The sequence below is a fragment of the Streptomyces sp. NBC_01750 genome (genome assembly GCF_035918095.1).
GTDB lineage: Bacteria > Actinomycetota > Actinomycetes > Streptomycetales > Streptomycetaceae > Streptomyces.
In genome coordinates this window covers 457,207-687,892 of record NZ_CP109137.1, presented here as the reverse complement: position 1 = coordinate 687,892, position 230,686 = coordinate 457,207, and the positions used below count along the sequence as shown (strand labels likewise).

The 230,686-nt window shown below is 68.7% G+C and carries 201 protein-coding genes and 13 pseudogenes (2 of these 214 running past the window's edge); 106 read left to right on the top strand and 108 right to left on the bottom strand.

Features of this window, described 5'->3' with window-relative positions:
- Positions 1–270, top strand: partial view of a hypothetical protein gene (locus tag OG966_RS03130; RefSeq protein WP_326647781.1) — the 3' portion only. It extends 1,080 nt beyond the left edge of the window; the window shows 270 of its 1,350 coding nt (coding positions 1,081–1,350); its start codon lies off the left edge, out of view; its stop codon occupies positions 268–270.
- Between the two features lie 175 nt (positions 271–445).
- The gene (locus tag OG966_RS03125; RefSeq protein ID WP_326647780.1) at positions 446–1,882 is read left to right on the top strand and encodes an amidase; all 1,437 of its coding nucleotides are present in this window, start codon (positions 446–448) and stop codon (positions 1,880–1,882) included.
- A gap of 42 nt (positions 1,883–1,924) precedes the next feature.
- Here OG966_RS03125 and OG966_RS03120 read toward each other — a convergent pair whose 3' ends face one another.
- Complete coding sequence (locus OG966_RS03120) at positions 1,925–3,085, bottom strand: PP2C family protein-serine/threonine phosphatase (RefSeq protein WP_326647779.1); 1,161 nt, start codon at positions 3,083–3,085, stop codon at positions 1,925–1,927.
- Between the two features lie 282 nt (positions 3,086–3,367).
- Between OG966_RS03120 and polX the strand changes: the two genes are divergently transcribed.
- Entirely contained in the window at positions 3,368–5,101 is a 1,734-nt protein-coding gene (gene polX, locus OG966_RS03115; RefSeq protein ID WP_326647778.1) for a DNA polymerase/3'-5' exonuclease PolX, read from the top strand.
- 9 nt (positions 5,102–5,110) lie between these two features.
- Here polX and OG966_RS03110 read toward each other — a convergent pair whose 3' ends face one another.
- Complete coding sequence (locus OG966_RS03110) at positions 5,111–5,728, bottom strand: TetR/AcrR family transcriptional regulator (protein ID WP_326647777.1); 618 nt, start codon at positions 5,726–5,728, stop codon at positions 5,111–5,113.
- Between the two features lie 182 nt (positions 5,729–5,910).
- Between OG966_RS03110 and OG966_RS03105 the strand changes: the two genes are divergently transcribed.
- From OG966_RS03105 to OG966_RS03090, 4 genes are all read left to right on the top strand, one after another.
- Positions 5,911–7,248 carry an MFS transporter gene (locus OG966_RS03105; RefSeq protein ID WP_326647775.1) on the top strand — a complete coding sequence of 446 codons (1,338 nt, stop codon included), beginning with the start codon at positions 5,911–5,913 and terminating at the stop codon, positions 7,246–7,248.
- Positions 7,248–8,420, top strand: a complete 1,173-nt coding sequence (locus OG966_RS03100; RefSeq protein WP_326647774.1) for a thiolase family protein — start codon at positions 7,248–7,250, stop codon at positions 8,418–8,420. Before OG966_RS03105 ends, OG966_RS03100 begins: the two co-directional genes overlap by 1 nt.
- A complete protein-coding gene (locus OG966_RS03095) occupies positions 8,420–10,390 on the top strand; it encodes an AMP-binding protein (protein WP_326647773.1) in 1,971 nt (656 codons plus the stop codon). Before OG966_RS03100 ends, OG966_RS03095 begins: the two co-directional genes overlap by 1 nt.
- Positions 10,391–10,468: 78 nt before the next feature.
- Positions 10,469–11,323, top strand: coding sequence for an MBL fold metallo-hydrolase (locus OG966_RS03090; RefSeq protein WP_326647772.1), 855 nt, complete (start codon positions 10,469–10,471; stop codon positions 11,321–11,323).
- On the opposite strand, the gene OG966_RS03085 is transcribed toward OG966_RS03090, so the two are convergent.
- From OG966_RS03085 to OG966_RS03055, 7 genes are read right to left on the bottom strand one after another with little or no spacing between them, the layout of a single operon-like run.
- Complete coding sequence (locus tag OG966_RS03085; protein ID WP_326647771.1) at positions 11,286–12,095, bottom strand: thioesterase II family protein; 810 nt, start codon at positions 12,093–12,095, stop codon at positions 11,286–11,288. The genes OG966_RS03090 and OG966_RS03085 overlap by 38 nt on opposite strands.
- Positions 12,092–12,331, bottom strand: a complete 240-nt coding sequence (locus OG966_RS03080; protein WP_326647770.1) for an acyl carrier protein — start codon at positions 12,329–12,331, stop codon at positions 12,092–12,094. Before OG966_RS03080 ends, OG966_RS03085 begins: the two co-directional genes overlap by 4 nt.
- Complete coding sequence (locus OG966_RS03075; RefSeq protein WP_326647769.1) at positions 12,328–14,283, bottom strand: HAD-IIIC family phosphatase; 1,956 nt, start codon at positions 14,281–14,283, stop codon at positions 12,328–12,330. Before OG966_RS03075 ends, OG966_RS03080 begins: the two co-directional genes overlap by 4 nt.
- Positions 14,280–15,302: a 3-oxoacyl-ACP synthase III family protein gene (locus tag OG966_RS03070; protein ID WP_326647768.1), complete on the bottom strand. Its 1,023-nt coding sequence runs from the start codon at positions 15,300–15,302 to the stop codon at positions 14,280–14,282. The genes OG966_RS03075 and OG966_RS03070 overlap by 4 nt, the downstream gene beginning before the upstream one ends.
- Positions 15,299–18,334: a type I polyketide synthase gene (locus tag OG966_RS03065; RefSeq protein ID WP_326647767.1), complete on the bottom strand. Its 3,036-nt coding sequence runs from the start codon at positions 18,332–18,334 to the stop codon at positions 15,299–15,301. Before OG966_RS03065 ends, OG966_RS03070 begins: the two co-directional genes overlap by 4 nt.
- Positions 18,331–18,651: an acyl carrier protein gene (locus OG966_RS03060; protein WP_326647766.1), complete on the bottom strand. Its 321-nt coding sequence runs from the start codon at positions 18,649–18,651 to the stop codon at positions 18,331–18,333. Before OG966_RS03060 ends, OG966_RS03065 begins: the two co-directional genes overlap by 4 nt.
- Positions 18,652–18,683: 32 nt before the next feature.
- The gene (locus OG966_RS03055) at positions 18,684–20,483 is read right to left on the bottom strand and encodes a fatty acyl-AMP ligase (RefSeq protein WP_326647765.1); all 1,800 of its coding nucleotides are present in this window, start codon (positions 20,481–20,483) and stop codon (positions 18,684–18,686) included.
- Between the two features lie 473 nt (positions 20,484–20,956).
- Between OG966_RS03055 and OG966_RS03050 the strand changes: the two genes are divergently transcribed.
- The 7 genes from OG966_RS03050 (at position 20,957) to OG966_RS03020 (ending at position 28,697) form a co-directional block, all read left to right on the top strand.
- A complete protein-coding gene (locus OG966_RS03050; RefSeq protein ID WP_326647764.1) occupies positions 20,957–21,505 on the top strand; it encodes a 4'-phosphopantetheinyl transferase family protein in 549 nt (182 codons plus the stop codon).
- 128 nt (positions 21,506–21,633) lie between these two features.
- Positions 21,634–23,232, top strand: a complete 1,599-nt coding sequence (locus OG966_RS03045) for a DHA2 family efflux MFS transporter permease subunit (protein ID WP_326647763.1) — start codon at positions 21,634–21,636, stop codon at positions 23,230–23,232.
- Complete coding sequence (locus tag OG966_RS03040) at positions 23,233–23,931, top strand: TetR/AcrR family transcriptional regulator (protein WP_326647762.1); 699 nt, start codon at positions 23,233–23,235, stop codon at positions 23,929–23,931. It abuts the gene before it with no gap.
- 125 nt (positions 23,932–24,056) lie between these two features.
- Positions 24,057–25,274 (top strand): alpha/beta hydrolase family protein, encoded by a 1,218-nt coding sequence (locus OG966_RS03035; RefSeq protein WP_326647761.1) that lies wholly within the window; start codon positions 24,057–24,059, stop codon positions 25,272–25,274.
- 251 nt (positions 25,275–25,525) lie between these two features.
- On the top strand, positions 25,526–26,353 hold the full coding sequence (locus tag OG966_RS03030; protein WP_326647760.1) for an AfsR/SARP family transcriptional regulator: 828 nt from the start codon (positions 25,526–25,528) through the stop codon (positions 26,351–26,353).
- A 305-nt stretch (positions 26,354–26,658) separates the two neighbouring features.
- Positions 26,659–27,594 carry an NADP-dependent oxidoreductase gene (locus OG966_RS03025; protein WP_326647759.1) on the top strand — a complete coding sequence of 312 codons (936 nt, stop codon included), beginning with the start codon at positions 26,659–26,661 and terminating at the stop codon, positions 27,592–27,594.
- Between the two features lie 71 nt (positions 27,595–27,665).
- On the top strand, positions 27,666–28,697 hold the full coding sequence (locus OG966_RS03020; RefSeq protein WP_326647758.1) for an aldo/keto reductase: 1,032 nt from the start codon (positions 27,666–27,668) through the stop codon (positions 28,695–28,697).
- Positions 28,698–28,813: 116 nt separating this feature from the next.
- Here OG966_RS03020 and OG966_RS03015 read toward each other — a convergent pair whose 3' ends face one another.
- On the bottom strand, positions 28,814–29,683 hold the full coding sequence (locus OG966_RS03015; RefSeq protein WP_326647757.1) for a UbiA family prenyltransferase: 870 nt from the start codon (positions 29,681–29,683) through the stop codon (positions 28,814–28,816).
- Between the two features lie 121 nt (positions 29,684–29,804).
- Here OG966_RS03015 and OG966_RS03010 point away from each other — a divergent pair, with 121 nt between their 5' ends.
- The 5 genes from OG966_RS03010 (at position 29,805) to OG966_RS02990 (ending at position 34,338) form a co-directional block, all read left to right on the top strand.
- Positions 29,805–30,860, top strand: coding sequence for a type III polyketide synthase (locus OG966_RS03010; RefSeq protein WP_326647756.1), 1,056 nt, complete (start codon positions 29,805–29,807; stop codon positions 30,858–30,860).
- Positions 30,861–30,872: 12 nt separating this feature from the next.
- The gene (locus OG966_RS03005; protein WP_326647755.1) at positions 30,873–31,397 is read left to right on the top strand and encodes an isoprenylcysteine carboxyl methyltransferase family protein; all 525 of its coding nucleotides are present in this window, start codon (positions 30,873–30,875) and stop codon (positions 31,395–31,397) included.
- Positions 31,394–32,407: an NAD(P)/FAD-dependent oxidoreductase gene (locus OG966_RS03000; RefSeq protein ID WP_326647754.1), complete on the top strand. Its 1,014-nt coding sequence runs from the start codon at positions 31,394–31,396 to the stop codon at positions 32,405–32,407. The genes OG966_RS03005 and OG966_RS03000 overlap by 4 nt, the downstream gene beginning before the upstream one ends.
- Before the next feature lie 199 nt (positions 32,408–32,606).
- A complete protein-coding gene (locus tag OG966_RS02995; protein WP_326647753.1) occupies positions 32,607–33,371 on the top strand; it encodes a YqjF family protein in 765 nt (254 codons plus the stop codon).
- Between the two features lie 271 nt (positions 33,372–33,642).
- Positions 33,643–34,338 (top strand): DUF2238 domain-containing protein, encoded by a 696-nt coding sequence (locus tag OG966_RS02990; protein WP_326647752.1) that lies wholly within the window; start codon positions 33,643–33,645, stop codon positions 34,336–34,338.
- A 51-nt stretch (positions 34,339–34,389) separates the two neighbouring features.
- Here OG966_RS02990 and OG966_RS02985 read toward each other — a convergent pair whose 3' ends face one another.
- Complete coding sequence (locus OG966_RS02985) at positions 34,390–36,357, bottom strand: diguanylate cyclase domain-containing protein (RefSeq protein WP_326655065.1); 1,968 nt, start codon at positions 36,355–36,357, stop codon at positions 34,390–34,392.
- Between the two features lie 906 nt (positions 36,358–37,263).
- Between OG966_RS02985 and OG966_RS02980 the strand changes: the two genes are divergently transcribed.
- Positions 37,264–40,641 carry a pyruvate carboxylase gene (locus OG966_RS02980; RefSeq protein ID WP_326647751.1) on the top strand — a complete coding sequence of 1,126 codons (3,378 nt, stop codon included), beginning with the start codon at positions 37,264–37,266 and terminating at the stop codon, positions 40,639–40,641.
- Between the two features lie 357 nt (positions 40,642–40,998).
- Here OG966_RS02980 and OG966_RS02975 read toward each other — a convergent pair whose 3' ends face one another.
- The 4 genes from OG966_RS02975 to OG966_RS02960 all read right to left on the bottom strand — a co-directional run bounded on the left by OG966_RS02975 (position 40,999) and on the right by OG966_RS02960 (position 47,646).
- Positions 40,999–42,012 carry an NADP-dependent oxidoreductase gene (locus OG966_RS02975; protein ID WP_326647750.1) on the bottom strand — a complete coding sequence of 338 codons (1,014 nt, stop codon included), beginning with the start codon at positions 42,010–42,012 and terminating at the stop codon, positions 40,999–41,001.
- 311 nt (positions 42,013–42,323) lie between these two features.
- On the bottom strand, positions 42,324–45,038 hold the full coding sequence (locus tag OG966_RS02970) for a SpoIIE family protein phosphatase (RefSeq protein WP_406733200.1): 2,715 nt from the start codon (positions 45,036–45,038) through the stop codon (positions 42,324–42,326).
- A 590-nt stretch (positions 45,039–45,628) separates the two neighbouring features.
- Positions 45,629–45,799, bottom strand: a complete 171-nt coding sequence (locus OG966_RS02965) for a hydrophobic protein (RefSeq protein WP_326647749.1) — start codon at positions 45,797–45,799, stop codon at positions 45,629–45,631.
- 482 nt (positions 45,800–46,281) lie between these two features.
- The gene (locus OG966_RS02960) at positions 46,282–47,646 is read right to left on the bottom strand and encodes a cytochrome P450 (protein ID WP_326647748.1); all 1,365 of its coding nucleotides are present in this window, start codon (positions 47,644–47,646) and stop codon (positions 46,282–46,284) included.
- A 558-nt stretch (positions 47,647–48,204) separates the two neighbouring features.
- Between OG966_RS02960 and OG966_RS02955 the strand changes: the two genes are divergently transcribed.
- Positions 48,205–49,533 (top strand): cytochrome P450, encoded by a 1,329-nt coding sequence (locus OG966_RS02955; RefSeq protein WP_326647746.1) that lies wholly within the window; start codon positions 48,205–48,207, stop codon positions 49,531–49,533.
- Positions 49,534–49,620: 87 nt separating this feature from the next.
- Here the strand turns inward: OG966_RS02955 and OG966_RS02950 are convergent, their stop codons facing one another.
- Positions 49,621–50,877, bottom strand: coding sequence for a cytochrome P450 family protein (locus OG966_RS02950; RefSeq protein WP_326647744.1), 1,257 nt, complete (start codon positions 50,875–50,877; stop codon positions 49,621–49,623).
- 140 nt (positions 50,878–51,017) lie between these two features.
- Positions 51,018–51,935 (bottom strand): DUF3048 domain-containing protein, encoded by a 918-nt coding sequence (locus OG966_RS02945; protein ID WP_326655062.1) that lies wholly within the window; start codon positions 51,933–51,935, stop codon positions 51,018–51,020.
- 330 nt (positions 51,936–52,265) lie between these two features.
- Here OG966_RS02945 and OG966_RS02940 point away from each other — a divergent pair, with 330 nt between their 5' ends.
- From OG966_RS02940 to OG966_RS02915, 6 genes are all read left to right on the top strand, one after another.
- Positions 52,266–52,397 carry a hypothetical protein gene (locus OG966_RS02940; protein WP_326647743.1) on the top strand — a complete coding sequence of 44 codons (132 nt, stop codon included), beginning with the start codon at positions 52,266–52,268 and terminating at the stop codon, positions 52,395–52,397.
- A 178-nt stretch (positions 52,398–52,575) separates the two neighbouring features.
- Positions 52,576–52,737, top strand: a complete 162-nt coding sequence (locus tag OG966_RS02935) for an acyl-CoA-like ligand-binding transcription factor (RefSeq protein WP_326647742.1) — start codon at positions 52,576–52,578, stop codon at positions 52,735–52,737.
- 650 nt (positions 52,738–53,387) lie between these two features.
- Positions 53,388–54,644 (top strand): PP2C family protein-serine/threonine phosphatase, encoded by a 1,257-nt coding sequence (locus OG966_RS02930; RefSeq protein ID WP_406733205.1) that lies wholly within the window; start codon positions 53,388–53,390, stop codon positions 54,642–54,644.
- 73 nt (positions 54,645–54,717) lie between these two features.
- Positions 54,718–56,376, top strand: coding sequence for an FAD-dependent oxidoreductase (locus tag OG966_RS02925; RefSeq protein WP_326647741.1), 1,659 nt, complete (start codon positions 54,718–54,720; stop codon positions 56,374–56,376).
- Positions 56,373–57,935 carry an ATP-binding protein gene (locus OG966_RS02920; RefSeq protein WP_326647740.1) on the top strand — a complete coding sequence of 521 codons (1,563 nt, stop codon included), beginning with the start codon at positions 56,373–56,375 and terminating at the stop codon, positions 57,933–57,935. Before OG966_RS02925 ends, OG966_RS02920 begins: the two co-directional genes overlap by 4 nt.
- Positions 57,883–58,242, top strand: a complete 360-nt coding sequence (locus tag OG966_RS02915) for a UBP-type zinc finger domain-containing protein (RefSeq protein ID WP_326647738.1) — start codon at positions 57,883–57,885, stop codon at positions 58,240–58,242. The genes OG966_RS02920 and OG966_RS02915 overlap by 53 nt, the downstream gene beginning before the upstream one ends.
- Positions 58,243–58,440: 198 nt before the next feature.
- On the opposite strand, the gene OG966_RS02910 is transcribed toward OG966_RS02915, so the two are convergent.
- Together OG966_RS02910 and OG966_RS02905 are read right to left on the bottom strand one after the other, a co-directional pair.
- Entirely contained in the window at positions 58,441–58,824 is a 384-nt protein-coding gene (locus tag OG966_RS02910; RefSeq protein ID WP_326647737.1) for a hypothetical protein, read from the bottom strand.
- A gap of 228 nt (positions 58,825–59,052) precedes the next feature.
- A complete protein-coding gene (locus OG966_RS02905) occupies positions 59,053–59,862 on the bottom strand; it encodes an HAD family hydrolase (protein ID WP_326647735.1) in 810 nt (269 codons plus the stop codon).
- 135 nt (positions 59,863–59,997) lie between these two features.
- Here OG966_RS02905 and OG966_RS02900 point away from each other — a divergent pair, with 135 nt between their 5' ends.
- Complete coding sequence (locus OG966_RS02900; protein WP_326647734.1) at positions 59,998–60,552, top strand: pyridoxamine 5'-phosphate oxidase family protein; 555 nt, start codon at positions 59,998–60,000, stop codon at positions 60,550–60,552.
- Positions 60,553–60,678: 126 nt separating this feature from the next.
- Complete coding sequence (locus OG966_RS02895; RefSeq protein WP_326647733.1) at positions 60,679–61,701, top strand: zinc-dependent alcohol dehydrogenase family protein; 1,023 nt, start codon at positions 60,679–60,681, stop codon at positions 61,699–61,701.
- A gap of 95 nt (positions 61,702–61,796) precedes the next feature.
- Here OG966_RS02895 and OG966_RS02890 read toward each other — a convergent pair whose 3' ends face one another.
- Positions 61,797–63,650 carry a sulfatase gene (locus tag OG966_RS02890; RefSeq protein WP_326647732.1) on the bottom strand — a complete coding sequence of 618 codons (1,854 nt, stop codon included), beginning with the start codon at positions 63,648–63,650 and terminating at the stop codon, positions 61,797–61,799.
- Positions 63,651–64,050: 400 nt separating this feature from the next.
- On the opposite strand from OG966_RS02890, the gene hemC reads away from it, so the two are divergent.
- A complete protein-coding gene (hemC, locus tag OG966_RS02885; protein ID WP_326647731.1) occupies positions 64,051–64,986 on the top strand; it encodes a hydroxymethylbilane synthase in 936 nt (311 codons plus the stop codon).
- 49 nt (positions 64,987–65,035) lie between these two features.
- Here the strand turns inward: hemC and OG966_RS02880 are convergent, their stop codons facing one another.
- The gene (locus OG966_RS02880) at positions 65,036–65,320 is read right to left on the bottom strand and encodes a hypothetical protein (RefSeq protein WP_326647730.1); all 285 of its coding nucleotides are present in this window, start codon (positions 65,318–65,320) and stop codon (positions 65,036–65,038) included.
- A gap of 53 nt (positions 65,321–65,373) precedes the next feature.
- On the bottom strand, positions 65,374–65,787 hold the full coding sequence (locus OG966_RS02875) for an STAS domain-containing protein (protein ID WP_326647729.1): 414 nt from the start codon (positions 65,785–65,787) through the stop codon (positions 65,374–65,376).
- 357 nt (positions 65,788–66,144) lie between these two features.
- Between OG966_RS02875 and OG966_RS02870 the strand changes: the two genes are divergently transcribed.
- The 4 genes from OG966_RS02870 (at position 66,145) to OG966_RS02855 (ending at position 69,681) form a co-directional block, all read left to right on the top strand.
- On the top strand, positions 66,145–67,044 hold the full coding sequence (locus tag OG966_RS02870) for a YihY/virulence factor BrkB family protein (RefSeq protein WP_326647727.1): 900 nt from the start codon (positions 66,145–66,147) through the stop codon (positions 67,042–67,044).
- A gap of 536 nt (positions 67,045–67,580) precedes the next feature.
- Positions 67,581–67,967, top strand: coding sequence for a DUF6328 family protein (locus tag OG966_RS02865; protein WP_406733219.1), 387 nt, complete (start codon positions 67,581–67,583; stop codon positions 67,965–67,967).
- Between the two features lie 91 nt (positions 67,968–68,058).
- Positions 68,059–68,193 (top strand): hypothetical protein, encoded by a 135-nt coding sequence (locus OG966_RS02860; protein ID WP_326647725.1) that lies wholly within the window; start codon positions 68,059–68,061, stop codon positions 68,191–68,193.
- Positions 68,194–68,496: 303 nt separating this feature from the next.
- Entirely contained in the window at positions 68,497–69,681 is a 1,185-nt protein-coding gene (locus OG966_RS02855; RefSeq protein WP_326647724.1) for a PP2C family protein-serine/threonine phosphatase, read from the top strand.
- A 36-nt stretch (positions 69,682–69,717) separates the two neighbouring features.
- On the opposite strand, the gene OG966_RS02850 is transcribed toward OG966_RS02855, so the two are convergent.
- On the bottom strand, positions 69,718–70,224 hold the full coding sequence (locus OG966_RS02850; protein ID WP_326647723.1) for a MarR family transcriptional regulator: 507 nt from the start codon (positions 70,222–70,224) through the stop codon (positions 69,718–69,720).
- A gap of 484 nt (positions 70,225–70,708) precedes the next feature.
- Complete coding sequence (locus OG966_RS02845; protein ID WP_326647721.1) at positions 70,709–70,891, bottom strand: hypothetical protein; 183 nt, start codon at positions 70,889–70,891, stop codon at positions 70,709–70,711.
- On the opposite strand from OG966_RS02845, the gene OG966_RS02840 reads away from it, so the two are divergent.
- Positions 70,882–71,301 carry a DUF6153 family protein gene (locus OG966_RS02840; RefSeq protein ID WP_326647720.1) on the top strand — a complete coding sequence of 140 codons (420 nt, stop codon included), beginning with the start codon at positions 70,882–70,884 and terminating at the stop codon, positions 71,299–71,301. The two genes, OG966_RS02845 and OG966_RS02840, sit on opposite strands and share 10 nt — an antisense overlap.
- Before the next feature lie 92 nt (positions 71,302–71,393).
- Positions 71,394–72,050: a DUF305 domain-containing protein gene (locus OG966_RS02835; protein ID WP_326647718.1), complete on the top strand. Its 657-nt coding sequence runs from the start codon at positions 71,394–71,396 to the stop codon at positions 72,048–72,050.
- A 166-nt stretch (positions 72,051–72,216) separates the two neighbouring features.
- On the opposite strand, the gene OG966_RS02830 is transcribed toward OG966_RS02835, so the two are convergent.
- Together OG966_RS02830 and OG966_RS02825 are read right to left on the bottom strand one after the other, a co-directional pair.
- Positions 72,217–72,825, bottom strand: a complete 609-nt coding sequence (locus OG966_RS02830) for a hypothetical protein (RefSeq protein WP_326647717.1) — start codon at positions 72,823–72,825, stop codon at positions 72,217–72,219.
- Positions 72,826–72,893: 68 nt separating this feature from the next.
- Entirely contained in the window at positions 72,894–74,123 is a 1,230-nt protein-coding gene (locus OG966_RS02825; RefSeq protein WP_326647716.1) for a DUF418 domain-containing protein, read from the bottom strand.
- 174 nt (positions 74,124–74,297) lie between these two features.
- On the opposite strand from OG966_RS02825, the gene OG966_RS02820 reads away from it, so the two are divergent.
- The 3 genes from OG966_RS02820 (at position 74,298) to OG966_RS02810 (ending at position 76,620) form a co-directional block, all read left to right on the top strand.
- Complete coding sequence (locus OG966_RS02820) at positions 74,298–74,963, top strand: response regulator transcription factor (protein WP_326655060.1); 666 nt, start codon at positions 74,298–74,300, stop codon at positions 74,961–74,963.
- Positions 74,960–76,060, top strand: coding sequence for a sensor histidine kinase (locus tag OG966_RS02815; protein ID WP_326647714.1), 1,101 nt, complete (start codon positions 74,960–74,962; stop codon positions 76,058–76,060). Before OG966_RS02820 ends, OG966_RS02815 begins: the two co-directional genes overlap by 4 nt.
- Before the next feature lie 149 nt (positions 76,061–76,209).
- The gene (locus OG966_RS02810; RefSeq protein WP_326647713.1) at positions 76,210–76,620 is read left to right on the top strand and encodes a VOC family protein; all 411 of its coding nucleotides are present in this window, start codon (positions 76,210–76,212) and stop codon (positions 76,618–76,620) included.
- Here the strand turns inward: OG966_RS02810 and OG966_RS02805 are convergent.
- Entirely contained in the window at positions 76,581–77,306 is a 726-nt protein-coding gene (locus OG966_RS02805) for a hypothetical protein (protein ID WP_326647712.1), read from the bottom strand. The two genes, OG966_RS02810 and OG966_RS02805, sit on opposite strands and share 40 nt — an antisense overlap.
- 1,281 nt (positions 77,307–78,587) lie before the next feature.
- Here OG966_RS02805 and OG966_RS02800 point away from each other — a divergent pair.
- On the top strand, positions 78,588–79,160 hold the full coding sequence (locus OG966_RS02800) for a hypothetical protein (RefSeq protein ID WP_326647711.1): 573 nt from the start codon (positions 78,588–78,590) through the stop codon (positions 79,158–79,160).
- A gap of 225 nt (positions 79,161–79,385) precedes the next feature.
- Here OG966_RS02800 and OG966_RS02795 read toward each other — a convergent pair whose 3' ends face one another.
- The 8 genes from OG966_RS02795 to OG966_RS02760 form a co-directional block, all read right to left on the bottom strand.
- Positions 79,386–80,600 carry a serine hydrolase domain-containing protein gene (locus OG966_RS02795; protein WP_326647709.1) on the bottom strand — a complete coding sequence of 405 codons (1,215 nt, stop codon included), beginning with the start codon at positions 80,598–80,600 and terminating at the stop codon, positions 79,386–79,388.
- Between the two features lie 189 nt (positions 80,601–80,789).
- Complete coding sequence (gene nhaA, locus OG966_RS02790; protein ID WP_406733224.1) at positions 80,790–82,679, bottom strand: Na+/H+ antiporter NhaA; 1,890 nt, start codon at positions 82,677–82,679, stop codon at positions 80,790–80,792.
- 193 nt (positions 82,680–82,872) lie between these two features.
- Positions 82,873–84,183: a YhgE/Pip domain-containing protein gene (locus tag OG966_RS02785; protein WP_326647708.1), complete on the bottom strand. Its 1,311-nt coding sequence runs from the start codon at positions 84,181–84,183 to the stop codon at positions 82,873–82,875.
- A gap of 1,018 nt (positions 84,184–85,201) precedes the next feature.
- Positions 85,202–86,221 (bottom strand): 3-oxoacyl-ACP synthase III family protein, encoded by a 1,020-nt coding sequence (locus OG966_RS02780; protein ID WP_326647707.1) that lies wholly within the window; start codon positions 86,219–86,221, stop codon positions 85,202–85,204.
- A complete protein-coding gene (locus OG966_RS02775; RefSeq protein WP_326647706.1) occupies positions 86,218–86,874 on the bottom strand; it encodes an SRPBCC family protein in 657 nt (218 codons plus the stop codon). The genes OG966_RS02780 and OG966_RS02775 overlap by 4 nt, the downstream gene beginning before the upstream one ends.
- Positions 86,846–88,615 (bottom strand): thiamine pyrophosphate-binding protein, encoded by a 1,770-nt coding sequence (locus OG966_RS02770; RefSeq protein ID WP_326647705.1) that lies wholly within the window; start codon positions 88,613–88,615, stop codon positions 86,846–86,848. Before OG966_RS02770 ends, OG966_RS02775 begins: the two co-directional genes overlap by 29 nt.
- Positions 88,612–89,628, bottom strand: coding sequence for a GlxA family transcriptional regulator (locus tag OG966_RS02765; protein ID WP_326647703.1), 1,017 nt, complete (start codon positions 89,626–89,628; stop codon positions 88,612–88,614). Before OG966_RS02765 ends, OG966_RS02770 begins: the two co-directional genes overlap by 4 nt.
- Before the next feature lie 426 nt (positions 89,629–90,054).
- Positions 90,055–90,513, bottom strand: coding sequence for a hypothetical protein (locus OG966_RS02760; protein WP_326655058.1), 459 nt, complete (start codon positions 90,511–90,513; stop codon positions 90,055–90,057).
- A 132-nt stretch (positions 90,514–90,645) separates the two neighbouring features.
- Between OG966_RS02760 and OG966_RS02755 the strand changes: the two genes are divergently transcribed.
- Complete coding sequence (locus OG966_RS02755; RefSeq protein WP_326647702.1) at positions 90,646–91,104, top strand: SRPBCC family protein; 459 nt, start codon at positions 90,646–90,648, stop codon at positions 91,102–91,104.
- Positions 91,105–91,349: 245 nt separating this feature from the next.
- On the opposite strand, the gene OG966_RS02750 is transcribed toward OG966_RS02755, so the two are convergent.
- Positions 91,350–92,765 carry an APC family permease gene (locus OG966_RS02750; RefSeq protein ID WP_326647700.1) on the bottom strand — a complete coding sequence of 472 codons (1,416 nt, stop codon included), beginning with the start codon at positions 92,763–92,765 and terminating at the stop codon, positions 91,350–91,352.
- Positions 92,766–93,144: 379 nt separating this feature from the next.
- Between OG966_RS02750 and OG966_RS02745 the strand changes: the two genes are divergently transcribed.
- Entirely contained in the window at positions 93,145–93,381 is a 237-nt protein-coding gene (locus OG966_RS02745; protein ID WP_326647699.1) for a hypothetical protein, read from the top strand.
- Between the two features lie 194 nt (positions 93,382–93,575).
- Here the strand turns inward: OG966_RS02745 and OG966_RS02735 are convergent, their stop codons facing one another.
- A complete protein-coding gene (locus OG966_RS02735) occupies positions 93,576–94,154 on the bottom strand; it encodes an ATP-binding protein (protein ID WP_326647698.1) in 579 nt (192 codons plus the stop codon).
- Between the two features lie 166 nt (positions 94,155–94,320).
- On the opposite strand from OG966_RS02735, the gene OG966_RS02730 reads away from it, so the two are divergent.
- Together OG966_RS02730 and OG966_RS02725 are read left to right on the top strand one after the other, a co-directional pair.
- Positions 94,321–94,554: a DUF397 domain-containing protein gene (locus tag OG966_RS02730; protein WP_326647697.1), complete on the top strand. Its 234-nt coding sequence runs from the start codon at positions 94,321–94,323 to the stop codon at positions 94,552–94,554.
- A 90-nt stretch (positions 94,555–94,644) separates the two neighbouring features.
- Positions 94,645–95,547 carry a helix-turn-helix domain-containing protein gene (locus tag OG966_RS02725; protein WP_326647695.1) on the top strand — a complete coding sequence of 301 codons (903 nt, stop codon included), beginning with the start codon at positions 94,645–94,647 and terminating at the stop codon, positions 95,545–95,547.
- Between the two features lie 82 nt (positions 95,548–95,629).
- Here OG966_RS02725 and OG966_RS02720 read toward each other — a convergent pair whose 3' ends face one another.
- A complete protein-coding gene (locus OG966_RS02720; RefSeq protein ID WP_326655057.1) occupies positions 95,630–96,442 on the bottom strand; it encodes an SAM-dependent methyltransferase in 813 nt (270 codons plus the stop codon).
- A gap of 621 nt (positions 96,443–97,063) precedes the next feature.
- Between OG966_RS02720 and OG966_RS02715 the strand changes: the two genes are divergently transcribed.
- The gene (locus OG966_RS02715) at positions 97,064–97,750 is read left to right on the top strand and encodes a hypothetical protein (RefSeq protein ID WP_406733233.1); all 687 of its coding nucleotides are present in this window, start codon (positions 97,064–97,066) and stop codon (positions 97,748–97,750) included.
- An 88-nt stretch (positions 97,751–97,838) separates the two neighbouring features.
- Here the strand turns inward: OG966_RS02715 and OG966_RS02710 are convergent, their stop codons facing one another.
- Together OG966_RS02710 and OG966_RS02705 are read right to left on the bottom strand one after the other, a co-directional pair.
- On the bottom strand, positions 97,839–98,297 hold the full coding sequence (locus tag OG966_RS02710; protein ID WP_326647693.1) for a DUF4267 domain-containing protein: 459 nt from the start codon (positions 98,295–98,297) through the stop codon (positions 97,839–97,841).
- A gap of 91 nt (positions 98,298–98,388) precedes the next feature.
- Entirely contained in the window at positions 98,389–99,006 is a 618-nt protein-coding gene (locus OG966_RS02705; RefSeq protein WP_326647692.1) for a hemerythrin domain-containing protein, read from the bottom strand.
- A 161-nt stretch (positions 99,007–99,167) separates the two neighbouring features.
- Between OG966_RS02705 and OG966_RS02700 the strand changes: the two genes are divergently transcribed.
- A complete protein-coding gene (locus OG966_RS02700; RefSeq protein WP_326647691.1) occupies positions 99,168–100,703 on the top strand; it encodes a BTAD domain-containing putative transcriptional regulator in 1,536 nt (511 codons plus the stop codon).
- 93 nt (positions 100,704–100,796) lie between these two features.
- Here OG966_RS02700 and OG966_RS02695 read toward each other — a convergent pair whose 3' ends face one another.
- Together OG966_RS02695 and OG966_RS02690 are read right to left on the bottom strand one after the other, a co-directional pair.
- Complete coding sequence (locus tag OG966_RS02695) at positions 100,797–101,189, bottom strand: signal peptidase I (RefSeq protein ID WP_326647689.1); 393 nt, start codon at positions 101,187–101,189, stop codon at positions 100,797–100,799.
- Positions 101,190–101,323: 134 nt separating this feature from the next.
- Entirely contained in the window at positions 101,324–101,857 is a 534-nt protein-coding gene (locus tag OG966_RS02690; protein ID WP_326647688.1) for a GNAT family N-acetyltransferase, read from the bottom strand.
- Between the two features lie 189 nt (positions 101,858–102,046).
- On the opposite strand from OG966_RS02690, the gene OG966_RS02685 reads away from it, so the two are divergent.
- From OG966_RS02685 to OG966_RS02675, 3 genes are all read left to right on the top strand, one after another.
- Positions 102,047–102,478 (top strand): Rrf2 family transcriptional regulator, encoded by a 432-nt coding sequence (locus OG966_RS02685; protein ID WP_326647687.1) that lies wholly within the window; start codon positions 102,047–102,049, stop codon positions 102,476–102,478.
- Positions 102,479–102,574: 96 nt separating this feature from the next.
- Entirely contained in the window at positions 102,575–103,324 is a 750-nt protein-coding gene (locus OG966_RS02680; protein WP_326647686.1) for an SDR family NAD(P)-dependent oxidoreductase, read from the top strand.
- Between the two features lie 245 nt (positions 103,325–103,569).
- Positions 103,570–104,547 (top strand): glycosyltransferase family 2 protein, encoded by a 978-nt coding sequence (locus OG966_RS02675; protein ID WP_326647685.1) that lies wholly within the window; start codon positions 103,570–103,572, stop codon positions 104,545–104,547.
- On the opposite strand, the gene OG966_RS02670 is transcribed toward OG966_RS02675, so the two are convergent.
- The 14 genes from OG966_RS02670 to OG966_RS02600 all read right to left on the bottom strand — a co-directional run bounded on the left by OG966_RS02670 (position 104,522) and on the right by OG966_RS02600 (position 122,797).
- Positions 104,522–106,024: a DUF6056 family protein gene (locus tag OG966_RS02670; RefSeq protein ID WP_326647684.1), complete on the bottom strand. Its 1,503-nt coding sequence runs from the start codon at positions 106,022–106,024 to the stop codon at positions 104,522–104,524. The two genes, OG966_RS02675 and OG966_RS02670, sit on opposite strands and share 26 nt — an antisense overlap.
- Before the next feature lie 1,056 nt (positions 106,025–107,080).
- Entirely contained in the window at positions 107,081–107,626 is a 546-nt protein-coding gene (locus OG966_RS02665) for an ATP-binding protein (protein ID WP_326647683.1), read from the bottom strand.
- A 556-nt stretch (positions 107,627–108,182) separates the two neighbouring features.
- Entirely contained in the window at positions 108,183–108,644 is a 462-nt protein-coding gene (locus OG966_RS02660) for a hypothetical protein (RefSeq protein WP_326647681.1), read from the bottom strand.
- A complete protein-coding gene (locus tag OG966_RS02655) occupies positions 108,631–109,896 on the bottom strand; it encodes an Hsp70 family protein (RefSeq protein WP_326647680.1) in 1,266 nt (421 codons plus the stop codon). Before OG966_RS02655 ends, OG966_RS02660 begins: the two co-directional genes overlap by 14 nt.
- A complete protein-coding gene (locus OG966_RS02650; protein ID WP_326647678.1) occupies positions 109,893–112,130 on the bottom strand; it encodes a dynamin family protein in 2,238 nt (745 codons plus the stop codon). Before OG966_RS02650 ends, OG966_RS02655 begins: the two co-directional genes overlap by 4 nt.
- A gap of 6 nt (positions 112,131–112,136) precedes the next feature.
- On the bottom strand, positions 112,137–112,715 hold the full coding sequence (locus OG966_RS02645; protein WP_326647676.1) for a hypothetical protein: 579 nt from the start codon (positions 112,713–112,715) through the stop codon (positions 112,137–112,139).
- Positions 112,702–113,202 (bottom strand): hypothetical protein, encoded by a 501-nt coding sequence (locus OG966_RS02640; protein ID WP_326647675.1) that lies wholly within the window; start codon positions 113,200–113,202, stop codon positions 112,702–112,704. Before OG966_RS02640 ends, OG966_RS02645 begins: the two co-directional genes overlap by 14 nt.
- Before the next feature lie 95 nt (positions 113,203–113,297).
- Positions 113,298–114,116 carry a C39 family peptidase gene (locus OG966_RS02635; protein ID WP_326647674.1) on the bottom strand — a complete coding sequence of 273 codons (819 nt, stop codon included), beginning with the start codon at positions 114,114–114,116 and terminating at the stop codon, positions 113,298–113,300.
- The gene (locus OG966_RS02630) at positions 114,113–115,816 is read right to left on the bottom strand and encodes a dynamin family protein (RefSeq protein ID WP_326647673.1); all 1,704 of its coding nucleotides are present in this window, start codon (positions 115,814–115,816) and stop codon (positions 114,113–114,115) included. The genes OG966_RS02635 and OG966_RS02630 overlap by 4 nt, the downstream gene beginning before the upstream one ends.
- Positions 115,817–115,820: 4 nt before the next feature.
- A complete protein-coding gene (locus OG966_RS02625) occupies positions 115,821–117,035 on the bottom strand; it encodes a protein kinase (protein WP_326647671.1) in 1,215 nt (404 codons plus the stop codon).
- A complete protein-coding gene (locus OG966_RS02620; protein ID WP_326647670.1) occupies positions 117,032–117,937 on the bottom strand; it encodes a PP2C family serine/threonine-protein phosphatase in 906 nt (301 codons plus the stop codon). Before OG966_RS02620 ends, OG966_RS02625 begins: the two co-directional genes overlap by 4 nt.
- A gap of 18 nt (positions 117,938–117,955) precedes the next feature.
- Positions 117,956–118,738 carry a vWA domain-containing protein gene (locus tag OG966_RS02615; protein WP_326647669.1) on the bottom strand — a complete coding sequence of 261 codons (783 nt, stop codon included), beginning with the start codon at positions 118,736–118,738 and terminating at the stop codon, positions 117,956–117,958.
- A 108-nt stretch (positions 118,739–118,846) separates the two neighbouring features.
- Complete coding sequence (locus OG966_RS02610) at positions 118,847–119,800, bottom strand: hypothetical protein (RefSeq protein ID WP_326655560.1); 954 nt, start codon at positions 119,798–119,800, stop codon at positions 118,847–118,849.
- Positions 119,801–120,721: 921 nt separating this feature from the next.
- The gene (locus tag OG966_RS02600; RefSeq protein WP_326647668.1) at positions 120,722–122,797 is read right to left on the bottom strand and encodes a SpoIIE family protein phosphatase; all 2,076 of its coding nucleotides are present in this window, start codon (positions 122,795–122,797) and stop codon (positions 120,722–120,724) included.
- 534 nt (positions 122,798–123,331) lie between these two features.
- Here OG966_RS02600 and OG966_RS02595 point away from each other — a divergent pair.
- The 4 genes and pseudogenes from OG966_RS02595 to OG966_RS02580 all read left to right on the top strand — a co-directional run.
- A complete protein-coding gene (locus tag OG966_RS02595; RefSeq protein WP_326647667.1) occupies positions 123,332–123,619 on the top strand; it encodes a J domain-containing protein in 288 nt (95 codons plus the stop codon).
- 10 nt (positions 123,620–123,629) lie between these two features.
- Entirely contained in the window at positions 123,630–125,504 is a 1,875-nt protein-coding gene (gene dnaK, locus OG966_RS02590) for a molecular chaperone DnaK (protein WP_326647665.1), read from the top strand.
- The gene (gene grpE / locus OG966_RS02585) at positions 125,501–126,133 is read left to right on the top strand and encodes a nucleotide exchange factor GrpE (RefSeq protein WP_326647664.1); all 633 of its coding nucleotides are present in this window, start codon (positions 125,501–125,503) and stop codon (positions 126,131–126,133) included. Before dnaK ends, grpE begins: the two co-directional genes overlap by 4 nt.
- Before the next feature lie 201 nt (positions 126,134–126,334).
- Positions 126,335–127,300, top strand: a pseudogene (locus tag OG966_RS02580) (AAA family ATPase); the annotation flags it as partial.
- Between the two features lie 238 nt (positions 127,301–127,538).
- Here OG966_RS02580 and OG966_RS02575 read toward each other — a convergent pair.
- Positions 127,539–128,153: a TetR/AcrR family transcriptional regulator gene (locus OG966_RS02575; RefSeq protein WP_326647663.1), complete on the bottom strand. Its 615-nt coding sequence runs from the start codon at positions 128,151–128,153 to the stop codon at positions 127,539–127,541.
- 127 nt (positions 128,154–128,280) lie between these two features.
- On the opposite strand from OG966_RS02575, the gene OG966_RS02570 reads away from it, so the two are divergent.
- From OG966_RS02570 to OG966_RS02560, 3 genes are all read left to right on the top strand, one after another.
- Positions 128,281–129,198, top strand: a complete 918-nt coding sequence (locus tag OG966_RS02570; protein WP_326647662.1) for an alpha/beta fold hydrolase — start codon at positions 128,281–128,283, stop codon at positions 129,196–129,198.
- A 269-nt stretch (positions 129,199–129,467) separates the two neighbouring features.
- Positions 129,468–130,583, top strand: coding sequence for an agmatinase family protein (locus tag OG966_RS02565; protein WP_326647661.1), 1,116 nt, complete (start codon positions 129,468–129,470; stop codon positions 130,581–130,583).
- Positions 130,584–131,152: 569 nt separating this feature from the next.
- On the top strand, positions 131,153–131,527 hold the full coding sequence (locus tag OG966_RS02560) for a hypothetical protein (protein ID WP_326647660.1): 375 nt from the start codon (positions 131,153–131,155) through the stop codon (positions 131,525–131,527).
- Between the two features lie 152 nt (positions 131,528–131,679).
- Here the strand turns inward: OG966_RS02560 and OG966_RS02555 are convergent, their stop codons facing one another.
- The 6 genes and pseudogenes from OG966_RS02555 to OG966_RS02530 form a co-directional block, all read right to left on the bottom strand.
- On the bottom strand, positions 131,680–132,642 hold the full coding sequence (locus OG966_RS02555; RefSeq protein ID WP_326647658.1) for an SDR family NAD(P)-dependent oxidoreductase: 963 nt from the start codon (positions 132,640–132,642) through the stop codon (positions 131,680–131,682).
- Between the two features lie 62 nt (positions 132,643–132,704).
- Positions 132,705–132,851, bottom strand: a complete 147-nt coding sequence (locus tag OG966_RS02550; protein ID WP_326655559.1) for a hypothetical protein — start codon at positions 132,849–132,851, stop codon at positions 132,705–132,707.
- Positions 132,852–132,914: 63 nt separating this feature from the next.
- Positions 132,915–133,007: pseudogene (locus OG966_RS02545) on the bottom strand (citrate/2-methylcitrate synthase); the annotation flags it as partial.
- Positions 133,008–133,903: 896 nt separating this feature from the next.
- Entirely contained in the window at positions 133,904–134,095 is a 192-nt protein-coding gene (locus OG966_RS02540; RefSeq protein ID WP_326647657.1) for a hypothetical protein, read from the bottom strand.
- 187 nt (positions 134,096–134,282) lie between these two features.
- Complete coding sequence (locus OG966_RS02535) at positions 134,283–134,696, bottom strand: nuclear transport factor 2 family protein (RefSeq protein WP_326647656.1); 414 nt, start codon at positions 134,694–134,696, stop codon at positions 134,283–134,285.
- 28 nt (positions 134,697–134,724) lie between these two features.
- Complete coding sequence (locus tag OG966_RS02530; protein ID WP_326647655.1) at positions 134,725–135,663, bottom strand: aldo/keto reductase; 939 nt, start codon at positions 135,661–135,663, stop codon at positions 134,725–134,727.
- 550 nt (positions 135,664–136,213) lie between these two features.
- Here OG966_RS02530 and OG966_RS02525 point away from each other — a divergent pair.
- The 3 genes from OG966_RS02525 to OG966_RS02515 all read left to right on the top strand — a co-directional run bounded on the left by OG966_RS02525 (position 136,214) and on the right by OG966_RS02515 (position 138,424).
- Positions 136,214–137,260 carry a type III polyketide synthase gene (locus tag OG966_RS02525; protein ID WP_326647654.1) on the top strand — a complete coding sequence of 349 codons (1,047 nt, stop codon included), beginning with the start codon at positions 136,214–136,216 and terminating at the stop codon, positions 137,258–137,260.
- Positions 137,261–137,397: 137 nt separating this feature from the next.
- Complete coding sequence (locus tag OG966_RS02520) at positions 137,398–138,066, top strand: HAD family hydrolase (RefSeq protein ID WP_326647653.1); 669 nt, start codon at positions 137,398–137,400, stop codon at positions 138,064–138,066.
- A gap of 79 nt (positions 138,067–138,145) precedes the next feature.
- A complete protein-coding gene (locus tag OG966_RS02515) occupies positions 138,146–138,424 on the top strand; it encodes a hypothetical protein (RefSeq protein WP_326647652.1) in 279 nt (92 codons plus the stop codon).
- A gap of 529 nt (positions 138,425–138,953) precedes the next feature.
- On the opposite strand, the pseudogene OG966_RS02510 reads toward OG966_RS02515, so the two are convergent.
- Both OG966_RS02510 and OG966_RS02505 read right to left on the bottom strand, forming a co-directional pair.
- Positions 138,954–140,153: pseudogene (locus OG966_RS02510) on the bottom strand (IS4 family transposase); the annotation flags it as partial.
- Between the two features lie 45 nt (positions 140,154–140,198).
- Positions 140,199–140,873: a TetR/AcrR family transcriptional regulator gene (locus OG966_RS02505; RefSeq protein WP_326647651.1), complete on the bottom strand. Its 675-nt coding sequence runs from the start codon at positions 140,871–140,873 to the stop codon at positions 140,199–140,201.
- Between the two features lie 118 nt (positions 140,874–140,991).
- Here OG966_RS02505 and OG966_RS02500 point away from each other — a divergent pair.
- Both OG966_RS02500 and OG966_RS02495 read left to right on the top strand, forming a co-directional pair.
- Positions 140,992–142,126, top strand: a pseudogene (locus OG966_RS02500) (FAD-dependent oxidoreductase).
- Positions 142,127–142,189: 63 nt separating this feature from the next.
- On the top strand, positions 142,190–143,122 hold the full coding sequence (locus OG966_RS02495; protein ID WP_326647650.1) for a quinone oxidoreductase family protein: 933 nt from the start codon (positions 142,190–142,192) through the stop codon (positions 143,120–143,122).
- A gap of 176 nt (positions 143,123–143,298) precedes the next feature.
- Here the strand turns inward: OG966_RS02495 and OG966_RS02490 are convergent, their stop codons facing one another.
- Genes OG966_RS02490 through OG966_RS02480 form a run of 3 tightly spaced genes read right to left on the bottom strand, consistent with a single transcriptional unit; the run spans position 143,299 to position 144,001 of the window.
- Complete coding sequence (locus OG966_RS02490; protein ID WP_326647649.1) at positions 143,299–143,478, bottom strand: hypothetical protein; 180 nt, start codon at positions 143,476–143,478, stop codon at positions 143,299–143,301.
- Positions 143,479–143,850 (bottom strand): transposase, encoded by a 372-nt coding sequence (locus OG966_RS02485; RefSeq protein WP_326647648.1) that lies wholly within the window; start codon positions 143,848–143,850, stop codon positions 143,479–143,481.
- A 22-nt stretch (positions 143,851–143,872) separates the two neighbouring features.
- Positions 143,873–144,001 (bottom strand): hypothetical protein, encoded by a 129-nt coding sequence (locus OG966_RS02480; RefSeq protein ID WP_257548903.1) that lies wholly within the window; start codon positions 143,999–144,001, stop codon positions 143,873–143,875.
- Positions 144,002–144,006: 5 nt separating this feature from the next.
- Here OG966_RS02480 and OG966_RS02475 point away from each other — a divergent pair, with 5 nt between their 5' ends.
- The 4 genes from OG966_RS02475 to OG966_RS02455 all read left to right on the top strand — a co-directional run bounded on the left by OG966_RS02475 (position 144,007) and on the right by OG966_RS02455 (position 147,064).
- Positions 144,007–144,591 carry a DinB family protein gene (locus tag OG966_RS02475; RefSeq protein ID WP_089014494.1) on the top strand — a complete coding sequence of 195 codons (585 nt, stop codon included), beginning with the start codon at positions 144,007–144,009 and terminating at the stop codon, positions 144,589–144,591.
- Positions 144,592–144,624: 33 nt separating this feature from the next.
- Positions 144,625–145,071, top strand: coding sequence for a transposase (locus OG966_RS40700; protein WP_442806657.1), 447 nt, complete (start codon positions 144,625–144,627; stop codon positions 145,069–145,071).
- A gap of 379 nt (positions 145,072–145,450) precedes the next feature.
- Positions 145,451–145,918: a hypothetical protein gene (locus OG966_RS02460; RefSeq protein WP_326647646.1), complete on the top strand. Its 468-nt coding sequence runs from the start codon at positions 145,451–145,453 to the stop codon at positions 145,916–145,918.
- 1,002 nt (positions 145,919–146,920) lie between these two features.
- Positions 146,921–147,064: a hypothetical protein gene (locus tag OG966_RS02455; protein WP_326647645.1), complete on the top strand. Its 144-nt coding sequence runs from the start codon at positions 146,921–146,923 to the stop codon at positions 147,062–147,064.
- A gap of 427 nt (positions 147,065–147,491) precedes the next feature.
- On the opposite strand, the gene OG966_RS02450 is transcribed toward OG966_RS02455, so the two are convergent.
- The 7 genes from OG966_RS02450 to OG966_RS02425 form a co-directional block, all read right to left on the bottom strand.
- Entirely contained in the window at positions 147,492–148,229 is a 738-nt protein-coding gene (locus tag OG966_RS02450) for a lasso peptide biosynthesis B2 protein (RefSeq protein ID WP_326647644.1), read from the bottom strand.
- A 40-nt stretch (positions 148,230–148,269) separates the two neighbouring features.
- A complete protein-coding gene (locus OG966_RS02445) occupies positions 148,270–150,126 on the bottom strand; it encodes an albusnodin/ikarugamycin family macrolactam cyclase (protein ID WP_326647643.1) in 1,857 nt (618 codons plus the stop codon).
- Positions 150,127–150,159: 33 nt separating this feature from the next.
- On the bottom strand, positions 150,160–150,363 hold the full coding sequence (locus OG966_RS40695; protein WP_351460557.1) for a lasso RiPP family leader peptide-containing protein: 204 nt from the start codon (positions 150,361–150,363) through the stop codon (positions 150,160–150,162).
- Between the two features lie 359 nt (positions 150,364–150,722).
- The gene (locus OG966_RS02440) at positions 150,723–151,718 is read right to left on the bottom strand and encodes an ROK family protein (RefSeq protein WP_326647642.1); all 996 of its coding nucleotides are present in this window, start codon (positions 151,716–151,718) and stop codon (positions 150,723–150,725) included.
- A gap of 793 nt (positions 151,719–152,511) precedes the next feature.
- Positions 152,512–153,351 (bottom strand): alpha/beta fold hydrolase, encoded by an 840-nt coding sequence (locus OG966_RS02435; RefSeq protein ID WP_326647641.1) that lies wholly within the window; start codon positions 153,349–153,351, stop codon positions 152,512–152,514.
- 76 nt (positions 153,352–153,427) lie between these two features.
- Positions 153,428–153,607, bottom strand: coding sequence for a hypothetical protein (locus tag OG966_RS02430; RefSeq protein WP_326647639.1), 180 nt, complete (start codon positions 153,605–153,607; stop codon positions 153,428–153,430).
- Positions 153,608–153,818: 211 nt separating this feature from the next.
- Positions 153,819–154,388 carry a TetR/AcrR family transcriptional regulator gene (locus tag OG966_RS02425; RefSeq protein WP_326647638.1) on the bottom strand — a complete coding sequence of 190 codons (570 nt, stop codon included), beginning with the start codon at positions 154,386–154,388 and terminating at the stop codon, positions 153,819–153,821.
- A 112-nt stretch (positions 154,389–154,500) separates the two neighbouring features.
- Here OG966_RS02425 and OG966_RS02420 point away from each other — a divergent pair.
- Positions 154,501–155,277 (top strand): annotated as a pseudogene (locus tag OG966_RS02420) (MFS transporter); the annotation flags it as partial.
- Positions 155,278–155,577: 300 nt separating this feature from the next.
- Here the strand turns inward: OG966_RS02420 and OG966_RS40690 are convergent.
- Together OG966_RS40690 and OG966_RS02410 are read right to left on the bottom strand one after the other, a co-directional pair.
- Positions 155,578–155,778 (bottom strand): annotated as a pseudogene (locus OG966_RS40690) (Tn3 family transposase); the annotation flags it as partial.
- Positions 155,779–155,835: 57 nt separating this feature from the next.
- On the bottom strand, positions 155,836–156,144 hold the full coding sequence (locus tag OG966_RS02410; RefSeq protein WP_326647636.1) for an ArsR/SmtB family transcription factor: 309 nt from the start codon (positions 156,142–156,144) through the stop codon (positions 155,836–155,838).
- Positions 156,145–156,229: 85 nt separating this feature from the next.
- Between OG966_RS02410 and OG966_RS02405 the strand changes: the two genes are divergently transcribed.
- Positions 156,230–156,580 carry a hypothetical protein gene (locus tag OG966_RS02405; RefSeq protein ID WP_326647635.1) on the top strand — a complete coding sequence of 117 codons (351 nt, stop codon included), beginning with the start codon at positions 156,230–156,232 and terminating at the stop codon, positions 156,578–156,580.
- Positions 156,581–156,639: 59 nt separating this feature from the next.
- Positions 156,640–156,774, top strand: a pseudogene (locus OG966_RS02400) (IS5/IS1182 family transposase); the annotation flags it as partial.
- Between the two features lie 287 nt (positions 156,775–157,061).
- On the opposite strand, the gene OG966_RS02395 reads toward OG966_RS02400, so the two are convergent.
- The 4 genes from OG966_RS02395 to OG966_RS02380 all read right to left on the bottom strand — a co-directional run bounded on the left by OG966_RS02395 (position 157,062) and on the right by OG966_RS02380 (position 159,523).
- A complete protein-coding gene (locus OG966_RS02395) occupies positions 157,062–157,625 on the bottom strand; it encodes an AMIN-like domain-containing (lipo)protein (RefSeq protein ID WP_326647634.1) in 564 nt (187 codons plus the stop codon).
- Between the two features lie 605 nt (positions 157,626–158,230).
- Complete coding sequence (locus OG966_RS02390; protein ID WP_326647633.1) at positions 158,231–158,602, bottom strand: peptidase inhibitor family I36 protein; 372 nt, start codon at positions 158,600–158,602, stop codon at positions 158,231–158,233.
- Entirely contained in the window at positions 158,599–159,135 is a 537-nt protein-coding gene (locus tag OG966_RS02385; RefSeq protein ID WP_326647632.1) for a hypothetical protein, read from the bottom strand. The genes OG966_RS02390 and OG966_RS02385 overlap by 4 nt, the downstream gene beginning before the upstream one ends.
- A gap of 7 nt (positions 159,136–159,142) precedes the next feature.
- Positions 159,143–159,523, bottom strand: a complete 381-nt coding sequence (locus OG966_RS02380) for a hypothetical protein (RefSeq protein ID WP_326647630.1) — start codon at positions 159,521–159,523, stop codon at positions 159,143–159,145.
- 330 nt (positions 159,524–159,853) lie between these two features.
- On the opposite strand from OG966_RS02380, the gene OG966_RS02375 reads away from it, so the two are divergent.
- Positions 159,854–161,002, top strand: a complete 1,149-nt coding sequence (locus OG966_RS02375) for a serine hydrolase domain-containing protein (protein WP_326647629.1) — start codon at positions 159,854–159,856, stop codon at positions 161,000–161,002.
- 264 nt (positions 161,003–161,266) lie between these two features.
- Here OG966_RS02375 and OG966_RS40685 read toward each other — a convergent pair.
- Both OG966_RS40685 and OG966_RS02370 read right to left on the bottom strand, forming a co-directional pair.
- Positions 161,267–161,632, bottom strand: a pseudogene (locus tag OG966_RS40685) (hypothetical protein); the annotation flags it as partial.
- 110 nt (positions 161,633–161,742) lie between these two features.
- Positions 161,743–162,438, bottom strand: coding sequence for an SDR family NAD(P)-dependent oxidoreductase (locus OG966_RS02370; RefSeq protein ID WP_326647628.1), 696 nt, complete (start codon positions 162,436–162,438; stop codon positions 161,743–161,745).
- A 186-nt stretch (positions 162,439–162,624) separates the two neighbouring features.
- Between OG966_RS02370 and OG966_RS02365 the strand changes: the two genes are divergently transcribed.
- Positions 162,625–163,431, top strand: a complete 807-nt coding sequence (locus OG966_RS02365) for a helix-turn-helix domain-containing protein (RefSeq protein ID WP_326655055.1) — start codon at positions 162,625–162,627, stop codon at positions 163,429–163,431.
- Positions 163,432–163,562: 131 nt separating this feature from the next.
- Positions 163,563–164,453, top strand: a complete 891-nt coding sequence (locus OG966_RS02360; RefSeq protein WP_442806800.1) for an RNA polymerase sigma factor SigF — start codon at positions 163,563–163,565, stop codon at positions 164,451–164,453.
- A gap of 262 nt (positions 164,454–164,715) precedes the next feature.
- On the opposite strand, the gene OG966_RS02355 is transcribed toward OG966_RS02360, so the two are convergent.
- Positions 164,716–165,327 carry a GNAT family N-acetyltransferase gene (locus OG966_RS02355; protein WP_442806656.1) on the bottom strand — a complete coding sequence of 204 codons (612 nt, stop codon included), beginning with the start codon at positions 165,325–165,327 and terminating at the stop codon, positions 164,716–164,718.
- A gap of 621 nt (positions 165,328–165,948) precedes the next feature.
- Here OG966_RS02355 and OG966_RS02350 point away from each other — a divergent pair.
- The 8 genes from OG966_RS02350 to OG966_RS02315 all read left to right on the top strand — a co-directional run bounded on the left by OG966_RS02350 (position 165,949) and on the right by OG966_RS02315 (position 176,584).
- Positions 165,949–166,572: an HAD family hydrolase gene (locus OG966_RS02350; protein WP_326647626.1), complete on the top strand. Its 624-nt coding sequence runs from the start codon at positions 165,949–165,951 to the stop codon at positions 166,570–166,572.
- Between the two features lie 237 nt (positions 166,573–166,809).
- Positions 166,810–167,805, top strand: a complete 996-nt coding sequence (galE, locus tag OG966_RS02345) for a UDP-glucose 4-epimerase GalE (RefSeq protein WP_326647625.1) — start codon at positions 166,810–166,812, stop codon at positions 167,803–167,805.
- Positions 167,806–168,847: 1,042 nt separating this feature from the next.
- Positions 168,848–169,318, top strand: a complete 471-nt coding sequence (locus OG966_RS02340) for a lamin tail domain-containing protein (protein ID WP_326647624.1) — start codon at positions 168,848–168,850, stop codon at positions 169,316–169,318.
- A gap of 181 nt (positions 169,319–169,499) precedes the next feature.
- Entirely contained in the window at positions 169,500–170,048 is a 549-nt protein-coding gene (locus tag OG966_RS02335; protein ID WP_326647623.1) for a hypothetical protein, read from the top strand.
- Between the two features lie 525 nt (positions 170,049–170,573).
- The gene (locus OG966_RS02330) at positions 170,574–172,082 is read left to right on the top strand and encodes a class I adenylate-forming enzyme family protein (protein ID WP_326647622.1); all 1,509 of its coding nucleotides are present in this window, start codon (positions 170,574–170,576) and stop codon (positions 172,080–172,082) included.
- Positions 172,083–172,130: 48 nt separating this feature from the next.
- Positions 172,131–173,900, top strand: coding sequence for a DUF3556 domain-containing protein (locus OG966_RS02325; protein ID WP_326647621.1), 1,770 nt, complete (start codon positions 172,131–172,133; stop codon positions 173,898–173,900).
- A complete protein-coding gene (locus OG966_RS02320) occupies positions 173,893–175,308 on the top strand; it encodes a phytoene desaturase family protein (RefSeq protein ID WP_326647620.1) in 1,416 nt (471 codons plus the stop codon). The genes OG966_RS02325 and OG966_RS02320 overlap by 8 nt, the downstream gene beginning before the upstream one ends.
- Positions 175,309–175,333: 25 nt before the next feature.
- A complete protein-coding gene (locus OG966_RS02315; protein WP_326647619.1) occupies positions 175,334–176,584 on the top strand; it encodes a PucR family transcriptional regulator in 1,251 nt (416 codons plus the stop codon).
- A 92-nt stretch (positions 176,585–176,676) separates the two neighbouring features.
- Here OG966_RS02315 and OG966_RS02310 read toward each other — a convergent pair whose 3' ends face one another.
- The 6 genes from OG966_RS02310 to OG966_RS02285 all read right to left on the bottom strand — a co-directional run bounded on the left by OG966_RS02310 (position 176,677) and on the right by OG966_RS02285 (position 182,679).
- Positions 176,677–177,897, bottom strand: coding sequence for an acyl-CoA dehydrogenase family protein (locus OG966_RS02310; protein WP_326647618.1), 1,221 nt, complete (start codon positions 177,895–177,897; stop codon positions 176,677–176,679).
- Entirely contained in the window at positions 177,894–178,850 is a 957-nt protein-coding gene (locus OG966_RS02305) for a 3-hydroxyacyl-CoA dehydrogenase NAD-binding domain-containing protein (RefSeq protein WP_326647617.1), read from the bottom strand. Before OG966_RS02305 ends, OG966_RS02310 begins: the two co-directional genes overlap by 4 nt.
- Before the next feature lie 42 nt (positions 178,851–178,892).
- Positions 178,893–179,630 (bottom strand): acetoacetate decarboxylase, encoded by a 738-nt coding sequence (locus OG966_RS02300; RefSeq protein ID WP_326647616.1) that lies wholly within the window; start codon positions 179,628–179,630, stop codon positions 178,893–178,895.
- Between the two features lie 19 nt (positions 179,631–179,649).
- On the bottom strand, positions 179,650–180,420 hold the full coding sequence (locus tag OG966_RS02295; RefSeq protein ID WP_326647615.1) for a crotonase/enoyl-CoA hydratase family protein: 771 nt from the start codon (positions 180,418–180,420) through the stop codon (positions 179,650–179,652).
- A gap of 31 nt (positions 180,421–180,451) precedes the next feature.
- Complete coding sequence (locus tag OG966_RS02290) at positions 180,452–181,618, bottom strand: CaiB/BaiF CoA transferase family protein (RefSeq protein ID WP_406733983.1); 1,167 nt, start codon at positions 181,616–181,618, stop codon at positions 180,452–180,454.
- A 155-nt stretch (positions 181,619–181,773) separates the two neighbouring features.
- Positions 181,774–182,679, bottom strand: coding sequence for a LysR family transcriptional regulator (locus OG966_RS02285; protein WP_326655053.1), 906 nt, complete (start codon positions 182,677–182,679; stop codon positions 181,774–181,776).
- Between the two features lie 627 nt (positions 182,680–183,306).
- Here OG966_RS02285 and OG966_RS02280 point away from each other — a divergent pair.
- A complete protein-coding gene (locus tag OG966_RS02280; RefSeq protein ID WP_326647613.1) occupies positions 183,307–183,672 on the top strand; it encodes a hypothetical protein in 366 nt (121 codons plus the stop codon).
- Between the two features lie 70 nt (positions 183,673–183,742).
- Here OG966_RS02280 and OG966_RS02275 read toward each other — a convergent pair whose 3' ends face one another.
- Positions 183,743–184,360, bottom strand: coding sequence for a TOPRIM nucleotidyl transferase/hydrolase domain-containing protein (locus tag OG966_RS02275; protein WP_326647612.1), 618 nt, complete (start codon positions 184,358–184,360; stop codon positions 183,743–183,745).
- A 341-nt stretch (positions 184,361–184,701) separates the two neighbouring features.
- Positions 184,702–184,889, bottom strand: a pseudogene (locus OG966_RS02270) (HAD domain-containing protein); the annotation flags it as partial.
- A gap of 236 nt (positions 184,890–185,125) precedes the next feature.
- On the opposite strand from OG966_RS02270, the gene OG966_RS02265 reads away from it, so the two are divergent.
- Positions 185,126–185,593: an SRPBCC family protein gene (locus OG966_RS02265; RefSeq protein WP_326647611.1), complete on the top strand. Its 468-nt coding sequence runs from the start codon at positions 185,126–185,128 to the stop codon at positions 185,591–185,593.
- A gap of 179 nt (positions 185,594–185,772) precedes the next feature.
- On the opposite strand, the gene OG966_RS02260 is transcribed toward OG966_RS02265, so the two are convergent.
- Positions 185,773–186,309 carry a hypothetical protein gene (locus OG966_RS02260; protein ID WP_326647610.1) on the bottom strand — a complete coding sequence of 179 codons (537 nt, stop codon included), beginning with the start codon at positions 186,307–186,309 and terminating at the stop codon, positions 185,773–185,775.
- Positions 186,310–186,707: 398 nt separating this feature from the next.
- Positions 186,708–186,782: pseudogene (locus OG966_RS02255) on the bottom strand (TetR/AcrR family transcriptional regulator); the annotation flags it as partial.
- A gap of 170 nt (positions 186,783–186,952) precedes the next feature.
- Here OG966_RS02255 and OG966_RS02250 point away from each other — a divergent pair.
- Complete coding sequence (locus OG966_RS02250; protein WP_326647609.1) at positions 186,953–188,308, top strand: RICIN domain-containing protein; 1,356 nt, start codon at positions 186,953–186,955, stop codon at positions 188,306–188,308.
- A 44-nt stretch (positions 188,309–188,352) separates the two neighbouring features.
- Here OG966_RS02250 and OG966_RS02245 read toward each other — a convergent pair whose 3' ends face one another.
- The 5 genes from OG966_RS02245 to OG966_RS02225 form a co-directional block, all read right to left on the bottom strand.
- Positions 188,353–188,484, bottom strand: a complete 132-nt coding sequence (locus OG966_RS02245) for a hypothetical protein (RefSeq protein WP_326647607.1) — start codon at positions 188,482–188,484, stop codon at positions 188,353–188,355.
- A gap of 896 nt (positions 188,485–189,380) precedes the next feature.
- Positions 189,381–190,529 (bottom strand): XdhC family protein, encoded by a 1,149-nt coding sequence (locus OG966_RS02240; protein WP_326647605.1) that lies wholly within the window; start codon positions 190,527–190,529, stop codon positions 189,381–189,383.
- A complete protein-coding gene (locus OG966_RS02235; protein ID WP_326647604.1) occupies positions 190,522–192,702 on the bottom strand; it encodes a xanthine dehydrogenase family protein molybdopterin-binding subunit in 2,181 nt (726 codons plus the stop codon). The genes OG966_RS02240 and OG966_RS02235 overlap by 8 nt, the downstream gene beginning before the upstream one ends.
- Complete coding sequence (locus tag OG966_RS02230) at positions 192,699–193,688, bottom strand: FAD binding domain-containing protein (protein WP_326647603.1); 990 nt, start codon at positions 193,686–193,688, stop codon at positions 192,699–192,701. Before OG966_RS02230 ends, OG966_RS02235 begins: the two co-directional genes overlap by 4 nt.
- Positions 193,685–194,242 carry a 2Fe-2S iron-sulfur cluster-binding protein gene (locus tag OG966_RS02225; protein WP_326647602.1) on the bottom strand — a complete coding sequence of 186 codons (558 nt, stop codon included), beginning with the start codon at positions 194,240–194,242 and terminating at the stop codon, positions 193,685–193,687. The genes OG966_RS02230 and OG966_RS02225 overlap by 4 nt, the downstream gene beginning before the upstream one ends.
- Positions 194,243–194,478: 236 nt before the next feature.
- Here OG966_RS02225 and OG966_RS02220 point away from each other — a divergent pair, with 236 nt between their 5' ends.
- The 4 genes from OG966_RS02220 (at position 194,479) to OG966_RS02205 (ending at position 198,145) form a co-directional block, all read left to right on the top strand.
- A complete protein-coding gene (locus OG966_RS02220; RefSeq protein WP_326647601.1) occupies positions 194,479–195,075 on the top strand; it encodes a TetR/AcrR family transcriptional regulator in 597 nt (198 codons plus the stop codon).
- 307 nt (positions 195,076–195,382) lie between these two features.
- Positions 195,383–195,853, top strand: coding sequence for an RICIN domain-containing protein (locus tag OG966_RS02215; protein WP_326647600.1), 471 nt, complete (start codon positions 195,383–195,385; stop codon positions 195,851–195,853).
- Between the two features lie 336 nt (positions 195,854–196,189).
- Positions 196,190–196,366 carry a hypothetical protein gene (locus OG966_RS02210; protein WP_326647599.1) on the top strand — a complete coding sequence of 59 codons (177 nt, stop codon included), beginning with the start codon at positions 196,190–196,192 and terminating at the stop codon, positions 196,364–196,366.
- A 789-nt stretch (positions 196,367–197,155) separates the two neighbouring features.
- Positions 197,156–198,145: a serine/threonine-protein kinase gene (locus OG966_RS02205; RefSeq protein ID WP_326647598.1), complete on the top strand. Its 990-nt coding sequence runs from the start codon at positions 197,156–197,158 to the stop codon at positions 198,143–198,145.
- A gap of 456 nt (positions 198,146–198,601) precedes the next feature.
- On the opposite strand, the gene OG966_RS02200 is transcribed toward OG966_RS02205, so the two are convergent.
- Positions 198,602–199,192 (bottom strand): hypothetical protein, encoded by a 591-nt coding sequence (locus OG966_RS02200; protein ID WP_326647596.1) that lies wholly within the window; start codon positions 199,190–199,192, stop codon positions 198,602–198,604.
- Positions 199,193–199,699: 507 nt separating this feature from the next.
- Here OG966_RS02200 and OG966_RS40680 point away from each other — a divergent pair.
- The 3 genes from OG966_RS40680 to OG966_RS02180 all read left to right on the top strand — a co-directional run bounded on the left by OG966_RS40680 (position 199,700) and on the right by OG966_RS02180 (position 202,627).
- Positions 199,700–200,793 (top strand): IS630 family transposase gene (locus OG966_RS40680; RefSeq protein ID WP_442806643.1). Its coding sequence is split into 2 segments (ribosomal slippage): positions 199,700–200,161 and positions 200,164–200,793, totalling 1,092 coding nucleotides; the frame shifts between segments, so codons are not numbered across the junction.
- 643 nt (positions 200,794–201,436) lie between these two features.
- Complete coding sequence (locus OG966_RS02185; RefSeq protein ID WP_326647594.1) at positions 201,437–202,009, top strand: hypothetical protein; 573 nt, start codon at positions 201,437–201,439, stop codon at positions 202,007–202,009.
- A 156-nt stretch (positions 202,010–202,165) separates the two neighbouring features.
- Complete coding sequence (locus OG966_RS02180; RefSeq protein WP_326647592.1) at positions 202,166–202,627, top strand: DUF1153 domain-containing protein; 462 nt, start codon at positions 202,166–202,168, stop codon at positions 202,625–202,627.
- A gap of 98 nt (positions 202,628–202,725) precedes the next feature.
- On the opposite strand, the gene OG966_RS02175 is transcribed toward OG966_RS02180, so the two are convergent.
- Positions 202,726–205,155 carry a SpoIIE family protein phosphatase gene (locus tag OG966_RS02175; protein WP_326647591.1) on the bottom strand — a complete coding sequence of 810 codons (2,430 nt, stop codon included), beginning with the start codon at positions 205,153–205,155 and terminating at the stop codon, positions 202,726–202,728.
- 345 nt (positions 205,156–205,500) lie between these two features.
- Between OG966_RS02175 and OG966_RS02170 the strand changes: the two genes are divergently transcribed.
- The 3 genes from OG966_RS02170 to OG966_RS02160 all read left to right on the top strand — a co-directional run bounded on the left by OG966_RS02170 (position 205,501) and on the right by OG966_RS02160 (position 206,654).
- On the top strand, positions 205,501–205,731 hold the full coding sequence (locus tag OG966_RS02170; protein WP_326647589.1) for a response regulator transcription factor: 231 nt from the start codon (positions 205,501–205,503) through the stop codon (positions 205,729–205,731).
- A gap of 226 nt (positions 205,732–205,957) precedes the next feature.
- Positions 205,958–206,290, top strand: a complete 333-nt coding sequence (locus OG966_RS40675; RefSeq protein ID WP_406733340.1) for a hypothetical protein — start codon at positions 205,958–205,960, stop codon at positions 206,288–206,290.
- A complete protein-coding gene (locus tag OG966_RS02160) occupies positions 206,277–206,654 on the top strand; it encodes a cupin domain-containing protein (RefSeq protein ID WP_326647587.1) in 378 nt (125 codons plus the stop codon). Before OG966_RS40675 ends, OG966_RS02160 begins: the two co-directional genes overlap by 14 nt.
- 201 nt (positions 206,655–206,855) lie before the next feature.
- Here OG966_RS02160 and sbnA read toward each other — a convergent pair whose 3' ends face one another.
- On the bottom strand, positions 206,856–207,842 hold the full coding sequence (gene sbnA, locus OG966_RS02155; RefSeq protein WP_326647586.1) for a 2,3-diaminopropionate biosynthesis protein SbnA: 987 nt from the start codon (positions 207,840–207,842) through the stop codon (positions 206,856–206,858).
- 584 nt (positions 207,843–208,426) lie between these two features.
- Between sbnA and OG966_RS02150 the strand changes: the two genes are divergently transcribed.
- The 5 genes from OG966_RS02150 to OG966_RS02130 all read left to right on the top strand — a co-directional run bounded on the left by OG966_RS02150 (position 208,427) and on the right by OG966_RS02130 (position 216,326).
- Complete coding sequence (locus tag OG966_RS02150) at positions 208,427–211,066, top strand: Pls/PosA family non-ribosomal peptide synthetase (RefSeq protein WP_326647584.1); 2,640 nt, start codon at positions 208,427–208,429, stop codon at positions 211,064–211,066.
- Positions 211,067–211,123: 57 nt separating this feature from the next.
- Positions 211,124–213,619 carry a non-ribosomal peptide synthetase gene (locus tag OG966_RS02145; RefSeq protein WP_442806655.1) on the top strand — a complete coding sequence of 832 codons (2,496 nt, stop codon included), beginning with the start codon at positions 211,124–211,126 and terminating at the stop codon, positions 213,617–213,619.
- 23 nt (positions 213,620–213,642) lie between these two features.
- Entirely contained in the window at positions 213,643–214,647 is a 1,005-nt protein-coding gene (locus tag OG966_RS02140; protein WP_326647583.1) for a TauD/TfdA family dioxygenase, read from the top strand.
- A 32-nt stretch (positions 214,648–214,679) separates the two neighbouring features.
- Positions 214,680–215,714 (top strand): 2,3-diaminopropionate biosynthesis protein SbnB, encoded by a 1,035-nt coding sequence (gene sbnB / locus OG966_RS02135; protein WP_326647582.1) that lies wholly within the window; start codon positions 214,680–214,682, stop codon positions 215,712–215,714.
- Positions 215,715–215,990: 276 nt separating this feature from the next.
- On the top strand, positions 215,991–216,326 hold the full coding sequence (locus OG966_RS02130) for a peptidase inhibitor family I36 protein (RefSeq protein WP_326647581.1): 336 nt from the start codon (positions 215,991–215,993) through the stop codon (positions 216,324–216,326).
- A gap of 207 nt (positions 216,327–216,533) precedes the next feature.
- Here the strand turns inward: OG966_RS02130 and OG966_RS02125 are convergent, their stop codons facing one another.
- Positions 216,534–218,294, bottom strand: a complete 1,761-nt coding sequence (locus OG966_RS02125) for a serine/threonine-protein kinase (RefSeq protein ID WP_326647580.1) — start codon at positions 218,292–218,294, stop codon at positions 216,534–216,536.
- A 69-nt stretch (positions 218,295–218,363) separates the two neighbouring features.
- Between OG966_RS02125 and OG966_RS02120 the strand changes: the two are divergent.
- Together OG966_RS02120 and OG966_RS02115 are read left to right on the top strand one after the other, a co-directional pair.
- Positions 218,364–218,776: pseudogene (locus tag OG966_RS02120) on the top strand (IS701 family transposase); the annotation flags it as partial.
- 62 nt (positions 218,777–218,838) lie between these two features.
- Positions 218,839–220,422 carry an oxidoreductase gene (locus tag OG966_RS02115; RefSeq protein ID WP_326647578.1) on the top strand — a complete coding sequence of 528 codons (1,584 nt, stop codon included), beginning with the start codon at positions 218,839–218,841 and terminating at the stop codon, positions 220,420–220,422.
- A 280-nt stretch (positions 220,423–220,702) separates the two neighbouring features.
- Here the strand turns inward: OG966_RS02115 and OG966_RS02110 are convergent, their stop codons facing one another.
- Positions 220,703–221,299, bottom strand: a complete 597-nt coding sequence (locus OG966_RS02110; RefSeq protein WP_326655052.1) for a TetR/AcrR family transcriptional regulator — start codon at positions 221,297–221,299, stop codon at positions 220,703–220,705.
- Positions 221,300–221,465: 166 nt separating this feature from the next.
- Between OG966_RS02110 and OG966_RS02105 the strand changes: the two genes are divergently transcribed.
- The 4 genes and pseudogenes from OG966_RS02105 to OG966_RS02090 all read left to right on the top strand — a co-directional run.
- On the top strand, positions 221,466–222,425 hold the full coding sequence (locus OG966_RS02105; RefSeq protein WP_326647577.1) for an alpha/beta hydrolase family protein: 960 nt from the start codon (positions 221,466–221,468) through the stop codon (positions 222,423–222,425).
- Between the two features lie 404 nt (positions 222,426–222,829).
- Positions 222,830–223,669 (top strand): helix-turn-helix transcriptional regulator, encoded by an 840-nt coding sequence (locus OG966_RS02100; protein ID WP_326647576.1) that lies wholly within the window; start codon positions 222,830–222,832, stop codon positions 223,667–223,669.
- A 54-nt stretch (positions 223,670–223,723) separates the two neighbouring features.
- Positions 223,724–224,479 (top strand): SDR family NAD(P)-dependent oxidoreductase, encoded by a 756-nt coding sequence (locus OG966_RS02095; protein WP_326647575.1) that lies wholly within the window; start codon positions 223,724–223,726, stop codon positions 224,477–224,479.
- Positions 224,480–224,621: 142 nt separating this feature from the next.
- Positions 224,622–224,774 (top strand): annotated as a pseudogene (locus OG966_RS02090) (DUF2867 domain-containing protein); the annotation flags it as partial.
- A gap of 46 nt (positions 224,775–224,820) precedes the next feature.
- Here the strand turns inward: OG966_RS02090 and OG966_RS02085 are convergent.
- The 3 genes and pseudogenes from OG966_RS02085 to OG966_RS02075 form a co-directional block, all read right to left on the bottom strand.
- A pseudogene (locus tag OG966_RS02085) lies at positions 224,821–224,973 on the bottom strand (IS5/IS1182 family transposase); the annotation flags it as partial.
- Positions 224,974–225,001: 28 nt separating this feature from the next.
- Positions 225,002–226,147, bottom strand: a complete 1,146-nt coding sequence (locus tag OG966_RS02080; protein WP_326647572.1) for an RNA polymerase sigma factor — start codon at positions 226,145–226,147, stop codon at positions 225,002–225,004.
- Positions 226,148–226,155: 8 nt separating this feature from the next.
- Entirely contained in the window at positions 226,156–226,563 is a 408-nt protein-coding gene (locus OG966_RS02075; protein ID WP_326647571.1) for a YciI family protein, read from the bottom strand.
- Between the two features lie 306 nt (positions 226,564–226,869).
- Here OG966_RS02075 and OG966_RS02070 point away from each other — a divergent pair, with 306 nt between their 5' ends.
- The gene (locus tag OG966_RS02070; protein ID WP_326655051.1) at positions 226,870–227,262 is read left to right on the top strand and encodes a transposase; all 393 of its coding nucleotides are present in this window, start codon (positions 226,870–226,872) and stop codon (positions 227,260–227,262) included.
- Here OG966_RS02070 and OG966_RS02065 read toward each other — a convergent pair.
- A complete protein-coding gene (locus OG966_RS02065; RefSeq protein WP_326647570.1) occupies positions 227,229–228,128 on the bottom strand; it encodes a DUF732 domain-containing protein in 900 nt (299 codons plus the stop codon). The two genes, OG966_RS02070 and OG966_RS02065, sit on opposite strands and share 34 nt — an antisense overlap.
- 678 nt (positions 228,129–228,806) lie before the next feature.
- Here OG966_RS02065 and OG966_RS02060 point away from each other — a divergent pair.
- A complete protein-coding gene (locus tag OG966_RS02060; RefSeq protein WP_326647569.1) occupies positions 228,807–229,454 on the top strand; it encodes a TMEM175 family protein in 648 nt (215 codons plus the stop codon).
- Positions 229,455–229,708: 254 nt separating this feature from the next.
- A protein-coding gene (locus tag OG966_RS02055; protein WP_326647568.1) for an alpha/beta hydrolase family protein crosses the window boundary here: on the top strand, positions 229,709–230,686 show its 5' portion. Its footprint extends 351 nt past the window's final position; only the first 978 of its 1,329 coding nucleotides appear in the window; it begins with the start codon at positions 229,709–229,711; its stop codon lies beyond the right edge, outside the window.

The window sequence follows — 230,686 nt, the reverse complement described above, 5'->3', positions numbered from 1 at the left end:
TCCGGCATCGGCGCCGTCCGGGCCTCCGCCGACCGGGTCGGTATGCGCACCGGCCCGGTCGGACCGTTCATCCGTCACCACCGCACGTGGATCACCTGGGTCCTGGTCGGCCTGGCCGTACTGACGTACATCCTGTGGAGCTACCCGACGGCGTGGGTTGTCGTCGGCATCGCGCTGGTCTGGCTCTTCGTGATGGCACTGGTGGAGTTCCTCGCGGACGACCGGGAGGGCGAACGCACCACGGCGGCCGGCGTTCAGGCAGGATCATGAGTGCGTGGCGTCGGCGCACGCGGTCGGGTGACGGCCTGCCGGCGCATCACCCCTTGCATGCTCTCGTGATGTTCCGCCACATGATGGGTCGCCATGGTCAGAGGCGGGACCGTTGTGGCCGACACACGTTCGGCATAGCGTTGATCGCGTCCCGACAATCGTGGCGGAGGTCCATGTGAGCGATCCCCTGAGCGCGACCGTTGTCCATGCCTTCGGCGACGACGTGCTCGGCGAGCACGACGCCGTGAGCATGGCCGAGCTGATCCGCGCCGGAGAAGCCGACCCGGTCGAGGTGGCACGGGCCGCCGTGGAGCGGGTGCGCAAGGTCGGCGGGGATCTGCACGCCGTTCAAGTCCCGGCGTACGAGCGGGCCGTGGCTGCCGCCGCAGGCGGGTCCGGGGCTTTCGCGGGAGTGCCGAGCTTCATCAAGGACAACGTCGATTATCGCGGCCTGCCAACGGGCTTCGGCAGCGCCGCGTACGTGGCGCGCCCGGCGCGGCGGCATGCGCCGTTCGCGCGGCAGTTCCTCAGCACCGGCGTGACGGTGCTCGGCAAGACCCGGCTGCCGGAGTTCGGCTTCAACGCCACCACCGAGTTCGAGAACGCGGCACCCGTGTGCAACCCCTGGCACACGGGGCACTCTTCGGGCGGCTCATCGGGTGGCAGCGCTGCGCTGGTGGCCGCCGGCGCCGTCCCGATCGCGCACGCCAACGACGGCGGCGGTTCCATCCGCATCCCCGCCGCCTGCTGCGGGCTGGTCGGCCTCAAGGCCACCCGGGGCAGACTGGTCGCCAACGAAGAAGGCCGGACGCTGCCCATCAACCTGGTCAGTGACGGGGTACTGAGCCGATCCGTACGGGATACCGCCATGTTCTTCGCAGCCGCGGAGAAGTACTGGCGCAACCCGAAGCTGCCACCGCTCGGACTGGTGGAGGGCCCGTCACGACGTCGTCTGCGTATCGGCCTGTTGCTCGATTCCCCGGCCGGCGCCATCACGGACGCCGCCACCCGGGCCGCCGTGACGGACACCGCGACCGCGCTGGAGAAGCTGGGGCACAGCGTTGAGCCGGTGGGGATCTCATTGGACGAACGCTTCGCCCAGGACTTCATTACGTACTGGGGCTTGCTGTCCTTCCTCGTGGGCGTCACGGGCAAGCGGCTGGACCGGCACTTCGACCGGCGCCGCATGGACGGTCTCAGCCAGGGTCTGCGTGCCCACTACCGGCGTCGGCTGGGCAGCACTCCGGCGGTGCTGCGGCGGCTGAGCCGCTCCCGCGAGGCGTACGCGGCGGCCTTCCGCGACCACGACCTCATCCTTTCGCCGGTGCTCTCGCACACCACGCCTCGACTGGGCCACCTCAGCCCCGATGTGCCGTACGAGACGCTGATCGAGCGGCTGACCTCCTACGTTGCCTTCACTCCGTTGAACAATGTGGTCGGCAGCCCGGCGATCTCCCTGCCCGCGCGCCTCGCGACCGAGGACGGCCTGCCCATCGGGGTGATGTTCTCCGCCCGGAACGGCGACGAACGCACGCTGCTGGAAGTCGCGTTCGCGTTGGAGGCCGACCGGCCTTGGCGCCGCATCCAGGACAGCCGTTCGTCGGCACCATGACGACGGCCGCCGGCCTGACGAGATCCTCCGGCACGGCTGGGCCTACAGCCCGCTGCTGAGGCCACGTGCCCCATTGCTGCTTGCGTCTGCCGGCAGACGTTCGATCGCCACCATGGCAGCGTCGTCGTCCAGATGCCCGCCCGCATGGCTGAGAAGATCGTTGCACAGGTAACTCAGCAGCGCATGAGGTCCCTTGCCGGACCAGGCGGCCACCCGTTCAGCCAGGGGGTAGAACGTGCCGGCCCTGTCGCGGGCCTCGATGACGCCGTCCGTGTAGAGCAGGACGATGTCGCCGACCTCGAAGGCGAAGGCCTCCGCGGCGAAGGCGGACTGCACGAATTCGGTGAGTCCCAGCGGCGGTGCCGGGTGGCTGACTTCGAGCGGGGTGATGCGGCCACCGCGCAGCAGCAGGGGCGGGGGGTGCCCGCAGTTGATCATGTTCAGGGTCGACTCGTCGTCGGGGATATCGAGCACGGCAGCGGTGATGAATGCTTCGCTGGGACCCTCGATATCGCTGCCCGGGGCTCCGGGGTTGGTCAGGTCCGAGGAGATGGTCCCCTCCAGATACGCCACCAACACCGGCAGGTCGGCCTGCCGGTGGGCGGCCGCCCGGAAGGCGCCGAGGAGGAGAGCTGCGTCCCCGATCGCCTCCAGGCCTTTGCCCCGCACGTCACCGATGATGAGCCTGGTTCCGCGGGCTGTGCGGGCGGCGGCATACAGGTCGCCGCCGATCTGCGCCTCTGCTTCGGCGGCCAGATACACGTAGGCGATGCGCAATGAGCCGATCCGGTGGGGAAGCGGCCGCAGCACCACCTCCTGCGCCGCCTGTGCCACCGAGCGCAGCTGGATCAGTTCCTTCTCGTGCCGTTCCCGCAGATGGGCGAGGAAGGTCACGAACACCGAGATCAGGATCAGGGCAATGATCTGAAGGGTGTGGTTCAGGTCGGTGAGGGTGGTGCGCGTCATCGCGACCACCGCTTGGGCCAGCACGGCTACCGCGCCGATGAGGCCCGTCGTCCGAGGACCTGCGAAGGACGCCGTGACAGCAGGTGCGGCGACGAGGAAGGGGCCGAGGTGGACATCGGGCGGAGCCAGCACGTCGACCACCGTGACGATGGCGATCAGCGCAAGCGGTACGGCCACCAGGGCATGCCCCTGCATCCGCGACCAGCGCTCGTCCCCACGAAGTAGTCGAGAACCCATGAACCCTGAATACACCTCACCGTGGCTCAGCGCCGCACCGCCCGGCGAGCCGTGCCGCTGGGTCGCCGCGCGTCGGCCGTCACGGACGGTTCCTGCTCCGGACTGCGAGAGCTCGACCCGGAGGGCGCACCGTGGGGAGGGCGCCCGGGAGACCCGGCCGCGTTGACCCGGGCCGAAGGCGCTCCGGCACGCGCCGGCGGAAGTTCTGTGTCGCGCTGCACGTGAACAGGGTCGGCCGCGCCCAGGCATGCCTGTCCGGCGGTATCGGAGGACCCTGGGGGTATGGCCCGAGCCAACGAGGAGGTCGCGTCGCTCCTTCAGGAGTACGCCGACCTGATCGCGATCAGTGGTGGTGATGCCTTCAAGGCGCGTGCCTACGAAAAGGCCGCCCGTGCCGTCGGCGGCTACCACGCGGACGTCTCGAAGCTCGACGCCAAGGGCCTGCGGGACATCCCCAACGTCGGCAGATCGATCGCGGACAAGATCCTCGAGCATCTGCAGTCCGGCCATGTCGCCACCATCGAGGAGACCAGGGCATCGATCCCCGCCGGCGTCCGCGAGCTCATGACCATCCCCATGCTCGGGCCCAAGAAGGCCATGGCCTTGTACGAGGAGCTGGAGATCACCTCTGTGGACCAGCTGCTGGACGCCATCCGCGAGGAGAAGCTGCGCGACCTGAAAGGTTTCGGTGAGAAGACGGAGGAGAGCATCCTCCACGGCATCTCCCTGATGCAGGAGGCCGGCGACGGCCGGATCCTCATCAGCGCCGCCATGGACATCGCGGAGCAGATCGTCTCCGAACTGTCGGGAATCCCCGGATGCGAACGGTGCGCCTACGCGGGATCGCTGCGCCGTATGAGGGAGACGATCGGGGACATCGACATCCTGGTGGCGGCGGAGCGGTCGGCGCTGTTCATGGAGGCCCTGAGCAGGCTTCCGTACGCGGCCGAGGTCATCACGCACGGGGAGAAGAAGATGTCCATCCGTACCGACAAGGGGCTCCAGGTGGATCTGCGGGTCCTTCCGCTCGCTTCCTGGGGAGCGGGACTGCAGTACTTCACCGGGTCCAAGGCGCACAACATCCGCACCCGCGAGATCGCGGTACGCCGCAAGCTCAAGCTCTCCGAGTACGGACTCTTCCACGCCAAGAGCGGCAAGAGGATCACCGCGGACGCTGAGGAGGACATCTACGCCCGGCTCGGCCTGCCCTGGATCCCGCCGCCCCTGCGTGAGGACCGGGGAGAGATCGCGGCAGGAATGCGCGGCGAACTCCCCGACCTCCTGGACGAGAACGACATCAGGGGCGACCTGCACACCCACACCGACCTCACCGACGGCCTCGCCCCACTGGAGGACATGGTCGCCGCCGCTGCCGAGCGTGGCTACGCGTACTACGCGATCACCGACCACGCGCCGAACCTCTATATGCAGCGCATGACCAGCGAGAAGATCCTCGCGCAGCGCGAGCGCGTACGCGAGCTCGACCGGAAGCACCGCGGAATGCGGCTTCTGCACGGAACGGAACTCAACATCGGCCCGGACGGGGAAGTCGACTGGCCCGACGACTTCCTGGAGGCATTCGACCTGTGCGTGGCGTCCGTCCATTCACACTTCAACCAGAGCCGACAGGCGCTCACGCGCCGGCTCGTACGCGCCTGCGAGAACCCGAACGTCGCCGTCATCGGACACCCCACCACGCGCCGGATAGGCAAGCGCCCCGGCATTGACGCCGACTTCGACGCGGTCTTCGAAGCCTGCGCGAGAACGGGCACCGCACTGGAGATCAACGCGCATCCGGAGCGTCTCGACCTCTGCGACGAGGACATCCTGCGTGCGAAACGGTACGGCGTGAAGTTCGCGGTGAACTCGGACGCGCACTCCACCACGCATCTGCCGTACATGCGCTACGGAGTTGGCACGGCGCAGCGCGGATGGCTGACGAAGGACGACGTCATCAACACATGGCCGCTCACCAAGCTGCGAAGTTTCCTGCGCCAGGGCGGCGTCCGCGAATAGGGGGCGCGGTCAGCGGCCGGCGGCGATGGCCGCCACGATGGCCTTGACGAGGCGTGTGACATAGCCGTCGTCGGTCGGTCCGCCGACGGCCAGCACGCGGAAGTACAGCGGGGCGCCGAAGAGGTCGATGGCGAGGCTCGTGTCGATGTCGGGCGGCAGCTCGCCACGCTCCGTCGCCCTGCGCAAGAGTGTCGCGACGGCTGCGCGACGCGGCCCGAGGACCGCGTGATGAAGGGCCTCCTGCAAGGTGCTGTTGCGGGCCGACTCGGCCAGCAGATCGGGGATGATCCTGCCCACCAGCGGATGCCGCAGCGCCTTCATGGTCTCCCTGACGAATCTGTCGACATCGCCGCTCAGCGACCCCGAGTCAGTCGTGGTGGGGATGTGCTCGGTGGCCATCTCGGACACAAGGTCCACCACCATCGCCTCTTTGGAAGGCCAGCGGCGGTAGAGCGCGGCCTTGCCGACGCCCGCGCGGCGGGTCACGGCCTCCATGGACATACGGGCGTACCCGGTCTCCGCCAGCTCCTCGAACATGGCCCGCCGGATCGTCTCGGTCACGGACTCCCGGAGGAGAGCGGCGCCGGTGGCAGGGCGGACGAGATCGCTGTCGGAGCTTGTGTCCATGATCGAAGATTAGCACGGAACGGAACGGTTGCGTTCCGTCAATTCCCGGTGTACGTTCCGCGCAATGCTTCGGAACGGTGCCGTTCCGTTCCGATGGGAGGGTCCCTGATGAAGTTCCTTTTCGACGACAAGGCGTTCACCGACCGGCCGGACGACCGGCCGGACGAGCGACTGGCCTCGTGATGGGACTCGAAGCCGGCGTGCACCCCGGCAGTACGGCCGACGGCACCCGCCGACGCGCCCGCACCGTCCTGGTCGTGCTGGCGCTCTTCATCGTGATCAACGCCGCGGACAAGGCCGTACTCGGCCTCACCGCGGACCCGATCAGGGACGAACTCGGTCTCACCGCGACCGAGTTCGGTACCGTCGCCGGCAGCTTCTACCTGCTGTTCAGTGTCTCGGCAGTCGCGGTCGGCTTCCTCGGCGACCGGATCCGTACCCGGCCGCTGCTCGCCGCGCTCGCGTTGGTCTGGGCCGCCGCGCAGCTCCCGATTCTGCTGCCCGCGGCGGGCTTCGGCGCTCTCGTCGCCACCCGTGTGGTGCTCGGCGCGGGCGAGGGGCCGGGGTATCCGCTGGCCAACTACACGGCGTTCACCTGGTTTCCGGGCAAGGAGCGGTCACTGCCCTCCGCCGTGGTGGTCGCCGGGGGTGCGGGCGGCACCGTCGTGGCCGCCCCCCTCGTCATTCTGGTCAGCAACACTCTCGGGTGGCGCGCCTCGTTCGGTCTGCTGGGCGGGATCGGGATCCTCTGGATGCTTGCCTGGTTACGGCTCGGCGGAAGCGGACCGTACGCCGCACGCCTGGACGCCACCGCCGCGGTCGGGGATGCCGTGTCCGGGGCTGTACCGGGCGCGGCTGACGGCGAGGTGCCCTTCCGGCGCATCGTCACCACCGGCACCTGGCTCGGGGCCACGTTCTCCGCCTTCACCGTGATGTGGACCCTGGCCATCGGGTTCGCCTGGCTGCCGTTGTTCCTGGAGGAACAGGCGGGATTCAGCGACGCGGAGATCAGCGGGATCCTCGGGCTGCCCGCACTGTCCATGGCCGTCCTCGTCCTCACCTCCGGAATCGTCGCCCAGCGGCTGCTGCGCCGGGGCACCACCGCACGGGTCGCCCAGGGACTGCTCGGCGCACTGCTGCCCCTGCTCGCCGGGGCCTGCCTGCTGCTGACCACCCGCGCGGGGCCCGGCGTCACCCTCCTGCTGCCGCTGGTGGTGGCCTTCTCCGCCGGCAACGGGCAGACGCCGCTGACCAACTCGGCCATCGCGGACATCTGCCCGCCCGGACGGCGCAGCGCCGCCCTGGGCCTGTCGTACGCGCTTGCCGCCCTCTCCAGTCTGCTCGCACCGTACGTCACCGGCCGGATCATCGATGCGGCGCCGAGTGAGGCCCTGGGGTACGGCCGGGCCTTCGACCTCGCGGCCTGGCTGCTGATCGCCGGCGGTGTGATCTCGATGCTTCTCGTACGGCCCGACCGGGACGCCCAGTTGCTGGGTACTCAGCGAAGGAGTGATTTCTGATGCTGTCCGACATCGCCGTTGTCCAGGGGGCTCGTACGCCCGTGGGGCGGTACCGGGGCGCGCTGCGTTCGGTTCCCGCGCACCGGCTGGGGGCCCTGGTGATCCAGGAAGCGATGGTGCGCGCCGGCGTCGAGCTGTACGCCGTCGACGAAGTGGTCCTGGGCTGCGTGGGACAGGTGGGGCCGGACGCGTTCAATGCCCGGCGCGCGGCCCTGGCCGCCGGACTGCCGGTCCACGTCCGTGCGTACAACGTCAACCGGCTGTGCGGGTCCGGTGTCCAGGCCGTCTGGTCCGCCGCACAGACACTCGCCCTCGGCGAGGCCGAGATCATGGTGGCCGGCGGCAACGAGTCGATGACCCGCCAACCGCTGCTCGACTACAGCGAACGGGCCCCCGACGAACTCTTCGGGCAGCACCGGATCGACGGCACGGTCTCGCTGGTCACCGACCCGTTCGCGCACGCCCCGATGGGTATGACGGGTGAGTGCGTGGCGCGACGGTTCTCCATCTCCCGGGAGCGCCAGGACCGCTGGGCCGCCGAGAGTCAGCGCCGCGCCGCCGTGGCCCTCGCGGAGGGGCGGTTCGCCGACCAGATCGTGCCCGTGATCACTGTGGACGGCGCCGTCGGGCAGGACGAACACCCGCGCCCCGGCACCACGCTGCGGAAACTCGAGGCGCTCGCTCCCGCGTTCACCGAGGACGGCACGATCACCGCGGGCAACTCGGCCGGGCTCAATGACGGTGCCGCCGCCGTGGTGCTGATGCGCGGTGCTGATCTCACCCACGGAACCTCCCCCTTGTGCTGGCTGCGCGACACGGTCGTCACTGCTCTCGAACCGGAAATCATGGGGTTCGCGCCCGCCGAGGCCATCAGGAAACTGCTGCGGCGCACCGGCCTCTTCCTCGACGACATCCAGGTGATCGAGCTCAACGAGGCCTTCGCCGCCCAGGTCCTGGCCGTGATGGACGACCTCAAGCTCGAGCCCGACCGGGTCAATCCGAACGGAGGGGCGATCGCACTCGGACACCCCATCGGTGCCACGGGCACGATCCTGCTGCTCAAGGCGGCGCACGAACTGCGCCGTACCGGCGGGCGGTTCGCCGTGATCGCCATGTGCATCGGAGGCGGCCAGGGCATCGCTGCGCTGATCGAGAACCCGGGGAGTGCCTGATGGGCGAGCATGTGTGGTCCCCGAGCCGGGAGTTGACCGAGCACAGCAATGTCGCCGCGTTCTGCCGCGCCCATCGCATCGACGGATATCGCGAGCTGCACGGCCGTTCCGTCGCCGATCCGGAGTGGTACTGGTCCAACGCCGCTCGTGACATCGGCATCGTCTGGCACGAACCGCCGCTGCGCACCTGCGACGACAGCGGTGGTATCGCCGCCACGCGCTGGTTTCCGGGCGGTCGCACGAATCTTGTCGACTCCTGCCTCGAACGCCATGTGCGGGAGGGGCGTGGTGACGCCGTCGCGTTGCGCTGGGAGCGTGAGGACGGGTCCGGCGGCCGGCTCGGCTACGGCGAGGTGGCGCAGCTGAGCGCCCGGGTCGCCACCGGGCTGCGCGGCCTCGGGGTGGGGGTGGGGGACCGGGTGGCGGCATTTCTGCCGCCCGGTCCCGAGGCCTTCGTGCTGCTCTTCGCCTGCGCCCGCATCGGAGCCGTACTGGTGCCGATGTTCTCCGGGTTCGGCTCCGAGGCGCTCGCCGTACGGCTGGCCGACGCCGAGGCGCCGGTGCTCGTCACTGCCGCCGCCACGACCCGTCGCGGCGCCCGGCACGACATGGAGGCGGTCGCCCGTACGGCGGCGGAGAAGGTGCCCGCAGTACGCCATCTCGTCGTCGTCGACGAGGAGTCGACGGTCGAGTCGGCGGTCGAACCGACGGACGACGCGCGGTCGCCCCGCCCGGCGGCCACGAGCTGGGACCGACTGGTCGCTGCGGAGCCGGCCGCGATCCTCTCGCTCCCCGGCAGCGCCCCCTTCCTCCTCATGCACACCTCCGGCACCACCGGCCGGCCCAAGGGCGCGGTTCACACCCACGGCGGATTTCCGCTGCAGGTCGGTTCGGAAGTCCGCTACAACCTCGACGTCCGCCCGGACGATGTGGCCTTCTGGGTCACCGACCCCGGCTGGATCATGTTTCCGCTCGTCGCCGTCGGCTGTACCCTCGCGGGCGCCTGCGTCCTGGCGTACGAGGGCGCGATCGACCATCCGGACCCCGCCCGGCTGTGGCGGCTGCTGGACGACCACCGGGTGACGGTCTTCGGCAGCTCGCCCAGTCTGTCGCGGACGATGATGACGCGAGACCCCGCCGCGGTTGCCCCGCCGGCCCCCTCCCGGCTGAGGATTCTGGGTTCCACCGGGGAACCGTGGACCGAGGACGCCTGGCACTGGTATTTCGCGGAGTTCGGCGGCCGGCGCTGCCCCGTGATCAACATCAGCGGAGGTACGGAGGTCGGCGGGTCGCTCCTGGGATCCTCGCCCACCGTGCCGCAGTCGCCCTGCAGCTTCGCCGGCCCCTGCCTGGGCATCGATGCCGCCGTCGTCGACGCCGACGGCACCGAGGTCGCCGCGGGAGAACTGGGAGAGCTGGTGGTCCGGCGATCCTGGCCGGGGATGACCCGTGGATTGTGGCGGGCGCCGGAGCGTTTCGCCCATACGTACTTCAGCCGGCGGCCCGGGCGCTGGTCCCACGGCGACCTCGCCTCCCGTGTGGGCGATGAGTGGTTCCTGCACGGCCGGCTGGACGATGTCATCAAGGTGGCGGGCAAGCGGCTCGGGCCCGCCGAGGTCGAAGAGGCCGTTCTCGGGGACCCGGCTGTGGCCGAGGCCGCGGCCGTCGGGGTGCCGCACCGTATCAAGGGGGAAGTCCTCTGGTGCTTCGTGGTGCCCTCGCGTGGCCCGCTTGCCGCGGCGGACGCGGACCGGATCCGGGAACGGGTGGCCGAAGCGCTCGGGCACGCCTTCCGGCCCGGCCGCGTGATCGCACTGCCCGAACTGCCCAGGACCCGTACCGGAAAGGTGATGCGGCGCCTGATCCGCGACTGCGTCACCGGCGATCCGCCCGGCGACCTGTCCACTCTCGTGAATCCCCGGAGCCTCGAAGCACTCCGCACCGTCGTCCCCGAAGCGCCGGACCACTGACCCGAAATCACTGATCCGGACCACTGATCCGGACCACACCTGCAGACCACCGACAGCAGCCAGCGACAAGGGAGTTCCATGCCGACGATCGACATTCTCCTGCCCGGCTTCGCCATCGACACGGACCAGGGCTATCCCGCCTTCTGCGGAGTCTTCCTGGTCCGCGGAACCGACGCCGCGGGGCGCGAGCGGAACATCCTCGTCGACGCCGCGCACGTCGGGAGGCGTCCCCACCTGTGGGACGCACTCGCCGCCCGCGGGCTGACCGCGGCGGACATCGACACCGTGGTGCTCACCCACGCCCACTGGGACCACGTACAGAACATCGATCTGTTCCCGCGGGCGACTCTGCTGATCCACGCCGACGAGCGGCGGTACGCCCACACACCGCACACCAGCGACTGGGCCACTCCCGCGTGGACCGGGCTGCTGCTCGAACAACTCTCCGTCCGCGAGGTCGCGGACGGAGAAGCCATCATCCCCGGTGTGACCGTTGTCGGCCTGCCGGGGCATTCGCCCGGCAGCATCGGGGTGCTGGTGGACACCGACGCAGGGCGGAGCGCGATCACCGGCGACGCACTGCACTTCGCCTACGTCGCCCGGACGCGCCGCAACCCACTCGTCTTCTGGGACGCCGAGCAGGCATCACGCAGCATCGAACGGGTCGTCGATCTGGCGGATGTCATTTACCCCGGCCACGACCGCCCCTTCCGCCTCACCGCCGCCAATGAGATCGACTACCTCGAGCCGTTCGCGCTGACCGTGACGGGGCTGCGGCCCGACGCCGACGGGCTTGTCTTCGCGGACGGTTCGGCACGCCCGCTGTGGGTCATGCCCGGCATCCACGACCAGCGCGCGAGGTACGAGAAGAACGCCGAGGAGAGCGCACGCCGGATCACACAGGTTCCCCGTGTGGTTCCCCCCGCTCCGTGATGATCTCGGCCAGCGAGCGGTTGAGTACGTCGAAGAACGGTCCGGGCTCCTCGCGCGGGAAGAAGTGGCCGCCCGGTACGGTGGACATGCGGAAGTGCTGGGCGTACTGCTCCCAGGACCACACGGCGCCGGGGTTCACGAGCCGGTCGTCCTCACCGGCGAAGGCGTGGATGTCGAGCGGCAGCCCCGCCTCCTCGTCGTCCGGATCAGGCAGCCCCGCCTGCTGGTGGCTGGCGCAGATCCGCAAGTCGTCCCGGACGATCGGAAGCAGGGCCCGCAGCCAGTCGTCCCGGCCGAGGAACTGTGGGCTCAGCCCTCCGATGCCCACCAGGAAGCGGGCGAGTTCCACGTCCGCGTACCGGTCGGCCGGCGGCAGCGGCGGAGTGAGGTGCGGGGCACCGTAGGCGCCGACGAACAGCGTCTGCGGCCCGCTGCCCCCGCCCCGCATTCGGGCTGCCGTCAGCGCGAAGGCAACCAGGGCGCCCATGCTGTGCCCGTAGACGGCGTACGGCTGGTCCAGCCACGGGGCGAGTTCGCGTTCGAGGGCCTCGGCCAGCGTCCGGGCATCGCGGAAGCGGGGCTCGCGGTAGCGTGACTCCCGGCCGGGCAACTGCACCGGCAGGACGTCGATTTCGGGCGCCACCCGGGCGGGCCACGGGGCGAAGAACGAGGCCCCGCCACCCGCGTGGTGGAAGCAGAACAGCCGCAGCCGGGCGTCCTTGCGGGGCGCCCGGACGAGGCAGGCCGTCGACGTCGGGGCGGTGGTCGTCATGTGCGGACCACCACGTCGTACATCTCCCGGAAGGTGACTGCCTCCAGCAGCCCGGTCACCGGCACGGACCGGCCGGTGAGGCTTTCCACGACGGTGACCAGGCGCAGCAGGTGCACCGAGTCCCATTCGGGGACCTCGTCCAGTGGGCGGTCGAGGTCTTCGGGCGTGATGTGCAGGCCGAGTTCCTCTTCCAGGAGGGTGCAGAACGCCGCGCTGTCCGCGATGGCGGTGGTCATGTCCGGTCTCCCTCGAAGGTGGTGTGCAGTCGCAGATGGGCGGGGGCGGGGGCGATGTCGCGCAGGTCGTGGTGGAAGACGGCGACGCCGGGGACGGACGGGTCCGGCCCGGCGGGGGCGAAGCCGTGGTCGGTGTAGAAGGAGGCGAAGCCGGTGTTCCTGGACGTGGGCAGATAGCGGCCGGTCGCGCCCCGGGCGCCGGTGGCGCGGGCGTGGTCGAGTACCGCGCTCAGGCATCCGCTCTCGATGCCGCGGGAGAAAACCCTGCAGCTCAGCACGAAGTTGTCGATGTGCAGTTGCTCCGCGTCGCGGCGCAGGAACACCGCACCGACGAGGCCGTGGTCGCCGAACCGGTCACGGGCGGACACCACGAGCGCGCTGTGGCCCGGGAGTGCGGTCCACTGAAGCACCTGGGGAACCTGCATGCGCTCGGTTGCGAGGTGGAACTGGTTGGTGCGCAGGGTGAGTTGGGAAACCCGTGATACCTCCGACGGGGCCGCCGGCCGCACCGTGACCTCGATTCCGAGCCCCTCCAGGTAGTCCTGGTAGGAGCCGATGTCCTCGCGGAACTCCTGCCGCCTGGCCTCCGTACGGTAGCGGCCCGTCCGTTCGCGGTCCTCATCGGTGAGCTGCGGCAGGTCGAACCAGCCGTCGGCGAGCAGCGCGGACGGATGCAGGGCCGGCTCCCGGTCGACATGGACCACGGCGACCTCGGGCAGTTGCTCCCTGACCAGACCGCACTCGAAGAGGCTGTCGTCGACGAAGACGAAGCTGTCAAGGCCAAGGCCCAGCCTCTCGGAGATGTCGCGCAGATTGTCGTGCTTGGCCGACCAGTTGGCGTTGACACAGACGAAGTCGTCCTCGTGCAGCAGCATCGATGGATGGTTGCGCAGCACCTCGCGGACCGCCTCCGCGTCGTTCTTGCTGCTCACGGCGAGCAGCACGCCCTGCGAGCCGAGCTGGGCGAGCACCCGCTGGAACTCCAGGAAGGCCTCCCCGCGCAATCCGGCGCCGAGTTCTATGCCGTCGGGGCCCTCCTCACCGAGCACTCCGCCCCACAGCGTGCCGTCCAGGTCCAGCACCAGGCATTTGCGGGTCCTGCCCAGGCGGCCCAGCACGAGAGGGCCGACCTCCCTGGCATAGCCGGTGAGCAGTCCCTCGGCCAGTCTGGCCTTGGCGTACTGGCCGGTGCGTGGCTCGTAGGCGGGCGTGCCCAGGCTCACCAGCGGATCGAGGTCGACGACGACCACCCCGGGGTGCTGCCCGGCGAGGGCGAGCAGCCCGCTGTTGAACTCGCGCCACACCGTGCCCAGCCGGGCCCGGGAGCGCAGATCGACCAGCTGGTGGGTGTGGTGGTGCAGCAGTGGCACGGTGTTGAGTACCAAGAGCCCCCGGCCGCCGTCCTGGTGGGTGCTCACGGCCTTGCCGAGGAGAGCCAGTCTCTCCCGGACCGCAGCCTCGACGTCCTCGACCCGCCAGGGCACGGGCACCTGCTCGAAGACCGTGTGCGGGTCGAGGAGGCACAGGGTCAGCAGCGGCTGCCGGGGGCCGTCGCCGGGCCCTGCGGGCCCCAGCAGGTCGTGTAGGTACGAGCCGTAGGGGGAGACCAACGGGTCGAGCAGCAGCCCGTGCCGGGCGAGTTCGGCGGTGAGCGGGCCGACGAGCGGTGCGACCGTGGACTGGCCGGTGACGGCGACGGTGACGACCGGCAGGTCCGGGTGGAGCCGGCCCACCGCCTCGCGGTCGAGGCGGGCCAGCAGCTGACCCGCCGCCGGAAGATCGCTCTCCGGCAGACGGGCGAGCAGGGCACGGACCGATGCGTACTCGGCTTCCAGCCGGCCGGCGGCGTATGTGCTGCGCAGAGTGCGCAGCGCTTCCGGATCCCGCCAGGGGCCGCTGTCGCCCGCGGTGGTGAGGGTGGTGTGTGCCGTTGTGTCTTCCGTGGTGGTCATGTGCGCTCCAGGGCGATGCCGGACTTGATCCACTTGCTGGACTCGACCGCGACCGCGACGGCGCGTCCGGGGCCCTGCCACTGCTCGGTCAGCTCGGCGAGCTGGAGGAACGGCAGGGCGTTGCCGTTGTTGCCGACGGTGCGCACGACATTGATGCGCCGGGCGTCCGGGGCGGGCATCTCCGCGGAGATACGGTCGCTCATCCGGCCGGAGAGCTGGGGCGGGAGCAGGTAGTCCACCTGGTGGGCAGCCCAGCCCAGGTCGTCGAGGAGTTCCCAGAACATCTGCGACGCCAGGCCGGGCACGGCCGCTTCGATGGCCTTGTAGTCCTCGGAAATCACCGTCCGGTCGCTGTGCCGGTCGCCGAGGCCGAACCAGTCGATGACCTGCCCCGGCTTCTTGCCCAGGCCCACCAGCCGGTTGAGCACCTGGCGGATCGCGATGCCGTGGCCGAGGGGCTCCGCGGTGAGCACCGCGGCACCCGCTCCGTCGCCGAAGAGCACATAGTTGACGAGTTCGGCGGAGGTACGGGAGCCGGGGTCGAAGTCGGTCTCCAGGTGTTTGGCGCACACATCCCCGCCGATCACCAGCACGGTCGCGCAGCGCCCGGCGATCAGCAGGGTGCGGGCCACGTCGAGTGCCTGAACGGCCCCGGCGCAGCCGGACTGGAGCTGGTAGGTGGGAACGTTGTCGATGCCGAGACGATCCGCCACAAGGTTCACGGTGGCGGGCATCAGCTGGTCCGGGGTGGCCGTGCCCATGACGATGCAGTCGATGTCCCCCGGTTCCAGGCCCGCTTGTGTCAGAGCCCGGTCCCCGGCGGTCGCCGCGATGTCGGCGAGGCTGTGCCGGACGTGACCGGTCGCCAGGTCGACGGCGAAGTACCTGCTGGTGTTACCGATGAACATCTCGGCCCACCGCTCGTCGACGCCGACGAGTTTCGCAAGTGTCGCGTTGTCCACCGGTTCGCCCGGAAGGCAGGTGCCGACCGAGACCAGATGTGCGGTGGGGGCGGTCATGAGAGCCTTCCTTCCGGTACGGACGGTGTCAGCAGACGCCTCCGCAGATAGCGGGTGAGGTCGCCCACGGTCTCCAGACTCTCGAGCAGCTCCTCGATCGGAAGGCTGCCGAGCCGGGGCAGTTCGTCCTCGATACGGGTCTTGAGCTCCATCACCTGGATCGAGTCGAAGCCCAGGTCCTCGTGCAGGCGTGAACGGCCCTGCACCTGGGACGGTTCGTGCCCGCCGACCTGGCAGACCAGACGGTGCGTCACCTCGGAAACGGGGTGCGGGGGTTCACCGGCGCGGGCCGGCGGGCACGATTCTCCGCGGTCCGCCGTCGGCGGTTCCGCGGCTGCCGCGTCCGTTGCGGGGGAAGTGGACACGGGCAGTTCTGGGGCGTCGGCGGAGCGCCAGGCGCGGAAGGTGTCGTCGAAGAGATATGGCGGCAGCCGGCGCGGCACCCGGTCCGCCTCCTGGTACAGCGCGTCCCAGTCGGGAGCGAGGCCTGCGCACCACAGCTCCCCCAGCAGCTGGTGCAGCCGGTGTCCCGGCGCGCGGTGCCCCGGGTGGGCCGCATGGCAGCTCACCGGGCGGCCGGTGGCCGGCTTGAGGCGGGCGAGCAGCGGGGTCAGGGCGGCCCGCGGGCCGATCTCCACGATGTGAGTGGCTCCGGCGGCGAACAAGGCGGCCGCGGCCTCGGCGAACCGTACGGGCTCGGTGATCTGCCGCGTCCAGTAGTCCGCGTCCAGGGTCTCGTCATCGCCCATCCGGTGCCCGTACACGGTCGAGAAGTACGGCACTGCGGGCCGGCGCACCGGTACGTCCGCCTCCCGGCGGAACTCCTCCACGACGGGCCGCATCAGCGGCGAATGGAAGGCGTGCGAGACGGCCAGCGGACGCGAGGCCAAACCCCGGTCGGCCAACGCGGCACGCAGCGCGTCCAGTTCGGCGAGATCGCCGGCGACCACCGTGCTGTCCGGGGCATTGACCGCGGCGATGCACAGCCGCGTACCCTCGCTCAGCAGCGCCTCGACGCCGACGGCGTCCAGCGGCACCGAGAGCATGCCGCCCCCGTCGGGGAGGGCCTCCATCAGCGAGGCCCGGCGCGCGACCAGTCTGGCTGCGTCCCCGGGGTCGAGCGCACCGGCCGTGCACGCCGCGGCGAACTCACCCACGCTGTGGCCGATGACGAACGAGGGCCTGATCCCCGCCTCGACGAGGGTGCCCGCCATCGCGTACTCCACCGCGAACAGCGCGGGCTGGGCCAGGCCCGTACGGTCGATGCCCGGGTCGCCGTCGAGCACGGCGTCGCGCACCGAAAGACCGAGGTGGCCGGCGAGAATTTTGTCGATCTCGTCGAACAGCCGTGCGTAGACGGGGGACTCGGCGTACCAGGAGGCGGCCATACGGGGGTACTGCGCGCCCTGCCCGGTGAAGGCGAACGCCACCGCGGGTACCGTCCGCCGCGTCGCGCCGCCGGCCGGCCCGCCGTCATCGGCCGATCGCTCCGCCGCCTCGCGCAGCCCCGCCACCAGTTCGGGCAGGCCCGCGGCGGCGACGGACACCCGGTGCGGCAGCCGCGACTTGACCCGGTTGCTGGTCCAGCACAGTTGTGCCAGCCGGTCCTCGGGCAGGCGGGCGAGGGCATCGGCCTGGGCCAGCAGGTTGGGGCGCAGTTGCCGCGCGGAACGGGCGGACACGGTGAACACCCCCGGCGCCCTGTCGCCTGAGCGGTGTACCGCGCGAGGCGCGGAGGACATGACCGCGTGCGCGTTGGTGCCGCCGATGCCGAAGCTGCTGACAGCGGCGTGCACGGTGCCGGAGGGAAGCCGCAGCGGGGACTTGAGCAGCGACAGCCGCCGGTCGGCAAGCTGGAGTTGCGGGTTCTCGTCGTCGGCGAAACGACTGGGGGGCACGGTCCGGTGATGCAGCGCGAGCACGGTCTTGACCAGCCCGGCAATCCCGGCCGCTCCCTCGGCATGCCCGAAGTTGCTCTTGACCGAACCCAACGCGATGTTCCCGGCGCGGCGGTCACTGGCGAAGTGACCGAGTGCCTGCGCCTCCATCATGTCGCCGAGCAGGGTGCCGGTGCCGTGCGCCTCGATGAAGCGGATGTCGTCCGCGCCGACCCCGGCCGACTGCCAGACACCCTCGATGAGTTGCTGCTGTGCCCAGCGATTGGGGGCGGTGATCCCATTGCTCCGCCCGTCCTGGTTGACGCCGCTCCCGCTCAGCACGGCGTACACGGGCTGGCGGTCGGCCAGAGCGTCGCTGAGCCGGCGCAGCACCAGGACCGCGACGCCCTCGGCCCGTCCGATTCCGTCGGCCGATGCGCTGAAGGGCTTGCATCGTCCGTCCGGCGCCGAGAGACCGGCCTGGGCGTAGAAGATATTGATGACGGGCGTCATGATCAGGTTGGTGCCCGCTGCCAGGGCGTAGTCGCAGTCGCCGGCGCGCAGTGCGCCTGCCGCGAGGTGGACGGCGACGAGCGACGAGGAGCAGGCCGTGTCCACCGCCAGGCTCGGGCCTTTGAGGTCGAGATGGTACGAGACCCGGTTGGCGCCCATGAAGTAGCCGTTTCCGGAGCCGTAGCGGGCGGTGATCCTGTCGTAGTCCGACAGCTGCAGATACGCCCATTCGTTGGCCATGACTCCGACGAACACTCCGGTTCCGGTGCCGGCCAGATCCTCGGGGGCGACCGCCGCGTCCTCGATGGCGCGCCAGGAACACTGCAGCAGCAGCCGCTGCTGCGGGTCCATGGCGGCCGCCTCGCGTGGTGAGATCCCGAAGAACTGAGGGTCGAAGGCGTCCGGATCGTCGATGAAGCCACCGCGCACGGTGTTGCTGCGGCCGGGCGGCCGGGCCTCGGACGTACTGGCGGGGGCGGCCGAGGGCGCCATGTGGTAGCGGTCCGCGTCCCAGCGCTGTTCCGGGACGCGGCTGGTACTGTCCCGCCCTCCCATCAGAAGATCCCAGAACTCCTTGGCGTCGCGGGCACCCGGAAAGCGGCAGTCGAGGCCGACGACCGCAACCGGTTCGCGCTCGGTCATGACGCCCCTCCTCCGCTGCTGCCGTCGGCGAGGCGTTCGGCGAGATGTGCGCTGATCGCGCGGACCGTGGGGAAGTCGTAGGCGATCGTCGGGGAGACCGGCAGCTGATGCCGCTCCTCGATCTCGCCGCAGATGCCGATCGCCGCTACCGAGTCGATGCCGTAGTCCGCGAGCGGCGTGGTCGGGTCGATCTCGTCGGCGGACCGGTGCAGATGGAAGGCAACACGTTCGGTGAGCCACTGCTCGAGGTCCGGAGCGGTCAGGCCGGACAAGGCGATGTCCAGATTCTGGGGGCGGGTTTCGGGGACGATGTGCATGGCGTACCTCTCCCTTGGGGGTCCGGGTGGTCTCAGCGGCCGGGGGCGGCCAGCGGGGCGGACTCCGGGTCGTCCTCGGCGCGGCTGTCGATCAGGGCCTCGACCGGTCGTTCCAGGCGTTGGTGCAGTACGTGCAGGGCGCCGTCGAGGAAGAGCTGCCGCATGAGGGTGCGCTGCGTCTTGCCGCTGGTGGTCTTGCGGATCGCGCCGGGTCGTACCAGCACCACGCTCGCGGCGGGCAGCTGGAACTCGCGGCTCACCAACTCCCGTACCGAAGCGGCGAGTCCCGGCAGGTCCGGCTCGTCGTAGGTGCGCGGACGGATCTCCTGGACCACCACCACGTGGGCGCGCTCGGCCTCCGTGTCCGAGACGGTGAACACGGCGCCGCCGCCACGGCGGAACGCGGGCCCCGAGTCCTGCACGGCATGTTCGATGTCCTGGGGGTAGAGATTGCGGCCGTGGTGGATGAGCATCTCCTTGATCCGGCCGGTGACGTACAACTCCCCGCCGAGCAGGGCGCCGAGGTCGCCGGTGCGGAAGTACCCCGAGCGTCCGTCCGCGGTCGACGCCCGGAAGGACTCGGCGGTCTCCTGGGGGCGGTTCCAGTAGCCGGCGGTCACCGAGGGGCCGTGCAGCCAGATCTCGCCGACCCGGCCGTCCGGCAGGACCCCGAGGGTCATCGGGTCCACGAGGAGGACCTCGGTGCCCTTCGGGCGGCCGCAGCCGACCAGGGTCCTGGTTGCCCGGCCGGGTTGCGCGGGCTGCAGCTCGTCCTGCTCCAGACCGTGGGCATCCACGACCAGTTCGACGTGCGGTCCTGCGGTGTCGCCGCCGGAGACCAGCAGGGTGTTCTCGGCCAGTCCGTAACAGGGGAGCATGGCCTGGGGGCGAAGTCTGTTGGCGGCGAAGCGCGCGCTGAAGGCGCGGATCGTGCCGGCGCGTACGGGCTCGGCCCCGTTGAGCGCCACTCGCAGGGTGGACAGGTCGAGTCCGGCGGACTGTTCCTCGGTGACCCGGCGGGTGCACAGCTCGTAGCCGAAGTTGGGTGAGGCGGTGCCCTCGACCCGGTAGTCGTGAATCATGCGCAGCCAGCGGTGCGGCTGCTTGATGAACGAGATGGGTGACATCTGTACGCTCGTGCCGCCCATCCACAGGGGGTGCAGCGTCATCCCGATGAGGCCCATGTCGTGGTAGAGCGGCAGCCAACTGCCGGTGACGACGCCCTTGCGGGTGTCCATGGCCCGTTGGATGGCTTCCTGGTTGGCGGCCAGATTGGCGTGCGTGACCATGATTCCCTTGGGCTCGCTGGTGGAGCCCGAGCTGTACTGCAGGAAGGCCAGGTCCTCGTCCCGTACGTGTGGCGGGAACCAGACGTCCGGCTCCGTGGCGTCGTCGCCGCCGGCCGCGAGGCACACCACATCCCGTTCTCCGGCGGCGGTCAGCCAGGCGGCGAGGGCATGCCGGTGTTCGGGAAGTGTCAGCACAGCGCCCGCCGAGGCGTCCCGCAGGATGCCGCGCACCCGGGCCAGCCGTTCACCGGGCTCATCGGGGAGCGGCGCGGGGATGGCGGTGCGCCCGGCGTAGAAGCAGCCCAGGAATGCGGTGACGAAGTCCAGTGTGGGCGGATAGAGGAGCAGCACCGGGCGTGAGTCGTCTCCCCTGGCCGCCTCGCGCAGCCGGGTGGCCACCAGGCGGGCCCTGCGGTCCAGTTCCCTGTACGTGAGCCGCTCGGGCCGCATGCTCCGGCCGTCTTCGTGCAGGTACACGAACGCGGCCCGCTCGGGGTGCTGTTCCACGCCGGCGCGTACGGCGTCCGTCAAGGTTCTGCGCATCTCTTCCCCTGTCGCTCGTCGGCGGTTGCTCCGCCGGTACGGGATATGGGACGGGGCGGCACCAAGTGCCACCCGGTTCCTCCATCGTTGGAGGGCGGTGAAAAGGAGTCGTAAAGGCGCGCTTGATGCGCACGTCGCAGGTCCAGCGTTTCCAGGACGGTGCCGCCCGGAGGCGATAGAACAGTGGGTAAATCCTTGTGTACGCCGTGTGTTGGCACTCGGTGCCGTTCCCGGATGAGGCGGCCGAGGCGGAGCGCGTGGGGAACGAGAGGAGGGCTGCGGTGGCGGAACCAGGTGTGGTGCCCTTTTCGGTCGGACCTCTACTTCCCGGTTCGGGACCCTGGGGTGCCGTCGGCGAGAACGTGCGGCGCCACGGGTACGCGGTGTGTCACGGACGGCTGACCGACTGGGCGTCCGCACCGTGCGCACCCGCCCGTGAGCTGCTCGGCGCTGACTGGCCGAGGTATCGGGCGATGCGTGAACCCACGGCGCGGGCACGGCTGTTCGGCTCCCGGTTGCTGCTGCGCCAGGCGGTGGCCGCCGCGGCCGGCATCGGTCCTGCGGGCGTGGTGCTGGGGCGGGGCGCACGCGGGCGCCCCGGCGTGCGCGAGCCGGCGGGCTTCGACGGGGGCATCAGTCACACCGCCGGTCTCCTGGTGGTCGGTGTGGCCGGCAGGTTCCGGATCGGCGTGGACGTGGAGGCGCAGGACCGGCTGCTGCTCACGCCGGGGCTGCCGGAGAAGGTCTGCCATCCGGAGGAGCTCGCCGCCCTGCGGCTGCTCCCGTACGCCGAGCGCAACCGCATGCTCGTGCGGCTCTGGACGCTCAAAGAGGCGTATGCGAAGGCCCTGGGCCTCGGGTTGGGGCTGGACTTCCCGAGTATGTATTTTCAGCCGCGCCGGGTCGGGCGGGACGCCACTCTCTGGCGCTGCCGGACAGCACCGGACTGGCACTTCCAAAGCGGCGTCGTCGCACAGCACTTCGTTGTCGCGTGCGCGGTCGGACCGGCGGCCGGCCTTTGATGGCCAGATACGAGTCAACGTTGTTTCGATACGGCATTGACTCGATGGAGAGTCGGGCCTAACGTGCGAACCGCACGGCATCAGACGGCAGTTCACGCAGCACCCTCTTCTTGCGAGGAGCGGAATCCGTGACAGCACAGCCCCTACTCCGTACCGCCGGGCAGCTCCCCGCCCCCGACGCCCGCCGCTGGTGGGTACTGGGCGTCCTGCTCGTCAGCCTCCTGCTCGTGGTCCTCGACACATCAATACTGAGCGTGGCACTGAAGACGCTGGCTCAGCCCGAACCCATCGGCCTGGGCGCCTCGCAGAGCGAGCTGCAGTGGTCGGTCGACTCCTACACGCTCGTTTTCGCCGCGCTGCTCTTCACCACCGGCGTGCTCGCCGACCGCTGGGGCCGCAAGCGCACGCTGGTGGCCGGGCTCGTGGTCTTCGGCGCCTGCTCGCTGTGGTCCGCATACGCGGGCAGCGCCGACGAGCTGATCGTCGCCCGCGCCGGACTCGGTGTCGGCGGCGCGCTGGCGATGCCCGCGACATTGGCGATCATCATGAACGTCTTCCCACCCGCGGAGCATGCCAAGGCCGTCGGCATCTGGGCCGGCGCGGCCGGCCTCGCCGTCGCCATCGGCCCGATAGCCGGTGGCGCACTCCTCGAACACTTCTGGTGGGGCTCGGTCTTCCTGATCAACATCCCGATCGTCGTGGTCGGCGCCGTCGCCGCTCTCCTCGTCGTGCCGGAGTCCAGCGACCCGCGACGCGGCGGCTTCGACCCGGTCGGCGTCGCCCTGTCCGTCGTCGGCCTGACCCTGCTGGTGTACGGCGTCATCAAGGGCGGTGAATCGGACGACTGGGCGGCGGCCCAGGTGTGGGGGCCCCTGTTCGGCGGGCTCGCCGTGCTGGCCGCCTTCGTCGCCTGGGAGCGGCGAACCCGCCGTCCCGCCCTGGACATAGCCCTCTTCCGTATCCCGCGTTTCTCGGCGGCGGTGACTGTCATCGGCCTGGTGTTCTTCGCGCTGCTCGGTGCGACCTTCTTCCTCGTCTTCTATCTGCAGAGCGTGCGCGGATGGTCTCCACTGGAGGCCGGGTACTGCCTGCTGCCCCTGGCCGTGGCCCAGTTGGCCTTCTCCCCGCCGGCCAGTCTCGTGGCCAAGCGGATCGGGATCCGCCCGGTGTGCGTCACCGGCATGGTGCTGACCACACTCGCGTTTCTCACCGTCGCCACCATCGACGAGCACACCGAACTGTGGCTGCTGGAATCCGTCTTCTTCGTCCTGGGCGTCGGCATCGCGTGCGTGATGCCACCCGCCACGACCGCGGTCATGTCCGCCCTGCCGCGCGAGAGGGCGGGCACCGGCTCGGCCGTCAACACCACGTTCCGCCAGGTCGGCGGCGCTCTAGGGGTCGCCGTGCTGGGCTCGGTCCTGTCCACTGTCTATCGCTCCGAGGTGGCCGGCCGACTGGCGGACCTGCCGGGCGCAGTCCGCGACCGGGCCGAGGAGTCCGTCGAAAGCACGCTGGCCGTCGCCGATTCGCTCGGCCCGCGCGGGTCCGGGCTTGCGGCTGGGGCCGTCGACTCGTTCGTGTCCGCCATGCATGTCACCGCTCTGGTCGCCGCTGGAGTCACCCTTCTCGGCGCCCTCGTCAGCCTGTTGCTCCTGCCCCTTCGCAGGAGTGCGGACCGCTCCGACATCCAGGAAGCGGCAAGAGCCGACCACACCACGGAGGTCTGAATGCCGGCACACGTTCAGCCGGAGGCCGAGGGCGACACGCCCGACGGCCTCCGGTCCATATCCGCGTCCCCGGACCGGCGCGGGCCCGATGCCGTTCCGGTGCGTACCGCCCGGGGCGGCCGCCAGCGCGATCCCGCCGCGGACCGGGCGATCCTGAAGAGCACACTCGCCCTGCTCGGCGAAGGGTGCAGCTTCAGCGCCCTGTCCATGGACCTGGTGGCGCAGCGGGCCTCGGTCGCCCGTGCCACCATCTACCGCCGCTGGCGCAACAAGGAAGAACTGGTACTCGCCGCCCTGAGCAGCCTCGACCTCCCCGTCCCGCCGCTGGACGGACTCCTGCTGCGGGACCGGCTGGTGAGCCTGGTCGACCAGATCCGCAGCCGGGGTCAGGACACCAATCTGCACCGTCTGCTCGCCGGACTGCTCGGCGAGGCGGTGCGCCGCCCGCAGTTGGTCGAGCGGTTCGAGAATTCGGTGGTCGCCGCGCGGCGGGACGCGTTGCGCCGGGCGCTGCGCGAAGGCATGGACAGCGGAGAGCTGCGTCCGGGCCTGGACGTGGACCAGGCCATCGAACTGCTCACCGGACCGATGCTCTCCCGGCTGATCCTCCGGCAACGACCGGTGGAGTCCGCCGCGTTCGCCGAGTCGATCGTCGACACCTTCCTCAACGGGACGAGGGCTCACCCCGAACCCCGGTAGGCATTCCCCCCACCCCCACCTCAGCCTACGCAGGACCGGCGCCACTCTCGGCACGCACAGATCAGTCACGCAACACGCCCGATCCAGGGCATTGGAGCACCACATTCGACCCAGGAGCCGCAGCCATGAAATTCCTCTTCGACGACCCTGCCTTCGATTACGAGGCATTGCGCGCCGCCGGTTACGCCGACCTCGGCGGTGCACAGCTCGGCGAGGTCATCGCCGTCGCCTCGCGGATCCAGGACGGCGACACCGACGCCTGGCGGCGCGAGTGGACCGCCATGGCCGAGCGCGTACACCGGCTGGGCACGGCGGCACTCGGTGAGAAGCGGACCGTCGACGCCCGTGCCGCACTGCTGCGCGCGCACAACTACTACCGGACGGCCGAGTTCTTCCTGCGCGACGACCCCACCCACGACCCCGAGGCCGCCCGGCTGATGCGGCTCTCCAAGGACACGTTCACCCAGGCCGCCGAACTGATGGAGCGCCCACCGCAGTTCGTCCGCATCCCGTACGAGAACGGTTCGCTGCCGGGCCACTTCTACCGGGCCGACGACTCCGCCGGGCCACGGCCCACCATCATTCACCACGGCGGGATCGACTCCACACTCGAAGAGGGCTACTTCTTCGTCGCGGCCGCCGCAGTGGCACGCGGTTACCACTGCCTCTGCATCGAAGGGCCGGGACAGGGCTCGGTGCTGCGCGAACAAGGCCTCACCTTCAGGCCCGACTGGGAGAACGTCGTCGCCCCGGCTGTGGACTTCGCGCTGGCTCAGCCGGGCGTGGATGCCGAGCGTCTGGCGCTGATCGGCACCAGTCTCGGTGGTCTGCTGGCCGTACGCGCCGCGGCGTTCGAGCACCGGCTGGCAGGCTGCGTGGCCCACGACGCGGTCTGGCAGCTCGGTGATGTCGTGGCGCTGCCCCAATTCGTGCTGGAGTGGGTCGAGCAGGGCTGCGACGACTTCGCCAATCCCGTGATGTACGGGATCGCGGTCCAGCAGACTTTCACCCGCTGGCTGCTGCGGCAGGCACTGTGGACGTTCGGCGTCGATACGCCCGCCGAACTGCTCCGCCGCATGCCGGCCTTCAACCTTTCGGAGGTCGTGGGACAGGTGCGCTGTCCCGTGCTCGTGCTCGACGCCGAGGAGGACATGTTCTTCGCCGGTCTGGAACACGCGAAGAAGGTGTACACGGGGCTGAACAGCGCCAAGACGCTGCACGTCTTCACCGCGGACGAAGGCGGGGGCGCACACTGCCACTCGGGAGCCATGGGTCTCTACCACGACCGGCTGTTCTCCTGGCTGGACGAGACTCTCGCCCCTGACCGGGTGCCCGTTACCTGACCGTCGTACCTGCCAGGACAAGAGGCGGCCCGCGAAGGGGATTCTCCCGAGCGGGCCGCCTCCGTCGCTACCGCTTCAACAATTGAATTCCAGCTGATTCAATGGCTGGAAATAGCACATTCGGACCTCATCTCGGCTGTTATCTTTCATTTAATGACCACGTAACGATCGCCGCGCTAGGCTGTTTATTGGCAAGCGTGTACTCCATGCGGCATCAGGGAGCACACGGGGGATTGGTAACGATCGAATGCGTGACACGCATTCAGGGGGTTTACGTGTCCCTGCACTCTGCGCAAAACGGCCAGTCGCTGCGCTATGAGGTGCTCGGCCGGCTGAGGGTGACCCGCGGCGGGGTCGACCTGACGCCGGCGCCACCGAAGATCGCCAAGCTGCTGGCCCTCCTGGCCGTCCGGGCGGGCGAGACCGTACCGGGGGACAAGCTGGTCGCCGAGCTGTGGGAGCAGCAGCCGCCGCGCTCGGCGACCGCGAGCCTGCGCGTCTATGTGTCGCAATTACGGAAACTCCTCAGCGAACCCGGAAGGATCTCGCCGATCATTACGGTGTCGCCCGGTTACATTCTCAATGTCAGTAAGGCGCAGCTCGACGTCCGGCTGTTCGACGAACTCTACGAAAGCGGCAGATCCCGTTACTTCGCGGCTGACCACCTGGCCGCGTCGGAGCATCTCGGACAGGCCCTCGCCATGTGGCGGGGGCCTGTCCTGGATGGTATTGCAGGTTCTCTGGAGATCAACTCATTTGCGGCCGTGGAGGAGGAGAAACGGCTCAATTGCATCGAGTTGAATATCGAATCCGCCATGGCTCTCGGCCGCCACTACGCCGTCATCGAGGAACTCAAGGGCCTGGTGGTCCAGCATCCGCTGCGGGAGCCCTTCCACCGGCAGTTGATGGTCGCTCTGTACCGGGTGGGCCGGCAGAGCGACGCGCTCGGCGTGTACCGCAGGGTCCGGAAGATCATCAGGGAAGAGCTCGGGATCGAACCCGGCCCGCCGCTGCGGCACGCCCAGGAGGCCATCCTGCGGGCCGACCCCGCCGGGGGCTTGGCGCCTTCCTTTCGCTGACGCCGCGGTGTGATGAGCGGGCGATGTCAGCCGGCCACGAGATCGTCCGCGACGACGAGCCGCACACGGGCGATCCCCGGTGAGCGGCTCGTGACCCGCCCACCGGGGATCATCGGGTGCGCACAAGGGCGGAGGCTGCGACCCGCGGCGATCCGCCGGCCGGCGCCTCGTCCGGCGGTGCCTACGGTCGGGCTCCTCGCTTGGGCGGTTCCGACCGAGTAGAAGGGAGAAGGGCGCTCACCCCAGGTGCCCCAGTCGCAGGCTGCCGCGTGGCGGTGGTCTACTCAGGTCAGGGAGTCGCGCCCGTGAAAGCTCTCGTTGCCACCGACTACATGCCGCTGGACCGGATCACGGTCACCGAACTCCCCACGCCTGCCCCGGAACCCGGCCAGGTGCTGATCAGGGTCGAGGCAGCGGCACTCAACCCGCTCGACCTGGCGCTGATCACCGGAGCGGCGAAGGACCTCTTCCCGGTCGACCACCCGCTGGTGATCGGAATGGACGCGGCGGGCACCGTTGCCGAGGTGGGGGAGGGCGTTTCCGGATACGCGCCGGGCGATCCGGTACTCGCCTTCACGGGGCGGGCGGGCGCCGTGGCCGACTACACGGTGGCCTCGCCCGGTCCCCTGCTGGCCCGGCGGCCTGCGGGCCTGGACAGCGTGCACGGCGCCGCCATCCCCGAATCGGGGCTCACCGCTGTCTGCCTGCTGCGCGCCGTCCGGCTGACGGCGGGCGAGAGCGTGCTCGTTGTCGGGGCGACCGGCGGGATCGGACTGTACGCCGTGCAGCTGGCCGACGCGCTCGGGGCCCGTGTGATTGCCACGTCCGTCGCGGACGACGAGGAGTACGTGCGCGGCCTCGGCGCAGCCGACACCGTCGACTACAAGAATGCCGATGTCGTGGAGGAGACCCTGCGGCTGGTGCCCGGCGGCGTCGACGTCGTCGTCGACCTGGTCAATTCCGGGGAGGGGCTCACGAACACCGCGCGTGCGGTCCGTCCGGGCGGCCGGCTGGTGTCGCCGCTCTTCGGGCCCGACGATCTGGGCCGCGACGTTTCGCCCGTCTACATCGGCTCCTTCCAGGCGGAGCCGGGCGATCTCGAGGATCTGGCGGCCCGGGCGGCGGACGGGCGGCTGCGGGTGGAAATCGGCGCACGCTACGCGTTCGACGACGCTGTACAGGCAGTCGTCGACTTCGCCGGGAAGCACATCCGGGGCAAGGTCGTCATCACCACCTCATGAACGACGATTTCTGAGCGGGACCGGCACCGGGGGCAATTCACTGCACCCGGCCTACGAAAGGCGCGGCTCTCATGAAGCGCAGGACCCTCGGCGGTACGGGCATCTCGGTCAGCGAATACGCCCTGGGCGCCATGATGTTCGGCACCTGGGGCAATGGCGACCAGCACGAGTCGGTCCGTATGATCCACCGGGCTCTTGACGCGGGGATCAACCTCGTGGACACCGCCGACGTCTACAGCCAGGGTGAATCGGAGGAGATCGTCGGCAAGGCGCTCAAGGGCCGCCGGGACGACGTTGTGCTCGCCACCAAAGGCAGCAGTTCGATGGGCGACGATCCCAACCACAGCGGAAACTCGCGGCGCTGGCTCACCCGCGCCCTGGAGAACAGTCTGCGGCGCCTGGGCACCGACTACGTCGACCTGTACCAGGTCCACCGGCCCGACGCGGACACGGACATCGACGAGACCCTTTCCGCCCTGTCCGATCTCGTGCGCGCGGGCAAGGCACGCGCGATCGGCCACTCCACATTCCCGGTGGAACAGATCGTCGAGGCTCAGTGGACGGCCGAGCGGCGCGGCCACATCCGTTTCCGCACCGAGCAGCCGCCGTATTCGATCCTGGCCCGGGGCGTCGAGGCAGCGGTACTGCCGACCGCCCAGCGCTACGGCATGGGTGTGCTGACCTGGGGCCCGCTCAGCGCGGGCTGGCTCTCCGGCAAGTACGCCAGGCCGACGGACATCAACCTCACGGCGGGCAGCGGCCGGGCAGCCCTTGAGCGGCACAAGTTCGACCCGTCGGTGCCGGGCAACGCCCGCAAGCTGGAGGCCCTCGGCGAACTGACGACGCTGGCCGACGACGCGGGCCTGAAGCTCGCTCACCTGGCGGTCGCGTTTGTACGCGCCCACCCGGCCGTCACCTCGGTCATCATCGGCCCCCGGACGGCCGCCCACCTCGATGACCTGCTGGAGGGCGTGGACATCGAGCTGAGTGAGGACGTCCTGGACCGGATCGACGAGATCGTGCCTCCGGGCACGGATCTGAACCGGGACGATTTCTATTACACGCCGCCGGCGCTGTCCGACACGTCCCTGCGGCGACGGTGACGCCGGTGCGGTCCGGGTCACCGGGGGAGGCCGGAGATCCGCCGGCGGGGATCGGGGAAGGCCCCGGTGCCGTGACTCGGGACATTGCCTTGTCCGAGGCGGTGTTGACATCCAGGTCAGGCAAGGGCGGTGCCCCGCACCAGGAGCAGCACCACATCTGCCGCCGCCACGGCGACTGTCCCGGCGAACGCCGCTTTGCGCCAGTACCGGCCAAGTGTGAGCCCCGCGACCGCTGTCGGCGGCGCCGCCAGCAGTGTGGCCACTCCCCACGCGCCCGGCGGGCCCGCGGGTCCGAGCACCAGTACCGCCGTCGCCGCCACCAGGGGGACCGGCAACAGCAGCCGCGTTCGGGCGACGCCCAGCCGCTGCGGCAGACCGCGCATCCCGGTCCCCAGATCATCGCCGATGTCCGGGAGTACATCGCCCAGATGGGCCGCGATGCCCAGCAGTGCTCCGGCCGTCACGGCCCACCACTGGGGCCAGAGACGGCCGGGCGTGCTCAGGGTGACGACGGCCGGCAGAGTACCGAATCCGATCACGTACGGGAGCCAGGACAGCACTGTCGCCTTGAGCTTCAGGTTGTACAGCCACGCCGCAGCGACCGAGGTCAGGTGCACCGTACCGGCGATGAGGCCACAGGCCAGCGACAGAGGCACACACAGCAGGAGGGCGGCGAACGCCGCCGTCCACACCGCGCCGCGGCTCACCGCACCGTCGGCCACCGGTTTGCCGCGGCGGCCGACCGCGGCGTCGCGCCGGGCGTCGAAGGCGTCGTTGCACCAGCCCACCGAGAGCTGGCCCGCCAGCACCGCGGTGCCGATCAGCGCGCAACGCGCGGCGCCGAGGCCGGTACTGACTGCCAGTGCGGTAGCCAGGACGCTCACAGCGACCACCGGCCCCGGATGGCAGGACAGAGCCAGTCCCGCCGCGCAGCGGAGCGGCCACGCGGTCGCGTCGCGTACCTGTGCCTGATCCGTAGTGCCCACCGGGCGATGGTAGGCACTCCGGGGCGGAACGGGTGTGACAGCCGCACGGGCTACTTGAGGTGTCCCCCGCCCTTGTGCGGGCAAGGAATGGGGCCATGACGCCTCCGAAGCGGGAAGCGGGATGACCCGGATCGCTGCCGTTCACGGCTCCCTGGCACCGTACCGCCACACCCAGCGCGAGATCACAGACATGGTGGCGGGCACCTGCCTGCCACCGGGCGCCGACCGCCGTGTCCTTGACCGCCTTCACGAGAACGCGCAGGTGCGCACGCGGCACATGGTGCTGCCGCTGGAGCGCTATGGCGAGCTGGATGGCCTCGGCGCGGCCAACGACGTCTTCATCGGCGCGGCTGCCGATCTGGGCGCCGAGGCCATCCGTGGTGCCCTGCGGACGGCTGGGCTGCGGCCCACCGACGTGGACCTGCTGATGTTCACTTCAGTCACCGGAGTGGCCGCGCCCTCCATCGACGCCCGGCTCGTCGGGCGTCTCGGCCTGCGGCCCGATGTGAAACGGCTGCCCATCTTCGGCCTGGGCTGCGTCGCCGGGGCCGCCGGTGTGGCTCGGCTGCACGACTACCTGCTCGGCTGGCCCGATCACGTGGCTGTGCTGCTCTCGGTCGAACTCTGTTCCCTGACCTTTCAGCGCAATGACGCGAGACCCGCCAACCTGGTGGCGACCGGGCTGTTCGGCGACGGGGCAGCCGCCGTCGTCGCCGTCGGCGATCGCCGGGCCTCGACGGCCGGTCCGGAGGTCGTGGCCACCCGCAGCCGTATGTACCCGGACACCGAACGCGTGATGGGCTGGGACATCCGCAGCTCCGGCTTCAGGGTGGTGCTCGACGTGGCCGTCCCGGACGTCGTCCGCCGGTATCTCGCCGACGACGTCCACGGATTCCTGGAAGAGTTCGGGCTCAAGCCGAAGGATGTCGCTCACTGGGTGTGCCATCCCGGCGGCCCCAAGGTCCTGGAAGCCGTCTCCGATGTTCTCTCCTTGCCCGAGGGCGCCCTCGACGTCACCTGGCGCTCGCTGGCCGAGGTGGGGAACCTGTCGTCGTCCTCGGTGCTGTATGTCCTGCGGGACACGCTGGAGCAGCGGCGGCCCGAACCGGGAACGCCGGGTCTGCTGATGGCCATGGGCCCCGGATTCTGTTGCGAACTGGTGCTGCTGCGCTGGTAGGTCGGAGGACGCATGATGTGGTACACGGCTCTGGTGCTGGCTGTCGCGGTCGAGCGTTTCGCCGAACTCGCCGTGGCGCTGCGCAACACGCGTTGGAGCCTGGCCCGCGGCGGCACCGAAGCCGGCAGCGGGCACTACCCGGCCATGGTCGCCCTGCACACCGCTCTGCTGGCGGGCTGCCTCACCGAAGTCTGGCTGGCCGGCCGCCCGTTCCACCCGCTGTTCGGCTGGACCATGGTGGTTGTGGTCGTCGCCGCGCAGACGTTGCGCTGGTGGTGCATCCGTACGCTCGGACATCAGTGGAACACCCGGGTCATCGTCGTGCCGGGCCTGCCCCGGGTGACCGACGGGCCCTACCGATGGCTGCGCCACCCCAACTACGTCGCGGTCGCCGCCGAGGGGCTCGCGCTGCCGCTGGTCCACGGTGCGTGGGTGACCGCAGTCTGCTTCACCGTACTCAACGCGGTGCTCATGGCTGTCCGCATCCGGTGCGAGGACGGGGCGCTGGCCTCCGTGGCGGCGGACGTACGGTCGTGATCGACCTGCTCGTGGCGGGCGGCGGGCCGGCCGGCCTGGCAGCGGCGATCCATGCCGCTCGGGTGGGTATGGAAGCCGTCGTGGTCGAGCCGCGCACCGCTCCCGTCGACAAGGCCTGCGGCGAGGGAATCATGCCCAGCGGTGTGGCGGCGCTGCGTTCGCTGGGCGTCGAGGTCTACGGCCACGACCTGCGCGGGATCCGCTATCTCGAAGGCGCCCGTCGCGCGGAGGCGGCGTTCCAGGGCCGCCCCGGGCTCGGCGTCCGGCGGACCGAACTGCACGCAGCCCTGCACCAGCGGGCCGTGGAACTCGGGGTACGGATCGTGCCGGGCAAGGTGGGGGAGATCCGCCAGGGTGACGACCGTGTCAGCGCGGCGGGGCTGACGGCCCGGTGGTTGATCGCCGCCGACGGCCTGCATTCTCCGCTACGCCGCGAGCTCGGCCTGGACCGTCCAGGGGGTGCATCGCGCCGCTACGGTCTGCGCCGCCACTACCGAATCGCCCCCTGGACCGACTTCGTGGAAGTCCACTGGTCCCGCCACGGCGAGGCGTACGTGACGCCGGTCGGGGACAACCTGGTGGGCGTCGCCGTGCTCAGCCGGAACCGTTGTTCCTACGACGAGCACCTGGCGGGGTTTCCCGCCCTCGCCGCTCGGCTCCGGGGCCACGGGGCGAATTCGGTGCGCGGCGCCGGGCCGCTGCGGCAGCGGGCGTGGAGCCAGCGGGCCGGACGTGCCCTGCTGGTCGGTGACGCGGCGGGCTACGTCGACGCCCTGACGGGCGAGGGCATCGCCCTGGCCATGGCGACGGCCGCGGCGGCTGTCAGGTGCCTGGCCGCCGTGCGACCTCAGGCCTATCCCGGGCAGTGGGCACGGCTGACGAGACGTCACCGACTGCTCACCGAGGGCCTGCTGCGAGCGGCTCGGTACCCTGCCACAGCCCGTCTGATCGTCCCCGCGGCCCATCGCGCGCCGGCGGCCTTCAGAGCGGCGGTACACGCATTGCAGTAGGCGCGGCCGCGGAATCCTGTCCGTGCTGCCGCGTTGACCGCACGAGATGCTTTGGGCGCCTTGCGGGCTCCGCGCCGTACGGATTTCCGCGCCGTTCGGGGCTCCCCGCCGTTCGGGGCTCCTCGACGCACGGGGAGCCGATCACGAGAGCGTGCCCCGCCCCGCATGTCCGCCGAGTGGACTCTGCGATGCTGAAAGGGTGCCCCTGTCGCCCCGTGCTCCCCAATCCATAACGGCCGACTCACCCCACCCCGGGGTAAGCCCGCTGCTGACCCAGTCCTGGCTGGACCTCGCGTTCCTGCACTGGGCCGCCGATCCGGCCGACGTGGCACCGCTCCTGCCGGCCGAGACCGTTCCCGACACCCTCCACGGGGTCACCTACGTCGGACTCGTCGCCTTCCGGATGCACCGGGTGGGCTGGTTCCGCCTCCCCGGCGTCCCTTACCTGGGCACCTTTCCCGAGACGAATGTCCGTCTCTACTCCAGGGATGCACAGGGGCGTCGCGGGGTGGTCTTCCGATCGCTGGACGCCTCCCGGCTGATCCCGGTGGCCGTCGCGCGCACGGTCTTCCGGCTGCCGTATCTGTGGTCCCGGATGGCGATCCGGCGCGAGGGCGACACACTCACGTACACCAGCACGCGGCGCTGGCCCGGACCGCGAGGTGCGCACAGCCGCATCGCTCTGCGGATCGGCGAACGCATCGAGGCCCCCACCGAGCTCGAGCACTTTCTGACAGCCCGCTGGGGCATGCACAACACCTTCTTCGGACGGCCCATGTACTTGCCGAACACGCATCCTCGCTGGCCGCTGCACCGTGCCGGTCTCATCGAGTGTGACGAGGACCTGGTGACAGCGGCTGGACTGCCGGAACCGGTGGGAGAGCCGGTGAGCGTGCTGTATTCGCCGGGCGTCCCGGTACGCTTCGGCCGCCCGGCCCGCCCCGGCGGCATCCCGACCCCGTGATTGGCCCCTACGCGCGGACCCGGCCGCTGCATGATGGCTCCTCAGCTCTGGCTGGAGGGGCTGGAGGCACAGTGCTCGGACCCTTCGAGATCGCAGTCGCCCTCGCGGACAGGCGCGTCGGAGACCCTGTCGAAGCCGGCCGAGGTGCGCCGAGCGCCGCAGCAATCCATTGCCGGGTGTCGTGCCGACACCGATCTGAGTAGGAGTACTCACCACACCGGCCGTCGGCCTCGTCATGATGAAGCACCCCGCGACGAAGGAGCGATCTGCGATGGCGAAGATACGTGTGACCGGCGCGCCGTTCACACGGGCCGTGTGGCCCGGCGCGCTCGCGGTGACGGTGCTGCTCGGAGTCTCCTTCTCGGGCATCCAGCCCTACGACCGTACGACGTGGCTGCTGGAGACCGTATGGGTCCTGGTGGGCCTTCCCCTGATCGTGCTCGCCTGGCGACGGTTTCCGCTGACCGGTCTGTTGTGCTGCCTGCTGGCGCTGCACGCGCTGGTGCTGGCGATGGGCGGCCACTACACCTACGCCAGGGTGCCGGTGGGGGAGTGGCTGCGCGACACGCTCGGCCTGGCACGCAACCCGTACGACAGAATCGGCCACCTCATGCAGGGTTTCGTGCCCGCCGTCCTTGTACGCGAACTTCTCAGCCGCACGTCGCCGCTGCGCGGCAGCCGCTGGCTCGCGCCGCTGACCGTGTGCGCCTGCCTGGCGTTCAGCGCTGTCTTCGAGATGCTCGAATGGGCAGCCGCGGTCATCGGCGGTGCGGCGGCGAACGATTTCCTCGCTACCCAGGGCGATGTCTGGGACACCCAGTGGGACATGTTCTGTGCCCTCGTCGGCGCGGTGCTGTCGCTGCTGCTCTTCAGCCGGCAGCACGACCGCCAACTGGACGCCCTTGGGACGCAGATGCCCGGCACTTCGAGCTGGTCGCGCCCCGTCGATACGCTGGACGAAAGGTGAGCCGGAGCCGACAGCGGCACCGGACCTCTGCGCGACATCGGCCTTCTATCTCTATCTCCGTGAGATACAGGAATCCTCCCGGAGGATTGAAGAACCTGGGCGCTCAGTGTCGTGGGTCTGCGCCCGATACGCCTGAATGTGTCCCTTGCCCGCGGCCTTGGCGCCGTACATCGCCAGATCGGCGTTGCGCATCAATTCGGCTGGGGTGATTCCCGGGGTGGCCACCGCGAGCCCGATCGAAGCGGTCACCATGGCTTCCGTACCGGCGAGGCGGTAGGGCATGGTCAAGGCGGACAGCAGCCGTTCCGCCACCTCCCGCGTCCGGGAGTCGCACGCTCCGGCATCCCCCTCCAGCAGGGCGGCGAACTCATCCCCGCCGAGGCGGGCAACGGTGTCCTCCGCTCGTACTGCGGCCCGTAGTCGCCGAGCAGCCTGGATGAGCAGTTCGTCACCCGCTGCATGCCCGGCCGAATCGTTCACTTTCTTGAAGCCGTCCAGGTCGAGGAAGAGCACCGCGGGCGGGGTACCGTCGGCCGACCGCTTGGCCAGAGCGTGCGTGATCCGGTCGGTGAACAAAGCACGGTTGGGCAGGCCGGTCAGCGCATCGTGGAACGCCAAATACTCCAGCCGTGTCTGCAGCGCAACTCGCTCGCTCATATCCCGGCTGTTGACGATCAACCCGTTGGCGTGACGGCTGATCGTTGATTCGATGTGGCGCCATTGTCCGTCGGCCGACCGCATCCGGCAGGACACGCGGCGGCTGAGGCTGTGACCGCCGAGCTGGTCTTCCTCCCGCAATTTCCTGACGGCCCTTGTCAACGGCGGCAGGTCGTCGGGGTGAATGAGCAGCGGCAAGCGGGTGCCGAGCAGATCCTCGGGCCGGTATCCGAAAACCTGTCGCACAGCCGGACTGATGTAGAGCAGGACACAGTCTTCCCGGGCGACGGCGATCACGTCGCTCGAACCCTGGACGAGCGTACGGAAGTGATCCTCGCGGGTGGCCACCTCTCGTGTGAGGCAGAGACTCTCGGCATGCACCACGCCTTGACGCGCACTCAGGGCGAGCAGCACGGTGCCTCCGACCACCGGGGTGACCACATCAAGGCGGTTGCCGGACACGGCGTGCACCACCACGGCAACCGCACAGACGACCACGGGGAGGAACGCGGCCACCACCCCCGCCACGGGCAACTCCCGCCGGACCACGGCCAGGGCGCTGTTGCCGCCGGGGAGCCATGGCGCCGCGGCGATGAGGAACATACCGGTCATCGAGCAGGTCTCGGTGAGCGGAATCGTCGTGGAGACGACAGGGTCTGCCGCGAAGATACGGAGCGTGTCGCTCACCGCGAGGATCGCGAGACCGAATGCCGCCACGGTGACGGACGCGCGTTGCCCGCGCCGCATGGCGAAGCGCAGGACCAGCAGCAGTCCCAGAACGAGGACGTCCGCGACCACTCGGCCGAGACCGGACAGCGCTGCCAGGACGTCACCGCCGAGATCGGCCCGGTGCAGCAGGAGTACCCAGCCAAGGGTGAACAACGATCCAGCGATCATCCACCCGTCCAGGAGCCTTCGTAACCAGGTCAGCACCGTGCCGCCGTCACCGGCCGCGACCACCAGCCCGGCTACGCCCAGACCGAGCGCGACGGCGATCCCGGCCACTGCCAGCAGCTCGATCGCGGCATAGAGCATCCCGGTGGACCCTCGAAGTGCTCTTAGCTGGCGCAGCACAAGCTCATGCACGCCTGCCGCGCCGGTCGATACGCCAAGCAGCAACAGGCGCAGACGTACCCGTCCCGTGGCTGATCGGGCCCGCGCGAGGATGGAGAGAAGGGCCACACCGTGCGCAGCGGGCACGCCGACCTCCGCCACCAGCAGCCCCCACTGGGCCAGCCGCCCGCCCACGGCCGCGGCGACCGTGGAGCCGATACACACAGCCTGGCCAACTCCCGCCACGTACAGCCAGCGGCTGCGCAGGTCGACCTGAGGCGGCCCGCCACCGTCACCGCGCTCAAGCACCGTATGCAACTCGAACTCCCCGAGATTGTGCCCAGCTCAGAATCCGCAGCCCTGGATCTCCACGATGGATGGAAATAGGGACGGTAGAAAGGTAGAAGGTCCCCTTCTCTAATCGGCACGTATGATATGGAGTTCACCTGAAGTAATGACGGATACCTGTACTTCGGGGACCGCGGGTGGTAGTAGGGACTCGGTAGTTGAGACATTGTCGATTGTTTCTGTATGACGCCCACAGGTAAACGTTTCACCGCTGATTGATCGGCCTTCGGAGGCTCCACGCCGATCGAGTTCTGTGGAACCCGGGCCGGGGTCGCGGGGCCGCCGCCCACTCGGCGCGGGCATGCCCGGGGCTTCGCGCTGCGTCTCGGCGGCTGTCGGAGCCGCGCCAACTGCCGGCGGTGCGTGATATGCCGAGTTCTGAGACGAGACGTGCGCCGAGGTCGCTATTGCCAGAGGTGTCGGGCGCGGCAACTTCTGCCCCCGTTCGACCGGCAGGTGGAACTTGGTGGCCGGCGCGCCCCGGGAGCGCCCGGGCCCGTGGTCGCCGGGCTCAGGCGCCGCCGGTGGGCTCCCGCTGAAGAGACATCGGGCCTGCTGGGCGCGCTCCGGGAGCGGAAGTGTGCTGCGGTGGACACGTACGACGGCGATCACATGCCGTCGGGTACGGTGGCCAGGCCCCGGCTCCGGAGGGCCGAGGCCGACAGCGTCGTCGGCTTTCACCGGAACGAGGCATTCATGCCTACACATGAGGGATGCACCCCTGCCGATCAGTATCGGCCGATGCGGTGCCCAGACCAAACAAACTCATCGAAACCTTCCACGAGGCAGCCAGAGGCCCATTACGGCGCCGGTGACGACATCGCCGGTCCTCAGGCCGCCTCGCCCGCGACGCAACAGGGGAGTTTGATGTTCGGCAAGGTATTGGTCGCCAACCGTGGTGAGATCGCGATCCGCGCGTTCCGCGCAGCATTCGAGCTGGGCATCTCCACAGTGGCGGTGTTCCCCCACGAGGACCGCAACTCATTGCACCGCGCCAAGGCGGACGAGGCGTACCAGATCGGTGAACCCGGCCATCCTGTGCGGGCATACCTGTCGGTCGATGAGGTGATCAAGGCCGCGCGCAAGGCCGGCGCCGACGCGATCTACCCCGGCTACGGGTTCCTGTCGGAGAACCCGGACCTGGCAGCGGCCTGCGCGGATGCGGGGATCACCTTTGTCGGGCCACCCTCGTCGGTACTGAATCTGACGGGGAACAAGTCCCGCGCGGTCGCGGCGGCGCGGGAGGCCGGCGTCCCGGTACTCGAGTCGTCGGAACCCTCCACGGACGTGGCGGCGCTGCTGGCGGCGGCCGACGGCATTGGCTTCCCGCTGTTCGTGAAAGCCGTCGCCGGTGGTGGCGGGCGGGGCATGCGGCGGGTGGCCGAGCCCGGTGAACTGCGCGAGTCGATCGACGCGGCGATGCGCGAGGCGCAGTCCGCGTTCGGCGACGCGACGGTCTTTCTCGAGCAGGCGGTGGTCAACCCGCGCCACATCGAGGTGCAGATCCTCGCGGACGCCGAGGGCAACGTCGTGCACCTCTACGAGCGTGACTGCTCGGTGCAGCGCCGCCACCAGAAGGTCGTCGAGATCGCTCCCGCGCCGAACCTCGACCCGGAGCTGCGCGAGCGGATCTGCGCCGACGCCGTCGCCTTCGCGCGCCACATCGGCTATGTCAACGCCGGCACGGTCGAGTTCCTCGTCGACGAACGCGGCAAGCACGTCTTCATCGAGATGAACCCGCGCATCCAGGTGGAGCACACGGTGACCGAACAGGTCACCGGCCGGGACCTGGTGATCGGGCAGCTGCGCATCGCCGCGGGTATGACGCTGCCCGAACTGCACCTGACACAGGACGACATCGTTCTGAACGGTTCGGCTCTGCAGTGCCGGATCACCACCGAGGACCCCGCCAACGGCTTCCGGCCCGACACGGGCACCATTTCCGCCTACCGCTCGCCGGGCGGCCCCGGCGTACGGCTCGACGGCGGCACCGTGCACACCGGGGCCGAGGTGTCGGCGCACTTCGACTCCATGCTGGTCAAGCTCACCTGCCACGGGCACGACTTCGACAATGCGGCCCGCCGCGCGCGCCGGGCCATCGCCGAGTTCCGTATCCGCGGAGTGTCCACCAACCTGCCGTTCCTCGGCGCGGTACTCGACCACCCCGAGTTCCGCGCGGGCCGCATCACGACGAGCTTCATCGACGAGCACCCCGAGCTGATCCGGGCCCGCCCGTCGGCCGACCGCGGCAGTCGCATGCTCCACTACCTCGCCGAGACGACGGTCAACCGGCCACACGGGCCCCGCCCGGTCGTCATCGACCCCGTCGACAAGCTGCCGGCCATCTCCTTCACCACGCCGCCGCCCGCGGGTTCCCGGCAGCGCCTCGCCGCGCTGGGGCCCGAGGCCTTCGCCGCCGAACTGCGCCGCCAGAAGGCCGTAGCGGTCACGGACACCACCTTCCGCGACGCCCATCAGTCCCTGCTGGCCACCCGGGTGCGCACCCGCGATCTGCTCGCCGTCGCCCCGTACGTCGCGCGCACGGCGCCGGAGCTGCTGAGCCTCGAGTGCTGGGGTGGCGCGACGTACGACGTGGCGCTCCGCTTCCTGGCCGAGGACCCGTGGGAGCGTCTGGCGGGAATCCGTGAGGCGGTGCCCAACATCTGCACCCAGATGCTGCTGCGCGGGCGCAACACCGTGGGCTATACGCCCTATCCGACCGAGGTGACGGAAGCATTCGTCGCCGAGGCCGCCGCCACCGGCATGGACATCTTCCGTATCTTCGACGCGCTCAACGACGTCTCGCAGATGCGTCCCGCCATCGACGCGGTACGGGCGACGGGCACGGCACTCGCGGAGGTCGCACTCTGCTACACCGCCGACCTCTCGGACCCGGGTGAGTCGCTCTACACCCTCGACTACTACCTCCGCCTCGCCGAGCAGATCGTGGACGCGGGCGCACATGTGCTCGCCATCAAGGACATGGCCGGGCTGCTGCGCCCGCCCGCCGCCCGCAAGCTGGTGACGGCCCTGCGGGAGCGGTTCGACCTGCCGGTGCATCTGCACACGCACGACACGGCGGGCGGCCAGCTCGCCACGCTCATCGCCGCGATCGACGCGGGAGTCGACGCGGTGGACGCCGCTGTCGCCTCGATGGCAGGCACCACCAGCCAGCCGCCGTTGTCGGCGCTGGTCGCCGCCACCGATCACAGTGAGCGGGAGACCGGCCTGTCGCTGCAGGCAGTCGGTGATCTGGAGCCGTACTGGGAGGCGACGCGGAAGGTCTACGCGCCCTTCGAGTCCGGTCTCGCCTCACCCACCGGCCGGATCTACCACCACGAGATTCCCGGAGGCCAGCTGTCGAACCTGCGTCAGCAGGCCATCGCGCTGGGCCTCGGCGACCGCTTCGAGCTGATCGAGGACTGCTACGCCGCGGCGGACCGGATGCTGGGCCGTCTGGTGAAGGTGACCCCCTCGTCGAAGGTCGTCGGCGACCTGGCGCTGCATCTCGTCGGAGCCGGGGTCGAGGCCGCGGACTTCGAGTCGGACCCGGGCAAGTTCGACGTACCGGACTCGGTTATCGGATTCCTCCGCGGTGAACTGGGCGTCCCGCCCGGCGGCTGGCCGGAGCCGCTCCGCACCCGCGCACTGCACGGCCGTCCGGAGCAGGCCGAGGCGCCGACGCTGTCCGACGAGGACCGGCAGGGTCTTCGGGAATCGCGCCGGGCGACTCTGAACCGGCTGCTCTTCCCCGGCCCGACCAAGGAGTTCGACGCCCACCGCGAGGCATACGGCGACACCTCCGTCCTGCCCACCCGGGACTTCCTCTACGGCCTGGAGCCGGAGACCGAGCACACCGTCACGCTCGAACCCGGAGTCACCCTGCTGATCGAGCTGGAAGCCATCTCCGAAGCCGACGAGCGGGGCTTCCGCACGGTGCTGGCCACGCTCAACGGACAACTGAGGCCGGTCCCGGTCCGGGACAAATCCATCGCGACGGAGGTCAAGGCGGCGGAGAAGGCCGAGCGGGGCAACGAACGCCACATCGCGGCCCCCTTCGCCGGAGTGGTCACCCTTCAGGTGGAGGAGGGCGCCTCGGTGTCGGCAGGCCAGACCGTCGCCACCATCGAGGCGATGAAGATGGAGGCTTCCATCACGGCCCAGACAGCCGGCACGGTGAGCCGGCTCGCGATCGGCAGGATCCAGCAGGTCGAGGCCGGTGATCTGCTCATCGAGCTCAGCTGACGCTCGTCGTGGAGGGCGGCCCGGTGAAGGGATCTCCGGGCCGCCCGTCCGGCGGCGGAGCTGTGAGATCCCGTACCGGGGCGACGGCGCTCCCGCGGGAGGCGGCGGGTGAGTTCCCTTGCGTGCGGGCGGTGCCGCCGGTGCGTGATTCCAGGAGGCGACCTGGTTCTGCCGACGGTCCGCTGCCTATCCCTGTGACCGTGTACGGGGGCGAGTACCGGATCAGGCCTGTCCAGCCGTGAACGCGGCGGGACAGGCCTGATCGCCCGGTCAGCGGGGGCGGGTTGGCGCCGGCCGGAGGGGAGCGTGCCCCCTGCGCCGGCCGGGCCCGGGCCGCTCAGGTGTCGTTCGTGCGCCTTACTCGTCCGCCACTTCGAGGACGAGCTTGCCGTGGTTCTCGCCACGGAAGAGTCGCAGCAGGGTGTCGTGGAACGCGTCGATTCCGCCCTGCACGACGTCCTCCCGCGTCTGCAGCTTCCCTTCCGCCAGCCACCCGGCCAGCTCGGCCGCGGCCTCGGCGTACCGGTCGGCGTAGTCGAACACCACCATGCCGGTCATGGTGGCGCGGTTCACCAGCAGGGACAGGTAGTTGGCGGGGCCCTTGACCGGCTCCACGCTGTTGTACTGGGAGATCGCGCCGCAGATGACGATGCGGGCGCCGCGCGCCAGCCGGGTCAGCACCGCGTCGAGGATGTCGCCGCCGACGTTGTCGAAGTAGACGTCCACACCGTCGGGGGCCAGCTCACGCAGCGACTTCTTCACGTCGTCGGACTGGTAGTCGATCGCGGCGTCGAAGCCGAACTCGTCCACCAGCATCCGGCACTTGCGCTCACCGCCGGCGATGCCGATGACCCGGCATCCCTTGATTTTGGCGATCTGGCCGACCACGCTCCCCACGGCCCCGGCGGCGCCGGACACCACGACCGTCTGGCCGGCTTCCGGGCGGCCGATGTCGAGCAGTCCGAAGTAGGCCGTCATACCCGTCATGCCCAGGGTTCCGAGGTGGACGGGCAGTGGCGCCAACTTCGGGTCGATACCGATGACCCCGGTGCCGTCCGAGGTGCAGTACTCCTGGACCCCGAAACCGCCGGAGACATGGTCGCCCTCGGCGAAGCGGGGGTGCCGGGAGGCGATGACCCGCCCGACCGCACCCGCGCGCATCACCTCGCCGAGCTTCACTGGCGGAATGTACGACTTGCCCTCATTCATCCAGCCGCGCATCGCCGGGTCGAGCGAGAGCTGAAGCACCTGCACCAGCAGCTCGCCCTCGCCCGGCTCACCAACCGGCTCCTCGGTCAGTTCCCAGTCGGTGGGCCGGGGCAGCCCCACCGGGCGGGCGGCCAGACGGACTTGGTGGTTGATGCGGCTCATGCGGGCTTCTCCTCGACGCGGTGACCGACTGGTCGGTATGTCACGCATGAATCTAGCTCCCGTCACCTCGCCCGGCAACGCCCCTGTGGCTACGGATGCGCGCCGATGCGAGGACGGGGTGGCGGCGGACCCGGCAGTCGTCCCGGCCGACTCTCGGCACGTGGCACTCCGGAAACACCGCTCGACGAACGCCCGGGGTTCCCCGGCCACCGTGACCGGCTCGTCGAGTGGCGGCTTTCCATGGGGCCCGGCAGCCGGGGTTCCGCGTCCAGGACGTCGAGCTGCCCCGCGCCGGCCACGCTCCCGCCGGATCAGGGCAGCGACAGCTCCGCCCAGATGACCTTCCCCTGTGGGGTGTATCGGGTGCCCCAGCGTTCGGCCATCTGTGCGACGAGGAACAGGCCGCGGCCTCCTTCGTCCGTCGTGGCCGCGTACCGCAGATGGGGCGATGTGCTGCTGCCATCGGCGACCTCGCAGGTCAGGGTGCGGTCGCGGAGCAGTCGCATCGTGACCGGTTCGGAACCGTAGCGGAGAGCGTTGGTGATCAGCTCGCTGAGTACCAGCTCCATGGCGAAAGCCAGCTCGGACAGACCCCACTCGTCCAGCTTTTCGGCCACGGCGGCGCGCATCCCCGCAACGGCGGCGGGATCGAACGGCACGTCCCATTCGGCGACGCGGTCGGGCGGGACCGCCCGTGTGCGGGCGATGAGCAGCGCCACGTCGTCCTTCGGCCGGCCGGGCAGCAGCTCGTCGAGCACCGCCTGACAGCTCTCCTCCGGGGTCCGGTCGGGATGGGACGCCAGGGCCTGACGCAGCAGCTCGATCCCCACGTCGATGTCCCGGGTGCGGTCCTCGATGAGGCCGTCGGTGTAGAGGACGAGTTGCGTGCCCTCCTCCAGTTCCAGTTCGGCGGTCTCGAAGGGCATACCGCCCAGGCCCAGGGGCGGGCCGGCCGGCAGATCGGGGAACGACACACTGCCGTCGGGGTGGACCAGCGCGGGCGCGGGATGCCCGGCCCGCGCCATGGCGCAATGGCGGGCGACGGGATCGTAGATCGCGTACACGCAGGTGGCGCCGGTGATCCCCGCACCGGCGTCCGCCCCCACCTCCTCCTGGTCGATGCGCCCGACCAGGTCGTCGAGATGGCTGAGGATCTCGTCGGGCGGCAGGTCGAGCGTGGAGAAGTTGTGCACCGCCGTGCGCAGCCGTCCCATGGTGGCGGCCGCGTGCAGGCCGTGGCCGACGACATCACCGACGACCAGCGCCACGCGACCGCCCGGCAGCGGGATCACATCGAACCAGTCACCGCTCACCCCGGAGAGCGCGGGCAGATAGCGGTGGGCGACATCCAGGGCGCTCTGCTCGGGCAGTGCCCGCGGCAGCAGGCTGCGCTGCAGAGCCACGGCCAGAGTGTGCTCACGGGTGTAGCGGCGGGCGTTGTCGATGCTGACCGCCGCCCGGGCGACCAGTTCTTCGGCGAGCGACAGGTCGTCCTCCTCGAACGGCTGAGGCTCCTCCGAGCGCCAGAAGTTGGCCACGCCCAGGATGACGCCCCGCGCCTGGAGGGGCACGGTGATGAGCGAATGGATGCCGTAATCCACGATCGCCTGTGTGCGCGCAGGGTCCTGGGCATGCCAGCCGGGCGCGTCGGACAGGTCGGGCACCAGCTCCGACCGGCCGCTGCCGAAACCCCGTGCCTGCGGTGTGGAGGGGAGGAAGTAGATCAGGCGGTCGAGCTCATAGAGGGGATGATCGTCCCGGATGCCGTGGACGGCGGTGCGGCGCATGTCCCTGTCCGCAACGGTCGGCTCCTCCCCGCGCAGGACCGGGTCGGCCAGGTCGACGGTGACGAAGTCGGCGAAGCGGGGCACCGCGACCTTCGCCAGTTCCTCGGCCGTACGCACCACGTCGAGGGTCGTACCGATGCCCAGACCGGCGTCGTACAGCAGTTTCAGCCGCTCACGGGCCGTCTCCGCCCTGCCGTACAGCGCCCGCAGCTCCGTGGAGTCACGCAGGGTCGCGACCGTCCCCTTGGGCCCGCCGTGACGATCCGTGGGCCGCTGGTTCACCGCAAGCAACCGATCCCCGGCCAGGTGCACCTCGTCCGTGGCCACCCGGCCCGAGGCCAGCAGCTCCACCGTGGGGGGATCGAGGCTGGACAGTTCCGAGATGTACCGCCCCTCGGCGTCGGGCGGCAGATCCAGAAGCCGCCTGGCCTCGTCGTTGGCCAGCAGCAGTCGACCGTCGTTGCCGACGATGAGGACACCTTCCCGCACGGAGTGGAGCACGGCGTCGTGATGCTCGTACATGCGGGTCATCTCGGCCGGGCCCAGTCGGTGGGTCTGCCGCCGCAGCCGCCTGGCCACCAGCGCCGTGCCGCCCGTGGCGAGGGCGAGCGCGGCCGCTCCGGCCCCGAGGATGATCGGCAGCTGTCTGTCCACCACGCTGGTCACGTTCTTGACCTTCAAGCCGGCGGACACCAGGGCCACGACCTTGCCCTTGAGGTCGAAGACGGGGACGGTCGCCTGCACCTCGTGACCGAGCGGGCCGTAGACGCTCTCTGTGTACACGCGGCCGGCCAGTGAGGGCTCGATGGTGCCGACGAACCTCTTCCCGATCCGGTCCGGCTTGGGGTGGGTGTAGCGGATCCCCTTCGTGTCCATGACCACGATGAAGTCGACGCCGGCCGCTTTCCGCCCCGCCTCGGTGAGAGGCTGGAGCACCTTGGAGGGATCAGGGGTCTTCAGCGCGGCCAGGAGGCCCGGAGAGTGCGCGAACGTCTCCGCGACGGCAATGGAACGGCGCTTCGCCTCCGTGCTGCTGTCGTGCCGGGACTGCAGCACAAGCGCCAGGACCGTGGCCGTCACGAGCAGCACCACCACAGCCACCTGCAGGGCGAAGACCTGCCCGGCGACGCTCCGGGGATGCTTGTCGGTCAGTGACCGAACCGGTGTGCTCCGGAATCGGCCGAAAAGTTTGACCACGCTGACCTTTCTAACACCGCTAGGTCCTCTGCGGCCAAACATTGATGCTTTGCTGCAGGCGGGCGAGGCCGACGTGCCCCGGGGGCACCGAAACCGCCGCATGGCGGTTGTCCGGGGCTGACCGCATCGAGGTGTGCCTGTGCCGGGCGCCCTTCCACTCTTCCTCTACCCGACAGCCCTTCCGCCGCCCACGCAAGTCAGGCGGCGGGGTTCGGCCAGGGCCCACTCGGCAGCCGGGGTGAAGGGCGGCGGCCGCACAGCAGTATCAGCGTCGCGACGGGGACGGCAGGCCGGTCGGTACGGAACCGGCAGTTCCGCCGCGTGCCACCGGCGTCGGGCGTCCCTCCCGTCCCCGCCGGCCGAGCTCCCGTCAAAGCGGGCACGGGCCCGACCCCGGGCATTCCTGCCGACGAGTGGGAATCCATGCGTTGACCGCGTACAAAAGCAACAGGGAAGTCGGCTGTTTGGAGGCGCGGTTCCCTGCGCGTGACAGACGGACTTCCCGGACGTGCCGATCTCCTGCCCTCCCACCATCCAGGCATTCCGCAGCTGCGGCCATGAACGACACGAAATGCGGGGTGGCTCCGGACATGAACGTCCGGAGCCACCCCGCGTTGCCGATGCAGGTGCTTCTACCAGCGGTACCAGCGTCCGCGTCGGCCTCCGGCCCCGGCAGAGCGCATCACGAAGCCGAGCAGCCATACGGCGAGCACGACCACGGCGACGATCCACAAGGCCTTCAGCGCAAATCCGGCGCCGAAGAGAAGCAGGGCGAGCAGTAGAACGACAAGCAGTGGAACCATGATTATCAACCTCCGGGGCTTCGAGTGCCCGGCCAATAGCCGTCCATGCAATAGAAACGCATGTGTTTCGGAGTGACTTCCTTGGGAATCCGGTACGGCTCCGATCGGGTGACGCGTTGCGACAAGCGCCGTGTGACTCGGACTCCGACCCCGGGCCGACCTTCTCTTCGGCCGCCCGAGCCCGATTGACGACCCCCACGGGTACCGGTGACCGCACGCCGGGCACCGCCGACAGCTTCCAGCTCTCGCGGCAGGGGAGACCAGCGGAAGGCGCGCCGAAACGCCAGTTCGTGACGTGCACCGTCGCGGCCTCGAGCGCGACCTCGGCCCTGCGTCGGGGCCGGCGCCCCGGCGAGTAACAAGTCGCGGCAAGCGAGGAGTCGCGAGCCGTGCTCACGGCCGGCAGGACCGGCCCCGGGCCCGGCTTGCCGGCGCGAGGCTCAGCTGCCCGCGACAGGGCCGAAGCGTTCTCGGCAGCGGATTCAGAGGCGGCGGGGGTGGACCGTCATGGGGATGCGGTCGGCATGGGCCACCGCCGAGGCCACTTCCTTGGGTGTGTGTCCGGGCGCGGGCACGAGTTGCCAGCGGGCGAGAATCGTGGCGATGGCGATGGTCGCCTCTGTCCAGACGAACGTGTCGCCGATGCACTTCCGGTTGCCCGCCCCGAACGGGATGTAGGCTTCGCGCCCGAGCCCGGCCGCCGCCTGTCGTTCCGGCAGCCACCGGTGGGGATCGAAACTGTCGGCTTTCGCGTAGAGACCCGGATCACGGTGGATGGCGTAGAGGCTGAACGCGACCTCGGTACCGACGGGGAACGTGATGCCGCCGAGTTCCACGGGTGCCGTCGTGCGGCGCATCAACAGGGTGACGCCGTGCAGTCTGATCACCTCGTCCAGCACCCGCCGAATCCCCTCCAGCCGGGGTATGTCCTCGATGGTGACCGGACGGTCGACGACGACCTCCCGGATCTCCGCCACCAGCTGCTCCTCCACCTCGGGATGGGCCGCCAGCTCGTGGAATGTCCAGGCGAGCATTGCCGCGGTGGTCTCGGCACCGGCGAAGAGGATGGTGCTGAGCTCGTCCCTGACCTCCGTGTCGGAGAGTGCCTCTCCGCTCTCCGCGTCCTGGGCCGCGAGCAGCAGGGACAACAGGTCGGCCGGGTCGTCGGCCTTGGAGCTGCGGGCCGTCTTGACGACGAGGTCGATGACTTCGCGGAGGTTCGCCGCCGCGGCGTCGAAGTCGCGGTTGGCGCGGATCGGCAGGCGGTCCAGGAGCTTGGGGGACGCCGCCCGTATCAGCAGGTTCTTCAGCAGGACGGGCAGGTTCTTGCGTACGGCTTCCACCGCGGGCAGTCCGATATCCGTGGAGAACATCGTCGCCGCCAGCGTCTCGATGGCGTACCCCGCCATCGCCTGCTCCAGCTCGATCACCTGCCCCGGTTGCCAGGAGTCGGCCAGGGCGCGTGCATTGCGGCTCATGATCTCGGAGTAGCCCGCGATGCGCTCCTTGGAGAACATCGGCTGGACCATGCGCCGGTGCTTGCGGTGGAGCTCTCCGTCGGCGTTGGCCAGGCCGTTGCCGGCGAGCGGCCGCAGCCGGTCGAAGAAGCGACCCTTCTCGAAGCTGCGCGCGTGGGTCACGGTCACCTCGTGGACGAGCTTCGCCGAGGTGACGACGTACATGGGCATGGTTCCAAGGTCGACGCGGACTATGTCGCCCTGCTCCCGTAGCGACTTCAGGAATCCGAGGGGGTCGCGCCACAGCTTCAGGGCGTGCCCGAGAAGCGGCACCGCTCCGGGGGCGCGCGGCACCGTTCGCGGTTCGGCCGTCTGCAATCCAACTGACACCGGGGAAGTCCTTTGCTCTAGGCAGTGCGTTGCACTGGGCAGTGCTCTGCGCGCGCCGTGCGGTCTCGTGCTGAGGGAGATCTCACCACTAGGACTCCAGCAGCGCGAGTCCGCACCGTCCGGCCGGAGCAATCGACCCGGAGAGGGGACGTGGCGCCAAGTTGGGTCGTGCGCCGGAGAGTTCACCGCGGACCTGGCTGCCTGACCCGAGTGGGCCATGGATATGCTGCGGGCGCTCCTGCTACCTCACTGCCTGTGCGAGGTAACACCTGGCACAGCGTGTGGCGACTCCCGAACCTTCGTTGTGCACCCCCGGAGAGAGCTGATGGCGCGCGAAGAAAGCCCACCCGCACGTCGGTCCTCTGACCCAAAGGCACTGCTGATGATCTCGAAGTCGACGGGGAACAGCGGGCTGACTCCATCGCCGTTCTTACTACTACGCCGTTGCTTCTCGGAGGCCTCGTGACAACCTCGAACTCAGACCCCAGAACCTCGTCCGTGCCCGCGCCGCCTCCGGGGTGCCCCGCGCATGCTCAGGCGCCCGGCGGGTTGCAGCGGATGTACGGGCCCGAGGCCGAGGGCTCGCCGCACGAGCTGTATGAGAAGCTCCGTCGGCAACACGGCCAGGTGGCGCCGGTCCTGCTCCCCGGCGACGTGCAGGCCTGGTTGGTCCTGGGACACCGGGAGAATCTGGATGTGATGCGCCAGTCCAGCCTGTTCTCCTGTGACTCCCGTCATTGGAATGTCCAACTGCCCGCGGACTCCCCGCTGCTCCCGATTACCGCATGGCAGCCGCTGGTGGCATTCGCCGATGGCGCGGAGCACGCGCGGCTGCGCAGCGCGATCACCGAGAGCCTCGGGAACTTCAACCGCCACGGAGTCCGCCGCTACGTCGTCCGGTTCACGAACCAGCTCATCGACGGCTTCGCGGCAACAGGCCACGCGGACTTGGTGGCCGACTTCGCCGAGAAGCTTCCGATTCTGGTCCTGGCCCGGCAGTTCGGCATTGCCGAGAGCTACGCGCTTCCGCTCGGCCAGGCTGTGCGCGACATGGTCAAGGGCACCCCGACGGCCCTCCAGAGCAACCAGTTCGTGGTGGACACCATGTCGGACCTGGTAAAGAGCAAGAAGGACAAGCCCGGTGAGGACTTCGCCAGTTGGCTGCTCGGTCACGAGTCGCATCTCACTGACGACGAGGTCTTGGAACATCTGCGGCACGCGATCGTCGCCGCGCACGAGAACACAACGAACCTGATCGCGAACACGCTGCGGATGGTGCTGACCGATCGCCGCTTCCGCGGGAGTCTGTCCGGCGGCCAGATGACTCTGCCGGACGCACTGGAGCAGGTGATGTGGGACGCACCACCGCTCGCGGTGGTGCCGACCCGTTGGTCGACGGGCGACACGATGCTCGGAGGACAGCAGATCAGGGCCGGCGACATGGTCATGCTTGGTTTGGCGGCCGGTAACACCGACCCCGAGATCCGGCCCGATCTGACCGCGCCGGTACACGGCAATCGCTCGCACCTCGCCTTCAGCGGAGGACCGCACGAGTGCCCCGGGATGGACATCGGACGGGCCATCGCGGACACAGGCATCGACACACTGCTCGCGCGGATACCCGACGTACAGCTCGCCGTGCTCGAGGGTGAGCTGCACGTGACCAGCTCCTTGATCTCCCAACGCCTCGACAACCTTCCCGTTTTCTTCAAGAGGACAGCAGTCGGCGGCGCAGCGGCCGTTGACAGCGCGCAGGCGGCCGCCGGGGGGCAACCGCTTCCGGCTGCGCGGCTCCCGGCACCCTCACCGGCTTCCGTCAGTGGCGTCGGCGCCCGCGAGACCTGGTGGCAGAGCGTCCTGCGAAGGGTCCTGCGGCGTAAGGGCTAGCGCCCGCGGCAGGCGGGGGCCGGACGGCGTCGCCGTCCGGCCCCCGCCTGCCCTACCGGGACGGCGGTGACCTTCTCTGTACCTGGCCTACTGCGCAGCCGGCGGCGGCTGTTCGCCGGCATGGAGATAGGCGCGCAGGGCCCGCAAGCCCTGGAGGGGGATGGAGGCGAGACGCTCGGGCTCGGCGGCAAGAGTGAGACCGGGATAGCGGGTGAACAGGGCGCGCAGGGCGATCTCGGTCTCGAGCTTGGCCAGGCGAGCACCCAGGCAGTAGTGCGCGCCGTGGCCGAACGCGACGTGGTCGCGGCGGGTGGGGCGGGTGACGTCGAAGTCGTCGGGATTTTCGTGCCGACGTGGGTCTCGGCCTACGGCGACCAGGCTGGCGATGACGGGATCCCCTTTGGCCACCCGGACCCCGGCGATGTCGGTGCCCTGGGTGGCATACCTCATGAGGGCGTGCCGGATGGGGGAGAAGAAGCGAAGCCCCTCCTCGACCGCATCGACCCACGTGGGGGCTTCAGCGTCGGTATCACGGAGTGCGGCCAGCATCTTCGGGTTCTGCAGCAGTGCGTACGCCGTGTTGGTGATCGAGTTGATCGTCGTCTCGTGTCCCGCGATGAGGATCAGGAAGAGGGTCTCGACCAGCTCCTGGTCGGTGAGCCGGTCGCCGTCGTCGCGTGCCTGAATCAGTGCCGTGGTGAGATCGTCCCCGGGATCTTCGCGTTTGATCTCGATCAGAGCTGTGAGGGAGCGGTGTATGTCCGCGACGGCGACGCGGATATCGGCCTCGCCGGAGGGCGCAACCTGAGGTGTCACCAGGCGGTCGAAGCGATGGCGCAGTTCGGTGATAGCGGTGTTGGGCACCCCGAGGACCTCGCAAATGACGCGTACCGGAAGCGGGTAGGCGAAGTGCTCGCGCAGGTCGACCGGCTCGCCCGGACCCACGGTGCCCAGCGAGTCCAGGAGTTCGTCGGCAATCTCTGCGATACGGGGACGAAGCGCTTCGACCGGCGCACGGGTGAAGGCAGCGCTCACCAGTTGGCGCAGTCGGCGGTGATCGTCACGGCCTGAGTGAACCATCCCGGCTCCGCGCACGAGGGCGATCAGTTCCCAGTCGTCGGGTATCCGACCGTCCGCCAGCGCAGGCCAGTGCGCGGGGTCCTTGGTCAGCCGTTCGTCACCAAAGACCCGCTGCGCGGTGGCCAGGTCGGTGGCTGCCCAGGCTGCTACACCCCCCGGCAGCTCCACCGGGACCAGAGAGCCTTGCGCGTGGAGCTGTCTCGCCTCTTCGGCGGGGTCGGCATCCGGGTCGAGCGAGAAGAGCGGGCACTGGGTCAGTCCCATGGACACTCCAACGTGTGGGCGGGCAGGCGCGGGCCGTCCGCGACGGGCGAGGCGATCTTCGAACGAGAGTCTGCCAACCAGCTGTGCCGAACTGCTTCCCGCCCCGGGTGGCCGGCTCAGAGGGGTCTGCGCCCACAGTGTCAGCGAGCCTCGTACACGATCCAGATCTGTCCTGGGGCGAACGGCATGGGCTCGCCGTCCGGCGTGGTGAACGCGGTCCCGGAATCGGCTGTGTCCCGCTCCCAGTCGGCCTCGTACGCTGCGCCGTTGCGCAGGACGAGCGCGGCGCCGGAGCCCACGGTCTCGGTGTACGGGGAGTTGTTGCCCCACCTGTCGTGGAAGCTCGACGGTCGTACCGTCACGTACTGCAATATGACCGTGGCCGCACCCAGTTGCTCCCCTGACGCTGTCCGGGAAGGGGTCCCGTCCATGGCCAGGAGCCACTGGTGCCGGCCTGCCGACCAGGTGAAGCCGAAGCGTGCGGCTGGATAGCGGACGGTATACGTGGCGGTCGGCTTCCCGCCCGGGGGCGCGGGGCCGAAGCTGAGGCCGGCGTATCCGGCGGCGTTCACACCAGGGGTGTCGCGCAGGGCGCGCTCGGGCCGCAGATAGAGGTTGTGCGGGGCGGCTCGGTCCCGGCTGCGGAAGTACGCGGCCGGTGCCTCGGCGGGCGGAAGTGCGTTCAGGGGAGCTGCCTCGATGAGCGGAAGCAGCTTGCTCTGTGCCCCGGAGAAGGCGAGGGTCGGCCGGTCGAACTGCCGGAGCAACTCCAGATCGGTTTCACGAGCGCTGCGCACCGGGCCGACGATGGGCGGCACCTGGGAGGAGTAGACGGCGAGTATTCGGCTGAGCCCCGACTCGACCTGCTCGACGTAGACGATGTCCGCCTTGTCGAGCCCGGTCTGGGGGCGGGCCGGGCCGACGTTGTCGACCTTCACCGCGAGTATGTGCGAGCCCGGTACGGGCTCGCCGGTGGGCGTGCCAGGACGGTCCGGCGACTTCGAGCCGGAGCCGCCGTGGCAGCCCGACGCCGCGAGGGCGAGCGTGGCCACCAGCATCGCGAGCGTGGCCACTGCTGATCTGTTCTGCGTCCGCCGCCCGGCACGCTTTCGGGCGGCCGTGGACTGACCACAGCGCGATCTGTTCCGCATGTGTCCATTCTCCGGCGGCCGGGAGCGGGGAGGTGGAGCCGAACGTCTCGGATCGGGGCGGAACCGCCTGCCTCACCACCCTGCAGTCGGGGAGCGGACGAGGGGCGGGCGGGTGCCACGGCTTCCCGTGCGGGTTGTGCAGGCGTCCTTCAGGGAACGCTGCGAGGAGCGACGCCCGCGAACTCGTGCGGGGTCGGCAAAATTGCGGGGTCGGCAAGATGGTTCTAGCGTGGTCGTATGCCGAGTGAGCCGGAGGTGCCCGGCCTCAGGGAGCGCAAGAAGACGGCCACGCGGGCGGCTCTGAGCGAGACGGCTCTGAGGCTCGCCCAATCGCGCGCCATGCCGCCGAAGAACGCCTGTGGGACGTGATCGGCGAGGCGGCCCTCGCTCTGGTGCCGACGGCGAGTGAAACGCACCAGTGGCGGCAGTGGGTTGGGCTCATCATGTGCACTCCGTCGCTGGAGGCGGGTGTACCTCAGGGCCAATGCCTCGCTCGAACGCGACCTGGCCCTGGATATCGCGGATCGGACCGGCACTGACCCCCAGAGTGACCTCTTCCCCCCGGCTTGCAGCCTGCGCGACCGTCGCCGCGATCCGCGCTGCGCTCCAGTTCTGGCTCGACAACCAGGAGAGCGCGTCGTACTCCGCGCTGCTGCAGCGCGCTATCGCGGAAGTCGCTGCCGGCCTGCCGGTGCCGCCCGGTAAATGAGATGGGTGAGCCGCGACATCGACGAGATCAGGCTCGACCCCGAGCGACTCCAGTGCGGCCCGAGTTCGACCCGGACGACGTCTACCGCGGCGACGGAAGCGACACCACCGCCCCCGACCCGCTGCTGTTCGCCCCCGTCGGCACCCTCACCTCCGGGAAGGTCCTGGACCTGGGCTGCGGCGCGGGCGGCAACGCCCTGGCACACTCGCCGAGCGCGGCCGCCGCGTCACCGGCACCCACATCACTCCCCGGGCTATCGCCAGTGTCCGGGCCAGTGCCCGCGGCCTGGAGCTTCTGGTCGCCGACAACGCCGTATGGCGGCCCGGCCCCGCCCGCACCGCCACCCTCGCCGCGGCGGCGAGGGCGCTCGCCTCCGGCGGCAGCCTGGCGCTCGGCGAATGGGACGAGGAGGGCTGCGACTGGGGCGGGGACGGCGACCTGGTCACCCCAGGCCGGAGGCGCCGGAGCGACACCGGTTCGTCGTCAGTACCGGCCGCCCGCCCCTCGAGATGCCGTCTGCCATGGACTGGTGGAATCTCGCACTGATGAGCAAGGAGAGGCGTCCGGGAAGTGGGCCGAGCGGCGACGAACGGCTGCCGGTGCCGCGCGCGAGTGCTGGAAGCCTCGTAGATTGATCAGGGGGCAGGGCCATGGACCGCAGGAACGGGCAGGCGCGTGATGGCATGACTCTCGACTACGCAGCGCTGTTCGCCGCCACACCCAGCCCTTATCTGGTGCTCGACACAAATTTCGTCATCGTCGATGTCAACCACGCGTACCTTCTGGCAACGCTCCGCACCAGAAAACAACTGATCGGGCAGTACGTCTTCGACGCCTTTCCCGACAACCCCGATGACCTCGAGGCAGATGGGGTGCAGAATCTCCAGTCGTCGCTTCACCGCGTCCTGATCACCCGTGAGGCCGACTCGATGGCCCTGCAGAGGTACGACATCCCGCTCACCAACAGCCCCGGTCGGTTCGAGGAGCGGTGGTGGTCCACGATCAACACCCCGGTCCTGAATGCGGACGGCAGCGTGGCATGGGTCATTCACCGGGTCGAGGACGTGACCGCCTTCATCCGCGCCCGTCGCCCTGGCACCACCCGCACCGTGCGGGAGGAGGGGATGGAGGCCGAGCTCTACGCGCGGGCACTCGAGTTGCAGCGACTGAACGAAGAGCTGCGCCATGCACACGCCCGTGAACGCCACGTCGCGCTCGCTCTGCAGGAGGCCATGCTCCATGTACCCGATCTGAGCAAGCACCCGGGCATTGCGGTGCGCTATCTGCCTGCCATCGGATCATTGAACGTGTGCGGCGACTGGTACGACATCGTCGACCTTCCCGACGACCGATTCGCCGTAGCGGTCGGTGATGTCGTGGGCCACGGGCTGCAGGCCGCCACCGTCATGGGAATGCTCCGCAGTGCGTTGAGCGCAGCCGCCCGCGCTGTCGACGGCCCGGCCAAAGCACTGGAAGTGCTGGGCCTCTACGCCCGTTCCGTCGACGGGGCGCTGGCCGCCACCGCCACCCAGGTACTGATCGACAGCAATCGCCGCCTGGTCACCTACAGCAGCGCCGGCCATCCACCGCCCGTCCTGCTGCACCCCGACGGTTCCTGCGAGCTCCTGGACCAGGCCACCGACCCGCCGCTGGGCGCCCGCCCCGCGCACGCTCCCCGCCCCCAGAGCAGCCGTGCCTACCTGCCCGGCGCCACCCTTGCCCTTTACACCGACGGACTCATCGAACGCCGTTATGAAGACATCGACATCGGCCTCGCCCGCCTCACCGATGCCCTGACCCACCACCGGCGACTCGGAGCGGAACGCCTCGCTGACGCCGTACTGACCCGTCTCGACGTGAGTGGCGGCGCCCGCGACGACATCGCTCTCGTCATCGTCCGCCTGTGATTCCAGCCGCCGCACCCCGGGGACGTCGGTTTTCCCATCGCGTTCGATATCGGTGCGGCGCATGATGGTGGGCATGGCGAAGCCGACCATCCTGACCGTCGACGACGATCCGGGAGTGTCCCGCGCCATCGCCCGCGACCTCCGGCGCAGGTACGGCGAGCAGTACCGCGTGCTCCGCGCGCCTTCGGGTGCAGAGGCATTGGAGGCTTTGCGGGAGGTCAAACTGCGAGGCGAGCCGCTCGCCGTGATGATCGCCGACTACCGCATGCCGACGATGAACGGGGTGCAGTTCCTGGAAGCGGCCATGGATCTCTTCCCGCTGGCCAGACGGGTGCTTCTGACGGCGTACGCCGACACGGGCGCGGCCATTGATGCCATCAACATCGTCGATCTCGATCACTACCTGCTCAAGCCGTGGAGTCCGCCGGAGGAGAATCTCTATCCGGTGCTGGACGCGCTGCTGGAAGTGTGGGCGAGTGCGCCCGGCCCGGAGGCGGGGGAGACACGGATCGTCGGCCACCGCTGGTCGGCGCCGTCCTTCGCGGTGCGGGAATTCCTTGCCCGCAATCTTGTCCCCTACAGCTGGATCGCCGCGGATGACCCCGAAGGCAGACGGCTCCTCGATGCGGCCGGGCTCAGCGCCGACGACGTGCCGCTGGTGATCACGTCCGACGGCAAAACCCTGCAGGCGCCGAGCGAGACCGAGCTGGCCGCCCAGGTGGGGCTGAGCACCACGCCGGCAGCCGACTTCTACGACGTTGTCGTCATCGGCGCTGGGCCCGCCGGGCTCGGCGCCGCCGTTTACGCGGCCTCCGAGGGGCTGCGCACGGTGCTGGTGGAGCGGAGGGCGACCGGGGGGCAGGCCGGCCAGAGCAGCCGTATCGAGAACTATCTGGGTTTCCCCGACGGAGTGTCAGGGGCGCAGCTGACGGACCGGGCACGTAGGCAGGCCACCCGCTTCGGTGCCGAGATCCTCAGTGCGCGCGAAGTGGTGTCGCTCGAGGTGGCAGGGGCAGGCCGGGTGCTGCACTTCAGTGACGGGACCTCGATAGGGGCGCATACCGTCGTCCTGGCCACTGGGGTGTCCTACCGGCGGCTGGAGGCGCCGGGCCTTGACGAGTTCAGCGGAGCGGGCGTCTTCTACGGCTCGGCGTCCTTCGAAGCAGCCAGCTGCACAGGGCAGGACGTGTACATCGTCGGCGGTGCCAACTCCGCAGGCCAGGCCGCCGTCTACTTCTCCCGTTACGCCGACCGCGTCCATCTCCTCGTGCGGGGGGCCGACCTGACCCGGGCGATGTCGCACTACCTGATAGAGCAGATCGACGGCATCGCCAGTATCGAGGTTCACGCGCACACCGAAGTCGCGGGCGGCGAGGGCGAGATGCATCTGCAGCGGCTGATGCTGCGGGACAACCGCACAGGTGCCGTCACCACTACCGATGCCTCATGGCTCTTCGTCTTCATCGGCGCCGAGCCACCCACGCAATGGCTGGACGGCGTCGTGTCCTGTGACGAGCGGGGTTTCGTGCTGACCGGTCCCGACCTGCTGTCCGGGGGAGCGCGCCCCGCGGGATGGCCGCTGTCACGCCATCCGTACCACCTGGAGACCAGCGTGCCCGGTGTCTTCGCCGCCGGCGACGTACGGGCCGAGTCGGTCAAGCGGGTCGCATCCGCGGTGGGGGAAGGCGCCATGGCCGTCTCTCTGGTGCACCGCTACCTGGAGGCGCAATGAATGCCCCGAGTCCCCGCGCCGGGCTCAGCCCGGCCGAACTGCGGACCCTGTTCCTCTTCGAAGCCCTCGACGACAGGCAACTGGACTGGCTCGCCGAGCGCGGCCAGGTCGAGCTGCGGCCGGGCGGAGCGCCCGTCTACTCCCAGGGCGAGGTCGCCACCTGCTTCTTCGTTCTTCTCAGCGGCACGGTCGCCGTCGTCCGGCACCTTCACGGCGACGACATCGAGCTCGGCCGCACCGACCAGAAGGGTGTCTACGCGGGAGCCACTCAGGCCTACCTCGGGGACCGGGTGGACCAGGTCTACCCCAACACGCTCAGAGCCATCACCGACGTCGAACTCTTCGTCCTGTCGGCCGAAGAGTTCGCCCACGCGGTACGCACCTGGTTCCCCATGGCCCTGCATCTGCTCGAAGGCCTCTTCTTCGGCAGCCGTGCCAGCAACACCATCATCGGCGAACGTGAACGCCTGGAAGCCCTCGGCTCGCTCACCGCCGGACTCACCCACGAGCTCAACAACCCCGCGGCGGCAGCCGTACGCGCCACCGACTCCCTGCGCGACCGGGTCACCAAAATGCGCCACAAGCTCGCCCTCATCGCCGACGGCCGTGTGGACGGCACGCGTCTGCACCACCTGGTCGCGATGCAGGACGCGGCCGTTCAGCGCGCCATCAACGCCCCCAAGCTGTCGGCGATAGAGGCCTCCGACGCCGAGGACGAAGTCACCGACTGGCTGGAGGACCACGACGTCGGCAGGCCCTGGGACATCGCCCCCACCCTGGTCGCCGGCGGCATCGACGCCTCCTGGCTGTCCGAGGCGACCGACAGCCTGGGCGACGAGAACCGTCAGGCCGCAGTGGGATGGCTGACCTACACCATCGACACCGAGCTCTTGATGGGAGAGATCGAGGAGTCCGTCAACCGCATCTCAGGTCTGGTGGATGCGGCACGCCAGTACTCCCAGCTCGACCGTGCCGCTCAGCAGCCCGTCGACGTCCACGAACTCCTCGACGCCACCGTGGTGATGCTGCAGGCCAAAATCCCATCGGGCGTGCGGGTGGTGAAGGAATACGACCCCGACCTGCCGCCCGTCCCGGCGTACGGCGCGGAGCTCAACCAGGTCTGGACGAACCTGATCGACAACGCGCTCGGCGCGATGAACGGCAGTGGCACACTCACGATCGCCACCTGGCGCGACGGCGACCACGTCTTCGTCGAAGTCCGCGACACCGGCTCCGGAATTCCGGCGGACATCCGCCCGCGGATCTTCGAGCCCTTCTTCACGACGAAGCCGGTCGGCGAGGGCACCGGTCTGGGCCTGGACATCTCCTACCGCATCGTCGTCAACAAGCACCACGGCGACATCAGGGTGGAGTCGCAGCCGGGCGATACGAGATTCCGCGTCTGTCTGCCGATCACACTGCCCTCGGACGAGGAGGAACCGCCGCCCGCCGCTGTCGAGAACTCCCGAACTGCACCTGCCCCCCAGAGAAGTGAGGAGAGACAACATGGCACGGGACCAGATTCCAGGAATCGACCTCGCAGCCGTGCCGAGCGGTGAGGGGTGCGTCGAATGCCTGGCCGGTGACGGGCCGGGCTGGTGGATGCACCTGCGCCGCTGCGCCGCATGCGGACACATCGGCTGCTGTGACTCATCGCCCTCCCAGCATGGAACGAAACACGCCAAGCAGGCGGGGCACCCGTTCCTCACCAGCTTCGAGCCGGGGGAGGACTGGTTCTGGAACGTGGACACACAGGAGTACTACGAGGGGTCGGAGTTGGCTGCCCCCACCTCGCATCCGCTGACACAGCCGACGCCGGGACCTCGGGGTGCGGTGCCCGCCGACTGGGAGCAGCAGCTGCACTGAAGCAACTGGAACAGGCTGCCGCGGAGTTCGCGGCAGGAACGGCCAATGACCATGCTGCGCACCGCCCTGCACCCCGGCGGCTGAACTCGCTCGACGTCGACGCGGTGATCCACATGGACGAGACCCGGGCGGTCGAGCCCTGCCGACTCCCGACTCGAGAGCTCATTCCCGCCGGAATGAGCTCTCGAGCGGAACTTCTCAGGCCCTACCCTCTTTTCGGCTGCTGCAGTTCGAGAGGGGGCCGCCGCTACCGTCCTGCAGGCACACCCGCAGCAGCACTCGGCTGCCCTCGGCAATGTTGAAGTCCCTGCTTACGCAGCCGCCCCCGGAGCCCTTGGCGTTCGAGACGCTGTCCGTCCAGTCCACCGACGGCTCAAAGGCTGAGATGTAGGCGGTGACCCGCTTGCCGTCAGGCGCGAAGTCGCAAACAGTGACGGTCTCGCCGGTCGAGTGGAACGAAGCCGCCCCCGCACCGTTGGTTGTCTCCACCTGAATGCTGGATCCAGCGAAGGCGGGTGTCCCAGCGAAGATCAGCGCGGCCCCCGTGGCCGCGGTGAGGGTCAGCCCTCGTCGAAAGTGCATCACAATTCCTCCCGTTGATTCAGAACCCCGGGCGGCGCCGGAGAGGAACGAGCCCACGAAGCACTCCAACCTCCGTGCCCTCATGCGCAGTTCCCCGTCGCCCCCCAATCCTTAATGCTCGCGTTCGCGCATTAAGGCGTGCCGGTCACGCTAGTGGGGGACAGGCTCGTCATGCAAGCCGCCCTCGCCGGGACAGAAGCAGCGGCCACCACTCCGGAACGAGCCCGATCAGGCCTTGTTGAAGAGCTGTTCGAGGATGACGGCCACCCCGTCCTCCTCGTTCGACGCGGTGTGCCGCCGCACCGCGGAGAGCACGGCAGGATGCGCGTTGGCCATCGCATAGCCGACGCCTGCCCACTGCAGGATGGTCAGGTCGTTCGGCATGTCGCCGAACGCGACCACTTCCGAGGAGTCGATTCCGCGCGCGGCGCACAGGGCGGCGAGAGTGCTCGCCTTGCTGACACCCGGCGCGCTGATCTCCAGCAGACCCGCTCCGCCCGAGTGGGTGAACTGTGCCACCCCGCCCGCCGCCGCCTCCGCGGCTGCGAGCAGGAAGTCCGCGTCGAGCTGCGCCGACCAGGCGAGCAGCTTGGTGATGGGAACATCCGTCAGCCACAGGTCCGGCAAGGACGCCACTGCCACCTCGGTGTCGGCGCCCCCGGGGAACCGAAGCCCGAACCCAGGCTCGTACAGGACCTGATGACCGGTCTCCACGGCGAAGCCCAGTCCGGGGGCGGCTTTTGAGAGTACGGCGGCCACCTGACGGGCGGCGGCTACCGACAGGGCCCGTTGTTCGACGACGGTGCGCACCGCGACGTCGTAGACGAGGGCACCGTTGCTGCATACCGCCGTTCCGACCAGACCGGACGCGGCGGTGAGCATGTCGACGAAGCGGGGCGGCCGGGCGGTGACGAGGACGATCTCCGCACCGGCGCCGACGGCGCTGCGCAGGGCGCGCAGGGTGCGGTCCGAGAGAACGCCGCCCCGGCGCAGGAGCGTGCCGTCGAGATCGGTGGCGATCAATCGAGGAGGTCTCATTGCCCGATGCTATTGAACTGCCGGGCGCGCGTCGGCGTAGGAGGTGCGGCGTGCCGGGCGCGGCGTCGCGCGGTCGGCCGCACCGGGACGTATCGTGCTCTGGCGACAGGCCAAACGCCCCCGCAGGAGGCCGGAGTGGATCGAAGAGAAGTCGCACAGGTCCTCAACAAGCCGCTCGCGCTCCAGCTCATGTCCTCGGACATCCCGGCCCGCATGGCTTGCACCGGACTGGACGGAGGGCCACGCGTCGTCCCCCTCGGCTTCCTCTGGTCCGGCGCCGAGATCCTCATCTGCACCCTGCCGGGTTCGTACAAGGTGCGAGCGCTCGCCGCCGACCCGAAGGTGGCGCTGACCATCGACACGACCGGCCGGCAGCCACCGCATGTGCTGCTCGTCCGCGGCACGGCTGACACCGAAGTTGTCGAAGGCGTCCCCGCCGAGTACCTGGAAGCGGCGAGGAAATACGTCACGGGCCAACAGTGGCCCGCATTCGAAGCCGAGGTGCGGTCGCTCTACCAGCAGATGGTTGGTATCACCGTCACCCCCGAGTGGGCGAAGCTACTGGATTTCGAGACCACCATCCCAACTGCTGTGGAGCGGTTGGTGCGTGAACGTGCCGGGGAGCAGGAGAGCTCAGCGGATGCGGCAGTGGACGTCCCCCAGCAGCCCCGTTCTGCGAAATATCCCTGAAACAGCGTCCGTTCGCCCCAGCGGCGTTCCTCGGTCCACCGGGCAGGTGAATCCGGCGGCGGGCGCGGGCGGCCGCCGCCGACGGGCAGCGCGCCCGCCCGGCAGACAAGAGCGGGCAGGAGAGTGATGACGGCGTCCCCGAGTTCAGTCACTACATCCGCCTGGGTGGTCGAGCACCCCGGGCCGATCACATCCGCCCCGCTGCGGTTTGTCGAGCGCGAGACTCCCGCACCCGGCCCGAGCGAGCTGCTGCTGCGCGTGCGCGCTTGCGGGGTGTGCCGGACGGACCTGCATCTGGCCGAGGGTGATCTGGCACCCCGCAGGCCGCGCTGCACCCCGGGCCACGAGGTCGTGGGTGAGGTGATCGCCGCCGGGCCCGCCGTCCAGGACTTCCGCGTCGGTGACCGGGCAGGGGCGGCCTGGCTGGCGGGAACCTGCGGTAGGTGCCGCTACTGCCGTACCGGGCGGGAGAACCTGTGTCCCCACTCCCGCTACACCGGCTGGGACATTCACGGCGGCTTCGCCGACTACATGATCGTGGATGCTCGATTTGCCTACGGCCTGCCGGAAGGGTGGGGTGACGAGGAGGTCGCGCCACTGCTGTGCGCGGGGATCATCGGCTATCGGGCGCTTCAGCGGGCCGACCTGCCGCCCGGAGGTCGGCTCGGTATCTACGGGTTCGGAGCTTCCGCGCATCTGACCGCCCAGCTCGCCGTCGCGCGGGGTGCCGAGGTCCATGTCGTCACTCGGTCGCCGCTTGCGCAACGGCTGGCGCTTGAGCTGGGGGCGGCGTCCGCCGGAGAGGGCGCACCCCCGCGCCCGCTGGATTCCGCGATCTTGTTCGCCCCGGCCGGTCGGCTTGTGCCGGTGGCGCTCGAGGCGCTGGACCGCGGCGGCACACTCGCGATCGCCGGGATCTACCTGAGTGCCGTACCGCCGCTCGACTACGACCGGCATCTCTTTCAGGAGCGGACCGTGCGCAGCGTCACCGCCAACACCCGCGAGGACGGCCGTGCCTTCCTCGCCGAAGCGGCGCGGCTGCGGCCCACCGTGCGCGTCACGCGCTATCCGATGCGCAGGGCCGACCAAGCCCTGCGGGATCTGGCGGCAGGTCGGATCGTCGGGGTCGCGGTACTCGTCACGTCCTGATCCATTGCCCGGGTGCCCGCTCGCACGGGCGCCACCCGGACCGAGCCGGGGCGAACACGCCGCCGACTCCTCCGCGCCCCTGGTGTGACCGGCGGTTACGGGGTTGGCGTCGCCGGGGTGGGGCCGGGCTTCGGACCGTAGGCGGTCAGGAAGCGGTCGCGGAAGGAGTCCATCCGCCAGACCGGGGCCTGCGGGCCGGGTTTGAGGCCGTCCTGCCAGCCCCAGCCGGATATCCGGTCCATCACGGCCGGGTCGTGGGCGACGATCGCGACGGGTACGTCCCGGCTGGCGTGCGGGCCGGTGACGATCGGGGCGGGCTGATGGTCGCCGAGGAAGACGAGCACCGTGTTGTCGTTGCCGTACTTCTCGACGTAGGAGATGAGGCTGTTCACCGAGTATTCGATGGAACGCCGGTACTCGGTGCGCACCTGGTCGGCGTCCTTCCACACCTCTTTGGGGTCCTTGCCTTCCTTGTTGATGTCTTTGTAGACCGAGCCGTCACCGACCTCGTCCCAGCCGATCGCCTTGGGTATGGGCGCCCAGGGGTTGTGGCTGGAGACAAGGATGATCTCGCTCATCAACGGCTTGGGGCCCGGCTTGCCGTGCTCCAGGCGCTCGAAGGCCGACAGGCTGTACTGGTCGGGTACGGGCGCCCAGCTGAACTTCGGGCCCTTGTAGCCGAGCTCGTGGGAGTCGTAGATGTTGTCGAGACCGTAGAACTTCCCCTCCGGCCAGGACCGGGTGACACCCGGCATGATCCCCACCGTTCGCCAGGCGTTGGCGCGCTTGAAAGCGCCGGTGAGGGTCAGATGGTCGCTCGAGGTGACACTGCGGTAGCGCTGCTGGTTCTTGATCCAGAGGCCTGACATGAAGGTGGAGTGCGCCAGCCAGCTGCCACCGCCGAAGGTCGGCGAGGTGAGGAAGGCGCTCCGGGAGGCGAACCCGGCCGCGTGCAGCCGGCTGGTCCCGTTCGCGAGCACCGCGCCGACCTGCGACGCCATGGCCGGGTCCTGGACCGCGCTGCGGCCGTAGCTCTCGATGAAGGCGAAGATCACGTCCTTGCCGCGCAGCCCGGTCAGCAGCTGGTCGGCCGGGGTGTCGCTGAACCTGTCGACCGCGGCCTCCTTGGCGAACGCCCGCTCGTCCTTGATGCCGGCACGCAGCACCTGCGCGCGGTGCTGGGCCAGGTCGGCCGTGTTCCTGGAAGCGAGCGGTACGCCTGCTGCTATCTGCACGCCGAGCGCCGCGCAGGTGATCCAGGCGGTCCCGAGTGCGAAGGTGGTGCGGGTTGCCACGGCACTGTGGCGGACCATGAGGCGGCTCAGCCTCACGACCGCCAGCGTCGTGAGCACAAGCACGGCGAGGACGAGGAGCACGACCCCGATCATCGCGCCGATCGCGCCGGCCGGGCCGACCGAGTCCTTGAGGAACGCCTCGGCGTCGTCGAACAGGATCCAGTCGAGCACCAGGTCGAAAGGCCGGTCGAGAACCGAGTAGAACCCCATGTCCAGCAAGTTCAGGATGGTCACCAGGCCGAGGCCGACTCCGGCGAGGACCGCTCCCACCCGCCTCGCTCTGGGCGGCAGGACGAGCAGCACGGCGGCGCCGAAAATCCCCTCCACCGGGATGCGCGCGAAGGCGCTGGGCGTGAGGCGGGTGAGTTCGTTGGGCACGAGGAGGGCGAAGAGCACAAACACCGCAGCCAGGGCTGTGGTCACCACGGACACGGCCCTTGCCGCGGCCGGGTGCTTGTCCCGCCAGCCACGTGCGACAGCCTCGTCGGGGTCGTCACCGGTCGCGTCACCTGTGGTGGTGGCATCCTCCCGACCGCCGGTGCCGTCGCTCTCGGCGGCGTCCCTGCCGACAGCGGTATCGTCCGGCGCCGGGCCCTCCTCCGCGGATATCTTGTCCGGATTCGGCAGCTGATGAGCGCGTGTGAAGAGCGACAACCCGAAGTTCCTTCCGTGCGAAGCCCGGTGGTGGCACGACGGACCAGGCCCGAGAGGTCGGGGCCGCCGTTATGAGTACGGCTCGCCGGAGGTTTCAGTTCAATCACCTGGGTCCCCGCGCGGAAGCGAACCCCGGTGAGGATGAACTCGTCGGCGGGATGAGCCCGGAGGCGGGGCCTTGCCGGGGGGCCGGCAGACCTCACCGGCCTTCGGGAGCCCGGGCGAACTGTACGTTGCGGACGAACTGATGCCGCAGGCCACCCGGCCCGTCGGCCGCCGGCCACGCGCCGGCGCCTTCCTCGCACATCTGCCCGAGCAACCCAACCCGCTTGCCACACCACTGAGATGGGCGTCCGGGCTGGGGGCGGGCGCGCGCATCCGACGGTCTATCGTGGGTGGCATGTCCGCCCCTGAGCTGATCCGTATCGTCTCCCGCGACTCGCCCATGGCCCTGGCCCAGGTGGAGCGCGTCCGCGCCGAACTGGCCGCGCTGCACCCCGGCACCACGACCGAAGTCGTCCCGGTCAAGACCACCGGCGACAAGTGGATGGGCGACCTTTCCCTGGTCGAGGGGAAGGGGGCGTTCACCAAGGAGGTCGATGCCGCCCTTCTCGCCGGCGAGGCGGACCTCGCGGTGCACTGTGTCAAGGACGTTCCCGCCGACCGGCCCCTCCCCGCGGGCACGACGTTCGCCGCATTCCTCAAGCGCGACGACATCCGGGACGCCCTCATCCACCCCGACGGCCTCACCCTCGACGAACTCCCGGCCGGCACAAGGATCGGCACCTCCTCGGTGCGCCGCATCGCCCAGCTCGCCGCTTCCCATCCCCACCTGGAGTGTGTGCCGTTCCGCGGCAACGCCAACCGACGGCTGGAGAAACTCGCCGCCGGCGAGGCCGACGCCCTCCTCCTCGCCGTCTCCGGCCTGAAACGCATCGGCCGCACCGACGTGATCACCGAGGTCCTCCCGCCCGAGGTGATGTGCCCGCCGATCGGAGCCGGAGTCCTCGCCCTGCAATGCCGCGAGGACGACACCACCCTCATCGACACGGTCAGCGCGCTCGGCGACCCCGACACCTACCGCGAGACCACTGCAGAACGTATGTTTCTCCACGTCCTCCAGGGCCACTGCAACAGCCCCATCGCCGGCTACGCCAAGGCTCATCGCAACGGCGACCTGTCCCTGCGGGCCTGCGTGTTCACCCCCGACGGCAAGACCGTCCTCAACGCCCACGAATGGGCCGGGCCCCTGGACCCCGCCACCCTGGGCACCTCCGTCGCCGTCACCCTGCTGCGCCAGGGCGCACGTGAGCTGATCGACGGCATCGCCCACTGAAGATCCTCTTCAGCTGCCAACAGCGAGGTAGAGGGCGACCGGTGATCGATTACTTGGGCCTCGTCAGCGACCACCCCGACACGTCGGCGAGCCGCCCACGCCACGCCGGTACGGTGAACGGACCCTCCGCTCCCGCCGGCGTTGCGTCGCGCAGGTGGATCCAGCGTGGCAGGTGTTCCGGTGCCTCCTCGCCGATCACCTCGTCCAGGCTCCGGTCCACTGTCTCCGGGAACTCCGCGAGAAGCTGAGCTCCCCTTCCGCCCAGTTGGCGCACACTCCGCGCCCGCTCCGCTTCCAGCAAGCGGATCAGCAATTGGAGTTGGATGTCCAGCAAGGGCTCGAAAGATGCGACTGTCCCGCTCGGGGGTGCCTGCCGCTCGGGGCCGGTCACGACGTCTCATCCGTCTGATGCGCGGAAGGGGCCGTGCGATCCGCGGTCGGAACGGATGGTGAGCAAGCTGTTGCCAGCGCCTCGTCGACGGTGGAGTGAATAGGCATGGCCACGCTGAGGCCGGTGATCTCGAAGAGCCGGAGAACGATAGGAGTGGGCGCGGCGAGGTGGACATCGCCTCCTGTGTCGCGTGCTTCGCGACCGGCCTTGATCAGGACGTTCAGACCCGATGAGTCCATGAACTGCAGATCTGAAAGGTCCAGAACGAGGTGGCGGCGTCCATGGAGGAACTGATTGGCCATGTGGTGATGAAGTGACGTTGCGGTATCGATGTCCAGTTCGCCACCAATAGTCAGGATGGCAGTGTCGGCATCGTGGATGACGACCTCGATGTTGAGGTTGGTCTCCATGGAGGACATGCTGCGGCCTCTTCCGTTGGTTCATCGACTGGCGCGTCCGCGCTGCGGTCGCTGGTGACCGACTACTGCCGCGCAGACGCGCAACTGTTGTTGTGCGGCAAATGTATCCTGCGCTGTCCATGTGACACGAGGGGGTCCGGTGAGGGAGCCCCTGGGCAGCCCCGCCCGCGAAGCGGTCGATTATCAGTGATTGACTGCGTCGGCGAATCCGTGGGGGGAAAGAGCTGCAGGTGGGGCGCGGAGACAGCGCGTCAGGACGGGTGAGCCACTGCCGTACGGAATGCTCGTCGGTGGTCGTCTGTCGACCGCCGACACGTTCGGATGACTCACTGGGCCGCAGGAGAGCGCATGCAAGGTGAACGGACAGCACCTTTGGGTCTGCAACGCGACCCGGCCGCCGTTTCGCACGGGCTGCCGTCCAGGCGCGATGTGCTCGGCGCCCTGGGCCGCACGCCCGTATCGGTATGGTCCGATGACGTCACCGACTGGGCCGCGGCCCTGACGTACTACGCCGTTCTGGCCCTCTTCCCGACTCTGCTCGTCACGGTGTCCTTCATCGGGATCGCCGATTCCTCACAGACCCAGCCACTCATCGAGCGCGTGGCCGCAGTCGTGCCGACCATTTCGCGCCCGGTGCTGGAGAGCGCGCTGCAGGACATGGCGGGCCGTCGCTCAGCCGCATGGTTTCTCGCTGTTGCCGGAACTGCCAGCGCGGTGTGGTCCGCGTCGAGCTATCTCGCCGTGTTCCGCCGGGCGCTGCACGCGATGCACGGCGTACGGGACCAGCGTTCCGCGTGGCGAACGGCGCCACGGGTTGTCCTCACCGCGTGCCTACTGCTGGGCGTCCTGGTCTCCAGCGCGCTCGTGCTCATGCTCAGCGGCCGCCTGGCCCGAACTCTCGGCCAGGCCCTGGGAATGGGGAGCGCGGCAACCGTCACCTGGGATGTCATGAAGTGGCCTCTGCTGCTCTGCCTGGTGGCGACGATGGTTCTGGTGCTGTTCCGCTCGGGACCCGCCCAGACGCGCGGTGTACGGCGCCGGGCGCTCGGCGGGGCTCTCGCGGTTGTCCTCTGGCTCGTCTCCTCCGTGGGATTCGCCCTGTACACGGCTCACGTCGGCACGTACGACCGCCTCTACGGTTCTCTCGCCGGGATCATCGTCTTCCTGGTCTGGCTCTGGGTGTCCAATCTCGCCCTGCTGATCGGCGCCCAGTTCAACGCGGAGCTCGCCAAGGCCATGTCCGGCTGAGCGCGTAGGAGCGCCCGTGCGTGTACCTCGTGGCCCGCTCGGCGGGGCGAGGGGGCATACCGCGGGGCTTACGGGGCAACCGGTGTGCGGGGTCACTCGGCCCCGAGTGCCGCACCGAAGAAGGGGGATGCCGAAGATGTCTTCCAGACTGACCACGGTCGTCCGTGAACTGCGGCGGTACGGGACCGCGCGCCGACGTCGCTCGGCCCCGCCCTCCCGCATCGGGAGGGGTCCGCACAGCGTCTCGACAGTGGCTGTCGTCCGTGGGCTCGTCCATTCTCTGCGCACCCGCCTCCGCTCGAGCCACCGGTGACGACGTTGTCGGCCACCTGCACGCACAGCCGCCGACGTACGCGGCCACCTGCGCCAATGTTGCAGGACACAGCGGGGACACCAGGCGCGATTCAGCAGGACGGGGCCGGAGGACGCACAAAGGGGCGGCAGTGATGGTTCAGGACGAGGGAACCAGCTCGAGCGGGGAATCCAAGTCCGAACGTGCGGACAGACGTTGGGTCGAACTTCTCCAGGAAGTGCGTGTGGCGCAGACCGGGGTGCAGATCCTGTTGGCGTTTCTGCTGAGTGTCGCCTTCACGCCGCGTTTCATCGAGTTGAGCAGTGCGGACCGCGACATCTACGTCGTGACGATCGTGCTCGGCGCTGCCGCCACAGCGGCTCTGATAGCGCCCGTGCCGCTGCACCGGGCGGTCACCGGCCAGCGGATGAAGCCGAAGGCGGTGACATGGAGTTCGCGTCTTACCGTGACGGGCCTCCTGCTCCTACTGTGCACCATTGTGTGCGCCATGCTGCTGATCCTGAGGTTCGTCCTCAATGACGTGCTCGCGGCGTGGATCGTGCTCGGCGTGCTGATCTGGTTCGTGGCCTGCTGGGTCGTCCTGCCGGCATGGATACGCAGGACGGGCTGATTCCTTCACCCCGGACCGGGGGGGGACCTGTAGAGGCTGGATCGGGGTGGCCGTTCCGCCCAGGAGACGCTCTTCGTGGTCGAGCGAGCGGATGCTGACCACCAGTGAGTTCACGCAGCCCGCCGCTGACTACGCCGAGCAGTGCGGGATCCGCTGCGTGGACCATGAGCGGCTCGTCGCCTGGACCGACGGCACGGGCCCCGCGCCCTGGGACGAGGCAAGCTGATGGTCTCCTGTCTCAGCGCCAAGCGCTCATTGTCCAGTGGCCGGGACCGGCGGTCGGTCGTCGAAGGCCGAGCCCCCGGGCGGCCAGGGGGCGCGGCGTAGCCTGGGGGTTGCCGGGACAGCCTCCACACCGCAAGCGTTACGTTCGTTGTCGCAGGGTAAATGTTGTTGCGCGCCGGTTCTCGGCACTCGGTGCCAAGAACCTCGTGCCTGGGTGAGCGGCCATGCGCCGGCGGCGTGGCCGTGCGGCCTGCAGCCGCCGCCCCGCCGGTCTCGTTCCGGCCCGGACAAGAAGCGGGATGAAGTGGACAAATTCGCTGCTGTGGAGAAGGCGCTGCGTACGGCCGCGCCCGACGCCCTGATCGGCGTCGTGACGGGCGCGTTCGTTGAGTACTACGGCGCGGAAAAGGTGGAGCTGAGGCTCGCCGACTACGGCATGCGCAGCCTTCAGGCCGTGGAATCCGTGCCCTTCGTCACCGAACCGATTCCCATCCACGACAGCCCGCAAGGCCGCGCCTTCGGGGCCCAGGAACCGGTCGTCACGAGCGATCCCACCGACCGGTCGGTGGAGGTGCATCTCCCTGTCACGATCCGCGGCGACCGGATGGGAGTGCTGTCGGCGCGGCTGCCGAAGAGCGGCTACACACAGGCACTCCTGCCGGAGATGCAGCACATCTGCGAGGCCCTGGGCCACGAGATCCTGGTCGCCGAACGCGACACCGACCTCTATGTCCTTGCCCGGCGTGCCGCCCGGCTCACCCTCGCCGCGGAGATGCAGTGGCAACTGCTGCCGGGTCGCTCCTGCTCCCGCCCCGAGTTCTCCGTGGGCGCGCAACTGGAACCCGCCTATGCGATCTTCGGCGACAACTACGACTGGTCCGCCTCCGCCGACCACCTGACGCTCACCGTAGCCAACGGCATGGGGCAGGGCATCGAGGCCTCCCTGCTGACGAATCTCGCCGTCAACGCCATGCGCAACGCGAGACGCGCCGGTCTCGACCTCGCCGGCCAGGCCACCCTCGCCGACCAGGCGGTCTACGCCCAGTACCAGGGCCGTGTCCATGTCTCCGCACTGCTGCTGCGCTTCGGCCTCAACAGCGGTGACGTGGAAGCGGTCGACGCCGGCTCACCCCGCTTGTGGCGGCTGCGCGGCCGCACCGTCGACCCGATCTCCTTCGATCAGCAGTTGCCCCTGGGCATGTTCGAGGACACCGTGTACACACCCCAGCACTTCACCGTGCGCCCCGGCGACCGGCTGCTCCTCGGGACCGACGGGGTGTACGACGCCGCTTCCCCCGTCGGAGAGCGCTACGGCGAGCGGGCGTTGGCCCACGCGCTGACCAGCACGAGACTGCTCCCGCCTGCCCAGGTTCCCGGTGCCGTGCTGCGTGAGCTCGCCGGGTACCACGGGGAGACTCCGCTCGACGACGACGCTCTGGTCGTCTGCCTCGACTGGAACGGACGGCCTGCCGGGGAAGCCCGCGACTGACCGGCAACGCCCCGGCTCTTGTCGCCCGCCGCGAGGTCAGGCGGACCGGGCGTCCTTGGCCGTCGGCCTCCACAGTGGGGCAGTGCCTGATTTCTCCAGTGCGCCCTGGAAGCCGGTGAGCCCCTTCAGCAGTGCTGTGCGCTCCGAGGGCGTCATCGCGGAGATCACTGCCTGAAGTGCCTCCTGTCGCCGGGTCCTCAGGTCACGCAGGTATGCCTTGCCGCTACTGGTCAGGTGCAGTTCCAGTTCCCGTCGGCTGACCGGACTCGGCAGCCGCCGGACGAACCCGAGGGCTTCCAGCCGATCGCACAGCCGGCTCACCGACGGTGCCGCGGAGCCCAGCATCTCGCCGAGGGTCCGGAGGTTGATGCCCTCGTCCCGGTCCAGGCTGTACAGCACGCGAAGCTGGGACGCCGACACGGGGGTTGAGGGCACCATGTCCTTGCCGCGCTCCCACAGCACCTCGAGGAGCTCGATGAGCTGGCCCGCCGCCTGAGCGGCTTGCTGCGGCTGGCGCTGAGAGGAAGCGGCGTTCGCTTCCATCCAGCGACACTCCGCATCAGACGTCGTCGGCCGGTGGCGTCGGCCCTGTGCCGCGGTCCCCTTCTCCATGTGTCTCCAGAAAGCGGTATTGGGTTCGGCCCCATGGTTCGCTCTCCGGCCGTCAGCGGGCCGGTGACCGTGACGTCGACCTGGCTGGCAGGCGCTTCTCCGCACAGGAATCATATCTTTCCACCAACGTTGGCTCCACGGTCGCAGCGGACCTCCCTGTGACGGTTCGGGAGGCGACACGTGAGGATTTCTTGATGCCGCGTTGTCGCAGGTACGGCATCGGCCGACCAGGTTGTGTACGGCAGCACCGTAGGGCCACGGTGTTGACCTCGGGCGTTCGCCGAATGGGCTGCGCGGGGTTCTCGTCACGGACCGGCGATGACGAGGTCGTCGAGCCGGGAGGCGCGCCCCGCGCGGACGGTGCGGCCCTCGACCGTCCAGGTCCCGCCCCGCCCTTGCGTGTTGGCCGGGCCGGTCACTCGCGGCAGAGTATCGAGCCGTCCCGCGCGGCGGCGGTGACGGCGGCAGCGAGGGGATGCTCGCCCGCGTCGTCCAGGGCGCCGACGAGCCGCGGGACTTCGTCCTCCTCGGCTATCGTCTGCCGCGGAGGTAGGCGTCGTGGGGAACCGGTACACACGAGCAGTCGGCGTGACAGCACGGCTCCTGCTCGTCGTCTTGCTGGCACTCGGTGTGCTCATCATGCACACTGTCGGTCACCCCAGTGGCGGTTCCGGCTCGGGTCTGTCTCCCACGACGCACGCGGACGGTATGGACTCCATGTCCGCCGGCGCTTTCCCGGGCACGCTTGGCGTCACGGACGACTCTGTCCACGGCCCCGAGTCGGCCGGCGCCGTGCCGGCACCGCATCACCCCGGAACGGGGATGGACATGGCGTCGCTGTGCCTGGCGGTGCTCGGTGCCTGGGTTCTGGCCTCTCTGCTGTACGCGGCGTTCTCCGCGCGGCGTGAACGGCCGGCGGAGCTGGCCGCCGGCGTGCTCTCGGTGATACGGCCCGAACCTCCGCCCGGACCGCCCGACCTCGCACAACTGTCGATTCTGCGGATCTAGGCCGGCTCTGCCGCGCGGGCGGGCCCGAGAGGGCTGCCCCGCCAGGACACCGACGCGTACATCCGCAGAATCGACCACGAGGTACACAGAACATGACCGCTTTCAAGCGTTCCGTCCGCCTGCCCCTGCCCCGCCGCGTCGCGGTGGCCGGAGCCGTCACCGCCGGGACCCTGCTCCTTGCCGCCTGCGGCGGCAACGGGGACGACACCTCCGGCGCTGGGTACGGGGGCCACACCTCCGCCGGCCCTCAGGAGTCCACCGAGTCGCCTGCCCCGGGCGCGTTCAACGACGTGGATGTGACGTTCGCGCAGTCGATGATCGTCCACCACCGGCAAGCCCTGGAAATGTCCCGGCTCGCCGACGGCCGCGCGTCCGACCCGCGGATCAAGCCCCTGGCCGGACAGATCGAGAACGCCCAGGACCCCGAGATCAGGACCATGAAGTCCTGGCTCAAGTCCTGGGGCAAGCCGGAGTCGTCCGGCATGGACCACGGCGCCGCGGGCCACGGGGGCGGCTCCATGCCCGGGATGATGTCCGGGGCTGACATGGCGGACCTCACCGCCGCCAAGGGCACAGAATTCGACCGCAAATTCGCCGAGTTGATGATCGCCCACCACAACGGGGCCATCGACATGGCGAGGGACGAGCGGAACGGCCGCAACGCGGCAGCCAAGAGGCTCGCCGACGACGTCATCGAGAACCAGTCCACCGAGGTCAAGCAGATGCAGAGCATCCTCGGCCGGCTCTGATCCACATCGCACTCAACGCTGTTCCGGGTCTTCCGCACGAAGGCCCGGAACAGCGGTCACCGTCGAGAACACTCGCCTGAAACAGGTCGGTCACAAGATCACGGTCGCGTGCCGCAGCCAGCGAGGCTGTTCGGTGAGGTGAGTGGGGAGCGTGGACGTTGAAGGTCTATGAGGGACCGGCGTATCGGTTTGCGCACCGGCTGATCAGCGTTTGTGACCGCCTTGCTGCTGGTCGGCGGTTGCAGGAGGTCCCGGCCCACCGTGTCTGCTGGTGCCGGGAGTGTGGGCACGGCACCTGTTCCGGGCCGTCATAGGTCTGCTTCCAGCTCATGGAGTAGTACAGGTAGTTCCGCTCGGGGGCGTCGGTGCCGGACCGGGCCTGAATGGCGCGCCAGTACTTGGGGCCTTCACCGGGGGCGTCGCCGTCCGGGTAGAGCACGATGCCCATGACCCCAAGCATCCCTTCCCCCTTTTCGGTCGTGTAGATGACGTTGGCGCCTTCGCGGTAGTCGGTGATGCGTGCCCAGAACGGCGTGTGCAGGCCGAGCGCTCTGGGCAGTTCCAGGTGGCTTTCGATGAACTCGTCGCTTCCGGTCATCCCCTCGTGGGCGAAGGGCGCCTCGCCCGCCATGTACGGCATGGCGAACGTCTCGTCCTGGTTCTTGGCCCGGAGGAAGTCTGCGGCTTCCAGCAGAGTCAGCCTTTCGAGGGACCGCGTCTGGAGAGACTGCGGGGTCTGCAATTCCTTGGGGGCGTAGGGGTCGCAGCCAGTCATGGAAACACCTCCAAGTTCTGGTGAACCGTCGAAACAAAGGGAGTACGGGTTTTGTTGTCTGCCGCTCGTCAGTGGGTGAGGCGGGCGGGTGTGGTGGCGGAGTACAGCAGGTATTCCAGCGGTCCGCGCCGGAAGACCCGGGTCCAGACGAGGGCCAGCAGCATCGCGGCTGCGACGAAGGCGAGGAGGACTGGCAGAGCGGCGGAATTCGGCAGGTTGTCGGTGCCCAGGGCCTTGATGGCGATGATGTGGCCGACGTACGCGGTCAGGGAAATCGAGCCGACCGCGACGACGGGCACGGCCAGCCACCGAAGGCGGGCCGACCGGTCCGTGGCGATGAGGCAGGCGGCCAGGACCATGACGGCGACGCCGGTGTTGCCCAGGACCGACCATGTCGTCTGGCTGTGCGGCGCGGCCACCAGCAGCCAGTACGGGGTGCCGGCGACGGGGTCGCCGACGGCGTCGGACCACCAGGCCGATGCAGCCGACCCGCCGTCCGTGGCCGCGCTCACGGCGGCTTGCGCGCCCGGGACCAGGTGCAGCGCCAGCCATGAGCCTCCATAGCCTTGCACGGCCAGCGCGCCGCCGGACACGGCGAGCTTGGCGGCCATGCCGGGCCGGGTGAGGTCGAGCCGGGCCACCGCCATTCCGGCGATGATGAAGGGCAGCCAGGTCAGTACCGGGTACTCGCCGGTGATGAACAGTTCGACGATTCCGTCCGATCCGGTGAGCCCGGCCAGTGGATCGTGGGCGATGACGGCATCGGCCCAGTTCCCGCCTTCGACCGCACTCCGGAGCAGGTACAGGACGGGGGGCATGACGAGCGCGGTCGCTGCGGCGATGAGGGCCAGGGTGCCGGCCCGCAGCCGGTGCAGCGGAAGGGCGAGGACGAAGAGCACGCCGTAGCAGGCAAGGATCACGTCGACCGGGGTGTCCAGGGAGGTCAGGGCGTATCCCATGGCAATCAGGACGGCGGAGCGGATCAGCACCCTGCCCGCGGCATACCGCCCCGCGCGCCCGGTACACGGCTGCTGCCGGCCGGTGAGCAGGATCAGGGTGAACCCGGCAAGCAGCGCGAACAGGGCAGCGGACCGGCCACGTGCCGCTTCCATCACCCAGCCGAGCGGGCCGCCCACCGACGGGTCGGGACCGACGTGGGCTGCGAACATGCCGAAGACCGCCAGGCCGCGGGCCAGGTCGAGGCCGATCAGCCGTCCTGTTGACGGCGTACGGAAGGAGGAGCGGCCTGCCACGGCTGCCGACTCGTATGGCACGGCCGCTGATACGTCGTGCGTCATACGCCCAACGATTGGGGAAGATGCCAGTTGCAACCATCCGGCAGGTGTCCGAACCGTCCCCGCCGACTGGCTGGTGCACTCCCGCCGCCTGGCCGGTTTGGGTGTCGGGCACCCGCAGGGCGCCCCTCGGCGTGGTACGAATCGGACAGTGGTCCGATGGCGAGTGGAGCACGCGTGATCCGGGTACTGGTGGTCGACGATGAGGCCCTGATCCGTACGGGCTTTCAGCGCATCCTCGACACGGCGGACGACATCGAGGTCGTGGCGACGGTTCCCGGCGGCCAGGCGGTCAGGACGGCGCAGGAGACACGACCCGACGTCGTACTGCTGGACATTCGCATGCCGGACGTGGACGGACTCACCGTTCTGGCCGGCCTCCGTCGGCTACGGCACCCTCCGGTGGTGGCCATGCTCACGACGTTCGACATGGATGAGTACGTGGCAACGGCACTGCGCTCGGGCGCCGCAGGCTTCCTGCTCAAGGACACCGACCCCGAAGAGCTGCCGTTCCTGGTGCGGAGTCTGGCCGAGGGCGGCACCGTACTGTCGTCCAAGGTCACCCGGACGGTCGTGGACGGCTACCTGAACGCCGGCTCCCAGGAACCTGTCACCCGCGGCCTCGACCGGCTGACCGACCGCGAGCGGGACGTACTCGTCCTCATCGCCGAGGGACTGTCCAACACCGACATCGCCACGCGGATGCACCTGAGCACCGGCACGGTCAAGGACCATGTGAGCGCCATCCTGACCAAACTGGAGGTGGGCGGCCGTGTCCAGGCCGCCCTGCTCGCCGAACGGGCCGGTCTTCTCAAGCCGCCGCGGGACCAGGAGGGGGCATGACCCCCCGCCTGCCCGCCCCCGTACTGGACGCGGCCCTGGTCGCGGCCGCGCTGCTCGATGTCTGGGCCAATCTCGCCGCTGACGAGCCGCTACGCCTGACGTGCGCCCTGGCCGCTGCTTTCGCTCTGCTGTTGCGCCGTCGGCTGCCGCTGCTCACCTTCCTGCTCACCTTGCCCGCCGTCCTGCTCTCCGACGCGGTCATCGCCGCGCTGGCCGCGCTGTACACACTCGCCTCGCTCAGCCGCCGCCGGACCCTGCTGGCCGTCTGCGCCGTGGTGTTCACGATCAGCGACCTGGCCTCGTGGCCGTCACTGTCGATCGACCTGTCAGGCACCTCGACCTTGATCACGCTGGGCTACACCGGGGCGACGGCGGGCGCGGCCGTCTTCCTCGGCCAGCTCGTCCAGACCCGGCGTGACCTGTCCCTGCGGCTCGCCGAGATCTCCGAAGCGCGTGACCACGAGCGGTCGCTGATCGCCCAGACCGTACTGGCCACGGAACGCGCGCAGCTCGCCCGGGAGATGCACGACGTGGTCTCTCACCAGGTCAGCCTGATTGCGGTGCGGGCCGGAGCGCTCCAGGTCGGCACCGGGGACGCGGAAGTCAAGGAAGCAGCGGCCACGATCCGGCGGCTGAGCGTGCAGACCCTGGACGAACTGCGGCACATGGTCAGCGTCCTGCGCGCCTCCGGGGGCCGCCCCACGGAGCTGACCCCGCAGCCGTCCCTGGCCGACCTCCGGCAGCTGGTCGACAACAGCGGCATCGAGGCCGAGCTGCAGACGGACCTGCCTGACGGCCTTCCGCCGACCGTCCAGCGCGCCATCTACCGCACCGTCCAGGAAGCGCTGACCAACGTACGCAAGCACGCCCCCGGCGCCACCGCGAGGGTTCGCATCCGCCGCGAGGGCGGCGCCGTCCGTGTCACGGTCAGCAATACCTCGGCGACCCGGCCTGCTGTCCCGCTGCCCAGCGCGCACTACGGCCTCGTCGGCCTGCGTCAGCGTGCCGCGCTCCTCGGTGGCACTGTGACGTCCGGCCCGACGTCCGACGGCGGCTATGAACTTCGCCTGGAGCTTCCGGCCGAGGGCACGTCGTGACCGGGTGAGCACGAGGGTGAGCATTGCGGTCATGTACCAGCGGCCACAACGACCGAGCGGGTGAGCGAGCAGGCCGATGAGTTCCTGGCTGTGGCCAAGTCAGTAGTCCTGGAAGCCTGTATCCGAACCCTTTCCAGAGGAGGCCGCCAATGCCGCTTTCCAGTGTCGTCGTCAGTCTGCCGATCGCCGATCGCCGGACGTCATTCGAGTTCTACCGTGACGGGCTGGGTCTGGACGCCATCGGAGAGGTGGCGGACGACGGAGTGCCTGAGCCGCTGCAATTCGCTCTCAGCGATGGTGTGCGCCTCATGCTGGTCCCTACGGGAGGGTTCGGCTGGGTCATCGGGGACCGTGAGGTGGCGGGTCGCGGCCGGAGTGAGTGTGTCATCACCCTGAGGGTGGACACCGAGGCCGGTGTCGGGGAGCTGGTCGAGCGGGCGCACCGGGCAGGTGCCGAGATCGTTACGCGACCGGGAAAGCAGCCGTGGGGATACGCGGGTGTGTTTGCCGACCCTGACGGTCACGTCTGGATGGTGACATCGGAGTCGTTCCCCACGTGAGGGTGAGCCCCTCCGCTACGGGAGTCTCGGTGCGCCGCGTGCGAGGGCTGACCGGTGCCCTGGGCGGTCTGTGAGGGGCCCGCGACGGGAGCGTCCACGGTCCGGGCCCGGTAGGTCGCCAGTCCCCACTGCTGATCCACGATCAGTGCCAGTCCGTGGTCGGCGAAGACGGGCAGCAGGCGTTGGATCCGTGCCTTGAGTGCCCGAAGCGTCATGGGAAGGCAGGGCGTTCCCAGAAGGAGTCTCAGATGGTGGCAGCAGACAGGAGCCTGCGCCCGGGCGATCACGTCGAACAGTAGGCGCTGGCTGGTGGTACTCCCCGCCGGCCAGCGCGGCGCCGGCACCGTCGGGCGGCGTCTCAGGTCGGCATGGATGCGCCAGGCGAGTTCGGCGGCCGGTCTCTGCCGGTCGAGGACATCGAACGCCCCGGCGGAGAATGCGGCGACGGCATCCCGCCCTTGGTGTCGCAGGACGGCGACGGGAGCGATCAGCGAGGCGGCCCGGACGAGCCTTGCCAGCCCGTCAGCCTCCGTCGTGGGCACATCGAGCAGGATCATCGCCGGTCTTCGTTCCAGTACTGAGGCGCAGGCCGACTCGCTTCCCCAGCGCACGGCGGCGCCGAGCGCGAGACCCGCCCGGTTCAACCTGGTGGCCAGCGTCGAACTCGAGGTCTCGTCAACCGACACCAAGAGCGGCATGTGTGCGCGGACCGGTGGGTCCGGATGCTGGTGCCGTGTTGTCTGGGTGTGTATCGCTGTGTGCATCGCTAGGCCTTGTCCTGGACTTGGTCGTGTTCCGCACGGGGGCACCCGACCCACCTGTCTGGCTGTCTGACAGCTTCAGAGCGATCCTGCGGCCGTCAGGAGGCGCTGTCAAGGGCACGGCGCGCGATCACGCACAGCTGCCCAGCCTCGCGGCTCAAGAGCCGGCGAGCTCGTACAGGGTTGGCGACGGCGCGTCGCGGAGCGTCAACGGGGTCTGGCCGCCGCGCGGGACGTCCGTGCTCAGGCCCGGGTACCCAGGCCTGACCTGCCGATCCAGTCGGCCGATTCGTCGGCGCACCCGGTGCCAGGACCGGGGAGGCAGTGGCCTGCTTCGGACGTTCGGAGGAGCTTGTGGCCCGCCGTCTCATTCGGGCGCGTGGCGAGGAGCGTGTGCGGGGCCGTCCGCTGAGCGCTCTGCCTCACCGCTGTTCGGACGGGTGGCGGCAGGAATCGCATGTGTTCGTCCCAGTTGCCCACGTACACCTGGCCGCTCACGACCGCGGGGGAGACGAAGTCACATAGTGGCCGGTGTTCGAATACCCGCCGCTGCCGCCCGCTGTCCGCGTCCACCGCATACATGCTGCTCCCACTGCCTGCCGACATACCCGGTGCCACCGGCCTACGTCGGTGCCGACGACTGGTTCCACGCGCGGCCGGTGGGGGAAATGCCATCGCTGCCTTCACCGGCCGGCACCCACCATCCCGGCTGTAGCGCCCCCACGCGGCGCACCCCCCATCCACATCCCACGGCAGCGCACCGTTTTTCCGGTCGCCGATCACCTGACAGAATCCCCCAACAATTCGAGACAGCGGAAGCGCGGGCGCCCGGTGACCGTCACCGCCGGGGCGTACATGTCGGGGGCAAGCTCTGTCTCGGGTGGCAGGCCGAGAGCGGGGTGAGACACCTCGATACGGTTTACCCTTCATTCCATCTCGCCTTCTTTCGGGGCGACTTGGGAGGATGCTAAGAGGTGGAACGGCACTTGGGAGCCGCCGTCGACAGCAGCGCTCGGTGCCCCGAACTGCCGCTCGACGACGAGCCATTCGGCGCGGCTGCACACACGAAGGGGACTCGGCGCCGACGGCACTTCACTCGTGCCCGACAGGGTGTTGCGAGACTCATCACCTACTTCGTCGTTCTATAAACGCGGTCAGTGTGGGTAGCATCCGGCATCAACATAGGTACGAGGAAAGAGAGCTGTCGTGCCGGAGAAGAACCCCACCCTGAAATCGCAATACGCGAAGCAGGTCGCTACCGACATCGAGTCCAACGCGAGGGAACAGGAACGCCTCAAGTCCGAGGCTGCCGCACTGCAGGACAAGCTTGAGGCGCTGCAGCAGGATCACGAACTGCTGGTGAGCATGCGGGAGGCCCTCGGGACCGCCTCCGCCAAGGACGCCAAAGCGGCAATGACCTCAGTCGTTCCCAGCGCGCGGCGTGCCAGCACGGTTGTCGGCAAGGGCAAGCGCCCCAAGAATGCGCCAAAGACGAAGGCCGCTGCGAAGGCACAACCTGCCGGGCCGCCGCTGCGTGAACTCGTCGTAGCCCTGCTCGCCGAGCACCATGAACCGAGGTCGGCGGCCGAAGTCACCAAAGAGCTGGCGAAGGCACACCCGGAGCGTACGGTGAACGTCACCCTGGTGCGCAATGCCCTGGAAGCATCGGTCGCAAAGAACCAGAGCGAGCGCACCAAGCAGCAGAAATCCGTCTATTACAGCGCTCTCACCGGCAATCCCTCCACGGAGGAACAACAACCGGCTCCTTCAGCTGGGTGAGACCTGGCTCGGCTTTAACCTCCGACGCTGAGGATTGCCCAGCGGGTGTGGGGCGTTGTGCTGCCTTCACGACGTGTCCCAAGGAGACGAGGCCGATGCCGAAGGCCAGAAGTTACGGGGAGCGGGCGCTCCGGCTGAGCACCATGAGAATGGCGCCTGCTCCCCGGCCGGGGTAGATGACGCCCTCGATCGGCGGCGGTGTGGCCGGGGGCCGGCTCACCGCCCCTAGGCCGGCTGGGCGGGCAGTTTGAAGATGTGCTGCGGGGTCACGATGCTCGTGATCGCCTGGCCGAAGAGAGTGCTCGGTTCAGAGCCCTTGTAGTTGATGTCCGTGTTGAGGAGCACCACCAGGGTTGCCCTCGACTCCGGCAGGTAGACGACCAGGGACTCGTAGCCGGGCAGCGAACCGTTGTGGCCGATCCAGCCCGCGACGCTGAAGATGCCCAGGCCGTAACCGGTTTCCGGCAGGCCGCTGGGGCTGAACTTCAGGCGCTGGGCCTGCGTGGCGGGGGTGAGCAGAGTACCGGTGGCGAGGACGCGGGCCCAGGTACGCAGGTCGTTCTGATCGGAGATCATGGCTCCGGCGGCCCAGCCCCAGGAGGGGTTCCAGTCCGTCGAGTCCTCGGTCTCGCCGGTCGCCGTCTGGTCGGTGTAGCCATGGGCGTGCGGCGTCGGGAACTCCGCGCCCTTCGGGAAGAGCGTGTGGTGCAGGCCCGCCGGTTCGAGGACGGTTTGCCTGATGTACTCCGCGAGGGACTGACCGCTGACCTTCTCCACCACGAGGCCGAGCAGGATCAGGTTGGTGTTGCAGTAGTAGAACTTCTCACCGGGCTGGAACAGCACGGGATGCTTGAAGGAATACGCGAGCAACTCCTGCGGCGTGAACGGCCGTCGGGGGTTGGTGGTCAGCGCTTTGAAGAAGCCCGGGTCCATCGAGTAGTTGAAGAGTCCGCTGCGCATCCCCGCCAGCTCGCGCAGAGTGATCCGGTCTCCGTTGGGGACACCCTCCACGTACTTTCCGATCGGGTCGTCGAGGCCGACTTTGCCCTGGTCGACCAGCTTGAGCAGCGCAGTCACCGTAAACGTCTTGGTTTCACTCCCGATTCGCATGTTCAAGCCGGTGGACATGGGCGCGCCCGTCGTCTTGTCGGCGACCCCGAACGCGCGAACGTAGCTGCCCTTGCCGGGAGCCCACAGTCCAACGGTCACGCCGGGCACGTTCGCTTCGCGCATGACCTGTGTGACTGCCTTGTCCAACTGCTTGGCCACAGCGGGAGTGAGCTGCGGGAAGTCGGAGGAGGACGGGGAGGGGGAGGAGATCACGGCTGGTGCCGGGTTGGGTTGGGCGTACGCGGATTCCGCGGACACCGAGATGACCAGCAGCCCGGCCGCCATGGCCGCCGCCGCCCCCCTGCGCAGCCGTGCGTGCAAGCGCGTCATGGGCCGGCTCCCGTCACGAGAGGAAAAGCTCCAAAAGAATCGTAGGCCCCGGTCACAGGTCCAGCGAGTTGAGCGGCCTGTGGCGCGCGCCTCGGGGAACCGCGCAAGTCCGCAACAACGGCCGTGTCATGACCGGCCCCTGCGACTGCCAGGGGCAGCTCGCCGGTTCCGCGGGCGTCGGCTCCGGAACTATGACTGCCGTACGGCTGCGCGCTGGCGGGCCGTGCGTACGGCGGCGGAAAGATTGCCGATGTCGTAGGCGCCGTGGTGCCGTACACCGTTGATGAAGAAGGTCGGTGTCCCGGACACGCCGCTGAGGTCGGCGGATTCCACGGCCTCGGCCACCCGCCCGGCGCCCACCCGATTCCGCAGGTCGCGCTGGAAGCGCTGGACGTCCAGGTTGAGTTCCGTGGCGTAGCGGACCAGGTCGGAAACCTTCAGGGCGTCCTGGCGTTCGAGGAGGAGGTCGTGCATCGGCCAGAAGGCGCCCTGTGCGGCCGCGGCCTCGGACGCTTCCGCGGCCATTTGGGCATGGGGGTGGACGTCGGTCAGGGGCAGATGCCGCCATACGTAGCGGAGATCCCCGAAGTCCGCGAGGAGCTCGCGGACGACGGGCTCCGCCTTGCCGCAGTAAGGGCATTCGAAGTCGCCGTACTCGACCATGGTCACCGGAGCGTCCCGGGGCCCGCGGATGTGGTCGCGTTCGTCGTCGACAGGCGCGGCCAGGTCGACAATCTCCTCCGTCGCGCCCAACAGGGCACGAATCTGTGTACGGCGCGGCAGGAGTCCGATCACGGCCGTGACCGCCCAGGTGAGGGCGAAGGCACAGACGGCGGCGCCGAGGATGCCGATCTTCGCCTCTTCCAGTTGGTTGCCGGTGAAGGCGAGAGTCGCGATCAGCAGGGATACGGTGAATCCGACACCCGCGATGGTGCCGCCGGCCGCCGTCGCGCCCCAGCCGACCGGCGGACGCGTCCGCCCGTGGGTCAACCGGCTCGCCAGCCACGACGTACCGAGGACCGCAACCGGCTTGCCCAGGACGAGACCGAACAGGATGCCGAGACTGACCGGTGAGTGCAGGGCTCTGGACAACTGCTCGGTGCCGATCGGGATGCCCATGTTGGCCAGCGCGAACAGCGGCACGATCACATAGCTGGTCCACGGGTGGAACATCCGCTGCAGCCGTTCGTTCGGCGAGATGGCCGACGCCAGGCCCTGCCGTACCGTGCGCTCGAGTTCCGGTGTCGGCTGTTCACGGAACAGCCGGAACAAGCCGGTCGCGCGCTCCAGGTCACTGCGGGCCGCCGGATACGCCTTCGTGAGCAGTCCGATGGCCAGACCGGTGACGACGGGGTCGACGCCGGACTTCAGCAGTGCCGTCCATATCGCGATGGCGAGCAACGCGTATACCGGCCCTCGGCGCACACCGGCGGCCCGCAGCAGCAGAATGACGCCGAAAATGCCCAGTGCCACCAGGAGGGCGGCCACGGCGATGCGGTCGCTGTAGGCGACCGCGATGACGCCGAGCGCGACGAAGTCGTCGACGACGGTGATCGTGAGGATGAAGACGCGCAGGCCCGTCGGCAGCCGCGAGCCGAGCAGAGCCAGCATGCCCAGGGCGAAGGCGGTGTCCGTGGACATCGCGGCGCCCCAGCCGTGCACCGAGGAGTGACCACTGTTGATGCCGACATAGACGGCCACCGGTATGACCATGCCGGCGATGCCGACGAGCAGGGGCAGTGCCACGCGTCGCCGCTCGCGCAGTTCCCCCATGTCGAATTCTCGGCGTGCTTCGAGTCCGACAACAAAGAAGAACAGGGTCATCAGACCGCTGTTGATCCAGTCGCGCAGGTCGAGCGACACGCCGTGGGAACCCAGCTCGAGCGACAGGTGCGTGCCCCAGACGGCTGCGTAGGAGGCCGGCCCGATATTTGCCCAGGCGAGCGCCGCCACCACCGCGGCCAGCAGGAACGTGGCACTGCCCGTCTCGGTCCGCAGGAAATCGCGCCACGGCGTGCGCAGGTGGTTGCCGCAGACGGTCTGCCCGGACTGGCCGGGAGCCGCTGAAGGATCGGTCACTTCGTGATTCTCTCCCGCATCCGGCGCCCTGGCCTGACGTCACGCATTCGGCACCGTGGCACCCCCCGGGTCGCCCCGCTACGCCACCAATGCCGAAGTCCGCAGGCGACCGGCCCAGCCGCTCGAGACGCGGCGATGCGTTCGCCGGCATCGACCAGGACAATGTCTCGGCCCTCGATGGGTCCGGCGGAGCTCAGCTGACCGGCGTGGGGTGCTCGGCCGGCTCGGGCACGATGCGGTGCAGACCCTTGCGGTCGTAGTACCTGGTCATGGCGAAGCCGAAGAGCAGGGCGGCCACCATACCGATGCCCATCATGGTCCACGCCCGGGTGAGGCCGGCGTCGGCCCGCGCGTCGAAGTACAGGATCGAACGGACTCCGTCGGTGAGCTGGCGCATTGGCTCGAAGTACGACAGCACGCGATAGAAGTCGGGAAGCGCCTGCAGCGGGATGGTGGCTCCGGAGGACGGCAGGGACAGGGCGATGAAGACGAACATGCTCACCAGTTGCCCGATCCCGCCGAACGCGGCGTTGAGGGCCTGGACGCCGACCCCCACCGTGGCCGAGGCGCACACCGAGAAGAACCAGAGCAGCGGGATGTGGAAGGCGTCCATCCCCAGGATCACGACACTGGCGAGGAGGATCAGACTGGACGTCAGCAAGGACAGTACGACCGACATCGCGCAGGTGACCATGAACGTCTGCGTGCGCGAGATGGGCACCGTGGGCCGCTGTCTGCGCAGGGGCCCGATCTCGCTGGCCGCATAGCCGAGACCGACGTCGACGCTGTTGCTGATCACGTTGCCGCCCAGGAAGCCGACCAGAACCAGCAGCAACGTGTAGTAGAAGGCGCTCAGCCCGAGGCCGCTGTGCGCGCCGACCGGATGACCGACCTTCACCTCGACCGAGACCGGGTCGGCGAGCAAGAGCCGCTCGGCGTTGGTCACTTGGCCGCCCTGGTCCTGGAGACGGTCGGTGAGCGAGCGGCCCAGTTGCTTGGATGCGGTGTGTGCTGCCTGTTGGGCGATCGAGGCGGCCAGCGACGCGCCCAGGCTGCCGGCCGAAGGATTGGTGAACACGGTCATCGTCGGCCTGCCCGCCGCTCGCTCTCCGGTGGCGTTCAGCGCTGCCACCGAGGCGGAGAAGTCCTGTGGCACCTCGAGGACTCCGTACAGGTTGCCCGAGGCCAGGCCGTCTCTGGCCTCTGCAGCGTCCAGAACCCGCCAGGAGACCTGTTCCCGCGGGTCGGGCGAGGCCTTGATGTCCGCGGTGATCTGCGCTCCAAGGTTCACCCGCTGTCCCGTCACCGTGGCGCCCCGGTCGGCATTGACCAGCCCGATGGGCATGCGATGCAAATCGCTGCGCGGGTTGAGGATGCCGCCCATGTAGATGAGGGACAGCAGCAGGGACACCACTCCGACAACGACCGTGGGCAGCACCCAGATCTTCGGGTTCCGCAGCACCCGCCCCGCAGTCGTCCCCGTCGGGTGTTGGTTCGAAGGCATGACCCCCCTCGGGGAAGCAGCGGGTGCGCCGATTGTGCGCACGGCCTTCTGCGACAGTTAAGTGAGACTCGGCGGCAACGGCGAGACGCCTCGCCGGGCGCTCGCGGGGGTCGATGTACCACTCGCACCTGCCTTGGAGCCGGACCGGCCCCGTGCCGTGCTCCTGGAGTTCCGTCACGTGGCGCTGCGGGGGCCGGGCGTGGGCGAGGGCTGATGCCTCGGTGTGACGCTGTCGCGCGGGGTGGCGGGTGGCAGCCGACGGAGATCAGGACGTGCTTGCAGCCGCTCTCGCAGTCGGGCATCAGCCTGGCCCGCAGCCGAACGGCATGCCCAAGAGTGCCGCCCGGATCAGTCAGCACTTGGTCGCGCTCATCGACCCGCTGGATCCCGAAGTCGAGAGATTCTCAAAGTTCGGGTGTGCTTTTGACCGGGAACAGCCACGTCAGACTGACGCCAGGTCAAAGAGCAGGCTCAACGCTTCTTCATCCAGGAGGTGTCTTCGCCGCTGTGTCCCAGAGATCCAGCCTCCCAGGCGCGCCCATCGCGGCGGGCATCCCGCACATCCCTCCATACGGCTGCTCCGGCACGAACATGACTTCTGCGCTGTCGTGCTTTCCAGTCGATCCAGGCGGCGAGCGCAAATAGCGACAGGAGAGGTACCAGAAAAAACCACATGGCTTGATGGTGAAGCATCCCAGCGACACGGGCAAGATCCGAACTGTGCCGTAGCGCTGCAACTCGCTCACGACGAAGAGGCCTTGAGGCGGGCACGGCTGGGGGCGTGCCTTGGACTGCGGGAACCCGGCAGACCGGGCCGATCTCGCTTCCGGCCCTTGGTGACACCGCCACGCCCCGCACCCGGCGAACACTGCGGCGCGTGTCCCCCCGAAGTCGCCCCTGTTCCGATCCGACCGGACGCGGCCCGACATCGCTTCCCGTGCCGACGGCAGCGGCGTCTACGGGCCTTCGTTGGGCGTCGGCCGGTGCAGGGCGGGGATATCCAGGGGATATCCATGGGTCATCCCCGCCCGCCGTGCCAGCGGATGGCGACGGCACCGGCGAAGTCGCCGGCGTGGGCGAATCCCCCCAGCACCACCAGGTCGCCGTCCTCGAGGCGCTGCGAGTGGATGGCGCGGTCCAAGGTGACCGGGATCGCGGCCCCGAACAGATTCCCGCATTGATCGAACGTGTGCAGGTGCCGTTCGGGCGGCAGTCGCAGTGCTTCCCGCCAGTTGCGCAGGAACGTTCGGTTGGGCTGGTTGGTGATGAAGACGTCGATCTCGGTGGTGGCCACCCCGAGCCGCCCGCACAGGTCCGTGACCACCTCCGGCACGAGACGGTTCCCGCGTGCCAGGACCTTGGCGACGCCGGCCTCGGTGAACCCGATCCGCAGCTGGGACTCCCCGGGCTCCCAGTACTTGCGGCCGTCGTCGAGCACCACGGTCATGTCGCCCGCGTAGGCACCGATGTGCCGGGTCTCCACGTCCAGTACCGGGGCGCCGGCCGAGGTCGTCAGGTAACCCACGCCGCAGCCGTCGCCCGGGATCGCGGCCTGGGCGAGCCTGCGCACCTCGGACTGGGTGAACCACTGACCGGCGGCGCTTTGCGCGTTGCAGATCAGGGCGGTTCTCGCATCGGTGGTGGTGAGCAGCCGCCGGGCCAGTTTGAGCATGTACACGAATGACGCGCAGCCCGCGTTGGCCACGTCGATCAGCCATTCCGGGTGCAGACCCAGCCGGCGTGCCACTTCGGTGCCCGCGCCCACGAACGGCAGGTCCGGCACCTGGCTGTGCACCAACAGCACATCCACGTCGCGGATCTCATCCCTGCCGTGCCGCTCGATCAGGGGCTGTACCGCGCGCTCGATCATGTCCGCGTTGGTCTCGTCCGCGGCCACATGGTGCCGTAATGGCGGGACCTTGAACATGGGGTGGTCGCGGAGCTTGTCCTCGGCTCCGGGGTACTCGGTATAGAACTCCGCAGGGACCGGTTCGCCGGGGAGATAACTGGCGACATCGGTGAGGCTGACCGTGGTCACCGCACCACCACCGCCGCCGGAGGTGGCACGCTGACGGGCAGGCCGTTGTGGTAGCGGTGCTCCAGGATCGCCTTGAGATTTCTCATCTCCACGGTGTGGCCCGCGTAGAACAGATCCCAGTAGTCGCCCACCCACGGCCGGTCCGGGTGGGGCGCCATCTCGGGGTGCGGGTTGTCGTCGTAGTACGGGTGCCGGCAGTTGGTCCAGGTGATCACCGACCCTGGCTTGTCGAGCACCAGGCGGGCCGGGACGATCCGCATCAGGTAAATCATCCACAGCTTGTCGCCCTGGTCCCAGGAGCAGTGGTAGTCCACGGTCATGGCCTCGGGGTTGGCCACCACCCTGCAGTAGATCCTGGTGTCGTCCTCCAGCCGGTCACGGCCGATCCACAGCCCGGGGGTGCCGGCGGGCGCGAAGCCCCGCAGGCTGCAGGTCCACTCCTCCAGGTGGTGGCCCTGGCGCAGGTAGTCATAGGCCTGCTCCGGCGGGCAGTCGATGTGCTCCTGGATGGTGCAGAACTGCCCGTAGACCTGGTGGTGCGGGTAGACCGCGTGGGTGAGTTCCGCGCAGTGGGCGGTCAGCTCCTGCTTGCCTGTGTTCTCGATCCGCATCAGGCCGGGAATGTCAGCCAACGTGGACGGGTCCGCGCTCATCGGAAGTCTCCTCGCTCTCGGTGTCCGTGCTTTCGGTGAAGGACAGGAAGGGAAGGAACGGCGGGATCTCCCGGGCGTCGCAGTCCAGCGCGATGAACGCCGGGCCGCTGCCCGCGTTGCTGCGCAGCAGCGCCTGGCGCAGTTGCGCGGCATCGCCGGCCCATGTGGCATCAAGGGCCGGGAAGGCGGCGGCCACCCCGGCGGCGATATCGGTCCGGGCGAACAGGTCGTCGCTGCGGACGCCGCCCTGGAAGAGCTCTTCGCGGAGGGCGCACATGGCGTGGGCGTTGTTGTTGAAGATCACGAAGGTGACGGGTGCGGCGTACTCCACGGCGGTGTGCACTTCCATCCCGTGCATGAAGAACGCTCCGTCGCCGGCGAGTACGTAGGTGCGTTGGCCCGTGGCCAGGGCGGCGCCGATGCCGGCACCGAAGGTGTAGCCCATGCCGCCCATACCGACCGCCACCACGAAGCGGCCGTGGCGCGGTGCGGGAAGCAGATGGACCGCGCTGGCCCCTGCGTTGCCCGCGTCGACGAAGACGTGCGCGTCCTGGGGGAGTGCCGCCTCGACCGCGGCGACGGCCCCGGCGTAGGAGAGGGTTCCGTGACCGGCCTGTGGAACGGGGGCTGGTGGAGGCGTCGGTAAGGGGCCGGCGTGTTCCGGGCAGGGGAGCGGGTGCGGCGGGAGCCGGCCGGCCAGGCCTCGCAGCGCGTCCCGCAGGTTTCCGCCCAGCGCGAGGCCGGCCACGAAGGGTGGTTCGGGATCGATGCAGACGACCGGGGTGGCCGCCAGGGCCTGGTCGAGCCCGCCGCGTGCCAGTACCGGCAGCCGGGTGCCGACCAGCAGGCAGAAGTCGGCCCGCCGCAGGCAGTCTTCGACGTTTGCATGCCCCATCACCCCGGCTACGCCGGTGAACCGGGGGTCCCGGTTGTCGAACACATCCTTGGCGTCGGGGGTGACCGCCACCCAGGCCCCGAGCCGTCGGGCCAGCTCCGCCAGCTCCGCGCGCGCACCCGCGGCGGCCACCCCCTCACCGGCGATGATGAGGACTCGGCCGGCGCCGCGAAGCGCGGCCGACGCGGCGTCCAGGGCCTCGGCTTCGACCCTCGCCGCCGATGCGGTCGGGGTGGGTGCGACCGGCGTCTGCGTCGCGTCGCGGACGGGTACGTCGATCTGTGCCTGCTGCACGTCTTTGGGCAGCAGCAGCACCGCCGGACCCTTCGGGTCGGTCTGTGCCGCCGTGATCGCCCGGAGCAGCAACTCCGCGAGCGAGTCCGCGTCATCGACCCGGGCGCAGAACCGGGAGACGGGCGTGAACACCTCCTGGGCGTCGAAGGAGCCTGCCTTGCCGCTGGAGTCCTGGAATGCCCCCAGGCCCTCCTGGCCGGTGGGCGGCTGTCCCACGAGGGCCAGCACCGGCACCCGGGAGGCGTACGCCTCCGCAAGGCCCGGCACAAGATTCATCGCACCGCCGCCCGAGGTGGCTGCGACCACGCCGAGGCGCCTGGTGGCCCGGGCGTATCCGTCGGCCATCGTGACGGCGGAGAACTCGTGTTTGGCGACGACGCCTCGGATGGTGCCGGTGCGGTGGACGGCGTCGTACAGGTCCTCGATGTTCGCACCGCCGACGCCGAACAGGTGGGTGACGCCGGCCCTGTTCAGCTCCACGGCAAGGTAGTCGACAAGGCGTACCACGCCTCCGTCGTGAATCTCGCGAGTCAAGGCTGTCGTGGCTGTCATGCGGAGCTCCTGTCAGCTTGGTCGGGCTGAAAGATGAGGCCGGACGGCGAGACGACTTGAAATCGGTGCCGGTACTCGTTCGGGGTGAGTCCCAGGGCTCGTCCGAAGGAGCGGAAGAACGTCTCGGGGGCCGCGAATCCGCAGCGGCGCGCTACCTGGCCGACCGTCAGATCGGTGGTCTCCAACAGCTCGCGGGCGCGGGCGATACGTGTCCGCTCGACGTATTGGCCGGGCGGCGTGCCCACCTCGCGCCGGAACACCCGGGCGAAATTGCGCAGGCTCATGTTGGCCCGCTGGGCGATCTCGGCCACGGGCAGCGGGTCCGAGAGGTTGTCCAGGATCCACTCCTGTGCGGCCCGGATCGGCGCGTGATCGGCCAACTGGGCGTCGAGGACGGCACTGAACTGCGACTGTCCTCCGTGCCGCTTGAGGAACAGCACCAGATACCGCGCTATCTGCAGCGCGAGTGCCGCGCCGTGGTCGGCCTCCACGAGGGCGAGGGCCATGTCGATGCCGGTCGACACTCCCGCCGAGGTGACGAACCGGCCGTCCCAGATGAAGATCGGCTCGGGGTCCACCGTCACCTTCGGGTAGCGGTGGGCCATCTGCTCGCAGTACGCCCAGTGCGTGGTGGCGCGCCGCCCGTCGAGCAGGCCCGCCTCGGCCAGTAAAAAGGATCCGCCGCATACGGACGCGACTCTCCGCGACCGGGCGGCCGCCTCGCCGATCCACGAGATCAGCTCCTGGTTCCCCAGCGCGTCCTTCAGGCTCCAACCGCCCGGGACGAGGAGGGTGTCGATCGGGCCCTGCCCCGCGTCCAGCGGCGCGGCTTCGATCACCACCCCTGAACAGGTCCGCACCAGTGGCGCATCGGTGGAGACGAATTCGATCCGGTAGGCGGCGCCCGACTTGGGGAGCAGCCGGTTGACGGTATCGAACACTTCAATGGGTCCGGTGATGTCCAGGGCCTGCGCTCCGGAGTACACAACCACCACAACACGTCGCTCTAACACGGTCACAGCCTGTATCCGACGTCGAACTGGCCGCAATGACAGCTTGCTGACGAATCCGGCCACGGGGCGGCCATCGACTGATGGAGAGCCGTGCTGACCAGGCACTTCGCGCGCCCGGTCAGCAGGTGCAGGTGAGGTAGGTCACAGCAGGTGCCCCGTCGTCGCCCCGACGCGCCCCGTCGCGACATTCGGCAGGCGGACAAGGACTTCACCGACCGGCTTGTCGACGCCTTCCTCCGCCGCATGCGCTGACGACACCCGTCAGCGCCGCAGGGCGTACGGCTCCCGCCCGGCCATCAACCGGCGAAGCCATCCCGCGGCACCGGAATTCACCGATGCGGGCTGGTACCTGAACGCGCTGAGGCCGCCCCCGCTGCCCGCCGGTCCGCATGGCCATGAGGCATCGTGACGTAGCTTTCCGCCCTTTTACCCGCCGGATGTACTTCCCCCGCCGCGGTTGTCACGGGAACCGGGGCGCAGCGCAAGGGCGCACCATATGACCGCCGCCGTCAGTTCGGCCGCGGCCATCGCACCCAGCACAGGTGCCTCCGGCCGCCACCCCAGGGAGAGCCTGGTGCCCAGAAGGGTGAGCACGACTGCGATCTGCCCCGGGGCGTAGACCGGCACCCTGGCCGCGGCAGTCCGCAGTGCGGCTGCCGCCCCCAGGCCTGTCGCGGTCCAGGCGACCAGATACGGCCAGACTGCCCCCGGAGCGGCGGACGGCAGCCCGTATTCCTCGGGGCCGATACGGAACAAGGCGCCGGCCCAACCCAGGCCCACTCCGAGAACGGTGATGCCCGCCACCCACAAGGCATGGCGCCACAGCGGGCCGGGCAGCACGGTCTCTTCGTAGTCGTCAGAGCTGGAAGGGTCGAGGAGTTCGATCACGTACAGAAGGACGCGGCCCGGCCGTCGTACGTTGCCTCCGCGGCCGGCTCCCGGGCGGCGCCGCCCAGGCGGTCTTCCTACGATGGGAGCAGTGACTGGTCTCGACGCCTTCGGTACGAGGAGGCCGGTATGACGCACAACGCCGGGCTGACCCTGCGGCTGCAACGCGTCCTGCGTGCCCCGCGGGCGGTCGTGTTCCGTGCCCTGACCGAACCGGGGGAGCTGGCGAAGTGGTGGGGCCCGGACGGGTTCACCGTCCCGCGGGTGGAAAGCGACCTCCGTACGGGCGGTGGCTACCGGATCGCCATGCAGCCCCCGGAGGGAGATGTGTTCCACCTCGCGGGGGAATTCAGTGCGGTGGAACCTCCAGCACGCTTGTCCTTTACGTTCCGGTGGGAGGAGCCCGACCCCGATGACCGGGAGACGGCAGTGACGCTCCTGCTCCGCGATCTCGGCGGTCGGTCCACGGAGTTGGTACTCACACATGGGCAGTTCGCCACCGAGGAGCGTTACGCCCTGCACGAGGGAGGCTGGACTCAGAGTCTCGACAAGCTGGAGAGGCTGATGTCGGCGGACACGTCGGGATGACGACCCATGAGGCAGCCGGCATGCGGGCTGCCGCTCATGAGGAGTTACGGCAGGAGGCCGATTCTGCAGGCCGTTCCGGCCGCCCCGTTGCAGCTGTCGCGGGCCGATAGAGGCCCTCACAGCCTCCTTGCCCGTCGTGCCAATGGCCGGCAGGCCTCCGCGACTCGCGGAGGCCTGCCGGCCATTGCAGCCGGCCGGTGCGTCGCATTGTGATGCTCAGCCGGGACTTCGCCGGTGGAAGGGTGTCAGGCCTGCGTGTCTTCGGGGATGGAGACCAGCCACCTCGTCCGGCGGCGCGGGCGGAGGTAGCCGACCCAGTACAGGGTGGCGACGGCCGTGATCCCGCCGGTCCACAGCAGGTAGGTCACTTCCTGCCGGCTGAGGATGTACGCGAGCACGGCGATCAGCAGGACCGGCATGGCAGGCCACAGCGGCATCCGCCAGGCGGGCTGGTCGGCGTGCGATCCGCGGCGGGCGAGCAGTGCGGCAACGGCGACCAGGAGGTACATGCCGGTGACGGAGACTCCGGTGACGCCGTAGAGGGTGTCCAGGTTCATGAAGCACAGGAGCGCTCCGGGCACACCCACGACGAGCGTGGCGACCCAGGGGGAGCCGAAGCGTCCGAGCTTCGCGAGCGCGTTGTTCACGGGCCGGGGCCAGGCCTTGTCGCGGGCGGAGGCGAACAGGACGCGGGAGTTCTGGATGACCATGACGATGCCCGCGTTGATGATCGCGAGGGCGACGCAGAGGCTGACGAAGGTGCCGACGGCAGAGTTGCTCCACGCGGTGACCATGCCGCTGATGTCGCCGTTCGTGAGGGCGACGAGGTCGGGGGCACCCATGGTGATGGCGATGACCGGCACCAGGATGATCACGGTGGAGATGGCGAGGGTGGTGAGGACGGTGCGGGCGACGTTGCGGCGGGGGTTGTCCAGTTCCTCGGAAAGGTAGACCGCGGTGGAGAATCCCTGCGTGACAAAGAGCGCGATGGCCAGTCCGGAGACGATCAGCATCGCCGTGATGGGGTCGGCCTTCCCGTGGGAGCCGGCCACCGTCAGGTCGACGAGGCTGCCCGCGCCGCGTTCGGAGTGGGCGAACCCGAGGACGGCGACGACAGCCGCGGCGATCACTTCGAGCACCAGGAAGACGCCGGTGATCCAGGCGTTGGCCCGCAGGTCGAGCAGGCCGGCCAGGGTGGCGAGCAGCATTACGGCGGCGCCGGCGTAGGAGGGGTCGAGGTGGACGATCGGGGCGAGATAGTCCGCCGTGCCCATGGCGATCACCGGCGGCACGATCATCACGACGAGGAGGGACAGCACGAAGACGAGCCAGCCCGCGAGCCGGCCGGCCAGGGTCGACACCATGGCGTACTCGCCGCCGGCGCTCGGGATGAGGGTGCCGAGCTCCGAGTAGCAGAAGGCGACTGCGATACAGAGCAGTGAGCCGATGGCGATGGTGAGCGCCGTCGCGGTACCGAGGCTCGAAAACAGGTCGGGGACCACAACGAAGAGGGTGGAGGCGGGCGTCACGCAGGACAGCGTGAGCAGGGTGCCGCCCACCACACCGATGGAACGCTTGAGCTTCTGGGGACTGCTGCCGTCCGCCGCCTGGGGGACTTCGGGGACTTCGGCGGGGATGGGGGTGCGAAGCGTCTCGGTCATGGAGTGGTGGTTCCGATCGATTCGTGCGACGGGTGTCGAGCGGGAGCGCTATCGCCTCCGGCGGCTGCGTGATGAGTGGTACCTGCTCCCGGGGCGTCATGGAACCCTGCGGAAACCGCAACGTCAACGGTCATTTACCTACGGAATCCGTATCATCGTTACGATCTTGACTTCGCAACTTCCATGGTCGGTTGCGTAGCAGGTTTCAATTGATCTGATGCGTACGGCTAATGACCATGCAATTGAAGGACATCTCGATCAATCGCATGCGTCACCCGTTTTGTGATGTCGTTGCGATATCCGAAGCGGCAGTCTCTGAACTCGTCACGATCCGTCCACTGTCCGGACTGCGCCCGCAGTTCGCCATTCGCTTCGCGGCATGGCTGTCACCACGGCGGCCGTCACCATGACGGTCGGCGAGACCGTGGTCACCGAACCCGGTTCGGCGCGGACTTCTCCGGCGTACGGCTGCACACCGACGAGCCGGCGCGCAATCCGCTGCGGAGTGCGGGCCCGCGCCTACACCTCGGGCAACCGGACGGCGCCCTCGCTCCGGCGCCTCGGCGGACGACCCCGTGCTGTCCCTGCCGGTCCCTGGCTCGACGATTCCGTGTGATGCACGCGGAGACGGGCGGCCTTTCCCGGCTGACTGCGTCGAGCAGCAGTTTCGCGGCCACCGTCGCTCCGTCGGTGCGGATCGTGCCGGCCACGGCCCTCGCTCGTGCTTGGGTCTCGGGCGTCAGGGCCGTTGTGGGCGCGGCTGACAGGGAGTCGAAGGTTGGCCAGGCGAATCCGGTGCCGGCTGCTGCGCTACGCGGGACGCCTGTGCAGGGGCCGGGGCTTTGGACGGGGCGGGCCGGGGAGGGAGAGCGTCGCCCAGATGGTCTTTCCGTACGGCAGCGTCCGGGACCAGGACCAGGAATCGCTGAGTGCCTCGATCAGGGCAAGCCCCCTGCCCCCGAGCGCCGAGGGGTCGGGGGCACGCGGGCGTGGCGGTTCCGGGCTCGGGTCGGCCACGGCGCAGACGAGATATCCGGGATGCCGGAAGAGGCCCAACCAGAGGGGGTAGTCCACGGCCTCCGCCGAGGCGTGCGTCAAGCCATGCTGGACGGCGTTGGTGACGAGTTCGCTGACGACCAGCTCCGTATCGGGGAGAAGCGGTTGTAGCGCCCATCTGTGCAGGGTGATGCTGACGAACTGCCGTGCCTGACGGGCGTTCTGAAGGTGGCCATCCAGGCCGCAGGCGGCGAACGGGGCGGGGCCGGAGTGTTCGTCCCGGCCGAGGTCCGCCGGGTCCACACATATGCCCTGGGGCAGCGGTGACGTCTCGTGCTCGTCACGCCGGCGAGGCACCTCTTGCTCGACCCTGATCGTCGAAGAGGTTGACATGTGAGTCGCCACTGGTCATGTCCCCCTGCAGGCTTCGGTGTTCGATGCTGCGGCAGCCGATGAGAGACGAGTATTGTCGAGCGCGCCCTGAAAATGCAATTGCATCTGGGATTGCATGGCCGGTTCCAGGGCGAACTGACGTACGAACAAGGAGGGGCTGGCGGGTATGGAGTTCTCCAACGGCATACGGGCGAGTGCGCTGAATTCGGTAACGTGGATCAAGAGCAGTCACAGCAACGCCACGGGAAACTGCGTGGAGATGGCGGCACTGCCGGGTGGCAGCGTGGCCGTGCGCAACTCCCGCGATCCGCAAGGGGCGACCCTCGTCTACACCAGGGACGAGATCGCTGCTTTCGTGGCGGGAGCCCGCGCCGGCGATTTCGACTCTGTGATTGGCTGAAAGCAGCCGTTGGCCGACCGGTTACCCCTGGCTGGCTCCAGTCTGTGCCCGATAATGTCGTGGTCTTCTCATAATCCGCAGGAGCGCGCGATGGCTGCAGGCGTACCGAGCCCGTCGTTGTTCGTCGAGTCGCTGGGCGCGGTCGAGAGCAACCCGACCGCCCTGAAACTGATTCTGGGCGGCAAGTTGCGCCAGCTGCGCGTCGGCGCTGGACTCGACCCGTCCGGCGTCGACACCAAGCTGGGCTTCTCCCGGTCGAAGACCAGCCGAATTGAGCTGGGCCGGCATGGATGCAAGCCCGCTGACGCTCTGGCGCTGCTGAGCCTGTACGGGGTGAGTGATGAAGACCGCGTCGCCGAGTTCCTGAGGCTGGTGCAGCAGTCCCGCCGGCCGGACTGGTGGCGCTCGTTCAGCGATGTACTGTCCGACTTCTTCGCTCCGCTGGTCGCCCTGGAAGGGGCGGCTGCCACCATCCGTACCTACGAGCCGTTCTATGTGCCGGGCCTCCTGCAAACGCCCGCGTACGCCCACGCGGTCATCCGCTCCGGCCCCGCCCACCTCTATCCGCACGACGTGGAGCGGCGGGTGGACCTACGGCTGGAACGGCAGCGACAGCTCGAACAGCCGGACGCGCCCCGTCTGTGGGTGCTGCTCGACGAGTCCGTGCTGATGCGCACGGTCGGCGGACCGGAAGTGATGCGCGGGCAGCTCGAGTATCTCGCCGCGATGATGGAGCAGCGGCGTGTGGTTCTGCAGATCGCTCCGCTGGATGTGACGGCCTCGGTCGGCGTCGGCACCGGGGTGACCTACCTGCGTTTCGCACTCGGTGAGCTCAAGGACGCGGTCTACATCGAGCACCTGACTGACAGTACGTTCAGCCAGAAGCCGCAGGTCGTCGAGCAGTACCGCGACATGCTGGACCGGCTCGGGGCGTGCGCCCTCACTCCCAAGGAGTCGATCGAGCTGATCAGGAAGCGCTTGTCCGGCTCGTGACACAGCAGCGTTCCGGGTGGGATGCCGCGAGGCGCATCCCACCCGGAACTGTTCGATACGGAGACCGAGTCGGACGCCGGAGCTACGGGATCCGGGCGACGCCGCCCCACTCGATCCACTCGTCGGTCAGCTGGGTGGGCGCGAGGTCGGAGTCCGGCCGCCAGGTCGACACTTCCACCAGGCCGGGCTCCAGGATCTCCAGCCCGGTGAGGTACTCCGCCACCTCGTGCTCCTCGCGGACCCGACCCCAGTGACCTCCGGTGGCTTCCGCCATGAAGTCGGTGACGAACTTCCGGATTTCCTGGCGGTCGCTGACGAGCTGGCAGACGACTAGGAAGCTTCCGGGCGCGAGGCGTTCCGCAACCCGACGGACGAGGCCGCCCGGGTCGGACTCATCCGGGATGCAGTGCATCACCGATACGAACAGAGCCGCGACCGGCTGGCTGAAGTCGATCAGCCTTGTCGTCTCCTCGTGACCGAAAATGCCTTCCGTGTCCCGCATATCGGCCTGGATGACGGCGGTGCGGTCGTTCTCTTCCAGCAGAGCTCGACCATGTGCCAGCACAATCGGGTCGTTGTCGACGTACACCACTCGTGAAGTGGGGTCGACCGCCTGGGCGACCTGGTGGACGTTGTCCTGGGTCGGGAGGCCGGAGCCGTGGTCGATGAACTGGCGCACGCCGTACTCGGCGGCCAGCATGCCTACCACACGCTGCAGAAATCGGCGGTTGTTGACCGCCAGCGTCTTCGTGCTGGGAACCTGCTCCAGCAACTGCACGCAGGCCTCACGGTCGGACTGGTAGTTGTCGTCGCCCCCCAGGAGATAGTCGTACATACGCGCCACGCTGGGCACCTTCGTGTCGATGGCGTCCGGGCGCCACGACTCGCGTTCCATCCAGTCCTCACCCGCATCTTCGGCAATCAGGTCGTGTAAGGCGACCATGTTATGAGCAGCCGGGAGGGCGGTGAAGGTGATGCGCGGGACAAGGGAGATTGAGGCATCTTTTCGGCCACTCCGCAGAGCTGAAGTGGCGGCAACAGAAGGGACGTTCGGGCCAGTACGCTCCCGACTCATGGCAAAACCCGCGTCGAACGCGCATCCGCTGATTGGTCGTCCGAACCAGTTGTGGGGCGCCTCCATCGCCTCGCTCGGCGTCTTCCTCGTGGCCCCGTGTGCAGGCCTTCTTCGACCTGGTGCACGATCTGGAGGTGCTTGGGCACACCGATGCGCTGATGGACAGGATTGTTCGGCGCTGTGAGCGTGAGGGGGGTTGGTCGGCAGATGTCCCGTGGGGCGGGTGTTCGGCATGACGTTCTTGAGAGAAGCCGAAGCGACGGGGGTGAGGCCGTCGGCGACGATGAGCCGGGCGTGTCGCGTGGAGGCGTCCGGGGGCAGTTGCGCGCCGCGTTGAGATGGTTGGTGCGCTTTGTCGGGGGGACGCTGCTGGGGGAGTGGCGTGGCGTTGTCGTGGCGCCGGTGCGAGGGCTTGTGCACCGAGGCGTGGGCGGGGTCTCGTTGGCGTTGCTGGCCACGTTCGGCGTCATCTTCTTCCACGCGATTCATGTGACGCCGAGCGGAGCGGTGGTGGTGCGCCTGCTCGGCGAGGTGCGTGCCGACCTGCCGCTGCCTCTTGCCCTGTTGCGGACTCCCGTGTCGCTGTTCGTCCCTGCGCTCGATCTGCCGGTGTGGGCAGGCATCACGCAGTTGTTCCTGGCGTTCGCGCTTGCCGAACTTTCCCTGGGCCGCACCCGGACGCTGGTGGTCGCGTACGCCACGACGCTGGCCGGCACGCTCAGCGTGCGCGTGATGATTGCGCTCGGCCCGGGGTGGTGGGGGCTGGGACTGCCGCCCGAGATCGGGCAGGTGCTCGACACGGGACCCTCTGCCGCGGTGGTGGGCCTGTTCACCTACATTGCGGTGACCCGGCGGGCGCCAGTTCTGTTCGCCTTCACCGGCGGCTCGATGGTGCTGGAGTCTGTCGTCAAACCCAATCTGGCCGCCCGTGAACACTTGATCGCGATCTTTGCCGCGATCGTGTTGGGGCTGATTGACGGACGCTTGCGGGCTCGTCCGCCGAGGGATGAGGCGGTGCTGCCGGACGGGGGATGGGCCGGCCGCCGGCGTCGCTTCAAGCATGGTCCTGGATCTTCCGTGCCGGAGCCACGGAAGGTCACCGAAGGCGCGACCAACGGTCGTGGGTGATGCGCTGCTCCAGGACCTGGACCGATTCAGGATGCTGTGGAGCGGTCCGGCATCAAGCCGTGCGGAGTGGCGCACCGCCCTGGCTGTGTCATCGCGGGTAGCTCGGTCCCGCTCCCACGCCAGCGCGTGAGGCTGTTTCGCCGGACCGAGGGGTAGTAGCCGGGAGTCGGCGCTCGCGCAGGAGCAGACCGGCGGTCACCGCCACCGCGACGGCGGTGAGGCCATGGATCCCGTACGCGGTGCCGGGCGATCCGTTGTTGCTCAGGACGATCACCATGTCCCCGGCGGGAACGAAGGCTGTCGCCAGCATCGCCCAGCCCAGCGCCCTGCGGTGCCCGGACAGGAGGAGCGCGAAGAGGACCAGGCCGGTCGCGATGTCGCGCACTCCTTTGACGGCGAGGAATGCCGTGCCGTCCCGTCGAGGCCAGGTCGGGACACCGAAACCGGCCGCGGCCGTCTGAGGGGCGAGCAGATAGCTGAGCCCGATGTAGATGATGAACGCGCCGCCCAGGGCGGCGAGGCCGGTGGCGAGGTGCTTCACGGTCATTGCAGGTCTCCCGGGAGAAGGAACGGAAGGGTGTGAGCCGAGGCGATCGCCATGAGATGCGTCAGCTCCGACTGGTGTGCTCTGCATGCCTTCAACCGCGGATGCGGCGGATCTTGCGGGCGTACTGGGGACGGCCGACGGCGTACCAGAGCAGTCGGGCCGGGAGCGGCAGGGGGCCGAGGATCATCGAGCGCTCGCTCCGGTCGGCCTCCTCGAGGACCATGCCGAGGAAGAAGAGCGGCTTGGGTTTGGGCATACTCGCCATGAAGTGATCACCCAGCGCGTTCCACTCCCTCGCGGACAGGTGCCGCTCGGCGAGAGGGAGCAACGACTCCTCCTCGTCGTCGAGGTGTTCCACGAGGACCGCGCGGTGCTCGACGAGTGCGGCCACGAGCACATCGCGCTCAGTCTCACCCGCCGCTCTCTCCCAGGCGGGCACGGCCGCCTCGGCCCTCGCCAGGGTCGCGGCGACCTTTTCGTGCTGGGCCTCCATGCGCAGGACCACGTCCGCTTCGAGGTCGACCCGGGCCAGGAGCGGAGGCCACAGGTGCTCGTCCTCCCCGTGGTGATGGTTGTGCAGGCCGAGCCGGTAGTCGCGGAAGTAGTCCGTCAGTACCCGGGCCCGTGCGGTGTCGCCGGGAGCCACCGCCGCGATCAGTTCCGCAAGGAGCCGTGACTCCCGACGGAGTCCGCGGTGGATGACCACCATCTAGTGAGTGTGGGGGCAGGTCCCCGTCGCATCGTTCGTGGTGTCCATGCGAGAAGCCTTGTCGCAGGCTCCTGGAATCGACTTGGAACGGACTTGGAATAGATGGGGACTTGGAAGATCTGCGGCGGTCTACGATGTGCGGCGAGATGGTGTGCCTACGCGTGCTCGGTTCCTTCGGAGCCGAGTGGAACGGCGAGCCCGTCCCGCTCGGCGGCCGCAGGCAGCGCTCGGTCCTGGCCCTGCTGGTATCGGCGCGCGGCCAGGTCGTGCCGGTCGACCGGATGATCGAAGACCTCTGGCGAGGGGCCCCGCCCGCCAGGGCCGTGACCTCACTGCAGGCGTACGTGTCGAACCTGCGTCGACTCCTCGAGCCCGGCTGGGCACCGCGTACCCCGGCCAAGCTGCTCGTCAGCGCGCCGCCCGGTCACGCGCTGCGCCTGCCCGACGACGCCGTCGACGCCTGGCGCTTCGAGCGGCTGCTCCGCGACGCCCGCGGGATCCTGGACTCCCAGCCGAAAACCGCCGGACGCTTTCTCGAGGAGGCGCTGTCGCTGTGGCAGGGCCCGGCGTACGCGGAGACGGCCGACGAGCCGTGGGCCCGCGCCGAGACCGCGCGCCTGGAGGAGCTACGACTCGTCGCCAGGGAGCTCCACGTCGCCTCCGGGCTGCGCTCCGCCGATGTCACCGGGACCATTCCCGAGGCCGAACTCCTCACCCGCGACGAGCCGTTGCGTGAGGAAGGCTGGCGCCTCCACGCCCTGGCACTGTGGGCGGTCGGCCGACAGGCCGATGCGCTGGCCGCCCTCCGCCGAGCACGTGCGGTCCTCGCCGACGAGGTCGGCCTCGACCCCGGCCCCGCCCTGACCGAGCTCGAAGAAGCCATCCTCACCCAGCGCGTGGAGGTTCTCCACGCCGCGACGGGCGCTTCACCGCATCGGCGGCCGAGCCCGCCGGTTCCTCCCGCACAACCCACCGCACTCGCCCAACCCGCCACCGGCGCAGACCTGTTCGTCGGCCGTGAGTCCGAGCTGGCGCTCCTCACGACTGCCGCGGACCAGGCACTCACCACTGGCCCGGGTGTCGCACTGGTCACCGGCGAAGCGGGGCTGGGCAAGTCCGCACTCCTGGAACGGCTGGCCTGCCGACTGCGGAGCGACGGCTGGCTCGTCGCGATCGGCCGCAACACCGACGCGGAGGGCGCGCCCGCCGCCTGGGCCTGGGCCGAGGCCCTCCGTACCGTCGCCGCCGCCCTTCCGCCCCCGTCCGGGTCGGCCGACGCTTGGCCCCCCTCCCTGCCACAGGCCAGGCAGGCGTTCGACGCCTACGGCCCGCTGTCCGCGGACCTGCTCGCCGCGGCCCTGGCCGCCGCCGGACAGCTGGACGAGGCCCGGCAGGTCGTGGCACAGGCCGGGCCCATCCGAACGGACTACTTCTTCAAGGTCTTCGCCACCTTCCGCGCGATGGCGATGGTCACGCTCGGCGAGAAGACGGGCGCCGAGGAGCTGTACGCGTCGCTGTTGCCCTACCGCGACGCGCCGCCGCCCTCCTCCGGCTTTACCGTGGCGATCCGGCCGGTCGCGTACACGCTCGGCGAACTGGCAAGGCTCCTCGGCCGCGACAGTGAGGCGGCCACCCACTTCGCCCGAGCGGCCACCATCGCCGAACGGTGGAACAGCTCGTTGGGGCTCACGGGGTGATGGGGGAGGAGCGCCGAGGGGCTTCCACCAGCCTGGACGAGTGGCTTTGATCAACCCTCAACCGACCCCTGAGCTGGGGAGAGTGAATGAGCGTCAGACGGAAGACCGGGCATGGCTGTTCTTATCAGGGACTCTGTAGCCGGGAACGGAAGGCCATCGAACCGTGATCACGACAGACTCTTCCACCGCGTACCAGGAGTGCTCCACGTCCCGGCCCCACACGACGTAGTCGCCTTGCTCGGACAGGAGCACGCTGCGCCCAGGCAGATCAACGCGGAATTGGCCGCTGATCAGTACGAGCAGGGCTGTCCGCGCCTCGCCCGTCACCCACTGGGCACGCTCGTCACCGCGCGGGTGGACACCCCACTTGATCTCAACGTCCTCGCTGTGCCGGGGATCGCCGGTGTCCTTGAAGTGTCCCAGCAGCCATCCTCGGTCCATCGCCGCGTCTCGGCCCGCGTTGCCCACATACACACTGTCGTTCATGCACGCGGACGGTAGCAGCCGACGACCTTGCTGACCGCGACGGGCTTGACCAGCACTTTCGCAGCAGACTCCAGTGCAGAGAAGGGTGTTGGCGCACCTGCTCCGGCGGGCTCGTGCGGGGTACGGCTGAAAGGTCAAGGGTTCGGTGACGCCGGTGGAGGAGGCTGGGCCTGGTTCAGGGGCAGTTGGGCATGAACGTGACCGTTGCGCGGGTCAGTGGTGAGCCTGGCGTCGTTGCGGCGCAAGGCGGCGATTGCCCCGAGGTTGGTGGCGGTGGTCTCGGCGACCAGGAGGCGTATGTTCCCTCGCGCCGCTTCGTTGAGCAGTGCCTGGAGGGCCGCGGTGCCGATTCCACGCCCGCGCGCGGAACGTGCGAGCCACATGCCTGTTTCAAGGATCTCTTCACTGTCGCGGCAGGCCAGGCGTGCTGATCCCACGATGTGCCCGTCGGCGACGATCGCGAATGTGCTTTCTCGGAGCGGACCGGCCAGACCAGGTCGGCGAGCCCGGTGCCAGGCCCGGAAGGCGTCCTGCCGTGCCGGCGTCCAGCCTGGCGGACCGGCCACGGGTGGCATGACCTCGTCGGGTGCCGCGTCGTTGACCGCCACCGCGAGGAGTGCTTGGAGTATCTCCTCGTCGACGTGGCGCAGTTCCGGCGTCCCGACCATTTCCGCTTCTCTCCACTCCGTGAGCCAAATCGCCCCTCAGGCCGCTTGGTGCTGTCGTTCGATCATCGCGTTCCACCCGACACCGTGCCAGCGGTTTTGCAGTGCAGGCCGGCACCTCAAGCGGGTGCCGCCGTTTGACGGGCGTGGTCGTAACATCTATTGCTACAACTACAGGAAGTGAGGAGGCCAGTGAGTCTCAACAGCAGGCTGACGATCGCGGCCCACGCCCTGGCGTGGATGGAGCTCAACAAGCGCTACGGCCACGAGGTCGCCACATCGGAGCAGATCGCGGGGAGCGTGAACACCAACCCTGTGGTCATTCGGCGCTTGCTCGCGGAGCTGCGGAAGGCGGGGCTCGTGGAGTCCCGGCGTGGTGCAGGCGCAGGCTGGACGCTGACGCGCGAGCTCGAGTCCATGACCCTCCTGGACGTCTATGAGGCCGTGCAGCCCGGCGCCCTGTTCGCCATGCACCGCGCCACACCGAACCCGGAGTGTCCGGTGGGTTTCGGAATCCAGCCGGCCATGCAGAGCATCTACGACGGGATCGAGGACACCCTGCGAGGTGAACTGGCCCGCACCACGCTCGCGGATGTACTGCGGAGCGTGCTGGCCGCCCGCTAGTTCACCCCTGCGCGGGCGTGAAACCGCTGGAGTCGACACCCGCGCTCCCGAACACCCACCAATGTAACAAGACTAGTTACCTCGAGGATGGAAGTCATGGGACAGCTGGACAACAAAGTGACTCTGGTAACCGGCGGCTCGACCGGGATCGGTCTTGCCATCGCCCGCCGGTTTGCCGCCGAAGGCGCCACCGTCTACCTCACCGGCCGGCGCAGGGCCGAGCTGGACGCGGCCGTCGAGGCCGTGGGGGATCAGGCCGTCGGCGTGCAGGGCGACGTGTCGAAGCTCGATGATCTCGACCTGCTCTTCGCGACGATCGAGGCCCGCAGTGGACGGTTGGATGTCGTGGTGGCCAACGCGGGCGTCGGTGAGTATGCCCGGCTCGGGGACATCACCGAGGAGAACTACGACAGGACTTCCGGCATCAACGGCAAGGGGACGCTCTTCACCGTCCAGAAGGCGTTGCCGCTGCTACCTGACGGTTCCTCGGTGATCCTGCTCTCTTCCAGCGCTGCCTTGCAGGGCGTCCCGGGGCTCAGCGTCTACGGCGCCACCAAGGCTGCTATCCGCAGCTTCGCCCGCACTTGGGCAGCCGAACTCGCGAGCCGCGGCATCCGGGTCAACGCACTCACCCCCGGCCCCATTGCGACACCCGGCGGCGATCTGGCCAGGGCCGCCATGGCACAGGCCCCGCAGCAGGAAAACGGCCCCGTGGTCGCGATCCCGCTCGGCCGGGTGGGACACCCCGACGAAGTCGCCGCCGCAGCCCTCTTTCTGGCCTCGAACCAGAGCTCCTTCACGACCGGAGCCGAACTGTTCATCGACGGCGGCATCACCCAGATCTGAGCGCCCCGACCCCCGCAACCTGCAGCGGCCGGCCGGCCGCCGCCCGCCTGGCCTGCTCGAGCACGTGGGAACCGCTGCGGCGTCCCGGACCCGTGTCGATGACCGGCGCCGTTTGGTCGCCGACGACGCCTGGTGTGAGGTACTTCGTGAGTCCGGAGGCAACCTCTTCGGCCCGCCGGCCATCCTCCATACGCGACGAGTTGCAGAGTTGAGCAGCCGTCCCGCACCTCAGCGCATGGAGAGAGATGACAACGGTCCATACTTCGGTCGTCGTACCCTGCTTCAACGAGAGTGAGGTGATCGACTCCTTTCACACGGCGCTGGTCGCCGCTCTCGAGTCCACTGGGACAGCCTTCGAGATCTGTTACGTGGACGACGGCAGCAGTGACGGGACCCGCATCCACCTTCGGGACCTCGCGGCAGGGGACCCCCGCGTGCGTTACACCTCCTTCAGCCGTAACTTCGGCAAGGAGCCGGCGATGCTCGCCGGGCTGAGGATGTCGGGTGGCGAAGTGGTCGTCCTCATGGACGCCGATCTGCAGCACCCTCCGGAGCTTGTGCCCCGCATGCTGGAGCTGTATCGGCACGGCTTCGACCAGGTCGTCGCCCAGCGTGACCGTGTCGGAGAAGGCGCCGTTCGCAGGACGCTCAGCCGGGCGTACTACAGCCTGGTGCGCCGGTTCATGGAGGTCGAAGTCGTTGACGGGGCAGGCGACTTCCGGCTGCTGTCGCGCCGTGCTGTCAACGCCGTGCTCTCCCTCCCGGAGAGCAACCGCTTCTCCAAGGGGCTCTTCTCCTGGATCGGCTTCGACACCGTCAGCTTCACCTACCAGAATGTGCAGCGGGCGGCCGGGCAGTCCAAGTGGGGCGGTCGGCGCCTGCTCAACTACGGCATCGACGGGCTGCTCTCCTTCAACAGCCGCCCGCTGCGCATGGCGATCCACACCGGACTGTGGCTCTTCCTGTCCGCCCTCGGCTATGCGCTGTGGATCATCGCGAACGTCCTGCTCGACGGTGTGGACACCCCCGGCTACGCGACCCTGATCACCGCCATCGTCGCACTCAGCGGCATCCAGCTCGCCACCCTCGGTGTCATCGGCGAGTATGTGGGCCGTATCTACCACGAGTCGAAGCGGCGGCCGCACTATGTGGTCCGGGAGACAGACGCCTCCCACGCGGCCGCCCCCGCCTCCGAGCTCAGGGACGTTCTGTCGAGTAAGTGACCTTGTCCAGGTGGTAGTAGTCGGCGACACACTGCGCCGGCCAGATCCTGCGGCCATGGTGGCTGAACGGCTCCAGCATGCTGGCGACCGAAACGGGTGTGTACGGCGCAACCTTGGCGCCGTCCGCCGCCTGCTCGCGCAGATACCGGTCCTGACGGTCCCACTTCTCGGCCCTTACCTGCATCGCGTGCCCGAGTCCGTTCAGCGGGCCGACCAGCCCCGCCACGGCCACGGCGCACACCGTCGCGGCCATCGCGGCCGCCATACCCGTGCGGCGTGCACGCAGCCGGAGCGAGCGGCCGATGAAGGCACCGACGCCGACCAGCAGCATGACGTAGAGCAGGAGGTAGTCGTTCCACGTGCGTTCCGTCGTCACCACATCTGCTCCGAAGACGGGGTAGGTGATGACGGTGCACAGGTAGCCGGAGACCAGGAATGCGGCCGCGCCGAGAGCGGTGAGCAGCAGCGGGCGGCAGGGGAGCAGGGCGGCGGGCCGTCGAGCGCGGCCGCGTGCCAGCAGACCGAGCAGGACACCGGCCGCGACAGTTCCCGCGTACTGCCAGGTGGTGAGGATCGTCTCGAGGATCTGCACATATCCGCGCAGCGAGCTCAGCAGCGATTCGGGGGCGAGCATGGATGCGCGGTCGGCGCCGTAGTGCTCGCGGCGATTGCGCGAACCAGGAGATGTCACCAGCACGATGGTGCCGATGGCGATGCCGGCCATCCCGAGCAGTGACCAGCGGCGTGCGAAGGTCTTTACCCGCACGGCGAAGACGCGGTGCGCGAACAGCACCACACAGGACAGCACCACCAGGGCGACGACCGACGCCTCTTCGGAGAGCGTGCCCATGAAGATGCCTGCCGTGAAGACGATGGCAAGGGCGGCAAGACGGCTGCGGCGGCCGCCTGCCCGCAGCAGCGGGATGGCGGCCGCGCATGCGAGCACCGGTGCGACGGTGTGCGAGACGGAGGCCGCGGGCCAGTAGAACGTTTTGTACGTATTGGGGGTCGCGAAGAGGAACACGGCGGTGATCATGGAAGCCGCGAGCAGAGGGAGACCGCGCGGTACCTCCAGATCGGCCCTGCGCAGGAGTTGAGCGGTCAGTGCCCACAGGAGCGCCAGCATGAGAACGCCGCTGATCAGCCCGAACCACTGGTGCCCGGCGACCGGGAACTGCGCGTACAGCCCGACCAGCAGGCCGTTGCCGACCCGTCCGTTGTCGGTGAAGTAGAACTTTCCGATCAGCCCGGAAATGCCGTGGTCGCGCACGCTCGGCAGGAAGCACCACTCGTCCGCGCTCGGGCGCACGTACCGGCCGATCCACGACGCCATGACGAGCAGACCGAGCGGCAGCAGCGACAGAGCAAGGGGCCAAGCAGTCCGCCATGACGAGGAGTTGTCCTGCCCGCCGCCCCATCGCTCGTCACTGGACTGCTGGTCCCGCTCTCGTGCGACGCTCGATGCGTCGACGGCCATATCAACACTGCCTTTCGGGAAATTTCTGGTGCGACACCCTAGAGGTGAATCCTGGATGTTCCGTTCCATCTCCGGCGCGGCAAGATCGACGAGTCGCGCCCGGGCAGTTGTGGCGTGGCGCTGGTGCTGCGTGCCGACCTTCGTCGTGGGCTCAGATTTCGGGGTTCCGTTGGTGTCGCTGCCGCCTGGTGGCGGAGCTGGTCGAGGTCCGCAGAGCGACCGAACCCGGCCGACCCGGTCGCCCGCGCGGCGTTCTGGCAGCGCTCCTCGGCCCCGCCGCCGACGGTGTCGAGCTGGAGGCATCGCGCAGTACGTGCGCATGTGACGTCGGGGCGCTCCTTGGCGCAGGCGCACCGCCGCAGTGCCGCTGAAGAGCGGTCTCCGGGGTCTACGCCGCTTGGACCGGTACGCCTCGTCGGTCAGGCACTCGGGGTCTGGCAGGCGGGGCAGAGCTCGTGGCGGCCATCGTTCACTACGCTTCCCCAGCCTCGGCACTCGTCGCAGTCGCGAGCCAGGGCGACGCTCGCGCGGGGGGCAGGAGCGTTGGGGTGGGCTCCAGTGATCATCACGTCATGTTCCTCGGGTAGAGGGTTATGCATGGCAGAAATATGACACATGTCGCATATGTATGCAAACGGTCGGCCGTCCGGCGTGGACTGAGTGGGGAAGCGCGTTGGCCGTGCTGAAGCCGGCCCCGGAGGCAATGGAGCTGCGCCGGCGCTACGGGCGGTCTTGGCGGCCTGTCCCGGTGATCGACTCCGCCACGGAGGACTCGCGAGAGACCGTAGGGTCGGCCCGGCGCCTCCGGGGCGGCACTTTCGGGCGAGCGGTTCTGCGATCCGGTGAGCCGACCTGAGTCGCCCAGGCTGGGGCGCCGTGCCGACGGCCCCAGTCGGCGGAGTCGACTGCGCGGGCCTGTGCCCAGTGGGGGGCGAGGCAACGAGGGAGGTTCGCAGCGGGGTGATGGTGTCGCGGACCGGTCACCCTGCGGCGGCGACCGGAACCGGAAAGTGGCGCCACCTCAAGCGCGCATGCCCACTATGCACGGCCCTGCGGTCAGCTGGGCTCTGCCCGCTGGAAGTGCATCACCGGGCACGCGGCCGCCAGACATGCCGCGAGGTCCGCGCTGTCCGCGGAGACGGCGGCGGGGAAGAACGCCTGGACTTCCTTGCCGTGTGTCGGCATCCGGCTTACCCGCAACGCGCCGCCGGCCTCGCGGGCGAGGCTGTCGACGATCATCAGGCCCCGACCGCAGTCCCGTCCGGGATCGGTCGTGGTCGGCGGCTGCGGCAGGAAGGGGTGCTCGTCGTGCACCGCCAGCGCCAGCGTCGTCCCGGTTCTGGTGAGGATCACCGTGGTCCTGGCCGAATGCGGGGCGGCGTGCCGTGCGGCATTGCCGACCAGCTCGGAGATCACAAGGGCGGCCGTGTCCAGCCCGTCCTCGTGGAGCCTCCAGCCCCGCAGGACGCGGGCCGCCCTCTTCCGGGCGACGGGGACTTCTGCGGGTATCGCGGGCACGGTGAAGGCGTACATGGAAACGGCCTTGTCCGGCCCGCAACGAGGGGCCGGGATGCGGTGTGCGACGGTGCTACGCCGTGCCATGGACGGATTCAGGACGGTGGTTCGCATAGCGATTCCCGGTGGATTGCTGGGCAGGGTCTCCTGCGGCTCTTCAACCGCGCCCTCGAAAGGGCGCTCTGACCAAGCGGCGCGCCTCGCTGCGTCGACCGTTGCGTGATCGGTCCACCTCTCTGTGGATCGACCGTTGTTCGACATTGCCGAACCATAATCGGGTTTGGGTGAGGGGACAAGGGTCAGTTCGACGCATATGTCTCGCACTCGCCCTTTCCGCGCTTCGCGACGGGGGACGGCGCACCGCCCATCACCCGGCTGGCCAGGGACGGAGAGCGAATCCGCCAAGATCGATGCGAGGCAACCGATGAGTTCTGGCTGACGCGATGGAACGGTGGTTCGCGCGAACCGACCGGCAAGTAGCTCCGCCGCCACCGCTCCGCTCAGGCACTCCGGCAATAGATCCAGCAGTGAGGCCGAACGCCACTCACCGTCCAGCAGGCACAGGCCTCCGTATAGCAGTGCCGTTTGTGGTTCACCTGCTGCGGGAGGCCCGTGCCATTCGGTGCGCTCCCCTCTTCGTGGCTCACAGCCGGAATTCCTCGTGGCACCAGCTGAACAGTCCCCGTGCGTCCTCGAGCCACTGGTCGGCCATCGTGTGGAACGCCGATTGCGTCAGCACACACGCCAGTGGCAGCGTGCGGATGCCGGTCAGATAGGGAGGGGTGGTGCCGCCGAGATTGCAGACCGCGAGCATGGGGACCAACCGCTCGATGTTCCAGGCGTTGGCGGCGGCCGCAGCCAAGGCGATCTGGTCATCCGCCAGGTACCGGTCATCCGTGACCAGCAACAGCAGCAGCCCATTGCTGGTCGTGGTGAAGGTCAGCCTGATGTCCCGCTGAGCCTGCGGATGGTCGAACTCGAGCGTCACGGAGGCGGTGTCGGCCTCGAAGGGCCGGTGGTGCCGGGAGGCCCACTTGCCGACCAGCCGCCGCCATTGGCCGGACAGCGCAAGCCCGTTCTCCGTCGCGAGGTCAGGAACGGGCACGTCGCACCGCCTCCAGCACCATACGGTCGGTCAGACCGGCGTCCAGCAGAGCCCTGACCCCGGTCGGCAGCGCGCCTGGCGGCCGCGACTGCGGCGGTGTGTCAGCAGGGGGCGGCGCCGCTATGCGCGCGGGAACCGCGCCCTGTGCCAGCCAGGCGGCGCCGGTGGCCACCGCGAGTTCCGGCTCCGACACGTCCAGCACCGGCAGCCCCGAACGGTCGGTCAGCATCTCGCCGACCATGGGGAGCCTGGAGCTGCCGCCCACGGGGACGATGAGATCCAGGTCGCCCCAATCCAGCCCGTGAGCCCGCAGCACCCGTTCGCACTCCGTGACGGTGTCCGACAGCATCGGCCGGATCGCCTCCCGCAGGTCGGCCCGGGTCAGAGTGACCTCGACCGGCGGGTCCAGCATGGTGAGCATGTCGGAGTGCTCGGAGGAGACGGACAGCTGCTGTTTGAAAGTGGTGCAGGCTTCCGCGAGCTGTGTCCTGCGGCGCAGTGCCCGGGCATCATCGGCATCCGCGCCGCCGGAGAGGAGCGAGTCCAGCGCCCCGGGGCAGCGGTCCCGTATCAACGCCAGCACTGCCTGGTCGATGGCCAGTCCGCCGACATCGGACAGGCCCCCGGGTGAGCCGAGGACGGTGAAACCGTCCCTGGTTCCCCTGGCGATGGCCAGGTCGAAGGTGCCACCGCCGAGGTCGTAGACCAGGACGGTCCGGTCCCGGTCCATGCCGTGGTCGTGCAGGGCGTAGACGGCGGCGGCCACCGGTTCGGTGTGTATTTCGACTGTCTCCGGCCGGATTCCCGCAGCCTCGGCGGCGCCTGCCATGAGCTCCCTCCTGGCGCGTTCCCAGGTCGCCGGAACCGTGATCACCACCCGGTCGGGAGCGGAGCTGACGGCCCGGCGGCTCTGTTCCACGAGGAATCCGAGAACCTTCGCGGTCAGCTCCTCGGTGCTGAACCGACGCTCGCCCAGCTGGTGCGGGAACGGCTCGCCGAACTCCCTCTTGAATTCGGCCCGGAAGCGCTCCGGGCGTTGCAGTCGCGAGTTCTGGGCAGCTTGCCCGACCACCATCGACCCATCGGGCAGTAAGCAGACGGCACTGCGTACCGAGGTCGCCCCATGGGGGCTGACAGGGTCGCGAACCGGCATCGGGGGGTGACCCTGACGCAGTATCACCAGGGCAGACGTCCAGGTGCCGAAGTCGATGCCGTAGACCACGCCGCGCGTGCCCGTTCCGCTGCCGGTCATGGCGTGTCGAACTGGCCGGGGTCGAAGGACGCGCCGATGTCCGGGTGCACGGGGGCGTCGGTCCCGGACGGTTGCGGTAGAGCGTCCATGCCCGGAGTGGCGGTCGGGACGAGGTCCGGTCCGCCGGTGTCCACGAGAGGGGCCATTGTGGTGTCCACCCCGGTGCCCTCGGTGGCGGCGTCGGCGGTGACGTCGGTGGCGAGTATCTGCGTTGCGGCGTTCAAGGCGAGGTCCACGGCGACTTCGCCGGCCACGGCCGCCACCGCTGCCCCTGCCGAGGCAACGGTGGATGGCCCGTACGCCCCGGACGGTGACGCCCCGGACGGTGGCGGCGACGGCGGTGTCTGCCGCGCGGGCTGCGGCCGGAGTGGCTCGGTACGCGGCGTGGCCAGGCGGTCCACGCGGGAGCGCAGCCGGTCGAGCTCGCCCTGGAGCCGGCGGTACTGCTGCTGGCGCGCGAGCAGTTCGCCGCGTCTGCGAGTCAGGGCCTCCTTGGTGTGCCGGCTCGCCTCCTGAAGCCTGCGACCGGACTCGGCCAGCGACTCCTGCTGGGCTGCGAGCTGCCCGTTCAGCTCTTTCACCAGGGACTGGGCGATGTCCCCGTACGCCTGGTTGAAGGTTTCCGAGGCGTGCCGCCGGTTGGCGGCGATCTCCTGACCGACCAGCTGGAGCAGCCGGGCACTGCGCTCGCGTTCGGCGCGCTCGCGCAGATCCTGCCGGTGGTTGCGGACACCATGGATAAAACCCATGGTTCCCAGGCCGGCTGCCACGGCCAGGCCGCTGAACGGTTCGATCATGGCGACGCCGGCGCCCGCGCCGAGGCCGGCCATTCCGGTGGACCAACTGGCCCGGAACGCGTCGAAGAAGCGGGTGGGACGGACATTCAGCGGCACAGTGGGGACCGCGATGCTGGGTGTGAAAGGCGGTTTGGGTGCCTCGGCCGACGTGAGCTGGAGGCTGGTGCGCCGGGCGAACTCCTCCATGACCTTCACCGACACAGCGGCCAGCCGGCCATGAGCCTCGGTGAGTGCCTTGAGCATGCCGGTGGCGACCTCGCCGATCAGCTCGTCCGATCCCGGGTCGGCTCCCGCGGTCACCTTCTCCTGGTACTGGCGCAGCACCGCGTCGAAGGCATCCTGCAGCGCGGCGCGGGTCTGGCGGGTGTCCGTCTCGAATCGTCTGGGAAGCTCAGTGCGCCAACCGGCGCTGCCGGAACTCAGCTGCTTGATCTGGGCAGTGGTCTCGGCGACCTGGCCGCGGATCCGCTGCAGGGACTCATTGGACTCCAGCGCTGCCAGTTCGTTGACCAGCGGTGACCCCGCAGTGGCCACGGCATCACTCAGCCCGTCCAGCGCCCGCCGCACCTGTACCGCGCAGCCGGCGGTGGCCAGCCCTCCCCACAACTCTCGGTCCAGCTCCAGGAAACCGGAGTCGGCGAGCAGTTGATCGTCTGCGCGGTCCCGGAGCCACTTGAGCTTCCGGAAGGCGGATACGGGCACGATCACCAGGCTGTCGGCGGGAGTTCCGGTACGTACCGCGATCTTCTCGCGGGCGCCGACGACCACCGGACGGGCATCGCGGACCTTGTCGGTCTTGGTGACAGCGGTGATGACCACCTCGCATTTCGTCAGGGCCCGGCTGAGGAAGTCGAGTTCGTACGTGGCCAGCGGCTCGATCGCGTCGCAGACGAAGACCAGCCCGTCGGCCCGCTCCAGGAAGGCATGGGTGGCAGCCGTGTGTTCACCGTTGAGGCTTCCGACTCCTGGCGTGTCGACGACCACCAGCCCGCCCTCCAACTGTGGCACCGGGGCCTGGATCTCGACCAGCCGGACATTCCTGCGGTTGCCGGGGTTGCCCTGCTCGGTTACATACTCCGGGAGTTCGGCGAGATCGACCTCCAGCCGCCGCATGTCACCGCCGGGGACGGGATCCCCGAGGTGCACCACGGCACGCTCCTGCTCACCCCACGCGAGTGTGGAGACCACACAGGTGGCCACATCGACGTCGACCGGAAAGAGGCCGGGCCGTTCCACCAGCGCGTTGAGCAGCGTCGATTTGCCTCGCTTGTACTCACCGACAACGACCACATGGCAGGTGCCCTGTTCCAGGCGTTCTCCGGACTGCGCCAGCATGCCTCGTTGCCGGGGGCCGAGCTCGTCGGAGAGCTCTTCCACGAATCTCGGGAAGGCGGCCAGAACATCGGAGCGCAGACGGCTGAAGGCGTTGTCCGGCATGGTGGTTCACCCTTCGTCGGGCACATGGTGGTCGGGGAGGTACTGCTGAAGGAACTTCGGCGCGAGCCGCCGGTAGTGGGGCAGCAGGCAGGGCTCCAGCAACCGCCCCAGCAGTCCCCGGAATTCCGCGGCTCCGTCGCCGCTGAATTGCCGCCCGTGCGACAGCTCGGAGAAGAGTTCGTCGTAGAGGTCGAACAGCTGGGTGCGCAGTGCGCGGTATCCGGCGGTGGACAGCTCCGCGACGGCGGAGTGGGGGAAGTGGCCGACAGGGTGCGACCACTCCTCCCGAGAGCGGTGCGGTTCCTTGAAGCGCAGATCGGTGTACTCGACGAGACGCCCGGTGGACCAGTCGAGGGTGGCGGTGGCGAAAGGCGGGAAGAGGTCGGCGCCGCCTGCCGGGTCGGGGCGCAGCACGAACAGCGGCAGCCGGGCGTAGACCCGAGGCTCGCCATCCTGGAACACGGGGATCGGCACCGGCCAGCCGATGCCGGATTCCATGGGGGCGAGTTCACGGAAGGTCCGGGATCCGCAGAGCGTCTTGGCGAGGGCCTCGGAGCGCGGCATGCCGGGATCAGTGCCGGTCATGGGGACGTCCGTCGGTGTCGTCGCGGGTCTCGTCCCCTGGCTCACCGTGGACCGGGTATCCGGGGGGCACGTACACGATGACTTCCTGCGTACGCAGGAGTCCTCCGTCCCAGCGGTATCCGGGCCGGACCGTCTCCGCGATGTGGTCGCAGAGCAGACCCCCCGAGTCGTCCTCGCGGGTGGCCACGACGTTGTGCCGGGTGGGATCCGCGGGGCCGGTGTCCTCGACCGGGGTGACACCGAGCGCCGCGAGCGCCGTGAGGACGCTGCGGCGCACCCAGTCCAGCACCGGGCCGTCGGGGGGCTCGACGGCGTCGCCCAGCCCGGACAGCCGGTCCAACAGCCCGATCAGTGGCGCCGCCGCCGGTGGAGCCGACGGTGGGAGCTGCGGCAGGGCCGCAGAGCGCGCCGATTCCGTATCAGCGTCGGACAGCCGTTGCTCGTACTCGGCGCGCAGCTGCCATTCCAGCCGGTCCTGCTCCGTCATGAGCCATGCGGCATACCGAGCGCTTACCTCCGCCAGTCGCTCGTCCGCGCGCGGCCGTTCATCCGGCTGCGGCTGTTCTTCCGATTGCCCGGCGGTCATGCCGACACCGTCCCGGATCCGCCCGCTGCCACCAGGAGGTTGCCGGAGTCCTGCCAAGCGCCCATGAACTCGTCCAGCGGCACTGCCAGGCCCTGACCGTCCGGGTGACCCGAGTCGTTGAGTATCACCAGCGGATTGCCCGGGTCGCTGTTGTCGAATCCGGTGACCCACACGGCGTGGTCGGCATCCTGGCCCGGGATTCCCGGCACATCGGCCACGGGATCATCTGCTGTGTCGTGCCCGGGGGTCCAGATCTCACTGGAGTCCACGCCCACGATGGCCGCCCCGCCTCCCGCCACCACCTTCTCCAGCTTGTCCAAGGACGCCCCGTCCACATGCTCGACCGGGACACCGTGGTGTTCCAACAGGTTCCCCACATCGGCGGGCGAGGTGCCCGACTCATTGAACCAGCCCATGCTCGCGGCCTCCTGGGTGAGCTGTTCCTCGCTGAACTCCTGGCCGGTGAGATATTCGAGGACCATGCCCTGTGCGCCGATGGCACAGGCGTTCTCACCGGTGTGCTGGTGCCACACCCCCATTGCTTCGCCGGGGCTCCCGACGACGGCCGCGGGGTCGCTCTGCGCCGGGTCGAAGTTCGGCAGGTCGGGGATGCCGCCGAGTGAGGGATCGGCGTACGGAACCATCTCTGTGTCGTCGTAGGGGTCTGCCAGACCGGTTGGGTCCATCGGATCGCCCAGCAGCGTCTGGTCCGTCACGTTGTTCGGGGACGCCGGATCCATGTAGTCCATGAGCCCCATGTCGGTCTCCGGGGCAAATCCGGGATCCGCCCCCGGGTCGTACGATTCCCAGCTCACTCGCCCTTCCCTTCTTCCTCGTCTCCGTACAGCAGCGCCCGGGCCCGGCCGACCTGGTCAGCCACCCGCTCGTAGGAGCGCAGCACCACCCGTGCCGCGCCGAGCGTGGGCCGGTCGAGGAGCGGGTCGGCGCAGATCCCGGCCCATTGGGCGGCGCGGCGACGGGCCGTTGCCAGCAACATGTCGGCCGGAGTGCCGGCCGCCAGGCCGAGCCGGGCCGCACAGCTGGTGCCCAGCTCGCCGGTGACTTCCAGCAGCTGCGACTCCTGCTCCGCCGTCAGACCGAGCCGACCGTTGTAGTACGCGCCCAACGCGGCGAGTTCCGACGGCCCCGGGTCGGTGACCCGCAGTCGCTCCAGCAGCGCGGCCACCCGGTCCGCCGCGGCGGGCACCGGCTGCCCGGCGAGCTGCGCCGTGGTTCGCAGCCGGGACACCTCGTCGGCGATTGCGCGCTGCCCGTGGTCCAGTTTGATGAGCGCGGACCGGTTGCCGAAGTGCCGCAGGATGAGCTCGCGCAGGACGAGAACGCCGCTGCGCTCCAGCAGGGTCCGGCGCACGGCGTCCTCGCCCAGGCCCTCCCGAAGACACCCGCAGGCCAGGAACACCCCCCACGCCCCCAACCGGTCGACCAGTTCGGCGCGGAGAGTGGCCGGGACAGGCAGTTCCGGGTACTCCCGGCCGCAGAAGAGGTTGACGTCCTCCATGAGGTCCGCGAGCCGCCGGGGCGGCACCTTCGCCAGGTCGGCCAGGGGTCCGAAGGTATCCGACGGCATACGCTGGGCGGCGATGCCGAGCAGGCCGGCCACGGGAAGAACGGTGCGGAACACCCGTCGCACGGCGGGCCGTTCCAGATAGGAGTCGGCGATACGGCGGGCAGTTGCCATCGGGTCGTAGTCGAAGGGGTCGGCGGGCAGCCCGTCGGGACCCGTTTCGCCGACCGGGGGCCAGTACTGATCACTGCGCGAGAGCACGCCGAAAGCCTTCAGCGGGCTCACGACCGCCCCGTACGCCCCGGCGAAGTTGTCGACGGCCTGCTGGTCGGCCCGGCCCAGACCGCGGCTGAAGACGAAGACGACGGCGTCGGCCCGGTCCATCTCGGCCGCGCTCTGGGCGTGCACCGACAGGGCGTCCTTGCCCAGTTCATCGAGCACCCGGGCGGCGTTGTCGCGCTCCACCGGGTCCTCGATGCCGAGGAAGGAAAGGGTGTTGTCGGCGTCCGTCCCGTGCACGCTCCCCAGCCCCGGAGTGTCCACGATCCGGAAGCGGCGCAGCAGCGCACTGGGCCGGCCCACCTCGACCTTGCGGATCGCGCGCAGCTCTCGCAGTGCCCCGGCATCGCGCACGGTCAGCCGGGTCAGGGCATCGTGCGGCCACTCCTCGGCCGGCCGGCCGTCCTTGAAATGGACCAGCAGCCGGGGGTGGTCCGCGTGGTGGAACTCGCAGACGTTGAAGGTCAGTTCCAGCTGGCCGGTATCGGAGACCTCCTCGCCGAGGAGGGCGTTGACCAGCGTCGACTTGCCGCGCTTGATCTGGCCGGCCACGGCCACCCGCATGGGCTGAGCCATGCGGTCCTGTGCGGTGCGCAGGGTGGGGGAGAGGTTTCCGGCGTCCGGCTCCATGGGCCCGATCGCGTCGGCCAGCTGTGCGAACACCCCACCGTGGAGGCCTGCGGAGTGCGCGGGATCCAGCGGAACTGTCATGCCCTCACCATCCCGCGACGATCAGAACACGCAGCACGAACAGCAGCACTACGCCCGCGCCGACCAGCACGGACTTCACCCACGCCGGCACCGGGCCGGGGGACGGCATGTGCGGAGGCGTCTGCGGAGGTTGTGGCGGATGTGGTGGCGGTGGCGGAGGTGGCAAGGGCTGCTGTGTCCGCTCAGGTGCGTTGAAGGCGTCGTGCCCGGTCGCCTCGGCCCGGTCGCACCACGGACACCGCGTCAGATGGGCGCCATGGGCGTGCCTCGGTCTGCGTGGGCAGATCGTTGTCGCGTCCTTGGTCCGCGACTTCTCGAGCGCCTCCAGCCACTGCCGTGACGTGGGGCGCAGCGCCGTATCTCCCAGCCCGGTTCCGAACGCCTGCCGGGCCAGCGTCAGCAGGGCCGGCGGCAGTACCGTCGGATCGAGTGTGCCCGGCGGTGTGTTCACCGACTCCGGCCGCACCACGAAGGACCGGTTGGCCGTGATGTTGTCCGAGATCTGGACGTCGTCTTCGCTGTCCCGCGGCACCCCGCCGAAGGGGTGGTACCCGGCGGTCAGTACCTGATAGACGAGTACCGCCAGCGCGAAGTCGTCGCTGCGCGTGCTGCCGTGGCCGCCTCGCAGGCGCTCGGGGGCGGCATAGTCGGGAGTGTGGAGTGTGGATGGGAACACCTCGCCGGTGTCGGGGTCGGTGAAGCCGATCGAGTCGCAGTCCAGGAATGTCGCGAAGCCCCGCTGGTCGACGACCACGTTCTTCGCCGAGAAGTCGCCGATGACCAGGCCCTTGTGGTGCAGCCGGGCCGTCATGAACGCCAGGTTCCAGCAGATCCCGAGGAGGAACCGCCAGTCGGCCTCGGCCGGGAACCGGCGCAATCGCTGCTCCCGGCTGAACAGCCCGGTGAGCTGGATGTGTTCGGGCTCGGCGAATCGCCCCATGCCGTAGCCGAGGAAGCCGCCGTCCGTGTCGTACACGAGATCGACCGGCCAGGCCAGCTCAGGCGGTTGTCCGCCGTCCACCGGCTGCCCGGCCAGCGGGTTCAGTGCCAGCATTCGCCGCAGCCGGTGCTCCCGGCCGGCCTCGGGCTGGTGGTAGACCTTCACCACCAGGTCATCGGCGCCCTCCACCGAGTGGACCGAAGCCTCCAGCCCGGCGCCCAGCGGCGGGTCCAGGAGCACGACCGGCCGTCCGCCGAGCAGTACAGTCCGCCCCGTCACGACAGATCCTCCCGTTCCGGAGCACCTGTCGTACGCACCGCCCGCACCAGGGTCTTGTCGTCGGCGTTGAGTGCGGTGAGCCGGTCCGAGAGCAGCAGCGCCTCCAGATCCCGCGCGTCGGCCTGCCGGTCCGGTCCCGGACGGTCCAGCGAGCGCAGCACCGAGGCGGCGAACGAGCGGTTGGCCAGCGGCACCGGGCCCTGGGCGCGGGACAGGGCTGCCTGTGCCAGACCGTCGGTGGACAGCAGTACGCCGTCGATGCCGTCGTCCCGTACGCAGGCGATCCGCACCCGCCGCGCGGCGTCCGGCGAGCTGAGGAAGGTGGTCTCATTGCCGTACTCGCCCACAGGCTGCGGCTGGGGCAGCAGATGGAATTGCGGTTCGCCGTTCGCCTCTCCGGCCCGCAGCACCACGAAGCCGTCCCCCAACGAGGTGTAGCCCAGCCAGCCGGGGCCGAGCACTACCACGGTGAGGGTGGTGGCGAAGTCGGCCGGGCCGCCGCGCCCGCCATGGCCCGGGCCGCCGACGCGGGCAGGGCCCGCGGTCAGCGCCCAGGTGTTGTCGAGGAAGGTGTCCAGCACTTCCTGGAAGGCCTCCCGTTGCAGTGCGTGGAGGTCTTCGCCGTCCGGTGGCCCGCTCTTCCGGCTGCCCAGGCGCGCCCCGAAGACGGAGGTGGCCAGTCGGGCCGCCAGCTGGGCCCCCTCCTGGGAACGCGGTCTGCTGCCTGCGCCGTCTGCGACCGTGAGTACGGTCACGCGGGCATGGGGCGGGCCGGTGCGGAGTTCCGCCCAGGCGTCCTGGCAGGGCGTTCCCTGCTGAGCGTGCCGGTAACCTCGTACGCTCACCCCGTGCACCCGCCATGCCGGGTCCTGGACCCGTCCGTTCTCTGCTGCACCCGCCATGTCGGTCGTCCCCACCGTTCAGGAGTTCCAGGCGGAACGCTGAGTCTTGAACCGGTTGAACAGCTGCTCGAAGGTCTCTTCCTCCGCGCCCTTCTGTTCGGCACTCGCGCTCGCCGACATCGTCTGCAGCAGGTCGCGGAACGGGAAACCCTGGAGGGTGGCGTGGTACTTCGGCGCCAGCTCCTTGAGCACCTGCTGTCCGCGCTGGCTGATTCCGCCGATTCCGAAGGCGTAGAAACGGAAGCGCTTGGCCTGTTGCTCGGCGGCGAGCATCGGGACCAGCTGCCGCCAGGCGTCCGTGGGGTGCCCCTGACTGTCCGTCGGCAGGCCATCCGTCACCAGGCAGATCTGTGGGCGGTAGTACTGCAGGCCCAGGCCTCGCAATTGTGTCTTCCGCCCGGCCACCAGGCGGATGGCGGTCTCCACCGCCTCGGTCAGCAGCGTGACTCCGGATGCGGCGAGCTGCGGCGGCTGGAATTGGTGGGCGGGCACGAAGGGGCTGACGGTGGCCCGGGGGTCGAGCAGATGTGGGCCCTGCCAGACTCCGATCCCCGTGCCGCCGAAGGTGACCAGGGCGATCTCGACGCTGTAGCTGAGGGCCAGGTCCTCCCGGATCTCGCGTCCCCAGGCGATCAGCGCCTCATTGAGCAGCCGTATGGGTTTGCCCGCCATGGAACTGGAGATGTCCAGGCACAGCAGCAGCGGCAGTCGCTGGGCGTTGTTCTCGATCTCGATGTCGGCGTACGAGATGGGCATGTCCTGCGGTGGCATGACCGGCTGGTCCGGATTTCCTGGATTCATGGGATCCAGTTCCCCCTGTCGTGTGCGTGCTTGTGGTGCGGTGTCTCTGCGCGGTTCTGTGTGCTTGTCAGGTGCGGGAGCCTGACCGTGTGCGGGCGTGGCTGCCGGTCAGCCGGCGGGTCCGCCCGCGCCGTCGAGGCTCCGGGGCACGAAGGCGAGGAGATCCCCGGGCCGCTGCCCCGCGATGTCGACGACCTCGCCAGGGTCGGGCGGGGCCAGCTGCGGGTCCGCCCAACTCGCCCGGTACAGCCAGCCGTCCAGCTCGACATAGCCCTGCGGATGGAGCCGGGTGCATACGGTCGCCGGGCGGACGGGGCCTTCAGGGACCAGGCGGGCGGCCGCGGGAGGCTCCGGAGGAACGCGGACCATCAATGGCCCGCTCGGCGGGCGTAACGGCGGCGGGGCGGGCCCGACGAGTGCGGCCCGGTACCGGGTTCTGAGCACCGCCAGGGAGAACAGTGCGGCGCCGGCGGCGAGGAGAGTCAGCAGAATCTCGGTCGGTCCGATGCCGCCGGCCGGGTCGGAGTGCGGGAACGTGAGCGTGTGCAGTGGGGCGGTCGCGGAGTCTGCTCCGGCATTTTTGAGCGCGGTTTTCTCGTCGGCGGGGATATGCAGATCCGACCGGAGCTGGGACGCTTCGACTTTGCCCGGTCGGCCTCTCCGCTCATCCAGCAGTTGGCACAGGCTGCGCCTGCCGCAGAGAGATCGCGTCCTTGCGGACTCCAGGATGTCCCGAGGCAGCGTACTGACCGTGGCGTTGTCGTGGACTATCGCCTGAGAGTCGGCGAGCAGCATGAGCACGGCGCCACCCTGCCCGCTGTCCTGCGCCTTCTGGACGACCACCAGATGGCGGCCATGCCGGCTCTTGGCATCGATGACGCGCTGCATGCCCAGCGGCACATTGCCCTCACCAAGCGCGAGCGGCTCCGTTACGGTCGCCACGACGGTGACCGCTTTCTTGCCCGACTCCAGTGCCTCGGCCGTCCGCTCCAGCTCTTCCGGAATCCGGGTGCTACCCGGTGTGGCACCCACCAGGGCGGCAGCGAGAAGAAGTACGACCACCAGCGCGGCCAGGCCCCTTTTCAGAGCCCCTGATGGAAATGCTGGTATTGCTGTCGCGGTCGGCTGCCCGCATGCGTCTGCCCCTGCCACGTGATCCCCCGATGCCGTCCGGGGCGGGTGTCCGCCTACGTGGTCCGGCCCGACCAGACTGACAGGGTGTGGCCGGCCGATGGAGCGGTTGTCGGATGAAATGCCGACGCGCGCAAGAGCGAGAAGCATTCCGGGGGCGCGCGCGAATTGCTTTATGCGCCGGAGCGACACTCTGCACGGCAAGGAACGGAATCCCCTCTTCTCTTCCCGATTCCCGCTGGGGCGCGCGGCGCACAGGGTCGGCGCCGCGACGGGGGCGACAGCGCCCGACTGGCGTTGGACGAGAAGCCGCCGCTCCCTCTTCATTGCGGCGTCCCCGAGATGAGCAGGCGTTCCGCGCCGGCCTCCGCCGCGGTTGAAGGCGAGCCTCGAAGACCCGCTGAACTGTTGCAGCCACTCCATGGTGCTCCCCCCGCCGGCCTTAGGCCGGGTCTGAACATGCCACCGACCAGCACCGGACAACCGGTCGTACTGCGGAATCGGACCTGGGCGTTGCGGGGATCTCATGTTGTTGTGCGAAACCCTGCGGCCTCCCGGTGGGGGGAGACACAAGGATTCCGATCGACACTGGCGAAAGATGTCCAAGGCGCATGCATGTCGATGGCGAATCGGGCGTCGGTAAGTCAAGAAATGATCGGCGTGCTGGGCAATCAGCCATGCGCCCTGTGCGGCGTCGTCACCGACCGGTTCACTGTCGGCCAACCGCACTGATCCATAAGCTGGTTGAGCCGGTCTCCGTGCTGCGCGGTGAGGCGCCGCGAGGTCAACCGCTCAGCTGGATCGCTGCTGTTCACACAAGGGGAGGTCTGGTCACATATCCGGCGGGCAGGGCTAAGGCTCGTCGCGCGGAGTGCGGCGGACGCGGGCGAGGACGAGCACCGTGTCGTCGTGGGGCAGGTCAGGCAGCAGACTCGAGAGCATGCGGTCCGCTGTTTCCTCCAACTGGACAGGCTCCCGGTGCAGTTCGGCACGCACTGCGGCCAGGCCGTCCTCGATGTCCCGGCCGGGTGCTTCGATCAGGCCGTCGGTATAGAGAGCGAGAATGGCGTTCTCAGGGAGGTCGATCTCGATCGTCGTGAAGGGCTGACCGCCCACCCCGAGGGGTACTCCCAGAACATCGCTGATGGTCTCGACCGTGCCGTCCGGGTGGCGTACAAGGGGCGGGGGGTGGCCGGCGCTGGCAATGCGGGCGCGTCCGGTCGAGGGGTCGTACAGGATGTAGAGGCAGGTCGCCAGCTCGATTCCCGCCTCCTGGGCACAGGCGTCGAGCTCGGCGAGCAGGTGGTTCGGTTCCTGGTCGTGCCTGGCGAGCGCCTTGGCGGTGATGCGCAGCCGTCCCATGGCCGCGGCGGCCGGCACCCCGTGCCCCATCACGTCACCCACGACCAGGGCGACGCGTCCGCCGGAGATGTTGATGACGTCGTACCAGTCGCCGCCGACCTCGGTGATGTGGCTACCAGGCAGGTAGCGGTGGGCGACTTCCACATAAGGGCTGGTTGCCAGGGCGCTGGGGAGCAGCGCGCGCTGGAGGGTGAGCGCGATGTCGTGCACGCGGCTGTAGAGACGTGCGTTGTCCAGGCAGAGCGCGGCGCGGGAAGCGAGCTCACCGGCCAGGCTGAGGTCCTCTTCGGTGAAGGCGGGCCTGGCCGCCGAGCGTCCGAACATGGTGATGCCCTGGACCGTGCCCCGGGCGATGAGCGGGGCGATGAGGATGCAGGCCAGGCCGCTGTCTCTCAGGAGCTGGGCGCGGGCCTGGTGGATGACGGTGCGGGTCATGAACTCGTCGTTCACCAGGACGGAGACGGGGCGGCCCGTCAGCAGCATCCGATGGATGGCGGAACCCGGTGGGTATGTCACGTTTTCCAGCCCGCTCACGAGTTCGGTGGCGGGTGGGGGCAGGATGGTGCCGGAGGCGATCCGCCGGGTGAGCAGCGGCCGTTCCGGGTCGAATACCTCGGGCTCGTCCATCCACTCGACGACTTCTACGACGGAGGCGTCCGAGAAGTCGGGAACCGCGGCCGCGACGAGCTCCCGGGCCGTGACGTCTACGTCCAGGGTGGTGCCGATCCGGGCTGCGGCCCGGTCCAGCAGAGCCAGTCGCTGCCGACCGGCGGTGGCTTCCATGATGGCCTGCTCCCGGTCGGTCACGTCCACCAGCAGGCCGCCCACCCCCGGGCGGGAGCCGACCGCTCGGCTGAGAGGGAAGAAACTCACCGACCGCACCTGATCACGATCCGGGTGACCTGGCGTGCGCACACCCACCAGCGTGCTCACGACGGGTTGTCCATCCGCTGCGACTGCGCGCAGTATCCGCTGGTATTCGCCGCCGTCGGACGTGATCATGATGTCTTCCATCCGCCGCCCGATGTGTTCCTGGATGGGAAGTCCGTCCATGTCCGCGAGCGCCTGGTTGAGGTGGACGTATCGCAGCTCCTCGTCGAGCAGGACCAGGCCGATGGGGCAGGTCTCGAAGAGGGCGTCAAGGAAGGCCAGGTTGGTTTTGACGCGATCGAGTTCGTCGCTGCGGCTTGCCAGGGCCATGACCACCGAACGGTCCCCGGCGCCGGCCACGGGGAAGACCCGGAATCCGCAGTCGAAGACCTCGCCGTCCAGATGCCGTGTCGGCAGCCGGCCGCGCCAGTACCCCAGCGTGCGGCCTCGCTCCGCCAGCCCGACGGACGCGGCAGGGGCGCCTCGGGGAGGATCCGGGAAGAGGACGCCGGCGGGTTTGCCCAGCACGGCTGCGGCGTCGTGTCCGAAAAGGTCCTGCGCGCCGGGCCCCCAGTAGCAGATCCGGCCGTCCTCGTCGATGCCGAGGACGGCAACGGCCACATGCTCCAGCAGCGTCCCCGGCTCGGACCAGAGTGGACCAGAAGCCTTCTCGCCCCCCGACCGATCTGACGGCACAGGCTGTCGCCTTCCACCCGCGGCAGGCATCGCCCCGTCGGCCCACGGGGCGCCGGACGAGGCTATTGCGTCTTTGTCATCCATTGTGCAGACATCTGGACGACTCTGTACGGCTGGCCGGAACGGGCCGACCAGAGCGCTCTGCCCTGCGTCACGTGGCGGGACGGCCTGTCCGCGCGTCCTGTCGTCGTGACGAGCCGACCGGCCCGGTCGCCCACCGAGGCCGCAGCGGTCACTCTGAGCGACAGCGGGGCCGGAGCCTCGGGCTCGCAACGGGGGCCCGGCGGGGCGGTCAGCCGGCAACGGGCACGGGGCGGGAGGCCGCACCCGGCCCGACTGCAGTCGGAGTGAGCGCGGGCGGCACGGTGGCGGTCGGATTCCCAGCGGATGGCCGGAGGGATGAGGGGCGGATCATATGCCCTGAACCGGTACATCTTGACAGACGCACAGTGACGTCTTAAGCAGGATTCAGAAGAGCTTGCGCACTATCGGCAGGTGAGAGCACCTGTTGAGAGCACCTGTGAGGTGAGTGCAGTGACGCCACCGGAGGAAATCGGCGGTCCGCGCGACCCGTACGCGGTGTCCGGCGTGGAGCCGAACGCTTCAGCTGCCCGCATCACCTCGGCCCCCCGCAGGCTCGCCCGTGACCCGCATCCCGACGGGAAACCGGAGCGGTCGGGGACGTACTCGCAGTTCGGGCGCCGCAGCGCGCCGCTGCGGGCGGGCCCCACCCGAGTGGATCCGCCGGCGAACGCCCTGAGCGCGCCGTGGTCGCACCTGCCGATGGGCTGGGGTCTTCTGTGGAAGTGGACGGCTGGGTGAGGAGAAGACCATGGCGCGTGCAGTAGGCATCGACCTGGGAACGACGAACTCGGTGGTCTGCGTGCTGGAAGGTGGAGAGCCCACTGTCATCACCAACACCGAGGGCGCCCGGACCACTCCGTCGGTGGTCGGATTCGCGAAGAGCGGTGATGTGCTGGTGGGGGAGATTGCCAAACGGCAGGCGGTCACCAACATCGAGCGCACCGCACGATCGGTCAAGCGCCACATGGGTGAGGCGGACTGGCGCTTCCCCGACAGCGGCGACATCGACGGCAAGCGATACACGGCGCAGGAGGTCTCTGCGCGAGTGCTCCAGAAACTCAAGCGCGATGCCGAGGCGTACTTGGGCGAGGACGTGACGGACGCCGTCATCACTGTCCCGGCGTACTTCAACGACTCCCAGCGCACTGCCACCAAGGAGGCCGGGGAGATCGCGGGTCTGAAGGTTCTGCGCATCGTCAACGAGCCGACCGCGGCCGCGCTGGCCTACGGTCTGGACAAGGAGAACGACCAGACCATCCTGGTCTTCGACCTCGGTGGCGGCACCTTCGACGTTTCGCTGCTGGAGATCGGCGACGGCGTCGTCGAGGTGAAGGCCACCAACGGCGATACCCACCTGGGCGGGGACGACTGGGACCAGCGGATCGTGGACTATCTGGCCAAGCAGTTCAACAACGCGTACGGCATCGACCTGTCCAAGGACAAGATGGCCACACAGCGGCTGCGTGAGGCCGCGGAGAAGGCGAAGATCGAGCTGTCGGCGGCGACCGAGACGGACATCAACCTGCCGTATCTGAGCGCGTCGGCCGAGGGCCCGCTGCACCTGGACGAGAAGCTCACCCGGGCTCAGTTCCAGCAGCTCACCGCGGACCTGCTCGAGCGCTGCAAGACCCCGTTCCACAACGCGATCAAGGATGCGGGGATCAAGGTCGGCGACATCGACCACGTGATTCTCGTCGGCGGCTCGACCCGGATGCCCGCGGTGACCGAGCTCGTCAAGGAGCTCACCGGGAAGGATCCGCACAAGGGTGTGAACCCGGACGAGGTCGTCGCCATCGGCGCCGCGCTCCAGGCCGGTGTCCTCAAGGGTGAGGTCAAGGATGTCCTGCTCCTCGACGTGACCCCGCTGTCCCTCGGTATCGAGACCAAGGGCGGCATCATGACCAAGCTCATCGAGCGCAACACCACGATCCCGACCAAGCGGTCCGAGATCTTCACGACGGCCGAGGACAACCAGCCGTCCGTGCAGATCCAGGTCTACCAGGGCGAGCGCGAGATCGCGGCGTACAACAAGAAGCTCGGGATGTTCGAGCTGACCGGTCTGCCGCCGGCCCCGCGCGGGGTCCCGCAGATCGAGGTCGCCTTCGACATCGACGCCAACGGCATCATGCACGTGACCGCGAAGGACCTGGGCACGGGCAAGGAGCAGAAGATGACCGTCACCGGCGGCTCCTCGCTGCCGAAGGACGACATCGACCGGATGGTCCGCGAAGCGGAGCGGCATGCCGAGGACGACCGCCGTCGCCGCGAGGCCGCCGAGAGCCGTAACCAGGGCGAGCAACTCGTCTACCAGACCGAGAAGTTCCTCAAGGACAACGAGGACAAGGTTCCCGGTGATGTGAAGACCGAGGTCGAGACCGCGCTCACCGAGCTGAAGGAGAAGCTCAAGGGCGAGGACACGGCCGAGATCCGTACGGCCACCGAGAAGGTCGCCGCGGTCAGCCAGAAGCTCGGCCAGGCGATGTACGCCAGGGCACAGGCCGAAGGCACACCTGCCGCCGACGCCCCGGCCGGCGAGCAGTCCGGCGAGCAGGCGAAGGCCGAGGACGAGGTCGTCGACGCCGAGATCGTCGACGACGACAAGCGGGAGGGGAGCGCAGGATGAACCGCCCCGAAGATGTTCGTGGCTCCCCGGACCAACCGCTGGGGATCGTCCGGGGCCGGCCGTGCCACACCCCGGCCACACTCCCCACCCGGACTCGTACTCATACACGCACCCGCCACGGCGAGGAGCTGACCGAGCGCGACGGCGCCGGACAGGATCGCACGGTCGAACAGCCTCCGCCCGACGAGGCCGGGCTCGGCGCGGAACTGCGGGAACGTACGGCGGACTTGCAACGACTGAAGGCCGAATACGACAACTACCGCAAGCGAGTACGCCGCGACCGCCTGGCGGTCCGCGAGATCGCCGTGGCCAATGTGCTCGGCCGGCTCCTGCCCGTGCTCGACGCCCTGGCCGAGGCCACTGAACAGGGCGAGGTTACCGGCGGTTTCGAGCGCGTCGCCCTGGCGCTGGAGACCGAACTGGCAGGCCTGGGCTTGCAGTCCTTCGGTGCGGCGGGCGACCTCTTCGACCCGGTCGTACATGAGGCCGTCCGCTACACCGGCAGAGGCCAGGTCGAACACGCCATTTGCGCCGCGGTCTTGCGCAAGGGATACCGGGTCGGCGACCACCTTCTGCGCCCCGCACAGGTGGAGGTCGAACCGCAGTCGACGGACTCGCCGGCCGCATAAGACGGGAACGTCGCCAACTCGCTGCGCACGGGGATGCTGTGAATGCGGCGGCTCTGGCGGGGGCGGCGCCTTGCGGGCTCGGGCGCCGTCGCGGGGGCACTGGCAGGCCCCCCGGCCATGCGTATGGGCTCGTGGGCCAGTTGGGGGAGTGGTGGCCGCATACTGCCCCCGGCCGGCTGTCCAGAGCCTCAAGGCCGCCCCGCGTGGCCGCTGCTCGAAGCGGCCGACCTCGCCGGAGACCTGTGGTCGGTACCCGCCTACCTGCGGAAGTGCGCTCCCTCGCTCAGCCCCGATGACGTACGGCAGCTGCAGCGCGAGGACGCCCAGGCCTGGACAGTATCCGACCTGCCGCTCCTGGACGCGGCTCGGCAGCGGCTCGGCGACCCGGAGGCGTCACTGCGCAAGCGTCGGCACGAGGCCGCCGTCGCCGACGAACGTGCGCGCAGGGCCGACGTCATCGACAGCCTGCTGCAGAACACCCTGATCGACGAGAGCGAAGGCGCGGTGGGGATGCTGCACGGACAGGACCTGCAGGACACCCTGGTCGACGAGAGCGCACTGCCCGGCACCGAACCGGACCTGCTCGCCGGTCCGTTCGCGCACATCGTCGTGGACGAGGCTCAGGAACTGACCGACGCGGAGTGGCAGATGCTGCTGCTCCGGTGCCCGTCCCGGAGCTTCACCATTGTCGGGGACCGCGCCCAGGCCAGGCACGGGTTCACGGAGTCGTGGCAGGAGCGGCTCGAGCGGATCGGGCTCGACCGGATCAACCTGGCCTCCCTGAGCATCAACTACCGGACGCCGGAAGAGGTCATGGCGGAAGCCGAGCCGGTCATCCGGGCAGTGCTCCCGGACGCCAATGTGCCGACCTCCATCCGCAGCAGCGACGTCCCCGTCGTACACGGATCTGTTTCGGATCTGGACTCGATCCTCGACACGTGGCTCGATGCGCATGCCGAAAGGATCACCTGCGTCATCGGCGATCCCACGTTCCGGGCGACGTCCCGCGTCCGGTCGCTGAACCCGGAGCTGTCGAAGGGGCTGGAGTTCGACCTGGCCGTCCTCATCGACCCAGAGGCGTTCGGCAGGGGTATCGAAGGAGCGGTCGACCGCTATGTCGCGATGACCCGAGCGACCCAGCAACTCGTCATCCTCACGAGCTCCTGACGTCGGCCAGGACAAGGTGATCGCCGCCCGCCGATCATGAGGACCGCCACCGAAGGAGTCTGACTGGGCTTCGCGGCCCGCGCCGGGCCGAGCCAGGCGCCGATGACGATCCGGGGCCGGGCATTACGGTGGGACGCGAAGACCTCGTGCGTGGTGGAGCCCAGACACCTCCACCACGCCGGAGGTCTTCGCCATGCTCAAGACCCGCGCGTGTCAACAACGCTCGTGATCCATACACCTAGTCGTCACGCCCGCCCTGGAAAAGCCGGTCCAGGTGGTAGCCCAGCACCGCGTCGGCGGACTCCGGGCCGCGCTGGCCGACCAGGATGCTGGTGCCAAGTCCCGCCGACATGGCGAGCAGGCTGATCGCCTCCGCACGCGCATCCACATCGGGTCCGATGAGCCCGGCGTCCTTCGCCTTCTGCAGCAGCGCGGCCACGGTGTCCTCGGCGGCATTGGGTTTGTCCATGAAGGGCTGGGCGGCAAGCGCCTTGTCCGTGACGGCCAGTACGGCGTACGAGGTGTAGACGAGATGGAAGGTGCGGCTCTCTTCGTCGGTCGGCAGCGACGCCATCATCAGCGCCTCGATCATCGCGCGCGGCCCCGGGTCGTCCCCGGCGGCCCGTACCCGGTCGGCGACCCGCTCGCCGAATTCGCCGGCCAGGTGTTGCAGGCCATAGAGCAGCAACTTCTCCTTGGTCTGGAAGTAGTACTGCACCAGTCGCAGCGACACCCCCGCCTCCGCCGCCACATCGCGCATCCCCACGGCGTGCAATCCGCGCCGCCCGGCGACCCGGACGAGTGCTTCGGCGATCTCAGTGCGCCGTACATCGTGGTCCACGCGCTTGGGCATGTGCCGGGTCTCCGCTCGTCGCTTCCTCTGCTCTGAAGCCTTGTCAGGCGATCTTCATGATACGGCCGTACCGCCATCATGGTACGGTCGTATCACGAAGAACGGATTCTCCCGGAGGTGGCCCACCGTGCCCGAGACCGCGACCCGCGCCCGCACTCAGCGTGATGTCGGCCGCTACGTGAACGACGCCTTGCGTGACCGCTACTTCGCGGCCTGCGATGCGGTCTACGCCCTGGGACCGGCCGCGCGTGCGGAGATGGACGTGGAGACCCGCTTCGGGACCACGCACGTCTACAGGTACGGCCCGACGGACCCCGCTGCCCAATCCCGCACCCCGGTCGTCCTGCTGCACGGGGCGGGCAGTTGCTCCGCCATGTGGTACCCGAACACCGCCGCGCTCTGTGCCGAACGGCCGGTCTACGCGATCGACACCCCGGGCGATCCGGGCCGCAGCGTGCAGCGCGAACCCATCCACCAACCCGAACAAGCCGCACAGTGGCTGGACGAGACGCTTGCCGGCCTCGGCCTTGACCGCGTCCACCTCGTCGGCTCCTCCTACGGCGGATGGCTCGTTCTGAACCAGGCGCACCGCAGGCCCGGCCGCCTTGCCTCGGTCACTCTGCTCGATCCTGGCGGACTCGAGAAGGTGGGTCTCCGCTTCTTCGTATGGATCTTCGCCAGCCTCTTCGCGACCTTCGCACCCAAGGCGCTACGCCCGCGCCTGGCAGCCTGGCTGGAGCAGCCGGTACTCATCGTGCCCGAGTTGCGCACGATGATCAGGGCCGGCGTCCGCGCCTACCGCATACGCCGCCCGGCTCCGCTTCCTCTCACCGAGGACGAACTGCTCACCATCCGCACTCCCCTCTACCTGCTGCTCGGCAGGCGAAGCCTCCTTGTGCACCCGCAGCGGCAAGTGGAGCGCGTCCCGCGCCTGATATCGGGCGCCCGGGCCGAGATCGTCTCAAACACCGGCCACGGACCGCAGATTGACCACGCAGAGCAGATCAACATCCAGATGCTGGGCTTCCTGGACTCCGTCGGATGACCGCCATCGGTTGAACCGATCGCGGACTCCGCGGGAGCCAGGGCGGGTCGACCACCGGCCTTCGACCGGAGGCATGAAGCAACGCGGCCGTTCGACGACGTCCCGGTCCATGTCATCGAATGGACCGTGCTCGCGAGGGACTACCAGTGCGCGCAATGCGCGGCTCGATCGGGCACAAAACGGGCATGGGGCTTCGTCGGCGCGCATCCTGGATGTATGTCCGAGCAGGACCGGAAGCTCCGTCCGTAACCAGCAGTAGGGAGCCAGCCGTGGCAGGCATACCCCGGGATGTCTGGAAGATGGAACTCGACCGCTCGCACGACCCCCAGCGCGAACCCGGGCCGATCAACCTGCAGCGGTACGCCTTCGTCCCCACCTACGCAGGCATCGCCACGTTCTTCGGGGTGCCGCTGTGCCTCAACCAGGACGACCTGCGCGCCGGCCACGTCGACGTGGCGGTCCTCGGGGCCCCGGTCGACATGGGCCTGGGGCACCGGGGGACAGCCTACGGGCCGCGCGCACTCCGGGGCGACGAACGGATCCTGCCCAACACACCGAAGGCGCTGGTCAACCCCAGCACCCGCATCCGGCCGTTCGACGAGCTCACGGTGGTCGACTACGGTGACGCCGCGGTCGACCCATTCAGCATCGACAACTCCATGGAACCGATCCGCGCACTGGTCCGGGAGATCGCCGAGACCGGCGCGATCCCGATCGTGCTCGGCGGGGACCACTCGATCCTCTGGCCGGACGCCGCGGCCCTGGCCGATGTGTACGGGCCGGGCAAGGTCGGAGTGGTCCACTTTGATGCACACCCGGATTGCCACAACGACTTGTTCGGTCACCTGGTCACGCACGCCACACCGATTCGTCGGTTGATCGAGGACGAGCATGTACCGGGGCGCAACTTCCTCCAGATCGGCCTGCGCAGCGCGATGGCACCCGATGACGAGCTGTTCGGCTGGATGCGCGAGCACGGGATGCGCACGCACTTCATGGCCGAGATCGACCGCCGCGGATTCGATGCCGTCCTGGAGCAGGCCATCGCCGAGGCGCTGGACGGGCCGGAGTACCTGTACGTGTCGCTGGACATCGACGTGTTGGACCCGGCCTTCGCCCCGGGCACCGGCGCCCCGGAGCCGCCGGGTCTGACCAACCGGGAGCTGCTACCGGCCATCCGCCGGATCTGCCACGAGACGCCCGTGGTGGGCATGGAGGTCGTCGAGGTCGTCCCGGATCTGGATCCCGGTTACACCACCACGATGAACGCCCGCCGGGCCATCTTCGAGGCGCTGACCGGTATTGCCATGCGCCGCAAGGGCCTGCCCGGGCCCGCCTACCTGGACCCGGCCGTCTCCGGACCGCCGCCAGGACAAGACACGTAGCGCCTCCTGTGGATGGCCGTGCTCTGAGGAGACAGGTTCAACCTGTTGGCCAGGAGCACGTGCCCACCTTGGGAGGGTCTCGGCGCCGGCCTCGGAAGTCCTGGAGGCAGGCCGTGCCCCGCCGGCCCAGCTCGTCGAGGGCTCCTTCGACCTCAGTGGCCTTCTGCCTGGCTCGCATGTCGTCCTGCAGGCTCATCTTGCCCGGCTCCCAGGTGTTTCCGGCTTGGGCCGCGTCATTGGCGATGGTGACTTGGTGGAGCCGAGGGCGTCCGCGACCACGGGGGCGGGCGTCTCCAGGACGTGCACACGTGCTCGGTTCCCCACCACACAGACCGTTATCAACGATCACGGGGTCGACGCACCACCGCCAACCATGCACGAGCCCGCTAGTCCGATCTGATGATTAAGCAGCCTGCTCCGGCCCGGTGCAGCGAACGACCGGCCGTGAGCAGGTCAAGCTCGCCCTCAGGCTCGCACACGTCCCAGTTCATGCACCGAGGAGCAATCAAATGAGTCCTGAGCACGCGACAGCATTCCGCCGCGGGCAGCCGCCCCGTCGAGGCACGTGGATGACCGGCGGCGCGATCGCATCGCTCGCGCTCGTCCTGGCGGCCGGGATCGTCAGCCCGGCTGCGGCGGCGGCACGCGATAGAGGCGAGGCGGATGTGACTGGCGCAACGGGTACCACGAGGGCCATCCCCATCACTGAAGCACAAGGTCCGGTCGTCTCGGTGCCGGCGCACAGCTCTGTCGCGACCCGGGCTGTCTGCCCAGCCGGCCAGACGGCGGTCTCCGGCGGTTGGATCACCAACGCCCCCGGAGTCGTCCCGGGGGAATCCATTCGGAGCACCACCAACACCAGCAACGACACCTGGTTCGTGATTTTCGACAACCCCGGCAGCTTCGCTGTATTTGCGCAGGCCCGAGCGTATTGCTCGCCCTGATGGCATAGCAGCACGGGCGAAGCGCTTGTCGGGCCCGGGCCTGGAAGCATCAAGTCCGACGAGAGCGGTCGGAACCTTCAGCGGTCGTGTAGGTCGACTGTTCGCTCGGACCGGCGACCACCGGCCCATGTACTCGATGCGGAGGGACCCGCTCAGACGGCCGCGAACGCGTCGACACCTGTGAGCTCGGCCGAGAGCTTCCACAGCCGCGCCGCCTGCCCGGGGTCCGTCGCGTAGGCGCGTACGCCCCCGGTGAGCTCACCCTCGCCCGCGGGCTCCGCGATGTCGCAGTCCTCGCAGTAGACGCCGCCCATGCCCGCCAGCTGCGGGGAGGTCGCCGCCCACACCTGCGTCGCCGCACACTGGCCCGGGGTTTTGAACCCGGCAGCTACCGGGTTGCCGTCCTCGTCGATCCAGCCGGCAGCGAGCATCTCCTCCCTGGGCACGTGGCGCCCCAACTGGGTGGCAATGGCGCCCGGGTGCACCGAAAACGCTCGTACACCGGCGTTCCGGCCGAGCGCATCGAGCTGTACGGAGAACAGGGCGTTGGCGGTCTTCGCCTGCCCGTATGCCTGCCACTTGTCGTAGCCGTGCTCGAACTGCACGTCGTCCCAGTGGATGCCCGAGAACTGGTGGCCGTTGGAGGACACCGTGACGACTCGCGCCCCGCCGCGCGCGATCGTCGGCCAGAGCCGGTTGACGAGCGCGTAGTGGCCGAGGTGGTTGGTCGCGAACTGCGCCTCCCAGCCCGGTCCGACTCGTGTCTCGGGGCAGGCCATGACCCCGGCGTTGTTGATCAACAAGTCGATGCTGCGTCCGGAGGCGATGAAGCGTTCGGCGAAACCGCGGACGCTTTCGAGGTCGGAGAGATCCAGTTCGTCGACCTCCACGCTGTCGATGCCGGCGACCGCCTCCTGGGCGGCCGCGCGGCGCCGGGCGGGCACCACGACATGGGCGCCGGCGCCGGCGAGCGCCCGCGTCGTCTCCAGTCCGATGCCCGAGTAGCCGCCGGTGACGATCGCGAACTTTCCGGGCAGGTCGATCCCGTGCAGAACCTCCTCCGTGGTGCTCCGGGCTCCGAAGCCTGACCCGATCCTGTGCTGAGGAGTTGCCATGCTGCCAAGCTACGAGTGGGAACGCGCTCGAAGTCAAACGCGTGGCCGAGCCCGCGCCGGGTTCACTCCGGCGAGGGGGTGCGCGCTGTCACGCTTCCCGCGTCCTCCGTCTCGTCCTCCCCAAAGAGGAAGAAGTCGGAGGAACCCGAAGTGATGAGCTGGACACCGGAGTTGATGCGGTGGGCGTTGGTGACGACACCGAAGGTCACGTTCGGACAGAGAGAGGTTGCGCGAGACGAAGTAGTCGTCGGAGAGGGCGTGCTCCTCCGGCTTGAGCGGTTGGCGCCACAGTCCAGCGGGCCCCACAGGGCGCTGATGCCGGCGGAGATCGAGGCGAACGCGTTCGCCTGCGAGGAGCCCTGCACGGCCGTCGTGCCGCGCGGCGTCATCACACCGTGGCGAACGTGCCCAGGAAGCGGGCAGGTCGGCCGCGCCCATCGTGGCCAGCGGTCGGTTTGCGGCCTTGGCCAGTCAGTCGCCTGGCCATCGCACGGTGATGAGCCCCCGGATCAGGTGTGCTTCGGCGTGCTGTGGGAGGCGTTCGTGGTCGCGGACGCTGCGGCGGGCGTTCGTCAGCCGACGGGCGGCGGCAGCGGATCACCGCACTCCCGGCAGCACCGCCGGGCCCCTGAGAGACGCCGCGGGGCCCCGGCCGGTCGGATATGAGGAGGAAGTCGCCGTGAACTTCGGTTCCGACCGGGGTGACGAGCCCGCGGTCGGGTGAGAAGGCCGGTGGGCAACGATCGATGCGCTTTCCGCGACACCCGGGGCGCCTCTTTTCCCTGGTCGGCGCAGGCCCGCCCGGACCGCCGAGCAGGCCGCTGGTCACGACCTGGCTGGACGGGCCGCGGTCAACGACCTCGGGTTGCTCCGGGCCGCCGGTGTGAGGGAAGAGGGGAAGGCGGAAGGAAGGCGTCCTCCTCCTCGTCCAACGGCGGCAGTTCGACGGTGTAGCGCGGCTGGAGGAACAGATCGTGGTGCTGCGGCGCAGCTGACGAGCCTGCCGTGTTCTGTATGGGCCGGGCAGGATCGTGGTGGGGAGAGGCAGCAGTCATGCACAACCATCCAGAGTTGAGGGCGGCGCGGATTCAAAGCGGAGTGTCGACCCGTGATGATCGGGATCTGTCTACTCCGCGTGCGCCAGTCCATTAGAACCTATTGGAAGGCGGCAGGACGTCAGCCTGCGATGTGAGGAGCGTTGCGGACGGGAGATCCGGTCGCGCGCGCCGGCGTGGGCGAACCGCGGCGCGGCCGTGGGGCGCTACGGGCGGTGCTCGGGTAGAGTGGTCGCGGCGATCTTCATGATCCAGAAGGCCAGAGTTACCTCAGGAAGCTTCTTCATCACGTACCGGCCCTCAGCGGTGCCATCCACCCCGGTGAGGAATTCCGACTGTCCCAAAGCGCCCTCCTGGTTGACCGTCGGCGCTTCATCGCGCGGGGCGGCGAGCGACATGTTGTGTGACGGCGGTGAACGGCATCAGGCGCCCAGCTAGCTACGACCGCGCCTGCGCGCCGGCCTCTCTCCACGCCCTTCGTCTACGCAACATAGGCGGTCTACATCGATGTAGACGAAACGACACGCCGGACGCGCATCGGCCCCGCCGCGCGCCCGCACGGGCCTGGCGGGATCCGACCGGCGTTCAGGGCGCCACGGGTTCGGCACCGGTCAGGGACCGGTCGAGGAGCCGCGGGTCATAAGCGTGCTCCCAGTGCTCGACGATCCGGCCGTCCCTGAAGCGCCACAGCCCGCAGAAGGGCATCGCGATGTCCCGGCGGTCGCGATGTGCTCGCAGTATCCCGAGCACCGCTCCGAATTCGTCGTTGGCCGTGATGTGCTCCACGTCCATGACCAGGGTGTGGCCTGTCAGGCGGATGAGGTCGCGTTCATGCGCCAGGACAGCTTCCTTGCCCTGTACCTTCGACGGCCGGCCGACGATCCCGCGCTGCGCGGTGTGCAGCACCACGTCGTCGTCGACGTAGTCGGCTATGCGCGAAAGGTCTGCGTATACGGAGCGCAGAACGGTGGCATTGGGGTGCACGTGTGAGGTGTCCATGAGTCCTCCGTCGTCGCGTGGTTGACGCTCACCGCACCGGCACGGGGGTGGTGTCGGCGGACCGGCAGCGGTCGACCTCGTAGGTGATGGTCTTCCAGTCGCTGTCGCTCAGCCGGATGTCGGCCGCGCGCATGTTGTCTTCCAGGTGGGTGAGAGAAGTGGTGCCCGGGATCAGCAGGGTGGCCGGTGAGCGGTGCAGCAGCCAGGCCAGGGCGAGCTGCGAGGCCGTCACGCCGTACCGCGCGGCGATCGGGGTGAGCAGTCCGTCAGGCCCGACGAGCTCTCCGTGCCCCATGGGAAACCAGGAGATGAAGGCGATACCGTGCTCCTCCGCGTAGCGCAGGGCGTCTTCACCGACGCGATCGGCGATGTTGTAGCGGTTCTCCACTGCGACGAGGGCCGCGGTCTCGCGTGCCTGCTCCAGTTGCTCCACAGTGACTCCGGGCTGTCCGGAAATACCGATGTGGCGGATCTTTCCCTGCTCCTGGAGCCTGACCAGTTCTCCGAGCTGGTCGGCCAGCGGGACGGCCGGATCGATGCTGTGCAGCTGGTACAGGTCGATGCGCTCCACGCCGAGGTTGCGCAAACTCATCTCGACCTGCTGGCGAAGGTATTCCGGACGGCCCAGAGGGACGATGTACAACTCGCCCTCGTCGGGCCAGTCATCCGGCCCGGAGCGCAGCATGCCGCCCTTCGTGGAGATCACCAGTTCTTCGGGGTAGGGATGCAGGGCTTCACGGATGATGCGTTCGTTGTCGCCGGGCCCATAGGCATCGGCGGTGTCGATGAAGGTGACACCCAGGTCCACGGCACGACGGAGCACAGCGATGGCGTTGTCGGGCTCCTCGGGTGGCCCCCACATACCGGGGCCGGTGAGGTGCATCGCGCCGAAGCCGAGGCGGTTGATCGTCAGGTCGCCGCCGATGGTCAGCTGCTTGGAACTCTCCGGGGGTGCTGGGCGCATCATGTGGTGGTCCTTCCAGGCCGGACAGCGCAACGGGCAGGGGCAGGCAGCGTGGGCGTACCACGGTTGGTCCGCATGCCGAGTCAGATCCCGACGTGCCGCCGGTCCCCGGCGATCAGACGGCCTCGTTATCGGCGCCTTCGCCGTCCATCAGCGGCATGGAGCGCACAGGACGGCTGCGCAGGCCGAACGAGTCCACCGTCCACTTCAACCGACCCGCTTGCCCACGACCAGCCGCAATGCTCCGAACGGGTGACTCTCGCGTCGCATGCGAACCGTGCCGCGGTCGGCATGCAGGGGACACCCGCCTGGCGTAGCGTTGTGGTTCGGCAGCCAAGCACGTCGTGGACGCGATCCAGGCGTATGGCGAGAGCTCTGCTCTCGACGGTCGACCTCTCCGCACCGTCTCAGGAATGTCGGCCTCAACTCCGCCGGACCCACTGGGCACTCTTCAGCCCGCCGCGCGCACAAAGCCGCGGCGCATGTCACCTGGCGATGACCCAAATCCGGCCAAGGCTGCGCCGTATGACCATCAGACGCTGGGAGGAGATCCATGACGGTTCTGTGCAAACCGGCAGTGACGGTGCCCGACCACGTGATCACCAACGAGGAAACCCTCGAACTGGCAACGCGATTGCATAGCACCCATCCACAACTCCCCCTGATCCTCAGTCTGATCGCGCACACCGGGGTGCGGAAGCGACATCTGATCCAGCCGGTAGAAGAGGTGCTGCGGCACCCGGGGTTCGATGCACGCAGCGCCGTCTACGAAGCCGAATCCAAGGCCCGCGTGCCGGCTGTTGTGCGCAAGGCGCTGGATCACGCGCAACTCGAGCCACAGGAGATCGACCTGATCGTCTACGTCTCCTGCACAGGCTTCATGATGCCGTCGTTGACCGCATGGCTGATCAACACGATGGGTTTCCGCTCCGAGACACGGCAGCTGCCCATCGCACAACTCGGATGCGCCGGGGGCGGTGCGGCCGTCAACCGTGCCCACGACTTCTGCACGGCGTATCCCGACGCCAACGTTCTCGTCGTCGCATGCGAGTTCTGCTCGTTGTGCTACCAGCCCAGCGACCTGAGCGTGGGATCGCTGCTGTCCAACGGCCTGTTCGGCGACGGGATTGCCGCTGTGGCGGTCCGAGGCAACGGTGGCACCGGCGTCCGACTGGAAATCAACGGCTCGTACCTCATCCCTCACACCGAGGACTGGATCTCCTACGCGGTCCGGCCGACGGGGTTCCACTTCCAGCTCGACAAGCGCGTGCCCGGGACGATGGAGCCGCTCGCCCCGGCGCTGCGTGCCGTTGCCGAACAGAATCAGTGGAACGCCTCCAAGCTGGACTTCTACATCATCCACGCGGGCGGTCCGCGGATCCTGGACGACCTGAGCCGCTTCCTCGACGTACACCCCGAGGCGTTCCGCTTCAGTCGCGCCACGCTCACCGAGTACGGCAACATCGCCAGTGCTGTGGTGCTCGATGCCCTGGGCCGGATGTTCGACGAGGCATCAGCTCTCGAGGGGCAAAGAGGGCTGCTGGCCGGTTTCGGGCCCGGCATCACCGCCGAGATGAGTCTCGGCACCTGGACCGGCTAGGAGCATGGGTCGGCAGTCGAAGCTGCGTCGCTCCGATCGAGCAGCAGCACACCGCGGTCCCTGGTCAATTGGTCATCGCCCGGCCAAAGGGCTGTCCCGCAGCTGCTCGCTCCGTGGGCTGATGGCATGATCGCGGCGTGAACAGCTATCCAGCACAGCCCCTTCCGGGGAAGTACGTCCTGTTTGATGTCGACGGTACGCTGATCGACGCCGTGGACAACCAGCGCCGGGTCTGGACAACGTGGGCGGCGCGACACGGACTGGACCCGGATGAGGTGTATCGACTGGCGCTACGAACGCGGCCCATGGAGACGTTCGCGGCCGTTGCCCCGGATCGGGATCCGCGAGAGTGTCTGGCTGCGCTGCATGAACTGGAGGATGAGGACGTCCGCTCCGGCGTCTATACGGCGTTCGAAGGCGCGTCGGAGCTGCTCTCCGCCCTGCCGTCGGGGCGCTGGGGGCTGGTGACTTCGAACTACGAACACCGGGTGCGCGGGCGATTCGTCCGCACAGGTCTGCCCGTTCCGGACGTCCTCGTGGATGCCGCTGCCGTCGAGGAGGGCAAGCCCTCGCCGGTCCCTTATCTGCTGGCCGCGAAGTGCCTCGGTGCCGCGCCGGAGGAATGTCTGGTTGTTGAGGACGCGCCTTCGGGGGTGACGTCCGGGCTGCGTGCCGGCATGACGGTGTGGGGAGTCAATGCTCCTGTCGCGGTGGATGGCGTGCACCGCCACTTCGAGAGTCTGAGCGAGGCAGTGCCTGCAATCCTCGCTTTCGTGTCCGGAACACCCAAGGACTCCGTGGCCTGAGCGTTTCCCCTCCCGGGGCCCGCCGGGGGCCAGCCGCGCTTGCGCCCAGCACGTGCAAAGCCCGCCTGAGCGCCTGTGGATGCGGCCCCTGCGTGACGTGGATGCGGCCGACATGGTCACGAGCGTCTTCACGCTCCTGATGCTGCCCACGCTCTTCTCACAGAGCGAGCGCTGGTCCGCCACCGTCAACCACGCGATGCCGGTCACCGCCTGGAAGCGCCTGGTCCAGAACTGGTCCCCGGATCCCGGCTCCCTCGCCTACACCGCCACCGTCCCCGGCTCCTGGATCGTGTACACACTCTGGCCGCTGATCGCAGTCGCACTCGCAGTGGTCGTCGTGCGACGCCGCGACGTGTGAACCTGCCTCCAGGGCGCGCATATCGCGCTCTGGAGACACATGTGTCCCCTCTCAATGGATCTTGCTTCGCGACAATTCCCTCACCGGCAGCGACGCGAGGTCCGGTGAGACGGTGTCAGGCGGGTGTCTCACGATCTCCCGTTCCCGGGCATCGGATCAGAGCGGTCGTCTCAGTTCATCGTGCTTCCAGCAGCTCAGCCGACGGCTGAAACCCGGCCCGTCGGTGGAGAGGGGCGCTGCGCTCAGACGGCCGGACGATGAGGACGTCCATGCCTGGCCGGCGCGGCCAACTAGAGGCAATACCGGTGATTTAGGTTGTCTTCCGGCGGGTCGGTCTGGCCTTGGTCGGCCCGACCAGGGTCACGCGGGGAGTGTCCGGCCGGGGCGGATTGTGGTGCTCGGCGCGTTTGAGCTTCCAGTTGGACATCTTGCGTTTGATGACGCGGGGGCTGGAGCGCAACCGCCGGGGTGCCAAGAGCCGTTCGCGGATCTCATGCAGGGCCGTGACCAGTGCCCGGGCCAGCCGGGAGGGGGAAAATGCCGCCTGGTCGGTGACGTGGCGGCGGACGACGCGCAGGGTGCGGGTGAAGGAAATCCGGTCCGGGTCCTGCTCGGATTGCTGTGCGGCCTGGTGCATTAGGTCTCGCAGTGCGTGGTGCACCAGCAGGAAGGCGAAGATCTCCTGCTCGGCGCCGCGGGGGTGCTGGGAGCGTAGGACGAGGCGGGGGCCTCCGAGATGAGTCTTGATCTCATCCAGCGTGCTCTCGATCTCCCATCGCTGGGCGTACAGCGCGGCCAGCGAGGCGGCAGGGCCGGCTTTCGGGTCGAGGATGGTGGTGATCAGCCGGTACACCGTGTCGCTGCCGTCGCGGCCGAGCGTGTACTCGATTACCCGGACCCGGGCCGGGTCCGCGCGACGGTTCTTGTCCCGGGCCGCAACAATCTCCGAGAGGTAGGAGCCGTCCTCCAGCAGGGCCCGGACGGGGAGTACGGCGTCGTTCCTGACCCGCCACAGCAGGTCGGCGCCGGTTGCGGCGGCGGCCCGCCACAGGTCGAAGCCGCGAAAGCCCCGGTCGGCCAGCAGTAGCATGCCCGGCGTCAGTGAGCTGAACAGGCGCTGGGCCAGCTCGGTTTCATGGACAGCCAGCGGTCCCGCCTCCGCCGCGAAGACAGCGTGGGTGCCGCACTCGGCCAGCGCGGCCACCCTCACCTGCGGATAGGCGCTCTTCTCCTGTCCGCGGCTGACTCCCGGGCGGCCGAAGAAGGCGGCATTGGCCTCGGTGTCCGGCACGTCGAAGGTGGTGCCGTCCACCGCGACCAGCCGCCACCCCCGATACCAGGCCCCGCTCGTGTCCTCGGTCGCCACCGGCCGGCACACCCGGGCAAACAGTGCCTTTAGCGGCTCCGGGCCCAGTCGCAGACGGGCCCGGCCGATCGCCGCGGTGGTCGGCACCTGCCAGGTCCCCTTCCACCGGCCCATCCGCTCCAGTCCGTGCGTCAGGAGTCGGGCGACCTCCTCATAGCCCTGCCCGGAGAACAGACACATCGCCAGCACGAAATAGACCACCACCCGGGCGGGCAGCAGCCGTTGGCGCTGCTCGACCCGGCCACATCCCGCGACCACCTCATCCACCAACTCCGGCGGAAACGCGCGGGTCAGCACCCCAATCGCGATCCGATCCGAAAATCGGTCATCCGACGACGACTTCACCTGTCCGGGCCTTGGCACACCACACCCAACGACCCGAAAACCCCAAAGTCACCGGTATTGCAACTAGAGGAGCGTCGCCGTGATTCCGGAGAGGATGAGATCGAGGCCGGCGAGGAATTCGGTGCGGTCGTCGTGCTCGCGGAGTCGGTCGGCGGCGCTCCGGATGAAGGCGTATTCGTCAGGGTCGAGCTCGGCCCAGGCGACCGACACGTTGTCGAGGAACTCGGCCCGCGTGGCGCCCGGCTCATGTGCGCGGGCGTTCGCGGCGTTCTGTCCGCCCACGCCGAGGATGTAGTTGAACAACGCGGAAGCCGACGTGAACTCGGCGCTGGGAGGGACCCCGAGCGCGCGGACCAGCCGCCCGATCCTTTCGAAGACCCGCAGCATCGCCGACTGCCACGGGGCACGGGCAAGCTGCGTCCCGACCCACGGGTGGGCGTCGATCGCGTCGAACACGCCGAGCGCGAGGGCACGAACCGCTTCCTGCGGTGTTGCGTCGGCGCTGCTGAGGGACATGGCGTCGGCGACGACGGCATCCGTCGCGGCACCGAGCACTTCGTCCTTGCCGGTGATGTGCCAGTAGATGGCTCCGGGCCCGGTGGCGAGGCGTTCGGCCAGGGCCCGGAACGTGAGTCCTCTCTCGCCCGACGCGTCGAGGAGTTCGACCGCTGCCTGGACGATGAGCTCCCGGGAGAGAGGTTCCTCGCGCCGCTCCGAGCGCCGGGTCCTGGTTTCCATGGGCCCATCCTCACACACCTGGAACACCGTTCCAGCTTGACAGTTCCATTCTCTTCTGGAATGACATTCCAGAAGGTCCGGGCCGTCGCCTGGGCGCTGTCCCATCGGAGGAACCACCATCACCACCCCAGTTACGATCATCGGCGCAGGTCTCGGAGGCCTCACGCTCGCCCGGGTCCTCCACGCCCACGGCATCCCGGCAACGATCTACGAGGCCGAGACGACACCGCCGCCCGCACACAGGGCGGCATACTCGACATCCACGACTACAACGGGCAGCCGGCCCTCAAGGCGGCCGGCCTGTTCGAGGAGTTCCTCGGACTCATCCACAAGGGCGGCGAGGCGTCACGGGTCCTCGACAAGGACGGGACCGTCCTGCTCGACGAGCCCGACGACGGTACAGGCGGCCGCCCCGAGGTCCACCGCGGCGACCTGCGCCGGATCCTGCTCGACTCGCTGCCGGTTGGCACGATCGCCTGGGGGCACAAGCCGCCGCAGTCCGCCCCCTCAGCGACGGCCGCCACGAGGTGGCGTTCTCGGACGGATCGAGCGTGACGACCGGCCTGTTGGTCGGAGCGGGCGGCGCGTGGTCGCGGATCCGTCCGCTGCTTTCCGACGCGAAGCCCGAGTACGTCGGCACATCCTTCATCGAGACGTACCTATTCGAAGCCGACACCCGCCACCCTGCCGGCGCGCGGGCAGTCGGCGGTGGAGCCCTGTTCGCGCTCGCACCCGGCAAGGGAATCCTCGCCCACCGCGAGCCCGGCGGCGTCCTGCACACCTACGTGGCACTCGGCAAGCCACAGGCGTGGATCACCGGCATCGACTTCACCGACGCGCGCGCGGCCGCTGCCCGGGTCGCCGAGGAGTTCGCAGGCTGGGCCCCGGAACTCACCGCCCTGATCACGGACGGCGAGACCCCGCCCAACCCGCGCACCATCAACGCCCTGCCCATCGGCCACCGGTGGAACCGCGTGCCCGGGGTGACGCTGCTGGGCGTCGCCGCCCACTTGATGTCGCCCTTCGCCGGAGAGGGCGCCAACCTCGCCATGTACGACGGCGCCGAACTCGGGAATGCCATCGCCGCCCACCCCGAGGACATCGAGGCCACGCTCACGGCCTACGAGAACGCCCTGTTCCCTCGCAGCGCAGCCGCTGCCACCGAGGCCGCACGCAACCACAAGATCTGCTTCGGCACCAACGCCCCGCACAGCCTCGTCAACCTCCTCACCGGCGACGAGCAGGCCGAATGAGCAACGACCGCCTGCCAAGGCGGCTTCGACACCGAACAGTCCACAGAGAAGGAGAGGCGCACCATGCGCGCAGTGATGATCCACAAGGCGGACGGACCCGACGCCATCACCGTCGGTGAACGCCCGGTTCGCCAGCCCGGGCCCGGCGAAGTCCTCCTCCGGGTCCGCGCCGCCGCGGTGAACCCGGCGGACATCGTGATGTGGCGGACCCTCGGCGGCGGCTCCGTCCAGCCGCCGTTCACCGCAGGCATGGACGCGGCCGGCGTCGCCGAGGCCGTCGGCCCCGGCGTCGACCACATCGCAGCCGGGCAGCGGGCCATGGCCGCAGTGTTCCCCCGCCGCCCCGAGGGCGGGGCCCAGGCCGAACTCGTTGTCGTCCCGGCAGCCTCGGTCGTCCCGATCCCCGAAGCTCTCGACTCCGTCGCAGCCTCGACGCTGCCGATGAACGGGCTCACCGCCCTCGAAGGACTGCACGCACTCGGCCTCCCGCCCCGCGCGACGCTCGCCATCACCGGCGGCGCAGGCCTGCTGGCCTCCTATGCGATCCCGCTCGCCAAGCAGGCCGGGCTGCGGGTGATCGCTGACGCGGCCCCGCAGGACGCCGACCTCGTCGCCTCCTTCGGAACTGATGTCGTCGTCCCCCGCGGAGACGGGTTCAACCAGGCCGTGCGCCAGGCCGCCCCCGGCGGGGCCGACGGACTCCTGGACACTGCAGCGCTCACCGAGGCGGTGGTGCCCGCGATCCGCGACCGCGGCGTCGTCGCCGTCGTCCGCGGCTGGAACGGCCCCGGACCCGAGCGCGGGATCCAGGTGAGCCGCGTGAGTGTCGGGAACGCCCTTCAGAACACGGACTGGCTCCGGCAGCTCGCCGACCACGCCGCCGCGGGACGCATCCGACTGCGGGTGGCCGGTGTCCACGCACCCGAAGCAGCCCTGGACGGCTACCTGCGCATGGAGGCAGGCGGCCTCCGCGGTCGGACCGTGATCGCTTTCTGACCCTCCGATCCGGCAATGGTCAGCCAACGCCGGGAAGTTGGACCAGGTTCCTGAGAAGCTGTGTCACATCCTTTTTTCGCAGGTCACGGAGGCGTGAAGGATGTAGTGATCCCGCTTGCCGTTCGGTTGGGCGTCGATGGTCGCCGTTCCGAACGGCAGCGGCAGCGCGCTGGTCTTCAGGCGGCTGCGAGAGTGGCTGGCAACGCCTCGGTCTGGCGGCGGGGGCGGGCCGGGCGGCGGGACATGAGAGTGATGAACGCCCACTGGATATGGGATTCGGCATGGGCCATCAGACGTTCGTAGTCCCTCGCGTTGCGCCGGGCCCGCATCGTCCACGAGTTACTCCGTTCCACCATCTACCTCTTCGGCAGCAGAACGAAGCCCTTGGCGTCCTTGGGGCGGGGGACTACCTTGATCGTGATGCCCAGGGTGTCCCGGGCCCAGGTGCTGAACTCCTCGCCTCCGTAGCCGTTGTCCGACCAGACCAGGACGATTTCGGGGTGTTCGGCGTGGAGGCGGGTGAGCAGGATGCGGGCCGCGTCGCGGTCGGGGACGTCGGCGGGTGTGACGAGCAGGCCGTCCTGGGCAACGATGAGATGTCGCTTCCTGCCGTTGATGCTTGTTCGCGTCGTATCCGCGCGTCGCGTTCGACACGGTCTCATCGCCACCCAGTCCCGCCCTAGCTTGACCAGCTCGTCGTAACGATCCCGGGTCACACTTCCCACCACCAGCACAGGCTAAGAGGGTGTCTCACGTGGCAAGTTTCGCGAGCTTCTTGTAGCAGGTCAGGGCGGCGGCCATGGCCAGGCCTCGGCTCTGCCAGTCGTTGCGGACCACGTACGGGATCTTGAGACCACGAGCAGCCCATGGCAGGCTCATGCTGCATGATCGATGAATTCGCGAAAGACAACCTGCACGGGAGACTGCGGCGGGACCGCAAGGCGCTGCTCTGGAAACTCGACGGCTTGTCCGAATACGACGCCCGCCGACCTTTGACAGCGACCGGGACCAACCTCCTCGGCCTGGTCAAACACGTGGCCACCGTCGAGGCCAGGTACTTCGGCGAGGTCTTCGACCGCCCTTCCCCGGAACCACTGCCCCGGTGGCAGGACTCCAACGGCAGCGATCTGTGGGCGACCGAGGACGAGACCCGCGATCAGATCATCGGGTTCTACCGGCGCACGTGGGAACACTCGGACGCGACGATCAACGAGCTTCCCCTCGACGCCCCCGGCCACGTGCCGTGGTGGCCGGAGCCTTATGCCGACACGAACCTGTTCGCCATCATGGTCCATGTCCTCGGCGAGTCCATCCGGCATGCCGGGCACGCCGATATCCTGCGCGAGGGCCTCGACGGCCGGACCGGGTTGCGCGCCGAACACGAGAAGCAGATCGACGAGGAAGCCCGTGCAGCCTACTGCGCGAAGATCGAGCAGGCCGCCAGGTCGGCCGCACCAATCAAGGCTTAGAGGTTGTCTCACGTGACTTGATGTTCGTGCGGCATGATGCCGGTCGTGGGTGCTGATCCATCGAAGCGTCTGGTTCCTGATGAACTCTGGGAGCCGGCCGCCCCGTTGCCGCCGTCGTTCGCTGCTCGTCCGCAAGGTGGTGGGACCGCTCCGTGTGACGAGCGGGCCGTGTTCACGGCAGTGGTGTACGCGCTGACCAGCGGCTGTGCCTGGCGGCATCTGCCGCCGACGTTGGGCACGTCGCCCACCACCGCGCATCGCCGCTTCACGGTATGGACCGAGGCCGGCCTGTGGCGTCGGCTGCACCGGGCGGTGCTGGACGAACTCGGGGCCCGGGGCGACTACGAAACCCTCCCCGCCCGCTCCGAAGCCATGATCCACCTGGCCATGACCGAACTCATGGCCCGCCGTCTCACCGGCGAGAACACCATCTCCTGGCGCAACCCGACACCACTGGATGAAAGCCCCACTCCGGGATGAAACAACGGGAGAAAACGACCTCTGACGGCGGCGCAGGGATGGGCGCTGCGCGGCAGCAGCCCGCGCGCGGGCGCCTGCAAGGCTGGCCTACGCGACGTCGTCGCCGACCTCCGTCGGCATCGAATCGGCTGGAAGGCGACATCCTCGAGCCAGTTCCGATCTGTGTTCGAGGTCCTGATGGAACACCCATGCTGACGCTCCGTTGAGCTGTCTGGCATGTCAACTCGAAGATCCAGTAGCCGCGTTGAGGATCCATTGCCGCCAATGACCGGCCCTGGGCTCCTTCCACGGGACCGTAGGGCTCAGCCGCCCCGCCACAGACACAGCGATCCGACTCGAAGAGGCCACGCGGTGGCAGGGCTGTTCCTATGCTGCGGCAATGGACTGGACAGGTGTGGTCGCGGTGGCGTTGGGCGGGGCGATCGGCGTGGGCAGCACCCTGGCCACGGACCGGGTCCGCTGGCGCAGGGACAGCGTGGCCCAGGACCGAGAAACGCTGCGGTCGGTATACGTCCAGTACTTAGAGGCATTGGCCCAGGCACGGGATGTCATATCCCATGCGAGCCGTGAGGTGCACCGGTCGGCGGAGGAGCGGGCGCAGATGGCCTGGACGGTCACTCGGGACCACGGGGTTTATGCAAGGCAGTACGCGCTCGAACTGATTGCACCCATCGAGGTCGTGGAGAGAACCAAGGGTGTCGCTGACAGGCTCGTTACCTACCGAGACGCGGTCGTGCAGGGCGAGACGTGGAGTGATGCCGGCTGTACGGAGGCACGACGTGCGCTGCGGGAGGCCCGGCACGCTTTGATGGACGCCATGCGCACCACCCTCGCCCGGCCGCATTAAGGGCACGCGACAAGCGGTGGATCAAGCCGCTCTCTGCGGGGCCTCCGGGCTGATCCACCAAGGCGCGGCCGGGTCGTGTTCCGGTGGGCCGGAGAAGCATCCCTCACCCTCGTCCTGGACGTACGGCTACCACCGGCCGGCTTTGGCACCGGCCTTCGTTTGCAGCATTCCCGACAGCGCAGGGGATTCCCGACACGCAGGGCGCAGGCCGCTCTGGCTCGCGGAACCCCTGAAGGCAGCGCAGTTGCCCTGAGCTGAGAAACCGAACCGGCACCGGGTAACTACGAACAACCCGGCCAGGCAGTGGGGTTGCCGCCGAGGCGCTTGGCAGCAGCAGATCCTCAGGGCCGGTGAGGTCGGACGCGATGAGCCGCGGTGATCCGCGGTACATTCAGGTCGGCTCTTCCCGGGCCGCGGGGTCCCGGCGAGGTTCGCACGCCGAAGGTGCCGGCACCGGTGTCCCGCGAACAGCAGCGCGCCGACGGCGGTGACCATGATCGCCACGCGCTGGGCGATGAGTTTTTTTCGGTAGCTCCGGTGTGCCGCCGGCCGCCGATTCGCTCTCCTTGCCGACTGGTGGGCCCGCGTCGGCGTTCGATCCGACGCCGGTGGCGTTCGTCGGCGGCCCGGGGTGTGCGGAAACGGTGCCGAGGTCGTCCCGGGTTCCCCAGGACGGCAGTGCGGCGGGGCGTTTGCCCGCCCCATCGGTTCCGCACTCCGTCCTTTCTTCGATTTACGCCCCCTGATTCGGCTTCGGGGGCGGATTATGGACGAATTGCAGATGACTCGGCTGCCATATATTTTTTCCGCTCCGGGTGTGCGATGGGGGTGCGGTAGAGGGGCTTGTCAGGGGAAGAAATGCAGAAGAAACTGTTAACGGGACGTTGCTTTCCGATCTCCGCCTAACCGGCTTGAGAATCGGCTCACAATCACCTGCAAACGTCCGCACCGGAGCTTACCCCGGTGCCTGTGCCGGCCCTCACCCCCGAAGGGAGGTTCTCAGTGAACGTGAAAGCCCGCATGACGATCCAGGGCGCCATGAACCTGACCTGGATGCGCGTCCAGGTGATCGTCGTCGTCCTCGTGTTTGTCCTGCTGTGTGTCAACGATGGCCTTGCGCCCCTGGCCGCAGTGCTGACCAGGTAGTTCCAAGAATCACGGGGGGTCGTCCGTAGCAGCGGGCGGCCCCCTTTGAGCTGCGTGGACGCGGGTCTGACACGTACCACGTACCGCGTGAGATCACTCTTGCCGTGTGATCGAACCGGCAACCTCTGGTCTTTTGTTTACTCGGTAAGCATAGCGACTCATCTTGCCTCAAGAGAACCCATGCGGCGGAGATTTTTGTGAAACCGATCGGTAGGAACGGCTCGGACGGTTGAGGTTGGAGAATTTGAAGGAACCTTGCACATCTCTCGTTTTCGATCTCCGTGGGAGCGCTTGCACGATCGACTTCGGATCGCGATGGAAGTATGGCGGATAAATTGAATTCTGGTGGGCGCCTCAGTGCGGGACGGCCTTCATTATGAAGCCGATAGGTCATTACGGCGGCAGGCCGGTGGGGAATGTACACGGCTCAGAGCACCAGCACCCGTTGGAAATGGACCCGGTCGTCGTCCTCGGGACGTGTCACGGTCTTGCCCAGCACCTCCACCCAGGCATGGAATCGGTAAGGATCACCGGCACTGCCGAGACACCAATCGGCTGTGAGCCCTGCCAGGGCGAGGCCGAGCACAGTGCCCAGCGAGTCCTCCAGGCAGGCGACTCGCCCCGGGTAGCGGTTACCGGCTCGGCGGACGGCTGCGAGCATCACCTCGGCCTGGTGCATCGTGGCCGGTCGACGGCCCCGGCGCTGCTTGAGCACGTCGACGGTATGCACGGAGACGCGGAAGGGGAGCCGTAGCAGACACAGTGCGAGGAGCAGTCCGAGCAACCCAGCCGCGCTTGACCGCCGGACGGTGCCGGCTGGCTTGGCGAAGACCGGCTCCCCACTTGTGCTCTTGGCGGCTTCGAGCCGCAGGTCCGGGCCGGCCGGGGCGAGTTCTCCGCACGGGTTCACCAGGCCGCGCTCGACCAGATCGCCGGCCACCCTTTCGGCGTCGAGCCGCACGCGGTCGTAGCGCACACGGGGGAAGCGGTCAGCCACCGTTCGCACGGCGAAGTCGAAATCACCGGTGCGGTGCCACTCCTCCCAGAGCGTGCGAGCGGTGCCGTTCATCGCGTACCACTGACCGGACCGGGTGTTGAAGAGCACCGTCCCCCCGTGGGAGGTGTCGCCGAGATGGACATGCTTGGGGATCTGGAAACCGGTCATGAGGTGCCTTTTCTACGGCGGGTCGGCAGGTCGGCGGGTGTCAGTGCCATGGTGCGCTTCGCAGCCACAACTCGACGCCGAGAAGCCGGTTCAGCGCCGGAAAGGGGGCGCGCAGCCCCATCAGCGCGCGGTTCAGTGAGGCCGCGACCGCGTCCGGATCAATGACACCGAAGCCGGCCAGGTGCGAGGTGTCGAGGACTTCGCGCAGCGCTGTGGAGGCGAGGCGGATGCCCTGATAGTCCTCATCCGAGTAGTCACCCTTGGTCCGGCGGGTCAGTACGGGGGTGGGGACTGCGCCCGACAGCGCTGCGCCGAGCAGTGGTTTGAAGAGGGGGGGATCAGCGCGCAGGTGTGCGGGCAGCCGCAAACACGCCCGGATGACGTCATTGTCGAGGAACGGGGCCTGTGGCCAGATCCCGAAATCCGCCGCAATGTGGTCGAGTTGACGTTGCGCGGAGGCCGAGGTGCGCAACTCGTGCCGTGTCGTGTGCAGGTCCGGCTGCGTACTCAAGGGCTCGGCATCGCTCGAGATTCGCGAGCGGGCCAGTTGCGAGAGCTCCCGCCGTGAAGAGTTGGTGAGCCAGGTGACCTCCGGGCCTGGGGCGAGCCACCAGCTCACCGTGTCCAGCCAATGAGGGTCGGGTGCTTCCGGCCGCTCCAGAAGGTTCGCGGTACGGCGTAGTGCTGTCGCCAGCGGTGTGCGCGCCAGGCGGACCGCGCTGCCCATGACTTTGAGAGGCGATGCATGGCGCGACCGTGCGAGAACGTGGCTGTGCCGACCGAGCGTACGCAAGCCGCCGGGCCGCGCAAGGCCGGCCAGGTAGGAGGGCGGTGCCGAGAGGAGCGCGTCGCCGCCCTCGCCGCCGAGGTGGACGTCTCCGCCGTGCTGTGCAATGCGCTGAAGGCGCAGCCGAGTGCGAGCCGTCCCCACCGCCGCGGGGTCGGGTTCGCCGTTGCGCCCCGCGCCTTCCATCCCCTGGTAGGGCAAGGTACCGGGGGTGCCGGTGACCACCTCCAGACGAAGCCGTTCATCGAGCCGCGCGTACCGGCGTGCGTAGTCCAGGTCGTCACACGCCACCCCCGCCCGGTGGTAGGTGAACACGGGTAAGGGTTCTGTTCCACGGTCGAGCGCCAGAAAGGCGAGCGAAGTGGAATCCAGGCCGCCGCTGAAATCGGCCGTGAGCGTCCCGGCGCGGGCAGCACGCCGCCCCACTGACTCAACGAGTGCCCCTCTCAGCGCCTCGGCCCTCTCTGCGAGAGAAGCGTCCGCGTCGGGCAGGAGCGTCTCGTACTCCCACTGGGTGCACTTGCCCTCCGCGGTGATCCGAAGGGCCTGGCCTGCGCCGAGCTGCTCGACACCGGCCACCACCGATCTGTTTCCGGGCAGCAGGGGTACACCAGGACAGAAGACCTGCGCCGCAAGGACCTGAAGGTCCGGCCGGCATCCGCCGCCGGCTGCGCCGGCGACTGTCGTCGGCCGTGAGCCGATCCAGGTGCGACCGGGGCGGCGACGGAAGTACAGCGGGTACTGCCCGGCCAGATCTGCGAAGGCCGTGAGGTCGCCCGGGCGCACCACAAGACACAGGTAGCTGCCGGTCCACCGGGTCAGGGAAGCCAGCCGGTCCGTGGCGAGCGCACGCTGAGCGTCTTGTCTGAACTCCCGCTCCTCGGCGAGACACTGACCCACCGTGATGACAGAGCCTTCAGCGCACTGGAAGCTGCGCAGTTCACCTTCCCTCCACCGGCCCACGGCGCGCAGAGCCGAGCCGAGAGGGGACACGAGGTCCGCTTCCCCCGTGACCAGGGTGGGCGAGCCGGGCAGGGGCGGGAAGACGCCGGTGAACTCCGGATGGCACCGCCGGTCAATGCCGTTGTCAGCGGCGTTGGGAGCGCTCATTCGACCTCCCGTGAGGAGGAGCAATCACCCAGCTCACCAGTAATAGTGAGAGTTGGCGTCGGCGTTCCCGCTACTGGAGCTTCCGAGGGTCACCTCCCGCACATGACCGAGATCCACCACCGCCGGTGGATCGTAGGCGTCGCGATGGCGGTCAGCTGCGTCGAGGCCCGCAGGGGCAGAAGCATCGGAAACGGACGGTCGGGGCGACCGGTTGGCGTGTTTTCTCAAGAAAGGCATATACCCACCCGGAGTCGGTCCTAAAGGCACAGGTAATCGCATCCACCGAACATGATTGGTCAGCGTCAGGTATTCGACTTTAGCCGCCAACGAGGCTGTGGGGCCCCAGGACGCCATATATCGGCCGCTCACAATGACAGGAGGCGGCAGCGGCTGTCTACGTGGGTCAGCCGCTGGTTGACGCGCCGAGGAGCGGCCGGCACGCGTGTACTTTCAGGCGCCTGTGCCAAATTGCAGCTCTGCGCGGACAATCGGAGCTTCCACGGTTCAGGTCGCCGAAAAATGCCCCGGAGAATGGATAGCAACCTTCATGCCCGACTGTCGAACCCGCGCTCGGCGCTGCGTGAGGGGCCTTTCGCTCATTCCCTGTCCGGTTCCTGGGTGTCGTCCGTCCTGCGGAGGGAGGTCAGACCCAGTACCAGGGCCCCCTGTGCCTCGGACAGTTGGTTCATCGAACTCGGCTTGAGGGTGAACCCGCTCTGGGCGCCCACCGCGCCCCGCAGGGCGTAGCGCGTCAGAGACTCCCGGCACGGGTCAAGGATCATGCCTTGGGCGACGCCGAGCTGTCCGCCCACGACGATCAAGTCGGGATTCAGCAGGTTGCACACCTGCGCGAGGGCCTGGCCGAGGACACGTCCGGCATCGCGCACGACGCGCTCGCATACGACGTCCCCCGCCTGGGCTTTTTCGATCAGGGAGGCGAGCGAATGCGGCACATCCACCGCGCTTCCTGACAACGCGTCGCGAGCCTGGCGGACGAGAGCGTCCGCGCCAATCATCGTCTCCAGGCATCCCCGCCCGCCGCAGCGGCAGACCGCGCCGTCCGGGTCGAGCACAAGATGGCCGATTTCCCCCGCCATTCCACGCCCGCGAATCGGATTGTTGCTGATGACCAGGCCGGCGCCGACACCGGTGGAGCCCTTGATGTAGACCACGATCTCGGTATGACCGTCCGTCGCGTATATCTGCTCCGCCAGCGCGCCGAGGTTGGCGTCATTGTCGAGCGCGCCCGGTACGCCCAGCCAATCACCCAGGTCCCGCGACGGGTCGTCACCCTCGCTCCAGGGAGGCAGAACGGGGCTGGCGAACTTGCCGGACCTGGGGTCCACCATCCGTGGCACGGCCACACCGAGGGATATCACGTCTTCGAGTCGCAGGCCCGTCTTGCCGACGGCATCGCGGATTGCTTGCTTGAGGACTGGTATGACCTCGCCCATGCCCCTGTTGGCGCCGCTCCCGACGTGCTCGCTCTGCGTCTCGGCAACGGGGCGATCAACACGTCGGGCGACGACCGTTGCCTGGTTGAACCCCAGGTGGACGCCGACTGCAACATGGCGTGTCGCCGGCAGGCACACCGTTGTCCTGCGTCCGGCGGGGGAGGTCTGCCCGTTTCGGCCGTTGGGCACAACTCCGGCCGTGTGTAACTCCCGGACGATGTTCGACACGGTGGACTGGGCGAGTCCGGTACGCCGGGCCAGACTGGCCTGAGTATCTCCCTTGATCATGATGGAGAGTAGAACATGCTTGTGATTGATGGCTCGCGTTCCCCGCGCTGGACCCAGACGGTCATGCAACTGAAGCATTGGTCCCCCGCAATTCAGTGATTCAGTCTCCCGACGTTAGCACGGTGATCTTCAATTTGAATGTGAGTCGGCTTCAAAGGATAAGAGCAAGGCGTGGTCTGCATTCTCTGGTGCGCCTGAGTCGGTTGAGCATCGAGGAACGTCAGCCACTTCTATGTGCTACAGGTCCCGGCTGTTTCTCTTTGGATCACCCGAGTGCTTCCGGGGTGCGGCATTTCCCCCGGGGAGGCCGCGTCCACGGATCCTTCAGGAGCTCCTTGTCCCGTCGCAGCGCACCCTGGCCGCCGCTCCGGCCAGGGCGCGAGAACGTATCGGTCTCCAGTCCTGTCCGGTGTGTCGCGACCGGGGGGGAGCCAGGGCGCGGTGACAGTAATGGCGCCGAGAGCGATCTTGCCCTGTGTTCTCGGCCGATGGCCGCGGGCAGCATCTGCATACGCCAGGAGGATCCGGTCGGCCGGAGCGGGAAATGACGGCGCATCAGTGGCCCGAGGATCCGCAGCCGATCGGTAGGCGGCGGGGGAGCGGTGCAACTCCCACATGTGGTGCCGGACGACCGAGCGGTCGGCTACCGCAGGAACGCCGCGGTGGTCGCCACGAACCGGTCGGGATCGTCGAGCCAGGGGAAGTGTCCGGCTCCGGACTGCATGACGAGTTCGGCGTTCCGGAACAGCTCGGTGAACTCGGCGGTCGCGCGAGGAGGGGAATTGAGATCGACCTCCCCGGCGAGCAGGAGCACGGGCCCGCCGAACCGTGCGAGGGCCGCGCGGGTGGCGTCCGGGTCGAAAGCGCCTTCGGCGCCGAACTCCGTGGCCGCCTCCTTGTTCTTCTGCCCGTCCTCAGCAGCCTGATGGGCTTGGGCCCTGGCGTCCCAGCGGCCGTAGAAGAACGGCGCGATGGCCTGCCAGCAGTCGTCCGTGGCCTTGCCGGAAGTGATCGCTTCCAAGGCCGCGAACGCCGCGGGGAACCACGGCTCGTCCTGGCGGAGCTGCGCAGTCTCGCGCCGGAGGCCCGCAGTGATCGCGATCCCGACGGCCATGACACTCGGCGTGATCAGGGCGAGCTTGCTGACATATTCCGGGTGGCGGTCCGCATACAGCGCCGCCAGATTCGCGCCTGCGGAATGCGCGAGCAGGTCCATCCTCTCCAGGTCAAGATGCTCGCGCAGGGCGTCCACGTCATCGACAAGGTGGTCGCAACGGTAGGAGGCGGTGTCCTCCGGTATCGCGGACCGGCCGGTGCCCCGGAGATCCAGCATGACCAACTGCCGGTGCGCGGAAAGGCCGCCGAGGTCGCCGAGGTACACGGAGTCCTGCATCGGTCCCCCCGGCAGGCAGATCAGAGGAGGGCCGTCTCCGAACACGCGGTATGCAAGCTGGGTTCCGTCATGCGCGGAGAAGGTGGGCATGGCCCAGGACCCTGTCAGCGGCGTTCAGGCAGAGCAACTGGGTTTCCACCTACAGCCGGGAGACCCCGGCTTGGCATTACGGCCCCCCGCGGTAGCCTCGCACCGCCTGGGTCTTTTCGTGTTCGGCAAGGGCCCGGTAGACACTGGCGACGCTGGGGCTCTGTCCCTTGCGTTTGCCGGTGGGGATGATCAGGTCAGGCTGGATCTGCTCGACGGACTCGCCGCCCGCGCGGCGCCGCAGCACGGTGTGCAGCAAGTCGTCGGTGATGACCTGGGGCCCGCCGCCGTGCTTGCCCTTGCGGGCCGCGGCGTCGAGCCCTTCGGGCGTGGACCCGCGGATGTTCTCCCGCTCGGTCTCCGCCGTCGCGGCAAGAACGCGAACAGCAGCCCGCCGTGCCCGCTCGGGTCGTACATCCCCTGGAGCGGTCCGGCGAGCATCTCCAGCACCAGGTGTGGTGCTGCTCCGGTCAGTGCACCAGGGGAAGGAAGACCGTGTCGACGATCTCTTCGAGGACGTGGTCGGGCACAGAGGCGAAGGTCACGAGGATTTCGTGGCGCAGCAGGTCGAAGGGGAGGGACTTGATGCGCTCGGTGAGGAGTTCTGGTTTGATCTCGCCGCGGTCGACGGCGCGGTCGAAGAGCGCGTCGAGAGCTTCCTTGCGCCCCGTCGCAAGGGGGTCGCGCAGGTCACGAGAGCTTCTTCCGGTCTCCTGGTAGTGGCCGGCGAGGTACACGCTCATGACGGTGATGAGCTGGACACGGGTGGCGTTGATCTCCCGCATGAGGGTGAGGATGTCCTCCCGCAGGCTTCCCGTATCGGGAATGTCGAGGCGGTACTCCTTCAGGATGTGGACGATGGTCGCCCGGAGGAGCTCGTCGCGGTCGGACCAGCGGCGGTAGAGCACGGGAGGGCTGGTGCCCGCGCGCTTGACGACGGCGTCCATGGTGAACCTGGCGTAGCCGTTGTCTGTGAGTTCTTCCCAGGCCGCATCGAGGAGCGCCTTCTCCAGTGCCGCTCCGCGGCGTCGCTCGGGCATCCGTAACTCCCTTGGATAGATTTGCCTATCTTATTCCGGAGCCCTACTGTGGCAGCCGTAAGATAGGACTCTATATCTTAGGTGGCTGCTCGTGAGCACTCCCAACCGGACCGTCGAGGGCGGCGCGGGCTTCGCCGGCGCCAAGGTCCTCATCCCGCTGATCGGCGGACTCGCCCTGGTCGGCGGCTTCACCGCCCGGGCGCTGACCCGCACCACCGGCGCCCTGGTCAACCTGAGGCTCTTCCGCCACCGCGCGGTGGCCTCCTCCTCCGCCCTGCTCTTCCTGGGCGGCATCACCCTGTACGGGGCGATGATGCTGCTGCCCCTGTACTTTCAGCAGGTCCGCGGCGAGGACGCCCTCGGCGCCGGACTGCTGCTCATCCCGCAGGGCGTCGGCGCGCTCCTCGCACGCACCCTGGCAGGCAAGTACACCGACCGCATCGGCCCCCGCTGGGTCGCCTTCGCCGCCTTCGCCTTCGTCGCCGCAGCCACCGTGCCGTTCGCTTTCGTCACCGCCGACACCAGCAAGGTCCTGCTCATAGCCGCACTGCTCGTCCGCGGCATCGGCTTGGGCGCCGCCATGATCGCGCTCAGCGGCGCCGCCTTCGTCGGCCTGGAACACAAGGAGATCCCCGACGCCAGCATCATCACCCGCGTCGCCCAGCAGATCGGCGGCTCGGTGGGTATCGCCGTCCTCGCCGTCATCCTCCAGCACACCGCCGGCGACGCCCACACCCCGGACGCCCTGGCCGACGGCTTCGACGACGCCTTCTGGTGGTCGGTGGCCTTCACCGCCGTCGCCGTCCCGCTGTGCCTGCTCCTGCCCGGCCGCCCCAAGCCACTGGCCCCCGCCGACAAGGCCGAGGACGAAGCTGCCGTCGAGGTCTAGTTCCTCCATCCTGCCTGTGTGCCGCTGCCGTCGGCGCACAGGCAGGCTGATCGCCTCCACGAGGAAGGCGTCAACCTGCCGTTGGCTGACCGGCGTGGGGCGGAGAACCTGGCCGTTCCACCTGGTCAGGCCGCCTGGCCGTAGCCGTCCGCGCCTGGCGGGTCGCAGCGCCGCGGCCCGAAATCGACATCCAGGTGTGGGTTCGTACGGTCCGGGCTCAAGGCCGAGTTCGTGGGTGGGGTACTCGCCAAAGCGGCGGATTTGCTCGGTCAGATACGGCGAGATGTGGGCCAGGCCCTCGGGGTCGATGACGCGGCCCTCCTCCTGGAGCTGGCTGACGATCTCGGCGATGTCCAGGGCGTTGTGGAAGGTCACCGCGTTCGTGAGCAGCGCGTTGAATTTCGCGGTCCTCTCCTGCTCGACGGGGTCGTGGTCGGTGATGACGCCGCCGTTGCCGAAGCCGATCCACTGGGAGAAGCCGTTGAACGCCTCGACCTTCACGCGGACTCGGTGTGATCAGCGGTGTCGGGGTCAGGTGGGCCCGGCCGGATCAGGGGTTTACGAAGGATCGGGTGAATCGAGTACTGCGCTGAGCAGGCGGGGGAAGCGGGCGTCGAGGTCATCCCGGCGCAAGGTCACCAGGCGGGTCTTCCCGCTGATGTGCGTGGACGTGATGCCCGCCTCGCGCAGGATGCGCCAGTGGTTCGACAGCGTCGAGCGCGGAACAGTCATCCCCTCTGGGCTGCAGGTGGTTTCGCCGTCCGCTGCCAGGCGCCGCAGCAGCTCCAGCCGCACAGGGTCGCCGAGGGCGTGCAGCACGGTCGCCAGATCGAAGTCTTCGGGCTTGGGCTGGGGCAGTGCGCGCATCCGCTTCCTCCTCCTCGGGATCTGTGCCTAGTATGGCAAACGATTCAATAGTTCGGGAATATCGAATTGATCTTGGAGGGGTGGCATGAAGGCGCTGGCCACGCTGGCTCGGCTGTATGTGGATGACCTGGACCGCGCGCTGCCGGCCCTGCGCGACCTGACAGGCCAGGAGAGCGGGAGGCGATTCGCCCACGGCGACGTGGAGGTGGCGAGTATCGGCGGCTTCCTGCTGGTCGCGGGCACTGACGAGGCCCTCGCCCCGTTCCGGGACGTCCAGAGCACCGTGCTCGTAGACGACTTGGACGGGGTGCAGGCACTCCTGGACACGCGTGGCGGAGAGATCCTCTCAGGCCCCAACCAGGTGCCGACCGGCCGCAACGCCATCGTGCGACACCCCGGCGGAGTCGTCGTCGAGTACGTCGAGCACACTGCCTAGCCCTGGCCCGGCCCAACGTTGCGTCAATCGATTGGGCCACCGAGGGCAGTAGAACGCCCCGACGCTCCCCGGTCGACCGGAGCAAGCAGGGCCTGAAGCGCTCCGCGGCTTCCGATGTGACCGGAGTGCCGCTCGGGATCGTCTCCCACGGCGCCAACCGACACGACTCACCGCTGCTCGGGCCCACTCTGGAGCCGGGCCGGGGCGGTGATCGCACCCGCCGAGGTCGCGCTCTACCGGGTCCTTGTGGGTCAAGCGCGCCTTCGTCGCAGTCGAGGGCGGTACGAGCGACCGCCCCAGGTTCCTTCCGGCCCTGCCGCTCGGCACCATCGCCGACGGGGCGCTGTAGCGAAGGCAGTGGGCGGGCTGCCTGCCGGCCCCAGCCCGGCAGCCCGCCGCCCCTCGCACGCTCAGCCGGTGCGGGACGCGCGGGTGCGCGACCCGACATGGCGTCAGACGGGAGATTCCTGGCTGTTGTCGGCTACCACGTGTGTGCGACGTCAACGATCAGCTTGTCGCCGGACTGGAGCACCCGGAACGGCAGCTTTGCGCGAACACCCAGGCCGATCTGGGTCTGTCCCTCGAAGCTCGCTCCGAACCGGGTGTCCTTGAATGTTTTGTACCCGGTGATCTTTACCCCCGGCAGCGGCTGTCCCGCCTTCCCCGGGTAGGTCTGCTCGCCGGTCGCGGGGGCGTAGCTGGGTGCGGAGACGAAGATCTGGAGGATGGCGCCACCACTGACCGGGATGAGCTCGCCGGAGCCGTCCTGGTGGAACTCGTCGACATATCCGACGTGATACCCGAGTTTGCCTGTCGGGCCGGTGGTGTCGAAGACCATCCGGTCGTAACAGGTGTCCTGGCCGGTCCTTATGTTCTTCAGAGTCTTGTAGTCCGACTCCGTGACCGACTTGTTGCCGCTGCCCCATACGGTCGAGCAGGCGGCAGCGATGTGCGCCGGGCCGGTCGCGGCGCCGGCCAGGCCGGCCGCGCCCATGAGTGTGATGCCCGCCAGGGCGAGCGCTGCGGCCATCGTCAGCCGTCGCATGAACTACCTCCGAACAGAGTTGGATACAGATACATGCGGGAGGAGAGCTGGGCTGAGGTCATCGTTGCCCGTTGGTCGTCCTTTTGCCGAGGGCTGGGCACATTTGACGTGAACTGGCGGCTGTTGTGGCCGGCTTCTCAAAAGGTGTCCGCACACTCGTTGAAGGCCGGGGTTGTGAAGACGTGACGGTCTTCTCGATCTCGAGTGGCGGATCTTCAACAAACGAAGGCATTTGACGATCGAAGACCTGGAGAGAGTGCGGGAGGCATCGGCCTGCCGACGGGTGCCTCACAGGGAAGAGGTGACGGCTGCCGGCTGTCCACCCCACTGTCGACGCCGCAATCGCCGTGCAGGCCCCACACGGCACCTCCGCGTGAAGAGCGGAAGTGGCCATGCTCCGTGACCGCCGCCGGATGCTGACGGGTAGGCAGGGCGCTCGTCCCGGCGCCGCTGACCGCCGGTCAGCGCCGTCAGAGTCGCTGCCAGTTCTGGTCGGCGGCGGGGTCTGGTGTCGGAACTGGTCGGCGACGCCACCCGATACGTAGACAAGGAGCCGACGTGCGAGGGTGCCGCCCAACTACCCGGCGGCACCCGAAGTATCGGCCTCAGCAGCCGACGGACCAGGTGTGGGAGCCGCCCTGGTCGTTCGCGCCCGAGTCGTAGCCGACCTCCTGCCCGGGAGCCAGGCAGAGGGTTACCCGTCCCAGCAGCTCGCGGCCTTGGTACACCTTGACGTGGTCGGGGACATTCGGCCCGGAGATGCCGTGGTTCGCCCACGAGGAGTCGTGCTTGAACATGTCGCCCTCCCACCAGTGGTCGTCGCCGCCGTGCTCGATCTTCAGACCCTCGAAGTTCGCGTCCGTCCAGACGCAGAAGTAGCCGCTGCGGCAGGGCGCCGCCTGGGCGCTGGCCGAGGTGCCCAGAACGGCGCCGGCGGAAATCAGGGTGGCCGCGAGGAGAACGGTGAAGGGTTTCATGGTGGTGGGTCTCCCTTGGGTGGGTGGTTGTCGAACAGGGCTGTGGATCCGGCGAGGGCGTGTGCGCGCAGCCGCTGCCAGTCGGCGATCTCGGCGCGGTGCCGGACGCGGACCTCGGCGAGGCTGCGGTGGGTGTGGGCGGCTTCGGGCTTGAGGTTGTTGACGATCACGGACGCCCGGAACCAGCGGCGCTGATCGCCGTAGAGCCGCCGCTGAGCTGCGGCCAGGCAGCCATCGGTGTGTGCCCGCACGATGTAGCCGGTGGGCAGGGCGATGGACAGCTCTGCCCGGCCCCCGCCGAAGAGCGCGGCGGTGACCCGCTGTTGATCGAGGGCCGGCGGCGGGCTCTGCGCGGGGCGCGGCGGGGTGAGGCCCTGGCGGATGAGGCAGGCGTCGGTGAGGCGTTGGGTGGCGGCCTTGATCACCTCGTCCGGGGCGGGGCGGGGAGCCGGGGCCGTGCAGCCCGTCAGAAGGCAGCCCGTCAGGAGCAGGGGGGCAGCCAGCAGCCCGGCGACCCGTGTACGAAGTCGCATCTGCGGATCAGCCCTGCTCACACCCCATGGTGGAGTCACTCACGCCATCGAACTTCGTCGCCCAGGCAGTCCAGTTGTTGTCATAGTCGTCCGGGCGGATCTCCCGGTAGAGGCAGCTGCCGCCGGGTTGGTAGCTGATTGCGTAAACGCTGACGGAGGCATGGGAGTCGAATGAATAGGCGTGCCGCTTGACCCGGGGGTCGGCCTCGCTGTAGCCGGGCGGGGTATAGGCCCAGGCTCCTCCCGAACCCATCTGGTTGGGCTCGGGCCAGAAGTACACCTGTCCCGGTGGCACGGCGTCGGCGTCCGGCGCGGCCTGGGCGGCGGGCACCAGAGCAGCGGCAAGGACAGTGGCGAACGCAGCGGAGACGGTGATGAGTTGGCGCATGCGGGCGGCCCCCCCGAGAGGTGTGATCGATCTGAGCACGGTCACACTCCCCATCATTTACGCAGCTATGCGCCATACCACCCGTAAGGGTGACTAACCCCTGTTCGGCGGATCACGGTCCGAGCCACGGGCGGATTGCGGCGACGGCGACGGTTCCCAGGCTGGCGGTGGTTTCGGCGGGACGAGTGGTTCAGGCGCCGTTGTTGTGCCGGCTCTGTTCACCCCGGGAGTCATGGGGACGGCTGAACGTGGATTCGACGGCACCGGCCCGATGATTCTGTGGCGCGGCGGGAGTCCAGTTTCTGATCGCACACTTGAGAGGATGAACCCATGGCCGGTTTGCGCGACACTCTGGAGAAGCACGTCAGGACGGGGTCGGTGCCAGGAGCGGTGGGCCTGGTGGCCCGCGGCGACCGGGTCGAGGTGGAGGCCGTGGGAGCTGTCGACGTCGAGGGCACGGCCCCGATGGCCAGGGATTCGATCTTCCGCATCGCGTCGATCACCAAACCCGTCGTTGCCGCCGCCGTCATGATGCTGGTCGAGGACGGCCGGATCGCGCTGGATGACCCGGTGGGGCAGTGGCTGCCGGAGCTGGCGTCACCCAGCGTCGTCCGGACGCCGGCCGCGCCGGTGGACGACGTGGTCCCGGCGGTCCGGCCGATCACCGTGTTCCATCTGCTCAGCTCCCGCGCCGGGTACGGCTTCCCGTCCGACTTCTCGCTGCCGGCGGTCGCGCCGCTGTTCAGCGAGCTGAAGCAGGGACCTCCGCAGCCGCAGACCGTCCCCGCGCCGGACGAGTGGATGGCGGCGCTGTCCCGCATTCCGCTGCTGCACCAGCCTGGCGAGGGCTGGCTGTACAACATCAGCTCCGACCTTCAGGGCGTGCTGATCGCCAGGGTCACGGGACGACCGCTGCCCGAGTTCCTGGCCGAGCGGCTGTTCGAGCCGCTCGGGATGGCCGACACCGCATTCGCGGTACCTGCCGACAAGCTCCACCGGTTCACCGGCTACTACCGGACCGATCCCGAGGGCAGTCTCGAGCTGGTCGACGCCGCCGATGGGCAGTGGAGCAGCCCGCCGGCGTTCCCGTCCGGCGCCGGCGGTCTGGTCTCGACCGCCGACGACTGGCTCGCCTTCGGCCGGATGCTCCTCGCCGAAGGGACGGTCGGCGGTCGTCGGCTGCTCACGCCCGAGTCGGTGCGGCAGATGACCACCAATCACCTGACCCCGTCCGAGCGTGAGTCCGGCGGGCTGTTCCTGGAAGGGATGGGCTGGGGTCTCGGCGGCGCGGTCGATGTCGAGGCCGTCGAACCGTGGAGCGTGCCGGGACGCTACGGCTGGGTCGGCGGCACCGGAACAACAGCACACATCACACCGTCCACCGGCGCGGTCACCATCATGCTCAGCCAGCTCCAGATGGGCGGGCCCAGCTTCCCTGAGCTGATGCGGGACTTCTGGCGGTACGCGGCCGGCGCCTGAGGAGGGCGTGGTGCCGGGAGCAGTCGCCGAATCGGTCCGGGGCGGGCGTGCCAGGCCTGCTCGGCCGGCTGCCCGCCTTCGTCCTGCCGCACTTCTCCCGCTCGGTGGCAGCCGGCAGCCGGCAGCCCGAGGATCGCGATCCGGGACCACGGCCTGGTCGAACACCCCGCGCCCGTCCCCGTCGGGGCCCGGCCCGAGACCGCGGAGTTGCGCCGTGGTGGCTCCTGTCTGCCGGTGCACTTCGCGGATGGTGGCGGCCAGCGCCCGGCGCATGTACAGCCGCCAGAACGGTGCGATCAGGAGCCTGACGGGCAGGGTCCGCAACCGTTTGGGCCGTAAGGCGTAGGTCCACTCGATGCGGGTTCCTGCGTCGTCTTCGCGGGTGAGGTCCCACGAGCCGACCGCCCCGTGGACGAAGCGGCCCAGGATGTTGGTGAAGCCGCTGACCTCGTAGGCGAAGGAGTCCGGCGGGGAGCAGGCGGTGATCCGCTCGAAGGCGGTGGTGCCGTCGGACAGGACGGGCTCGCGGCTGGCACCCACGTGATCCCACGGCCCGCTCTGCTCCCGGACCTCGGTGACGCCGGGCAGCGGACCGAAGCCTGTGAAGATCAGCGGCAGTGCGACGTCCATCACCAGGGGAAAGACCGTTTGTCGGGTGGGGGGAGGCGGTTGCCTGCACCGTCACTGCCACCAGGCGTGGTGCCATGATTTTCTTCTTCCTCCGTGGTGTGGGCCTGGGGTTACCAGACAACCGGGCCGGTCCTGTCGAAGAAGCCGCCGGTCGGGCCGTCGGCGCCGATGACAGCCATCCGGACGATGATGTCCGCGCCCTCTTCGACGGTATTGGTGCCCCGGTGGCCGTTGAGGTCGGTGGCGGTGTAGCCGGGGTCGACGGCGTTGAACTTGATGGCGGGATACGCCTTGGCGTACTGCGAGGTGATCATGATCAGGGCGGTCTTGGAGGAGTTGTAGTCCAGCGCCCTCACATGGAACTCGACGCGGTTGGGGTCGGCCGTCGCCGCCAGCGAGCCCAGGCCGCTGCTGACATTGACGACGACCGGGGCCCCGCCGGCCTGCAGAAGGGGCAGGAAGGCGTGCGTGACACGCACGACGCCGAAGACATTGGTGTCGTAGGTGGTCTGCATGTCGGACCCGGTTACTTCGCCGACCGGCTTGCCCGCGCCGACGATCCCGGCGTTGTTGACGAGGACGTCGAGATGGCCGGCGTCCTCGCGGACGAATTCGACGGCGGCCTTGATCGAGTCCTCGTCGGTGACATCGATCTGGACAGAGCGGGCACCGAGAATGGCGGCGGCCTCCCGACCGCGCCGGGCATCGCGTGCCCCGACGTAGACGGTGTGTCCGGCCTCGATCAAGCGACGGGCCGTCTCGAAGCCAAGGCCCTTGTTCGCTCCGGTGATCAGCGTGGTGGTCATGCGTTCGCTCCGGTGATTCGGCGGGTGGGTGATGCCTCCACCCTCGTCGTAGCGCGGACGAACAGGCAGTACCCGCCGTTGCCTATGGACTGGCAGTACCAGGCTGTACGGGCGCGGCGGCCGGATACTAGGGGTGTGAGCGAATCCAACGAACTGGGCGGTGCCCTGCGCGGCTGGCGTGACCGCATGGCCCCCGCGGCGATCGGACTGCCCGTCAGCGAGGTTCGGCGGGCCGCCGGACTGAGGCGTGAGGAGCTGGCCCAGCTCGCCGGTCTGTCGGTGGACTACATCGTCCGCCTGGAACAGGGCCGGGCGACTTCCCCCTCTCCGCAGGTCCTGTCCGCGCTGGCCCGCGCTCTGCGGCTGTCGGCGGCCGAGCGTGAGTACCTCTTCCTCCTCGCGGGCCAGCCGGCTCCCGGCCCCGGACAGCTGTCGGCGCATATCCCACCCGGTGTCCGGCGGCTGCTCGACCAGTTGGATGGCGCACCGCTGAGCGTGCACGACGCCGCCTGGAACCTGATCCTGTGGAACCCGTTGTGGGCCGCCCTGTTCGGGGTCCCGTCGGCGCTGCGCGGACGCGAGCGCAACATTGTGTGGCGCCATTTCACCGGCCTGCCCGGCCGGGTCAGCCACACCCCCGAGCAGCAGGCCCGCTTCGAAGCCGCCGTGGTCGCTGATCTCAGGGCGGCGACCGCCAGCTACCCCGCCGATGCCGCTCTGCGCTCCCTGATCAAGGACCTGCGGGGGGTCAGCACCGACTTCGCGCACCTGTGGGAGACGGGAATCGTGGGCGTCCACGAGTCGGACACCAAGACCATCCACCATCCCGATGTCGGAACGCTTACCCTGGACTGCGACGTACTCATAGCCGCGGGCAGCGATCTGCGCATCGTCACCTACACCGCCGCCCCCGGCAGCGATGCCGCCGACCGGCTCAAGCTCCTCGGCGTCATCGGCACCCAGGCCATGACCGAGGACAACACCCCGGCATAGCAGTCGGCTGAGATCGCCTGTTGTCGAAGTTCTTGGAGGTCAAGGCGCGGTTCCCTGAGAAGAGGGTTGGCTGCGGACTTCGGGGGCAGGCGCCGTTTGTCAGTCAAACGAGCATTGGTGGCGACGTGACGATGTCGATACAGGCACAGGGAACGTCCGTAGCGCTGAAGCAGGCGGCATCGGCGGCGCATGCCGAGCGGCTCGTGGGTGACCTGCCATGGATCGAAGAAGCAGGCAAGGTGGCGCCCAAGGATGCGCGGGTCCTGTCCAAGCTGTTCTTCGACCGGCTCCAGGTCCTCGAGGAAGGCACGCGCGAGCACCAGTACACCCGCAACACCCTCATCGAGATGAACCAGAGCCTGGTCCGCTTCGCTGCGAGCAGGTTCCGCAACCGAGGCAGCGGCGAGATGGAGGACATCATCCAGGTCGGCACGATCGGCCTCATCAAGGCCATCGACCGCTTCGACCTGTCACGCGAAGTCGAGTTCACCTCCTTCGCCATCCCCTGCATCGTCGGCGAGATCAAGCGGTTCTTCCGCGATACCAGTTGGGCCGTCCACGTTCCCCGCCGTCTGCAGGAACTCCGCGTCGAACTGGCCAAGGCGAAAGAGCAGCTGGCAGTAGCCCTGGACCGTCAGCCCACCGTTCACGAGCTGGCCGAGTACCTCGAGCTGAACGACGATGAGGTCATCGAGGGCCTGGTGGCCGCCAACGGCTACATGGCCGGGTCCCTCGACACCCCCAGCAGTGGGAACGCCGACGGATCCGACGGCGGCCTCACCTATGCCGAGAGCCTTGGCGACTGCGACCCCGCCATGGACCTCGTGGAAGACCTCCACGCCCTGGCCCCGCTCCTGGAACGGCTCGACGACCGGGAGCGCCACATTGTCGAGATGCGCTTCGGCCAGGAAATGACCCAGTCTCAGATCGGTGCCGAACTGGGTGTTTCCCAGATGCACGTGTCCCGGCTCCTGACTCGCACTCTGACCAAGCTCCGCACCGGCATGCTCACCGGCAGCTGACCTGAAGCCGAGCCGCGTCGGACCTCACCGCCGGATGGCTCCGGGGGAGACCGCGAACTCTCGCTGGAAGACCCGGTATTGCCGCTTTCCCTTCCTGCCCTCGCCGGTGCTGGAGCGCGGACTCGCGGCGCGCGGTCCACGGAGCGGCCAACTCCTCGACTGGATCACCAAGATGGGGGCGGGAGATGCCGGTAAAGGCAGGATGCCACAAGGCCGCACGGACCCATACGGATAACACACCCCATGAACGCCCGCGTTCCCTTCACGTTCCGAGGGCGCCCGCACCCGGCAATCGCACCATGTAGATGTCGATCGGGTCCTGAACCTCCACAGTGAACCCGTGGCACTCGTACAGCCGCTGGGCGGCGCTGCCCTGCAGGACGTTCAGGCGGACGAGCACGCCGTCGGCATCGGTCCGGTACAGCACTGTTCGCAGGACAGCCGAACCGAGCCCCCGGCCCTGGATACCTCGGGCGAGATAGAAATGCTCCAGCCACTGCCCGTCCTCGGCCGGCCGCAATGTGACGCAGCCCGCGAAGGCGCCATCGGCCAAGATGACCGACGTGTGCTGCGGGGAGAAGGAATCCCGCAGCCGCTGCCGGACCCGATGTTCGTCGAACCGACCCAACCGCTCCAGGTCCGGGCGCATCACCATGGCCCGCAGCTCCGCGATCGTCTCGACATCTGCTAGCTCCGCGGGGCGCATGGCCCATTCCTTGGGCCGGTCCGACTTGAAGTCCTGCACCACCTGGCCCGCCTGTGTCTCGTCCGCCTTGTCACCCTGGATCAGGACGCCGGGGAACCGGCGGCCCGGCAGGCGCACAACTGCGTCGTTCCCACCCTCAGTGAACAGCTCAGCCTCGACACGTTCCATGGAGCCATCCAACTTGACGTCGCTGGCTGACCTCAATGGCAGCAGACAATACTGGCGTTGAGTGGTCGAGAGCAGGCGGGTCTCGTACGGCCAGGTGCACGGCAAGGGACGAACGGCCGAGCTCCTGCGGGGGGTGTCACGGGTCCGAATCCTCAGAACCACGGGCGCTGCAGCCCGGGCGTCAATCGCCGAGGCGGCAGGAGCTCCAGTGTCGGCCGGACCGGGTGATGAGTCCGCCCGTTCCATCCGGCGGCTGATAAGCCACGGAGGAGGCGCTCGACAGGCCGACGCTGCCACCGGTCTCGCGGCTACGCAGACGCTTCCGCATGGACTCGGCTGCATGAAGAAGCTCGAAGTGGAGTTGCCGGCGGACTACAAGGGGATCGTCGACGCTTACGCGCCGATCCAGCTGAACGGGCATCTGCATCTCCGCGGCTGCGACTGTCGACGAGTTCTGACGGCAACTCCCAGACCTGCGGCAGCTCGCGACAGGGCTGCCACAAGCCTCGAAGATCGCTTGACCTTGCCCTGGGGTGAGGGTCGACAGTTTGTGGATAGGTCACGCGAGCGGGGGGAGCGCGTGCTCGATGATGCGACCAGAAACGAAGAGGGGGAACTCGTATGGCCTTGCCCTGCGTCATTCTCGACATTGGTGGCGTGCTGGAGATCACGCCGGAAACGGGATGGGTGCAACGCTGGGAACAGCGGCTCGAGTTGCCGTTGGGCACTGTGCGTGAGCGGCTGCAAGACGTTTGGCAAGCTGGGAGCGTCAGGAGCATCAGCGAACGCGAGGTGCACGCACGCGTCGCTGCTGACCTCCGTCTCGATGCGCCGCAAGTCGAAGCCTTCATGGCTGATCTGTGGACTGAGTATCTGGGAACGCCGAATGAGGAGTTCATCGCCTATGTGCGTGGTCTGCGGCAGCAGTGCAAGCTGGGCATCCTGAGCAACAGCTTTGTCGGCGCCCGGGAGCGGGAGACGGCGTTGTACCACTTCGACGAGCTGGTGGATCAGATCGTCTACTCCCACGAGATCGGGGTCAGCAAGCCCGACCCACAAGCGTTCGAAGTCACGTGCGCCACCTTGGGAGTGCGGCCGGAAGACTGCCTCTTCATCGACGATGTCGCTGTCAACATCGGGGCTTCCCGGGAAGCAGGCATGCAGGGGCACCTGTTCGACGGCAACGCGGAGGCCATCGCATCTATCGCGAGTCATCTGGACGCTGCGCCGTCGTTGTCCGTGTAAGCCTCGCCCGTGATCGGGGCGTGGTCAGCGGCGGCCCCCCGCTGACCACGCCCCGATCACGGCTGGTCAGCCCACTAAGGACTCGTTGGAGGCGATGGCGGCGCTGTTCAACTCCTCGCGTTCGGACAGAGGGTGTTATCAACCTGCGTCTGATGCCACCGCCTGTGCCGAGAGCTCGTCTTGATCATGGATAGGCTCCTGCCAGTAGGCAGACTGACGAACGAAGGGCTGTTTTCAGTGAAGGTTCTGATCGCGGGAGGCGCTGGCTACATCGGCAGCACGATTGCTTCGGTCTGCGCTGACGCGGGAATCGTCCCGGTCATCCTGGACAGCCTGGTCACCGGGCGACGTGAGTTCGCGGCAGGACGCGAGTTCTACGAGGGCGACATTGCGGATGGCCTGTTGATTGACCGCATCTTCACGGAACACCCGGACATCGCCGCGGTCGTCCACTGCGCTGCGCTGATCGTGGTCCCCGACTCAGTTGACGATCCGGTGGGCTACTACCAGGCCAATGTCACCAAGAGCCTGGAGTTCGTGGCTCATCTGCTGCGCAACCGCTGTGAGCGCATGGTCTTCAGTTCCTCCGCGTCCATCTACCGGGCGAATGACGATCTGACGGTGGACGAGGACTCGGCCATCGACCCGCAGAGTCCGTACGCTCGCACTAAAGCGGTGTGCGAGGCGATGTTCGCCGACATCGCGGCCACGCAGCCAATCCGCGTACTGTCCCTGCGCTACTTCAACCCGATCGGTGCCGACCCCAAGATGCGCACCGGCCTCCAGTTGCGGCGCCCCAGCCACGCCCTGGGTAAAATGATCCTTGCCCAGGAAGAGGACGTACCGTTCTCGATCACCGGGACCGACTACCCCACTCGCGACGGATCGGGCATCCGCGACTACATCCACGTCTGGGACCTGGCGGGTGCTCACGTGTCGGCACTGACTCGCTTTGACGCCGTCCTCAGTGGTCAGAGCACCTCGACCGTGATCAATCTGGGCACCGGAACGGGCACCACGGTGCGCGAACTGCTGGACGCCTTCAACAGTGTTACTGAAAGTCCGATCCTGTTCGTCGATGCCGAGCCCCGTCCCGGTGACGTTGTGGGCGCTTATACCCGCAGCGACCGTGCGAGCCAGTTCCTGGACTGGCAACCGCAATACTCAATCGCTGAAGGCATCGGTCATTCCCTGCAATGGGCCAAGCTCCGTAACGAAGTCCTGGCTGGGTAGTGGGTCTTTGCAAGGCCTCGGTGCCAGCGGGCGGAACCGGGGCTCCGGATGTGGCAGTGGTCCCGGCGAAGCTGGGGGCCACCGCGTTGATCGGTAACATCGCGGAGACAGCCAAGGCGATCGACCGTCGTGTCTGAACTGGCGGTGCCTCGGCCTCACTTGTTGGTAGGAGGCTTCTTCGACCAGCTGACCTGCTTGCGGGTAAATCGCCTGGTCGTCAGCATGATGAGTGCCCAGTTCAGGCGGGCTCCGGTTTCTCCGAACACCGAGATGTCGCTATCCGAGGCTCAGTCCCACCACAAGACCACGAACAGTCCTCGCTGAGCGGCCTCCGCATGGAGATTCCTCAGCGCCATGAAATGAGACGTCAGGTAGGCCGAAGGATCACTGCTGAAGTGGTCGCCTGCGAAGGTTTCTCGGCGGTCCGCCGGGATCGCGGGCAGCACGCTGTCCCTGGCCAACGCCCGCTTGGCCCCGGGTATCGGGTTCCGTGCCCGGGGTGCCGTCATCGATCGCGCGGAGTTCAGCGGGGGCGTACCACCTGGACGGGTGAACGCCGTGTCCGCCGGCTGCGTGCGGAGGTTGACGGCCGCGGCGGTGGCGGGTGGGCCGGCGCAGGTCCCGTCGTGCGTCCCCGGTCCTGGCGAGGCCCCTTCTCCGCCCGGCCGCCTGTACGGCACTGCGTCGCGTGTGCGAAGAAACGTGCAGAAGGGCCGTTACCGAAATCCTGTCCGCCGTCCGGATGATGCGCCGGGCGGCGCGACCGGTGGTGCGCCGGAGCACGCAAGGGCTTGCTGTTGATCATTGAACGGATCGGTGTAGCAGTCAGTGAATGTCAGGGCCACGCTCGCCGCACATGCGTGACCGATACAGACGCCTGTTACGGAAATGTCCGTAAACGGTAACGCACACCGATTGGGCTGCCGCCGGCCCCGGCAGCGCCCCAGAGTGTGGGTCCTCGGCCCAGCACGGACCGGGAACCCACACCGCACCACCAGCTCTTATCGGCCGGTGGAGCACCGTCCTTGAGGAGACGTCACCCATGTCCGCATCCCGCACCGCCCGCCGTATCGCCGCCACCGCCCTCGCAGCCGGCGCCGTCCTCTCCGCCGTCGCCCTCCCCGCCTCGGCCCACGACCGCGACCACCACCAGCAGCAGTCCCGGGTCGAGATCAGCGACGTACAGGCCGACAGCCCCGGACGCGACAACGGCACCAACCGGTCCCTCAACGCCGAATGGGTCGAGATCACCAACAACACCCGCCGCGGCGTGGACCTGGACGGCTGGACCCTGCGCGACTCGGACGGCAACCGCTACCGCTTCGACGACGTCCGCCTCGCCGGCCGCGCCACCGTCCGCATCCACACCGGCTTCGGCCGCGACACCCGCACCGACCTCTACCAGGGCCGCCGCGACTACGTGTGGGGCAACCGCTCCGACACCGCAACCCTGCGCGACGCCCGCGGCCACGTCATCGACACCGAGTCCTGGGGCCGCGGCCACCGCCACTGACCCAGCCGGCCAGGGCCGTCCACCCGCCGGCACCGGACGACCCACCCCCTCATGAACCGTGTGCCCCGGGCAGCCTGACCTGCCCGGGGCACACACAACGCCCAGCCGCCGCACCACCCACTGGACTCGACCCGCTCGACGGGGTGCCGGAAAGACTTGACCGTCCACGCACAATAAGGGCGTGGCTGACAACACACTGTGGGTCGGAGCGCTCACCGCAGGCACTGCCGTCGTGGCCAGCTGGGTGACCAGCCGGGGAACTGCGAGGGCCGCTCGAATACAGGCCGAGACCGCTGCGGCCAGTCAACTGACGGACCGTATCCGTGCCGCGCGCCGTATTGCTTACGTGGACGTCATCGAACAGGCGCAGCGCATGGGGGACCTGTACTGGAAGGTCACCGACACCCAGGACGATCCCGATGCGGACAACCGGCTGAGCACTCTCAAGGATCTGCGCATCAGCTTGCGTGATGCGTACGCGATGCTGCGTCACCGGGTATGGGTGGTGGATCTGGAGGGGCCGCAAGAGGTAGCGGCCGCGGCGGAGCGGCTGCGGCGCGCGACATCCGACAACTATCGGGCCCTTGAGGCCATGATCAGCGGCGACGCCGACGCAGGCCGGCGCTTCAACGAGTCCTACGCCCCTTTCTGGCAGGCCGTCCTGGTGTTCGTGAGCACCGCGCGAGAAGCACTGCGGGACACCGCTGCCACGACATCAATCGGTTTGTAGCGGGACGGTGGTGAAGTGCCGTCACCTCGGACCTGAGGGTGGCCGCGGAGGCACCGGCCTGAGGCGTAGGGGGAGGAAACGTCATGTGCTTGAGGGTCGGCGCCGCCGAGTTCCGCCTGCCGACAGGCTCGGGTCGAGCTGCCAGGTGCCGCGGGAGGAGCAGGCTCGTGTCTTCGCCCGGGTAGCAACGTTCGGTACCGCACGTCGGCGCCGTTCGGCACAGAGCGGGCACAGTAGGTGTGAGCGGAGTGCGACCTGCGGAGGGTCTGGCCCATGCACACGATTCGACTGACTCCACCGGACCGCCAGCACCTCGAGGCGACCAGGCGTACTCATCCGGGCACAACCGCCACTTCGCCGGAGCCGCAAGGACAGCGCCGGTCCGGCGTGGTCGAGCGTACCGCGTGGCCTGTGCAGGGCGCACAATCGGCGTCGGAGGAGTCGTCTCCCGCGCCCATGGGCCTGCGACGCTGCACGTTCGTACTGTCTGTCTTCACACGCGGAGGACGACGGTGAGGACCTGAGATGCACTTTGCGGAACTGCCCGATGTGCGGGCAGCGCACAGCCCGAATGCGCCCTGCCTGGCCGACGATGTGGTGGACCTGGACAATGCGGAATTCCTGGCCGAGGTGCGGGCGGCCGCCGCGATTTTGAGGCGACGCGGGATCGGGAGCGGCGATGTGGTGGCGGTGATGCTGGCCAATCGCGTCGAATTCGTGGTCGCGCTCTTCGCGGCCTGGCGGCTGGGCGCGGCGGTGACTCCGGTGAATCCGGCACTGACGGCCAATGAGGCCGAATACCAGTTGGCCGACTCGGCCGCGAAAGTCCTCATCGGCCAGGACGGCGGGCCGGTCGTCACTGTGCCCAGGGTCGACGTGGCCGATCTCCGCGCGACTGCTGATGCCGCGGGCTCCAGCACCGGCGCGGGAGAGTCCGGGGGCGGACCGGGTGCGATACCGCCCGCTGCCACCGATGCACTCGCGCTGCTTATCTACACGAGCGGCACGACCGGAAGGCCCAAGGGCGTCATGCTCTCCCACGCGAACCTCGAGGCGATGTCCACGATGATGGTCGAGGCGTCGCGGGTGGACCAGGACGACCACAGTTTGCTGATCCTCCCCCTCTTCCACGTCAACGGCATCGTTGTCAGCGTGCTGTCGTCGCTGCTCGCGGGGGGCAGAGTCACCATCGCCGGACGTTTCAAGGCCGAGAAGTTCTTCCGGATCGTCGAGGCGGTACGGCCGACCCGTTTCTCGGCCGTCCCCGCGATCTACGCGATGCTGATGGAACTTCCGGAATCGGAGCGGCCCGACACCTCCTCGGTCAGGTTCGCGGCATGCGGGGCCGCGCCGATGCAGGCCGATCTGATCAAACGCTTCGAGGGCCGTTACGGGATCCCGATCGTGGAGGGCTACGGCCTCTCGGAAGGCACGTGCGCTTCGACAGCGAATCCCCTCGAGGGCCTCCGCAAGCCCGGCACCGTGGGCGTTGCCCTGCCGGGCCAGGAGGTTGCCGTCATGGATCCCTCGGGCCGACCGCTGCCACAGGGTCTTACCGGTGAAGTCGTTGTTCGCGGCCCGAATGTGATGCGTGGATACCTCAACCGGCCCGAGGAGACCGCTCGCACGGTCGTTGACGGCTGGCTCCGCACCGGTGATGTCGGACGGTTCGACGAGGACGGCTACCTGGTGCTGGTGGACCGTATCAAAGACCTGATCATCCGCGGTGGGGAGAACATCTACCCCAAGGAGATCGAGTCGCACCTCTACTGCCACCCGGGGGTGTTCGAGGCGGCTGTCGTAGGGCAGTCGCACGAGGTGTTCGGCGAAGTACCGGTGGCCTTCGTCGTGTTGCGTCCCGGAGCGAACGTCACGACCGAGAGCCTTCTTGAGCACTGCCGCGGTTCACTTTCGCGGTTCAAGATCCCCGAGCGGGTCATCGCGGTGGAGACCCTCCCCAAGAACCCCCTCGGCAAGACGGACAAGCCGGCTCTGCGGGCGGAGCTCGTCTCCCACGCGTTCCCGGCCGTCTGAGCCGCTTCCTCCTCCGCTTCGCCCCCGGGCGAGAAATGAAGGTTCGTCATGGGCTTCGTCACGCCGAATCTGGCCGACTTCGATCTGAAGGAATGGCGGTCGCGGCCGTATCTGCAGCGCATTCGTCCACTTGCCCAGCACTGGGCCGAGAACGGCTTCGGCACACCGGGGGCGGTCTACGTCCTCTACCTCCTCAAGATCGTGGGCTATGTGCTCGGCGGTCTCGCCGTCACCGCCGCGACGCCAGGGCTCGGGCCGATCGGTGATGTCGCATCCTGGTGGACCGAGCCGATCGTCTACCAGAAGATCGTGGTCTGGACGCTGTTGTTCGAGGTGCTCGGCTTCGGGTGTGGATCGGGGCCCCTGACGCTGCGCTTCGTGCCGCCGGTCAGTGCCTTTCTGCACTGGCTGCGGCCCGGAACCGTCCGACTGCCTCCGTGGCCGCGCCAGGTCCCCTTGACCCGGGGTACGCGCCGCACGGTGTTCGATGTGGCGCTGTACGCGACTGTCATCACCTCGGCGGTGTGGCTGCTGCTCTCCCCGGCAACCTCCGGGCCGGTGCCCCGCGAGAACGCCGTCGGCCTGATCGAGCCGGTCCGGCTGGTTCCGCTGGCTCTCTCCCTCGCGCTGCTCGGCCTGCGCGACAAGACCGTATTTCTGGCCGCCCGCGGCGAGCAGTACGGGCTGACGCTGCTCGTGTTCTGCTTCCCGTTCACCGACATGATCATCGGGCTCAAGCTCGTCATGGTGGCGCTGTGGTGGGGCGCTGCGACGTCCAAGCTCAACCGACATTTCCCGTTCGTCGTGGCGATCATGATCAGCAACAGCCCGCTGCAGCGCGTCAAGTGGGTCAAGCGCAAGCTCTACCGGGATTACCCGGACGACCTGCGTCCGTCCAAAGTATCCGGTTTCGCCGCCCACACGGGCACCGTCATCGAGTATGTGGTGCCCCTGGTGCTTCTGCTCTCCGACGGCGGCGTCACCACGACCGCCGCGCTGACTCTCATGGTCGTCTTCCACCTCCACATCATGTCGACCTTTCCCATGGGGGTGCCGCTGGAGTGGAACGTCTTCTTCATCTTCTCGGCGCTTTTCCTCTTCGGGCACTATGCGCAGATCGGGGTGTCCTCGCTGGACTCTCCGCTCCTGGCCGCGTTGCTGCTGGTGTGCCTCGTCGCCGTGCCGGTGCTGGGGAACGCCAAGCCGCACCTCGTGTCGTTCCTGCCCGCGATGCGCTACTACGCCGGGAACTGGGCCACCAGCACGTGGTGCTTTCGCAGGGGGACGGAGGAGAAGCTCAACGCGCACATCACCAAGGCCGCCGGTATGGCCAAGGACCAGCTTGTCGCACTCTACGGAGCGGACCTCGCCGAGCTGATGCTGCACAAGGGCATGGCCTGGCGTTCGATGCACACACACGGCCGGGCGCTCAACGGCCTGCTTTCCCGCGCCCTGGACGACACGGAGGCCTACGACCTGCGCGATGGTGAGTATGTGGCGGGCGGCGTGCTGGGCTGGAATTTCGGTGAAGGCCACCTCCACAACGAGCAACTCCTGGACGCTGTACAGGAGCGCTGCGGTTTCGAGGAGGGCGAGCTGCGCGTCATCATGGTTGAATCCCAGCCCCTGCACAGGCAGCGTCAGCATTACCGCATCGTGGATGCGGCAACCGGCCGGATCGAGGAGGGCTATGTGGACGTCAGGGACATGGTCACCCGGCAGCCGTGGCTTGCCGACGACGATGCCTCGATACCCGTCCGCGCCGTCGATGGCAGTGCGCGGCCAGTGGCCGCGCAGGCGGTGACCGCCCATGAGTGACGCGATCGTGGTGGGGGCCGGCCCGAACGGGCTGGCCGCCGCCGTGGCCCTCGCCCGGCAGGGGGTGGCGGTCACCGTTGTGGAGGCCGCCGAGGAGATCGGCGGCGGGGCCAGGACCAGCGAGCTGACCGTGCCCGGCGTGCTGCACGACCACTGTTCCGCCGTGCACCCGATGGCTGTCGCCTCCCCGTATCTGCAGTCTCTCGGCCTGGAGCGATACGGCCTTCAGTGGCTGTGGCCCGAGGTGGATCTCGCCCATCCGCTGGCCTCGGGGCGTGCGGGGGTGATGGTCCGCTCGATCGAGGAGACCGCCGGCTCGCTCGGCGCGGACGGCCCGGCCTGGCGCGGCCTGTTCGGCCCCTTGGCGTCGGGGTTCGACGCGCTGGCCGAGGACCTCTTCAGGCCGATCGCGCATGTGCCCGCGCACCCGGCTCACCTCCTACGGTTCGGCCTGCGGGCGCTGTTGCCCGCTACCGCCATCGCCCGCCGCTGGCGGGGCGAGGCGGCGCGTGCCCTGTTCGCCGGGGTGGCGGCGCACGCCTTTCACCCGCTGACCCGCCCCACCAGCGCTGCTGTGGGACTGATGCTCACCGCTGCCGGGCACCGGTACGGCTGGCCCGTGGTGCGTGGGGGCTCCCGCAACCTCGCCCGGGCACTGGCCGCACTGCTCAAGGAGCACGGCGGCACCATCCAGACCGGGGTGCGGGTGCGTTCCCTCGAAGAGCTGCCCCCGGCGAGTGCGGTTGTGCTCGACGTCGCTCCGGGCGCCGCCGCCGACATCTGCGGGGCTCGCATGCCTTCCCGAGTGGGGCGCGCCTACCGGAAGTGGCGCCACGGCCCGGGGGCGTTCAAGGTCGACCTCGCCGTCGAGGGCGGGGTGCCGTGGAGCAACGAGGAGTGCCGCCGGGCCGGCACCGTGCACCTGGGCGGCACCCTGGAAGAGGTCGTCCACGCCGAGCGGGAGGTCGGCCTGGGCCGCATGCCGCGGCGCCCGTTCGTGCTGCTCTCCCAGCAGTACCTCGCCGACCCCGGCCGCTCGGCCGGAGACGTCCACCCCATCTATGCGTACGCGCATGTGCCGCGCGGCTACACCGGCGACGCAACGCAGGCCGTACTGGACCGGATTGAGCAGTTCGCCCCGGGATTTCGCGAGCGTATCGTCGGCTGCTTCGTCCGCTCGACCGCCGAACTGCCGCTCTACAATGCGAACTACGTCGGGGGCGACATCCTGACCGGTGCCAACACGGCCCTGCAGGTGGCGCTGCGGCCCCGCGTGGCGCTCGACCCGTACAGCACTGGCATTCCCGGTGTCTTCCTGTGTTCGGCGGCCACCCCACCCGGCCCCGGAACCCACGGGATGGGTGGCTTCAACGCCGCTCAGTCCGCCTTGCGTTTTCTCACCCGGTGAGCGCCGGGCAGGAAGGAGCGCCGACGTGAGCACGCCCTCGGACCCGGTCGCGCGGGTGGCGCTCGCCGTACTGTCCCAGCGCGATGAACTCATCGCGACGCTCATCGCCATCATCGAGCGGGAGATCGCGGTCCTCGACCACGACGAGCGGCTGCACAGCCTGCTCGAAGCGAGTGTTACGGAGAATGTCGTCACCTCCCTGCACGTCATGAGCAATGGCATCGACCCGCGAACGGTGGACGCGCCGTCCTCTGCCGTCTCGTACGCCCGCCGGCTCGCACAGCGCGACGTCCCGATGTCGGCACTGCTGCGCGCCTACCGCCTGGGCCAGGCGCGCTCCCTCGACCTCGTTCTGGACAAGGCGATGCAACTGCCGGGCGCGAACACCGCGAGCACGGTCATCTCGCTGGTCGGCATAATCGCGGCGTACGTCGACCGGGTGTCCGAACAGGTGGCCCGCGCCTACGAGGACGAACGCGAGCGCTGGGTGAGCAGCAGAGGCGCGCTGCGCCAGCACTGGGTCGGTCAGCTGTTGCACGCTGCGTCGCCCAACGTCGAACAGGCCGAGGCCGCCCTCGGCTACCGAATGGCAGGGACGCACCTCGCCGTGGAGGGGTGGGTCAACCGCGGGGCCGGACCCGTCGACGCCATGGGCATCCTGGAGCGCCTGAGTTCCCTCCTGCAGCGGGAGTTCCACGCGCGGGGCGAACCTCTGCTCGTGCCGACCGACGAGATGGACGTGCGCATCTGGTTCCCGGTGAAGGCCGCCTGCCCGGCTGTGGACCCCGACGCGGTGGCTATGGCGCTGAGCCGGGCGAAGCTGCCGGTGCGCGTTGCCATCGGCAACGCCCGCCCCGGCCTGGAGGGCTTTCGCCGAAGCGCCCGCAGCGCCTCGCGGGCCAAGGCGGTCGCACTGGCAGCGGGCGACGCCGCGCCCCGCGCGGTCTCCTTCGCCCAGGTGGCGCCCCTGGCATTGCTGGCCGACGAGCCTGACGAGCTGGCGGACTTCGTCGCCGACACCCTCGGCGGCCTGTCGGTGGACGATCCGTGGCGCAATTCCCTGCGCGAGACTCTGCGGGTCTTCCTCGCGACCAACCGCAGCTACGCCGCCACCGCCGAGCAGCTGACGGTGCACCGCAACACGGTTCACTACCGCGTCCAGCAGGCCGTCGAGAAGTACGGGGTTCTTGTGGAGGACAACGCGTTCGAGCTCCAGCTCGCCCTGGCCATCTGTCACTGGCACGGTGCCACCGTGCTGCGCCCGGCTCTCCAGTGAAGCGCTGCGCGCCTGGCATCCCCGGTGGGGTTGCCAGGCGCGTTGGGCCCTGCGGCCTGCTGTGTCCTACCACCGGCGCAGGTGCACGTGGCTCAGACGAAGGCGCTTTCGCCGGTGATCGCCTTGCCGACGATGAGCGTGTTCATTTCGCGGGTCCCCTCGAAGGAGTAGATCGCCTCGGCGTCGGCGAAGAACCGCGCGACGTCGTAGTCCAGCACGATGCCGTTACCGCCGAAGATCTCCCTGCTCCACGACACGACCTCCCGCATCCGTGAGGTCACGAACGCTTTGGCGAGCGCGGAGTGCTCGTCGCGGAAGATACCGGCGTCCTGCAGACGGGCCAGCTGCACGAGCATGCCCCAGCAGGCGGTGATGTTGCCCAGGCTCTTGACCAGGAGATCCTGCACCAACTGGAACCGGGCGATCGGCCGGCCGAACTGCCGCCGTTCCCTGGCGTAATCCAGCGCCAGCTCGTAGGCGCCGATCATCACACCCAGAGCCTGCCACGCCACCCCGCTGCGGGTGGCGCGAAGGATCTCCGCCACATCCCGGAAGGAGTTGATCCGCTGGAGACGGTTGGCCTCGGGCACTTTGACGTCGGTCAGGGTGATCTCCGCGTTCTCCACGATCCGGAACGCGATCTTGTTCTCGATCTTGACGGGGGAGAAGCCGGGGGTGCCCTTTTCCACGACGAATCCTTTGACCTTGCCGTCGTCCTCGTCGCGCGCCCAGACCACGACCAGGTCGGCGAAGGTCGCGTTGCCGATCCACTTCTTGGCGCCGTTGAGGACCCAGTTCTCCCCGTCCCACTTGGCGGTGGTGCGCATTCCGCCGGCCACGTCGGAGCCGCCGAGCGGTTCGGTCATCGCGAAGGCTCCGATCTTGTCCAGTGCGGCCATCGCGGGCAGCCAGCGGTCCCGCTGCTGCTGATCGCCGCCCCGGTAGATGCTGTACATCCCGAGACCGTTGTGCACGCCGAAGAAGGTCGCGGACGAGGCGTCGGTGCGGGTGTACTCCATCGAGAGCATGCCGATCAGGAGGTTGCTCCCGGCGGGCAGCGGGCTCCCGTAACCCTCGTAGGGCACGCCCGCGAGCCCGAGTCCGCGGAACTTGTCCACCAGTTGGTGAGGGAACTCTCCCTTGGCCCAGTACTCGTTGACCAGGGGCTTGACCTCGGTACGCATGAAGGCCCTCGCCTTGAGGAGCAACTTGCGCTCTTCCGGCGGCAGCAGGTCCTCGTAGCTGTAGAAGTCGGCGCTGAGGGCGTCGCCGGAGCATTCCTTCTCGGCGGCCTCGGCAAGCGGGGTGGTCATGACCTGGTCTCCTCAACGTTCCTGGACGCGTTGTCCAGGGCGGACAGCACCGCGAGCTGCTTGCGGTCGCGCTCCTGGGCGAGTTCGGCGTACGAGCGGGAGCCGTAGGTGTTCTCCACGGCTTGGATCAACCGTTCCCTCTGCTCGGGCCCCTGCTCGGGGCGGCCCAGCACGTCCCACATCGTCTGCATCGACACGCCGATGTGCTCGGCCATGTGCCGGTAGCCGCCGGGGCCTCCCCCCAGGTGGGCTCCGAGGAACGGGCCCACCGTCGCCCACCGCAGCCCGAGCGAGTTCACCACCACGGTGTCCAGCTCATCCGGCCCGATGACACCTTGCTCGACCAGGTAGATGGCCTCGCGGCTCAGCGCGTTCTGCAGGCGGTTGCCGACGAAGCCGGGAATCTCCTTGCCTTCCACTACCGGAACCCGGCCGACGAAGCGATAGAAGTCCACCGCCCGGGCCACCGAGTCCGCACCGGTGCGCTCGCCGGGCACCACTTCCACCAGCGGCACCAGGTGCGGCGGGTTGAACGGGTGGCCGATCAGGATGCGCGCGGCGTCCTCGAATCCATCGGTGAACGCCGTGGCGCAGATGGCCGAAGACGAACTCAACAGCAAGGCGTGGGCGGGGGCCTCGCGCACCAGGGTGGTGAACAGCTCGCGTTTGAAGCCGACGTTCTCCGGACCGTTCTCCTGCACGATATCGGCATCCCGTACGGCGTCGGCGACGTCGGATGCCAGATGGACCCGGCCGGCCATGTCCCGTACGTCCAGCCCCTGCTGGGCCAGCTGCGGGGCCGACTCGGCCAGTGCCGTGTCGACCGCCTCGGCGAGGTCGGGACGCGGGTCGCTGACCCGTACGGTCAGGCCGTGGGCGGCGAACAGGGCGGTCCATGACAGGCCGATGGTTCCGGCGCCGACCACCGCCGCGGTGGTGAACGACTCAGTCATCAAAGGTCTTCTCTCTGCATCGTCGGATTGCTGCTCATCGGTTCACCGCGCGAGGTAGTCGTGCACCGGCTTGACCGGAGCGAGCGTGAGGTCGGTGAGGATGTGACTCGCGGAGACGATCTCGCGCACCGGCAGGTCGGCCATCGGGGCGAGCACGTGCGCGAACAGCTGGAGTCGCGCCGGGCCGGTCCAGGCACCCTTCACCACGACGTCGGTGATCTCGGTGCGTACCAGCTGCGCCACCTGCGGCGCGCCGTCGAAGCCGGGAACCATCTTCAGCATGTACGTCGGCACGGTGATCTGCGCCGTCGCCTCGTCCGGGTCCAGGTCGTGGTGCTTGTAGCCCATCGTCGCGGTCGCCACGCGCTGCGTGCCGTAGTCGAGGACGCCGACGAGGGCGCCGTGGTCCACATACAGGGCGGGCGATCCGACCGTCTTCGGGAACGCTCCGGCTTCCCGACCGGAGGCGGTGGCCGGGAAGTTGTCCAGGTACATGGCGTGGAGATACTCGCCCCGCTCGCCCTCATAGCGGACCTCGATGGCCTGACCGGACTCGGTGTAGGGCCCGTACCCGGTGACATCGCCCATCCGCATGATCTCGAAGCGCACCAGCGGATCGTCGATCTCCAGTGGCTCGGGTACCACGGCGCGCAGCGCTTCGGCGTCGGTGCGGTAGACGATGTTGAGGTACTCGCGGTCGGTGAACCGTGGAACGACCGGCGGGTACGCCGGATTCACCAGCGGGGTGGCGATGCGCCGGGATACGTCCTGCTGCTTCATGATCTCGTCCTTCCTGAAGCTATTTGCCCTGCCAGACCGGGGTGCGGTGCTCCGCGAACGCGGTCATGCCCTCTCGCACATCGGCGGAGGCCATGAGGCCGGCCAGCTCACGGGCCTGTGCGGCGAACGCATCGGTCTCGGGTGCGCCGTCGGCGGCACGGACGACCCTCTTGACGGCGGCGAGCGCCAGCGGGGCGTTCTCCGCGAGCCGCTGCGCCCACTGCAGCGCGCCTGCGACGGCGTCGCCGGCGGGCACGACCCGGTTGGCGATGCCGAGCCTTGCGGCCCTTTCCCCGGAAATCGGCTCGCCGCTCAGCAGCAGTTCCATGGCGAGGTGGTGCGGGATCCGTTTGGGCAGCCGGATCACACCGCCACCGGCCGCGATCAGACCCCGCTTGACCTCCGGCAGGCCGAACTTCGCGTCTGCCGCCGCGACGATGAGGTCGCAACCGAGGGCCAGTTCGAAGCCGCCGCCCATCGCCCAGCCCTCGACTGCGGCGATCAACGGCTTGGTGGTCTCAGCCTGGGTCAGTCCGCCGAACCCACGTCCCGGGACCTCCGGTGATTCCCCGGCCAGTGCCGCCTTGAGGTCCATTCCGGCGCTGAACACGCCCTGGGCGCCGGTCAGCACACCGATCCGCAGATCGGGCCCGGCCTCCAACTCATCGAGCGCGGCGGCGAGTCCGGTGGCGACGGCCGCGTTGACCGCGTTACGTGCGGCGGGCCGGTCGATGGTGATGAGCAGGCACGCGCCGATGGTCTCGGTGCGCACCTGAGCGGTGGGGTTCATGTGCGGCTCCTTCTTCTCAAGTCGGTGGGGGTCAGCGCCGCGTGGCGAGCTCAAGGAAGACCTCGTCGGTGTGCTGGCCGGGAAGCGGGGCGAGGCGCCGGATCGAGCCGGGGGTGGCGGAGAAGCGCACGGGGATGCCGACCGTGTGGATGGCGCCCTCGCTCGGGTGCTCGACGACGTCGAGCAAATGGCCTTCCCTCACGTACGGGTCCTCGCTCGCACGGTCCAGTTCCAGCACCGGTGCCATCGGGATGCTGTGCTTGGCGCAGATACGCTCCCACTCCTCGGTGGTGAGGCCGGGCGAGCACTCCTCGACGAGATCCATCAGCGCGTCGATATCGGCATCGGCGATCGCCTCCCCGTTCACCCGCGGGTCCTTGGCCAGGTCGGTACGGCCTGCGGAGGTGAAGAAGTCGCGGAAGTTCTGCGGACCGTAGGGGATCACACAGGCAAGGCCGTCCCTGGTGGGCACCGCCCGGTGGCCCTTGGCCATCGAGAGCGGGAACCCGGTGGATCCCACCGGCGGCTCGAAGACGTGGCCCGCGAGGTGCTCGACGAGGTTGAACGCGAGGACCGTGTCCGTCATCGGGATCTCGACGTGCTGGCCGGTACCCGCCGTGCTCCGGTGAAGCAGCGCGGCGAGCACCGAGTAGACGATGGTCAGGGCCGAGACCTTGTCGCCGAGAATCGTCGGCAGGTAGATCGGCTTGCCGATCGCCCGGTTCGCCACGTCCACCAGGCCGGAGGCAGCCTGGACCGTCTCGTCATAGGCGGCGTTGCCGGCCCGCTCGGAGTCGCTGCGGAAGCCCTGCGCGTGCGCGTAGACCAGGCGGGGGTTGCGGGCGGCGATCTGAGAGTATGCGAGACCGAGGCGGTCCAGCGCCCCGTGGCGCATGTTGGTGATCAGCACGTCGGCGGTGTCGATGAGCGTGAGCGCCTGCTCGCGAGCGGCCTCGTCCTTCAGATTCAGCGACACGCTGCGCTTGTTGCGGTTGACGTTGAGGTTCAGCGGCGTCATCCCGCGGGTGTTGCGGTACTCACCCAGCCGTACGGTGTCCGACGGTGACTCGATCTTGATCACGTCCGCGCCGAGATCGCCCAGGATCTGCGCGGCGTAGGGCCCCATCACCACAGTCGACAGGTCGATCACCCGGACTCCGTCCAGAGGGCCAGTGGTGTTCTGGGCCGTGCTGTCCATCATTGCTCCTGCTCTCGCGGCACTTCAGTTTGATCGTTGGTTCGTGATCGACGTTAGCGTTGAAATAGAGAGCAGGGAATGATCATGTAAAGAACAATGGCATGACCGCAGCGGTCATGCCATTGTCGTTATGGTGAAGGGTATTGACGGGTTGTTCAGATAGAAATCGCGTCGCCGAAAATATCCCGGGCGCTGGTGATGAGGCCTTCGAGGTCCGCGCCCTCGGCGGCCCGGTCCTTACGGAACAACAGCCCGGTGACCAGGTCAGGTTGGAAGTCCTCGACGGGCATGACGACCACGTTTTCCAACCGGTAGAGGTGCATTGGGCTTTCCGGGGAAAGCATAGTCATCGAGAACGCGATGCCACCGGAGATCAATTCGGAAGCGCCCGAATAGTCGGCCATATTGATTCGGATTCGCTTCTTGACTCCAGCGGAATGCAGTCGGGTGTCGATCTCCTCGAAATATGCCGGTGTGGCGTCATAAGGTGTGGCCACATATGACAGATCTACCAGCTCATCCAGTGTGACCGAATTCCGGCCGAGGAACCGGTCGGCGGGGACTGCGGCGCCAAGACGTTCCCTCATGACCTCGATGATCTCGAGCGCCGGCTCGGCGACCGGCAGCCGCGCCAGAGCGAGCGCGAGCCTGCCCTCCCGGACGGCGGTCACCAGGCTCGCTGTTGTGCCGGGCCAGCGCTTGACCTCGGACATCTCGCGGCAGGCATCTTCGAGCAGACGGACGCGGTTGCGCAGAATGGGGTGCACCCCGGGCGGCATGCCCATGAACACCGTGCGGCGCTGGCGCCGGACGGCCTCGCGCAGCCGCCAGGGTATCGAATTGACCCGTTCGAGAACGTCCCGCGCCATCGGCAGCAACGCAGCGCCGGCGGGCGTCAGTTCAACGTGGTGCGTGGTGCGCTCGAAAAGCACTTGGTCGAGCTCGCGCTCAAGATCCTTGATCCGCTGGCTCAGGGGAGAGGCCGCCATGTGCAGCTTGCGCGCCGCCTGCGAAAAGTTGAGCTCTTCGGCGACGGCCACGAAATAGCGCAGGTGCAGCATCTCCACGGGGTAACACTACCCTCGGCCCCACACGGACAACTCAGGCGGCCTCGCGGTGACTTGCGGTCGGCTTCCCTGTCGACTGGCTCAGCCGGCCGCTCTTGTTGCCCGAGTGGGCGGACGCGGACACGGGGAGTCGTCCAGCTATCGGCCAGGATCGTTACGCCCGCCTGTCGCCCGGTCACCCCCCGAGAACGCACGCGTCCTGGTCAACCTCCCGGCGTTGGGCATCACGGACTGCATCGGCACCCCATCCAATTGACCAAGACGACAGGTTCGGCCTCTCCTCCGCCGCTTTGGACTGTGGGGAACTGTCCGCCGGGGGTGGGCTGCACGGGCAGTATTCAACATGCTGCTGACCGAGGTGGGCTGCCGCAGGGTGGATGTCATCCGGCTGGTTCGGTCGGTGACAGGCAAGAGCGCCTTTCGTAGCCAGCCATCCTGCGGCCTGTCGGCCGCACCGCGGACCGGAAAAATGGGCGGGGCGCCCGTGAGCGAGCGATCGTGAGCGGCGCCGCATTTCAGTCACGATGAGCTCAGTCCGATAACTGACTCCTTTCACGTATGGAGAAACGGTATGAATTGTGGAGTTCGCGCATAGGGATCGATGATTCTGGAGGTACCACCATGGTCCGTCTCCGTTCGGCCTCGCTGGCCCTGCTGACCGCTGCCGCGTGCGTCGCGCTCACTGCGCCATCGGCCTCGGCCGCCCCCGGCGACACCGCGACCATGTGCTCGAGCTCCTTGACACCGTCTGGGTGGGTCGATGTGCAGTGGTGGAACAGCTGGGCGTGCGGCATCACGTTCAACCCCAATATGAAGAAAATCCAGCAGGTCTCCGGCATGCCCATCGGTTCCACCGTCAACGCCTGCTCCTCCACACTTCCGCCGGCGGGCTGGGTGCAGGTGAACCGCTTCTACAGCGGCGCCTGTCAGTACTCAGCGGTGCCCAGCCACGACCCCAACACCTGGACAATCAAACGGGTTTCCTGAGGCCGGACGTCTCCCTCGTGAGGGAGAACGCCGGGTACCCCCGTGACTTACCGGCCATGTCGCCGAGCGGTCAGAGGCTGGTGAGCAGGCCGTCGAGTGGGGCGGGTACGCGGTCGGGGCCGAGGGCCTCGACGAGGACGCGGCCGTAGCGGATCTTGCGCCCTTTCTTCGTGCCGAGGAAGCGCCGCAACTGCTGCTGTGAGGTACGGCCCCGCTGCGCGGGCTGGCGCAGGAAGGTCTGCAGGGCGCGGAGGTCGCCCTCCGCCCGGACGAGCTCCTCCACCCGTGTCACGCCCAGCGCGCGGATGAGCTCGTCTTCCAGATCCGCCGCGCAGACGAAGAACCCTTGCTGTGCTGCGCTGGCCCGCTCCAAGCCGCGGGCGTAGTAGCTACGCTCCGCCTCGTCGCACAGTCCCGTGAGGCGGAGGCCCAGGCCGGGTGGCCCGAGGAGGCGGGCGAAGCGCCCGACGCTCATCGCACCGCCCATCGGCAGGACGCAGACTCCTTCGGCCGCCAGGTTCCGGCCGCGGCTCGCGGCCAGCGCGCTGACCGCTGCGACGTCGCTCGGCCCTTCGAGCAGGACGGCTGCCCGGACGGGCAGCCGCGCGGCCAGCTCGCGCGCGGGGTCACCGGGGCCACCGGCCGCCCACGCGATGACCGCCTCCCGGAACGACCCCATGTCAGCCACGGGACGAGTCTCCGCCTTTCCCGGCCACCACGGTAGGGAATTTCCGCCAGCGCGCCGATCGGTGGTGAGCAGCCCTGCGCCCGGCGGCCGCGGCTGTGACCTGGAGCTCCGGCTGCGGTCCTGGGGCACGCCGCCCGGCACAAGCCGACGCCAACGTGTGTATCCGGCTGCCGGGCTCGGGGAAGCGGGCGCATCGTGAGGCGCGGACGTGCTCCACGATGAGGAACGGCTTGCTTCAGCTGCGGGACTGGCTCCGACCTGCGCGTACCTCACGCCCACGTTGGCTACCGGCGCCGACCGGCCGACGTCAGGCGAACCGCACCGACATCACCCAATCAAGTTCAGTGGCCCGCATGCAGCCGCAGCCACTCATCGAGAGCGGCGAAGTCCTCGTCCATGAGGCCTTTTTGGGGGTCGATGCGATGCAGAAGAGCTCGTCCTTGGTGTGCCTCACCCAGGCCCGGTCGGCATCGGTGATCTCATCATCGACCCATGCGAAAGAGCGTCCGGCTGCCCAGTCGAGGAGGCTGCCGACCTCGAAAGCGCGGTGTCAGCGACTGCATGCCCAGTGACTTCAAGCCCGCTGTGAGATGCGAGGGGAGGCTGCAGGGCTGAAGATCGATGTGCGACACCGTGTATACGGGCCGGGACTTTCCTTCCCGCCCATGGGATGGCGTAGATGCTTTGCCGCAGTAGGTATGACCGGAAAGAGCGGGGGGCAACCGCCCACCACCTGGCACGTGTGACCCTACGAGAGACACTGTCATGGCCGTACGACACCACATCATCAAGCGGTCCCCAGAAGCTGTATGGACCGTGCTGGGGAATCCGCGGCTCTACAGCGAGTGGGTCGTCGGGACATCTGCGACCCGGCCGCTCGACGACCGCTGGCCGCAGGTTGATGCGGCCCTGGAGTACTCAATAAGCCTGGGGCCATGGTCCTACGAGGGGCACACCGTGGTGCGACGCTACGAACCGCCGGGCTGGCTGGAGCTGGAGGCCCACAGCGGCCGACTGGGCACGGCGCGCATCGCCATCGAGATACGGCCATGGGGTCGCGATGACACCCTGGTCATCGTGGACGAGCATCCTCTGCGTGGACTTGGCGGCGCCCTTCACGCCGCCCCACTCGATGTTCTTATCCAGATACGGCATCGCAACATGCTGCCCCGCCTCGCAACGACCGTGGAACGCGTATCGCCGCGGCCGGACCCCGCCGACGCTTCCGCGTGACGTGTGGCGGCCGGTGCCCGGAGGAGCTGGCTGTGCTCGATGCAGCTGCCATCGGGTCAGGGGCCCGATGGCAGCGGAGCCCTCGCCGACATCGGCTCGAGGTTCGAAATTTTGGAAGCTCAGGGCACGCTGGTGCGGACACTTTCATCGAGTGCACCGTTGCCGAGCAGGCTTCGTGGTTACGTTCGCTCGGGTGAGCTGCCGGCCCGGTCTGTACCGAGAAGGCCAAGCAGTGTCTCGCGGTGGAGGTCTGCGATCGGGCTGAGAAGGTCCGGGTGGCGCATCAGCGGCGCCGCACGGTGATCGCGTTGGCTGGGAACTGTCAGCCGACGCGCAGCGCCTACATTGTCCGCGCCGTGGTGGGTTGCGGCCAGGCAGGCCGCTGCCACGGCGGCGAGATCGGCGTCGGCCAGCAGGCAGGCCGCCCAGCTGACGACGGTTTCGTCCACCCCGGTGCGCCAGGTGTGGCCGGCTCCCTGCAGCGGGTGGGCATCGGCGCCGGTGACGGAGTCCAGCCGGTCGGAGCCGCCGGGGCCGAGCAGGTTCAGCAGTTCAGCGTCCAGTGCGGTGGGGTAGCGGAGGGCGGCGGCGATGGTGGCCGCCTGCCATGCCTGGGCTTCGGCCAGGGCGTGGTCCAGCGGGTCGAATGCCGGCGGGAATGCCGACAGCAGCCAGCGCGTGGAAGCAGCTATGACTGGCGAGAGATCACTGAGCACGGTGGACCGTCCTTTGCACGTGCCCGCCATGGTTCTGTTACCTGTGCATGTGGCGAGCACTGTCGCACCTGGGGCGCGCGTGGCAGGTCAGCGTAAGGCGGCCGCCCGGGCGGCAACAGGACGTACGTCACAGCCGGGGGCCGCTGCCCACGGCCGCGCAGGCCGTGGTGGTGCGGCCACGGCCAGCCGCGCGTGAGTGGCTGAGGTCGTGGGAATCCTGCCGGGATTGATCTTGCTGGACGCCCTCCGGGGCAGCCGAGGCCGGCTGGAGCTGTCCGCCAGGCTGGAACCCGCGCGCCGGCGCCCGGTCTCCGGGTGCGGGCCTGCCGCTGGGCCGTTCACTACAGCCGTTCTCGCACTACGCCGGCGATGACCGTGGTCACGATCTTGTCGACGCCTCAAGCGTCCGGCGGGGTGTCTTTCCTGTCAGCGAAGAGCAGGTGCCCGGCTCCGATCAGCGTGGGAGCGAGCGTTCACGCGGTCCTCACGTGCCGGCGCCCGGCCTGCGGCACGGCCGCAGGCGTCCGTCGCAGCGGTGCCACTGCCCGGATGGCCCGTCCCTCCGGTCGCAGAGACGTGTCCGTCAGTGCACCTTCCGAACGCACGGCCCCACCGGCTCGAGGCCCGGGACTAGCATCCGTGAGTGACCATTTGGACCTCTCTGGAACCCGCCTCCGCCACCGTCGACCCCGGCGCTACGACCACCGTGCGGCTGCGGCTTCGCAACATCGGTGATGTCGTCGACGAGTACCGGGTCGTCCCCGTCGGTGCCCCCGCCTTATGGGCCGCGGTGGAGCCGCCCGTCCTCAGGCTCTACCCGGGCACCACCGGCACGGTGAACGTCACCATTGCTCCGCCCCGTTCCCCGGACGCCACGGCGGGCCCGCACCCGTACGGCCTGCAGATCCTCCCGACCGAACAGTCGCAGGCCGCGACAGTCGTCGAGGGCATGGTGACCGTCACCCCCTTCACCGCACTGCGCGCCGAGCTTCTCCCGGAGACGTGCCGGGGCCGCTTCCGGGGCCGCCCCCAACTGGCGATTGACAACTGGGGCAACGTCAAGCTGACTGCTTCCGTCAGTGGAAACGACACCGGTGAACAGCTCGCCTTCGACATCCACCCTGCCGACGTTCAGATCGAACCCGGCCGTGCCGCCTTCCTCAAGACCACCATCCGTCCTCGGCGGATCACCTGGTTCGGACAGAAGGAGACCCGCCCCTTTACGCTCGCGGTGCGCCGCTCGGGCACCGAGCCGCTGAGCGTCGACGGCTCGTACGTGCAGCGCAGCGTCCTGCCCCGCTGGGTCCTGACCAGCGTCGCCATCGCCATGACCCTGGCGATCGCCTTCGTGGCGCTGTGGTTCGCCAGGCAGCCCAGGGTGGTGAGCCTTGCTCAGGAGCAGACGGCGCCCGCCGGTGTGACCGAACTGCCGACCGAATCGGCTCCGCTGCCTGAGCCGTCGGTGCCACCCTCCCAAGCCGCCCGGCCGGAGGGCGACAAGGACGCGGGTGGCGGTGGCGGCGCCAGTGCGCCCACACAGGCCGCGCCCAGTGCCCCTTCCGGTTCATCGGGTGGTGGCGCTCCGGCAGCCCCGAAGGGCAAGGCGCCGGCCCCCAAGGGAACTGTGCTGATCAGCCAGGATTCCAAGCGGTGCATCGACGTGGTCGGCGGAAAGGGCAAAGACGGCGCCCCGCTGCAGATCTTGGACTGCACAGGCAATGCGCCCCAACGATGGGACTTCCGCAGCGACGGGGCAGTGCGGGCGCTCGGCCTGTGCATGGACGTGGCATGGGGCTCCCGTGATGACGGAGCGGTGGTCCAACTGGCGAACTGCAGTGGTAACCCTGCCCAGCAGTTTGTCCTGACGCAGGCTGGTGACCTGGTGAACCGGCAGGCTGACAAATGCGTCGACGTCAAGGACAACAATCAGCGCAATGGCGCCAGGCTGCAGCTGTGGACCTGCGCCGGCACCGCCAACCAGAAGTGGCGCGCGGCCTGAGAACCACCTGGTTGTGCAGAGGTGACCGAGGGGCTGGGGAATTGTCAGTCCCAGAGCTTGTATGTCACTTCCTGCTGTACCCGCGCCGGCCTGTTGTCGGTGTAGATGAGTCGCATCCGGGTGAAGTGCTGCAGCTCAGGATGCTTCTGCCAGGTCTCTGGGCGGTCGAGCCTCACGGTGACACGGTAGGAGTGGAACTTGCCTGCGGCGCAGTAGGGCTGACAGTCATTCACTACGTCGAGCCCGCTGCCCACCGCGGACTTCGGTCCCCAACTGGACCATCGGAGTGCGGTGAGGCGGTTGTTGCCATCCCCGCACGCGAGCAAGAAGTCGCCGGGGCGTACCTGTGACTTCGAGAAACAGTCGACGGCCACTACGTGAGGGGGCGAGGGTGCCCTGGCGGAAGCGGATGCCGGTACCACCGCTGCTGCGAGCGCCGCAGCAGCACACAGCATGACCGCTGTCTTGTGCTTGTGTTCCTGCATGTCGGCTCCCCAGCTGCCCTTTTTTCGAGCCCACGTGGCCCACCGTGTACACCTCACTGGCCCCCGGCGCTGCGGTCTGCGCGTCAGGAGCTGCAGCCGGTCGTGGCGGCGCCCTTCTTCCAACGGTTGTTCCTCAATCGACGCTACGACCGTGCCGAGGGATGCACCACCCGTACAGGCTATAACCACGCAAAGGTGAAAATGTCAATGTGCCTGGGGTGGATCACGCCGCGTCTGCCGGACTGCAGGCCCCGGGGGCGCCGCCGCACCCGACCGGGATGCACAGTGTCGCGATCTTGTACGTCGCCGCACAGGCCCACGACCCGGCGTTCGCTGTAGCGGGGCCGCTGCCTCGCGGCATCCAGGACGGGTTCACGGCCCGGGCCGCGTGGCGGGCCGGCGGACTCGGCTCGGGTTCCCTGACCGGCCGAGGGCTCTGCGCTGCCTCTTGGCCACCCACTGACGTGGACTTCAGCGGCCATGGGCGGGCGAGGCCGACCACGGCTTCTCGGATACGCGACCTTCGGGCTCCCGGTCGTCCCGCACGGCGACGCCACCGGCCGTCCTGGCCTCGCGGCCGAGCCGGGTCATGCCGCCGACCGGGACCCGGCCTCGCCCTCGTTCCTCGCGTCCATGCCATGGTGAATGGGCGTTCCGGAACCGGTCAGGGGAACCCCCGTCCCGCCCCGGCGCGCCGCGATGATCTCCGCGGCGATGGACAAGGCGGTCTCCTCGGGGGTACGGGCGCCCAGGTCGAGGCCGATCGGGGAGCGCAGGCGGGCCAACTCGCTTTCGGTGACGCCGACTTCGCGCAGGCGCCGGTTGCGGTCCTCGTGAGTACGGCGTGAGCCCATCGCGCCGACGAACGCGACCGGCAGCCGCAGGGCGGTCTCCAGCAGAGGAACGTCGAATTTGGCGTCATGGGTGAGCACGCACAGAACGGTTCGTTCGTCGGTCGCGGTGCGCCGGAGGTAGCGGTGCGGCCAGTCGACCACGAGGTCGTCGGTCTCGGGGAAGCGGACGCGGGTGGCGAAGACCGGCCGGGCGTCGCACACGGTCACGTGGTAGCCGAGAAACTTTCCCGCCCGTACGAGCGCTGTCGCGAAGTCCACGGCGCCGAAGACGATCATCCGGGGTGGCGGCACACTCGACTCCACGAACAGCGTTATGCCGCCCGGGCAGCGCGACCCGTCCTCCGCGATCTCGACGGTGCCGGTGCGGCCGGTGTCCAGCATCGCGCGGGCCCCCTCCGCCGCCGTCCGGTCCAGATCCGGATGTCCGTCGAGGCTTCCCTCGTACGATCCGTCGGGGTGAACGAGCAGCGCACAGCCAAGCAGTTCGCCCGGGCCCCAGGCCACCCGTACGAGTGCCGCCGCCTCTCCTCGGTCCGCGGCCGACACCCCTGCCCGGAACACCGGCGCGTCCGCGCGCACCGGCGTGACCAGGACTTCGATGACGCCGCCGCAGGTGAGTCCCACCGCGAAGGCGTCCTCGTCGCTGTATCCGAACCGCATCCGCACCGTCCGGCCGTCCTGGAGCGCCTGGACGCACAGGTCGTACACGGTCCCTTCCACACAACCGCCGGAGACGGAACCGATGGCGGTGCCGTGACTGTCGACGGCCAGGGCGGCGCCCGGACCGCGCGGGGCGCTGCCGCCGACGGCCACGACGGTGGCGACAGCGAAGTCCCGGCCCTCCTCGAACCAGCGGTTCAACTCCTCGGCGATGTCAAGCACTCCGGGCTCCCCCCGCCGCCCGACGCCGGGCTTCGTCCGCCGCCCGCAGGACGCGGTCCGGACGGATCGGGAGGTCCCGGTGGCGTACACCGGTCGCGTGCCACACCGCGTTGGCGATCGCGGCGGCGACACCCACGACGCCGATCTCGCCGATGCCCTTGATCCCGACCGGGTCGTCCGGGACGGGGTCGTCCACCCAGTCCGCCTCGATGAGCGGTACGTCGGCGTGCGCGGCGAAGTGATAGCCGGCGAGGTCGGCGCCGACGTGGCCGCCGGAGGCCTGGTCCCTTGTCGCCTCCTCGTGGAGGGCCATGGACAGCCCCCAGGTCATTCCGCCGATGAACTGGCTGCGGGCGGTGAGCGGGTTGACGATGGTGCCTGCGGCGTAGATGCCGAGCAGCCGTCGTACGCGCACCTCACCGGTGGTGACATCCACCGCGACCTCGGCGAACTGTGCTCCGAAGGAGTGCCGTTCCAGTTTTGGGAGGGCGCCGATGGCCTCGGCGGTGTTGGACCGGGCGGTGATCCCCTCCGGCGGAATGCCGCCCCCCAGGGCCAGTCGCTCCCGCAGTTCGTCGGCCGCGACCGTCACCGCCCACGCCCAGGAGCGCGTACCCATCGAGCCGCCGGCGAACATGGCCGGGCCGAGGTCGCTGTCGGCGATGCGCACACGGATGCGGTCCGGATCCACCTTCAGCGCGTCCGCGGCGACCAAGGTCATCGCGGTACGTGCCCCGGTCCCGATGTCCGCCGCGTTGATCCGCACGGTGAAAGTTCCGTCCGGCTCCGCGGTCATGGCCGCCGTGGACGGGCCGACTCCCGAGGGGTAGGTGGCCGCCGCCGTTCCGGTTCCGAGCAGCCAGCGCCCCTCACGGCGCAGGCCGGGACGCGGGTCCCGGTCCGCCCAGCCGAACCTGCGGGCGCCCTCCTCGAAACAGGAGAGCACATTGCGGCTGCTGAACGGCAGCCCGGACACGGGACCCGTCTCGGGTTCGTTGCGTGCGCGCAGCGCGATCGGGTCCATGCCGCACTTCTCGGCCAGTTCGTCGAGGGCGGATTCGAGCGCGAAGGATCCCGGTGCCTCGCCCGGTGCGCGCATCCAGGCCGGGGTCGGCACGTCGAGCCGTACGAGCCGGTGCAGGGTGTGATGCGCGTCGGCGTCGTACATCACCCGCCCCATCACCGCGCTCGACTCGATGAATTCATGCACGGTCGAGGTAAGACTCTGCGCCTGGTGGTCCAAAGCGCGCAGCCGGCCGTCGGGGTCGGCGCCGAGCCTGATCCGCTGCGCCGTGGGGCTGCGGAAGCCGACTAGGGAGGGCATCTGACGGCGAGTCAGTACGACGCGGACCGGGCGGTGGAGGACGGTCGTGGCCATCACGGCGGCCACCTGGTGCGGGCTCAGCCCCTTGGAGCCGAAGCCGCCGCCGACGTGTTCGGACCGCACCCGTACGGAGACCGGATCGAGGGAGAAGAGCTGCGCGAGTTCGCTCGCCACCCAGGTGCTGCCCTGGTTGGAGTCGACGACGTCGAGCCGGCCGCCGTCCCAGCGAGCCGTCGCCGCGTGCGGCTCCATCGGGTTGTGGTGCTCTTCCGGGGTGGTGTACTCCTCGTCCACGACGACGGCGGAAGCCCCGAGTTGGGCCTCTACGTCCCCCTTCTCCGTCTCGACCTGGACCATCGGGTTGTTCTCCGGCGTGTACGCGCCGGAGAGTCCCGAGGAGAACGCGACGTCGTGCGGCTCCTCGTCGTATCGAACCACCAGCACCTCGGCGGCCTCCCTGGCCTGCTCGGACGTCTCGGCCACGACCAACGCCACCGGCCAGCCCACGAAGGGCACACGATCGTGCTGGAAGATCCCGAGGACCGGGTTCGGCCGCCCCAGCATGCCCGCATAGTCGGTGTCGACGCGCGGCGCGTTCCCGTGGTGCAGCACGGTGAGGACGCCGGGCATGGCCAGGACGGGGGCGTCCTCCACGGAGCGGATACGGCCACGGGCCACGGTCGACAACACCAGCCAGCCGTGGGCGAGTTCGGCGAAGGGTATCTCTCCGGCGTAGCGGGCCGTCCCGGTGACCTTGTCGCGGCCCTCCACTCGGGTGTGGGCGGAGCTGACGGCTCCTGTCACGGCGGCGATTGTGGTCGGCGGCGTCGGCGTGGTCGGCGTGGTCATCGGGTCGCCTCTTCGGTGAGTTCGGTCAGCACGGCCACGACGAGGTTGCGCATCAACGTCACCTTGTATCCGTTCTCGGGAAGCGCCTCGGCGGCGGCCAGTTCGGCATCCGCCGCGGCGGCGTACGCCTCCGCGTTCGCCGGGCCGCCGATCAGCACCTGCTCGGCTGTACGGGCCCGCCACGGCCGGGACGCGACCGCCCCGAGCGCGAGGCGCACGTCGCGTACGACACCGTCCTGGACCTCGAGCGCGGCGGCGATCGAGCCGATCGCGAATGCGTACGAAGCGCGCTCGCGCACTTTCCGGTACCGCGAGTGGTGGGCGACCGGGGCCGGCGGCAGCGTGACGCCGGTGATGAGTGCGCCGGGCGGAAGGGCGGTCTCGACGTGCGGGGTGTCGCCCACGGGCAGATAGAACTCGGTCATGGACAACTCGCCCGGCCCGTCCGCCGTTTCGTACGAGATGACGGCGTCGAAGGCGGCGAGCGCGACCGCCATGTCGGAGGGATGGGTGGCGACGCAGTGCTTGGAGCCGCCGAGGATCGCGTGGTTGTGGTGCTCACCCGTCAGGGCGGGGCAACCGCTGCCAGGGGCACGCTTGTTGCACGGTTTGCTGAGATCGGTGAAGTAGCCGCAGCGGGTCCGCTGCAGCAGATTTCCGCCGACCGTGGCCATGTTCCGCAGCTGTCCCGAGGCACCGGCCAGGACGGCCTGCGCCAACGCCGGGTAGTGACGGCGCACTTCGGGGTGGGCCGCGAGGTCGCTGTTGGTGACCGTCGCGCCGATACGCAGCCCGTCCTGAGTGAACTCGACTGCTTCGAGAGGGAGTTCGGTTACGTCGATGAGCAGTGCGGGCCTTTCCACGCCGGCCTTCATCAGGTCGACGAGGTTGGTGCCGCCGCCGAGGAAGCGGGCGTCGGGGGAGGCGCCGAGGAGGGCGACTGCTCCGGGGATGTCGAAGACGCGTTCGTAGCCGAATTCCCTCATGCGGCCTCCTCCTTGACCTTGGTCCCGGCCGCCTCCGCCGCCCGCGCGACCGCCTGCACGATCGACACATAGGCGCCACAGCGGCACAGGTTGCCGCTCATCCGCTCGCGGATTTCTTCGGTGGTGAGTGCAGGCACTCCCGCTTCGGGCCGTACATCGTCGGTCACGGCGCTCGGCCAGCCCGCCGCGTGTTCCTCGATCACCGCGAGGGCCGAACAGATCTGCCCCGGTGTGCAGTAGCCGCACTGATAGCCGTCGAGGTCGAGGAAGGCCTGCTGTACCGGATGCAGCCGGTCACCATCGGCCACGCCTTCGATGGTGGTGATCGCGCGCCCCTCCGCCGCGACCGCGAGCTGAAGGCAGGAAACGGCCCGGCGCCCATCGAGCAGTACCGTACAGGCGCCGCATTGGCCCTGGTCGCAGCCCTTCTTGGTACCGGTCAGATCGAGATGCTCGCGCAGGGCGTCGAGCAGGGTGGTGCGATGGTCGACGGGCAGCGTGTACTTCTCGCCATTGATGTTCAGGGTGATGGTGCTGGACGTCGATGGGGCCATGATCAGCCTTCTTTCGCATTGCTGATGCGCGTCGAACGAGACGATCCCGGCAGACGGTCCGGGAGGGAGAGGGCGATGCGGGTGAATGAACCGGTAACGATGGGCACCGGTCGGCCACACTGGCCGAATGCCGCTATGGTGAACCTAACCGGACAGGTGTCCGCTAGTCGTCGAACTTACCGGACAACTGTCCGGTTAACAAGGCCGGGCTTGGCTGTGATTCCGAAGGAGGACGAGTGCAGGAGGAAAAGAGTGCGACTCTGCGCTCGGACGCGCAACGCAATCGCGAGCGCATCCTGGAAGTCGCCCTGGCCGAGCTGACCCGGGCCGCGGACGCCCCGCTGAGCGCGATCGCGAAGAAGGCGGGCGTCGGGCAGGGGACGTTCTACCGCAACTTCCCCAACCGCGAGGCCCTCGTCCTGGAGGTCTACCGCTACGAGATGCAACAGGTCGCCGACACCGCTGCCCAGCTGCTCCAAACCCGCGCGCCTGACCAGGCCCTGAGGGAGTGGATGGACCGCCTGGCCCAGTACGCCATGGCCAAGGCCGGCCTGGCCGACGCCCTGCGCAAGACCACCAGCAAGTACGGCAGCCTGGCCCAGCTGGGTCACGGCCCGGTGACCCAGGCAGTCACGCTCCTGCTGAACGCGAACGAGAAGGCCGGCACCATCCGCCCGGGGCTGACCCCCGACGACTTCGTGCTCGCCATTGCCGGGCTCTGGCAGATCGACCCGCACAGCGACTGGCAGCCGCGTGCGACGCGACTGCTGGACCTCGTGATGGACGGGCTGCGGGCGGGGGCGTCCAGAGCGGGCGGGCCTGCGAGGGGATGACACTGGGGCGGACGGGCCCAGGCAGCTGGGCCGGGGGACGGACGGACCTGAGGTGGGCGGGCCTGGGTCCGGACGGAACGTGGGCGGCAAGACGCGGCCCGGTCCTGCCCGAGGAGGCCGATAGCCACGCCCGCCCCCTGGGACAGGTGTCATTCGCCGGACCCGCCGACAGGTGTGGCTGCCGGTGAGCCGGTGTCCACCCGTCGCGCCGCGGAGAGTCGCGCAAACGGTGGCGAACTGCAGGTCTACGATTTCCAGCACCTGTGGAAGATGCAGACGAGCACCGAGGCCGTCGGCATCAAGAACGGTGTCTCCTCTGCCCGTTGGCACCAGTGGGCCCTGCCCATGGTGGGCCGGTACACCATCGACGCCTCGCGCAAGGACCAGCGGTACTGCCCTCTGCGCGGGCGGTGGCAGCAAGACCGGGAACGGCGCCCCCGTCATCCAGTGGGGCTGCAACAACGCCCAGGACGAGCGCTGGGTCTTCGAGACCACCACGGACTCCAACGGTAAGACGGCGTATTTCGTGCGCAACGAATACTCGGGCAAATGCATGGGCGCCGCCTCGCACCTCAATGACGGCGCCGGGGTGATCCAGTACACCTGCAACGGGGCCGTCGATGAGAAGTGGTGGTACGACAGCGGCAACAAGGCGCTGCGGAACGTCTACTCCGGTAAGTGCCTCGCTCGCGGCGCCACCGCCACGAAGGGCACGCAGCTGATCCAGTACACGTGCAACGGCAAGCAGGACGAGAGCTGGGAGCAGATTCCCCGCTGAGGCGAACACCGCCACCGGTGTGGTCGGGTCGTCTCCGCGCCGACAGAGCCAGGCGCAGCCGGATTCGGCGAGCAGCAGCGGTGCCTGACAGCTCCAGGTCAGCGCGTTGGGGAAGGGGTAGTCGAGGCGGTTGCCGCTTGACGTCGTAAAGACCCGGCCTCCCGAAGAAGCCAGACCGGCCCCGACCGCCCACGCGGCCCGGGGCCGGCTTTGGGAGATCCACAGCCGTCCGGCAACCTGCGGCGGCGTCACTCCCTGCAGTCACCTTCGACGATCCGGGTCTGGTATCCGGATTCGGGGGCACACGGGTGTCACCCATTCGAGAGGAGCTGCTCCATGCTTGCCATAGCCGCAGCGGTACTGTTCTTCATCTCCTTCCTGATCAACGCTGCCGAGATCACGACGAACCATGTCTTCTCTTCCGGAAACGTCATGCTGCTTGGCCTCGCCCTCCTGGCCCTGCACGTGGCGGGGATCGGCAGTGGCTGGGCCGGCCGGACGCGCAGACGCTGACAGGAGCGGGCACCCGGGGTGTGGTGACGCACCGTCATATGGGGCTCCACACCCTGAGTGTCCTCCCCCAGGGGATCAAGCCCGGGCGTGAGATCGAAGAAGTTTGCTCCTCCGGCCGTTGGGCTGTGCGTCGGCAGCGCCGGATCGCCACCTGCTGACACCGAAAAGCGACCACACATGCCGGATCCCGGCGCTACCGGAAGGTGCAAGGCAGAGCCGGCTTCCTCTGCACTCCCCGCCGATCTGGTGAGGCGGCGCGAACCTTCGCTGCCAGAGTCTGCACGCGGCGGCTGCCCGTGTCGGCCGCGCTGCGCCGCAGCAGCGTGTCGAGAGCGCGGGCGATTTCTTCCTCATGTTGGCACGGCTGCCGCGCCGCTTGACGACGCCGCGGATCTGCCGCCAGGTCGTGTCGGTGAGCGGACACCATGCTGCGGGGGATCCCGCCCGCTGTCTCGTGACAGCGGGGCCGCGGTGGGGTGGGTGGGCCGGCCGTGAGATCGGGGTTGATCTTAATCAAGCAGTTGTGTGGATCACTGGATAGAATTTGGGCATGGGTGAGCGGCCTGTCGGTTCGGCTGCGCCGGGACTTGTCTTCGAGAGCGGTTCCGGTTCCGTGGTGATGGGTCCGAGTCGGCACCGCGGGGTGGGTTGTGGCCCATGGGGCGGCATAGTCGCCGGTGGTGCTTGTGTTGTGTGGGGCCGCGCGGTCGGGCATGGTCCGTGTGTCTGTCTCGCGGCTGCCGCACGGTTGGGCGGTGGTGGCGTGTGACGAGTGCGGCGTCGGATGGGATGGATCTGTATTCGGGTCGGGCTTCGGGTCTGATCGGGGCGCAGATTGCCGGTTACCGGGTGGAGCGTGAGATCGGTCGTGGGGGTATGGCCGTTGTGTACTGCGCAAGGGATTTGCGTCTGGACCGTACGGTCGCGCTGAAGCTGCTTGCCCCGGAGCTGGCCCGCAACGACACCTTCCGCCGCCGTTTCACGCACGAGTCGCGTGTGGCTGCTGCGATCGACCATCCGCATATCGTGCCGATCTTTGAAGCCGGTGAGATGGATGGTGTCTTGTATATCGCCATGCGTTATGTCTCGGGACTGGATCTGCGCGCTCTGCTCGACCGGGACGGTCCGTTGCCGGTTGCGACTGCGCTGCGTATCGCCGCTCAGGTGGCGTCGGCACTCGATGCGGCCCATGAACACGACTTGGTTCACCGGGACGTCAAGCCCGGCAATATTCTGGTCGCCCGGGGCACTGACAGTGATCATCCTGAGCATGTCTATCTCACGGATTTCGGGCTGACGAAGAAGTCGCTGTCGCTGACCGGGTTCACTGAGGTGGGCGAGTTCGTCGGCACGCTCGACTATGTGGCACCGGAGCAGATTTCGGGCCGCCCCGTGGATGGCAGGTGCGATCTGTACAGCCTTGCCTGCGTCGTCTACGAGACCCTCGCGGGTGAGCCGCCTTTCCAGCGGGATGAGGACATGGCGCTGCTGTGGGCGCATCAGTACGATCAGCCGCCTGCTCTGAGCGAGAAACGGCCCGGGATCCCGTCGGCGGTGGACGGTGTTCTGGCAATGGCCCTGGCGAAGGTTCCCGAGGATCGTTACGGCTCCTGCCTGGAGTTCGTGGCGGCTCTGCGTGCCACTGCGAGCGGTATCGGCAAGGGTTCGCATCCGCCGACACAGGTGGACCCTGGGGTCGTCGGAGCCGCGCAGCACCCCGGGGCGGTCCCGGATCCGCCTGTCTGGGCCCGGCCGGTCTTTGGCCGTCTGCCCGGTTAGTGCTCCAGTGTTCTGCCGATCGGCCGGGTCCTTCGGCCTCGGGGCGTCGTTTGATGAGGCGTCGCCCCGCGTAGTCGGCCTCGATCTCGTTGTTGCTCACGCATGGCACGCCCGTGCTCTCGCCGGCTCAGGGAGGGTCGGATGGCTGGTCCTGGTGCATGGCCTTGGTGCGGATCAGAGTGACGTTGATCGTCTCGCCGGCCCGCTTGGCGTCGTCCAGCGGCGCCTTGAGGGTGGCGCACTGCCACGCGTCGCCGGGAGCCTTGAGCCTCGTACCGAAGCGATGGGGCGTATGCCTGCCGGCTCTGGGCTTCCGGGCGGTCGGCGGACTTGGCGGTTTACTCGAGGCCGGGGCAGAACGCGTACAGGTTCGTGCCCCACCGCAGGCGCGGTGGGGCACGAACTCGAGCGCTTCACAAGCCTTGGTACGCCATCTACCTCCGGTGTCTTCCCACGTCACTTGACGATGACGTCCCCGGCCGGCTTGGGCGCGTCCTGAGCAGAGGAGCTATCGGTGTCGTCCTTGGGCGGCGCGGGCGGCGCGGGCGGCTTGGGCGCGTCCTGAGCGGAGGAGCTGCCGGTGTCGTCCTTGGGCGGCTCGGGCGGCTTGGGCGCGTCGGGACACGGCGGGCCGCCCTTGCCGCCACTGCCGGCGCCACCACGGCCGGCCTTTCCGCTGTTGCCGCCGCAGCGGCCGTTGCCGCCGCGACCGCCGGCGCCTCCAGTGCCGGCACCGCCCGGCGCCGTACAGACAGTGCCGTCGGTACCGGTGCCGTTGCCGCCATTGCCGCCGTTTCCGCCATCACCGGGACGGCAAAGATCGTCGTGACCGTCGTGACCCTTGTGGTCCTTCTTGTGATCCTTTTTATCCTTGTGGTCTTTTTGCTTCTTGTGGTCCTTGCGGTCTGTGGTGACTGCCGATTTCGCCACGCTTTGCGCCGACGGTGCCGCAAACGCTCCGGAAGCCGGTATCAGAACACCGCCGACGCCGAGGAGGGCGGAGGTGGCGACGACGGCCAGACGACGCGTCCAGATGGTGTCATTCATAAGAATCTATGTCCCTCTTTTGCGTGCTCTCGCCAATGTGGGAATGGGCAAGAACTCGGTCTCTCTGGGCGGATTCATGACGTGTGGCCCGGGAATTCGGTAGGTAGCACGGATGTGCCGCCCGTTTTCCTTTCCGGTGGGCCCGCACTTCCAGTAGGCCCGAGCAGCGCAGCCTGGTCACGCTCCGACAAGTCGTGGCTTGACGCAGTCGAAGACATCGGGTAATTGCCCGTAAAAAGCACTGGCCGCGTTGACGACCGCATGGGCGGGGCGCTGGGTCCTCGGCGAGGGCGACGTGCTGTAGGCGCTCGCCGGCGTCTGCAACGGCCGCGACAAAACAGGACCACTGCATCCACGCCGACGACGCCGGCCGCGCCATCGGCTGCGCGGACCACAAGCGGCACCAAACCGACGCCGAGGTACAGGCAAGGCTGCCGCAGTTACTGACCTCTTCGAGGTGTTGTCGGAGGGGGTGACGGGTGGTGATCCCTGCGGTAGGCCGGTGATATGCGGTATGCGCAGGGTGGCGGGTTGACCGCCGAGGGGCAGCAGGCTCGGGAGCGGGTCCGTTTCGAGGCTGGTGAGCGGTTCGTGCGGGGCGAGAAGAACGCGGTGATCGCGAAGGATCTGCGGGTCAGTGCGCGGTCGGTGGAGCGGTGGCGGCGCGTCTGGCGGGCGGGCGGTATGGAGGCTCTGGCGACGTCGGGGCCTGCGAAGGTGCCGAAGGTATCTGATGAGCGGTTCGCCGAACTGGAGCGGGAGTTGGCGCGGGGGCCGGCCGTGCATGGCTGGGAGGACCAGCATTGGACGCTGGGACGGATCCGGGCCTTGATCTGGTGGAAGTTCGGGGTGGACTGCTCGTCAGCGGCGGTGTGGCGGCTGCTGCACCGTCACGGCTGGTCCTGGCAGTCGCCTGCCCGGCGGGCTGTGGAACGGGACGACGACGCGGTGGGGTTGTGGAAGAAGGACGTGTGGCCGCACGTGGAATGACTGCGGCGGCGCTCGGGGCGTACGTGGTGTTCGAGGACGAGGCAGGGTTCTCGATGACACCGTCCCTCGCCCGCACCTGGAGCCGGCGGGGGCACACGCCGGTGGTGCGGGTGCGAGGACGCTCTTGGCGCCGCTTCTCGATCGCGGCCCTGTGCTGCTATAAGCCCGGCGAGACATCGCGGCTGATCTTCCGGCCCTATCGTCACCGCAAGCATCCCGGTTCAGGGCGCAAGAGCTTCGCCTGGAGCGATTACCGCGACCTGGTCGTGCGTGCTCACCTGCAACTCGGCGCCCCGATCGTCTTGATCTGGGACAATCTCAACACCCACCGGGCCGCCGGAATGCGGCAGTACGCTGCCGAACACGACTGGCTCACCATCGTGCAACTTCCCTCCTATGCACCGGATCTGAACCCGGTGGAAGGCGTGTGGTCACTGCTGCGACGCGGTCCGTTGGCCAACGTCGCCTTCACGGACGACGCGCATCTCGAACGCGTCTTACGCCGCGGACTGCGTCGCATCCAGCGTCATCCCGAACTCATCGACGGGTGTCTCGCCGGCACCGGCTTCAGCCTCACCCGCCACCCGACAACACCCCGAAGAGGTCAGTAGGCACCTCGCCGGCGAGGCCATGGCTGGGAGCACTTCGGGCCTGGGCGGCCGATGCCCGTGGCCTCGTCCTCGCGCTGCGGATGGGTGCAGGTAGGGCGCGGCGATAGACGGGCCCGCTTGTGACGCGGTGTCAGAACCCTCCCGTCCTGGAAACTCGGCTGCGTGAAACCGTCGCAGGAGGAGGGAAGTTGGAGCATGGGCGCAGGTGCCCGCACGGCAGGGCTGCTGTGTGCGTCGCGTGGTGCTCGCGCCGAGTGGGGCGGCTGCGTGCGGCATAGCAGGGCGCGGCCGCGGCGCTCGCGGGCCGCCGAGGTGAGCTGTGGTGTGCCGTCATACGGATGCGGCTGTCGGTGGGCCTCGCCGCGCGGGTGGGCTGTCACGGTGCGCGTGTTGCCGGGCCGACCGATGCGGGGTCGGAGAATGGCCGACCGCTGCCCATCGGCCGGCCTTTTGCGCGCTTTTACCCGACGCCTACGGCTGCGTCAAGCCACGACTTATCGGAACGTGACCGCGCTGCGTCGCCCGGGCCTACTTGAAGTGCGGCCTCACCGGAAGGGAAAACGAGGCAGCACGGTAAGACGGAAGTCCTTACCGAGGATCTTCCCCTTTAAAAAGAATCCATCTATACCAATAGGAGAAAACCATGACTCGTAACGTTCACACCCACAGCGATGCCCGTCCCAAGCGTCGGAACCTGCGCTTTGCCACGTTTTTCGCCTCGGGCGCTTTCATGGCCGGGGTCGCCATCCTGCCGGCCTCTTCCGCGATGGCGGCCCCGATGCCGGCCTCGCCGGCGGTGAGCCTCGTCGCTCATGTGGAAAAGCACGACAGCAAGCACGACAACAAGAAGGACAGCAAGCACGACAACAAGAAGGACAGCAAGCACGACAACAAGAAGGGCAACAAGCACGACAACAAGAAGGAGGAGCCGAAGGACGCCCCGAAGGACGCTCCGAAGGACGCCCCGAAGGACGCCCCGAAGAAGACGGGCGGCGCTGGTGGTAACGGCGGCGTGGGCGGCGTCGCGGGCGGTAACGGCGGCACGGGCGGTAAGGGCGACACAGGCGGCGCCGGCGGCACTGGTGGTACCGGCGGCGTCGTGGGCGGTGACGGCGGCAAGGGCGGAGCCGGCACCACCCAGGGCGGCGCTGGTGGTGACGGCGGTGCCGGTGGTGTCGTGGGCGGTGACGGCGGCGCAGGGGGCGACGCCACCTAAGGCGGCCTCCCAACCGTCACACCCCGCGGCCTGGACGGCCCACTCCGTCCAGGCCGCGACGGCTCACCCCGACGGGGTGGAGGCCCGAGGCCTCCACCCCGTCGGGCTCCGGCCCCGAAGACCTCCCGGACCGGGACCAATTCTTAAGGAACTCCCATGCCCAGAAGTCTCTGGCAACGTCGCTTCATCCTGGCGCCGGCCTCACTGGCTTTTGCCGTCGGCATCGCCTGTGCCGCACATGCACCGCACAACGCCGCGACAGGTCTCGGCCACCGGGTCAAGGTCGCTCACCTCGTCGGCCGCGCGGACTGTGGCAACGGCGGTGACGGCGGCAAGGGCGGTGATAGCGGCAAGGGCGGCGCCCCCGGCCAGCCGGGAGAGCCCGGCAAGCCCGGTACGCACGGCTGTACCCGGTTCGAGGACCTGCCGGACAAGCCGAAGGAAAAGCTCACGCTGGCGGACAAGGTACGGATCGTGATGGTCGTACTGCACGGACCCACGACAAACGCCGAGGCCGCCAAGAAATACAAGATGTCGGCACACGAGATCGACACCTGGAAACGGCAGTACCTCGCCGGCGACTGGGCCGCGCTGATGGGAAAGTACTTCCCCTCCTGACGCGTCGCCAACGGACGCCGACCGAGAAGCCGACGACCAGGCCCCCCTCACGCGGATCCTTCCGCTGCGGGTGCCGTCTGATCGCGCCTGGATGGTTCTCAGCCCCCGGAAAGGGATTGCTCGGCCCAGACGGTCTTGCCGATGGGGGCGTGCCGGGTGCCCCAGCGCTGGGCGAGCTGGGCGACCAGCAGCAGGCCCCGCCCTCCTTCGTCGAAGGTCCGGGCGCGTCGCATGTGCGGGGCGGTACTACTCGAGTCGTAGACCTCGCAGATCAGGGTGCTGTCCGCGTGAATGAGCCGTAGCTGGATGGGCGGTCGGCCGTAGCGGATGGCATTGGTGACCAGTTCGCTGACCGTCAGTTCGGTGATGAAGGCGGCGTCGTCCAGTCCCCAGGTGGCCAGTTGGTCGGTGGCGTCCTTGCGAGCCTGGGCGACGATGGCGGGGTCGGAGGCCAGGTCCCAGGCGGCGACCCGGTCGGAGTGCAGAGCCCGAGTGCGGGCGATGAGCAGGGCGACGTCGTCGTCCGGGCGGTGGGTCAGCATGGCCGTGAGGACTCTGTCGCAGACCGTGTCCAGCGACTGAGCTGGGCGGGCGAGGGCTGCGAACATCTTGTCCAGGGCTTCGTCGATGTCGTGGTCGCGGGCCTCGAGCAGACCGTCGGTGTAAAGGGCGAGGACGCTGCCCTCGGGCAGTTCGGTCTCGAAGGTCTCGAACGGCAGTCCGCCCAGGCCCAGCGGCGGGCCGGCCGGGACGTCGAGGAAGTGAACGGCGCCGTCCGGGGTGACCAAGGCGGGCGGGGGGTGGCCGGCCCGGGCGAAGGTGCAGCGGCGGGAGACCGGGTCGTAGACCGCGTACAGGCAGGTGGTGCCGATGCCTCCGGCGGTTTCGGCGGCGCCTTCCGTGCTGCCTTCGTCGGCGGACAGGTGGATGACGAGGTCGTCGAGGTGGGTGAGCAGCTCGTCGGGCGGCAGATCGACGTCGGCCAGGGTGCGCACCGCGGTGCGCAGGCGGCCCATCGTGGCGGAGGCGCGGATGCCGTGGCCGACGACATCGCCCACGACGAGGGCCACCCGCGCGCCGGAAAGCGGGATCACGTCGAACCAGTCGCCGCCCACGCCGGCCTCGGTACCGGCAGGCAGGTAGCGGGAGGCAATCTCGAGTGCCGCCTGATCGGGCAGCGTATGCGGGAGCAGGCTGCGCTGCAGGGTCATGGTGGTGGTGCGCTCCCGGATGTACCGGCGGGCGTTGTGGATGCTGACGGCCGCTCTGGCCGTGAGCTCCTCGGCCAGCCACAGGTCGTCCGGTTCGAAGGGCTCCTGGCGCTGGTGACGGCCGAAAAGGGCCACGCCGAGAGTGGTGCCATTGGCGCGCATCGGCACCACCATCAGCGAGTGTGTCCCCACCGCGCGGATCCAGGTGGCCCGGGGGTCTTGGGCTGTCCACCGGGCGATGGCGGGGTCGGTCACCTCGTACACGGCGCCATGGCCCTGGGCCAGGCACTGAGCCACAGGTGACAGTGGCGGGTAGAGGGTCTTTTCACCCGCCGCGAGAGGTGGCACGGGGCTGTCTTCGAGGACCGACCGTACGGCGGTGCGGCCCATGGTGATGGGCCCTGCCGACGGGACGGGGGGCGGTTCGCCGCCGTGCTGGGGGGCATCCAGCAGGTCGACGGCGGCGAAGTCCGCGAGCCGGGGGACGGCGACGTCGGCGAGTTCCTGCGCTGTGTGCTGGATGTCCGAGGTGGTGCCGATACGGGCTTCGGCCTCGTTCAGCAGGAGCATCCGCTGCCGGGCGAGGTGCTCCTGCAGTGTGTGGTGCGCCGCCAGGCACACGGCGCCCACCCTGCCGTGGGGGTCCTTGAGCGGGGCGAGGGAGGTCGACCAGCCGCGCTCCGCGCTGACACCCGTCGGGCGGATGTAGGCGTCCACGTGCTGCGGCTCACCGCTCTCCAGTGCCAGGCGCATCTTCGTCTCGGCCTCGTGACTCACGGGATGCGGCGCGATTTCCGGCAGGCGCAGCCCGCGCATCTGGTCCTCGGTGAGGGACAGCGCACGCTCCATGCCGGCGTTGGCCTGCACCAGCCGCAGGTCCGCATCGAAGACCGCCAGGATGCAGGGGGACTGGCGAAACACCCATTCCCTCAGCGCCTCGCCCCCGTGCGTGCGCGGTTCGCCCGCCACGGCGGACACCACGAGCCACTCGGTGACCGGGCCGTTCGACGTCCGGCGATGCGCGAGCAGTCTCCGCTGAAGCCGGTGACCGTCCCGGTGCCGCAGCGCCACGCTGCCGCTCCACTTCTCCCGCTCTGCCGCATCCCGCCGACTTGTCTCGCCGATGTCATCGGCGAGCAGGCGCGCGGCCCTCTGCCCCACGACCTCCGAGGACCTATAGCCGAGCAGCCGCCGGGCACCTTCGCTCCACCCCGTCACGATGCCCTGCTCATTGACAGTGGCCGTGGCCGTGTATGCCGACCCGGGGGAGGCGTCCGACTCGTCCGGCCGCTCACCAGGGGTGGGAAGTCGCTCCATCGCCGCTCATCTCGCCCTTCGGGAACCTGCACGGCCGGGGCCCTCCTGACAAGCATGATCCTGAGGGGCAGGGAGCACCAACCCAGCGCTGTCACGAGGGCCCTGCCGCCGGCAATGCCCGAGGAGGGGACTGTCGGCTCGAAAGCCGGCCCGGCGTCGGCGTTCGAGCGGCGGCGTACCTGCCGATGTGCCCTGTGACACGTCTGTGACAGTCGGCGGACACCGTCATGAAGTCGCCCGGGCAGGCTTTTCGGAAAGCGGACAAATAGTAATATTCAGGCATTTGTCCCCTGCTTCCGAGGGTGTGAGCAGTGATGACCGAGCCGATCAGTCGGAGGAAATCCCATGAGCCTCACCCTCGCCACGCCGCACATCGAAGCCCCCGCGCCTGCGCTGGCCCCGCGTGAGCGGGAGACACTGCGACATATCGCCGCAGGGCGCACCTACCTGCAAACGGCCCGCCACATGGGGCTCTCCAAGCACACGGTCGACGCCTATCTGCGCCGTATCCGGGCCAAGCTCAACATCAGCAGCACCGCCGAACTCACCCGGCTGGCCATCTCCCTGGGACTGTGACGCCCGGCCACCCGAGCGGCAAACCGCCAAGAAGGCGATCCGGCACCGGCGCACGTCCCCGGCACATGCCGCGCTGCACCGCCGCTGCTCATTGGCCCGGGCCGAGTTCCCCACCTCGGCCCGGACCAATAAGCAGCGGCAGGCCAGGGCCGCGTCGTGTTCAACGACGCGCTGCCCACACACAAGGACACCTGGCCCGTTCCTGGCTCGGGGGGTATCCGCGGTAATGCTGCAGCAGTCGCTGCGGAACCTGAACACCGCGTACCGCAACTTCTTCGCGTGGACGAAGGGCACCCGCAAGGGGCCGAAGATCGCCGAGATCCGGTTCAAGTCCCGTAAGGACAAGCGGCATTGCAGCACCCGTTCGCCGCAGTCGCCGCATTACTTTGCCGACACAGAAGATCCAGGTGGGCTTGTACAAAGTTCCGGCTGGACATGGGCTCAGGGGACCATCGGACGTACGGAAGACGCTGCTCAGGATTGGTGGCGAACAGGGCACGGCTCGCCACGCACCACAGATCTTCCGCCCGCTAAGGTGACGCGCCATGACAACCTTTGATCACTCAGCCGCCCAGCCCGCTTCGCCTTCGTTCGCTGTGCACATTCCGGACGCCGACCTGGAGGTCGAGCCGCTCGACCCCGATCAGATCGTCTCCGGGGAGCCGGTCGTGACCGGCAGGGTGCTGTGGGAGTCCGAGGACGGCAAGCAGCTGCGCGGCATCTGGCAGATCACGCCGGGCGTGGTCACCGACACCGAGGCCAACGAACTCTTTGTCGTCGTGAGCGGGCGCGCCACCATCGAGGTAGAGGGCGGCGACACGCTGGAGGTCGGGCCGGGGGACGCATGCGTCCTGCGTGAGGGGGACCGTACGACGTGGACGGTGCACGAGACGCTGCGCAAGGCGTACCACATCAGCCTGTGAGGCCGGCGTGGCGAGGCCGGTGCAGTGGGCCAGGCGCAGGGCCGCCGGGCTCACCGGCTCCGGTCGCCCCGGTCGCAGCACTGAAGGTGATCGTGTGGCCAGCGGTGCGCAGGGTGCGCGTGGGGGCGTGACGCGCACCGTGGCCGCCGGCGATCTCCGCGCGGAACCGCGAGGCGATCTGGGCTTCACCATGTGCGGGGGTCAGGCTGCCTGGGATGCGGTGGTCAGCGCCTGGGTGTCGAGGACGTCCTCGCCGTACAGGTCCTGGACCCAGTTGGTCTGGTAGATGGTCTCCAGATACCGCTCACCCAGATCCGGGGCGATGGCCACCGCGGTCAGCTCCCGTCCCTCCTGCCGGGCCAGCCAGTCCATCGCGCCGCTGACCACTGTGCCGGTGGAACCCCCGAACAGAAACCCGCGCCTGGCCAGCCGGTGACAGGCCCGGATGGTGTCGGCCTCCGGCACGCACACCACATCGTCGATATAGGACTCGTCCAGCAGTGGCGGGCGCCTGCTGGTGCCCAGCCCGGGAATCATCCTCCGGCCCGGGGCGCCCCCGAAGGTCACCGAGCCCACGCTGTCGACGGCCACGATGCGCACCTGCCGGTGCCACTCGCGGAAGTAGCGCGCGCAGCCCATCAGAGTCCCCGTGGTGCCGGCCCCGACGAACAGCACATCCAGGTCCGGGAACTGCCGGGCGATGGCCGGGGCGGTCCTTCGGTAATGGGCCATGCCGTTGCTGGGGTTGGTGTACTGGTTGAGCCACACATAGCGGTCGTCGGAGGCGCACAGCGCGCGTACGTGGTCGATGCGCGCGCCGAGGAAGCCGCCGACGGGGTCGGGCTCGGTGATGACGTGGACCTGGCTGCCCAGGGCCTCCATCATCAGCCTGGTCGGCAGATTGCAGCGCGAGTCGGTCACGCACAGGAACCGGTAGCCCTTGCTGGCTGCGATCATGCTCAGGGCCACGCCCAGGTTTCCCGAGGACGACTCGACCAGGACCGAGTCCGGGGTCAGCAGGCCGTCGCGTTCGGCGGCCTCGACCATCTCGGTCGCGGCCTTCAGCTTGATCGAGCCGGCGAAATTGAAGCCCTCGCACTTGAGGAACAGCGACCGCCCGAAGATTCCCTCAAGGTCGACGTAGAGCTCGTCCTCGTTGAAGGCCTGGGGAGCGGAAATGACAGGCATGGTCGTCTCCTCGACTGCGGCGGAGTGCCTCCCGGCCGCTGATCCGTCTCGGCGCGACCCGGGGAGGAATTCGGCGGCGAGTTGCGACTCGCCGGAACACCTCCAGTACGCCGGAATCGGTGCAGCCTTGTCATGCCACCGAAATTCGGGACTTGACACGCACCCTGTTCCCGCATAAGCAGCCGTGTCGTGCCGGGGGAGGGGCTGAACCAACCACCTGAATCAGGGTCATCCGCAGCTTCCGGTCCGGGCCTCCAACCTGTCCCACCCCACCGGGGTATGTGGTTCCCCACCCGGAAAACGCTGGGCCAGACGGGCGGTCAACTCAATTCCCGGGCGATTTCCCCGCGGATTGCACGGGTGCCTGTGATACGCGGTCGTAGGCCGGGCGACGCGCACAGAAAGCAAGGGAACGCAGGGCGACGGACCGCAGAGCAGTCGGGCTATCAAGACCGGTGTGTTGCGTCAAGCCCCGAAATTCAGGGGCAGGACAGGAATTCGCCGGCCGGGCCTACTGGAGAGGCGGACATCACGAATCCATCCGCACCTACCGACGCTGACCGAAACGTCTTCAAGGAGCTCACGTGCTAGGGAAATCTGTCGAGGTCTTGACGGCCGATCCGGCTGACATCTCGACCCGCCAGGACGACGGGGACGCCGGCCCGGTTACCGGCACCGAGGAGCTACTGGCCGAGGTACTGGCCGGCGTCGTGCGCGTCGAGCAGGTACCGACCGACAGCCACTTCTTCAACGACCTGGGTGCCGATTCCCTGGTGATGGCCCAGTTCTGTGCGCGGGTCAGGAAGCGGGCGGACCTGCCGGCCGTGTCGATGAAGGACATCTACCGGCATCCCACCATCCGGAGCCTGGCCACCGCGCTCGCCGACGCCGTGCCCACCCCCACCCCCGTCCCGTCCCCGGCCCCGGCTGCGGAGGTGTCGGTACCGGCGCAGACACCGACCGACGTGGGGGCACCGACCGAGGCGGCGGCGCGGGCCGAGGTGACGGCAGCGGCCGGTACACGGCGCTACATCGTCTGCGGAACGCTGCAGTTCCTGATCTTCCTGGGCTATTCCTGCCTCGCCGCCCTCGTCGCCGCGGAAGGTTACGAGTGGATCTCCGCGGGCTCGGGTCTGCTCGACCTCTACCTGCGGTCGGTCCTGTTCGCCGGCGCGAGCTTCCTGGGTCTGTGCACCCTCCCGGTCGTGGCGAAGTGGACGCTCGTCGGCCGCTGGCGATCCGGCGAGTTCCCCCTGTGGGGTATGGCCTACCTGCGTTTCTGGGTCGTCAAGACCCTGATCCGCACCAGCCCCCTGCGCCTGTTCGCCGGTTCACCGCTGTACGTGCTGTACCTCAGGGCGCTCGGCGCGCGGATCGGCAAGGGCGTCACGATCCTCTCTCACGCGATCCCGGTCTGCACCGACCTGCTCACCGTCAAGGAGGGCACGGTCATCCGCAAGGACGTGCTCCTGTCCTGCTACCGCGCCCACGCCGGCCTGATCCAGACCGGCCCGGTCACCCTCGGCAGCAATGTGCTCGTCAGCGAGCACACGGTCCTCGACATCGACACGTCGATGGGCGACGGTGCCCAACTGGGCCACGCCTCCTCCCTGCACACAGGCCAGACGGTGCCCGCCGGCGAACGCTGGCACGGCTCCCCGGCGCAACCGACCGAGGTGGACTACCGGACGGTCGGCCCCGCCGACTGCCCCACCGTCAAAAGGACCCTCTACGGCGTTCTGCAGCTGCTGAATCTGCTGATTGTGTATTTGCCGCTTGCGATGGGCGGCTTGAGCATCCTGCTCGCCGACGTCCCGCAGCTTCATGGGCTCCTGAACCCGCAGGCGGTGGCCTTCACCAGCCCGGAATTCTACGCCGATGCCCTGACCATCTCCCTGGTCGTCTTCTTCGGCTCCATGCTCACCGGCCTCCTGGTCGTGGGCACCGTGCCGCGCGTGCTCAACCGGGCCATCAAGCCCGGCAAGGTCTATCCGCTGTACGGCTTCCACTACGGCATCCAGCGGGCGATCGCGCTGATGACCAACAGGAAGTTCTTCGCCACGCTCTTCGGCGACAGCTCCGGCATCGTCCACTACCTGCGCTACCTCGGATACGACCTGTCCCGCGTCGAGCAGACCGGGTCCAACTTCGGCACCGAAGTGCAGCACGAGAACCCGTACCTGAGCTCTGTCGGCACCGGCACCATGGTCGCCGACGGACTGTCCATCATGAACGCCGACTTCTCGAGTACGTCCTTCCGCGTGTCCCACACGTCGATCGGGCCCCGCAACTTCCTCGGAAACCGCATCGCCTACCCCTCACAGGGCAAGACCGGCGACAACTGCCTGCTCGCGACGAAAGTCATGGTCCCCATCGACGGTCCGACGCGCGAAGGCGTGGGCCTGCTCGGCTCACCCAGCTTCGAGATCCCGCGCACGGTGATGCGCGACAACAAGTTCAACCACCTTCAGACCGGCGACGAGCTGCGCCGCCGCCTCACCGCAAAGAACAGGCACAATGCCGCAACCGCCGGCCTGTACCTGCTGGCGCGGTGGATCCACTTCTTCGTCATCACCCTCATCACCATGGGCGCAGTCGACCTCCACTCCGTGATCGGCTCACCGGCGATCGCACTGGCCAGCGTCCTCACCCTCGCGTTCACCGTCGTCTACTTCGCGCTGATCGAACGGGCCGCCACGGGATTCAAGGCCCAGAAGCCGCTGTACTGCTCGATCTACGAGCCCCCCTTCTGGCGCCATGAACGCTTCTGGAAGATGGCCTCGATCGACTACATCCAGGTCTTCGACGGCACCCCCTTCAAGAACGTGATCTGGCGGCTGCTGGGGGCCCGGATCGGCAAGCGGGTCTTCGACGACGGCTGCTTCTTCCCGGAGCGCACCCTCGTCACCATCGGCGACGACAGCACGCTGAACGCAGGGACTGTGATCCAGTGCCACTCGCAGGAGGACGGCGCCTTCAAGTCCGACCGCAGCGCCCTCGGGAGCGGCTGCACCCTCGGGGTCGGCGCCTTCGTCCACTACGGCGTGACGATCGGCGACGGCGCCATGCTCGCCCCCGACTCCTTCCTCATGAAGGGCGAGGAAATCCCCTCGCACGCTCAGTGGGGCGGCAACCCGGCCCGGGAAATGGCGGACAACAAAACCCACCTTGAAGCCCACCAAGAACACCCCTCCACCCACGCCGCCCCGGCACGCGGCAACTGACGGCAACTGACACCGCGACACCAGCACAAGCAGAGGAAGAGACCGATGGAAACACATGTGAGTCGCACCCAGACCGGCCGGGAGTTCTGGCGCGGCGTACTGACAGCCGGCGGTTTCACCCCCGCCCCACGCTGGACCCTCCGTCCGGTGGCGGGTGTTGGCGTGTTCGAGGCGGTGGTTCCGGACGGCACGGTGGGGGTGTTGCGTGGGCTGGCGGGGGAGTTGGCGGTGCCGTTGGGTTCGGTGTTGCTGGCTGCGCATGCCAGGGTGCTGGCGGCGTTGTCGGGGGAGCGGGAGGTGTCCACCGGCTACGTGGCTGTGGGGGGTGGCGGGCCGTTGCCGTGCCGGCTGTCGACCGGGCCCGTGTCGTGGCGGGAGTTGGTGCGGGCCACTGATCTGGTTGTTTCGGAGTTGTTGTCGCACCGGGACTGTGCGGTCGATGAGCTGAGGGCGGAGCTGGGTCTGGCCCAGTTGTCGCCGGAGACGGTGTTCGATCCGGGCGGTGCGGGCGGTGTTCTGGCCGAAGCCACCGTCGTCGGGGTGGGATTCTCCCGGCACGGCGGCCGTTTGCGTCTGGGGCTGCGCTACCGCACCGAGATGCTTGATGCGGACGGTGCGGCCAGGATCGCCGGCTACCACCTGGCCGCGCTCGCGCTGATCGCCGCCGACCCGGATGCCGACCACGCACGCCAGAGCCTGCTGTCCGCCGACGAGCTGCGGTTCCAGCTGGAGGGGCTGGCCGGACCGGTCCGGGAGCTGCCGCAGCGCCGGTTCCACGAACTGTTCGAGGACCGGGTACGGGCCCACCCGGACGCCGTCGCCGCCGTGCACGGCACCCGGCGGTGGACGTATGGGGAGCTCAACGCCCGGGCGAACCGGCTGGCCCGGGCCCTGCTGGCGCGGGGGCTGGAGCGTGAGGGTGTCGTCGCGGTGGTCACCGAGCGCAACCTGGACTGGCTGGCCGCCGTCCTCGCGGTCTTCAAAGCCGGCGGCGTCTACCTGCCCATCGAGCCGCACTTCCCCGCCGAACGCATCGCCGCCACCCTCACCCGCGCCGGGTGCACCCTGGTGCTGACCGAACCCGGCAGCACCACCACCCTCGACCCCGCCCTTCAGACCCGGCCCGAAACCGAGAAACTGTTCATCGACACCGCCTGCACCGAAGACCACGGCGACGACGATCCGGGCATCCGCGTCACACCGGACCAGCTCGCCTACATCTACTTCACCTCCGGCTCCACCGGCGAGCCCAAGGGCGCGATGTGCGAACACGCCGGCCTGCTCAACCACCTCTACGCCAAGATCGACGACCTGGACATCGACGCGCGAGGGGTGGTGGCCCAGACCGCACCCCAGTGCTTCGACATCTCCCTGTGGCAACTGCTCTGCGCACTCCTGGCGGGCGGGAAGACCCTCCTGGTCGAACAGGACGCGATCCTCGACATCCCCCGCTTCCTCGACACCCTCACCGCGGGCCGGGTCACCGTCCTGCAACTGGTCCCCTCCTACCTCGAAGCCGTCCTGACCGAACTCGAACAGCGCCCCCGCGACCTGCCCGACCTGCGCTGCGTGTCGGCCACCGGCGAGGCGTTGAAGAGGGAACTCGCCGAGCGCTGGTTCGCAGCCAAGCCCCGGACCCGGCTGGTCAACGCCTACGGGCTCACCGAGACCTCCGACGACACCAACCACGAGGTCATGGACCGGGCGCCGGAGCGTGTCCTGCTCGGCCGCCCCGTCAACAACGTGCACCTCTACGTCGTCGACGAACACCTCACCCCGGTGCCCCTGGGCGCCCCGGGTCTGATCGCGTTCTCCGGCGTCTGCGTCGGCCGCGGCTACATCAACGACCCCGACCGCACCCGGGCCGCCTACCTGTCCGACCCGCACCGTGAAGGCCAACGGCTCTACCTCGGCGGCGACTACGGCCGCTGGCACCCTTCGGGGAAGCTGGAGTTCCTGGGCCGCCGGGACGCCCAGGTCAAGATCCGCGGCTTCCGGATCGAGATCGGCGAGATCGAGAACACCCTGCTGCGGGTGCCAGGTGTCCGCGACGGCGCCGTCGTCGTCACCGAACGCGCCGACCACAGCAAACACCTGATCGCCTTCTACAGCGGCCCCCAGCCCCTCCAGGCCGCCACCCTCACCGACCGGCTCAGCGCCTCACTGCCCCACTACATGGTCCCCGCGGCCTTCCACTGGCGCGAACACCTGCCGCTGACCGCCAACAGCAAAATCGACAAGAAGGCACTGGAAGCACTCGCCGCCCACCTCGCCACCACCGAGGACGACCACCAGCCACCGGCCACCCCGACCGAGCAACGACTGGCCGCCGCCTGGGCCAAAGTCCTCGGCATCCCCCAGAACCGGATCGGCCGCAACGACCACTTCTTCGACCGCGGCGGCACCTCCCTCTCCGCAGTCAAACTCGCCATCACCCTGGACCGCGCCATCACCCTCAAGGACGTCACCCGCCACCCCGTCCTCACCGACCTCGCCGACCTGGTCGACAACAGGCCCCAGAGCCAGGCAACCGGACTACTGACCTCCTCCTGAACCACATCGAAAGGAAAAGCACCATGCCGTACCCGATCCCGGCGCCCCTGCTCGAGGTGGACCTGCACCCAGGCAAACCCCCGATCCTGCACACCGACACCCCCGACGACGCGCAGGCCTGGGCAGCCGAACACCACCACGCACTGCGCACCCTCGTCACCGAACACGGCGCGGTCCTCATCCGCGGCCTGCACTTGCGCGACGCGGACCAGGCTGCCGCCGTCTTCCACGAACTGGCCCCGTCCCTGATGACCGACAGGGAAGCCTTCGCGCCCCGCCAGACCTACACCCCGGGCGTGTACTCCTCCTCGCAGTGGCCGCCGAACCAGCCGATGTGCATGCACCACGAAATCAGCTACACCCTCCAGCCCCCCGGCCTCATGCTGTTCGCCTGCCTGACCGCACCCACCACCGGCGGAGCCACCGCCATCGCTGACGCCCCCACCGTCCTCGAAGCCCTGCCCACCGAGCTGGTCCACCGCTTCGAACAGGAGGGCTGGCTGCTCACCCGCACCTACAACGACGAGATCGGCGCCCCCTACGCCGAAGCCTTCGGCACCGACGACCGGACCGCCATCGAGGTCTACTGCCGCACCCACGCCATCGAATTGGCCTGGCAACCCGACGGCAGTCTGCGTACCTGTCAGCGCCGCCCCGCCGTGACCGTCCATCCGGTCACCGGCCGCCGCTGCTGGTTCAACCAGATCGCCTTCCTCAACGAATGGACGATCGAACCCGAAATCCGCGAATACCTCATCGACGTCTACGGCGCCGAGGGGCTGCCGTTCAACACCCGCTTCGGAGGCGGCGATCCCATCGGCCCGGACATCGTCGAGCTCCTCAACGACACCTACACCGCGCACACCACCCGCGAGCCGTGGCAGGCCGGCGACCTCATGCTCGTCGACAATGTGCGCACCGCGCACAGCAGGGAGGCCTTCCAAGGACCACGCGAGGTACTCGTCGCCATGGCCGAGCCGCTGCGCCCGGCCCAGTGCCCGCCGACCGTCGAGGTGAGCCCCCGATGACCGCCCAGCACCCGCCCGTAATGGAGCCCGCCATGTCCCAGCCGCACACCGTGCCACCGTTCGCAGTGATCTCCGGAGCCCAGGTCCAGCAGGCCCTGCAGGACCGGGAAAAGCAGATCACGGACCTCATCGAGGCCACGTACCATCTGCACGCCGCCGGAGAGTCGGTCAACCCCCCCTCCTACTTCCTGCGCTTCCCCGACCGCCCCTCCTCCCGGATCATCGCCCTGCCCGCTTCGATCGGCGGCCAAGTCCGCGTCGACGGCCTCAAATGGATCTCCAGCTTCCCCGACAACGTCCAGGCCGGCATCCCTCGGGCATCGGCCGTGCTGATCCTCAACGACCACGACACCGGATATCCCTTCGCCTGCCTGGAAAGCTCCATCATCAGCGCCACCAGAACCGCCGCATCCGCGGCACTGGCCGCCGACCATCTCACCCGCAACCGGCAACGCCCCACGCGCATCGGGTTCTTCGGTACGGGCCTGATCGCCCGCTACATCCACACCTTCCTGACCGGCACCGGCTGGACCTTCGACGAGATCGGCGTGCACGACCTGTCCGCCGACAGTGCAGCCGGCTTCCGCGGCTACCTGGAGCAGACCGGCACCGCCGGACGGATCACCGTGCACGACAGCGCCGAGGAACTGATCCGCTCCAGCGACCTCGTCGTCTTCGCCACCATTGCCGGCGAGCCACACATCAGCGACCTGGCCTGGTTCAAGCACAACCCCCTGGTCCTGCACGTGTCCCTGCGCGACCTCGCACCCGAGATCCTCCTGGCTTCGACCAACATCGTCGACGACGTCGAACACTGCCTCAAAGCCAACACGTCCCCGCACTTGGCCGAACAGCTCACCGGCAACCGCAACTTCCTCCACGGCACACTCGCCGACGTCATGACCGGACGAGTGACACCCCCCACGGACCGGCCCCTGGTGTTCTCACCCTTCGGCCTCGGAGTACTCGACCTCGCCGTCGGCAAATACGTCTACGAGGAGACGGCCCGCTCCGGACAGCTCCACGTCATCGAGGACTTCTTCCACGACCTGAGCCGGCACGGATAGCCGCGGCCGCCCCGGCCGGGGCCGGTTGTCGTGTGGGTGAGTTTCATGCGGCCGACGGTCCTCACCCGCCGCTGCGCACCGTGGCCGGGTCATGGTCGGGCTGTCTCGTCGCAGGCCTCATTCGCGCCAGGCCCGGGGCCTCTGGCCGAGCATGGTGAGCAGGAGGAGGACGCGAGCGGGGGCGGTGGAGGTTGCCGAAAGGCTGTTGACCGTGTCGATCAAGCGCTGGAATTCTCGTCCCCGACCATGATCCATAGGGGAACAGGAGCAACACCCTTGAGGACGAAACTAATCGCGCTCGGCGGCGCCGCGCTCATCGCGACGCTGCCGTTCGCCACCGAAACCGCCTCTGCCTCGCCCACCTGCCGGGCCGGTTCGGTGTGCACGTGGTCTCAGAATGACTTCCACGGCACGAAGCGCACCAGCGGCCTGAACCCCTCGCCGGGCTGCAACCCCTGGGGCGGCAAGACCGTTTCCAACCAGACCAAGAGGACGATCCGGGTGTACAACGGCGTCTCGTGCACCGGCAAGCAGATCGACATCAAGTCCAAGCACTGGGGGCAAACCAAGCCGGGGGCGACGATCAAGTCCATCGCGGTCCTGGGGCTGTGATCTCCGGCTAGGAATTGCTCAGGACCCGCAGAAACGGGGACACGGTCCCAGCCATCGCATCACGGCCCGGGGCCGTGTACCCGGCACGTCAAGGGCACGAGCGGGCTCACGACTTCGACCCGTTGGCTAAGGCTCGGGGTGAGCCGAGGGCGCCTCCGATCGGCGGAGGGACATGGCGGTGATCACGGCTTCCAGCGACTCGCGGTGTTAGCAGCGGACCAGTGTGCCGCTCTCCCGGGTGAGGTGGTTGCTGGACATCCAGCCTTCGGTGTCCGCGCCCTCGATACGGGCGTAGATCCACTTGTTGCCAAGGGCATTTGTGACGTAGCAGTGGTACCAGATCTTCACGCCGGACTTAACCAGGGTCACGTAGGCACAATCCCGGTACGGCCCGGTGAAGAGGTGGTAGTCGTCGGCCAGGTAACCGTAGCCGTTGCTGCGGTTCTGGTGGTTCCAGCCGCTGCAACCCGTCGAGACCGGGGTGGGCTCCTTCACCGTAGAACTGGGCTTGGTCTCCGGAGAGGCGGGCGAGTCCGCGGCCGGCTCGTGACCGTCGTTGCCGGGCGTCGTCGTGGGACCTGTCTCTCTGTCCTCGTCCTCGTGAGTGTCCGTCTCCTCCGAGGGAGACGGCTGCGAGGACGCGCCAGGAGAACCGGCGGACGACGGGGTGCTGCCCCCAGTCGGCTGGTGGCTGCCCGCCGGGGAGCTGACCTGCGCGCCGTCCGTGGTCGTGCGGCCCTGTTGGGCAGTCAGGGCGTAGGTGATTCCGCCGCCTGCGGCGAGAAGCAGGATGGCGGCTGCTGATGCCGTGAGGGTGCGGCTGCGGCGCCGTGTGCGACGGGCTGCGGAGCGGCTCGTCTCGGGAGCGGGGACTCCGGCGGGGCCCGCGTCCGGCCCGGCGGGCTGCGGAAGCGTCGGCGGCAGGTCGGGCTGCGGGTAGTCGGCATACGGAGGCTGAGGCTGCGAGGTGGGCTGGGGGAACAGCGGGGGGCCGAATCCGGGGGGCGGTTCGACGGTGGCCGCAGCCCCGGGATCCACCGTTGGAGTGGGACTCGGGGCGGCGGACGCGAGGTGCACCGTCTGGCCCGAGGCGACGCGCTCCAGCATGCCGCGGGCGTGGTCTGCGGTGGGCCGGTCCTCCGGTTCCTTCGCCATCAGTGCCTGGAGCACCGGCGTGAGTGGTCCCGCCCGGCCGGGCTCCGGCAGTGGATCGGTGACGATGGCCGACAACGTGGACCACGCGGAATTGCGACGGAATGGCGGAGTGCCCTCCACTGCCGCGTACAGCGTCATGCCGAGCGACCAGATGTCAGACGCGGGGCCGGGCTCCCTGCCCTGCGCGCGCTCCGGTGGCAGGTAGTCGAGGGAGCCGACGAGCTGACCGCTGCGGGTCAGCTTGGCCATGGCGTCGTCGCCGGAGGCTTCCATGGTGGCGATGCCGAAATCGGTGAGAACGACCCTCCCGCTGTCCTCCAGCAGCACGTTCGCGGGCTTGACGTCCCGATGCAGTACGCCGGCCCGGTGCGCGGCGTCGAGCGCGTCCATTAGCTTGGCGCCGATCGCCGCAGCCTCGTGCGGCTCCAGAGTGCCGCGCTCCATCAGCAGGTCGTCGAGCGAGGGCCCGTCGACGAGTTCCATGACGATGACGGGCAGGCCCTGATCCTCGGTCACGTCGTGCACGGTGACCACGCCGCCGTGCCGGATGCGCGCGGCGGCCTGCGCCTCACGCTGCATCCGGGTCCGCAGGTCGGCCAGTTCGGCTGCGGAGGCGTCGGTGAAGGCTCGCAGGACCTTGACCGCGACCTCTCGGTTCAGCAGTTCGTCCACCGCCCGGGCGACCACTCCCATGCCGCCGCGCCCGACAATGGAGGTCACCCGGTAACGCCCCCCGAGGACCTTGCCTATCAGCTCTCCGCCATTCGCTTCCCCCGTCGTCACCGCACGCTCCGTTCCATCGCTGTTCGTCATCCATCAATCGGTGGTCTCAAGCGTAGAGGCAGGAGCGTGGGCGAAGTTCGGCGGCCGGACGCAGCGGCACCGGATGCCGCGTGGCTGTCCGCAGGAACCGGCGCCAACGGCAACCGCTTCTACGACTGGGCCCTGGCCGACACCGCCGACGACCGGCCCGGACACCATCAGTTCCTCGTCCGCCGCAACCGGCGCACCGGCGAACTCGCCTTCTACCTCTGCTACTCGCCCGACTCCGTGTCCCTGGCCACGCTCGTCCGGGTGGCGGGGCGCAGATGGACGGTCGAGGAGACGTTCCAGTCCGGAAAGGGACTGACCGGACTGGACGAGCACCAGGTCCGGCGCCGGACACCCTGGCATCGCTGGGTCACCCTCGCGATGCTCGCGCACGGCTTCCTCGCCGTCACCACCGCGGACGAACGCGCCCACCAGCCTCTCCCGACAGGCTGATCCCCTTGACCTGCAACGAGATCCAGCGCCTCCTCCGCGAGATCGGCTGTCAGGTCTTGTCCCGGGTAGGTCCGCACCGAGATGATCGTCGATCATGCGTCCCAATGAACTTGGTGCTGTTGAACGTCAGTTGTGGAACTCCTTCACGCAGGGCACTGCCGTCGATGTCCGCGACGGCACGTCGGTCGAATCCGCGATACGGGCCGACGTCATCGAGGCGCTGTTGCTGGGTGCCGGCGCCGATCCCGCCCCGGGTGACCGCCCGGCACTCCGCCTCACCGGCGCCCGCATAACAGGCAGCCTAGATCTGCGATTCGCCGAGATTGCCGTGCCAGTTGTCCTGGCCGATTGCCGCTTCGACGAAGTACCCCTGCTACATGGCGCCAGGCTCCGCGAATTGGCCCTCCCTGGAAGCTCCCTGCCAGGTCTTGCCGCTGACATGGCCCAGATCGACGGCCTACTGGTGCTGTCCCGATGCCACCTGACCGGACCCCTCATCCTGAACCGCGCCGAGATCCACGGTGACCTGGACCTCCGCGACACTGTGATAACGGCACCGGGGGCCGAGGCGATATCCGCGGTCCATGTGGCCATTGGTGGTGACACGCTGTGCACCAACCTGGCTGTCCAGGGAGGATTCCGCGTATCCGGTGCCTCCATCGACGGCGAGTTCGACCTGGAGGGCGCCTCCCTGAGCAACCCCGGTGGCAATGCACTGGACGCCTACCATATCCAGATCACCGAGGGCTTCACCTTCCACCCGGGCTTCAGAGCCGAGGGGCGGATCATCCTGTCCGGTGCCACGGTCCCGGCCGCGATCGGCTTCTGCGGCGCCGTTCTCAACAACGCCGGCGACGTCGCGCTGGAGGCTGTCGACGTTCATGTCACCCGCAATTTCGACCTCGGCCGGGGCCTCGCCGTCAACGGCGGCATCAAGCTTGACGGCAGCAACATCGGTACGCAGCTCAGCTTCCGCGACGCCACGCTCACACATCCTGGCGATGCCGCCTTGTCCCTGCGGATGACCCAAGCCCGGGAGACCGATCTGCGTACCCAGCGGCCGATCGACGGCACCGTCGACGCACGCAACGCCCAGCTGGGCACCCTGTACGACACCCCGGACACCTGGCCGGCAGATATCCGGCTGGCCGAGACCACTTACGACGCCCTCGCATCCCCCCTGGCAGCGGCCGAACGGCTCGACTGGCTCCGGCGCGGCACCGACGGCTACCTCCCGCAGCCGTACGAACAGCTCGCAGCCGCGTACCGGCGGCTCGGACACGAGGACGAAGCACGCACGGTGCTGCTGGCGAAGCAACGTCATCGGCGCGCTACGCTTCGCCCGCACATCCGCGTCTGGGGTTACATCCAGGACGCGACCGTCGGCTACGGCTACCGGCCTCTGCGCGCCGGCCTCTGGCTCATGGCTCTTCTCGCCTGTGGTGCGATCTTCTTCGCAGCCCATTCTCCCGGACCGCTCGAAGCGGGAAAGGCACCGCCGTTCAACGCCGTCTTCTACACGCTCGACCTGCTGGTCCCCATCATTACCTTCGGGCAGGAAGCGGCTTTCGCACCACGAGGCGTCGGTCAATGGCTCGCCTACGGGCTGACCGCTGCCGGCTGGGTCCTCGCCACAACCGTCACCGCCGGCATCTCACGGGCAATCAGCCGTCAGTGAGACGAAACCACCAGCCACGGCGGGACTCCGGCCACGAAAACCCAGGAAACGGCTCTATCCGCGACTCCGCGCAGGTCATGGCTGGGTGAGAGTCCGGGCCCAGAGGAGTTCGAACGAAGCCCGTCCATACATGGCCCGCTTGAGCGTTTTCACCCGGTTCACGTGGTCTTCGACGACTCCGGAACTCCAGGTGAGGGTGAGTCCGGCGGCCTTGCCGGAACAATCCTCCGTTCCCTCCCCTGACCTGGGGATTCACGGAACTGCGGACAGAGCCTCGACATCAGGATGACTGCGGTCGCTGTAGTCCCTGAAGGAGAAGTTCGACCAATCGGCGGGGGTCATAGCGGGGGTCGCTGTCACGTCCGATGCAGAGGTTGCCGATGCCGCGCATCAGTTCGTAGGCGTGCGTACCCGGCCTGATTTCGCCAGCGTCGACCGCGGCGTCGAGCAACTGCGCGCAGACAGGCACCAAGCGGTCGAGGAAGTAGGTGTGCAGCGCGTCGAAGCCGCTGCTGTCCGATTGCAGAGCGTTAGCGAGTCCGTGCTTCGTGACCAGGAAGTCAACGAAGAGGTCGACCCACTGACGGAGTGCCGCGAGCGGAGAGTGGGCGCTGGCCAGCAGGCTCGGGCCGGCCTCGGCGCATGCGTCGACCTGGTGGCGGTAGACGGCGACGACGAGATCCGCCCGAGTCGGGAAGTGGCGGTAGATCGTCCCCATCCCGACGCCCGCTCTGGCCGCGATCTCACGGATTGGCGCATCGACGCCGGAGTTGACGAACACCGCCGCGGCGGCGGCAAGCAGCGTCTGCTGGTTGCGCACCGCGTCGGCCCGCTTGCTTCGGGCAGGCACCTCCCCGGACTGGCTTGTAGTGGGCACCACGCTCCCCTTCCGACGGCCGTTGACAAAGCGGAACAGCGCTCCGTATATTAACCGGAACAACGCTCCGCTTTCAGAGTAGCTGAAGCAGGATGCTCCTGACTGCCTCACCCGCCGCCGGCCGAATGAGACCGGCAGCAGAGGCCATTGAATGGAAATACGCATCATGAGTGAATCGACCTTCACAGCCGACACCTTCAGCTCGCCCACTCCCGTCCTCTCGGTCAGCCCGTTGGTGCTGTCAGCTCCCGGCCGAGCCGTGGACCTGGAGGTGCGGGTCTCCGCGCCCCTGACCGGGAGCGACCTGCCGGTCATCCTCCTCTCGCACGGTCAGGGCTACTCGAACAACCTCTCCTCACTGAACGGCTACGCCCCCCTCGCCAACTTCTGGGCGGCACACGGCTTCGTCGTGATCCAGCCCACCCATCTGAGCTCGAGGACGCTGAGTCTGGATCCCGATACCCCCGGGGCGCCTCTGTACTGGCGATCGCGGGCCGAGGACATGAAGCGCATCCTCGACCAGCTCGACGTGATCGAGGCCGCCGTCCCGCAGCTCCTCGGGCGCCTGGACCGAAGCAAGGTCGCCGTAGCCGGGCACTCGATGGGCGGGCACACCGCGAGCCTGCTGCTGGGCGCCCGGCTCACCGATCCGCACGACGGAACGGAAGTGAACCTGGCCGAGTCCCGGATCAAGGCGGGTGTACTGCTTGCCGCGCCCGGCAGAGGCGGCGATGCCCTCAGCGAGTCCGTCGCCGAGAATTATTCTTTCTTCTTGACCACGGACTTCTCCAGGATGACGACGCCCGCGCTCGTGGTCGCCGGCGACAAGGACGCCTCTGCCCACCTGACGGTTCGCGGCCCGGACTGGCACACCGATCCGTACTTCCTCTCCCCGGGCCCCAAGTCCCTCCTCACCCTGTTTGATGCAGAGCACGGGCTCGGCGGGGTCTCTGGATACGACGTCGCCGAGACCACGGACGAGAGCCCCGAGCGAGTGTCTGCGGTCCAGCGGCTCACCTGGGCCTACCTCCGCACCCAGCTCTACCCCGGGCATTCCGCTTGGCAGGCAGCGCGTGACGCGCTGACGGCCGGCCCCCACCCGCTCGGACGGGTCGAATCCAAGTAAGCCAAAGCGGCATTACCTCTGTGGCGGACCAACAGCACGAGATGTTCGCCCTCGACGAGCTGGATCGGCAGCTCCTCCGTGAAGGGCAAAGCCGGCCCTCCGCGGACTTCCTCCAAGACCCGTAACCCGACTGCCGCCTTGCCCAGGGCTTGGCCCCCGCTGAGTGGCCGACCACGGTCCGGCACGTAACTCCGGACCAGCCTCCAGTGTGTTCGCGCCCCCGGACGTCCGCGCCGGCCGCCGGTGCCACGATCGTGCCGCAGTGCGCGTGCCACTGCGACCGTCACGCCAGGCAGGGACGAATGATCCCAGGATCAATGCGTCCTTACTGTTCGACGCGGTCGGAGTCATGCTTGTTCACGTCGGCGGCCGACCGGGCCGCCGGATGAGGGGGAGGAGGACCCATGGCAGACCGGGCGCAGCTGGCGGAGTTCCTCCGCTCGAGGAGGGAAGCACTCCGGCCGGAGGACGTCGGACTCCCGCGTGGCCCGCGTCGCCGCACCGGCGGGCTCCGGCGCGAGGAGGTCGCAGCCCTCTGCGGCATGTCGGCCGACTACTACAGCCGGATAGAGCAGCAGCGCGGACCGAACCCTTCCGAGCAGATGCTCGCCGCGATCGCTCGCGGACTGCACCTCTCGCTCGACGAGCGCGATCACCTGTTCCGGATCGCAGGGCACACAGCGCCGCAGCGTGCCCTGCGTACCGACCACATCAACCCGGGGATGATGCGGATCCTCGACCGCCTCGAGGACACCCCGGCGCAAGTCATGACCCGTCTCGGCGAGACGCTGCGGCAGACCCGGATGGCCAAGGCCCTGCTCGGCGACCAGACCAGGTTCACCGGCATGGACCGCAGCACGGTCCATCGCTGGTACACCGACCCGCGGTCGCGGCTGATCTACCCGGAAGAGGATCACCCTGTCCACGGTCGGGCGTTCACCGCGAAGTTGCGGGACGTCTACCTGCTGGAGGGCAAGGGCTCCCGATCCGCGGCGATCGTCGACGCGCTGCTGGCCGTCAGCCCCGAGTTCGCCGCGGTCTGGGCTGAGCACGACATCAGCGCCACTCATCCCGAGTTCAAGCGCATCAGCCACCCCGAGCTGGGCGTCCTCGAACTGCAGTGCCAGACGCTCCTCGATCCGGACCAGTCGCAGACCCTGCTGGTCTTCACCGCGGTGCCGGGCACCGAGAGCTACGAGAAGTTGCAGCTGCTCTCGGTCATCGGCGACCGCGTCGACGTTTGACCCACCCACGAATTCCCCGCACGCCAACTTCGGTATGCCCTAAGGAGATCCACCATGCCCAAAATCGCCTTGATCACCGGCGCGAACCGCGGCCTCGGGAAGAACACCGCGCTCCGGCTGGCCGAGGACGGCGTCGACGTGCTCATTACCTACCGGTCGAACGCCGACGAGGCGCAGGACGTCGTCGACACCGTGACGAAGCTCGGCCGCACGGCCGTCGCCTTCCAGCTCGACACGGGCCGGGTCGAGACGTTCGACGCGTTCGCTGCCGACGTCCGGACGGCGCTTGCCGACCGGTGGGGCCGGGACACCTTCGACTACCTGGTCAATAACGCCGGCATCGGCATCTACGGGTCGTTCGCGGAGACCTCGGTCGACACCTTCGACCAGCTGATGAGCATCCACTTCCGAGGCGTCTTCTTCCTCACCCAGCAGCTGCTCCCGCTGCTCGCCGACGGCGGCCGGATCGTCAACCTCTCTACCGGGCTGACCCGGTTCACCCGCCCGGGCTTTGCCGCTTATGCGTCCATGAAGGGCGCTATCGAGGTGTTCACGCACTACCTGGCGAAGGAGCTCGGCCCGCGCGGCATCACCGCAAACGTCGTCGCGCCGGGGCCGATCGCCACCGACTTCGCCGGCGGCGTGATCCGCGACAGCGAGGAGTATCAGGCGCAGTTGGGGAGCGAGGCGGCGCTCGGCCGGGTCGGTGAGCCGGACGACATCGGCGGCGTGATCGCGTCCTTGCTCAGCGATCGGAACGCGTTCGTCACCGCCCAGCGCCTCGAGGCCTCCGGTGGCACGCTCATCTGATTGCTGTGCAGGGCTCCGGCGCAGCGTCTGACCTGAAGCCTGACTTGTTGCCGGGGCTTCAAGTTGTGCTTTCTGGTTCTGCTTCGCCGAGTGGCGCCCACGAGGGGTGGAACGCCGACGAAGACGCTGCCCACAATCGATCCAGATGGCCGTCCTGGTGAAGCCGAACGGGCTGTTCGGCACCCTCTACATGGCCGCCATCAAGCCCTTCAGGTACATCGGGGTGTACCCGGCGCTGATGCGCTCCATCGGCCGCGAGTGGCAGGCGAACGCCGCCGGGCGGAGCGTGCGCTGACCGGCTTCGTTCTCAGCCAACGCACGGCGCATCTCAGGCAGGTGGTTCACGAACGCAGCCAGAGCCGGATTGCTGCGACGGTGACGGTGCCGTAGAAGAAGTAGGCCCGCTTGTCGTATCTCGTCGCGACAGCCCGTGAGTGTTTGAGCGCGTTGACCGTCCGCTCGACTTCGCTCCTGCGCTTGTAGGTCGTCTTGTCTTATCCGGTGGGATCCGAGCGCGACCCGTCAGCGGCACCGGCGGGCGTTGAGCCGGGCGGCCTGGCGCGTCAGGTGGTCGCGCTCGGCGAGGTTGGGTGCTTTTTGGGCCGCCTCGGCGTACAGCCGTGCCGCCGTCGCCAGGTCGCCGTCGCGCTCGTGGAGGTACGCCGCCACCGCGGCGTGGCGGGGCAGTGAGTCCTCCAGCGCCGCGAGCGCTGCCAGGCCCGCGCGGGGTCCGTCGGCCTCGCCGACGGCCACCGCGCGGTTGAGCCGGACGACCGGGCTGTCGGTCAGGCGCGCGAGCTCGTCGTACCACTCGGCGATCTGCACCCAGTCAGTCTCCTCGGCGGTGGGCGCGTCAGCGTGGAGTGCCGCGATGGCGGCCTGGGCCTGGAACTCGCCCAGCCGGTCGCGGGCGAGAGCCGCCTGGAGGATCTCGACGCCCTCGGCGATCGACTCAGTGTCCCACCGGCCGCGGTCCTGCTCGGCGAGCGGCACCAGGCTGCCGTCGGGCGCGGTCCGGGCGGCGCGCCGGGCGTGGTGGAGCAGCATGAGTGCGAGCAGCCCCGCCACCTCGGGGTGGTCGATCGCGGCCGCGAGCTGCCGGGTGAGCCGGATGGCCTCGGCGGCGAGGTCGACGTCGCCGGAGTAGCCCTCGTTGAAGACCAAGTAGAGGACGCGCAGCACGGTGGCGACGTCGCCGGGCTGGTCGAACCGCACGCCGGAGACGGTGCGCTTGGCCCGGCTGATGCGCTGCGCCATGGTCGCCTCGGGGACCAGGTAGGCCTGGGCGATCTGGCGGGTGGTCAACCCGCCCACGGCGCGCAGCGTGAGCGCGACCGCGGACGACGGCGTGAGTGACGGGTGGGCGCACAGGAAGTAGAGCTGGAGTGTGTCGTCCGCCGCCGGTGAGGGGCCGGGTGGCGGTTCCTCGTCGACGCGGTCCTCTCTCCGGCGGCGAGCGGCGTCGGCGCGGGTCGCGTCGAGGAAACGGCGCCAGGCCACGGTGACAAGCCAGCCCTTCGGGTCCCGCGGCGGGTCGGCCGGCCAGACGCGGACCGCCTCGACCAGCGCGTCCTGCACGGCGTCCTCGGCCGCCGCGAAGTCGGCTCCGCGGCGGACGAGGATTCCGAGCACGCTCGGAGTGAGGCTCCGGAGCAGGAGCTCGTTCATCGAAGAGGTCACTCCGTGATGGTGGGCGGCGCGGTAAGGAACGGGCGCAGCTCGAGCCACTCGTGGATCGGCTTCCCGCCCGCCCCAGGAGCGGCGGACAGTTCCCCGGCCAGCTCGACGGCGCGCTCGTAGCTGTCGACGTCGATCACCATCCAACCGGCGATGAGGTCCTTTGTCTCGGCGAACGGGCCGTCGGTGACCGGCGGGCGGCCCTCGCCGTCGTACCGGACGAACGTCCCCTCGGGGGCGAGCGCCTGACCGTCGACGAACTCGCCGGTCTTCTCGAGCCGGTCCGCGAAGTCCTGCATGTACTGCATGTGGGCCGAGATCTCCTCCGGCGTCCACTGGTCCATGGGCACGTCGTTGACCGCAGCCGGGGCGCCGCGGTAGTGCTTGAGCAGCAAGTACTTGGCCATCGTGTTTCTCCTCGGAGCTGGTGCGACCCATTGTGGTCGCGTTCATTGCGGGGACGGAGCCAGCCACGGGTTCTCGACATCGCCTCCGACTTTTTTGGCTCTCGTGGATGAGCCTGGGGGAGCCGTCTCGCGGTGTCCGGGTCCACGGCGTGGCGCGAGGGTGAGACGGAGCGAGGTCTTCCAAGATCAGCAGCGACCAGGCAACTGAATCAGGAGAAGGCCTCGCGTGCGTCACTGGGTGTGGTCCTGGCGCGTCGTGGTGTGCTCGGATGCGCTCGGACCGATGAGTTGTTCGGCGTGAAGGGCATGCACGTCCTCGACGTCACCCGCCATCCTGACGCCGACGGCGGACAGGGTCTGGTGGTGCTGGACGCCGAGTCCGACGCCGCCACCAGCCCCGCCGTCGGCCGAAGGCCGCCGCCGCTACGCCAGTGGCGCACTGAGATCCTTGCCTACTCCGACACCGGAGGCATGTCCAACGGCGGTACCGAAGCCATCGACGGCGTCATCGAGAAGACCCGCCGACTCGCCCACGGCTTCCGCAACTTCACCAACTACAGGATCCGGATCCTGCTCGCCGCAGACGGCACCGCCCCTACCGGCGTCCGTCGACCAATCCCGATCAGCCGAACGAGCCGACCCAGGCTGATCTACCAAGAGCCGGATTATCCCTCTGTGGCGGCACCCGGGCCGGGCTGATAGCCACATCCGAAGAAGACGAATTCCCCTGGTTGGACACGTACCTTGGTGCGGTTCCAGCGGTAAATACCGGTCTGTTCTCCCTCGTAGGTGAATGTTTCACCCGCCTTGATAGTGACGACCTGGTCCGCTATCACGTCGCCGAACGACCCCCACTCGTTGTCTGTAAACCCATCGGCGAACCAGCGCTGCTGGAGTTGGGCACGTACTTCATATGAGGAGGTGTTACGGACCTCTAGTGTGTATGCGGCCGTTTGAATGTTGTCATCGGAGTCCGACTGATCCCCGATTGCGGCCGTCACCTTCAAGACGGAGGTGGTCGGGCAGTCTTCACTCTGCTTGGTTGCCACCGGCTTGCTGTAGACACCGTTGGTCGCTGCGGCCATCTGATCCGGGCAGTAGAAGGTGACCGCCTCCACGATGAAAGCGGCCTGGTCGATTGGGTCGGTGAGCGCCAGCCCAACACCATCAGGCACCTCATTCATGTCCGTTCCGCCGATGAGCGCATCACAGACGGACTCTGCATCCCTGATCACGGCTTTGCGGAAGGCGGAGATGTCGCCCCCGCCAGGGGCGGACGACATGGCGCCGTACGACTCAGTGCCGCTGGGCCAAGTAGAAAACTGGGCGACATCACCGACGAACGCCGCGTCGCGTGCTGAGGTAGAGCTGAAATCCGGAACCGATACATATGGTGGTCCGGAACTCGGCACCGTTGCGCCTTCTTCGGCCTGAGGCTCGGTGGGCGCGCCGCCATCCGCAGTGTTCGGCGGCGAAGCGGATGTCCCTGGTGTCGCCGATACCGGCTGATCGCCACCGGTTTCCCGGATGGCAACGGTGGTGATGAGCGCGAGAACTGCTGCCACGAGGATCACCGCGACCCACCACTGAGTGGGCACCCTACGGCTGGCCACGCTGACATCCTTCTGCCGAAGTTTCGTGCCCAGGACGGGGATTGGTTGTTCAGCCGACCTCGGGGGTGTGTCAGACACAATGCGGCGTTCCTCTGTCCAAGCGCGGCTACAACGGCCGAAGGCGGTCAGCGTACGAGTCCACGCAGGTTCCACGCCTCACCGTTACAAATCCGAGACTGTCAACAGTCAGCGGCAGATCGACGGCAGCCTGTGTCCCACCGGCGATGCATGCTGCATGCCTGTCCGTTCTCCCTTGCGCTCACAGCACGTGCCGCCGGCCAGTCCGAGACTTGCCGTCAGTGACCAGATCACAAAGACGGTGTGGTCGTCGTGACTTCGCCCTGTGTGGCCGGATCGCTCAGCGATGTCCGGCCAACTGCCGTGCGGCCGGGCTCGTGTACCGGCGGCGAGGGGCTACTTCTGCGAGCGTCGCAGATGGGTGCATCCGGTCCGCGCGTCCTGAGGACCCTCACCGAGTAGGCGCTGTGTGGACCACGGGCATCCGGTGACAGGTTTCGATGCTGCGGAACCTCCAGGCCATCGACCGGGCTACGAAGTGCGGCGGGCGGCTCAGCAGTTCGAAGGGTCAATCTGAGCATTTCTGGGCATTTGATCCTAGGGTGGGGTGTTGTGGACGGCCATCAGCGAGTGCGGGACAACGAGGGGAGCGCGACCCGACTCCTCGCGCTGTCGGACGGCGTGTTCGCCATCGCGATGACGCTGCTGGCGTTGGACATCACGCTGCCCACCGGGCTGGACCCCGCCGGTTTCGAGCAGGCGCTGGGGGATGTGACGCCCAACCTGTGGGCGTACGCCCTCAGCTTTCTCGTTATCGCTGCGTTCTGGCGGGGTCACCACCAGGTCTTCCGGTACGCGCGGGACGTTGATGGGACGGTCATCAGGCTCGGGCTGCTGAGCCTGGGGCTGATCGCGCTGATGCCTTTCCCTACCACCCTGCTGGCCGAGTACGGGGACCTGCCGCAGTCTGTGGCCGTCTACTCCGGCGCCGTCGCGGCCATGGGTGCCACACAGCTCGCGCTGACGGTCGCACTGTGGAAGCGCCCGTGGCTGGGTAGCGCGGCGATGCCAGCTCCCGTCGCGCGCAACGATATGGCCGATCTGGCGTCGACGGTGTTGGTCTTCGCCGTCGCCGTGCCGCTCGCCTTCGTCTCCCCGATGGGCGCGAAGCTGTGGTGGGCGGTCCTGATCCCGGTCAAGGTGGTGACGGGCAAGCGGGGCAAGCGGCTGCGCGCCGCCGCCCAACGATTCGGCGCCTAGCAGAACTCCGCCAGGTCGGCTTGGGGCTGGGTGGGTTGTGTCGGAGCGCCTTTCAGTTACGGGACAACCCTTGAGCCTGGTCGAGGCTGGGACTGTGGGAAGCGCCGTTCAGGGGAACGGCGGGTGTTGCGCAGACAGGCGAGGAGGCGCGGCGCGTACGTTCGGTTGACATGACATACGCATCGGGTGATCGCACATCCGGCCCCACGCGCCGCACCGCGCTTGGCGGGCTCGTCGGAGGGGCCGGCGCTCTGATGACCGCTGGGTGTACCCCGTCCAGCGGGACTCCCGCGCAGGCCCGCACCCCCAGTTCCACGGCGTCGGCCTCCGCCTCGGCGAGCGGTCCCACGCCCGGTGTGATGACGCTCTTCAAAAACCCGGGCTTCAACTTCAACGGACTCCTCGCGCTCGGCGGATCCGGCTACGGCGCGGCTGAGGTGGGCGAGGTGCTCACTGCCGTGAACACGATCAACAAGGCCGGCGTCTCCGCGCAGACGTACTCCGAGACCTTCAAGGAACTCGGCGATGAGCTGATGGAGACGCCCGAGGGCAGCAAGCCCGGGACGCAGACCACACGCTTCCGTGCGCTGCGGGCCGCCCAGTACTACGGGCAGGCACTTTTCTTCGTCCTCGGCTCCGACGACCCCGGCAGCGAGGAGCAGTTGTACAAGGCCGGACGTGGCGCTTGGGACAAGTTCTGCGGGTTGTGCGACCCGGCTCCCGTGACGGCCAACATTCCGTACGGGAAGACCCCGCTGCCTGTGTGGTTCTTCCGGCCGGACGACTCGGGCGAGCGGCGCCCCACCGTGATCCTCACGAACGGCAGCGACGGACAGAACGTTGACATGTGGACCTACGGCGTCGCCGCCGCTCTGGAACGCGGCTGGAACGCCCTCGTGTACGACGGGCCCGGCCAGGGGCAGCTGCTCTTTGTAGACCACGTGGTCTTCACGCCACGCTGGGAGACCGTTGTCACGCCGCTCGTCAACTGGCTGGCCGCCCGCTCGGACGTGGACACCGGCAAGATCGCCCTGACCGGGCTGAGCATGGCAGGGAACCTGGCCCCCCGGGCCGCGGCCTTCGAGAACAGGATCGCCGCTCTGGTGGCGATGCCCGGCGTGCTCGCGCCCTGGCTGGGCTTCCCTCCCCAGATCCGGGAGATCCTCACCCCGAACAAGGAGGAGACCAACGACATCTGGAACAAGGAGGTCGTCCCCGAGCTGCCTCCGTCC

Bases quoted from the DNA above. Each gene is read 5' to 3' on its own strand.
- OG966_RS03120 (WP_326647779.1), bottom strand. From the start codon at position 3,085: ATGGGTTCTCGACTACTTCGTGGGGACGAGCGCTGGTCGCGGATGCAG.
- polX (WP_326647778.1), top strand. From the start codon at position 3,368: ATGGCCCGAGCCAACGAGGAGGTCGCGTCGCTCCTTCAGGAGTACGCC.
- OG966_RS03110 (WP_326647777.1), bottom strand. From the start codon at position 5,728: ATGGACACAAGCTCCGACAGCGATCTCGTCCGCCCTGCCACCGGCGCC.
- OG966_RS03105 (WP_326647775.1), top strand. From the start codon at position 5,911: ATGGGACTCGAAGCCGGCGTGCACCCCGGCAGTACGGCCGACGGCACC.
- OG966_RS03100 (WP_326647774.1), top strand. From the start codon at position 7,248: ATGCTGTCCGACATCGCCGTTGTCCAGGGGGCTCGTACGCCCGTGGGG.
- OG966_RS03095 (WP_326647773.1), top strand. From the start codon at position 8,420: ATGGGCGAGCATGTGTGGTCCCCGAGCCGGGAGTTGACCGAGCACAGC.
- OG966_RS03090 (WP_326647772.1), top strand. From the start codon at position 10,469: ATGCCGACGATCGACATTCTCCTGCCCGGCTTCGCCATCGACACGGAC.
- OG966_RS03085 (WP_326647771.1), bottom strand. From the start codon at position 12,095: ATGACGACCACCGCCCCGACGTCGACGGCCTGCCTCGTCCGGGCGCCC.
- OG966_RS03080 (WP_326647770.1), bottom strand. From the start codon at position 12,331: ATGACCACCGCCATCGCGGACAGCGCGGCGTTCTGCACCCTCCTGGAA.
- OG966_RS03075 (WP_326647769.1), bottom strand. From the start codon at position 14,283: ATGACCACCACGGAAGACACAACGGCACACACCACCCTCACCACCGCG.
- OG966_RS03070 (WP_326647768.1), bottom strand. From the start codon at position 15,302: ATGACCGCCCCCACCGCACATCTGGTCTCGGTCGGCACCTGCCTTCCG.
- OG966_RS03065 (WP_326647767.1), bottom strand. From the start codon at position 18,334: ATGACCGAGCGCGAACCGGTTGCGGTCGTCGGCCTCGACTGCCGCTTT.
- OG966_RS03060 (WP_326647766.1), bottom strand. From the start codon at position 18,651: ATGCACATCGTCCCCGAAACCCGCCCCCAGAATCTGGACATCGCCTTG.
- OG966_RS03055 (WP_326647765.1), bottom strand. From the start codon at position 20,483: ATGCGCAGAACCTTGACGGACGCCGTACGCGCCGGCGTGGAACAGCAC.
- OG966_RS03050 (WP_326647764.1), top strand. From the start codon at position 20,957: ATGCGTGAACCCACGGCGCGGGCACGGCTGTTCGGCTCCCGGTTGCTG.
- OG966_RS03040 (WP_326647762.1), top strand. From the start codon at position 23,233: ATGCCGGCACACGTTCAGCCGGAGGCCGAGGGCGACACGCCCGACGGC.
- OG966_RS03035 (WP_326647761.1), top strand. From the start codon at position 24,057: ATGAAATTCCTCTTCGACGACCCTGCCTTCGATTACGAGGCATTGCGC.
- OG966_RS03020 (WP_326647758.1), top strand. From the start codon at position 27,666: ATGAAGCGCAGGACCCTCGGCGGTACGGGCATCTCGGTCAGCGAATAC.
- OG966_RS03010 (WP_326647756.1), top strand. From the start codon at position 29,805: ATGACCCGGATCGCTGCCGTTCACGGCTCCCTGGCACCGTACCGCCAC.
- OG966_RS03005 (WP_326647755.1), top strand. From the start codon at position 30,873: ATGATGTGGTACACGGCTCTGGTGCTGGCTGTCGCGGTCGAGCGTTTC.
- OG966_RS02990 (WP_326647752.1), top strand. From the start codon at position 33,643: ATGGCGAAGATACGTGTGACCGGCGCGCCGTTCACACGGGCCGTGTGG.
- OG966_RS02980 (WP_326647751.1), top strand. From the start codon at position 37,264: ATGTTCGGCAAGGTATTGGTCGCCAACCGTGGTGAGATCGCGATCCGC.
- OG966_RS02975 (WP_326647750.1), bottom strand. From the start codon at position 42,012: ATGAGCCGCATCAACCACCAAGTCCGTCTGGCCGCCCGCCCGGTGGGG.
- OG966_RS02970 (WP_406733200.1), bottom strand. From the start codon at position 45,038: ATGTTTGGCCGCAGAGGACCTAGCGGTGTTAGAAAGGTCAGCGTGGTC.
- OG966_RS02965 (WP_326647749.1), bottom strand. From the start codon at position 45,799: ATGGTTCCACTGCTTGTCGTTCTACTGCTCGCCCTGCTTCTCTTCGGC.
- OG966_RS02955 (WP_326647746.1), top strand. From the start codon at position 48,205: ATGTACGGGCCCGAGGCCGAGGGCTCGCCGCACGAGCTGTATGAGAAG.
- OG966_RS02950 (WP_326647744.1), bottom strand. From the start codon at position 50,877: ATGGGACTGACCCAGTGCCCGCTCTTCTCGCTCGACCCGGATGCCGAC.
- OG966_RS02945 (WP_326655062.1), bottom strand. From the start codon at position 51,935: ATGCTGGTGGCCACGCTCGCCCTCGCGGCGTCGGGCTGCCACGGCGGC.
- OG966_RS02940 (WP_326647743.1), top strand. From the start codon at position 52,266: ATGCCGAGTGAGCCGGAGGTGCCCGGCCTCAGGGAGCGCAAGAAGACG.
- OG966_RS02930 (WP_406733205.1), top strand. From the start codon at position 53,388: ATGGACCGCAGGAACGGGCAGGCGCGTGATGGCATGACTCTCGACTAC.
- OG966_RS02925 (WP_326647741.1), top strand. From the start codon at position 54,718: ATGGCGAAGCCGACCATCCTGACCGTCGACGACGATCCGGGAGTGTCC.
- OG966_RS02920 (WP_326647740.1), top strand. From the start codon at position 56,373: ATGAATGCCCCGAGTCCCCGCGCCGGGCTCAGCCCGGCCGAACTGCGG.
- OG966_RS02915 (WP_326647738.1), top strand. From the start codon at position 57,883: ATGGCACGGGACCAGATTCCAGGAATCGACCTCGCAGCCGTGCCGAGC.
- OG966_RS02910 (WP_326647737.1), bottom strand. From the start codon at position 58,824: ATGCACTTTCGACGAGGGCTGACCCTCACCGCGGCCACGGGGGCCGCG.
- OG966_RS02905 (WP_326647735.1), bottom strand. From the start codon at position 59,862: ATGAGACCTCCTCGATTGATCGCCACCGATCTCGACGGCACGCTCCTG.
- OG966_RS02895 (WP_326647733.1), top strand. From the start codon at position 60,679: ATGACGGCGTCCCCGAGTTCAGTCACTACATCCGCCTGGGTGGTCGAG.
- hemC (WP_326647731.1), top strand. From the start codon at position 64,051: ATGTCCGCCCCTGAGCTGATCCGTATCGTCTCCCGCGACTCGCCCATG.
- OG966_RS02875 (WP_326647729.1), bottom strand. From the start codon at position 65,787: ATGGAGACCAACCTCAACATCGAGGTCGTCATCCACGATGCCGACACT.
- OG966_RS02870 (WP_326647727.1), top strand. From the start codon at position 66,145: ATGCAAGGTGAACGGACAGCACCTTTGGGTCTGCAACGCGACCCGGCC.
- OG966_RS02860 (WP_326647725.1), top strand. From the start codon at position 68,059: ATGCTGACCACCAGTGAGTTCACGCAGCCCGCCGCTGACTACGCCGAG.
- OG966_RS02850 (WP_326647723.1), bottom strand. From the start codon at position 70,224: ATGGAAGCGAACGCCGCTTCCTCTCAGCGCCAGCCGCAGCAAGCCGCT.
- OG966_RS02835 (WP_326647718.1), top strand. From the start codon at position 71,394: ATGACCGCTTTCAAGCGTTCCGTCCGCCTGCCCCTGCCCCGCCGCGTC.
- OG966_RS02830 (WP_326647717.1), bottom strand. From the start codon at position 72,825: ATGACTGGCTGCGACCCCTACGCCCCCAAGGAATTGCAGACCCCGCAG.
- OG966_RS02825 (WP_326647716.1), bottom strand. From the start codon at position 74,123: ATGACGCACGACGTATCAGCGGCCGTGCCATACGAGTCGGCAGCCGTG.
- OG966_RS02815 (WP_326647714.1), top strand. From the start codon at position 74,960: ATGACCCCCCGCCTGCCCGCCCCCGTACTGGACGCGGCCCTGGTCGCG.
- OG966_RS02810 (WP_326647713.1), top strand. From the start codon at position 76,210: ATGCCGCTTTCCAGTGTCGTCGTCAGTCTGCCGATCGCCGATCGCCGG.
- OG966_RS02795 (WP_326647709.1), bottom strand. From the start codon at position 80,600: ATGACGCGCTTGCACGCACGGCTGCGCAGGGGGGCGGCGGCGGCCATG.
- OG966_RS02785 (WP_326647708.1), bottom strand. From the start codon at position 84,183: ATGCCTTCGAACCAACACCCGACGGGGACGACTGCGGGGCGGGTGCTG.
- OG966_RS02775 (WP_326647706.1), bottom strand. From the start codon at position 86,874: ATGAGCGCGGACCCGTCCACGTTGGCTGACATTCCCGGCCTGATGCGG.
- OG966_RS02770 (WP_326647705.1), bottom strand. From the start codon at position 88,615: ATGACAGCCACGACAGCCTTGACTCGCGAGATTCACGACGGAGGCGTG.
- OG966_RS02755 (WP_326647702.1), top strand. From the start codon at position 90,646: ATGACGCACAACGCCGGGCTGACCCTGCGGCTGCAACGCGTCCTGCGT.
- OG966_RS02750 (WP_326647700.1), bottom strand. From the start codon at position 92,765: ATGACCGAGACGCTTCGCACCCCCATCCCCGCCGAAGTCCCCGAAGTC.
- OG966_RS02745 (WP_326647699.1), top strand. From the start codon at position 93,145: ATGGCTGTCACCACGGCGGCCGTCACCATGACGGTCGGCGAGACCGTG.
- OG966_RS02735 (WP_326647698.1), bottom strand. From the start codon at position 94,154: ATGTCAACCTCTTCGACGATCAGGGTCGAGCAAGAGGTGCCTCGCCGG.
- OG966_RS02730 (WP_326647697.1), top strand. From the start codon at position 94,321: ATGGAGTTCTCCAACGGCATACGGGCGAGTGCGCTGAATTCGGTAACG.
- OG966_RS02725 (WP_326647695.1), top strand. From the start codon at position 94,645: ATGGCTGCAGGCGTACCGAGCCCGTCGTTGTTCGTCGAGTCGCTGGGC.
- OG966_RS02720 (WP_326655057.1), bottom strand. From the start codon at position 96,442: ATGGAACGCGAGTCGTGGCGCCCGGACGCCATCGACACGAAGGTGCCC.
- OG966_RS02710 (WP_326647693.1), bottom strand. From the start codon at position 98,297: ATGACCGTGAAGCACCTCGCCACCGGCCTCGCCGCCCTGGGCGGCGCG.
- OG966_RS02705 (WP_326647692.1), bottom strand. From the start codon at position 99,006: ATGGTGGTCATCCACCGCGGACTCCGTCGGGAGTCACGGCTCCTTGCG.
- OG966_RS02695 (WP_326647689.1), bottom strand. From the start codon at position 101,189: ATGAACGACAGTGTGTATGTGGGCAACGCGGGCCGAGACGCGGCGATG.
- OG966_RS02690 (WP_326647688.1), bottom strand. From the start codon at position 101,857: ATGGTCGGGACGCCGGAACTGCGCCACGTCGACGAGGAGATACTCCAA.
- OG966_RS02680 (WP_326647686.1), top strand. From the start codon at position 102,575: ATGGGACAGCTGGACAACAAAGTGACTCTGGTAACCGGCGGCTCGACC.
- OG966_RS02675 (WP_326647685.1), top strand. From the start codon at position 103,570: ATGACAACGGTCCATACTTCGGTCGTCGTACCCTGCTTCAACGAGAGT.
- OG966_RS02670 (WP_326647684.1), bottom strand. From the start codon at position 106,024: ATGGCCGTCGACGCATCGAGCGTCGCACGAGAGCGGGACCAGCAGTCC.
- OG966_RS02665 (WP_326647683.1), bottom strand. From the start codon at position 107,626: ATGGCACGGCGTAGCACCGTCGCACACCGCATCCCGGCCCCTCGTTGC.
- OG966_RS02655 (WP_326647680.1), bottom strand. From the start codon at position 109,896: ATGACCGGCAGCGGAACGGGCACGCGCGGCGTGGTCTACGGCATCGAC.
- OG966_RS02650 (WP_326647678.1), bottom strand. From the start codon at position 112,130: ATGCCGGACAACGCCTTCAGCCGTCTGCGCTCCGATGTTCTGGCCGCC.
- OG966_RS02645 (WP_326647676.1), bottom strand. From the start codon at position 112,715: ATGACCGGCACTGATCCCGGCATGCCGCGCTCCGAGGCCCTCGCCAAG.
- OG966_RS02640 (WP_326647675.1), bottom strand. From the start codon at position 113,202: ATGACGGAGCAGGACCGGCTGGAATGGCAGCTGCGCGCCGAGTACGAG.
- OG966_RS02630 (WP_326647673.1), bottom strand. From the start codon at position 115,816: ATGACAGTTCCGCTGGATCCCGCGCACTCCGCAGGCCTCCACGGTGGG.
- OG966_RS02620 (WP_326647670.1), bottom strand. From the start codon at position 117,937: ATGGCGGGTGCAGCAGAGAACGGACGGGTCCAGGACCCGGCATGGCGG.
- OG966_RS02615 (WP_326647669.1), bottom strand. From the start codon at position 118,738: ATGAATCCAGGAAATCCGGACCAGCCGGTCATGCCACCGCAGGACATG.
- dnaK (WP_326647665.1), top strand. From the start codon at position 123,630: ATGGCGCGTGCAGTAGGCATCGACCTGGGAACGACGAACTCGGTGGTC.
- grpE (WP_326647664.1), top strand. From the start codon at position 125,501: ATGAACCGCCCCGAAGATGTTCGTGGCTCCCCGGACCAACCGCTGGGG.
- OG966_RS02575 (WP_326647663.1), bottom strand. From the start codon at position 128,153: ATGCCCAAGCGCGTGGACCACGATGTACGGCGCACTGAGATCGCCGAA.
- OG966_RS02560 (WP_326647660.1), top strand. From the start codon at position 131,153: ATGACCGGCGGCGCGATCGCATCGCTCGCGCTCGTCCTGGCGGCCGGG.
- OG966_RS02555 (WP_326647658.1), bottom strand. From the start codon at position 132,642: ATGGCAACTCCTCAGCACAGGATCGGGTCAGGCTTCGGAGCCCGGAGC.
- OG966_RS02540 (WP_326647657.1), bottom strand. From the start codon at position 134,095: ATGTCGCTCGCCGCCCCGCGCGATGAAGCGCCGACGGTCAACCAGGAG.
- OG966_RS02535 (WP_326647656.1), bottom strand. From the start codon at position 134,696: ATGGACACCTCACACGTGCACCCCAATGCCACCGTTCTGCGCTCCGTA.
- OG966_RS02530 (WP_326647655.1), bottom strand. From the start codon at position 135,663: ATGATGCGCCCAGCACCCCCGGAGAGTTCCAAGCAGCTGACCATCGGC.
- OG966_RS02525 (WP_326647654.1), top strand. From the start codon at position 136,214: ATGACGGTTCTGTGCAAACCGGCAGTGACGGTGCCCGACCACGTGATC.
- OG966_RS02515 (WP_326647652.1), top strand. From the start codon at position 138,146: ATGCGGCCCCTGCGTGACGTGGATGCGGCCGACATGGTCACGAGCGTC.
- OG966_RS02505 (WP_326647651.1), bottom strand. From the start codon at position 140,873: ATGGAAACCAGGACCCGGCGCTCGGAGCGGCGCGAGGAACCTCTCTCC.
- OG966_RS02495 (WP_326647650.1), top strand. From the start codon at position 142,190: ATGCGCGCAGTGATGATCCACAAGGCGGACGGACCCGACGCCATCACC.
- OG966_RS02490 (WP_326647649.1), bottom strand. From the start codon at position 143,478: ATGGTGGAACGGAGTAACTCGTGGACGATGCGGGCCCGGCGCAACGCG.
- OG966_RS02480 (WP_257548903.1), bottom strand. From the start codon at position 144,001: ATGAGCCTGCCATGGGCTGCTCGTGGTCTCAAGATCCCGTACGTGGTC.
- OG966_RS02475 (WP_089014494.1), top strand. From the start codon at position 144,007: ATGATCGATGAATTCGCGAAAGACAACCTGCACGGGAGACTGCGGCGG.
- OG966_RS40700 (WP_442806657.1), top strand. From the start codon at position 144,625: ATGATGCCGGTCGTGGGTGCTGATCCATCGAAGCGTCTGGTTCCTGAT.
- OG966_RS02460 (WP_326647646.1), top strand. From the start codon at position 145,451: ATGGACTGGACAGGTGTGGTCGCGGTGGCGTTGGGCGGGGCGATCGGC.
- OG966_RS02450 (WP_326647644.1), bottom strand. From the start codon at position 148,229: ATGACCGGTTTCCAGATCCCCAAGCATGTCCATCTCGGCGACACCTCC.
- OG966_RS02445 (WP_326647643.1), bottom strand. From the start codon at position 150,126: ATGAGCGCTCCCAACGCCGCTGACAACGGCATTGACCGGCGGTGCCAT.
- OG966_RS40695 (WP_351460557.1), bottom strand. From the start codon at position 150,363: ATGCCTTTCTTGAGAAAACACGCCAACCGGTCGCCCCGACCGTCCGTT.
- OG966_RS02435 (WP_326647641.1), bottom strand. From the start codon at position 153,351: ATGCCCACCTTCTCCGCGCATGACGGAACCCAGCTTGCATACCGCGTG.
- OG966_RS02425 (WP_326647638.1), bottom strand. From the start codon at position 154,388: ATGCCCGAGCGACGCCGCGGAGCGGCACTGGAGAAGGCGCTCCTCGAT.
- OG966_RS02410 (WP_326647636.1), bottom strand. From the start codon at position 156,144: ATGCGCGCACTGCCCCAGCCCAAGCCCGAAGACTTCGATCTGGCGACC.
- OG966_RS02405 (WP_326647635.1), top strand. From the start codon at position 156,230: ATGAAGGCGCTGGCCACGCTGGCTCGGCTGTATGTGGATGACCTGGAC.
- OG966_RS02395 (WP_326647634.1), bottom strand. From the start codon at position 157,625: ATGCGACGGCTGACGATGGCCGCAGCGCTCGCCCTGGCGGGCATCACA.
- OG966_RS02390 (WP_326647633.1), bottom strand. From the start codon at position 158,602: ATGAAACCCTTCACCGTTCTCCTCGCGGCCACCCTGATTTCCGCCGGC.
- OG966_RS02385 (WP_326647632.1), bottom strand. From the start codon at position 159,135: ATGCGACTTCGTACACGGGTCGCCGGGCTGCTGGCTGCCCCCCTGCTC.
- OG966_RS02380 (WP_326647630.1), bottom strand. From the start codon at position 159,523: ATGCGCCAACTCATCACCGTCTCCGCTGCGTTCGCCACTGTCCTTGCC.
- OG966_RS02375 (WP_326647629.1), top strand. From the start codon at position 159,854: ATGGCCGGTTTGCGCGACACTCTGGAGAAGCACGTCAGGACGGGGTCG.
- OG966_RS02370 (WP_326647628.1), bottom strand. From the start codon at position 162,438: ATGACCACCACGCTGATCACCGGAGCGAACAAGGGCCTTGGCTTCGAG.
- OG966_RS02365 (WP_326655055.1), top strand. From the start codon at position 162,625: ATGGCCCCCGCGGCGATCGGACTGCCCGTCAGCGAGGTTCGGCGGGCC.
- OG966_RS02360 (WP_442806800.1), top strand. From the start codon at position 163,563: ATGTCGATACAGGCACAGGGAACGTCCGTAGCGCTGAAGCAGGCGGCA.
- OG966_RS02355 (WP_442806656.1), bottom strand. From the start codon at position 165,327: ATGGAACGTGTCGAGGCTGAGCTGTTCACTGAGGGTGGGAACGACGCA.
- OG966_RS02350 (WP_326647626.1), top strand. From the start codon at position 165,949: ATGGCCTTGCCCTGCGTCATTCTCGACATTGGTGGCGTGCTGGAGATC.
- OG966_RS02340 (WP_326647624.1), top strand. From the start codon at position 168,848: ATGTCCGCATCCCGCACCGCCCGCCGTATCGCCGCCACCGCCCTCGCA.
- OG966_RS02330 (WP_326647622.1), top strand. From the start codon at position 170,574: ATGCACTTTGCGGAACTGCCCGATGTGCGGGCAGCGCACAGCCCGAAT.
- OG966_RS02325 (WP_326647621.1), top strand. From the start codon at position 172,131: ATGGGCTTCGTCACGCCGAATCTGGCCGACTTCGATCTGAAGGAATGG.
- OG966_RS02320 (WP_326647620.1), top strand. From the start codon at position 173,893: ATGAGTGACGCGATCGTGGTGGGGGCCGGCCCGAACGGGCTGGCCGCC.
- OG966_RS02310 (WP_326647618.1), bottom strand. From the start codon at position 177,897: ATGACCACCCCGCTTGCCGAGGCCGCCGAGAAGGAATGCTCCGGCGAC.
- OG966_RS02305 (WP_326647617.1), bottom strand. From the start codon at position 178,850: ATGACTGAGTCGTTCACCACCGCGGCGGTGGTCGGCGCCGGAACCATC.
- OG966_RS02300 (WP_326647616.1), bottom strand. From the start codon at position 179,630: ATGAAGCAGCAGGACGTATCCCGGCGCATCGCCACCCCGCTGGTGAAT.
- OG966_RS02295 (WP_326647615.1), bottom strand. From the start codon at position 180,420: ATGAACCCCACCGCTCAGGTGCGCACCGAGACCATCGGCGCGTGCCTG.
- OG966_RS02290 (WP_406733983.1), bottom strand. From the start codon at position 181,618: ATGGACAGCACGGCCCAGAACACCACTGGCCCTCTGGACGGAGTCCGG.
- OG966_RS02285 (WP_326655053.1), bottom strand. From the start codon at position 182,679: ATGCTGCACCTGCGCTATTTCGTGGCCGTCGCCGAAGAGCTCAACTTT.
- OG966_RS02280 (WP_326647613.1), top strand. From the start codon at position 183,307: ATGGTCCGTCTCCGTTCGGCCTCGCTGGCCCTGCTGACCGCTGCCGCG.
- OG966_RS02265 (WP_326647611.1), top strand. From the start codon at position 185,126: ATGGCCGTACGACACCACATCATCAAGCGGTCCCCAGAAGCTGTATGG.
- OG966_RS02235 (WP_326647604.1), bottom strand. From the start codon at position 192,702: ATGACCACGCCGACCACGCCGACGCCGCCGACCACAATCGCCGCCGTG.
- OG966_RS02230 (WP_326647603.1), bottom strand. From the start codon at position 193,688: ATGAGGGAATTCGGCTACGAACGCGTCTTCGACATCCCCGGAGCAGTC.
- OG966_RS02225 (WP_326647602.1), bottom strand. From the start codon at position 194,242: ATGGCCCCATCGACGTCCAGCACCATCACCCTGAACATCAATGGCGAG.
- OG966_RS02210 (WP_326647599.1), top strand. From the start codon at position 196,190: ATGCTTGCCATAGCCGCAGCGGTACTGTTCTTCATCTCCTTCCTGATC.
- OG966_RS02205 (WP_326647598.1), top strand. From the start codon at position 197,156: ATGGATCTGTATTCGGGTCGGGCTTCGGGTCTGATCGGGGCGCAGATT.
- OG966_RS02200 (WP_326647596.1), bottom strand. From the start codon at position 199,192: ATGAATGACACCATCTGGACGCGTCGTCTGGCCGTCGTCGCCACCTCC.
- OG966_RS02185 (WP_326647594.1), top strand. From the start codon at position 201,437: ATGACTCGTAACGTTCACACCCACAGCGATGCCCGTCCCAAGCGTCGG.
- OG966_RS02180 (WP_326647592.1), top strand. From the start codon at position 202,166: ATGCCCAGAAGTCTCTGGCAACGTCGCTTCATCCTGGCGCCGGCCTCA.
- OG966_RS02175 (WP_326647591.1), bottom strand. From the start codon at position 205,155: ATGGAGCGACTTCCCACCCCTGGTGAGCGGCCGGACGAGTCGGACGCC.
- OG966_RS02170 (WP_326647589.1), top strand. From the start codon at position 205,501: ATGAGCCTCACCCTCGCCACGCCGCACATCGAAGCCCCCGCGCCTGCG.
- OG966_RS40675 (WP_406733340.1), top strand. From the start codon at position 205,958: ATGCTGCAGCAGTCGCTGCGGAACCTGAACACCGCGTACCGCAACTTC.
- OG966_RS02160 (WP_326647587.1), top strand. From the start codon at position 206,277: ATGACAACCTTTGATCACTCAGCCGCCCAGCCCGCTTCGCCTTCGTTC.
- sbnA (WP_326647586.1), bottom strand. From the start codon at position 207,842: ATGCCTGTCATTTCCGCTCCCCAGGCCTTCAACGAGGACGAGCTCTAC.
- OG966_RS02140 (WP_326647583.1), top strand. From the start codon at position 213,643: ATGCCGTACCCGATCCCGGCGCCCCTGCTCGAGGTGGACCTGCACCCA.
- sbnB (WP_326647582.1), top strand. From the start codon at position 214,680: ATGTCCCAGCCGCACACCGTGCCACCGTTCGCAGTGATCTCCGGAGCC.
- OG966_RS02125 (WP_326647580.1), bottom strand. From the start codon at position 218,294: ATGACGAACAGCGATGGAACGGAGCGTGCGGTGACGACGGGGGAAGCG.
- OG966_RS02115 (WP_326647578.1), top strand. From the start codon at position 218,839: ATGCGTCCCAATGAACTTGGTGCTGTTGAACGTCAGTTGTGGAACTCC.
- OG966_RS02105 (WP_326647577.1), top strand. From the start codon at position 221,466: ATGAGTGAATCGACCTTCACAGCCGACACCTTCAGCTCGCCCACTCCC.
- OG966_RS02100 (WP_326647576.1), top strand. From the start codon at position 222,830: ATGGCAGACCGGGCGCAGCTGGCGGAGTTCCTCCGCTCGAGGAGGGAA.
- OG966_RS02095 (WP_326647575.1), top strand. From the start codon at position 223,724: ATGCCCAAAATCGCCTTGATCACCGGCGCGAACCGCGGCCTCGGGAAG.
- OG966_RS02080 (WP_326647572.1), bottom strand. From the start codon at position 226,147: ATGAACGAGCTCCTGCTCCGGAGCCTCACTCCGAGCGTGCTCGGAATC.
- OG966_RS02075 (WP_326647571.1), bottom strand. From the start codon at position 226,563: ATGGCCAAGTACTTGCTGCTCAAGCACTACCGCGGCGCCCCGGCTGCG.
- OG966_RS02070 (WP_326655051.1), top strand. From the start codon at position 226,870: ATGCACGTCCTCGACGTCACCCGCCATCCTGACGCCGACGGCGGACAG.